General features: G+C 39.8%; 215 protein-coding genes and 4 tRNA genes (1 of these 219 cut by a window edge). 105 read left to right on the top strand and 114 right to left on the bottom strand.

All coding sequences use genetic code 11. The features are described 5' to 3' along the window. From HPE63_RS06095 to HPE63_RS06080, 4 genes are all read left to right on the top strand, one after another. On the top strand, nucleotides 1-808 hold the 3' portion of the coding sequence (locus HPE63_RS06095) for a methylmalonyl-CoA mutase family protein (protein WP_188313371.1). Its footprint begins 2,630 nt before the window's first position; only the last 808 of its 3,438 coding nucleotides appear in the window; its start codon lies beyond the left edge, outside the window; it ends in the stop codon at nucleotides 806-808. Nucleotides 809-924: 116 nt separating this feature from the next. Then, nucleotides 925-1,725, top strand: coding sequence for a polyphosphate kinase 2 (gene ppk2, locus HPE63_RS06090; RefSeq protein ID WP_188313370.1), 801 nt, complete (start codon nucleotides 925-927; stop codon nucleotides 1,723-1,725). Between the two features lie 52 nt (nucleotides 1,726-1,777). Continuing rightward, a complete protein-coding gene (locus tag HPE63_RS06085; RefSeq protein ID WP_188313369.1) occupies nucleotides 1,778-2,146 on the top strand; it encodes a DUF7009 family protein in 369 nt (122 codons plus the stop codon). 38 nt (nucleotides 2,147-2,184) lie between these two features. Beyond that, nucleotides 2,185-4,497, top strand: coding sequence for an FdhF/YdeP family oxidoreductase (locus HPE63_RS06080; RefSeq protein WP_188313368.1), 2,313 nt, complete (start codon nucleotides 2,185-2,187; stop codon nucleotides 4,495-4,497). A gap of 647 nt (nucleotides 4,498-5,144) precedes the next feature. Here the strand turns inward: HPE63_RS06080 and HPE63_RS06075 are convergent. Then, nucleotides 5,145-6,323, bottom strand: a complete 1,179-nt coding sequence (locus tag HPE63_RS06075) for an acyl-CoA dehydrogenase family protein (protein WP_188313367.1) — start codon at nucleotides 6,321-6,323, stop codon at nucleotides 5,145-5,147. A 62-nt stretch (nucleotides 6,324-6,385) separates the two neighbouring features. Further along, nucleotides 6,386-7,477: an SRPBCC family protein gene (locus HPE63_RS06070; protein ID WP_188313366.1), complete on the bottom strand. Its 1,092-nt coding sequence runs from the start codon at nucleotides 7,475-7,477 to the stop codon at nucleotides 6,386-6,388. Nucleotides 7,478-7,556: 79 nt separating this feature from the next. Here HPE63_RS06070 and HPE63_RS06065 point away from each other — a divergent pair, with 79 nt between their 5' ends. Both HPE63_RS06065 and HPE63_RS06060 read left to right on the top strand, forming a co-directional pair. Then, nucleotides 7,557-8,867, top strand: coding sequence for an amino acid permease (locus HPE63_RS06065; RefSeq protein ID WP_188313365.1), 1,311 nt, complete (start codon nucleotides 7,557-7,559; stop codon nucleotides 8,865-8,867). A 17-nt stretch (nucleotides 8,868-8,884) separates the two neighbouring features. After that, entirely contained in the window at nucleotides 8,885-9,766 is an 882-nt protein-coding gene (locus HPE63_RS06060) for a dimethylarginine dimethylaminohydrolase family protein (protein WP_188313364.1), read from the top strand. Nucleotides 9,767-9,769: 3 nt separating this feature from the next. On the opposite strand, the gene HPE63_RS06055 is transcribed toward HPE63_RS06060, so the two are convergent. From HPE63_RS06055 to HPE63_RS06035, 5 genes are all read right to left on the bottom strand, one after another. Continuing rightward, a complete protein-coding gene (locus HPE63_RS06055) occupies nucleotides 9,770-10,480 on the bottom strand; it encodes a tRNA1(Val) (adenine(37)-N6)-methyltransferase (protein WP_188313363.1) in 711 nt (236 codons plus the stop codon). Nucleotides 10,481-10,589: 109 nt separating this feature from the next. Then, entirely contained in the window at nucleotides 10,590-12,017 is a 1,428-nt protein-coding gene (locus tag HPE63_RS06050) for a sulfatase family protein (protein ID WP_188313362.1), read from the bottom strand. A gap of 78 nt (nucleotides 12,018-12,095) precedes the next feature. Further along, entirely contained in the window at nucleotides 12,096-12,623 is a 528-nt protein-coding gene (gene rimM / locus HPE63_RS06045; RefSeq protein ID WP_188313361.1) for a ribosome maturation factor RimM, read from the bottom strand. Between the two features lie 14 nt (nucleotides 12,624-12,637). Next, on the bottom strand, nucleotides 12,638-13,315 hold the full coding sequence (locus HPE63_RS06040) for a 30S ribosomal protein S16 (RefSeq protein ID WP_188313360.1): 678 nt from the start codon (nucleotides 13,313-13,315) through the stop codon (nucleotides 12,638-12,640). A 120-nt stretch (nucleotides 13,316-13,435) separates the two neighbouring features. Further along, entirely contained in the window at nucleotides 13,436-14,857 is a 1,422-nt protein-coding gene (locus tag HPE63_RS06035) for a sulfatase family protein (protein WP_188313359.1), read from the bottom strand. A gap of 165 nt (nucleotides 14,858-15,022) precedes the next feature. Here HPE63_RS06035 and dnaE point away from each other — a divergent pair, with 165 nt between their 5' ends. From dnaE to HPE63_RS06015, 4 genes are all read left to right on the top strand, one after another. Then, entirely contained in the window at nucleotides 15,023-19,408 is a 4,386-nt protein-coding gene (dnaE, locus tag HPE63_RS06030) for a DNA polymerase III subunit alpha (protein ID WP_188313358.1), read from the top strand. Nucleotides 19,409-19,508: 100 nt separating this feature from the next. Continuing rightward, nucleotides 19,509-19,826 (top strand): thioredoxin, encoded by a 318-nt coding sequence (gene trxA / locus HPE63_RS06025; protein ID WP_188313357.1) that lies wholly within the window; start codon nucleotides 19,509-19,511, stop codon nucleotides 19,824-19,826. A gap of 83 nt (nucleotides 19,827-19,909) precedes the next feature. Continuing rightward, nucleotides 19,910-20,839, top strand: a complete 930-nt coding sequence (locus HPE63_RS06020; RefSeq protein ID WP_188313356.1) for a DUF58 domain-containing protein — start codon at nucleotides 19,910-19,912, stop codon at nucleotides 20,837-20,839. A 73-nt stretch (nucleotides 20,840-20,912) separates the two neighbouring features. Further along, nucleotides 20,913-20,986: transfer RNA gene (locus HPE63_RS06015), tRNA-Asp, on the top strand. 455 nt (nucleotides 20,987-21,441) lie between these two features. On the opposite strand, the gene galK is transcribed toward HPE63_RS06015, so the two are convergent. Both galK and HPE63_RS06005 read right to left on the bottom strand, forming a co-directional pair. Continuing rightward, nucleotides 21,442-22,572, bottom strand: a complete 1,131-nt coding sequence (gene galK / locus HPE63_RS06010; RefSeq protein WP_188313355.1) for a galactokinase — start codon at nucleotides 22,570-22,572, stop codon at nucleotides 21,442-21,444. Between the two features lie 9 nt (nucleotides 22,573-22,581). Continuing rightward, on the bottom strand, nucleotides 22,582-23,697 hold the full coding sequence (locus HPE63_RS06005) for a formylglycine-generating enzyme family protein (protein WP_188313354.1): 1,116 nt from the start codon (nucleotides 23,695-23,697) through the stop codon (nucleotides 22,582-22,584). Between the two features lie 334 nt (nucleotides 23,698-24,031). On the opposite strand from HPE63_RS06005, the gene HPE63_RS06000 reads away from it, so the two are divergent. The 5 genes from HPE63_RS06000 to HPE63_RS05980 are packed head-to-tail and all read left to right on the top strand — an operon-like array spanning nucleotide 24,032 to nucleotide 27,811. Then, nucleotides 24,032-24,478, top strand: coding sequence for a hypothetical protein (locus HPE63_RS06000; RefSeq protein ID WP_188313353.1), 447 nt, complete (start codon nucleotides 24,032-24,034; stop codon nucleotides 24,476-24,478). A gap of 4 nt (nucleotides 24,479-24,482) precedes the next feature. Continuing rightward, a complete protein-coding gene (locus HPE63_RS05995) occupies nucleotides 24,483-25,313 on the top strand; it encodes an amidohydrolase family protein (protein ID WP_188313352.1) in 831 nt (276 codons plus the stop codon). A 6-nt stretch (nucleotides 25,314-25,319) separates the two neighbouring features. Beyond that, on the top strand, nucleotides 25,320-26,120 hold the full coding sequence (locus HPE63_RS05990) for an SDR family oxidoreductase (protein WP_188313351.1): 801 nt from the start codon (nucleotides 25,320-25,322) through the stop codon (nucleotides 26,118-26,120). A 20-nt stretch (nucleotides 26,121-26,140) separates the two neighbouring features. Next, on the top strand, nucleotides 26,141-27,457 hold the full coding sequence (gene fucP, locus HPE63_RS05985) for an L-fucose:H+ symporter permease (RefSeq protein ID WP_188313350.1): 1,317 nt from the start codon (nucleotides 26,141-26,143) through the stop codon (nucleotides 27,455-27,457). A gap of 12 nt (nucleotides 27,458-27,469) precedes the next feature. Beyond that, on the top strand, nucleotides 27,470-27,811 hold the full coding sequence (locus HPE63_RS05980) for an L-rhamnose mutarotase (protein ID WP_188313349.1): 342 nt from the start codon (nucleotides 27,470-27,472) through the stop codon (nucleotides 27,809-27,811). A gap of 28 nt (nucleotides 27,812-27,839) precedes the next feature. On the opposite strand, the gene HPE63_RS05975 is transcribed toward HPE63_RS05980, so the two are convergent. The 4 genes from HPE63_RS05975 to HPE63_RS05960 form a co-directional block, all read right to left on the bottom strand. Next, nucleotides 27,840-29,339, bottom strand: coding sequence for a sulfatase-like hydrolase/transferase (locus HPE63_RS05975; protein ID WP_188313348.1), 1,500 nt, complete (start codon nucleotides 29,337-29,339; stop codon nucleotides 27,840-27,842). Between the two features lie 64 nt (nucleotides 29,340-29,403). Continuing rightward, entirely contained in the window at nucleotides 29,404-29,709 is a 306-nt protein-coding gene (locus HPE63_RS05970) for a hypothetical protein (RefSeq protein WP_188313347.1), read from the bottom strand. Beyond that, nucleotides 29,706-30,188, bottom strand: coding sequence for a hypothetical protein (locus tag HPE63_RS05965; protein WP_188313346.1), 483 nt, complete (start codon nucleotides 30,186-30,188; stop codon nucleotides 29,706-29,708). Before HPE63_RS05965 ends, HPE63_RS05970 begins: the two co-directional genes overlap by 4 nt. Further along, nucleotides 30,139-30,288 carry an ETRAMP family protein gene (locus tag HPE63_RS05960; RefSeq protein ID WP_188313345.1) on the bottom strand — a complete coding sequence of 50 codons (150 nt, stop codon included), beginning with the start codon at nucleotides 30,286-30,288 and terminating at the stop codon, nucleotides 30,139-30,141. The genes HPE63_RS05965 and HPE63_RS05960 overlap by 50 nt, the downstream gene beginning before the upstream one ends. Nucleotides 30,289-30,761: 473 nt before the next feature. On the opposite strand from HPE63_RS05960, the gene HPE63_RS05955 reads away from it, so the two are divergent. Both HPE63_RS05955 and HPE63_RS05950 read left to right on the top strand, forming a co-directional pair. Then, nucleotides 30,762-31,226, top strand: coding sequence for an Hsp20/alpha crystallin family protein (locus tag HPE63_RS05955; protein ID WP_188313344.1), 465 nt, complete (start codon nucleotides 30,762-30,764; stop codon nucleotides 31,224-31,226). A 112-nt stretch (nucleotides 31,227-31,338) separates the two neighbouring features. Beyond that, the gene (locus HPE63_RS05950; RefSeq protein ID WP_188313343.1) at nucleotides 31,339-33,984 is read left to right on the top strand and encodes a cation-translocating P-type ATPase; all 2,646 of its coding nucleotides are present in this window, start codon (nucleotides 31,339-31,341) and stop codon (nucleotides 33,982-33,984) included. A 57-nt stretch (nucleotides 33,985-34,041) separates the two neighbouring features. Here HPE63_RS05950 and HPE63_RS05945 read toward each other — a convergent pair whose 3' ends face one another. Next, on the bottom strand, nucleotides 34,042-35,142 hold the full coding sequence (locus tag HPE63_RS05945) for a response regulator (protein WP_223198070.1): 1,101 nt from the start codon (nucleotides 35,140-35,142) through the stop codon (nucleotides 34,042-34,044). Nucleotides 35,143-35,305: 163 nt separating this feature from the next. Next, nucleotides 35,306-38,572 (bottom strand): PAS domain S-box protein, encoded by a 3,267-nt coding sequence (locus HPE63_RS05940; protein WP_188313342.1) that lies wholly within the window; start codon nucleotides 38,570-38,572, stop codon nucleotides 35,306-35,308. 433 nt (nucleotides 38,573-39,005) lie between these two features. Here HPE63_RS05940 and HPE63_RS05935 point away from each other — a divergent pair, with 433 nt between their 5' ends. After that, nucleotides 39,006-39,497, top strand: a complete 492-nt coding sequence (locus HPE63_RS05935) for a hypothetical protein (RefSeq protein ID WP_188313341.1) — start codon at nucleotides 39,006-39,008, stop codon at nucleotides 39,495-39,497. 15 nt (nucleotides 39,498-39,512) lie between these two features. Here the strand turns inward: HPE63_RS05935 and ligD are convergent, their stop codons facing one another. After that, nucleotides 39,513-40,403 (bottom strand): non-homologous end-joining DNA ligase, encoded by an 891-nt coding sequence (gene ligD / locus HPE63_RS05930; protein ID WP_223198069.1) that lies wholly within the window; start codon nucleotides 40,401-40,403, stop codon nucleotides 39,513-39,515. Between the two features lie 251 nt (nucleotides 40,404-40,654). Here ligD and HPE63_RS05925 point away from each other — a divergent pair, with 251 nt between their 5' ends. After that, nucleotides 40,655-41,083, top strand: a complete 429-nt coding sequence (locus HPE63_RS05925; protein WP_188313339.1) for a hypothetical protein — start codon at nucleotides 40,655-40,657, stop codon at nucleotides 41,081-41,083. A 26-nt stretch (nucleotides 41,084-41,109) separates the two neighbouring features. On the opposite strand, the gene HPE63_RS05920 is transcribed toward HPE63_RS05925, so the two are convergent. The 5 genes from HPE63_RS05920 to HPE63_RS05900 form a co-directional block, all read right to left on the bottom strand. Beyond that, nucleotides 41,110-41,874 (bottom strand): exodeoxyribonuclease III, encoded by a 765-nt coding sequence (locus HPE63_RS05920; RefSeq protein ID WP_188313338.1) that lies wholly within the window; start codon nucleotides 41,872-41,874, stop codon nucleotides 41,110-41,112. A gap of 31 nt (nucleotides 41,875-41,905) precedes the next feature. Further along, nucleotides 41,906-44,416, bottom strand: coding sequence for a cation-translocating P-type ATPase (locus HPE63_RS05915; protein ID WP_188313337.1), 2,511 nt, complete (start codon nucleotides 44,414-44,416; stop codon nucleotides 41,906-41,908). Between the two features lie 286 nt (nucleotides 44,417-44,702). Beyond that, the gene (locus HPE63_RS05910) at nucleotides 44,703-45,095 is read right to left on the bottom strand and encodes a hypothetical protein (RefSeq protein WP_188313336.1); all 393 of its coding nucleotides are present in this window, start codon (nucleotides 45,093-45,095) and stop codon (nucleotides 44,703-44,705) included. Between the two features lie 26 nt (nucleotides 45,096-45,121). Beyond that, nucleotides 45,122-47,101, bottom strand: a complete 1,980-nt coding sequence (gene ftsH, locus HPE63_RS05905; protein ID WP_188313335.1) for an ATP-dependent zinc metalloprotease FtsH — start codon at nucleotides 47,099-47,101, stop codon at nucleotides 45,122-45,124. After that, nucleotides 47,082-47,450: a carboxymuconolactone decarboxylase family protein gene (locus tag HPE63_RS05900; RefSeq protein ID WP_223198068.1), complete on the bottom strand. Its 369-nt coding sequence runs from the start codon at nucleotides 47,448-47,450 to the stop codon at nucleotides 47,082-47,084. The genes ftsH and HPE63_RS05900 overlap by 20 nt, the downstream gene beginning before the upstream one ends. Nucleotides 47,451-47,861: 411 nt before the next feature. Here HPE63_RS05900 and HPE63_RS05895 point away from each other — a divergent pair, with 411 nt between their 5' ends. The 5 genes from HPE63_RS05895 to HPE63_RS05875 all read left to right on the top strand — a co-directional run bounded on the left by HPE63_RS05895 (nucleotide 47,862) and on the right by HPE63_RS05875 (nucleotide 51,569). Next, a complete protein-coding gene (locus HPE63_RS05895; RefSeq protein WP_188313334.1) occupies nucleotides 47,862-48,722 on the top strand; it encodes a universal stress protein in 861 nt (286 codons plus the stop codon). Nucleotides 48,723-48,746: 24 nt separating this feature from the next. Continuing rightward, nucleotides 48,747-49,934, top strand: coding sequence for an OmpA family protein (locus HPE63_RS05890; RefSeq protein WP_188313333.1), 1,188 nt, complete (start codon nucleotides 48,747-48,749; stop codon nucleotides 49,932-49,934). 55 nt (nucleotides 49,935-49,989) lie between these two features. Then, on the top strand, nucleotides 49,990-50,865 hold the full coding sequence (locus HPE63_RS05885) for a universal stress protein (RefSeq protein WP_188313332.1): 876 nt from the start codon (nucleotides 49,990-49,992) through the stop codon (nucleotides 50,863-50,865). Nucleotides 50,866-50,875: 10 nt separating this feature from the next. Then, the gene (locus HPE63_RS05880) at nucleotides 50,876-51,169 is read left to right on the top strand and encodes a hypothetical protein (protein ID WP_188313331.1); all 294 of its coding nucleotides are present in this window, start codon (nucleotides 50,876-50,878) and stop codon (nucleotides 51,167-51,169) included. A 130-nt stretch (nucleotides 51,170-51,299) separates the two neighbouring features. Continuing rightward, entirely contained in the window at nucleotides 51,300-51,569 is a 270-nt protein-coding gene (locus HPE63_RS05875; RefSeq protein WP_188313330.1) for a hypothetical protein, read from the top strand. Nucleotides 51,570-51,574: 5 nt separating this feature from the next. On the opposite strand, the gene HPE63_RS05870 is transcribed toward HPE63_RS05875, so the two are convergent. From HPE63_RS05870 to HPE63_RS05845, 6 genes are all read right to left on the bottom strand, one after another. After that, a complete protein-coding gene (locus tag HPE63_RS05870) occupies nucleotides 51,575-52,384 on the bottom strand; it encodes a universal stress protein (RefSeq protein ID WP_188313329.1) in 810 nt (269 codons plus the stop codon). A gap of 114 nt (nucleotides 52,385-52,498) precedes the next feature. After that, nucleotides 52,499-52,783: a zinc ribbon domain-containing protein gene (locus tag HPE63_RS05865; RefSeq protein WP_223198067.1), complete on the bottom strand. Its 285-nt coding sequence runs from the start codon at nucleotides 52,781-52,783 to the stop codon at nucleotides 52,499-52,501. A gap of 106 nt (nucleotides 52,784-52,889) precedes the next feature. Then, nucleotides 52,890-53,579: a hypothetical protein gene (locus HPE63_RS05860; RefSeq protein WP_188313328.1), complete on the bottom strand. Its 690-nt coding sequence runs from the start codon at nucleotides 53,577-53,579 to the stop codon at nucleotides 52,890-52,892. A 1,276-nt stretch (nucleotides 53,580-54,855) separates the two neighbouring features. After that, complete coding sequence (locus HPE63_RS05855; RefSeq protein WP_188313327.1) at nucleotides 54,856-55,824, bottom strand: 1-phosphofructokinase family hexose kinase; 969 nt, start codon at nucleotides 55,822-55,824, stop codon at nucleotides 54,856-54,858. A 38-nt stretch (nucleotides 55,825-55,862) separates the two neighbouring features. Further along, complete coding sequence (gene ppsA, locus HPE63_RS05850; RefSeq protein ID WP_188313326.1) at nucleotides 55,863-58,265, bottom strand: phosphoenolpyruvate synthase; 2,403 nt, start codon at nucleotides 58,263-58,265, stop codon at nucleotides 55,863-55,865. Between the two features lie 215 nt (nucleotides 58,266-58,480). Further along, nucleotides 58,481-58,939, bottom strand: coding sequence for a pyridoxamine 5'-phosphate oxidase family protein (locus tag HPE63_RS05845; RefSeq protein ID WP_188313325.1), 459 nt, complete (start codon nucleotides 58,937-58,939; stop codon nucleotides 58,481-58,483). A gap of 274 nt (nucleotides 58,940-59,213) precedes the next feature. On the opposite strand from HPE63_RS05845, the gene HPE63_RS05840 reads away from it, so the two are divergent. The 7 genes from HPE63_RS05840 (at nucleotide 59,214) to HPE63_RS05810 (ending at nucleotide 65,044) form a co-directional block, all read left to right on the top strand. Continuing rightward, a complete protein-coding gene (locus HPE63_RS05840; protein WP_188313324.1) occupies nucleotides 59,214-59,591 on the top strand; it encodes a response regulator in 378 nt (125 codons plus the stop codon). Nucleotides 59,592-59,720: 129 nt separating this feature from the next. After that, nucleotides 59,721-60,890, top strand: a complete 1,170-nt coding sequence (locus tag HPE63_RS05835; protein WP_188313323.1) for a baeRF7 domain-containing protein — start codon at nucleotides 59,721-59,723, stop codon at nucleotides 60,888-60,890. Nucleotides 60,891-60,921: 31 nt separating this feature from the next. Continuing rightward, nucleotides 60,922-62,013: a site-2 protease family protein gene (locus tag HPE63_RS05830; RefSeq protein WP_188313322.1), complete on the top strand. Its 1,092-nt coding sequence runs from the start codon at nucleotides 60,922-60,924 to the stop codon at nucleotides 62,011-62,013. A 135-nt stretch (nucleotides 62,014-62,148) separates the two neighbouring features. Beyond that, nucleotides 62,149-62,355, top strand: coding sequence for a dodecin family protein (locus HPE63_RS05825; RefSeq protein WP_188313321.1), 207 nt, complete (start codon nucleotides 62,149-62,151; stop codon nucleotides 62,353-62,355). A 188-nt stretch (nucleotides 62,356-62,543) separates the two neighbouring features. Continuing rightward, nucleotides 62,544-63,182 carry a class I SAM-dependent methyltransferase gene (locus HPE63_RS05820; RefSeq protein ID WP_188313320.1) on the top strand — a complete coding sequence of 213 codons (639 nt, stop codon included), beginning with the start codon at nucleotides 62,544-62,546 and terminating at the stop codon, nucleotides 63,180-63,182. Then, nucleotides 63,179-63,592, top strand: coding sequence for an archease (locus HPE63_RS05815; protein ID WP_188313319.1), 414 nt, complete (start codon nucleotides 63,179-63,181; stop codon nucleotides 63,590-63,592). The genes HPE63_RS05820 and HPE63_RS05815 overlap by 4 nt, the downstream gene beginning before the upstream one ends. A 3-nt stretch (nucleotides 63,593-63,595) precedes the next feature. Then, nucleotides 63,596-65,044, top strand: a complete 1,449-nt coding sequence (locus tag HPE63_RS05810; RefSeq protein WP_188313318.1) for an RtcB family protein — start codon at nucleotides 63,596-63,598, stop codon at nucleotides 65,042-65,044. Here the strand turns inward: HPE63_RS05810 and HPE63_RS05805 are convergent. From HPE63_RS05805 to HPE63_RS05795, 3 genes are all read right to left on the bottom strand, one after another. Then, nucleotides 65,034-65,675: a phosphoribosyltransferase gene (locus HPE63_RS05805; RefSeq protein WP_188313317.1), complete on the bottom strand. Its 642-nt coding sequence runs from the start codon at nucleotides 65,673-65,675 to the stop codon at nucleotides 65,034-65,036. The two genes, HPE63_RS05810 and HPE63_RS05805, sit on opposite strands and share 11 nt — an antisense overlap. Next, nucleotides 65,668-66,339 carry a dienelactone hydrolase family protein gene (locus HPE63_RS05800; protein WP_188313316.1) on the bottom strand — a complete coding sequence of 224 codons (672 nt, stop codon included), beginning with the start codon at nucleotides 66,337-66,339 and terminating at the stop codon, nucleotides 65,668-65,670. Before HPE63_RS05800 ends, HPE63_RS05805 begins: the two co-directional genes overlap by 8 nt. 103 nt (nucleotides 66,340-66,442) lie before the next feature. After that, nucleotides 66,443-67,294 carry a universal stress protein gene (locus tag HPE63_RS05795; RefSeq protein WP_188313315.1) on the bottom strand — a complete coding sequence of 284 codons (852 nt, stop codon included), beginning with the start codon at nucleotides 67,292-67,294 and terminating at the stop codon, nucleotides 66,443-66,445. A gap of 154 nt (nucleotides 67,295-67,448) precedes the next feature. Between HPE63_RS05795 and HPE63_RS05790 the strand changes: the two genes are divergently transcribed. The 8 genes from HPE63_RS05790 (at nucleotide 67,449) to HPE63_RS05755 (ending at nucleotide 74,850) form a co-directional block, all read left to right on the top strand. Further along, nucleotides 67,449-67,898, top strand: a complete 450-nt coding sequence (locus HPE63_RS05790; RefSeq protein ID WP_188313314.1) for a hypothetical protein — start codon at nucleotides 67,449-67,451, stop codon at nucleotides 67,896-67,898. A 10-nt stretch (nucleotides 67,899-67,908) separates the two neighbouring features. After that, nucleotides 67,909-68,133: a hypothetical protein gene (locus HPE63_RS05785; RefSeq protein ID WP_188313313.1), complete on the top strand. Its 225-nt coding sequence runs from the start codon at nucleotides 67,909-67,911 to the stop codon at nucleotides 68,131-68,133. Between the two features lie 4 nt (nucleotides 68,134-68,137). After that, a complete protein-coding gene (locus HPE63_RS05780) occupies nucleotides 68,138-68,503 on the top strand; it encodes an arsenate reductase family protein (protein WP_188313312.1) in 366 nt (121 codons plus the stop codon). Between the two features lie 271 nt (nucleotides 68,504-68,774). After that, nucleotides 68,775-69,176 (top strand): mTERF domain-containing protein, encoded by a 402-nt coding sequence (locus HPE63_RS05775; protein WP_188313311.1) that lies wholly within the window; start codon nucleotides 68,775-68,777, stop codon nucleotides 69,174-69,176. A 355-nt stretch (nucleotides 69,177-69,531) separates the two neighbouring features. Next, on the top strand, nucleotides 69,532-71,016 hold the full coding sequence (locus HPE63_RS05770; protein ID WP_188313310.1) for a xylulokinase: 1,485 nt from the start codon (nucleotides 69,532-69,534) through the stop codon (nucleotides 71,014-71,016). Nucleotides 71,017-71,025: 9 nt separating this feature from the next. Beyond that, complete coding sequence (gene xylA, locus HPE63_RS05765) at nucleotides 71,026-72,351, top strand: xylose isomerase (protein WP_188313309.1); 1,326 nt, start codon at nucleotides 71,026-71,028, stop codon at nucleotides 72,349-72,351. 17 nt (nucleotides 72,352-72,368) lie between these two features. After that, entirely contained in the window at nucleotides 72,369-73,787 is a 1,419-nt protein-coding gene (gene xylE, locus HPE63_RS05760; RefSeq protein WP_188313308.1) for a D-xylose transporter XylE, read from the top strand. A gap of 31 nt (nucleotides 73,788-73,818) precedes the next feature. Next, nucleotides 73,819-74,850 carry a LacI family DNA-binding transcriptional regulator gene (locus HPE63_RS05755; RefSeq protein ID WP_188313307.1) on the top strand — a complete coding sequence of 344 codons (1,032 nt, stop codon included), beginning with the start codon at nucleotides 73,819-73,821 and terminating at the stop codon, nucleotides 74,848-74,850. Between the two features lie 275 nt (nucleotides 74,851-75,125). On the opposite strand, the gene HPE63_RS05750 is transcribed toward HPE63_RS05755, so the two are convergent. Beyond that, nucleotides 75,126-76,013, bottom strand: a complete 888-nt coding sequence (locus HPE63_RS05750; protein ID WP_223198066.1) for a sugar phosphate nucleotidyltransferase — start codon at nucleotides 76,011-76,013, stop codon at nucleotides 75,126-75,128. Nucleotides 76,014-76,349: 336 nt separating this feature from the next. Between HPE63_RS05750 and hemN the strand changes: the two genes are divergently transcribed. Both hemN and HPE63_RS05740 read left to right on the top strand, forming a co-directional pair. Continuing rightward, nucleotides 76,350-77,711: an oxygen-independent coproporphyrinogen III oxidase gene (hemN, locus tag HPE63_RS05745; protein ID WP_188313306.1), complete on the top strand. Its 1,362-nt coding sequence runs from the start codon at nucleotides 76,350-76,352 to the stop codon at nucleotides 77,709-77,711. Between the two features lie 29 nt (nucleotides 77,712-77,740). Continuing rightward, the gene (locus HPE63_RS05740; RefSeq protein ID WP_188313305.1) at nucleotides 77,741-78,562 is read left to right on the top strand and encodes a universal stress protein; all 822 of its coding nucleotides are present in this window, start codon (nucleotides 77,741-77,743) and stop codon (nucleotides 78,560-78,562) included. Between the two features lie 62 nt (nucleotides 78,563-78,624). On the opposite strand, the gene HPE63_RS05735 is transcribed toward HPE63_RS05740, so the two are convergent. Beyond that, on the bottom strand, nucleotides 78,625-80,016 hold the full coding sequence (locus tag HPE63_RS05735; RefSeq protein ID WP_188313304.1) for a Gfo/Idh/MocA family protein: 1,392 nt from the start codon (nucleotides 80,014-80,016) through the stop codon (nucleotides 78,625-78,627). Nucleotides 80,017-80,095: 79 nt separating this feature from the next. Beyond that, the gene (locus HPE63_RS05730; RefSeq protein ID WP_188313303.1) at nucleotides 80,096-80,527 is read right to left on the bottom strand and encodes an RrF2 family transcriptional regulator; all 432 of its coding nucleotides are present in this window, start codon (nucleotides 80,525-80,527) and stop codon (nucleotides 80,096-80,098) included. A gap of 124 nt (nucleotides 80,528-80,651) precedes the next feature. On the opposite strand from HPE63_RS05730, the gene HPE63_RS05725 reads away from it, so the two are divergent. The 9 genes from HPE63_RS05725 (at nucleotide 80,652) to HPE63_RS05685 (ending at nucleotide 89,079) form a co-directional block, all read left to right on the top strand. Then, nucleotides 80,652-81,158: a c-type cytochrome gene (locus tag HPE63_RS05725; protein ID WP_188313302.1), complete on the top strand. Its 507-nt coding sequence runs from the start codon at nucleotides 80,652-80,654 to the stop codon at nucleotides 81,156-81,158. Between the two features lie 11 nt (nucleotides 81,159-81,169). Further along, nucleotides 81,170-81,754: a fasciclin domain-containing protein gene (locus HPE63_RS05720; protein WP_188313301.1), complete on the top strand. Its 585-nt coding sequence runs from the start codon at nucleotides 81,170-81,172 to the stop codon at nucleotides 81,752-81,754. 31 nt (nucleotides 81,755-81,785) lie between these two features. Then, the gene (gene nosZ / locus HPE63_RS05715) at nucleotides 81,786-83,744 is read left to right on the top strand and encodes a Sec-dependent nitrous-oxide reductase (protein ID WP_188313300.1); all 1,959 of its coding nucleotides are present in this window, start codon (nucleotides 81,786-81,788) and stop codon (nucleotides 83,742-83,744) included. A 136-nt stretch (nucleotides 83,745-83,880) separates the two neighbouring features. Beyond that, a complete protein-coding gene (locus HPE63_RS05710) occupies nucleotides 83,881-84,495 on the top strand; it encodes a hypothetical protein (RefSeq protein ID WP_188313744.1) in 615 nt (204 codons plus the stop codon). 5 nt (nucleotides 84,496-84,500) lie between these two features. Beyond that, nucleotides 84,501-84,938 carry a nitrous oxide reductase accessory protein NosL gene (locus tag HPE63_RS05705; RefSeq protein ID WP_188313299.1) on the top strand — a complete coding sequence of 146 codons (438 nt, stop codon included), beginning with the start codon at nucleotides 84,501-84,503 and terminating at the stop codon, nucleotides 84,936-84,938. 200 nt (nucleotides 84,939-85,138) lie between these two features. Next, nucleotides 85,139-86,374 carry a nitrous oxide reductase family maturation protein NosD gene (locus HPE63_RS05700; protein WP_188313298.1) on the top strand — a complete coding sequence of 412 codons (1,236 nt, stop codon included), beginning with the start codon at nucleotides 85,139-85,141 and terminating at the stop codon, nucleotides 86,372-86,374. Further along, on the top strand, nucleotides 86,371-87,081 hold the full coding sequence (locus HPE63_RS05695; protein WP_188313297.1) for an ABC transporter ATP-binding protein: 711 nt from the start codon (nucleotides 86,371-86,373) through the stop codon (nucleotides 87,079-87,081). Before HPE63_RS05700 ends, HPE63_RS05695 begins: the two co-directional genes overlap by 4 nt. Then, nucleotides 87,074-87,856: an ABC transporter permease gene (locus tag HPE63_RS05690; RefSeq protein ID WP_188313296.1), complete on the top strand. Its 783-nt coding sequence runs from the start codon at nucleotides 87,074-87,076 to the stop codon at nucleotides 87,854-87,856. Before HPE63_RS05695 ends, HPE63_RS05690 begins: the two co-directional genes overlap by 8 nt. Nucleotides 87,857-87,891: 35 nt before the next feature. Continuing rightward, nucleotides 87,892-89,079, top strand: coding sequence for a hypothetical protein (locus HPE63_RS05685; protein ID WP_188313295.1), 1,188 nt, complete (start codon nucleotides 87,892-87,894; stop codon nucleotides 89,077-89,079). A gap of 65 nt (nucleotides 89,080-89,144) precedes the next feature. On the opposite strand, the gene HPE63_RS05680 is transcribed toward HPE63_RS05685, so the two are convergent. The 32 genes from HPE63_RS05680 to HPE63_RS05525 all read right to left on the bottom strand — a co-directional run bounded on the left by HPE63_RS05680 (nucleotide 89,145) and on the right by HPE63_RS05525 (nucleotide 116,092). After that, entirely contained in the window at nucleotides 89,145-89,891 is a 747-nt protein-coding gene (locus HPE63_RS05680; protein WP_188313294.1) for a type ISP restriction/modification enzyme, read from the bottom strand. 72 nt (nucleotides 89,892-89,963) lie between these two features. Further along, nucleotides 89,964-90,584, bottom strand: coding sequence for a MarR family transcriptional regulator (locus HPE63_RS05675; RefSeq protein ID WP_188313293.1), 621 nt, complete (start codon nucleotides 90,582-90,584; stop codon nucleotides 89,964-89,966). Between the two features lie 53 nt (nucleotides 90,585-90,637). Then, nucleotides 90,638-90,901 carry a DUF2024 family protein gene (locus tag HPE63_RS05670; protein ID WP_188313292.1) on the bottom strand — a complete coding sequence of 88 codons (264 nt, stop codon included), beginning with the start codon at nucleotides 90,899-90,901 and terminating at the stop codon, nucleotides 90,638-90,640. Between the two features lie 3 nt (nucleotides 90,902-90,904). Next, on the bottom strand, nucleotides 90,905-91,138 hold the full coding sequence (locus HPE63_RS05665) for a thioredoxin family protein (protein WP_188313291.1): 234 nt from the start codon (nucleotides 91,136-91,138) through the stop codon (nucleotides 90,905-90,907). A 181-nt stretch (nucleotides 91,139-91,319) separates the two neighbouring features. Then, nucleotides 91,320-92,777 carry a hypothetical protein gene (locus tag HPE63_RS05660; RefSeq protein ID WP_188313290.1) on the bottom strand — a complete coding sequence of 486 codons (1,458 nt, stop codon included), beginning with the start codon at nucleotides 92,775-92,777 and terminating at the stop codon, nucleotides 91,320-91,322. Nucleotides 92,778-92,958: 181 nt separating this feature from the next. Then, a complete protein-coding gene (locus tag HPE63_RS05655; protein WP_188313289.1) occupies nucleotides 92,959-93,276 on the bottom strand; it encodes a 2Fe-2S iron-sulfur cluster-binding protein in 318 nt (105 codons plus the stop codon). A 40-nt stretch (nucleotides 93,277-93,316) separates the two neighbouring features. Continuing rightward, a complete protein-coding gene (locus HPE63_RS05650) occupies nucleotides 93,317-93,601 on the bottom strand; it encodes a hypothetical protein (protein WP_188313288.1) in 285 nt (94 codons plus the stop codon). A 36-nt stretch (nucleotides 93,602-93,637) separates the two neighbouring features. Continuing rightward, a complete protein-coding gene (locus tag HPE63_RS05645; protein WP_188313287.1) occupies nucleotides 93,638-94,099 on the bottom strand; it encodes a hemerythrin domain-containing protein in 462 nt (153 codons plus the stop codon). Between the two features lie 12 nt (nucleotides 94,100-94,111). Continuing rightward, nucleotides 94,112-94,843: an iron-sulfur cluster repair di-iron protein gene (ric, locus tag HPE63_RS05640; RefSeq protein WP_188313286.1), complete on the bottom strand. Its 732-nt coding sequence runs from the start codon at nucleotides 94,841-94,843 to the stop codon at nucleotides 94,112-94,114. A gap of 74 nt (nucleotides 94,844-94,917) precedes the next feature. After that, the gene (locus HPE63_RS05635) at nucleotides 94,918-95,352 is read right to left on the bottom strand and encodes an RrF2 family transcriptional regulator (protein WP_188313285.1); all 435 of its coding nucleotides are present in this window, start codon (nucleotides 95,350-95,352) and stop codon (nucleotides 94,918-94,920) included. A 135-nt stretch (nucleotides 95,353-95,487) separates the two neighbouring features. Next, a complete protein-coding gene (locus HPE63_RS05630) occupies nucleotides 95,488-95,880 on the bottom strand; it encodes a group III truncated hemoglobin (RefSeq protein WP_188313284.1) in 393 nt (130 codons plus the stop codon). Nucleotides 95,881-95,897: 17 nt separating this feature from the next. Beyond that, a complete protein-coding gene (locus HPE63_RS05625) occupies nucleotides 95,898-96,797 on the bottom strand; it encodes a hypothetical protein (protein ID WP_188313283.1) in 900 nt (299 codons plus the stop codon). Further along, the gene (locus tag HPE63_RS05620; protein WP_223198065.1) at nucleotides 96,794-97,264 is read right to left on the bottom strand and encodes a DUF2141 domain-containing protein; all 471 of its coding nucleotides are present in this window, start codon (nucleotides 97,262-97,264) and stop codon (nucleotides 96,794-96,796) included. The genes HPE63_RS05625 and HPE63_RS05620 overlap by 4 nt, the downstream gene beginning before the upstream one ends. Further along, on the bottom strand, nucleotides 97,261-98,031 hold the full coding sequence (locus tag HPE63_RS05615; protein WP_188313282.1) for an LOG family protein: 771 nt from the start codon (nucleotides 98,029-98,031) through the stop codon (nucleotides 97,261-97,263). The genes HPE63_RS05620 and HPE63_RS05615 overlap by 4 nt, the downstream gene beginning before the upstream one ends. An 88-nt stretch (nucleotides 98,032-98,119) precedes the next feature. Beyond that, nucleotides 98,120-99,241 carry an ABC transporter permease gene (locus HPE63_RS05610; protein WP_188313281.1) on the bottom strand — a complete coding sequence of 374 codons (1,122 nt, stop codon included), beginning with the start codon at nucleotides 99,239-99,241 and terminating at the stop codon, nucleotides 98,120-98,122. Nucleotides 99,242-99,290: 49 nt separating this feature from the next. Beyond that, a complete protein-coding gene (locus tag HPE63_RS05605) occupies nucleotides 99,291-100,397 on the bottom strand; it encodes an ABC transporter permease (RefSeq protein WP_188313280.1) in 1,107 nt (368 codons plus the stop codon). Between the two features lie 9 nt (nucleotides 100,398-100,406). After that, a complete protein-coding gene (locus tag HPE63_RS05600) occupies nucleotides 100,407-101,141 on the bottom strand; it encodes an ABC transporter ATP-binding protein (protein WP_188313279.1) in 735 nt (244 codons plus the stop codon). Then, the gene (locus tag HPE63_RS05595; RefSeq protein ID WP_188313278.1) at nucleotides 101,138-102,040 is read right to left on the bottom strand and encodes an ABC transporter ATP-binding protein; all 903 of its coding nucleotides are present in this window, start codon (nucleotides 102,038-102,040) and stop codon (nucleotides 101,138-101,140) included. The genes HPE63_RS05600 and HPE63_RS05595 overlap by 4 nt, the downstream gene beginning before the upstream one ends. Before the next feature lie 26 nt (nucleotides 102,041-102,066). Then, nucleotides 102,067-102,555 carry a hypothetical protein gene (locus HPE63_RS05590; protein ID WP_188313277.1) on the bottom strand — a complete coding sequence of 163 codons (489 nt, stop codon included), beginning with the start codon at nucleotides 102,553-102,555 and terminating at the stop codon, nucleotides 102,067-102,069. After that, nucleotides 102,552-102,935, bottom strand: coding sequence for a hypothetical protein (locus tag HPE63_RS05585; protein WP_188313276.1), 384 nt, complete (start codon nucleotides 102,933-102,935; stop codon nucleotides 102,552-102,554). The genes HPE63_RS05590 and HPE63_RS05585 overlap by 4 nt, the downstream gene beginning before the upstream one ends. Before the next feature lie 30 nt (nucleotides 102,936-102,965). Next, on the bottom strand, nucleotides 102,966-103,862 hold the full coding sequence (locus HPE63_RS05580) for an HlyD family secretion protein (RefSeq protein WP_188313275.1): 897 nt from the start codon (nucleotides 103,860-103,862) through the stop codon (nucleotides 102,966-102,968). 116 nt (nucleotides 103,863-103,978) lie between these two features. Next, nucleotides 103,979-105,268 carry a TolC family protein gene (locus HPE63_RS05575; protein WP_188313274.1) on the bottom strand — a complete coding sequence of 430 codons (1,290 nt, stop codon included), beginning with the start codon at nucleotides 105,266-105,268 and terminating at the stop codon, nucleotides 103,979-103,981. Between the two features lie 22 nt (nucleotides 105,269-105,290). Continuing rightward, nucleotides 105,291-105,893 carry a TetR/AcrR family transcriptional regulator gene (locus HPE63_RS05570; protein WP_188313273.1) on the bottom strand — a complete coding sequence of 201 codons (603 nt, stop codon included), beginning with the start codon at nucleotides 105,891-105,893 and terminating at the stop codon, nucleotides 105,291-105,293. 113 nt (nucleotides 105,894-106,006) lie between these two features. After that, entirely contained in the window at nucleotides 106,007-107,293 is a 1,287-nt protein-coding gene (locus HPE63_RS05565; protein ID WP_188313272.1) for an acetyl-CoA hydrolase/transferase family protein, read from the bottom strand. 133 nt (nucleotides 107,294-107,426) lie between these two features. Beyond that, nucleotides 107,427-108,131: a sulfite exporter TauE/SafE family protein gene (locus HPE63_RS05560; protein WP_188313271.1), complete on the bottom strand. Its 705-nt coding sequence runs from the start codon at nucleotides 108,129-108,131 to the stop codon at nucleotides 107,427-107,429. 3 nt (nucleotides 108,132-108,134) lie between these two features. Next, entirely contained in the window at nucleotides 108,135-108,581 is a 447-nt protein-coding gene (locus HPE63_RS05555; RefSeq protein ID WP_188313270.1) for a FixH family protein, read from the bottom strand. 26 nt (nucleotides 108,582-108,607) lie between these two features. Further along, nucleotides 108,608-110,029 carry a cytochrome c oxidase accessory protein CcoG gene (ccoG, locus tag HPE63_RS05550; protein WP_188313269.1) on the bottom strand — a complete coding sequence of 474 codons (1,422 nt, stop codon included), beginning with the start codon at nucleotides 110,027-110,029 and terminating at the stop codon, nucleotides 108,608-108,610. A gap of 46 nt (nucleotides 110,030-110,075) precedes the next feature. Further along, nucleotides 110,076-111,017 (bottom strand): cbb3-type cytochrome c oxidase N-terminal domain-containing protein, encoded by a 942-nt coding sequence (locus HPE63_RS05545; RefSeq protein ID WP_188313268.1) that lies wholly within the window; start codon nucleotides 111,015-111,017, stop codon nucleotides 110,076-110,078. Beyond that, nucleotides 111,014-111,208 (bottom strand): CcoQ/FixQ family Cbb3-type cytochrome c oxidase assembly chaperone, encoded by a 195-nt coding sequence (locus HPE63_RS05540; RefSeq protein WP_188313267.1) that lies wholly within the window; start codon nucleotides 111,206-111,208, stop codon nucleotides 111,014-111,016. Before HPE63_RS05540 ends, HPE63_RS05545 begins: the two co-directional genes overlap by 4 nt. A 4-nt stretch (nucleotides 111,209-111,212) precedes the next feature. After that, nucleotides 111,213-113,405: a cytochrome-c oxidase, cbb3-type subunit I gene (gene ccoN, locus HPE63_RS05535; RefSeq protein WP_188313266.1), complete on the bottom strand. Its 2,193-nt coding sequence runs from the start codon at nucleotides 113,403-113,405 to the stop codon at nucleotides 111,213-111,215. 2 nt (nucleotides 113,406-113,407) lie between these two features. Then, complete coding sequence (gene ccoS, locus HPE63_RS05530) at nucleotides 113,408-113,644, bottom strand: cbb3-type cytochrome oxidase assembly protein CcoS (protein ID WP_188313265.1); 237 nt, start codon at nucleotides 113,642-113,644, stop codon at nucleotides 113,408-113,410. 72 nt (nucleotides 113,645-113,716) lie between these two features. Continuing rightward, nucleotides 113,717-116,092 (bottom strand): heavy metal translocating P-type ATPase, encoded by a 2,376-nt coding sequence (locus HPE63_RS05525; protein WP_188313264.1) that lies wholly within the window; start codon nucleotides 116,090-116,092, stop codon nucleotides 113,717-113,719. 118 nt (nucleotides 116,093-116,210) lie between these two features. On the opposite strand from HPE63_RS05525, the gene HPE63_RS05520 reads away from it, so the two are divergent. Next, entirely contained in the window at nucleotides 116,211-116,912 is a 702-nt protein-coding gene (locus HPE63_RS05520) for a Crp/Fnr family transcriptional regulator (protein ID WP_188313263.1), read from the top strand. 154 nt (nucleotides 116,913-117,066) lie between these two features. Continuing rightward, the gene (locus tag HPE63_RS05515) at nucleotides 117,067-117,966 is read left to right on the top strand and encodes a universal stress protein (RefSeq protein ID WP_188313262.1); all 900 of its coding nucleotides are present in this window, start codon (nucleotides 117,067-117,069) and stop codon (nucleotides 117,964-117,966) included. Here HPE63_RS05515 and HPE63_RS05510 read toward each other — a convergent pair. Further along, nucleotides 117,963-118,187: a hypothetical protein gene (locus HPE63_RS05510; RefSeq protein ID WP_188313261.1), complete on the bottom strand. Its 225-nt coding sequence runs from the start codon at nucleotides 118,185-118,187 to the stop codon at nucleotides 117,963-117,965. The genes HPE63_RS05515 and HPE63_RS05510 overlap by 4 nt on opposite strands. 228 nt (nucleotides 118,188-118,415) lie before the next feature. Here HPE63_RS05510 and HPE63_RS05505 point away from each other — a divergent pair, with 228 nt between their 5' ends. Next, nucleotides 118,416-119,693 carry an NAD(P)/FAD-dependent oxidoreductase gene (locus HPE63_RS05505; protein ID WP_188313260.1) on the top strand — a complete coding sequence of 426 codons (1,278 nt, stop codon included), beginning with the start codon at nucleotides 118,416-118,418 and terminating at the stop codon, nucleotides 119,691-119,693. 273 nt (nucleotides 119,694-119,966) lie between these two features. Beyond that, nucleotides 119,967-121,124 carry a homogentisate 1,2-dioxygenase gene (locus HPE63_RS05500; RefSeq protein ID WP_188313259.1) on the top strand — a complete coding sequence of 386 codons (1,158 nt, stop codon included), beginning with the start codon at nucleotides 119,967-119,969 and terminating at the stop codon, nucleotides 121,122-121,124. On the opposite strand, the gene hutG is transcribed toward HPE63_RS05500, so the two are convergent. The 4 genes from hutG to hutH are packed head-to-tail and all read right to left on the bottom strand — an operon-like array spanning nucleotide 121,125 to nucleotide 127,017. Beyond that, nucleotides 121,125-122,078 carry a formimidoylglutamase gene (gene hutG, locus HPE63_RS05495; RefSeq protein WP_188313258.1) on the bottom strand — a complete coding sequence of 318 codons (954 nt, stop codon included), beginning with the start codon at nucleotides 122,076-122,078 and terminating at the stop codon, nucleotides 121,125-121,127. A 22-nt stretch (nucleotides 122,079-122,100) separates the two neighbouring features. Next, complete coding sequence (locus HPE63_RS05490; RefSeq protein ID WP_223198062.1) at nucleotides 122,101-124,122, bottom strand: urocanate hydratase; 2,022 nt, start codon at nucleotides 124,120-124,122, stop codon at nucleotides 122,101-122,103. Nucleotides 124,123-124,128: 6 nt separating this feature from the next. Then, on the bottom strand, nucleotides 124,129-125,376 hold the full coding sequence (hutI, locus tag HPE63_RS05485) for an imidazolonepropionase (RefSeq protein WP_188313257.1): 1,248 nt from the start codon (nucleotides 125,374-125,376) through the stop codon (nucleotides 124,129-124,131). 60 nt (nucleotides 125,377-125,436) lie between these two features. Beyond that, the gene (gene hutH, locus HPE63_RS05480) at nucleotides 125,437-127,017 is read right to left on the bottom strand and encodes a histidine ammonia-lyase (protein ID WP_188313256.1); all 1,581 of its coding nucleotides are present in this window, start codon (nucleotides 127,015-127,017) and stop codon (nucleotides 125,437-125,439) included. Between the two features lie 83 nt (nucleotides 127,018-127,100). Here hutH and HPE63_RS05475 point away from each other — a divergent pair, with 83 nt between their 5' ends. Further along, entirely contained in the window at nucleotides 127,101-127,655 is a 555-nt protein-coding gene (locus HPE63_RS05475; protein ID WP_188313255.1) for a nitroreductase family protein, read from the top strand. 17 nt (nucleotides 127,656-127,672) lie between these two features. Here the strand turns inward: HPE63_RS05475 and HPE63_RS05470 are convergent, their stop codons facing one another. Then, on the bottom strand, nucleotides 127,673-128,188 hold the full coding sequence (locus HPE63_RS05470; protein ID WP_188313254.1) for a DUF456 domain-containing protein: 516 nt from the start codon (nucleotides 128,186-128,188) through the stop codon (nucleotides 127,673-127,675). Between the two features lie 126 nt (nucleotides 128,189-128,314). On the opposite strand from HPE63_RS05470, the gene HPE63_RS05465 reads away from it, so the two are divergent. The 10 genes from HPE63_RS05465 (at nucleotide 128,315) to HPE63_RS05420 (ending at nucleotide 135,642) form a co-directional block, all read left to right on the top strand. Continuing rightward, on the top strand, nucleotides 128,315-128,791 hold the full coding sequence (locus HPE63_RS05465; protein WP_188313253.1) for an energy transducer TonB: 477 nt from the start codon (nucleotides 128,315-128,317) through the stop codon (nucleotides 128,789-128,791). A 127-nt stretch (nucleotides 128,792-128,918) separates the two neighbouring features. Beyond that, entirely contained in the window at nucleotides 128,919-129,470 is a 552-nt protein-coding gene (gene ruvC, locus HPE63_RS05460; protein ID WP_188313252.1) for a crossover junction endodeoxyribonuclease RuvC, read from the top strand. A gap of 8 nt (nucleotides 129,471-129,478) precedes the next feature. Next, nucleotides 129,479-130,606 (top strand): radical SAM family heme chaperone HemW, encoded by a 1,128-nt coding sequence (hemW, locus tag HPE63_RS05455; protein WP_188313251.1) that lies wholly within the window; start codon nucleotides 129,479-129,481, stop codon nucleotides 130,604-130,606. A gap of 154 nt (nucleotides 130,607-130,760) precedes the next feature. Further along, nucleotides 130,761-131,513, top strand: a complete 753-nt coding sequence (locus HPE63_RS05450) for a cyclase family protein (RefSeq protein WP_188313250.1) — start codon at nucleotides 130,761-130,763, stop codon at nucleotides 131,511-131,513. Nucleotides 131,514-131,614: 101 nt separating this feature from the next. Beyond that, entirely contained in the window at nucleotides 131,615-131,974 is a 360-nt protein-coding gene (locus HPE63_RS05445; protein ID WP_188313249.1) for a DUF4260 domain-containing protein, read from the top strand. Next, entirely contained in the window at nucleotides 131,967-132,590 is a 624-nt protein-coding gene (locus tag HPE63_RS05440; protein WP_188313248.1) for a DUF4230 domain-containing protein, read from the top strand. Before HPE63_RS05445 ends, HPE63_RS05440 begins: the two co-directional genes overlap by 8 nt. Further along, nucleotides 132,587-132,982 (top strand): Dabb family protein, encoded by a 396-nt coding sequence (locus HPE63_RS05435; protein WP_188313247.1) that lies wholly within the window; start codon nucleotides 132,587-132,589, stop codon nucleotides 132,980-132,982. Before HPE63_RS05440 ends, HPE63_RS05435 begins: the two co-directional genes overlap by 4 nt. Before the next feature lie 10 nt (nucleotides 132,983-132,992). Beyond that, entirely contained in the window at nucleotides 132,993-133,349 is a 357-nt protein-coding gene (locus HPE63_RS05430) for an MmcQ/YjbR family DNA-binding protein (protein ID WP_188313246.1), read from the top strand. A 3-nt stretch (nucleotides 133,350-133,352) separates the two neighbouring features. Beyond that, nucleotides 133,353-133,829: a DinB family protein gene (locus HPE63_RS05425; protein ID WP_188313245.1), complete on the top strand. Its 477-nt coding sequence runs from the start codon at nucleotides 133,353-133,355 to the stop codon at nucleotides 133,827-133,829. A 37-nt stretch (nucleotides 133,830-133,866) separates the two neighbouring features. Next, the gene (locus HPE63_RS05420; protein WP_223198061.1) at nucleotides 133,867-135,642 is read left to right on the top strand and encodes a MutS-related protein; all 1,776 of its coding nucleotides are present in this window, start codon (nucleotides 133,867-133,869) and stop codon (nucleotides 135,640-135,642) included. A 64-nt stretch (nucleotides 135,643-135,706) separates the two neighbouring features. Here HPE63_RS05420 and HPE63_RS05415 read toward each other — a convergent pair whose 3' ends face one another. From HPE63_RS05415 to HPE63_RS05405, 3 genes are all read right to left on the bottom strand, one after another. Beyond that, a complete protein-coding gene (locus tag HPE63_RS05415; RefSeq protein ID WP_188313244.1) occupies nucleotides 135,707-136,807 on the bottom strand; it encodes a DUF4407 domain-containing protein in 1,101 nt (366 codons plus the stop codon). Between the two features lie 234 nt (nucleotides 136,808-137,041). After that, the gene (locus HPE63_RS05410) at nucleotides 137,042-137,656 is read right to left on the bottom strand and encodes a response regulator (protein WP_188313243.1); all 615 of its coding nucleotides are present in this window, start codon (nucleotides 137,654-137,656) and stop codon (nucleotides 137,042-137,044) included. A gap of 3 nt (nucleotides 137,657-137,659) precedes the next feature. Further along, nucleotides 137,660-139,633, bottom strand: coding sequence for a tetratricopeptide repeat-containing sensor histidine kinase (locus tag HPE63_RS05405; protein ID WP_188313242.1), 1,974 nt, complete (start codon nucleotides 139,631-139,633; stop codon nucleotides 137,660-137,662). A gap of 258 nt (nucleotides 139,634-139,891) precedes the next feature. Between HPE63_RS05405 and HPE63_RS05400 the strand changes: the two genes are divergently transcribed. Next, nucleotides 139,892-140,896: a hypothetical protein gene (locus tag HPE63_RS05400; protein ID WP_188313241.1), complete on the top strand. Its 1,005-nt coding sequence runs from the start codon at nucleotides 139,892-139,894 to the stop codon at nucleotides 140,894-140,896. Nucleotides 140,897-141,213: 317 nt separating this feature from the next. Here HPE63_RS05400 and HPE63_RS05395 read toward each other — a convergent pair whose 3' ends face one another. Further along, entirely contained in the window at nucleotides 141,214-143,229 is a 2,016-nt protein-coding gene (locus HPE63_RS05395; protein ID WP_188313240.1) for a M56 family metallopeptidase, read from the bottom strand. 2 nt (nucleotides 143,230-143,231) lie between these two features. Beyond that, nucleotides 143,232-143,597: a BlaI/MecI/CopY family transcriptional regulator gene (locus tag HPE63_RS05390; RefSeq protein ID WP_188313239.1), complete on the bottom strand. Its 366-nt coding sequence runs from the start codon at nucleotides 143,595-143,597 to the stop codon at nucleotides 143,232-143,234. A 143-nt stretch (nucleotides 143,598-143,740) separates the two neighbouring features. Between HPE63_RS05390 and HPE63_RS05385 the strand changes: the two genes are divergently transcribed. After that, nucleotides 143,741-144,319: a PhnA domain-containing protein gene (locus HPE63_RS05385; RefSeq protein WP_188313238.1), complete on the top strand. Its 579-nt coding sequence runs from the start codon at nucleotides 143,741-143,743 to the stop codon at nucleotides 144,317-144,319. Nucleotides 144,320-144,385: 66 nt separating this feature from the next. Here HPE63_RS05385 and HPE63_RS05380 read toward each other — a convergent pair whose 3' ends face one another. After that, the gene (locus HPE63_RS05380; RefSeq protein WP_188313237.1) at nucleotides 144,386-145,777 is read right to left on the bottom strand and encodes a dipeptidase; all 1,392 of its coding nucleotides are present in this window, start codon (nucleotides 145,775-145,777) and stop codon (nucleotides 144,386-144,388) included. A 215-nt stretch (nucleotides 145,778-145,992) separates the two neighbouring features. Beyond that, the gene (gene deoC / locus HPE63_RS05375; protein ID WP_188313236.1) at nucleotides 145,993-146,703 is read right to left on the bottom strand and encodes a deoxyribose-phosphate aldolase; all 711 of its coding nucleotides are present in this window, start codon (nucleotides 146,701-146,703) and stop codon (nucleotides 145,993-145,995) included. Between the two features lie 131 nt (nucleotides 146,704-146,834). Between deoC and HPE63_RS05370 the strand changes: the two genes are divergently transcribed. The 3 genes from HPE63_RS05370 (at nucleotide 146,835) to HPE63_RS05360 (ending at nucleotide 148,452) form a co-directional block, all read left to right on the top strand. Beyond that, nucleotides 146,835-146,916: transfer RNA gene (locus HPE63_RS05370), tRNA-Leu, on the top strand. 655 nt (nucleotides 146,917-147,571) lie between these two features. Then, the gene (locus HPE63_RS05365) at nucleotides 147,572-147,904 is read left to right on the top strand and encodes a YtxH domain-containing protein (protein ID WP_188313235.1); all 333 of its coding nucleotides are present in this window, start codon (nucleotides 147,572-147,574) and stop codon (nucleotides 147,902-147,904) included. Between the two features lie 347 nt (nucleotides 147,905-148,251). Beyond that, a complete protein-coding gene (locus tag HPE63_RS05360; RefSeq protein ID WP_188313234.1) occupies nucleotides 148,252-148,452 on the top strand; it encodes a hypothetical protein in 201 nt (66 codons plus the stop codon). A gap of 59 nt (nucleotides 148,453-148,511) precedes the next feature. Here HPE63_RS05360 and HPE63_RS05355 read toward each other — a convergent pair whose 3' ends face one another. The 4 genes from HPE63_RS05355 to HPE63_RS05340 all read right to left on the bottom strand — a co-directional run bounded on the left by HPE63_RS05355 (nucleotide 148,512) and on the right by HPE63_RS05340 (nucleotide 151,766). Beyond that, nucleotides 148,512-149,546: a helix-turn-helix transcriptional regulator gene (locus tag HPE63_RS05355; RefSeq protein WP_188313233.1), complete on the bottom strand. Its 1,035-nt coding sequence runs from the start codon at nucleotides 149,544-149,546 to the stop codon at nucleotides 148,512-148,514. Nucleotides 149,547-149,763: 217 nt separating this feature from the next. Beyond that, nucleotides 149,764-150,237: a hypothetical protein gene (locus HPE63_RS05350; protein WP_188313232.1), complete on the bottom strand. Its 474-nt coding sequence runs from the start codon at nucleotides 150,235-150,237 to the stop codon at nucleotides 149,764-149,766. A gap of 61 nt (nucleotides 150,238-150,298) precedes the next feature. Next, nucleotides 150,299-151,198, bottom strand: coding sequence for a mechanosensitive ion channel family protein (locus HPE63_RS05345; protein ID WP_188313231.1), 900 nt, complete (start codon nucleotides 151,196-151,198; stop codon nucleotides 150,299-150,301). Between the two features lie 58 nt (nucleotides 151,199-151,256). Beyond that, a complete protein-coding gene (locus tag HPE63_RS05340) occupies nucleotides 151,257-151,766 on the bottom strand; it encodes a Dps family protein (protein ID WP_188313230.1) in 510 nt (169 codons plus the stop codon). Nucleotides 151,767-152,319: 553 nt separating this feature from the next. Here HPE63_RS05340 and HPE63_RS05335 point away from each other — a divergent pair. The 7 genes from HPE63_RS05335 to HPE63_RS05305 all read left to right on the top strand — a co-directional run bounded on the left by HPE63_RS05335 (nucleotide 152,320) and on the right by HPE63_RS05305 (nucleotide 157,024). Then, on the top strand, nucleotides 152,320-152,769 hold the full coding sequence (locus tag HPE63_RS05335; protein WP_188313229.1) for a ferritin-like domain-containing protein: 450 nt from the start codon (nucleotides 152,320-152,322) through the stop codon (nucleotides 152,767-152,769). Between the two features lie 294 nt (nucleotides 152,770-153,063). Then, nucleotides 153,064-153,225 carry a DUF1328 family protein gene (locus HPE63_RS05330; RefSeq protein WP_188313228.1) on the top strand — a complete coding sequence of 54 codons (162 nt, stop codon included), beginning with the start codon at nucleotides 153,064-153,066 and terminating at the stop codon, nucleotides 153,223-153,225. A 54-nt stretch (nucleotides 153,226-153,279) separates the two neighbouring features. After that, complete coding sequence (locus HPE63_RS05325; RefSeq protein ID WP_188313227.1) at nucleotides 153,280-153,459, top strand: hypothetical protein; 180 nt, start codon at nucleotides 153,280-153,282, stop codon at nucleotides 153,457-153,459. 296 nt (nucleotides 153,460-153,755) lie between these two features. Beyond that, on the top strand, nucleotides 153,756-154,463 hold the full coding sequence (locus tag HPE63_RS05320; RefSeq protein WP_188313226.1) for a Crp/Fnr family transcriptional regulator: 708 nt from the start codon (nucleotides 153,756-153,758) through the stop codon (nucleotides 154,461-154,463). Nucleotides 154,464-154,772: 309 nt separating this feature from the next. After that, nucleotides 154,773-155,180: a PepSY-like domain-containing protein gene (locus HPE63_RS05315; RefSeq protein ID WP_188313225.1), complete on the top strand. Its 408-nt coding sequence runs from the start codon at nucleotides 154,773-154,775 to the stop codon at nucleotides 155,178-155,180. Nucleotides 155,181-155,248: 68 nt separating this feature from the next. Continuing rightward, nucleotides 155,249-156,316 (top strand): magnesium/cobalt transporter CorA, encoded by a 1,068-nt coding sequence (gene corA / locus HPE63_RS05310; RefSeq protein WP_188313224.1) that lies wholly within the window; start codon nucleotides 155,249-155,251, stop codon nucleotides 156,314-156,316. A gap of 18 nt (nucleotides 156,317-156,334) precedes the next feature. Beyond that, a complete protein-coding gene (locus tag HPE63_RS05305; protein ID WP_188313223.1) occupies nucleotides 156,335-157,024 on the top strand; it encodes a hypothetical protein in 690 nt (229 codons plus the stop codon). A 43-nt stretch (nucleotides 157,025-157,067) separates the two neighbouring features. Here the strand turns inward: HPE63_RS05305 and HPE63_RS05300 are convergent, their stop codons facing one another. Both HPE63_RS05300 and HPE63_RS05295 read right to left on the bottom strand, forming a co-directional pair. After that, nucleotides 157,068-159,302, bottom strand: coding sequence for an APC family permease (locus tag HPE63_RS05300; RefSeq protein ID WP_188313222.1), 2,235 nt, complete (start codon nucleotides 159,300-159,302; stop codon nucleotides 157,068-157,070). A gap of 101 nt (nucleotides 159,303-159,403) precedes the next feature. Then, the gene (locus tag HPE63_RS05295; protein WP_188313221.1) at nucleotides 159,404-160,627 is read right to left on the bottom strand and encodes a cation:proton antiporter; all 1,224 of its coding nucleotides are present in this window, start codon (nucleotides 160,625-160,627) and stop codon (nucleotides 159,404-159,406) included. Nucleotides 160,628-161,039: 412 nt separating this feature from the next. Between HPE63_RS05295 and HPE63_RS05290 the strand changes: the two genes are divergently transcribed. Beyond that, on the top strand, nucleotides 161,040-161,702 hold the full coding sequence (locus HPE63_RS05290) for a beta/alpha barrel domain-containing protein (protein ID WP_188313220.1): 663 nt from the start codon (nucleotides 161,040-161,042) through the stop codon (nucleotides 161,700-161,702). A 44-nt stretch (nucleotides 161,703-161,746) separates the two neighbouring features. Here the strand turns inward: HPE63_RS05290 and HPE63_RS05285 are convergent, their stop codons facing one another. Then, nucleotides 161,747-162,499, bottom strand: a complete 753-nt coding sequence (locus HPE63_RS05285) for an SET domain-containing protein (RefSeq protein WP_223198060.1) — start codon at nucleotides 162,497-162,499, stop codon at nucleotides 161,747-161,749. A 30-nt stretch (nucleotides 162,500-162,529) separates the two neighbouring features. Here HPE63_RS05285 and HPE63_RS05280 point away from each other — a divergent pair, with 30 nt between their 5' ends. The 3 genes from HPE63_RS05280 to HPE63_RS05270 are packed head-to-tail and all read left to right on the top strand — an operon-like array spanning nucleotide 162,530 to nucleotide 168,282. Next, nucleotides 162,530-165,451 carry a PEP/pyruvate-binding domain-containing protein gene (locus HPE63_RS05280; protein ID WP_188313219.1) on the top strand — a complete coding sequence of 974 codons (2,922 nt, stop codon included), beginning with the start codon at nucleotides 162,530-162,532 and terminating at the stop codon, nucleotides 165,449-165,451. A gap of 1 nt (nucleotide 165,452) precedes the next feature. Then, nucleotides 165,453-166,991 carry a carbon-nitrogen hydrolase family protein gene (locus HPE63_RS05275; RefSeq protein ID WP_188313218.1) on the top strand — a complete coding sequence of 513 codons (1,539 nt, stop codon included), beginning with the start codon at nucleotides 165,453-165,455 and terminating at the stop codon, nucleotides 166,989-166,991. Nucleotides 166,992-167,022: 31 nt separating this feature from the next. After that, nucleotides 167,023-168,282 carry a serine hydrolase gene (locus tag HPE63_RS05270; protein WP_188313217.1) on the top strand — a complete coding sequence of 420 codons (1,260 nt, stop codon included), beginning with the start codon at nucleotides 167,023-167,025 and terminating at the stop codon, nucleotides 168,280-168,282. Between the two features lie 27 nt (nucleotides 168,283-168,309). Here the strand turns inward: HPE63_RS05270 and HPE63_RS05265 are convergent, their stop codons facing one another. The 7 genes from HPE63_RS05265 to HPE63_RS05235 form a co-directional block, all read right to left on the bottom strand. Next, nucleotides 168,310-170,652, bottom strand: a complete 2,343-nt coding sequence (locus HPE63_RS05265) for a transglycosylase domain-containing protein (RefSeq protein WP_223198059.1) — start codon at nucleotides 170,650-170,652, stop codon at nucleotides 168,310-168,312. A 50-nt stretch (nucleotides 170,653-170,702) separates the two neighbouring features. Then, nucleotides 170,703-173,519: an Npt1/Npt2 family nucleotide transporter gene (locus HPE63_RS05260; RefSeq protein WP_188313215.1), complete on the bottom strand. Its 2,817-nt coding sequence runs from the start codon at nucleotides 173,517-173,519 to the stop codon at nucleotides 170,703-170,705. Between the two features lie 23 nt (nucleotides 173,520-173,542). Continuing rightward, nucleotides 173,543-174,460: a serine hydrolase gene (locus HPE63_RS05255; RefSeq protein WP_188313214.1), complete on the bottom strand. Its 918-nt coding sequence runs from the start codon at nucleotides 174,458-174,460 to the stop codon at nucleotides 173,543-173,545. A gap of 430 nt (nucleotides 174,461-174,890) precedes the next feature. Continuing rightward, a complete protein-coding gene (locus HPE63_RS05250; RefSeq protein WP_188313213.1) occupies nucleotides 174,891-175,739 on the bottom strand; it encodes a transglutaminase family protein in 849 nt (282 codons plus the stop codon). Next, the gene (locus tag HPE63_RS05245; RefSeq protein WP_188313212.1) at nucleotides 175,736-176,500 is read right to left on the bottom strand and encodes a peptidase; all 765 of its coding nucleotides are present in this window, start codon (nucleotides 176,498-176,500) and stop codon (nucleotides 175,736-175,738) included. Before HPE63_RS05245 ends, HPE63_RS05250 begins: the two co-directional genes overlap by 4 nt. 26 nt (nucleotides 176,501-176,526) lie before the next feature. Then, on the bottom strand, nucleotides 176,527-177,492 hold the full coding sequence (locus HPE63_RS05240) for an alpha-E domain-containing protein (protein ID WP_188313211.1): 966 nt from the start codon (nucleotides 177,490-177,492) through the stop codon (nucleotides 176,527-176,529). Nucleotides 177,493-177,499: 7 nt separating this feature from the next. Next, nucleotides 177,500-178,945 carry a circularly permuted type 2 ATP-grasp protein gene (locus tag HPE63_RS05235; RefSeq protein WP_188313210.1) on the bottom strand — a complete coding sequence of 482 codons (1,446 nt, stop codon included), beginning with the start codon at nucleotides 178,943-178,945 and terminating at the stop codon, nucleotides 177,500-177,502. A 434-nt stretch (nucleotides 178,946-179,379) separates the two neighbouring features. Here HPE63_RS05235 and HPE63_RS05230 point away from each other — a divergent pair, with 434 nt between their 5' ends. Next, the gene (locus tag HPE63_RS05230; RefSeq protein ID WP_188313209.1) at nucleotides 179,380-180,294 is read left to right on the top strand and encodes a glutaminase; all 915 of its coding nucleotides are present in this window, start codon (nucleotides 179,380-179,382) and stop codon (nucleotides 180,292-180,294) included. Nucleotides 180,295-180,317: 23 nt separating this feature from the next. On the opposite strand, the gene HPE63_RS05225 is transcribed toward HPE63_RS05230, so the two are convergent. Continuing rightward, the gene (locus HPE63_RS05225; RefSeq protein ID WP_188313208.1) at nucleotides 180,318-181,373 is read right to left on the bottom strand and encodes a zinc-binding metallopeptidase family protein; all 1,056 of its coding nucleotides are present in this window, start codon (nucleotides 181,371-181,373) and stop codon (nucleotides 180,318-180,320) included. 87 nt (nucleotides 181,374-181,460) lie between these two features. Then, nucleotides 181,461-182,153 carry an NUDIX hydrolase gene (locus HPE63_RS05220; RefSeq protein ID WP_188313207.1) on the bottom strand — a complete coding sequence of 231 codons (693 nt, stop codon included), beginning with the start codon at nucleotides 182,151-182,153 and terminating at the stop codon, nucleotides 181,461-181,463. A 249-nt stretch (nucleotides 182,154-182,402) separates the two neighbouring features. On the opposite strand from HPE63_RS05220, the gene HPE63_RS05215 reads away from it, so the two are divergent. The 3 genes from HPE63_RS05215 to araA are packed head-to-tail and all read left to right on the top strand — an operon-like array spanning nucleotide 182,403 to nucleotide 186,321. Next, the gene (locus HPE63_RS05215) at nucleotides 182,403-184,109 is read left to right on the top strand and encodes a ribulokinase (RefSeq protein WP_188313206.1); all 1,707 of its coding nucleotides are present in this window, start codon (nucleotides 182,403-182,405) and stop codon (nucleotides 184,107-184,109) included. Then, nucleotides 184,085-184,786, top strand: a complete 702-nt coding sequence (locus tag HPE63_RS05210) for an L-ribulose-5-phosphate 4-epimerase (protein ID WP_188313205.1) — start codon at nucleotides 184,085-184,087, stop codon at nucleotides 184,784-184,786. The genes HPE63_RS05215 and HPE63_RS05210 overlap by 25 nt, the downstream gene beginning before the upstream one ends. 23 nt (nucleotides 184,787-184,809) lie before the next feature. Further along, nucleotides 184,810-186,321 (top strand): L-arabinose isomerase, encoded by a 1,512-nt coding sequence (araA, locus tag HPE63_RS05205; RefSeq protein ID WP_188313204.1) that lies wholly within the window; start codon nucleotides 184,810-184,812, stop codon nucleotides 186,319-186,321. Between the two features lie 93 nt (nucleotides 186,322-186,414). Here the strand turns inward: araA and HPE63_RS05200 are convergent, their stop codons facing one another. From HPE63_RS05200 to HPE63_RS05190, 4 genes are all read right to left on the bottom strand, one after another. Next, on the bottom strand, nucleotides 186,415-188,460 hold the full coding sequence (locus HPE63_RS05200; protein WP_223198058.1) for a thioredoxin domain-containing protein: 2,046 nt from the start codon (nucleotides 188,458-188,460) through the stop codon (nucleotides 186,415-186,417). A 329-nt stretch (nucleotides 188,461-188,789) separates the two neighbouring features. After that, complete coding sequence (locus tag HPE63_RS18550; protein ID WP_262890201.1) at nucleotides 188,790-188,918, bottom strand: hypothetical protein; 129 nt, start codon at nucleotides 188,916-188,918, stop codon at nucleotides 188,790-188,792. A gap of 423 nt (nucleotides 188,919-189,341) precedes the next feature. Next, nucleotides 189,342-189,593 (bottom strand): hypothetical protein, encoded by a 252-nt coding sequence (locus HPE63_RS05195; protein WP_188313202.1) that lies wholly within the window; start codon nucleotides 189,591-189,593, stop codon nucleotides 189,342-189,344. An 18-nt stretch (nucleotides 189,594-189,611) separates the two neighbouring features. Next, nucleotides 189,612-190,847 (bottom strand): 3-deoxy-D-manno-octulosonic acid transferase, encoded by a 1,236-nt coding sequence (locus HPE63_RS05190; protein WP_188313739.1) that lies wholly within the window; start codon nucleotides 190,845-190,847, stop codon nucleotides 189,612-189,614. A gap of 82 nt (nucleotides 190,848-190,929) precedes the next feature. On the opposite strand from HPE63_RS05190, the gene HPE63_RS05185 reads away from it, so the two are divergent. From HPE63_RS05185 to HPE63_RS05175, 3 genes are read left to right on the top strand one after another with little or no spacing between them, the layout of a single operon-like run. Continuing rightward, entirely contained in the window at nucleotides 190,930-192,087 is a 1,158-nt protein-coding gene (locus tag HPE63_RS05185; protein WP_188313201.1) for a DegT/DnrJ/EryC1/StrS family aminotransferase, read from the top strand. Between the two features lie 41 nt (nucleotides 192,088-192,128). Beyond that, a complete protein-coding gene (gene galE, locus HPE63_RS05180) occupies nucleotides 192,129-193,145 on the top strand; it encodes a UDP-glucose 4-epimerase GalE (protein ID WP_188313200.1) in 1,017 nt (338 codons plus the stop codon). A gap of 57 nt (nucleotides 193,146-193,202) precedes the next feature. Next, nucleotides 193,203-193,559, top strand: coding sequence for a hypothetical protein (locus HPE63_RS05175; protein ID WP_188313199.1), 357 nt, complete (start codon nucleotides 193,203-193,205; stop codon nucleotides 193,557-193,559). On the opposite strand, the gene HPE63_RS05170 is transcribed toward HPE63_RS05175, so the two are convergent. Continuing rightward, nucleotides 193,556-194,056 (bottom strand): alpha-ketoglutarate decarboxylase, encoded by a 501-nt coding sequence (locus tag HPE63_RS05170; protein ID WP_188313198.1) that lies wholly within the window; start codon nucleotides 194,054-194,056, stop codon nucleotides 193,556-193,558. The genes HPE63_RS05175 and HPE63_RS05170 overlap by 4 nt on opposite strands. 217 nt (nucleotides 194,057-194,273) lie before the next feature. Here HPE63_RS05170 and HPE63_RS05165 point away from each other — a divergent pair, with 217 nt between their 5' ends. From HPE63_RS05165 to HPE63_RS05155, 3 genes are all read left to right on the top strand, one after another. Continuing rightward, nucleotides 194,274-197,069, top strand: coding sequence for a 2-oxoglutarate dehydrogenase E1 component (locus tag HPE63_RS05165; protein ID WP_188313197.1), 2,796 nt, complete (start codon nucleotides 194,274-194,276; stop codon nucleotides 197,067-197,069). A 22-nt stretch (nucleotides 197,070-197,091) separates the two neighbouring features. Further along, nucleotides 197,092-198,306, top strand: a complete 1,215-nt coding sequence (gene odhB / locus HPE63_RS05160; RefSeq protein ID WP_188313196.1) for a 2-oxoglutarate dehydrogenase complex dihydrolipoyllysine-residue succinyltransferase — start codon at nucleotides 197,092-197,094, stop codon at nucleotides 198,304-198,306. Nucleotides 198,307-198,432: 126 nt separating this feature from the next. Then, on the top strand, nucleotides 198,433-199,170 hold the full coding sequence (locus tag HPE63_RS05155; RefSeq protein WP_188313195.1) for a transporter: 738 nt from the start codon (nucleotides 198,433-198,435) through the stop codon (nucleotides 199,168-199,170). Nucleotides 199,171-199,311: 141 nt separating this feature from the next. Here the strand turns inward: HPE63_RS05155 and HPE63_RS05150 are convergent, their stop codons facing one another. Further along, nucleotides 199,312-199,749 carry a retropepsin-like aspartic protease gene (locus HPE63_RS05150; RefSeq protein ID WP_188313194.1) on the bottom strand — a complete coding sequence of 146 codons (438 nt, stop codon included), beginning with the start codon at nucleotides 199,747-199,749 and terminating at the stop codon, nucleotides 199,312-199,314. A 36-nt stretch (nucleotides 199,750-199,785) separates the two neighbouring features. Here HPE63_RS05150 and HPE63_RS05145 point away from each other — a divergent pair, with 36 nt between their 5' ends. From HPE63_RS05145 to HPE63_RS05110, 8 genes are all read left to right on the top strand, one after another. Continuing rightward, the gene (locus HPE63_RS05145) at nucleotides 199,786-200,553 is read left to right on the top strand and encodes a TatD family hydrolase (protein WP_188313193.1); all 768 of its coding nucleotides are present in this window, start codon (nucleotides 199,786-199,788) and stop codon (nucleotides 200,551-200,553) included. Nucleotides 200,554-200,558: 5 nt separating this feature from the next. Continuing rightward, a complete protein-coding gene (locus HPE63_RS05140) occupies nucleotides 200,559-201,587 on the top strand; it encodes an asparaginase (RefSeq protein ID WP_188313192.1) in 1,029 nt (342 codons plus the stop codon). Between the two features lie 68 nt (nucleotides 201,588-201,655). Next, nucleotides 201,656-201,743: transfer RNA gene (locus tag HPE63_RS05135), tRNA-Ser, on the top strand. Between the two features lie 77 nt (nucleotides 201,744-201,820). After that, a complete protein-coding gene (locus tag HPE63_RS05130) occupies nucleotides 201,821-202,570 on the top strand; it encodes a MotA/TolQ/ExbB proton channel family protein (RefSeq protein ID WP_188313191.1) in 750 nt (249 codons plus the stop codon). Nucleotides 202,571-202,594: 24 nt separating this feature from the next. Beyond that, nucleotides 202,595-203,026, top strand: a complete 432-nt coding sequence (locus HPE63_RS05125) for a hypothetical protein (protein WP_188313190.1) — start codon at nucleotides 202,595-202,597, stop codon at nucleotides 203,024-203,026. Nucleotides 203,027-203,037: 11 nt separating this feature from the next. Further along, a complete protein-coding gene (locus HPE63_RS05120) occupies nucleotides 203,038-203,649 on the top strand; it encodes an ExbD/TolR family protein (RefSeq protein ID WP_188313189.1) in 612 nt (203 codons plus the stop codon). Nucleotides 203,650-203,668: 19 nt separating this feature from the next. After that, nucleotides 203,669-204,151 carry an ExbD/TolR family protein gene (locus HPE63_RS05115; protein ID WP_188313188.1) on the top strand — a complete coding sequence of 161 codons (483 nt, stop codon included), beginning with the start codon at nucleotides 203,669-203,671 and terminating at the stop codon, nucleotides 204,149-204,151. A 159-nt stretch (nucleotides 204,152-204,310) separates the two neighbouring features. After that, nucleotides 204,311-205,021, top strand: coding sequence for a porin family protein (locus HPE63_RS05110; RefSeq protein ID WP_188313187.1), 711 nt, complete (start codon nucleotides 204,311-204,313; stop codon nucleotides 205,019-205,021). Nucleotides 205,022-205,055: 34 nt separating this feature from the next. Here the strand turns inward: HPE63_RS05110 and HPE63_RS05105 are convergent, their stop codons facing one another. The 10 genes from HPE63_RS05105 to rplM all read right to left on the bottom strand — a co-directional run bounded on the left by HPE63_RS05105 (nucleotide 205,056) and on the right by rplM (nucleotide 216,095). Next, entirely contained in the window at nucleotides 205,056-205,661 is a 606-nt protein-coding gene (locus HPE63_RS05105; RefSeq protein WP_188313186.1) for a hypothetical protein, read from the bottom strand. Then, nucleotides 205,661-207,121: an RNA polymerase factor sigma-54 gene (rpoN, locus tag HPE63_RS05100; protein ID WP_188313185.1), complete on the bottom strand. Its 1,461-nt coding sequence runs from the start codon at nucleotides 207,119-207,121 to the stop codon at nucleotides 205,661-205,663. The genes HPE63_RS05105 and rpoN overlap by 1 nt, the downstream gene beginning before the upstream one ends. A 40-nt stretch (nucleotides 207,122-207,161) precedes the next feature. Beyond that, nucleotides 207,162-208,595 carry an asparagine--tRNA ligase gene (gene asnS, locus HPE63_RS05095; protein WP_188313184.1) on the bottom strand — a complete coding sequence of 478 codons (1,434 nt, stop codon included), beginning with the start codon at nucleotides 208,593-208,595 and terminating at the stop codon, nucleotides 207,162-207,164. Between the two features lie 225 nt (nucleotides 208,596-208,820). Beyond that, entirely contained in the window at nucleotides 208,821-211,220 is a 2,400-nt protein-coding gene (locus HPE63_RS05090; RefSeq protein WP_188313183.1) for an efflux RND transporter permease subunit, read from the bottom strand. 230 nt (nucleotides 211,221-211,450) lie between these two features. Continuing rightward, a complete protein-coding gene (frr, locus tag HPE63_RS05085; protein ID WP_188313182.1) occupies nucleotides 211,451-212,008 on the bottom strand; it encodes a ribosome recycling factor in 558 nt (185 codons plus the stop codon). Nucleotides 212,009-212,051: 43 nt separating this feature from the next. Further along, complete coding sequence (pyrH, locus tag HPE63_RS05080; protein ID WP_188313181.1) at nucleotides 212,052-212,759, bottom strand: UMP kinase; 708 nt, start codon at nucleotides 212,757-212,759, stop codon at nucleotides 212,052-212,054. A 157-nt stretch (nucleotides 212,760-212,916) separates the two neighbouring features. Beyond that, on the bottom strand, nucleotides 212,917-213,741 hold the full coding sequence (gene tsf / locus HPE63_RS05075) for a translation elongation factor Ts (protein ID WP_188313180.1): 825 nt from the start codon (nucleotides 213,739-213,741) through the stop codon (nucleotides 212,917-212,919). A gap of 77 nt (nucleotides 213,742-213,818) precedes the next feature. Further along, nucleotides 213,819-214,991, bottom strand: coding sequence for a 30S ribosomal protein S2 (gene rpsB, locus HPE63_RS05070; protein WP_188313179.1), 1,173 nt, complete (start codon nucleotides 214,989-214,991; stop codon nucleotides 213,819-213,821). Between the two features lie 262 nt (nucleotides 214,992-215,253). After that, nucleotides 215,254-215,640 (bottom strand): 30S ribosomal protein S9, encoded by a 387-nt coding sequence (rpsI, locus tag HPE63_RS05065; protein WP_188313178.1) that lies wholly within the window; start codon nucleotides 215,638-215,640, stop codon nucleotides 215,254-215,256. Next, complete coding sequence (rplM, locus tag HPE63_RS05060) at nucleotides 215,640-216,095, bottom strand: 50S ribosomal protein L13 (RefSeq protein ID WP_188313738.1); 456 nt, start codon at nucleotides 216,093-216,095, stop codon at nucleotides 215,640-215,642. Before rplM ends, rpsI begins: the two co-directional genes overlap by 1 nt. A gap of 261 nt (nucleotides 216,096-216,356) precedes the next feature. Here rplM and HPE63_RS05055 point away from each other — a divergent pair, with 261 nt between their 5' ends. Together HPE63_RS05055 and HPE63_RS05050 are read left to right on the top strand one after the other, a co-directional pair. Further along, complete coding sequence (locus HPE63_RS05055; RefSeq protein WP_188313177.1) at nucleotides 216,357-219,008, top strand: DUF5916 domain-containing protein; 2,652 nt, start codon at nucleotides 216,357-216,359, stop codon at nucleotides 219,006-219,008. A gap of 77 nt (nucleotides 219,009-219,085) precedes the next feature. Then, nucleotides 219,086-219,586, top strand: coding sequence for a lipocalin family protein (locus HPE63_RS05050; protein WP_188313176.1), 501 nt, complete (start codon nucleotides 219,086-219,088; stop codon nucleotides 219,584-219,586). A gap of 54 nt (nucleotides 219,587-219,640) precedes the next feature. On the opposite strand, the gene HPE63_RS05045 is transcribed toward HPE63_RS05050, so the two are convergent. From HPE63_RS05045 to HPE63_RS05035, 3 genes are all read right to left on the bottom strand, one after another. Further along, nucleotides 219,641-219,982, bottom strand: coding sequence for a T9SS type A sorting domain-containing protein (locus tag HPE63_RS05045; protein WP_188313175.1), 342 nt, complete (start codon nucleotides 219,980-219,982; stop codon nucleotides 219,641-219,643). 119 nt (nucleotides 219,983-220,101) lie between these two features. Continuing rightward, nucleotides 220,102-222,936 carry a DNA polymerase I gene (polA, locus tag HPE63_RS05040; protein WP_188313174.1) on the bottom strand — a complete coding sequence of 945 codons (2,835 nt, stop codon included), beginning with the start codon at nucleotides 222,934-222,936 and terminating at the stop codon, nucleotides 220,102-220,104. Nucleotides 222,937-223,086: 150 nt separating this feature from the next. After that, a complete protein-coding gene (locus HPE63_RS05035) occupies nucleotides 223,087-224,082 on the bottom strand; it encodes an isoaspartyl peptidase/L-asparaginase family protein (protein ID WP_188313173.1) in 996 nt (331 codons plus the stop codon). A gap of 42 nt (nucleotides 224,083-224,124) precedes the next feature. Here HPE63_RS05035 and HPE63_RS05030 point away from each other — a divergent pair, with 42 nt between their 5' ends. From HPE63_RS05030 to HPE63_RS05020, 3 genes are all read left to right on the top strand, one after another. Next, the gene (locus HPE63_RS05030) at nucleotides 224,125-224,847 is read left to right on the top strand and encodes a copper homeostasis protein CutC (protein ID WP_188313172.1); all 723 of its coding nucleotides are present in this window, start codon (nucleotides 224,125-224,127) and stop codon (nucleotides 224,845-224,847) included. Between the two features lie 57 nt (nucleotides 224,848-224,904). Then, nucleotides 224,905-226,134, top strand: coding sequence for a metallophosphoesterase (locus tag HPE63_RS05025; RefSeq protein WP_188313171.1), 1,230 nt, complete (start codon nucleotides 224,905-224,907; stop codon nucleotides 226,132-226,134). Between the two features lie 92 nt (nucleotides 226,135-226,226). Beyond that, nucleotides 226,227-226,523 (top strand): thioredoxin family protein, encoded by a 297-nt coding sequence (locus tag HPE63_RS05020; RefSeq protein ID WP_188313170.1) that lies wholly within the window; start codon nucleotides 226,227-226,229, stop codon nucleotides 226,521-226,523. A gap of 94 nt (nucleotides 226,524-226,617) precedes the next feature. On the opposite strand, the gene HPE63_RS05015 is transcribed toward HPE63_RS05020, so the two are convergent. After that, entirely contained in the window at nucleotides 226,618-229,983 is a 3,366-nt protein-coding gene (locus HPE63_RS05015; protein WP_188313169.1) for a glycosyltransferase family 117 protein, read from the bottom strand. Between the two features lie 203 nt (nucleotides 229,984-230,186). Between HPE63_RS05015 and HPE63_RS05010 the strand changes: the two genes are divergently transcribed. After that, a tRNA-Gln gene (locus tag HPE63_RS05010) sits at nucleotides 230,187-230,258 on the top strand. Nucleotides 230,259-230,686: the final 428 nt, after the last annotated feature.

The raw sequence follows: 230,686 nt of genomic DNA, 5'->3' as shown, positions 1-230,686 counted from the left end.
TAATGGAATCGATCCCGAATATGCCGTGATTGGTCGTGTAGCCCGAAAAATTTGGGCCAAGGCGATGAAAATAAAATACGGAGCCAACGAAAGGGCTCAGATGCTCAAATACCATATTCAGACCTCGGGGCGAAGCTTGCATGCACAAGAAATCGATTTTAACGATATACGCACTACTTTACAAGCACTTTATGCGATTTATGATAATTGTAATTCACTGCACACCAATGCCTATGATGAAGCCATTACTACCCCGACAGAGGAGTCGGTGCGCAGGGCCATGGCCATTCAATTGATTATCAATAAGGAGTTGGGCTTGGCAAAGAACGAGAACCCCATCCAAGGTGCTTTTATCATTGAAGAATTGACCGATTTGGTCGAGGAGGCCGTCCTGTTGGAGTTTGACCGTATCACTGAGCGTGGCGGTGTTCTGGGCGCCATGGAAACCATGTACCAGCGCAGCAAAATTCAGGAAGAAAGCCTGTATTATGAGACCTTGAAGCATTCAGGGGAATATCCCATTATTGGAGTGAATACTTTTTTGAGTTCCAAAGGGTCGCCCACAATAATGCCTACGGAAGTGATACGTGCTACGGAAGAGGAAAAACAATTTCAGATCCGGACCAAAGAAAATCTGCATAAAGCGAATGTCACTAAGGTCGAAGAACTGATTAAGGATTTGCAAAAAGCTGCGATATATAATGAAAATCTTTTTGAAAAATTGATGGAGGTTACGAAATATTGTTCCTTAGGTCAGATTACCTCGGCATTGTTCGAAGTAGGTGGTCAGTATAGAAGGAATATGTAAAGTAGGATTGTAATAAATAATTTCCGGTTATTTAGAAGCGTACTAAATTTGTGTCAAAAAGACCACTTTGGTTGGGAAGGGTCATAGTCTAGCCCCTTTTTTATTAAATTCGTTTTATGGGAAATTCTAAAAGTAAATCATGTGCTGAGAATGGGGATAATTATGAGGATGCACTTGCTTGTTTACAGAAAGATCTAGTTCATCTCCAGGAATGGGTGCGAACACAAGGTCTAAAAGTGGTTATTATTTTTGAGGGCCGGGATGCCTCGGGAAAAGGAGGTACTATTAAAAGAATTACAGAACCCCTAAACCCTCGCGTATGTAGGGTCGTAGCATTGGGTGTGCCAACGGAAAGAGAAAAAACCCAGTGGTATTTTCAGCGGTATGTGGCCCATTTGCCTGCAGCTGGCGAAATCGTGATCTTTGATCGCAGTTGGTACAATAGGGCCGGAGTTGAAAAGGTAATGGGTTTCTGCACCGATGAGGAGTACGACGAGTTTTTACGATCATGCCCATCTTTTGAACGTATGTTGGTGCGCTCGGGTATCATACTTTTAAAATATTGGTTTTCGGTCAGTGACGAGGAGCAGGAGAAACGTTTTAAAAGCCGTATTAAAGACCCAATGAAACGCTGGAAATTTAGCCCAATGGATTTGGAATCCCGTGCCCGATGGTTGGAATATTCTAAAGCCAAAGACGATATGTTCGCACATACCGATACCAAACAAGTGCCTTGGTATGTCGTTAATGCCGATAACAAGAAAAAAGCGCGCCTTAATTGTATTGACCATATCTTAAGCCAAATTCCACATGAAAAAATGAAGTACAAACCGATAAAACTTCCCCCTTTACCCCAATATGAAAGTTATGTACGCCCCCCAATGAAGTACCAGACCTTCGTGCCAGAAAAGTATTGAATCTTGATTAACTTTTATTGATTTTACTATCTTCGAGAAAATTCAGACAATAATGAAAATTCGTATCAAAGAAAATTCAGTTCGCTTTCGGTTGACCCCCACCGAAGTTAAAAAGTTTTGTAAAGAGGGTTTTATCGAGGAATCTACCCAATTTAGTTCATCTACCTTTACATATGGGGTAAAACAGAAACAGATAGAAAATCTACAGGTTGACTTCAATGGTAGCACTATTACGCTTTATGTGCCTGAAGATTTTGCCAAGGAATGGTATGACAATAATGTGATAGGCCTAGATCATCATGAGGAACTTGGTGATGGCAGCACATTTTTTCTATTGCTTGAGAAGGATTTTGCCTGTTTGGATAACACCCATGAAGACCAAACGGACAAATATCCAAACCCTAAAGCGGGAATGTGTTGATAATGCCTTAATTATCCATAGTTTAACTACATTTAAATATGGATCATAATTTAAATAGGAAGGTGTCCATACACGGATCCCCAACATTCACCGATATTAAACTAAAACCCCCTGCACGTTATGCCGCTGGATTTCCTGGGGTAAAAGCGGCTATGTCCCATAGTTTTAAGGAAATGGGTGTCGTTCGATCCTTTCGGGCATTATCTCATATGAATCAGAATGAGGGTTTTGAATGTCCAAGTTGTGCCTGGCCAGACCCTGATGAACCCTCCAAAATAGGGGAATTTTGTGAAAATGGGGCTAAGGCCTTGGCTGATGAGGCCACTTCATCCCATATCGGTAAAGATTTCTTCGAACAGTATTCCGTGGAGGAACTTTCGCAGCGGTCGGATTTTGAATTGAACAAATTCGGAAGGATTATAGAACCTATGGTGCTTTGGGCTGGAAAAGTACATTACGAGCCCATCACATGGCGGGAGGCCTATGAGCTTATTTCATCCGAGCTGCAAAAATTGACCACTCCAGATGAGGCCATATTCTATACCTCGGGCCGTTCCAGTAACGAAGCAGCCTTTTTGTACGGATTATTCGCTAGGGCTTTTGGCACCAATAATATGCCAGACTGTTCCAATATGTGTCATGAAAGTAGTGGGGTGGCTTTATCACAAACATTGGGTATAGGTAAGGGTTCTGTAAAACTTGAGAATATCCATGGGGCCGAAGTGGTCATAGTGGCAGGACAGAATCCCGGGACCAATCACCCCCGAATGCTCTCCGCCCTGGAAAAATGCAAGGAGAATGGCGGAAAGATCATCAGTATTAACCCCTTGGAAGAATCAGGCCTTATCAACTTTAAAAACCCACAAAGTATTAAGGGAATGATGGGCGATGGTGAAAATCTAACGGATATCCATTTACAGGTAAAGATCAATCAAGATATTTCGCTGGTTAAATCGATTATTAAAAAACTGACCGATTTAGATCGATCCAATGGTTTGGTGTTCGATCATGATTTTATAGACACCTACGTTTCCGGTTATGATTCGTTAATGGAGGACATTCAAAAATATGACACCCAAGAGCTTATAGAATTATCAGGAATTCAGGAAGAAAAAATAGATGAAGCCGTTCAGCTTTTGGCTTCCAAATCAAAAATCGTGATATGTTGGGCCATGGGACTAACACAGCACAAAAATGGTGTCGCAACCATTCAGGAATTTGTAAATCTGTTATTGTTAAAAGGGGCCGTGGGCAAACCGAATGCTGGCACGTGTCCGGTAAGGGGCCATAGTAATGTACAGGGAGATCGCAGTGTGGGGATCATGCACTATGTGGATAAAGATCTAAATAAGCGTATCGAAAAGCACCTTGGTTTTGTTCCCCCAAATAAAGAAGGGTATGATACGGTAGGGGCAATGAAGGCCATGCATGATGGGCATGGAAAAGTTTTTGTTTGTCTTGGGGGTAACTTTCTTATGGCAGCAAGCGATACGGAATATACAGCTAAGGCCATACAACAGTGCGAACTTACCGTGCAGATCAGCACAAAGCTTAACCGTTCCCATTTGGTCACGGGGAAGACCGCCTTGATTCTGCCCACATTTGGTCGTTCGGAAAAGGATATGAAAAACGGTACCCAGCGCTATATTACCATCGAGAATAGTATGGGACGGGTGCGACAGTCCCGTGGATTGTTAAAGCCTGCCTCAGAAAGTATTAAGAGCGAACCTGAACTTATTGCCGAATTGGCCCATACCTTTTTTAAAAGTGAACATGCCGTGCAATGGAAAGCCTTGGGGGAAGACTATGATATGATCAGGACATATATCGATAAGGTGATAAAGGGATTCGAAAACACAAAGACAAATTCGAAGGGGTCGGGCTATTACCTGCCTAATAATGTAAGGGAACGCGATTTCAGTAAGTTACCGAATGGCAAGGCCCAACTGACTTTGAACAAGTTACCGGACCATAACTTGGGAAAAAACGAATTTCTATTGATGACCATTCGTTCCCACGATCAGTTCAATACCACAATTTATGGTTTGGATGATCGATATAGGGGAGTCTATAATGAACGAAGGGTACTTTTTATGAACAAGGAGGATATGAAAACACAGGATCTACAGAAAATGGACGTTGTGGATATCAGCAGTTTTTATGATGGAACAAAACGTACAGCTCAAAGATTCCTGGTTATCCCATATAATATCCCCCAAGGTAATCTAGGGGCTTATTTTCCTGAGACGAATGTTTTGGTGCCTTACAATCAGTATGCGGAATGGAGCAAGACGCCCATAAGTAAATCCATAAAGGTTAGTTTGGCAAAAACTTCATTTGAAGTAAACTAAAAAGGGTCTTACTTTTTACGGCAAGACCCTTTTACGAGAACACTATATGAAAATGAAAAAATTTAATTCGTTTTTATTACATAGTAAATGTACTTTACTGAACCCATCGGTGAAAAGAAATGATGCGTAGCAAGGCAATGTTGTGGTGTACACCTACTATTTTGTTTTTTATGTCAGCATATATCATAATTGTGCACTTAAAAAGTTTGTCAGCACAACCAATGTGCATTTCAGCATCCTTATATAAAGCCCAAGATATAAGACATGTTTTATAATAGGTACATTGATTGCTCTTTTGATTTCATGTTCCAATGACACCGATGATAATCTAACTATTCCTTAGGGAGGTACATAGACACTTACCAATGTGTCCTGTTTTTGTTTTTTTTGCCATAATCCTGATTTTAGGGGGCACAAATAGATTTTTAAAAACAATGTTAAAGGTTGAAAATACCGGGGAGTTTAAGTTTATGACGTATGCTGCCGGTGACTTCACCATCAATGGGGATGTAATTACACTCCAAAACAAACAAAAATAGATGTATGTAATAAAATGGAATGTATTGGAACTCACCTATGTTGATGAACCCGGTATTGCCGATGATGAGCTATTCCTGGAATACAAACGGGGCTAGGTCCAACACATTTTACTGAAATGCCGGCATCCCTGTAATATCCGCTCCGGTAATCAATAAATGAATATCATGGGTGCCTTCATAGGTGATAACACTTTCGAGGTTCATCATATGGCGCATAATGCTGTAATCCCCGGTAATGCCCATACCGCCTAAGACCTGTCTGGCCTCTCGGGCAATTTTAATCGCCATTTCCACATTATTGCGTTTCGCCATTGAGATTTGTGCCGTCGTTGCACGACCTTCATTCTTTAATTGCCCCAAACGAAATGCCATTAATTGTGCTTTGGTGATTTCCGTGATCATTTCGGCCAATTTTTTCTGCTGCAACTGAGTAGCTGCAATAGGTTTTCCGAATTGAATGCGTTCCTTGGCATAGCGTAAGGCGGTGTCATAACAGTCCATAGCTGCACCTATGGCACCCCATGCAATGCCAAAACGAGCAGAATCCAAACAACCTAGTGGCGCTCCCAATCCATTTTTACCGGGCAATAGGTTTTCCTTGGGCACTTTTACATTGTCAAAAATCAGTTCTCCCGTAGCCGATGCCCGTAAGGACCATTTGCCGTGGGTTTCAGGAGTCGAAAAACCTTCCATACCCCGTTCGACGATCAACCCATGTATACGGCCTACCTCATTTTTTGCCCAGACAATGGCGATATCGGCAAATGGCGAATTAGAAATCCATAATTTGGCGCCATTTAAAAGAAAATGGTCACCCATATCCTTGAATTTTGTTTCCATCCCTGATGGGTTGGAACCATGATTGGGTTCAGTAAGTCCAAAGCATCCCATAAGTTCCCCACCGGCTAATTTGGGCAGATAGTTTTTGCGTTGCTCTTCGGTTCCATATTGGAAAATAGGGTACATGACCAATGAGGATTGTACCGAAGCCGTTGATCGCACTCCACTGTCTCCCCGTTCTATTTCCTGCATAATGAGTCCGTAGCTGATCTGATCTAGGCCGGCACCACCATATTCTTCAGGAATATAGGGACCGAAAGCCCCAATTTCGGCCAAGCCACCGATAATCTGTTTCGGGAACTCCGCCTTTTGGGCGTATTCCTCAATGATAGGTGAAATATCACGCTTAACCCATTGGCGGGCTGCATCGCGTACTAAAAGATGTTCTTCGGTAAATAGGTCGTCTAGATTGTAGTAATCGGGTGCTTCAAAAAGGTCGGGTTTCATAGCCAGCTGTTTAAGTCAAAGGTAAATAAAGAAATATAACATTTCAAAGCACTTGAGTGATATTATTTACTATTTAAGAAGTGTGCCAATAACCTTTGAAAATGGTGTACCCCTTGTTCCCTTTTCGGTGAAAACCTTCCTGCTTGGTAGAATTGTGACCGTACTCCTTTTTGCACCCCCTCGACAATTTCCTCATCTTCCAATTCAACCTTGTCCAAAATAGAGCCTGCCCCTTTATCCAATTTAGACGCATCATAGACATAACTATAAAAGGAAACCTTTGTACGATCTATTTCCAAAGGTTGAACAATATTTACCGATAGGCCCCATGGATAAAAATTGAACATCATATTTGGGAAGACCCAGTAGTAATATGCTGCAATTTTCTTTCCGTAGTCCATATGTCCTTCGGGCAACTCAAAGGCCGTATCAGTACCTTCTGCATATCCAATTTGAAGGTTAAGATATTCATGGATTATGGTATCGTAATTCCCATAGTCCAACACTGCATTCAGGTCTTCATGAACAAATGGGATATGAAATCCTTCTAGGTAATTATCGCAATAAAGGGCCCAATGCGCATTCACGAAATAATCTTTTGAGCGATTCCCATCAAGTTTATACTCATGTAAAGGCAAAAATCCAACCCTTTCATTTAGGGTATCGATTACTTTTTGAAAATCGAAAGCTGGTTCAATTCCGACAAATAAAAAGGGTCCCCAATGTTTTAAGGTGAATTTTCGCAAACTATCACATGGTCTAGGGAAATCCTTGGTCTCCTGAAATTCGGGCATATGCTCGAAAGTACCATCCAGCTTAAATCTCCTACCGTGGTAGCCACAGATTAATTTTTTGGCAGTGCCGGATGAATCGATAACCAAATTACCCCTATGGGTACATACATTGCTCAAACAATGAAGGTTACCCTTTTCATCTTTGGTCAGAACCATAGGTTCTGTCATATACTTGTCCAATACAATAAATGGGTGGGTTTGTTGTGGCTTTTCTACCAAATCGCGATGGCCAACCCATTGCCATGATCTGTAGAAAATCCTATTTTTTATGGCCTCGAAAACTTCTGGGTCTCTATAGAATGATGCTGGTAAAGTTTCTGCCTTACTGATATCTTTATTAATATGGAAGTTGTAACCCATGGGCATTTTAATTTGTACATTAGTAACCACGCTTCTCAAATGTAACTAATTCTCCTTGAACCTTTCCTAAATACAAACCATGAATAAAACCCAGGAAACCAAAAAATTAGGTCTATGGATGAGCACATCCCTTGTAATCGGAAATATGATCGGGGCAGGTGTATTTTTAATGCCCGCCGCACTGGCCGCTTATGGCGGAATCAGTATTTTGGGCTGGCTTGCATCTTCGGCCGGTACACTCGTGCTTGCTATGGTTTTCAGCAAGCTCAGTAAATTACTCGTCAATAAAAGTGGTGGGCCTTATGCGTATACCAGGGCAGGGTTTGGTGACTTTGCCGGGTTTTTAGTCGCCTGGGGATATTGGATTTCTGTATGGTTAGGTATTGCGATTATTGCTATTGCTTTTGTAAGCGCTTTATCGGTATTTTTTCCATTGTTAGGGGAAAACCCAATCGCAGGGGTCATTACCGGCTTGGGAGCTATTTGGTTCCTCACTTGGGTGAACACCAAAGGGGTAAGGGAATCGGGAAAAATACAAGTATTGACAACGGTACTTAAACTCACCCCCTTAGTAATGATTATCGTGGGGGGATTTTTCTTTTTTGATATTAATAATTTTATACCCTTCAATGTTAGTGAATCTACAGATTTTGAAGCTATAGCTATAACCTCAACGATGACCCTTTATGCTTTTTTGGGATTTGAGAGTGCCACTATTCCTGCAGACAATGTAAAAAACCCGGGTAAAACCATCCCAAGGGCCACTATGCTGGGCACGATTATCACAACCTTGGTATATGTGTTGGGTACGGTGGCGGTTATGGGGATGGTACCGCTTGATGAACTTGAAGTATCTCCAGCACCTTTCGCTGATGCCATGGGGGTTATGACCGGGGAATTCGGGCGTTATTTGGTAGCTGGTGGAGCTGCAATCGCTGCCTTTGGAGCCCTTAATGGATGGATTTTGGTCGTTGGTCAATTGCCTAGGGCCACTGCAAAGGATAAACTATTTCCAAGGATTTTTAAGAAGGAAAACAAACAAGGTGTTCCTGTTTATGGAATGTTGATTGCCAGCGCCTTGGCCTCCGTAGTTATGTTAATGAACTATACTGAAGGCTTGGTAGAACAATTCAGGTTTCTAGTATTATTGGGCACTTTATCTGCATTAATTCCTTACCTTTTTACCGCCGCTTCTTATGTAAGTATCCTCTTGGAAAAGAAGTTGCCATCACAGCCCTGGTTGGGCATATATGGAATGGGAAGTTTGGCGTTTTCATACTCCCTTTGGGCCGTTTTCGGGGCTGGCGAGGAAGCAGTGTTTTGGGGGTTTATATTATTGATGATAGGAATTCCCTTTTATGTATTTGTAAAATGGAGAAATAAAGGCTAACCGTAATAAACATTATTTTGAAATATACATCGCATTCCGAATACAAACCTTTGAAAACGGTTTATATCAAATTGGTAGCAGAGGCGTTCATAAGCCAATCTAAATTAAAAAAAGAATGGTCCCCTTTAAATTATCTTTCCGAACCTGATTTTGGAGCTTCTATTAGTGAATACTTGGAATTTGAATCCCTGCTTACTAAAAACAGCAAGTGCGACGTAAGGTATTTTCCAAGGGAGAATGATTTAAGTATCGATTCGATTTATTGTCGTGACGCTTCAATAGCTACAAATTATGGAGTCATTATTTGTAATATGGGTAAAGCTAATAGAAATGGGGAACCAAATGCACAGAAAAAAGTTTTCGAAGACGAAGATATACATGTATTGGGCGCTATTGAATCACCAGGGACTTTTGAGGGTGGTGATGCTGTTTGGTTAGACGAGAATACGCTTGCCGTTGGTCATACCTACCGAACCAATGATGAAGGAATACTGCAATTAAGAAGTCTAATCTATCCTTATAATATCGATGTGCTGGTGGTTGAATTGCCACATTACAGGGGCCCGGGCGACGTATTTCACCTAATGTCGGTTTTCAGTCCTGTAGATAAGAACCTAGCAGTGGTCTATTCCCCTTTAATGCCCGTAGGTTTTAGAAATGAACTGATTCGTAGAAAATATCAATTGATTGAGGTACCGGATGATGAGTTCGAAAGTATGGGCTGTAATGTCTTGGCTATCGCTCCCCGAAAATGCATTATGGTCAATGGCAACCCAAAAACCCAAAAGGCGCTTGAAAAAGCAGGATGCGAAGTTTTTACCTATAGCGGGCAAGAAATAAGCGTCAAAGGGGGAGGCGGACCTACTTGTTTGACCCGGCCATTAAAAAGATGGGTGTAGAAATCACATCTTTAAATAAAAGGACTTTGTCAATTCGGTGTACTTCGGTGTGTATTGATGTCTTTCGATTTCAATGATCAATTCATCCTCAAAAGCTTTATTTTTATTAAAGGAAAATTCAAGTAAACTCCGTTTGATTTCTGACGAAGGATTGCCTTTTACCCTTGTGATTCGCTCCGGGAATAAACCTTTTTGGGCGGCCAGGGAAATAAATCGGCCCTCCGTTTTAAAGGGAATTATGGTAGAAAAAAAACCTGAGGGCTTTAGAAGCATAGAAACGCTTTTTATCAGTTCTTCGAAGGGGAGGGATTGGTTTTGTCGTGCCGTGTCCCTTGCGAAATTACCGCTGGTAACATCTTCAGTATAAAAGGGCGGATTGGAAATTATCAAATCATATTGCTCTTCGATATCATTCATAAATTCATCCAATCCGGCATGGTAGCAGAAAAGACGATCGCCCCAAGGGGAATTTTCGAAGTTCCCAACGCATTGTTCATAGGCATCTTCATCGATTTCCAGGGCATCGATTGTGTTGGCTCCACACCGTTGTGCCAACATCAGGGCCAGTAAACCTGTGCCAGCTCCTATATCCAATATAGCGTCTGGATGGTTCGCTAGGGAAGTCCATGCCCCTAGGAGTACCCCGTCCGTGCCAATTTGCATTGCACAGCGATCTTGATGTATGGTAAATTGTTTGAATTTGAAGGGTTTCATTAGTGCTGGGTGTCTCGTCGAACGCGGTCGGGAACTTCTCGATTGGTCATGAATAAACGTCTCGACTGTATTCTGCGAGACATTATTTCGGTTCAATTTTATAAGAATTTTAGTCAATCCGTCCCGGTTCCCGTGTCTCAGAACCCTCCAATTCCAATAAGGAATCCCCTAGTCGCGACCGAATTTTATTAGCGAGTATTTTTATTTCCTCCACGACCTTGGGATGTTCTTTGGCCACATTCTTGGTTTCACTGATATCGTTTTCCACATCGTAAAGTTCAATCTCCTCAAGATCGATCATTCGATATTCACCAGGCTGTCCATCCTTTCCCGGTTCCTGTCCCTCCATGGTTCGATAGCGGTGTGGAAAATAAAGTTTCCATTTGCCATATCGAACGCCGAAAAGTTCATTTACACGATAATAAAAGAAATAAGCTTTTTGAGGGCTTTCCGTAGTTTCCCCTGAAATAACATTCCAAACATCTTTTCCATCAATGGTCAACCCTGGCAGTTCGGAATTGGTAAGCCGGGCGATGGTGGGTAGCATATCAATCGCCATCACGGGAATATCGACCACTTTACCGGCCTTTAATTTATCCGGATATTTTATGATAAAGGGTTCCCGCTGTCCACCTTCCCACGCGGTTCCTTTACCTTCACGCAGGGGTAGGGCACTACCGGCGTGATTGCCATAGGACAACCAAGGACCATTGTCCGAAGTGAAAATAACTACGGTATTATCTTCGAGTCCGTTCTTTTTTAGAGCATCAATAATTTGACCAACAGACCAATCGATTTCCATGATCACATCGCCATATAACCCTCTTTTTGATTTTCCTTTGAACTTATCTGAAACGAAAAGCGGAACATGGGGTTGTGGGTGGGCCACATACAAAAAGAAGGGATTGTCCTTGTTCCTCTCGATAAAATCTACGCTCCGTTCGGTAATTTGGGTGGTCAGTTGCGATTGTTCGGTCAAGGTGTCGATGACCGTTTCATTTTCATATAGGGGTAGGTCCGGGAAATTGAAAATAGGACCTTGTTGTGGATGAAAGGGCCACATATCATTGGAATAGGGTATGCCAAAATACTCGTCGAACCCATGCCGGTTGGGCATAAATTCAGGATAGTGTCCCAAATGCCATTTTCCAAAAATCGCGGTAGTATACCCATTGGCTTTTAGCATTTCGGCTATTGTGGTTTCGCTACTATTGATGCCATGGGTGTTTCCAGGGCCTAAGGCATTATGAATGCCAATACGATTGGGATAGCATCCGGTCAAAATCCCAGCACGCGATGCAGAACATACGGCTTGGGCCGAATAATAGCTTGTTAATTGTACACCTTCAGAAGCCATTTGATCTAAATAGGGGGTTTCTATATTTGGAGATCCAAATACACCCACATCTTGATACCCTTGGTCATCGGTAAAGATCAAAACGACATTGGGTGGGCGGGTAGACGTTTCCGACCGGGAGTCATTGTTTTTACAAGCAAAAATGAACAATAGAATGAGTGGAAATACGTATTTGGTCATGTTTTAGGGTTTGTTCTCAATCTTAAAATTAGAGGAATTTATTAAGAATCTTACAAAAAGATTAAAATCAAAACCCTTTTACGACAAATATAGTTCCACCAATCCTTCGGGTGTGGAAACGAAAATCGTTTTGTTTTCCCGATCTACTTTGTTAATGATTTCATCATTGATCGGAATCAATAGTTCCTTTCCGTTTTTTACCACCTCAAAAAGGGCTTGGGACGTCGTGTCATTGATACTTTTAATAATCCCGATATCGCCATGAACGCTATCTTTGACCGTGAAACCGATAACCTCGTGAAAATAGAATTTATCACCAGTAAGTTTGGGAAGAAAAGTCAGAGGAAGATAAAGTTCCGAACCCATAAGGCGGTCCGCTTCAGATTCTGACTTTACCTCTTCAAAATCGATACGTAGCAAGTTTGATTTGTGGAGGCTACATTTTTCAATAAAAAATGGAACCAGATTGTTTCCCAATGAAACAAAGACTGATTCCATATTTTCGTAAATCCCAGGTTCATCGGTATCGAGCTTAGCAAGCACCTCCCCTTTGAAACTATATTTTGAAACGATCTTACCTAGGTAGAAACATTCTTCCTTTTGCATCGCTTCGGTACATTTTACTTTTCTTCTTTAGGAGCTTCTGGTGCAGCTTCTTCCTTAGCAGCCTCTTCAACAGCAGCTGGTGCTTCTGCAGCAGTTTCTTCAACGGCAGGTGCTTCGGCAGTTTTCTCTTCAACGGCAGGTGCTTCCGCAGCAGTTTCTTCGACTACTTCCGTAGTAGCTTCCTCAGCTTTAGGGGCTTCCTCAACAACAATTTCAGATTCAACGATCTCTTCCGGCAATTCTGCTTCTGCAGCGGCCAAAGCACGTTTTTCGTTCACCTCTTTTTCGGCAGCTAAGGCTTTAGCTTTAGCATCTGCTTTAGCTTTATCAAGTCCACTTACTTTAGAGGCAACCAGTTTTTCTTTCTCTGCCAACCAAGCAATGAATTTTTCTTCTGCCTGTTCCTCAGTCAAGGCACCTTTACGAACACCGCCCATTAAGTGGTGCTTTAATAAAACACCCTTATATGAAAGTATTGCTCTTGCAGTATCTGTAGGTTGTGCTCCGTTATTTAACCACTCAACCGAATTGTCAACATTGACTTCGATAGTCGCTGGATTGGTATTAGGATTGTAGATTCCTAATTTCTCTAAATATTTACCGTCCCTTTTTGCACGTGCATCGGCGGCTACGATCCAATAGAAAGGTTTTCCTTTTTTTCCGTGTCTTTGTAATCTAATTTTTACTGGCATATCACATTAATTTTGTAGGGTGCCCGACCCTCGGTTATTAATTCTTCTTTAAATCCCTTAAAAAGGGGCTGCAAATATACTGTAATTCTTTAATTCGGCAATAATTTTAAATAAATTACTTTATTCCCTTTCGGCCAATTGATCTTTGCCTTTGACCAAGTTGGATTTATGGTCTTCAACAAGCTTTTTGATTTGTTCGATAATTTCAGGATGATTCCCTGCGATATTGAAATTTTCCGAAATATCCTGATTTACATTATATAACAATGGGGGGTCATGTACTTCAAGTTCCCCGAACTGCCCATATTCACCTTCTGTGATAAAATGGGCTTTAAAGTCCCCGAGTCGTGCGGCATATAGTTCGGTTCCCCGGTAGTATAGCATACTATTTCTTGGGCTTGGTTTGTGATGAATCAAAGTTTCACTTAAATCTTTCCCATCAATAATACGGTCCTTTGGGAGTTCGATACCGGCCATAGTACTAAAAGTAGCGAATATATCCATCGTAGATCCAAGTTCGCTGACCAGACCGGGTTTGACCAATCCGGGTCCCCAGAAAATCGTGGGTTCCCGCATACCACCCTCCCATGTGGTGCCTTTGCCTGCTTTAAGTGGTCCCGCACTGCCAGCATGGGTTTTGAAAGGTAGCCAAGGCCCGTTGTCGGAGGTAAAGACAACAATGGTGTTTTCTGCCAGACCAGTTTCCTTCAATGTCTTAAGGATAAGGCCTACCCCATTGTCTATTTCTTCGACCACATCGCCATATAATCCACGTTTACTAGAGCCAAGAAAATTCCCTGAAGCGAATAAAGGAATATGGGGCAGATTATGCGCCAGATAGATGAAAAAGGGTTCATCTTTATGTTCTTTAATAAAAGAAACAGCCTCTTCTGAATATCTTTGGGTAATATTATTTTGGTTCGCCGGGCGTTCAATGATTTTGGTGTTCTGCAAAAGGGGAACATTATAATCCTCCATTTTAATGGCTATTGGGCTTTCTTGGGCCAACTTATTGTAGTCGGTATTCCCAATAAAGTCCATATCGTTAGAGTACGGAATTCCAAAATAGGAATCAAAACCATTGTTGGTTGGTAGGTACTGTTCTTTATGGCCCAGATGCCATTTGCCAATACAGGCCGAGGCGTACCCTGCTTTTTTGAGCTGCTCTGCCAATGTGATTTCACTGGCGGGTAACCCATTTTTACTGTCAGGAAACAACACCCGATGAATATTACTGCTCATTCCACTGCGTACAGGTAGTCTCCCTGTTAACAGGGCAGCCCTACTTGGTGTACACACGCTGGCTGCGGCATAAAAATTCGTCCATTTTTGCCCTTCATGCGCCATACGGTCTAAATTTGGGGTATGTATGGTTGGATTGCCATAGGAACTCAAGTCGCCATAACCCAAATCATCGGCGAATATGATGATAAAATTGGGCGGGTTTGAAGGGTCTATTTGTCCATGAATAGGCGTTTGGGATACGATCATACTGATAGATAGGGAATATAACAACTTCCAAAAAATAGTAGAATAGGCCATTGGGTAGACGAATATTTAAATAGGGCCTTAAGGTACGGTTTTTGTGGATTCACTAAAAGGAAGTAATTTAGAATTCCCGTTGATAACTCCTAATAACTACCCTTTTGTCCAAAGCCCCTTTTATCTATTTTTATAACACTTTTTTTGCACTTAAAAACACATTGGATGTATCTTATTTTTGACACCGAGACTACTGGTTTGCCCAAACGATGGGATGCACCTTTTACCGATGTGGATAATTGGCCTCGCTGTATACAGATAGCTTGGCAATTACACGATGCCATGGGGAATTTGATCGAAAGTCAGGATTATCTGGTAAAGCCCGATGGTTTCAATATACCCTATGATGCAGAACAGATACATGGTATTTCTACAGAACTGGCCGTTCAAAAAGGAACCTCCTTGTCCGAAGTACTGGAGCTATTCAACACGGCCATGTCCAAAACAAAATTCATCGTTGGGCAAAATGTAGGCTTTGATATCAATATCATGGGGGCCGAATTTCACCGTTTAGGTATTGCGAATGCCTTACAGGAACTTCCGGTTTTGGACACCTGTACCGAGGAGACGGCCTTGCTTTGCCAAATTCCTGGAGGTCGAGGGGGTAAATTTAAACTACCTACGCTGACAGAGCTTCATGAATATCTTTTTAACCAACCTTTTGAGGAAGCCCATAATGCCACCGCGGATGTGGAGGCAACCACACGTTGTTTTTTCGAATTGGTGCGTCGAAAGCACTATACCCAGGAGCAATTGGATGTACAACCCGATTACTTTCAAAAATTCTCCGAGGCCAATCCGAAAGAGATAGAACTCATTGGTCTAAAACACATCAATCTTAAAAAAGCATCAAAAAAAATAGCTGATGCCCTTTGGGAAAAGGATACGGGTGGGGTTTCCGAGGAAGAGATCAAGGAGAATATCGAAAGTCTCTCCGATACCCCATTCGTACATTTGCATAACCATTCCCAGTTTTCCGTCTTACAATCGACAATCAATATTAAGGATTTGGTACAATCGGCGGCCAAGAACCACATGCCTGCCGTTGCTTTGACCGACCATGCCAATATGATGGGGGCATTCCATTTTGTAAGAATGGTAAAGGCACATAATAAATCGGTACAGGAAAAAAATACCAAAGCTTTGGAAAAAGGGGAGGAAACGAACGAAAAGGAAATTAAACCCATAATCGGTTGTGAATTTTTCGTTTGTGAAGACCATACCAACAAAAGTGTTAAGGATTATGGCTATCAGATAGTTCTTTTGGCAAAGAACAAGAACGGCTACCACAATTTGGCCAAGATGTCCTCAATAGCCTATACGGAAGGATTTTATTACGTGCCAAGAATAGACAAGAACATCATTCAAAAGTACAAGGAAGACATCATTGTATTGACAGGCAACCTTTATGGGGAAGTGCCAGGAAAGATATTGAATGTTGGTGAAAAGCAGGCAGAGGAAGCATTATTATGGTGGAAAGAACAATTTGGCGATGATTTATATATTGAGATTATGCGCCACGGTCAGGAAGATGAGGATCGCGTCAACAAGGTATTGATCGATTTTGCAACAAGACATCAGGTTAAGATGGTGGCTACCAACAATACCTATTATTGTGCCAAGAAAGACGCGGAGGCCCATGATATTCTACTTTGTGTAAAGGACGGTGAGAAGCGAGCCACCCCAATTGGTCGTGGTCGCGGTTACCGATACGGCTTGCCAAATCAGGAGTATTATTTTAAGTCTTCCGAGGAAATGATCGAGTTGTTCAAAGACTTGCCAGAGTCTATTCTGAACATACAGGAAATCGTGGATAAGGTAGAACCCTATGATTTAGCAAGGGACGTGCTATTGCCCAAGTTCGATATTCCGGCCAATTTTAAGGTTGATGAAGATGAGGTCGATGGGGGTAAACGTGGTGAAAATGCCTATTTGAGGCATATTACCTATGAGGGGGCTAAAAAACGTTATAAAGATATCACTCCAGAAATAATGGAGCGCATCGATTTTGAGTTAAAAACTATAGAAAATTCGGGGTATCCTGGTTATTTTCTGATTGTTGAGGATTTCATTCGTGAAGCGCGTAAAATGGATGTTTCGGTAGGCCCTGGTCGGGGATCTGCTGCAGGATCTGTCGTGGCCTATTGCCTAGCCATCACGAATATAGATCCTCTGAAATATGATTTGCTGTTCGAGCGGTTCCTGAATCCGGATAGGGTGTCGATGCCCGATATCGATATCGATTTTGACGATGAGGGTCGGGGACGAGTCATGGATTATGTAATCAATAAATACGGCGCCAATCAAGTAGCACAGATCATTACGTATGGTACCATGGCAGCGAAATCCTCGATTAGGGATACGGCCAGGGTATTGGATTTACCGTTAGGGGATGCCGATCGTATTGCCAAGTTGATCCCGACCATGTCAAAGCTCGGTAAGATCTTTGGTGTGCCGGAAGCGGAGCTTAAAAAAAGATTCCGGACCGAGGAGATGGAAAAAGTCAACCAACTATTGAATATTGCCGATGGGGATGACTTAGAGGGACAAACCGTGAATATGGCCAGGGTTTTGGAAGGTTCCCTCAGAAATACGGGGATCCATGCCTGTGGTGTAATCATTACCCCTGATGATATCACCAACTTCGTCCCTGTTGCCACTGCTAAGGATTCCGATTTGTATGTAACCCAATTTGATAACTCGGTTGTGGAAAGTGCCGGCTTGTTGAAAATGGATTTCCTTGGGCTGAAAACCTTGACATTGATCAAGGATACGGTCAAGATCGTAAAGGCCAAGCATGGTATTGAATTGGTGCCCGATGATTTTCCCTTAGATGATGTAAAGACTTACGAACTCTTTCAACGAGGGGATACGGTTGGGATATTCCAGTACGAATCCGCAGGAATGCAAAAGCATTTAAAGGACCTGAAACCGACGGTATTCGAAGATCTTATTGCCATGAACGCCCTGTATCGTCCGGGCCCCATGGAGTATATTCCCAGTTTTATCGCACGTAAGCATGGACGGGAAGAGATATCCTATGATCTTGACGATATGGAGGAGTATCTCAAAGAGACCTATGGCATTACAGTATACCAGGAGCAGGTGATGCTACTGTCCCAAAAGCTGGCCAATTTCTCTAAGGGTGAAGCCGATGTATTGCGAAAGGCCATGGGAAAAAAAATATTCTCCCTACTACAAAAATTAAAACCCCAGTTCTTGGATGGCGGTGAGAAGAACGGACATCCGCGTGAGGTACTTGAAAAGATTTGGAAAGACTGGGAAGCCTTTGCGGCCTATGCCTTCAATAAAAGTCATTCTACCTGTTATGCTTATATCGCCTACCAGACGGCTTATTTAAAGGCGCATTACCCGGCAGAATATATGGCAGCGGTGCTTTCGAACAACATGAACGACATTAAGCAGGTTACATTTTTCATGGAAGAATGTAAGCGCATGGGCTTGGATGTACTAGGGCCCGATGTCAATGAATCATATTACAAGTTTGCCGTAAACAAGGATGGTGCCGTTCGTTTTGGAATGGGGGCCATTAAGGGTGTAGGACGCGCTGCGGTAGAGACCATTGTTGCCAATAGAAAGGAAGACGGACCCTTTAAGTCGGTATTTGATTTGGCCAAACGTATCGATTTGCGGGCCTCTAATAAAAAAGCATTCGAAAGTTTGGCCGTGGCCGGAGGCTTCGATTCTTTTGGCACCACCCATAGGGCCCAGTATTTTCATCAGGAAGGTGATGGGGTGACATTTTTGGAGAAAGTGATCAAATACGGTTCCAAATATCAAGAGAATGAGAACTCGGCCCAAGTAAGTCTCTTCGGGGATGCCAGTGAAGTCCAGATTCCCGAACCAGAGGTTCCCCCTTGTGAAGAATGGGGTACTATGGAAAAACTTCGTCGTGAAAAAGAGGTGGTGGGTATTTATATATCAGGTCATCCTTTAGATGATTTTAAAACGGAAATCAATGCTTTCTGTAATGCCAGTGTTTCCAATGCCCATAATTTGGAGGAGCTAATAAATCGGGAAATCTCTATTGCGGGGGTCATTTCCGATGTGCAGCATCGTGTTTCAAAGAATGGAAAAGGATGGGCCTTGTTTACCATCGAGGATTACACTGATTCGTTCGAATTCCGGATTTTTGGTGAAGAGTATTTGAAGTACCGCCATTTTCTAATGATCAATTCCTTTGTTTATGTTAAGATTTTTGTAAGGGAAGGATGGGTAAATCGTGAAACTGGCCAAAAAGGGGATCCAAGGATGCAGTTCAATAGTTTCATGTTACTTCAGGAAGTAATGGAAACCTATGCCAAAAAATTGACGATAAAACTCGATATCGAAAATCTCCGGGAAGAGCATATCGTTGATTTAAAGCATACGTTGGTATCCCATAAGGGGAGCCATCCCTTGAATTTTGTGGTTTATGAAATGCAGGAGGAAATTAAAGTGAATTTAACAAGTAGAAAACAAAAAGTTCAGATTAGCAGTGAATTATTAAATCTGCTGGAAGAAAAAGAAGTGCACTATAAATTGAATTAACGATAAATTCCATCAATACAGCCATAGGAAAAACGAATATGGTGTTCGTAAGGTTCAGGTAAAATATTTGACTAAATTTGTATAATTAAAATATAACAACATGGCATTAGAAATAACAGATGCTACTTTTGACGAGGTAGTTTTAAAAAGTGATAAACCGGTAGTAGTTGATTTTTGGGCAGCTTGGTGTGGTCCTTGTAGAATGGTCGGCCCTATCATCGATGAGGTGAGTGCAGAATATGACGGTAAAGCCGTCGTTGGTAAGGTAGATGTAGATTCGAATCAGGAATTTGCGGCAAAATATGGGGTACGTAATATCCCAACGGTATTGGTATTCAAAAATGGCGAGATCGTGAATAGACAAGTAGGGGTTTCTCCCAAGAAAGTCTATACCGATGCCATTGATGCACTATTGTAAAAAGAAAATTATTTCAATTCAAAAAGGCCCTGATAGTAGTTTCAGGGCCTTTTTGTTTTATTTTAGTTGAACAATGCAAAGGCATGGATCTTAGATCAGAATTAGATAAGGCAAGTTTATTCCAGAATTTGGAGCTTTTGGCACAACAGGTGGTCGAGGGATTTATCAGTGGGATACACAAGAGTCCGTTTCATGGTTTCTCTGCCGAATTCGCTGAACATAAGATCTATAATAGCGGTGAGAGCACCAAGCATATCGATTGGAAGCTATTTGCCAAAACCGATAAGTTGTACACCAAAAGATATGAGGAAGAAACCAATCTAAGGTGCCATATGATCTTGGACAATTCGGCTTCCATGTATTATCCCAAGATTGAGAGACCCACGATCGATAACTTGAACAAAATAGGTTTTGGGGTTTTAGCAATCGCGGCGATAATGAATGTGCTTAAAAGACAACGTGATGCTGTCGGATTGAGTGTTTTCTCGGACACCTATAATTACTATGCCCCAGAAAAGGGGAGCGAAAGGCACCATCAAATGTTGTTGACCAAGTTAGGCGAGATCAGTTTGGATACCCAACCGGGTAAAAAGACCGGTTTGTATACCTATCTGCACTTGATAGCCGAAAAGCTGAAAAGGCGGAGTCTTATTTTCTTATTTACCGATATGTTTCAGACCGAAACCGATGACGACAAGATATTCGAGGCGCTACGCCATTTGAAGTACAATAAGCATGAGGTGGTGCTATTTCATTTATTGGATGCGGACAAGGAATTGCACTTTGATTTTGGGAATTCCCCCAAGCGTTTTCTGGATGTTGAGACCGGGGAACATATAGACCTTTTCTCCGACACCGTAAAGGCAGGATATGAAAAAGCCATAAAGGTTTATTTTGAGGCACTGAAATTAAAATGTGCCCAATACAAGATAAAGTATGTGGATGTCGATGTTCGTGGCGATTTTTCAAAAGTGTTGAATACATTTATGGTAGAGCGGCAAAAATTCCTTTGATGGTGTTGAATATTTTGCAAGAAATTGTTTGCGGATTTCATTAAGCAATGTATATTTGCACCGCTCTAAGCACGGTCTGGTAGTTCAGTTGGTTAGAATACCTGCCTGTCACGCAGGGGGTCGCGGGTTCGAGTCCCGTCCAGACCGCAACATAAAAGCCCTTCACAATCGTGAAGGGCTTTTTTAGTTTTGAGCGCATCGCTTGCGATTGAACGAAGAAATCAAAAAAGACCATGCCTACAAAGTTGGCGAAAGGCGATGTGTTTGCAGGGCCACCTTTTGGGCCGTTTCCGAACATCGTGAAGAAACAATCCCGGACGGGAAAATACCAGATCGCGCTTCCCATTTTCCAATTTAGAAGGTCAATCCAGTTGGCGAAAGGCGATGTGTTTGCAGGGCAACCATTTGGGCCGTTCGCGAACATCTATTAGCCGACCATAAACATTTTAACGGTTGCCGATCGTAATAACGGTCGAAAAAAAGACATGTGATAATGCCATTCAGGATGTCCTTTTCCATCTGTGGGGCGAAACCAAGATCTCATTCCCCTATAATATATTAAACCTTCTATGCGGATTTTCGTTGAACTCAATGCTCAAATATTATTTTAAGATCGACGTTCCCTGGCCAGGGCTGGCTTCAAACCAAGTTAATTTAAGGTTACAAGCTTTCTCATAAGCTTTTGATGCCGCAGCTACAAATTCGTCTATCGCATCTTCGTGTACTAAATTTATGGTACAACCACCAAAACCACCGCCCATCATTCGTGCGCCTAGGACCGCATCGTTACCTTTTGTAAACTCCACCAGAAAATCCAATTCAGGACAACTTACCTCATACATTTTGCTCAACCCTTCATGGGTTTTATACAATAATTCGCCAACTCTCTTGAGATTATTACCCTTAAGGGCCTCTACGGCCTCTAAAACCCTGATTTTCTCCTGGATGACATAGGCACAACGATTGTAGACCGTTTTATCGATTTTATCCTTTACCTTGTTCAACATGTCCATATTGGCATTACGTAACGATTTTACTTCAGGATAGATCTTTTGAAGTGCACCAACCCCTGCCTCACACTGGGCTCTTCTTTTGTTGTATTCACCGGACGCAAGATTGTGCGAAACATTGGTGTTCAAGAGTACGATCTTATATGGCTCTATATGTATAGGGATATAGGAGTACTCCAGTGACTCACAATCCAAAAGTATGACATGCCCTTCTTTACTCATTACGGAAGCAAATTGATCCATGATACCGCATTTGGTCCCCGCATAGGTATGCTCAGCCGCTTGTGACAACTCTACAATATCCATTTTGCTCAATCCTAAACCGAACAGTTCATTTAAACCAAAAGCCAATCCGCATTCCAATGCGGCCGAAGAACTCACACCAGAACCAATGGGCACATGGCTTTCCAAGACACAGTCAAAACCTTTAAGTTTGTCTGTCCTTTTTGATATTTCATTCAAAACACCCAAGATGTAGTTTTCCCATTCTACCTTACTTATTTCAATCGTATCCAAAGACAGTTCGAACCCGGTATCATAACCCTTGCTATAGACATGGCAGATTTTATCAGATCCATTTTTTTGAAACTGGAATGTTATTTTCTTTTCTATGGCCGTTGGCAGTACAAATCCCATATTATAATCGGTATGTTCCCCGATGATATTGATTCTACCTGGGGATTCAACAGTAAGTTCTGGTTTGAAATTGTCTAAAAAGCGCATATTTCTATATTAGTTGTTTTTCATATTCTTGACCATGGCAACAGAGGCAACAGTTCTAAAGCCCAAGTGTTCCAATGAAGAATCCACGCTTGTGGCCATTCTTGAGGAAACCCGATAACTCGCACAATAGGATGCATTGCACAAGAATGAACCCCCTTTCATTATTTTTTCCTTGGCATAGGGTTCCCGAACATTATAGGGGGTAGTCGCTCCTTTAGGGTTTACCGATACTATATTCTCCTTGGAAACCTTATTGTAATGATCTGTTCTATACCAGTCATTGGTCCATTCCCACACGTTTCCTGCTATTTCGTACAGACCAAATTCATTGGGAGGATAGGTTTTTACTGGGGCCCGCCGTTCAAAACCATCAACCTGCGTATTATTTACGGGGAATTCCCCTTCCCAACTATTCACCATTTGTGACAATACTGATACGTCGTTACCCCAAAAATAGATATTCCCCTTCTTATTCCCGCGGGCTGCCCTTTCCCATTCTGCTTCTGTAGGTAATCGTTTGCCCGCCCATTCACAATAAGCCAAGGCATCTTGGTATGCAATATGTACAACGGGATGGTTGTCCTTGCCTATTATGTTTGAATCTGGGCCATTGGGGTGTTTCCAATTGGCGCCTATAGTCCAATTCCACCATTGTGAGAAATCATACAGATTGGGAACTGGGCTCCTGGTTTTTTTAAAGGTCAAAGATCCAGGTTGCATGATGGAATCATGGGGCTTTGCAGTGCCTTCCGGGACTTGCTTTTTAAGTTCCTCCCAATCGATTTTTCTTTCGGCCACAGTAATATATCCCGTTGCATCAACAAACGTTTTATATTGGGCATTCGTTACCTCGGTAATATCCATAAAGAAACCATCTACAGCTACCTTATGTGCCGGTTTTTCATGGGGCATGGCCATTTTATCCTCTGGGATGGCACCCTGCATGAACTCGCCTCCGGGAATCCAAACCATACCTTCCGGGGTGTTCAGGTCGATTGGTTTTTGAATGGTCAGTTTGGATAAATCGACAACCTCTATAGTATCTATAACTTCTTCGGAATTTTCTTTTAGTTCTAATGTTGGTTTTTTATTGCCACATTGAATTAATGTAAACACCGTTACCATTCCGATGAAAATTTTGGGTATTTGATATGCAGATTTCATTAAGATTATAAAGGGCGTTTAAACATTAAATTAAATTGAATGCTTTAAAGAAAGGAATAAATTGTGATTTGCCATCATAGAGCGTGTTTTTTATGTAAGGGGTACAGTGTCGGTAACGAAAATTAAACCTACTAGGACCTTTTAATACCGGCATGCCTAAATGAAAATCGATTGTACTTTATCCTTGGTATAAAAGAACGCTTTGTTGGTCCTTATAATAGTTATTTAAATAAGTTTTAATTAGCTTAGAAGTCCGATGTCAACGTGTTTGCTTTCAAGACCAATTTTAGCATAAATGAAATGTATTGTTTGTGGAAAGCCAAGGGAATTTATCCCAAAGGTAAAAAATGATTCTAAGATAGAACCTGGAGAGGCCATTTACGATACCGATGCTTGGTACACTTTTGGTGAAGGCCCTACCAAAGAGCCTGAAGGTCATTTCAAGAACCATAAGGCTTTCATGAAACTCAAATATTCGAATACTGATATTCGCTATACTACAAAGGATTATTTAATAGATGCGATTGACTTTGGGGCGGTTGAACCAGGTAAGGAGGTGGGGTTTGAATCTTTTGCCAAAGATAAAATATACGATGCCCTTACCATTGGGAAGGGATCCTTTCTAGGTAGTGATGAAAAAATAGATTGGTCTAATGGAAAAGAAAAAGGACTTTCCGTTAAAGCTCCAACGAAAACCATAAATGAAATGGCAATCGTCATTAAGCTAACCATATTACAATAATGACATGACGATTGACGCCCACCAACATTTCTGGAGGTACGAACCTTTAAAACATAGCTGGATAGATGATTCCATAGCTGTGATACGAAAGGATTTTTTACCATCAGACTTAAAGAAGGTATTTGTAGAAAATGATATCGATGGTTGTGTGGCTATACAAGCCGATCAAACGCTACAGGAGACCGAATTTTTAGTGCAACTGGCCAAGGCGAATGAATTTATAAAAGGGATTGTAGGTTGGGTGGATATGCGTGACAAAGGGGTTGATGCTGTTTTGGAAAAATATAGCGATCAAAAGGAAATAAAGGGATTTCGACATATTGTTCAAGGGGAAGCGGACCCCAATTTTTTGCTACGACATGATTTTATAAGGGGTATATCCCATTTGGAAAAGTATGGGTATACTTATGATATTCTGGTTTTTCCACACCAATTGGGAGCTACCCTGGAATTTGTGAAAAAGTTTCCAGATCAGCGATTTGTTATAGACCATCTGGCCAAACCTTATATCAAGGATGGCTTCTTTGACGGATGGGCTGTTTTAATGAAAGAAATTGCCAAGTACGAAAATGTTTATTGTAAATTATCGGGCATGATTACCGAGGCCGATTTCAGTTCATGGACTCCCGATCAAATCGATCCTTATATGGATTTGGTTTTGGGGGCATTTGGGTCGGACAGGCTTATGTATGGCTCGGATTGGCCCGTTTGTCTCGTGGCTGGGAATTATACCCGGGTAAAGCAAGTAGTGGTTAATTTCATTGCAAAACTAAGCACAATCGAGCGGCAAAAGATTATGGGAAGTAATGCCATAAAATTTTATAATCTAAGATAGAACAGAATGGATTTAGGATTAAAAGGAAAAGTAGTCGTTATCTCAGGGGCTGCTGGCATTCAGGGGAGCATAGGCGAGACCATACTTCAAAATTTAGCGAACGAAGGGGCGATTCCTGCGCTAATCGATAGGAATGACCGTGGGTTTGCGTATGTGGAAAGTATCAAGAAAAAAGGAATTGATGCCCTCTTTTGTAAAACGGATGTCACAGAACCAAAGCAGATTGAAAAGGCCATGAATGCCATCATCGAAAAATATGGGAAAATAGATGTAATCATCAATAATGTGGGAGTGAATGATGGGGTTGGGTTGGATGCCACCTATGAAGAATTCATGGAGTCATTAAAATTGAATATGGTAAGTTACTTTTTAGTGGTGAAACATGCACTTCCCTATTTAAAGAAATCCAAGGGAAATATTTTGAACATCGGATCCAAAGTTGCCTTGACGGGACAAGGGAATACATCTGGGTATGCTGCTTCGAAAGGAGGCGTATTGGGTTTGACCAGAGAGTGGGCAGTCGACCTTGTTATATATGGAATTCGGTCAAATGCCATAATCATTGCCGAGAGTTGGACACCAGCCTATGATAATTGGATCAAATCCCTTGAGAATGGGGAGGAAAAACTAAAGTCCATCGTAAAGAACATACCCCTTGGAAACCGCATGACTACGCCCCAGGAAATTGCCGATACGTGCCTATTTACAATTTCAGATAGATCCTCGCACACCACCGGACAATTCATCTTTGTTGATGGGGGGTATGTGCATCTTGACCGTTCTTTACTGACCGATGACGACAACTAACCACCAGCTAAATTTCTAAAATGGAAAAATCCAGAAAAATTCCGGTTGTCCCTAAAAATGTAGTTCTACCCTTTATCTTGATTACCTTTTTGTTCGCCTTATGGGGTTTTGCTAATGATATCACCAATCCTATGGTCTCGGCGTTTAAAAAGATATTGGAATTGAACAATACGCAGGCATCTTGGGTACAAATGGCTTTTTATGGGGGTTATTTTACCATGGCATTTCCTGCAGCCATGTTTATAAAAAAGTATACCTATAAAAAAGGAATCATCCTAGGGTTGGTACTGTACGCCATTGGGGCACTAATGTTTTATCCTGCGGCTTCCTATGAGGAATTCGGATTTTTCTTGGCGGCCCTATATATTTTGACTTTTGGCTTGGCTTTCCTCGAGACAACCGCTAATCCCTTTATTTTATCAATGGGCCCGGAGGAGACAGCTACACGAAGATTGAATTTGGCCCAGGCATTTAACCCAATGGGAGCTTTAATGGGCTTATTCGTTGCCCAAACATTTATACTGGGGTCGTTACGATCCGATGACTTGGATGTGCAAGGCCAAACCATTTATGATACGCTCTCTGAAACGGCGAAAACCGCAGTAAGGACATCCGATCTTTTGGTCATTCGAAATCCTTATGTAATACTTGGATTATTTGTTTTGTTTATGCTCGTCCTTATAGCCATAGTAAAAATGCCGGAAAAGAAAGACTTGGACGGAGGTACTGTTGGGAGTGCGTTAAAGCGTCTTTTTAAGAGCAAAAAGTTTGTTGAGGGCGTTATAGCCCAAATGTTTTACGTTGGGGCCCAGATTATGTGTTGGACCTATATTTATCAATATTCGGAAACCTTGGGGATTGACAATAGAAGTGCGGTCACTTATGCGTATTGGGCTTTAATCTTGTTTTTAACTGGCCGTTGGATAGGAACCTATTTGTTAAAATTTGTTCTTGCGGGTAAACTCTTGATGTATTTCGCCTTAGGGGCCATACTATGTAGTCTGGGGGCTATTTTTATTGAAGGAATGATGGGATTGTATTTCCTAGTGGGAATTTCTCTATGTATGTCATTGATGTTCCCCACAATTTATGGCATTGCCCTGGAAGGCGTTGGTGAAGATGCCAAATTCGGAGCGGCATTTTTGGTTATGGCCATTGTCGGTGGGGCTATAATGCCTGTATTACAAGGTGCTATTTTAGACTTTGGGGGATCAGGTTATACCGATATCAAAATACTTGGTGTTCCAGAGGTCAATTTTTCATTTGCATTGCCCTTATGCTGCTTTCTTGTAGTAGCCATCTTTGGTTATAGAACGTACAAAATCCATAATAAATAAAGAATTTACCAGATGAAAACTAAAAGGATTTGCTATGCGTGCGATTTAAAGGACAACCCCGAATCAATAGCAACATATAAGCGGTATCATGTGACGGGAAATACGTGGCCAGAAGTAACAAAAAACATTAAACAAGCCGGAATTGTTGACATGCAGATTTATTTGACAGGAAACCGTATGTTTATGATCATGGAAGTTGATGAAACTTTTGATCCGAATAAAAAAGCTAAAATGGATGCCAATAATCCCAAGGTACAGGAATGGGAACAACTCATGTGGAAGTATCAACAGGGATTGCCTTGGGCTAAAAAAGGGGAGAAATGGGTTGAAATGGAACAAATATTTCAATTGTAACAAATACTGTTCATTTATTTAGTGGCGTTTAATACCGCTTGATCTGACTTATATCCAATGGGTCATTCAGTTCTTTTTGCAATTGCATTAATTCGGTGAACATGGCTTCCTTTCGAACTTTATGTTCCGGTTTATCCGCTAGGTCATACATTTCTTCTGGGTCGTTGGCCATATCGAAGAGTAAGATTTTATTCAATTTAGGGTAGACCAATAATTTATAGCCTTCCTTTCTAATCATACGTTGGGTACTTACATATCCCCCATATATGGCATCGTAATGGCTAGTATTTCTAGTTCCATTGAGAATATCCAAAAAACTGTTGAAATAAACATAATCCGGTTTTTCAATCCCTGCAAGTTCCAGACTTGTTGCCATTGCATCCTGTAAATAAATGTCCATATCAATTTTTTCACCTTTGGGAATTTTTGGACCGAGAATCATAAAAGGTGGGCGTATACTATGGTCAAACAAAGATTGCTTGCCCAACAACCCATGGCGACCCACGGCCAACCCATGGTCAGCCGTGAAGATAATATAGGTGTTATCTATTTTACCGCTAGCTTCCAAGGCATTAAGAATTGCCCCAATTTGATCGTCAAGATGGGTGATCAACGCATAGTATTCCTGAATATGTTTCTTTGTGGCATATTCGGTTCTAGGGAATGGTGCCAATGCCTCATCCCTTAAACCAGGTCCATTACCTATGCTATCTTTAAAAGGATACATGGGCATCCAACTTTTGGGCAAACTGATATTTTCCAACGGATATTTATCCAAGTATTCTTGAGGTGCTTGTCGCGGGTCATGGGGGGCATTGAACGCCAAATACATAAAGAATGGGGTTTCTTTGTCTTTTGCCTTATTGATGAAACCAATCGCATCATCTTTAAGGACTTCGCTCCAATGCTTGCCTCCTTCCCAATAACCACCATATTTCTTATCTGTAGGCGACCAAGTGGTGTCATTTTCAGTTAGTGGGCGATTATACCCTACCCCTTTGATATCCGATTCTGATTTGCCATTTTTTAGCATTTCATTTATCAGTGGAATTGATCCATCATGGCTCCTGGAATCTCTTGGCATACCAGGACGAACATGGGTGACATACTTAAAAACGGAATCAGCCGGCGCGTCTATGTGCCATTTACCGGTCATATAGGTTTCATATCCTGCCCTTTCCATCAGTTTTCCCCAGGTTTTGTCCAATTCTTGACCTACCATCCATTTTTGCCTGAACTGGTCGGCATCCCAAACACTGCGTCCTGAAATAAGCATGGCCCTCGAAGCCGTACATACTGCACCATTCCATGCACCCATATTATAGGCATGGGTAAATGTGGTTCCCGCATCAACCAAACGGTCGATATTCGGGGTCTTTATCTCCATATTTCCCAATGCGCTTATAGCGGTATAAGTCATGTCATCTGCAAAAATGAAAACTATATTGGGTTTCGAACACGTCGATTTTTCAGTAGTCTTACAATTCAACACCGATGCGATAAAAACAAAGGCAATCAGTTTTTTCATAGTGATTTCCGGAATATAGGCGTGACCAAAATCACAAAATGTGAACAATTATATATGGGTTGCTTTATTCAATATGCCCATTATTTTTTAGGTCCCAAAGGAAATCCCTTATTTCTAGATACATGGCTTCCCTACTTTCCGGAGAATCGAAAGATTGCCCCAAATGACGTGCAAAAGCATAGTTTGAGCAGAATTCATCGATATTGCCAAGCCCAAGTTGATGGTATTCCTCTACCAGATTGTTATAATCGACTGCATAGAGTTTTTCATTATTGAAATTGTCGATAATCGAATTGACCTTTTGGTTCATTTTTTTAAACTTTTCCCCAAAAGCGTTGAGGAAACCGAAGGGTGTACCGTTTGGATTCATTCTTGACTGTTACGTTTTAATTTATAGTTAAAAAAGAAATTGAAAATCACAATAAGGCTCAAAATGAGTGTAAGATAAAATTTTGTATCGGGTTCATTGTACTTGGTGGCTCTTGCATTGAAAAGCAAAAGAGCAACGGTATACCCGCTTAGAACAACAGGAACCAGAAGCGCAAATCTATATGATTTCCCTTTGGCGTCCATCATCCAACCCACCCAACCGATATGGGCAAACAAGTGAATAAGCAGGGTATATAGAAACACCCTATAAGACGAAAAGCCCATGACCTTGCCATCACTGGCAGTCAGGGCTTTTTCAAGTCCAAAGTCAGGTACCCAAGGGGCAAGCCCCTCTCCCTTAATGGTAATCAGATCATGTATATAAGGTAACGACGATACGCAAATGATAAGTATCGAGACCGTTAGGTTTTTAAGTATCGTCCTCTGTGATTTCGTCCTTATCAATGGCTTGTTGCTCATAGAGCTGGTCTTCATTCGCGGTCGATTCATTAGTGCATGAGGTCAATGCCGTGGTTGCTAGCAATACGGCAAAGCCAAAAACTACTTTAGTTGCTTTCATAATACATTGTTATTAAAGGTTAAACATCTTTAAATAACTATGAAAGCAGGGTAAAATTGTATTTTATCAGATAAATATTACATTTTTTTGTTGAAATAACAACAAAAAAACATTCGGATTAAACACTAAACCAAATATAATTAAAACACATTCGAATGCAGGAAAAAAACCATATTTCTCTTCCTCGGACCCACCATCCTATTGAAATCGTCCCTGGCATAAATTGGCAGGGTGGTTGATCAACCCATAATCGAGTCAAATATTTGGTTAAGATATAGTCCCACGCTTGCATACAACCCATTATTTTGGAAGCTAGAAACCAATGGTCAATAACAGGATTTGGAGAAATGCGCCATGATTCAAAAAAAAATCATAAAATAATTTAGTACTGACCTGGATCATTTTGTACGCCAGTGGTTCCTTATACTTTAGGGTCAAAATTCAAGGATTGTTTAACCTAAAAACACAATGTTATGTCACTAGTAAAATTTAGAAGAAGACCTTTCGGAAATCTTGTTAGACAGGATTTTTTCGATATGGATGATTTTTTCGATAATCGTTCTTGGGTCAGGAATATGCTTCCCGATACGTTTTGGAATGGTAAAACCACCGAACCCGCATTGAACATCAAGGAAACCGAGGACAAATTCGAAATAGAGCTTGCAGCTCCTGGCTTCGCCAAAAAGGATTTTGAAATCACTATTGAAGACGGCTGCTTGAACATTTCTGCTGAAAAATCGACATCAGAAGAGGAAAAAGAGGAAAATTATACTCGTCGCGAATTCAGTTATAATGCTTTTGAACGCTCATTGCAATTGCCAGAAAGCGTTAAGGAAGAAGCAATAAAAGCCAAGTACAAGGAAGGTATATTGAGTTTTGATCTATTAAAAAAAGAAGAGCTCAAGAAAAAACCACCTAAAAAGGTAGAGATTGCCTAACATCCATTGCGTCTAACAATGCCCTCTTACAAAAACCATAAAAAGCGTCCATGCGATTTGGTTAGGTAAGGGGGCATTGTCTTTTATTTTTATAATTACTTAATACACCGTTATGGTCCAAAGTCCCTTCTCACTTTCATCAGATGAAATTTTAAGCGCTTTGGATACTGACTATAGGCTAGGTCTGACTGAAAAAGAAGCCCAACGGCGACTTCAAAAATATGGACTGAACCAAATACCGGAACAGGGTCCTAAAAGTAGATGGTTCATTCTCAAGGATCAGCTGCTCGACCCCATAGTTTATATTCTTTCAATCGCAGCTGTTTTAGCATTTTTTTTTAGTGACAAGTTGGAAGGTTTTGCCATATTGATTGTGATATTGATATCAGTTGGCATTGGGTTTTTTATGGAGTTACAGGCGATTCGTTCTTTGGAAGCATTGCGCAAAATGGGACAGGCCAAAACCATGGTGGTGCGTTCGGGTAGGAAAAGGGTAATCAAGGCGGCTGAGATTGTCGTGGGGGATATTATTTACTTGCAGACAGGGGATGTAATTCCTGCAGACGGGCGACTTATCCATGTCGATAGTTTGTCCATAAAGGAGTCCGCCCTTACAGGGGAAAGTACACCGATAGTCAAAAATACGGATACACTGCCCATTAATACACCCTTGACCGATCAATCGAATATGGTCTTTAGGGGAACAACCGTATTAACGGGTTTAGGTAAAGCCATTATTACTGCGATAGGTAAAGATACCCAGCTGGGAAATATTCAGCAAATGGGGGTCGAGGCTGAAAAGGAACGAACCCCTTTGGAAAAGAAATTAAACGAATTGGGGAAAAGGCTCATCTGGCTGACACTTTTTCTTACGGTTATCATTGTTGTTTTAGGATTTCTACGCGGAAAAGAGTTGTTGCTGATGGTCGAAACCGGGTTGGCATTAGCGGTTGCTTCCATTCCAGAAGGGCTGCCTATCGTTGCCACTATTGCATTGGCTCAAGGCATGTACAGGTTATCTAAAAAACAGGTCATTATTAAAAAGTTGGAAGCCGTTCAGACTTTGGGAGCCACCGATATCATATGTACGGATAAGACGGGTACCTTGACCGAAGACCAATTAAAAGTCCATACTATTGTTTTTGCCAATGGATCGGTGACAGATATATATCACCATGAAAATAGCTTTGATGCAAAACAGAAACCTGCCTTAAAAAAAATAATCTTGACTTCGATCCTCTGTAACAATGTGGATGTTGGAGCGAATGACCATATCGGCGATTCCATTGAATTAGCCTTAATCGATTTTGCAAAGTATCTCGGATATGATGCCCTTGCCATTAAAAATGAATATCCTGAATATTTTGAACTTCCTTTTGATGCTGATCGCAAACTCATGGCCACAGCACATAAGAACAATACGTTCGCGGTATATGTAAAGGGCGCGTTCGAGAGCTTGGTTGCCCATTGTCATTATTATTTAGATGGGGACGAAAGGAGACCTTTACATAATGTCGATGCATGGTTTAAAAAAGTTGATGCCTTGGCTGCACAAGGCATGCGTACCTTGGCTTTCGCTTGTAAGGAAACGGCAAATGCACCCACGAAGGACACTATTTTGGACCAACTCATATTCTTAGGCCTAATAGGCTTTTTAGATCCAGCAAGAAAAGATGTAAAGGCCACACTTGACATCTACAAAAAGGCGGGGATTAAGGTAGTGATGGTCACAGGTGACCATCCAAGTACTTCACAAAGAATTGCACAGGAAATTGGACTATTGAACATAGATGCATCGCCTTTTAAAACACTTAGGGGGTGTGACCTTGATTTCGAAGCGTTAGAAAATGAAAATCATTCTAAAAAATTGCTCGATGCCACTATTTTCGCTCGTGTGACACCCCAACAAAAATTAAATCTAGTCTCCTTTTATCAAAAACACAATCATATTGTCGGGATGATCGGTGATGGTATAAATGACGTACCGGCATTAAAGAAGGCTGATATTGGCATTGCAATGGGCATCAGGGGAACTGAAGCTGCACGGGAGGTAGCTGATGTAATCCTTAAGAATGATAAGTTTACCGCCATAGAACTCGCTATTCGTCAAGGAAGAGTGGTTTTTCAGAATATCCGTCAATTTGTGGTATACCTATTGTCATGTAATCTGGCGGAGATCCTTTCAGTAGGATTTGCCGCATTACTGAATCTTCCGGCACCTTTATTGCCTTTGCAGATTCTATTTTTAAATCTAGTGACCGATATTTTTCCTGCACTCGCCTTAGGTTTGGGTAGGGGAGAGTCGGATATAATGGAGCAATCCCCTAAAAACCCTAAATCCCCGATTATAGACAGATTAGATTGGTATGCAATCCTTGTTTATGGTCTTAGTATCAGCACAGCCGTTATGGGAATCGTGGCATACGCACATTTTGTACTTCAACTAGAGGCTATTATGATCAACAATATGGCTTTCTATACTTTGGTGTTTGCACAATTATTCAATGTGTTCAATATACCCAAAAGACATGAATCTTTTTTCAACAATGAAGTCACGAAGAACCCATGGGTATGGTCTGCCATTTTTTTATCACTCGTGATAACTTTTAGTGCCTATCTTATACTACCAATCGCATCGGTCTTATCATTGAAAACCTTATCGGTTGAATTTTTTACAACAATATTTTTATTTGCTTTAGGGTCAATGGCATTGGCACAGCTGTTAAAAAGGTTAATAGTAGGTTCACATGAGAATTGAGGAGTTGTGCTCCTTAATTAATACTTTGGTTGGGCTGGATGATGTAAAGCGTAATAATTAATAATTATCGGCAATGTTCTGCAATTCCTCCTTATCCAAAAGAATGATCCTTCGTGCATGCCCCATGGTAATCAGTCCTTCTTCCCGAAATTCCGAAAGGGTTCTTATTGCAGTTTCCGTGGCCGTACCGATCATACCTGCAAAGTCCTCTCTGGGAATATCAAGTCCTTCATAATAGGAATCCTTAATGATTCCTTTATTATATAGACTCAAAAGGGCTTTGGCTACCCGCTGACGTACTGTGGAATACGCCATATTGACCAATTGGTCCTGTACCTCGATAAGATTGTTCGAAATGATATCCATAAATTTATGGGAGACCTCTCTATTGTCATCGACCAAGTGAATAAAATCTGCTTTAGGTATAGCATATACCTCCGTGGCATCAATAGCCATAGCGGTTTCGAGATAGACCCCTTTTGGGCTCATAAGGGAAAGCTGCCCTATAAAATCGCCCGCCTTGTGTATACCCGTTACGAATTCCTTACCCGACTCGGTTGAACGATAGGTCTTTATGGCTCCTCTTTCAATAAAGTATAAGGTATGGGCACCGTCCCCTTCCCTAAAAACGAAATCTTTTTTATCGTACGATTTTGGTCGATATTCCTTTTCAATTTGCTCCAGGTTCAGGTAGTTGTGGGCTTCTTGGATAAATGCGTTGATACCTTCTATGTTCCTGGAGAACTCTTTCCGCAGAAAATCGTTTTTGCGGACACGTGTTTCAATTGCTTCGATCAGTTCATGTTCCTCAAAAGGCTTGGTGAGATAATCGTCGGCCCCCAGGTTCATCCCTTTGCGAAAATCGGTTCTTTCCGATTTGGCCGTTAAAAAGATAAATGGGATTCCAATCGTTTCTTTTGCATTACTGAGTTCTTCCAATACGTCATACCCATCCTTTACCGGCATCATAATATCGCAGAGGATCAGGTCAGGAGGATAACGTTTTGCCTTTTCAATTCCAATTTGCCCGTTTTCGGCGGTCACCACATCATAATTATGAAGTTTCAATATATCCGCTGTATTCTCACGAACATCAATGTTATCTTCTATCAATAGTATTTTTTTCATGGCTTCTTGTGTAATATCGTTAGTTCGCATCCTTTCGGTGCTGATTTTTAAGGGGCGCTCCTTGTATACAACACTCTTTAGTCCTAGGCTTCCATAAGGCAATTTTATCAGGCAGTTTCCTTATCCAATATGTTCCTAGTTGCGTTTTTCCCTGCCTCTATTTTTATGGTTTATTTTTATTGATGTCATAACCTTATAAATTGTTATGTTCTTCCGATTTCGGGATATTCAGATGTTGTAATGTTGGGAATCTTACCCAAAATGTTGATCCTTTGTGCTGTTCACTTTCCAAACCAACAGTGCCACCCATAAGTTCGGTATATTGTTTTATGATATTAAGGCCCAGTCCCGTGCCTTGTATGTTCATGCTGTTATTTGCTCGGAAGAACCTTTGAAAAAGTTTGTCCTGTTCTTCTTTGGGAATACCTATACCCTGATCTTTTACTTTGACCGAGACCGATTCTCCCGAGTGCTGAAGGGTAACCAGGATCTCTTGGTCATGTTCGGAGTATTTAATGGCATTGCTCAAAAGGTTGGTCAAAATATGGTTCATGAGTTTAGGATCCAAATACGCGGTGATGGTTTTTTTGTTAGAGACTACCTTGATATTTTGCCCCCGTTTTCGATTGGGTTCCATTTCAGAGACTATCCTTTTCGTAAAGGCAACAAGATCAAAGTTTTCAGGATTGGGCAGTACACGACCTTCTTCCAATTTACTCAACGAAAGGAAATCGTTTAGGATAACTACCAACCCTCTAACATTATGTTTGATCTGATTTACATATTTCTCGCGTTTAGCTTCTTTTCCCGGGGTATTTTGTTTTTCTATTAGGATAGCAGAGGAATGGATGGCGCTCAAAGGAGTTCTGAACTCATGGGAGGCCATTGAAATGAATCGCGATTTCAACTCGTTGAGTTCCTGCTCACGTATTAAAGCTTTTCGAATCTCAGTTTCGGCTTGTTTTAATTTAGTTATGTCATTATAGACGAAAAGTGTCCATTTTATTTCATCATTCCCCCCCATCAACGGAGAGGTATTTACACTAAAATATTTGTTCCTGAACCGCGTCTCGAATGAGAGGCTCTCTCCTTTCATCGTTTTTTTTATGTCTTCCTTTATTCGGGAAATACGTTGCTTTGAAAATACTTTTATATCATCGATGCACTTACCTTCAAATTTACTCTTGTCCAAGCCCATACGGAACATTTCACCGCCATCGATATAGACAATATCAAAATCAGTATTGAATACTATAATAACCCCTTTGGGAAAATTCTTAGCTATGGCCGTGAACATGGCCTGGCTTTCCAATGCTCTATTTTCCGCATCTTTCGTCTCTTTGATTTGGTCCTCAAGGTTAAGGTTGGCCTCTATCATTTTTTGAACGGTGGCCTTTAGTTCGTTCGTACGTTCATTTACGGTTTGTTCGAGTTCTTTTGCATAATCTTCCAAAAGCCAATGGCTTTTGTTTAACTGTTCACGAATATTATGTTCTTCTAGGGCGATACTGATCAACTGAATGATGGCACCTACGATTTCCTTATCCGCTTTTGAAGGTTTTTTTGGCGCCCTACCATATATACCGAAAGTACCTAACACTTTTTTGTCAGAAGAAAAAATAGGATAAGACCAACACGAGTTAAGTCCGTGTTTCAATGCCGCTTCCCGATAGTCGACCCAAAGTGGATTCGTTGTTAAATCGGTAACGATCACTTCCTTTCTCAAATAGGCTGCAATGCCACAAGAACCGATATCTGGTCCCAATGATACGCCTTCTATAATATCGCAAAACCCTTTAGGTAGATTGGGGGCCGCCAATTTATGAAGCGTTTTTTTCTTTGGATCTAACATAAAGATAGAGGCAACACAGTTAGTTAAATGACCCTCTACCAGCTCTACTATGGTTTTGCCGATTTCTTCAAGGGCAGTATGCGTTGCGATCATTTCCAGGATTTGACGCATCTGATCTTTGATCTGGGCTTCTTTAATACGTTCGGTAACATTGTTCTGTACCCCTATAAAATGCGTCAGAACCCCTTGTTCGTCAAATACTGGCGTAATGGTAAGTTCGTTCCAAAACAAGGAGCCATCTTTTTTGTAATTGCGTATCACCTCGTGGCATGGACGACCTTCTTTAATGGCCTTTCTTATTGTGCGAAGTTCTTTTTGATCACGATCGTTCTTCTGCAAAAAACGGCAGTTTCTTCCTAAGACTTCATTTTCGCTGTACCCTGTTATTTTAGAAAAAGCATCGTTGCAATAGATAATGGGATTATCCGGAAGCTTTGCATCCACGATAATTATTCCGTTTCCTGCTGCTTCCAAAGCCCTGTTGCGGACATATAGTATATCCCGTATTGCCTTGGTCTCGGTGATATCGCGCAATACCACAAGCAATTTATCGTCTTCAAAAGGTACGACCCTTCCCTCGCAATCTATTATTCTATCCCGACCGGGTATTGGTGCTTCTAAAACTTGTAGTGATTTGGTTTTATGCGCTTTTGACAATACGTCAACAATTTTTGAACTCAATTCTTTAGGGAAAATCTCCTTTACATTCTTCCCAATGGTCATTTCCCTATCAAATAATTGTAATGACAGGCTTGATGACTCGATATCGAGATAGTTCCCTTTTTTGTCATGTACAATTATGGTGTCTGGAAGCGCTTCCAAAACCGCCCTATTCCTGGCTTCACTTTCCTTTAATTCCTGTTCTGTTCTTTTTTTATCGGTAATATCGCGGACTATGGTCAATAGGTTATGGTCGTTCAGCAGAACGGTTCTCGATTCATAGTCAACTTTTTGCTGATTTTGCTTTAATGAATATTCACGAATCTGGGTTTTTTTTGATTTTATGGCTTCATTGTGTGCCTGCAATATCATTTTGGACATCTCTGAAGGAACAAGCTCCTTAATATTTTTTCCTATGATTTCCGTTCTGGGAACATACAGCTCTGTTTGTTCCGGAGCATAGAAATCGATTATATCCCCGGAATAGTTTTGAATCACCATAATATCGGGTTGGGCATCCAAAAGTGCTTTGTATTTGGCTCTTTTGGCCCTTAGTTCCTGTTCCACCATTTTTGAATGTAAAATATTCCTTATGTAAGCGATGGTAACAGATTGATTATCGAAGATTGAAGGACTTAGACTTATTTGCAAAGGAAATTTAAGACCATCTTTTTTTAGCCCCCATAAATCCAAATTCTCGCCCATAGGTCGTGTTCTTGGTTTTTCGTAATACCTGGCTCTCTGTTCCTTATGTGTTCTACGTAGTTTTTTTGGTAGTAAGTCTTCAACTTTCTTTCCCAATAGTTCCCCTTGGTCATATCCGAACATTAATTCACATGTCGTATTGGCCTTAATGATTATCCCGTTTTTATCGACCACAAGAATACCATCGAGTGAAGCCTCGAAAATGTTTTTATAGAGGATGTTATCGTTTGGGTCGGCTTTCATAGTGCTTATTTATCTTCTTTAAACTAGGGTCGATGAAGGTATTTTTTCACCTCTTAGGTGTGCAACCTGTATGCTCCCAGTTCATTATCCTATACTGGCTTCCATTGTATGCGTGATATGATAGCGGTTATACCATAGGGGTGTAATGGATTAAATTTAAAATTAACACAGGAATACCCTTATTGAAATGACATTTATCATGTAGGTTCCCTATGAAGCCCTGTAAAAGGAAATCTATTTGTCGCACATAGAACATCAACGGCATGGTGGTCTAGCGTTTTTGGTTACTCGTTCAATTATACCCTAAAACCGTTAATTTCCTGAACGGATTGACCTAAGTCATTGCAAGGGTAATGGTTAGAAGATAATTTCACCATTTAGCAAACAGGACCTTCTCCTATGTATGCAATAGTGTATACCGAATATTCTATTTATGGAAACTAAATCGATAAAAAAAGAAGAGCCATATGTTTTCTTTTATACCATGGCGCAATTGTCATATGTTGAAAAATGGGTGGATTTTTTGACAAAGAATGACTCGGATTCCCATTTAACCATTATGTTCAAACTAGGGCAACAAAATTTAGATGATGTGTTTGTAGCAGATTTGAAATTGAAACTTGAGAATTATTGGCAAAAAATATTGGGGCCAATGACAGAATTCGGATTGTTCTATAATCCGGATATTGGCAGCGTTTTTATCACCGGTCCTTATACGGGCTTATTTGTACAAGAGGTTAATGGAAAAAAATTGGGTGCTTTGCCCGAAGGCCTTTATGGTATTTTGAGGGGTTTGGGCCTGAACAGTAAAGAGACCTCGAATACTTTGGAAAAGTTGACAGAAGGACAATATCTTATCCTAGGTAGAACCTCTACCATCATTAAAAATCCATTTGAAACAGTTGAAATCCAAGAGTTAACATGATATACACAAAAGAGCTTACGAAATCCCTTGCTGGATCAATAAGTCCATCCTTTTATTGGCATCACTTAAAATTTTGGCATTTTTAGTGAAGTCTTTCCAAGGGTCTTCATTTTTGGTTAACCTATGACCCGCCGTATGAATATTAAAAGCCTGGGAATCGTTAAGCTTATCGAGTTCGTCCCAAGCAATTGGCATGGCTACAGGGGCCTTTTGCAAGGCACGAACGGAGTAGGGGCAAACCGCGGTCTGCGCATATGAATTACGTAAGTAATCCAAGAATAATCGTCCTTTGCGTTTGTCTTTTCGAATGGCAATGGTAAAATCTTTTGGATATTTTTCGGCCATATAGGTGACCACTTTTTTGGCAAATATCCGAACCTCATCGAAATTCTCAATACGCATTAGGGGAACAACCAAATGAACACCCTCAGAACCCGTGAGCATAATATATACAGAAAGTCCTAATTGCTCAACTAATAAATCCCGAAGTAGATGGGCTCCTTTACGGACCGACGTAAAATCGTGTACAGATGGGTCAAGATCAATGATCAATTTATCCGGGTAGTCCAACTTATCTATTTTACTTAAGGTAACATGGAAAGTTATGGTCCCTTGGTTTGCCAAATAAGACAAAGTCTCTTTGTTGTTGCAGATGACAGAGTTTACCCAACCCGATTTCTTTTTCACCTTCGCTTTATTTATCCAATCGGGAAAATAGTCGGATGCGTTCTTTTGAAAAAACCCCTCTTCTGAAATTCCCTTAGGGAAACGATGCATGGTTAACGGCCGGTCCTCGAGATAGGGCAGCATGTAGTCTGCTATGGTTTCATAATAATGTATGAGGTCGCCCTTTGTGATCCCGGACTTCGGGAAGAATACTTTATCGCTAGATGTTGTGTTCGCCAAGACCATGATTTTTAGTATTTGGATAAATCGTATTTAGCTTTATTGTGTGGTACATTTATCCAATCCGGTTTTGTTCCGGACAAAATAAAAATGCAGGGTAAAGTAAATGAATTGATGACGTTTCAAAATGACAAGGATCATTTCGATGATTTTTCAACCTGATTTATTTGGCTTTTTCAGGTCTTGGACTGATACAAATCATTTCAGGGAAAACTACTGGTTTGCATTTTTGTACCATAAAAATTCATCCCATGAAAGGTGCGACTATAAAATCTTCTACCAAGTATACTTTGTTATCAAATCCTAAAACAGAATTATTGTTAGGTGCTGGCCTTGACGTATTGCACCAAGAAAGTCGTGAATGGTTAGACACCATTGCCTTTTGGAAAGACGAGACCAAGTTCTTCGGCAATATTCTGGAAAAGCGGGAAGTAAAGGAATCGGAATATGGTAAAATGCTGAATTATCTGGATAAGATCCATGAAAACCTATTCGACTATCTAACGGAAGACATCAAGGAGCATGAAAAAATGTTGTCCCGTTTGGAAAAAGGGGAAAAGGGCATTGCCGATGGGGACTATAGGGAAGAACATAAGCGATTGAACGAAAGCATGGTGCTTTTTGAAAACGATTTTCGGGAATTCAAAAAAATGGTCTTCGGGTACGTTAAAAAACTTTAAGAGCGACCAATTCTACCAGTAATGATTCAGAGGTCGATTTCAAGACCGATCGGGCAATGGTCCGAACCGAAAATGTCCGAGTAAATTTCTACCGATTGCAGTTTTTCAGCAAGGGATTTGCTAATCAAAAAGTAATCGATTCGCCACCCCGTATTGCGTTCCCGGGCCTTAAACCGATAACTCCAATACGTATAGGCCACCTCATCGGGGTGTAGCTGTCTATAGGCATCCACAAAACCTGAACCTATAAAATTATCCATACCATCGATTTCCACTTGTGTATAGCCGGCTGTTTTGTTATAATTCGATTTATCGTTCTTTAAATCTATGGGCCTGTGTGCTACATTAAAATCACCACAGGCAATGACGGGTTTTTTCTTCTCTAGATTTTTGAGGTAGTTAAGAAAATCGGCATCCCATTTTTTGCGGTAATCCAAGCGGTCCAATTGTTGTCCTGAGTTAGGCACATAAACATTCACCAGATAGAAGCCCTCGTATTCCGCACATTGTATCCTACCCTCCGAATCATGTTCTTCAATTCCCATATCAAGGGTTACTTCCTTAGGTTCGGACCTGCTCAATAAGGCAGTCCCTGAGTACCCTTTTTTATCTGCCGAATTGTACTTGCCATAGTAGCCTTGCAACGGTTGTAATGCTTTTTCAGTCTCATCGGCCTGTGCTTTGGTTTCCTGCAAACAGAGGATATCCGGGTTTAATTTTTCAATCGATTCAAAAAAATCCTTTTTTACTGCGGCCCGTATACCGTTTACGTTCCATGAGATAATCTTCATAATCGTGATTTTGTTATTTCAAATATATGATTTATAAATCTTGGGGGACAAGTCTTCGTTTGTACCATTTGATGATTTCATACCAAATAACCGAGAGAAAACCAATACCCGAACTGATAAGAATTTGTACGGCTTCCAAAGATGAAAAATCAAAAAATCGGGTCAACGGAGGGATAAAAAGCAGCATTGCGGTTAAAACTACCGTAATTAAAATAATCAATGGCAAGAGATTGTTGCGATATTTTAAGGTCGTGAAAATGGAATAATAAAAAGAACGGTTCACCAGGGTCAATATAATATTGGCAGATATCAAGGTAACGAAAACCATAGTTCGTGTAGTAGCTTCATTATAATCCAGATTTACGGCATACTGATAAGTGGCCAGGGTTCCCACGGTAATCATCAACCCTTGGATAACGCTGGTGGCCAATTCCGTCCAGTTGAAGAAAGTCGTCGAATATGCACGAGGTTTACGGATCATGGTATTTTTCTCGACAGGTTCGTTTTCATAAATGATACTACAGGTAGGTCCCATAATCAACTCTAAGAAAATGATATGCACAGGGGTAAAGATGTTAGGGAAGGTCCAGCCTAAAACCAAGGGAAAAAAGACCGTCAATATAATGGGAATGTGGATTGATATAATATACTGGATCGCTTTTTTTAGGTTGGTATAAATACGTCTGCCCATGGAAATGGCATCGAGCATTCGTGACAGATCATCGTCCAATAAGATGACCGAAGCGGCTTCTTTGGCGGTTTCTGTTCCCTTTTTACCCATGGCGATCCCTATATGGGCTGCCCTTAGCGCTGGAGCATCATTTACCCCATCTCCGGTCATTGCCACTATTTCTTGATTAGCTTTAAGGGCATTTATGATTTTCAATTTCGCTTCAGGGAACATTCTTGTAAATATTTTTTTTATAGATACCTGTTCTTGTAGTAGGGCTGGCGATAATTGCATTAATGCATCCCCGGAAATACTAGATCCATAGCCATTAAACCCTATTTCTTTAGCAATGGCGGCTGTTGTTTGCGGATTATCCCCTGTTACGATTTTTACTTTTATCCCCGCCTGATCGAAGCCTTTTAGTACATGCTGGATATTCTTTTTTGGAGGGTCGTAAAAAGCGATGATTCCCTTGAATTCAAAAGTAAGATCTTGTTGTTTTTGAGGATATGACGTGCCTTTGAATTTTGATACACCCACGCCGAGGACGCGATACCCTTCCTTAGCCAGTTCACCGATAGCATTATTGATATGCTGTATTTCGGTTTCAGAAAGCTTGGAAACCTGCATCAATGCCTCTGGGGCTCCTTTCGCAGCCACGATACGATTGCCCTCTTTATCTTCAAAAAGATGGGTCATCATGGGTGGTTCACCCCCTAATGGATATTCATGTACCATTTTATAATCAGGGCGCTCGTCCTTATCGGTAGTCGCTGGGTAAGTCTTATGTAGGGCGATTTCCATTGCATCGAATGGAATGGGTTCACTAGCCCACATCGCTGACTGGATAAGTTCTTTTTCTGACTTTCCCAAGGGATCTTTTATATCCGATATCCTTTCGGAGGATAAGGTGTAGAGTTTCGCCAAGGTCATTTTATTTTCCGTAATCGTTCCCGTTTTATCGGTGCAGATAACCGTCGCCCCTCCCAAGGTCTCAACGGTTTTCATCTGTTTTACAATGACGCCCAATTTCATCAACCGATACGACCCCAAAGCCATAAAAGTGGTAAATGCCACAGGAATTTCCTCTGGCAAAATCGACATGGCCAAGGTTAAGGCTTTGAGCAGGCTGTCCAAGATGTCATATGAATTATAGTAATTGAACCCCCATACGATCAAAAAAACGACAGACCCAACAATGACCATTTTCTTTACAAAATTGTTGATTTGGTTTTCTAAGGGGGTCTTTTCCTCTTTTATGGTTTCCAGGCTTTTTGCTATTTTCCCCATTTCGGTCTTGTTGCCGATAGCGGTAATAATGGCAATGGAGAGTCCGCTAGCAACGGTTGTGCCCTTATATATTTTATTGTTATTCTCGTTGGAGTCTTTATAGACCGAAAGTGATTCCCCGGTAAGGACTGATTCGTTCACGGAAAAATCATTGGAGTGGATAATGATCCCATCGGCGGCAATGGTGGTGCCTTCCTCGACCATCAAATGATCACCGATAACCACTTCCTCACTTTTGATTTCAACCACTTTGCCATTACGGATGACTTTGCAATTGGGTTGCACGAATGCCTTTAAATTCTCAAGGGCATTACGACTGCGCCCATCTTGATACAGGGAGATGGCGGATACCATTATAATGGCTGCGGCCAAAAAAATACCATCCCCGACATTTCCTGTTAGAAAATAGAGTACCGATGCTACAAGTAATAAGATGACCATCGGTTCTTGGGCCAGACTTTTAAGTGCCTTAAAAAACCAAAGGTCTTTTTTGCCTTCCAAAATATTTTTCCCGTTCGCAGCCCTCGATCGTAGCACTTCTTCAGAAGTTAATCCTTGTATGTCGAAATTGGCGATGGGCATTTTGGTTCTTTACACGATCTTATAAAAGTACGATTTGGATTCGGGATTTCTTTATGGTGGACGAGACCATTTTAAAAGTGTTTATACCTCAATATGTATAAGGCCCCAATTATTCCAAAACCCTTCGATTTCGTTAGTAAATGGAAAAAGCTTAAGCAACGCTGCAGGCCGCCCTGAAACCCAAAAGTCTTAACAGGGTATAAATCCCCTACTTCCTCCTAGTCGGGGAGGCATGTACGCCAAAGGCCACAAAGTTGAAACGCCTTTAATGACGAATCGGACATCATTACATATACTTAGACAGAAATCGGAAGAATTCTTTTTTCAAGTCGGTATAGATCTTTCTTTGTTTATCTATTTTCTCTCTAAATTCGAAATGTCTTTTGACCAAGGCAACATCTAATGATTTGTTCCCCGTCAGATTGTGGCCTGCGATACTTGCTTCATGTTCCTCGATAGTTTCCTTTAAATCATCGATTACACTTCCATGCAAAATAAATTCATTTTGGAAATGTTCCAATTGCTTTAGCACTTCCTTCTTGGTCCAACGTGTGACCAACTCGCTTAACCGGTTGTTAAAGGATTTTAATTCACTTTCCCAAAAATCCAATTCCGACATCCAGTGTTCATGCTCAAAATGCAGATGTTCATCATACACAACCTCTTTGATCTTATTCATGAGAATTATATTTATTTGTTGAATAATCAGTTATCAATACTATCAAAAGCTTTTGATGGTGCTTCTGTATTATTTGTCTCCCTTTTTCCCAATAATGCTTCCAATTCCTCTTTTTCGACTACTTCCTGTTTCAAAAGTAGTTGTGCCAGTTTTTTCAATTCGTCAATATGTTTGGACAACAGATTTTTAGTACGTTCATAGGCAGTAGCGATCAAGTTTTGGACTTCCTTATCGATTAGCTTGGCCATCTCCTCGCTATAGGGTTTACCCAACATGCGTTCGTTTTGTCCTGAAGAGTCGTAAAAGCTAATTGGGCCGATTTCTTCGTCCAATCCATAGTAAGAGACCATGGTATAGGCCTGTTTGGTTACTTTTTCCAAATCGTCCAAGGCACCTGACGAAGGCTCCCCAAAGATGATATCTTCTGCAACACGTCCGCCAAGGGAGGCGCAAATTTGATCCATAAATTGTGATTTGGTCACAATTTGGCGTTCTTCGGGAAGGTACCAGGCAGATCCCAAAGATTTGCCCCTCGGGATAATGGATACCTTTACCAAGGCATCCACATTTTTGAGATACCAACTGACCACGGCATGGCCAGCTTCATGGTGTGCCACTATCTCTTTTTCCTTGGGGGAGATGATCTTGCTTTTACGCTCTAATCCTCCGATGACACGATCCCGAGCTTCAAGAAAATCCTCGTGCTCTACCTTAGACTTTTTCTTACGTGCAGCGATCAAGGCGGCTTCGTTACAGATATTGGCAATATCGGCCCCGGAAAAACCTGGGCTTAATTTAGCCAATACTTCCACATCGACATTTTTTGATAGTTTTAAGGGACGTAGGTGAACTCCGAATATTTCTATACGTTCCTCTTTGGTAGGCAATTCCAAATAAATATGGCGATCAAACCTTCCGGGGCGAAGTAGGGCTTTGTCAAGTACGTCGGGACGGTTGGTAGCCGCCAATACGATAACCCCTGTATTGGGACCGAAACCGTCTAACTCGGTCAATAATTGGTTCAAAGTGCTTTCTCTTTCATCATTGGCCTGAAAAGCATTGATTTTGCCGCGAGACCGGCCCACAGCATCTATTTCGTCAATAAATATGATACTGGGCGATTTTTCCTTGGCCCTTTTAAATAGGTCACGTACCCGTGATGCACCCACACCAACGAACATCTCGACGAATTCTGAGCCCGACATGGAAAAAAATGGTACTTGTGCCTCCCCCGCGACCGCTTTGGCCATTAAGGTTTTTCCGGTACCCGGAGGGCCTACAAGCAAGACCCCTTTCGGTATTTTGGCTCCTAATTTGGTATATCTTTCAGGGTTTTTTAAAAAATCAACAACTTCCATTACCTCGGCCTTGGCCTCTTTAAGCCCGGCGATGTCATTAAAATCCACTTGGCTTTTAGCGCCTTTTTCAGTAAGTACGGCCGTTGATTTTCCAAAATTAAAAATAGAGTTGCTTCCTTTACCACCTTTGCCCAAACGCCCCAATAGATATAACCAAAATAGAATGATGAGTCCAAAGGGTAACAGCCAGGATAATATACTGACCCAACTGGTGCGGTTCTGGTACTGAATCTCGATTTTTTTTCCCGGTTCAACATCTTGTTGGGCCCGTTGTAACTTTTCCTCAAAGGTATCGACCGACCCTATGGTTATGCGATATTTGGGTACTGGTACCGATTGGAACCATCTTTCGCCCACATCCTTATTATTTTGGCCGTTGAGCTGGCCATTATCTATATATATCTCAGCGAATTCCTTGTTGACGACAATGATTTTTTGGATCCTATTTTGGGCGATTAGGGAGTCCTGCATAAATGTCCAACCTATTTCCCTTGTTGTACTTATAGGGTTGGAAAAAAAGGTCAATACAATTAAAAAGATAAATAGGAGAAAATAGTACCAATTGAAACCATCTGCCCCAAAAGGCGGTTTTTGGTCCTTTTTATCTTTGGAATCTTGTGTACCCGTATTATTTTTTGGCTGTTTCATGTTGTTCTAAGTTTGCGAATTGTGACAAGGCTTCCATGGCTTCGCATCCATAGACCACTGAGGGTCCGCCTCCCATCAAAATGGCAACACCAATGGTTTCCATAATTTCTTCGGCACTGGCACCAGCCTTTATAGAATCGTGTACATGGTAAGCAATACAGCCATCACAACGTACCGTTATTGCAATACCCAATGCAATTAATTCCTTGATTTTTGATGAAAGCGCACCTTCTGAAATACTGGCCCGATGGAGTTCGGAAAAACCATTCATCGTATCAGGTAGGTGCATGCCCAATTCTTTCATTTTTTCAGTTAGCTCATTGTATTTTCTGGAATGGTCGTGTAACATTTCCCCGGGCTATTAAATTGGACATCTTTCATAGGATAAAACCCTATGATTTTATTCCAAAGCTAATTGACCTAAATGGGAATCCGAATGATTTACGTCAGGTCAAACCCATAATATATGGGATTCTAAGGCTGGTTTTCTGTACTGACGTTATCTGGTAAATACCCATAACTTTATAAATGGTCTGTACCTATTGGGCATCATCGCTACATCAACATCCCAAAGCGATAAGTTTTGACTTTTACCAATATGGTTGTATCGAAAATTTCAATAGGCAATTTGTTGGGTTAAAAGTCTATATCCATCAAGAAATGATATAGGTCATGCACTAAAAAGCCCACTAATGATGCAGATCATTTGCATTATGACAGGTGTGATATAGCTTTGGGACAGTACTAAATACAGATTAAAGTGAGAACAATCCTATATGGCACTGATTATTCGACGAATTCGGTAGCCGCCTTGAAATATGCGAAGAAAATGGCAGAACATTTAGATTGTCATTTGGTCGACTGTCATGTATACGGATACCCTATCGTAACCGAAACCATGGTTGTTGATGAGCTTCCCCAATTACGGAAGAATGCGCTAAAAGCCAATCGTTACCGATTGGAAGAATTCTGTGCGCAATATTTGGGAGAAAACTGGAGCAAAGAAGATATTAAAATTGCTCCCGTAGAGGATATATTCGTGGTAGACGGCATTGTTGCCGCCGCAAAAGATTGGCATGCCGAATTCATCATTGTAGGGACCAAAGGTGAAAGTATCCTAACCGAAGCCTTATTGGGTAGCACGACCAAACATTTGATCCAAAAATCACCTTGTCCCGTATTGGCCATTCCACCAAATATCAAATATGTGACACCCAAAACCATGGTATATGCCACCGATTTTGAAGAGGAAGATATTGATGCTATCGGAAAACTGGTTGAACTGGCTGAGTCTTACCAAGCTAAAATAAAGATAGTGCATATCTCACCAAAAAAAGAATATTCGGGAGATACCCAAATGGAGTGGTTTAAAAATCGGTTGCAGGAAAAAGTCGCTTACAAAAACCTGGAATTCGAACTCATATTTTCAGAGTATATCTTTAAGAGTCTAGAAAAGTACCTGACCGATGTCAAGGCAGACTTAGTGGGCATGCTTGCACGAAAAAAGAGCGGTTTCCTTAAGAGATGGTTCCATTGGGATCTTGTCAAAAAAATGGAATCGCATAGCACCATTCCAGTATTAAGTTTTAATGAAGTCAATTATCAAATGATGGTCATTTAATAGGTTATCGTTAAAAATATAAAAATGAAAAAATTATTGATTTTCCTAATCGCAAGCTTGTTTCTTCAAGGACCTACAATGCTCAATGCACAAATTTTGGGTAAACTGAAAAAGAAGGTTGAAAAAAAGATAGAGAAAGAGGTTGATAAAACCTTGGACGAAGAAAGTGAAGATGTTCAAAAAGAAGAAAAAAAAGAGCAAGAAGTAAATACACAAGAAGAAACACATGGTCAAACGAAAGAATCTGTAGCCTCCCAAGAACCTCAATTGGTGTGGGCAAAATATGATTTTGTATCTGGTGATAAGGTTATTTTTGAAGATAACCATGAGAATGAGGAGAATGGGGAATTTCCTTCACGTTGGGACCTGAAACAGGGTACAGTAGAGAATGCCGAATTCGGAGGTGAAAAAGTTATCATGTTCAGAGGGGGACAACCCATGATAATACCCTATTTAAAGAATCCTGAAAAAGATTACTTACCCGATATATTTACTATAGAATTCGACCTTTATAACTCCGATAGAAATGGTTTTACCGTGTATTTTTATGACAGAAAAAATCAAAGACCTCCAATAACCTATACGGCCAATTTAAATATCCATCCAGAGTTCATGGAACTTAGACCGGCAAAAAGCAATATTCCCGACAAGGGTTCTATTCAGAACAAATGGGCTCATATTGCAATAGCTTATACTAATGGAAAGATGAAAGCATATATAGATGAAACAAGACTTATTAATATTCCTCATTTAGATTATAACCCAACAGGTATTTCACTACATGCTTATTTTGCCAATGATACTCGACGGTACTATATTAAAAATTTCAGACTTGCTGAAGGTGGTGTAAAATATTACGATAGGTTCTTACAAGATGGTAAAATCGTCTCCAATGGTATACGCTTTGACGTAAACAAGGCTACAATGAAACCTGAATCTATGGGGGTTATTAATGAAATAGTCAAACTAATGAAGGAACATCCAGAAATTAAATTCAGCGTTGAAGGGCATACGGATAGTGATGGAGAATCCGATTTTAACCAAAAGCTATCCGAAGAACGAGCAAAAACTGTGGTAAAACAAATCATTAGTTTGGGTATTGTGGACAATCGCCTTGTGGCCAAAGGTTTTGGTGAGGGCAAACCAATAGATACCAACGAGACCCAAGAAGGCAAAGCCAATAACAGAAGGGTTGAATTTGTAAAGATGTGATTGGCAGATTTAGAAAGGCATTGGCAAACAACCTAGTCATAATAAATAATAAGAAATGAAAACTATATTGTGTGGTACGGATTATTCGATGAATTCGGTGGCTGCCTTGAAATATGCCTATAACATGGCCACGCATATGCAGATGCGTTTGGTAATCACCCATGTATTCGATTACCCTACCGTCTTGGGAACAGAGGGTTCGCATGAACCCTTTCCACATTTGGAAGAAAATGCATTTAAGATAAACCGATTTAAATTACAAGATTTCTGTGAAGAGCATTTGGGCAGTTATTTTATGAATCCGAACATACAGCTCCAGCCGGCAGAAAACAAGTCCTCAGTTAAAGGTATCATTTCCGTTGCCGACGAATGGCATGCCTATTTAATCGTGGTGGGCATCAAAGGGGGTAGTGTTATCCGTGAAATACTCATGGGGAGTACTACGAAACAACTCATAGAAAAGGCGCCTTGCCCTGTTTTGTCTATTCCGATGGAAACCAGTTATAAGTTGCCCAAAACCATTGTTTATGCTACGGCTTTCGAGGAAGAAGATGTATATGCCATTCGAAAAGTTGCCGAGATGGCAGCGCAATTCAATGCCCAAATAAAGGTGGTCCATATTTCAACAAAAGAGGAATACAAAGGGGAAGTGCAGCTAGAATGGTTCAAGGAAATGCTTCACAAGAAGGTAAGCTACGAACATATTGAATTTAAAATTCTTTTTTCCGAGAACATTTTTGAGGCTCTCAGAATTTATATCGGTGAAACCAATGCGGATTTAATAGTAATGTTGGAAAGGGAAAAAGTCGGCTTTATCAATAAATGGTTCCGCCAAGACCTTGTCAAAAAAATGGAATCGTATGGTAAAGTACCCTTATTAAGTATGAGGGGAAGCCATCATCAGCTCTTTTATTATAAAAAAGCACTTTAACCTAAATACCATGGCTAGAAGAGTTTATGGCATATTGATTGTAATTGCGTTGGGCTTGGGATTTTATATCTATACATTGAGGGAATCGCATTCAAATGTCTTTATGATCATTACATCTGGTTTTATCTTTACAGTATTAAGTATGGGCGTTCACGGAATAATCGCCCATTCGTTGAATCCAAAAGCAAAGGGTGGCATTCTTCTATATCCACTTTTAATGGGTGTGCTTTGGGCATTTCTGTTCTTTTTGTTCGTGTTTTTTATTTTACCCATCTTTTGTCCTGATTTCTTAATACAACAATAGTGGTTTTAGGGATAGTCAGTACCCAGGGTTTTGATAGGTTTGAAGAATTAATTTCCATTGGACTGATTTACATCATTTCTATCGTAATCGGCTTACATTATCTTGCGAGCTAATTCGAAAATTTTATAGGATGAAAGCTCTGGTAAACGTTAAAAACCTTCAATGTGAGGAGGGTAAGAAAGTGATTTTAAGGAATCTGAGTAGAATATTGGATATTCGGGTTATTGATATAGATATTCAAAATGGCATATTGCATTTTCTATATATCAACCCCATTGGATTACAAAGAGTAAAGCAAGAACTGACTCGAATTGGCTTCCCTATAGAACCTTTAAATATACGTCCTTCGCGTCCTTCTCTTTTACATGGTTCAGATGCCATGACTTCCGCAATGATCTAAAAGGTCTAGACTATTTCTGGAAGAATCAACAAAGGCACTTCGGTATTGAAGGTCATTTTACGCAGCACGGGTTCATGGAATAAACCTTCAAATAATCCGTGTTTGGTTTTTAGTAGTGCGACCATGCCTATTTTCTTATTTTCCTTTTCCAATTTGTACAAAGTAGAAGTAATGGAAACTTCCATTTGAACCTCGGAAAATCTTGATTTCACTCCTTTTAGAGCGTGCTTTAATGCTTCTTTGTTTTGTTTTTGGGCACTGTCCAAAGCTTTACCTGAGTAAAGATTAATGGTCCATAATGTAGAGTCCCACAATCTGGTCAATTTGATAAGTGGTTCCAATTCAGGAGCTATAAAACGATGTTTGAAATCGTTGGCAAAGAGGATTTCTTCGGGTTGGGCGTAATCATATTCTGCCGGAACGGCAACAATGGGGCAAGTGTCAAGCTGGCTGATGACCCTGACCGTATTGCTGCCCATAAAAACATTGAATAGGGAAGATATACCTTTGGTACCCATGAAAATATAGTCTATAGCCTTGTCTATCATGGTAACATTCAAGGCATTCACCAATGAATCTATCATAAATACAGATTCAAAGCGGTGTTCAGGATATTGTCGTTCTTTATGTATGGTTTCGGCCAGATGCTTCAAATCGTTTTCCAAATCGGCCCTAGCTTTGGAAGCGGACGGGGCGTCATGATAGGCATGCAATAGATAAAATATGCATTCTTCTTTTTGAAAGAGTCTCACGGCGTAGTCAATTGCCTTTCGGGCATTCTCCGAAAAATCGGTAGGGAGTAGTATTTTTAACATTATTTTATTGTTTAATCCGTTGCTTAAAAGTAAATCGTGAGATTTTAAAATACCATGATGTTGGTCAGTTAAAAAAGGCTGATGCCTTGTTTTTATTTCGTTTGATAAACTCCATCATTCAATGGGTTTCAGACCTTTCCATCTTTTTAAAGTAGGCAGGGTACTATGGGCCAAAATGGTAGCTTCTTCTCTAGGCATTCCCATTTTCTCTGCTAAAGAGATGTTTTTTTCAATTTTCTGCTCCAAGGTAATCCCTTGGTCGTTGAAATTTCCATTGAGATAGCAATGATGGCAATATTCGCGGTTTACCGTACCGTCTTTGTTAGTTCCGAAATCGGCCAAATGGTACATTGGCATTACACAACTTTGACAAATGGAATTATGCATAGATTTCATCATTGTTGTTTTAATAATAACTTTTATATGATTCATTTTAACAAAGAAAAGATAATGAACCTATATAGGTTGTGGAATGACCAAGGTCAGTACCACTATCTAGGAGCCTTTATTGGTCAGTATGAAGGCCTTTGTCGAGAAGGTCATCTTGGGAAAGTCTTTTCCGGGCTATGACTTTTCGGACCAATAGGACATCCAGATAAATGAACCAGACGATAAATAGTAAGAAGGTAATCTTTTGGATTACGGGAAGTGAACCAATGAAGATTCCGGTTTCGTAGGTATAATAATTCGCCAGGAAGATTAGTATACATAATATTCCTAAGGCGAAAAGGAATTTATGGCCCGCTTTGAGTAGTTCTATTGAACAACTTATAAATGCTATGATTCCAAATAACCCGGCGATACGTACAATAAGATCATGTTCGCCCAAAGCAAGGAATGGGATTGTTAATATGGATAGCAATCCGGATACCCACATAATTTTTTGATTTAGACCATTCGTTATGAATGCCCTAGGTAAATACATCCATAACCAGAATAAACCTGAACATAGGAAGCCCAGTGCAATTATGGCATAAACCCGTGCTGTATTGATATCACCATTGATTGCATAAACATCCAAAAGATCACATAGATAATTATGCCAAAAACTAAAACCTTCCTGATTTGGTGAATACCAAGAACCACCGGGATAATTCAAAGCGGATAGGATATAAAAAAGAACGAATAATCCGATACCGATCAATGGCATTAGTAATGAAAAAATACCAAAGCGGACATTGGATTGCTTCTTCATGTTCTTATGTTGCATGTTCTTCTGTAAATGGGAACGCAGTTCTTTGGTAAAAGCCAGACCTAATTCTATCTAGGTCATCCCAACAAAACCGAAATGCTGATTATAATATTAGTGAAGATATCAAAATCAAGATCTGGCCACAATGATAGTAATCAGGACTGATCTGCCTACATGAATAAACAAAAACAGGAGACCATGGTCTCCTGTTTCCTTTAAAAAGTTCGTACTGTGCTACATGTACAATCTATCCTTTGGGTTACCTAATTGCCAAACTGTTCAAAGGGTAACTCCGGTGATAAACATTGCGAACTTTTTTAGTCCATATCACCCTACGGTTGCTCGTATCTTACATTTGTATGTTAAAAAAAAGGACAGGGATATCGATTTATTCCTGTCCTTTTAGTGGTATCCTATGCTTACATTTTGGGTAGGAGCCAAGCTCAGACGAACTAGCTGCACAATTACCAAGATGTCAAAACTATATAAGACATTGTGATACCATTATATGACCGCCAAGGCATTACTGCTTAGAAGTCTGAATGATTGATGTCAAAGAAAAAACAGGTCCGCTTACAGCGTCCCTGTTTTCCATAAAGAAATGGAATTCATCAATTCTGTTTTTCAACCATTTGAATCATTTTATCGCTAAAATGACCTAAGCAATTGACCTACATATCAACAGTATCCGTCTCTTTACTAGGGTCATCATCGTCTCTTGGGACTTTGATAACCATTGCTTTAAAAGAATCCGAAATACCCCAATATTCCGGATTCTTTGAAGATGTTTTTCAGATCAATCTCCTCTTATATTGAACCTTTTATGAATTTTTCCCCAAATACCTATAAGGTCCAAAGGGTATAATCTGCAATCTGAAACTTCTTCCATTTGTTGGATTTTTGTATCCCCACGACCCAAAAACCCAAGAATTTATTTTTCAAAGAACTCATTTACAAGTTATAGACCACAAGGTAAGGAACTACCTCTTCGCCCACAATGACCTAGGTCAGTTTGGCGGACCTTTATAAAAAAAGAACCGGAACACCGAAATGTCCCGGTTCCCTAGAAGATGCTTTCCTTTCCGATGTGCGCTTACACTGACCCTTACCAAAATTTATCGCTAAACTTTATCGGGATTCAAAAGGCTTTCAGATTTTCTAGCTTCTTCTTTTTCATCGGCCTTCAATTCCCCGAAGAAGGCCAAAATACTTTTCAATGAACCAATTGATTTATAATTTGATCGTAAAGATAGAAGGGCAGATTGGGTAGCAAAATGACCTAGGTCAGTTTGGCACTTATTTTCTCTTTTTTAACTGTGTTGTTCATGACCCACCCATACAGTTGATCTGCATCCTCTTTATTACAAAGTTGTGTCCCGGGATGCAGTGTTGCTGCCGTACCACAGGCTACTCCATACTTTATGGCCTCCCCTAGACTTTTGCCGGTGATAAGGCTATGGACCATTCCTGCTACCATACTATCACCCGCACCAATAACGCTTTTTTGGTGAACCGTTGGGGCAGGTATATGTTCCAATTCATCCCCTTGGCCCCATAATGCCCCTTTTGCACCTAAGGATACCACAAGTATTTCACAACTATATTTATCCAGAAACTTTTTGGCCAGTGGTTCCAGATCAAAAGCCGAGATAGAGGTTGCCCCCATGATTATACTTAGCTCCCCTAAGTTGGGTTTCATGAGATATATATTGGCCTTCATACTCGGGATCAAGGCATCGCCTGAAGTATCCAATACCAATTTTGATTTATTCCTATCCGTGATTTTCGAAACCAGTACATAAAAATCAGTTGGAACCCCCGGAGGCAATTTGCCACTAGCGACCAAAAAATCATCTTGCTCTAAATTAGCTTCCAAAAAAGTTAAAATACGTTTCCATTCCTTCTGTTTAACGTTGGGACCTGGCACCCCAAACCTATATTGAAGCTGTGTGTTCGTATCGGTCACCGATAGATTTTCGCGTGTCCATCCTTCAATGGAAATAACCTCTTGTCCTATATTTTCCTTAGTAATCAATTGTTGCAAGTGGTCTCCTGTGGGTCCGCCGGCAAGATACACGCAAAGCGATTCACCACCTAGCTTTTTTAGGGCTCGAGACACATTGATGCCGCCACCTCCGGCAAAGTATTCGGGCGAGGCACAGCGTAACTTTTTATTGGGAACAATACCTGCTACATGGGTATCCTTATCAATTACGGGATTCATCGTGAGTGTGACTATTTTTGGCATTTTGGCGAATTTTAGAAGTCCACGCTTTGTAAAAAGCATTAATGGTTGTTTAAGGCCATATGTTGACCTACAAAACTTTCTTCAGCTTTATTAATATTTTCAATCCCTTGTAAAAGAGCATCAGGATTAAAGGAAATACTATCGATACCCTCTTCTACCAAAAACTTGGCAAATTCGGGAAAATCGCTGGGTGCTTGTCCGCATAGGCCGATTTTGGTATTGGTTTCCCGTGCTGAATCTATAGCCATTGAAATCATACGCTTGGCCGCAGGATCGTTTTCATCGAATAAATTACCCATGATTTCGGAATCACGGTCTATTCCCAAGGTCAATTGGGTCAAATCATTTGAACCGATGGAGAACCCATCGAAAATTTCAGCAAATTCTTTTCCAAGGATCACATTGCTGGGAATTTCGACCATGGTATATATTTCCAATCCTTTTTCACCACGTTTAAGTCCGTATTTCCGCATAATTTCCATTACTTTTTTACCCTCTTCCAATGTTCTACAGAAAGGAACCATAACTTTCAGGTTATTGAGACCCATATGTTCCCGTACTTTCTTAATGGCGGCACATTCAAGCGCAAATCCTTCTTTATATAGATCGCTATAGTATCTCGAGGCTCCCCTGAAACCCAACATCGGGTTTTCTTCAAGAGGTTCAAAATCGGTACCACCGATTAGATTGGCATATTCATTGGTCTTGAAATCACTTAACCGGACAATGACCTCTTTGGGATAAAAGGCGGCCGCAATGGTAGCGATTCCTTGTGAAAGTTGATCGATAAAATAATCGGTTTTGTTCGCGTAATTATGGGTGATTTTATTGATTTTACGTATAACACCGGCATTTTTAAGTTCGTTGAACTTGACCAATGCCATAGGATGTATCTTTACGGAATGCGTAATGATGAATTCCATTCGTAACAGCCCAACACCATGGTTTGGATAGAACGACATTCGAAATGCGTTTTCTGGATCGGCCAAAATCATTTTGGCTTCGGTTTTTGGCATCTTTATATTTGAAAAATCGATTTTTTCCTCATTGAAAGAAAGTTTGCCTTCATAGATATATCCTGTTTTCCCTTGGGCGCATGACAGGGTTATTAGTTCTTTGTCAGTGAGGCACTTAGTTGCATTTCCGCACCCTACAATGGCCGGAACCCCGAGTTCCCGGGCCACAATGGCCGCATGGCTGGTTCGGCCACCCTTATTGGTTATAATACCACCTACTTGCTTTAGCAGGGGATCCCAGTCAGGGGTAATGGTATCTGTAACGATAATATGGTCATGGGTCAGGTTTTTTGCCTCTTTTGGGGAATAAAGAATGATCGGGCTTCCTATCTTTATTTTTGAACCAACCGCGTTTCCTGTAGCCAGCACCTTTCCTTTTTCCATTAGTTTATAGATGATGTGGATATTTTTTTCCTTGGCACGGTGTACGGTTTCAGGCCGGGCCTGAATAATGTAAAGTTCATTGGTATTACCATCTTTGGCCCATTCAATGTCCATGGGTTTACCATAATGTTTTTCAATTACCAAGGCCCATTTCGCTAAATCGATTACTTCTTGATCAGACAATATAAATTGCTGCTGTCTGGGTTTAGGGGTATGGATGTTTACTGTTGCCCCGCCTTTTTTAGCTTTTGAATAGATCATGGTGAGTTTCTTATCGCCCATTTTCTTTTGGATGATAGGGTAGTTACCCTTTTCCAAGGATGGCTTAAAGACATAAAACTCATCAGGATTAATGGTGCCCTGTACGATATTTTCACCGAGGCCCCATACCCCAGAAAGTAAAATGGCATTCTCGAACCCTGATTCTGGTTCAATAGTAAACCCTACACCTGAACAGCCTTTGTCGGCTCTAACCATTTTCTGTATGCCAACGGAAAGAGCTACTTCGCTATGCTTAAAACCATGATCATCTCGGTATTTGATTGCGCGATTGGTATAGAGTGAAGCAAAACATTTTTTTATAGCGTTAAGTACGGCATCCTTACCTTCGATGTTCAGAAACGTGTCATGTTGGCCTGCAAAACTGGCATCGGGAAGGTCCTCGGCTGTGGCACTACTTCGCACAGCGACCGCGCAGGATTCCTCACCACACAAGGCATGATAGGCCTCGATGATTTCTTTGGAAAGTTGCTCGGAGAGTTCTCCACCAAGAATCAGATTTCGGGCCTTTTTCCCAATAGTGTCCAAATTTGAATACCGGTTAATATCCAATTCGGATAAAATTTTAATTAACGGAGCCCGAAGTGAATTTTCATCCAAATAGGCCCAGAAAGCTTCAGCCGTTGTTGCAAATCCATTGGGTACTTGTACCCCTTTTGAAATCAATTGATTGTACATTTCCCCCAAAGAGGCATTCTTGCCACCTACGTATGGAACATCCGTAATTCTTATATGGCTAAATGTTTTGATATAGGTGTTCATTGCTCACAGGTTTAGCTTTAAAGGTCTTTGGATTTCACCTGTTTTACAATGATGCAGGTCAGTTGAAAATAGATTGGACCGTCTAATTCTGATTAAAGCAAATTTTAGGTTTTTCGAACAACCCATGTAAATCGATTGAAATCAATACATAGGTTATTTTAAGTATTACGCAGTAATGTTTTTAGGACATAAGGAAAGGTAGTATTTACTGAAAATCAGCCTAGCCTTTCCTTCCCTGTAATCTCCAGTATTTTTATTTGATAAACGATGGGAGAAGCATCTTTTACGCCTAATTTTCTTGAAAATTCATGAATGAATTGAACCTTTTTTTCTTCCTTGCTATTAATAATTTCCTTTACGCCTTTTGAAAATTCGTTCAATAGCTTTTTTGCATTGCTACCAGTAAGTTCTTCAAATTCACCATGAACCAACACGGATTTCCATCGATTGACCGTCTCAATGTCATCTACCTGAAGGGATACAGTATTTTTATTACGCATGGAAATTATTTTATGGCCTTCCAAGGAATAACTGATAATACTGTTATTTGGCTGGTAATAATAATATGTAATGGGAATTGCATATGGAACATCATGGGCTATATAGGCCAAACGACCGATACAAGTAGTTCGTAATAATTCTATACAAGTTTCAGATGTTAAATCTCTAATCATTTTCGATGTCTCTATTATGTAAAAACTACTTCTACCATGAATGGTATCAATACCTTTTTCTATTATTGTCAGCCTAAATTTAGAGTAAAAGTATCACATTACGTATGACACCGATCAGTTATATTTTAAAGGATTTAACCCCATCGGGATCAAAACCTTAGGACAATTGAAATTCTTAATTGGGAATTCACATTTAATTAAGGATTTTTCTTTCAAATTAACGTATATTTAAGATACATAATATTCGGATAAAGGAAACCCCAAACATTTACCGATGAAACGCATACTTGTTATTGAAGATGATTTGACCCTTCGCGGAAATACAGCCGAACTTCTAGAATTGGAAGGCTATGAGGTAACTACGGCTACGAACGGAAGAACAGGTTTGCAAAGAATTAAACAAAATCCCCCTGACCTGATACTTTGCGACCTTCGAATGCCTGAGATGGATGGCTTTACCTTGCTTGGCCATATAGGGCAATTTTCAAAACTAAAGCGAATACCTTTTATCTTTTTTAGTGCCAAATCTGAAAAAATAGATATTAAGGCCGGTTTAGATGCCGGCGCCGATGATTACCTTACCAAACCTTTTGAGCTAAATGATCTTTTAGCCTCGATCGAAAAGTGTTTACATAAGAATCAACCTTCCTAACTACACCTTGGATAGCCAATACTGTTTTGTTTAAAATTGCGATTGCTTACGTAATGTGAGTTGTACTGATTCAAATCATTTCGAATTTTGATTGATATGAATATCTTAATACGAAACAAATTATCAGTTATGACCACTTACGAAAAAAACCCACTACCCAGAAAGGAGTTAGAAAATCTTATTATAGATAGGGACCACCATTGTATTTCCATATATCTTCCCATGGATAAGAAAGGGAAAGAACAGAACAAGCATCTGGCCCAGGCACGTTTAAAAAAATGTATCCGACAAATTCGGGAGCAGTTGCTGGATCGACAAATCAATAAAAAGGAAATAGCCGATTTTCTGCAACCGATAGAACAATTGGTAGATGCAACCGGTCTTTGGCGAAATCCTTCTGACGGCCTTGCCATATTCCTAGATCGGGAAGATGGTCTTCGCTATTACAAAATTCCGATTTCCTTTGAAGAACGGGCCTATGTCATGGGTCATTATTATCTCTTGCCCTTATTGCCACTTTATCATAATGATGGCCTTTATTATCTATTGGAACTAAGTCAAGATCATGTGAAATTGTATGAAGCGTCAAGATACCATTTTAAAGATATGCATCTTGAAGATGTCGCCCCTAGACAATTGGAAGAGGCCGTTGGCTTCGATTTTGAACAAAATAATCTACAGTTTAGAAGTGGGCAATCGGCCCATGGGGCTACTTTTCATGGACAAGGTGCTGGCAAGGAGGATTTTAAGGTTGAAATGTTGGAATATTTTAGGATGTTGGATAAAGGCGTGCAGAAACTCATTTCCGACCCAAAAGCTCCCTTGGTACTTTCATGTGCCCAAAGGCTATACGCCCTCTATGCTGAGGTAAACACCCATAACAATTTACATAAAAAGTATTTGACCGGAGATCCCGAGTTTACTAAGGATTATAAAAAACATCAAAACTCCTGGCAACTCGTTGAGGGATATTTTAAAAAGTCCCAGTTTGATAAGATGAAAAAGTTCAATGAATTTTACCATACGCAAAAGACTTCTTATGAACTGAATACCATAATTCAAGCTGCGCTTAATGGTAAAGTAGATACCCTCTTTTTGGAAAAGGGTAGCGATGTGTTCGGTATTTATAATAAGGAAGACAGAAAAGTAACCTTAAACGGAAAACACGAAATTTTCAATGCATCGCTGATGAATTTGACCGCCATTCGAACTTTTGATCAAGGGGGTCAGGTATATATCCTATCCTCAGAGGAAATGCCTGTAAAGGAAAGCCCAATGAACGCTATTTTTCGGTATTGAACAATTAAAGGGTATAACTAATTAAAGCGTTATGAAAGGGGCCTTGCAACTTGGTAAAGTATCCAACATACGCATTATGGTGCATTGGACATTTTTGTTCATCCTGGTTTGGGTCGTGTTTTTGGAAATTCAAAAGGGTGGCAATTTCGAATCCATTCTGTTTAATCTCGCTTTTGTATTGGTTATTTTTCTATGCGTGGTGCTACACGAGTTGGGTCATGGTCTCATGGCAAAACGTTTTGGGATTAAGACCACGAAAATAACGTTGTTGCCCATTGGTGGGGTTGCCAGTTTGGAAGGGATCCCCGAAAATCCTAAACATGAGCTTTTGGTCGCTCTTGCAGGTCCCGTAGTAAATTTAGTGATCGCTATGGTTTTGTATTTTGCAATACCGGTGCAAGGTTTCTTAAAATTACATATGACAGAGCTGCTCGAAAAACTAAGTGGATTTACCTTGGATAATTTCCTCTTTTATCTTTTTGTGGCCAATTTGGGCCTTGTGATTTTCAATCTCATTCCTGCTTTTCCTATGGATGGCGGACGTGTTTTAAGGGCTTTGCTCACTATGGGGACGGACCGGGTAAAGGCGACCCAGATTGCCGCAAGTATTGGCCAATCGATTGCCGTAGTCTTCCTATTGTTGGGCATGTTGTTCAATCCATTTTTAATATTGATAGCCCTATTCGTTTTTTTGGGGGCTTATGGCGAAAATAAGATGGTACAGCAAATCGCACTTTTGAAAGGACATGTGGTGAACGAGGCCATGTTGACCAAAATAACCCTTTTGAAACCCAATGATACCATGGAGAGAGTTGTCGAGCTCATTCTTTCGGGAACCGAAAAGGATTTTATTGTGGAGGAGGATGGTAAACCTGTGGGAATTTTAACCAATGCCGATATCATCAAAAATTCAAAAAACAGAAATAAACCAGTGCGCGAGATAATGAAGACCTCATTTACGGAAATCGATATGCACGCCCGACTTAGGGATGTGCTCAGGTCTGTTGAGGTTCAAAAGGAATACTTTTTCCCTGTGCTGAATAGAAAAGGGTTACTCGTTGGCGCCATAGATATGACGAACATCAATGAATTCATCCTACTTCAATCCAAGTTAGACTATTGATCGAAGATCCAAAGGTCCGAGCGATCATAAAAAGGACCAAGAGTTAAGATTAAGGGAATAGGATGATACAGATCATTTCATATGAACTGGCTACTGGGTAATTTGGCCACTGTATTAATCTTAAAACACAATATCATGTCAGTTGTAAAAGTTATTGAAATAATGGGTAATTCCAAGGTCAGTTTTGAAGATGCTGTGAAAAATGTAATCAAAGAAGCTTCAAAAACCGTCAAGGACATTAAATCGGTGTATGTGCAAGATATGCAAGTTACCGTAAAGAATAATCAGATAGAGGATTATAGGGTAAATACCAAAGTCAGTTTTGGCATAATGCAAGATTGATTGTTTCCATTTACTTCGGTACTAAAATGATCTAGGGCATGTCTCTCAATTTAGGCATGCCTTTTTCCATAAATTTCCATTCTACCAAACGTATAAGAATAATTATTGTTTACCTACAAGATTGATCTATATCATTGTGGTAGTGTACCCTTTTTTCCACTTTTATAAGAATCTTAAATTGAAATTCAATGGGACAGATAGCAATATTTGACAAACATGTCGCAACATATGAAAAATGGTACGAAGATTATCGCGAAGTCTACCAATCCGAACTTTTGGCCATCAGGGAACAATTGGCAAAACTACCGGAAAATATAAGGGGAATTGAAGTAGGCCTTGGAACGGGCAGATTCGCTTCTGAATTAGGCATCAAGGAAGGCGTGGAACCATCGAGTGCAATGGCCGAGAAGGCCATTAATAGAGGTATTGAGGTAATCAAAGGATTTGCGGCCCAGCTTCCATATGGTGACCTTCAATTCGATTTTGTGCTTTTTGTGACCGTTTGTCATTTAGATGAAATGAAATTTGCATTGAAGGAAGCGAATAGGGTCTTGAAGCATAAAGGCAGTATCCTGATCGGATTTTTGGACAAGGACCAAAATATAGCAAAAGAATATATCGCTAAACGTCATCGCAGTACTTTCTTCGCTAAGGCCAATTTCTATACCGTAGAGCGTATTGTAACTTTATTGAAAGAAGCCGGATTCAAAGACTTGGAATTCAACCAGACCCTGTTTGGTGATTTAGACGAAATCAAGGAAGTACAACTGCCGAAAATCGGTTATGGGGAAGGCTCTTTTGTAGTGGTGAAAGCTATTAAAAAATGAACATTGTATACCTTCCCCACACGGCTGATATTCGGATGGGTATCCAAGGATCAGATTTAATGGAGTTGTTTCAAGCAGGGGCGATAGGAATGGGTAATATTCTAAAGGAGGGCATTTGCGAGAAAAAAGCACGTGGCCCCATCAAGTATAAAATCGAAATAAAGGCAGTGGACCCCACTTGTTTGCTGATTGATTTCTTATCGGAAATCCTTTCTACTTCCTATGTGGAAAAAGCTGTTTTTTGCAAAGTGAAATTTTTAAAGTTGACCCATGAAACCGCAATAGCCGAAATCCAAGGAGTACAGGTCGAAGAATTTGATGAGGAAATCAAGGCAGTGACCTACCACGAAGCAGACGTTCATAGAACCGATAACGGGCATTGGGAAACAATGGTCATTTTTGATATTTGAGTTATGATAATCAGCAAATCGGATATTACAAGGATTGAAGCCTATTTATGGGAGATACCCAAATCGTTCAGTCCTAAAATGCGGGTTCCTGCAAGGATTTTGGCTTCTGAAACCTTGCTCGATAACATTATGGAAGATCGATCTTTGGTTCAATTGGTGAACGTGGCATCTTTACCGGGTATTCAGGGAGCTTCCTTGGTGATGCCCGATGTTCATGAAGGTTATGGTTTTCCAATAGGCGGTGTGGCGGCCACTGTATATCCCGAAGGAGCCATTTCCCCAGGGGGTATTGGTTATGATATAAATTGCGGGGTACGATTGCTTACCTCCCAACAAAAAATAACAGATATAAGGGATAGGTTAGAATCCTTATCCAAGGAGTTGTATGCCCAGATTCCTTCTGGGATGGGTAAAGGCGGTCAAATAAAACTATCGCTCCAGGAAATTGACGAAGTGCTCCATAATGGGGCGGAATGGGCAGTTCAAAAAGGATATGGGGTAAATGATGACCTGGCATTTATGGAAAGTAATGGCCGTTTGCATAATGCGGATGCCTCTATGGTCTCTGAAATGGCGAAGAAAAGAGGTGCTGATCAGTTGGGCACAATAGGTTCCGGAAACCATTTTGTGGAGGTAGATTATGTCGAGGAAGTTTTTGACGAAACTATTGCCAAGTCTTATGGCCTTTCGAAAAACCAGGTGGTCGTCTTGATCCATACCGGATCCAGGGGATTGGGGCATCAAGTTGCTACGGACTATATACGCCAAATCATGGCGGCGATGCCCACATACGACATTGAGGTTCCGGATCGGGAACTTGCTTGTGTGCCCTTTAATTCTCAAGAAGGACAAAACTATTTTAAGGCCATGGGTGCAGCTGCAAATTATGCCTGGTGTAATAGGGAGATTATCTCATGGGAGGTGCGAAGGGCGTGGAAAAACATTTTTGGACCAACAATCGAGCCTTTGAAACTAATGTACGATGTAGCCCATAATATCGCCAAGATTGAAGAACACTCCATTGAAGGAAAAAGAATAAAGGTGATAGTTCATCGTAAAGGGGCGACTAGGGCTTTTGGACCAGGGTTTGGGGAATTACCGGAAAAGTATAGAAATGTTGGCCAACCTGTAATCATTCCTGGTAGTATGGGTACATGTTCTTACGTATTGGCCGGTACCGATAAAAGTATGCAATTGACATTTGGTTCATGTTGCCATGGGGCTGGTCGCCGATTATCCCGTACAGCGGCCAAGAAGCAGGTAAATGCCCCTGTCCTCAAAGAACAGCTTAAAGAAAAAGGAATATTTGTAGAGGCTGGCTCATTTAAGGGCATTGCAGAAGAAGCACCTATTGCCTATAAAGATGTGAATAGGGTGGTTGAAACGGTAAGCGATTCAGGTATTGCCAAGAAAGTGGTAAAACTACGACCGGTTGCTGTGGTTAAAGGGTAGGTTTACGTTGAGCGTTTGCTTCTTCCAAAATTCGAATAGCCTCTTGATCTGAAACTTGGCGAAACTCCTCGTAAAATTGGCCCACAGCATGAAAATTATGGGGTACTTGTAAGCAAACCACTTCATCTATATTAGGGGTAGATTCCAATAGTTTAATAGCCGAAGGTGGGGCAACCGGTATGGCCACGATTATTTTCTTGGGTTCTTGTTTTTTTACCAACCCTATCGTTACCAAGAGTGTATTTCCGGTAGCTACGCCATCATCGACTACGATAATTGTTTTATCACGAAGGTTTTCAGGGGATCTATTTTTGTAATATTGCCGATGTCTCTGTTTTAAGACTTCGCGAATACGTGCCGTTTCTTCTTCGATATATTCCTTGGGAATACCTATGGCATCGGAAAGGATCAAACCATCAAGACTCACTGCTCCTATGGCATATTCCTTTTGGTAAGGATGACCTAATTTTTTGGTCAAAACAACATCTAAAGGCGCACCTAAGGTTTTGGCCAATACTGATCCGATCGGCAGCCCACCACGGGGTATGGCCAATACCACCAATTCCTCACTTTTTATCGACGATAATTTATCGGCCAATTGGGTTGCCGCGTCCGTTCTATTTTCAAACATGATTTCCAATTTTTTCAGGCACTAGGTTTTCAACGAACCAGTTAGCCGATGTATCGGCAACTTCTTGCAACTTACCGGTTTCCTCGAATAAATGGGAGGCACGGGGTATGATTTCCAATTTCCTTTCGCATTGCAATTTTTGATACGCTTTTTCATTAAGTCCTATGACCACCTCGTCCAAACCACCCACAATCAAAAGGGTAGGTGCGGTAACCTTGTTTATATCCTGCAACGCCATATCGGGACGGCCCCCTCGGGATACTACAGCTTTAATTTCCTGGTTAAAAAAGGCGGCTGCCCTTAGTGCAGAGGCTGCCCCCGTACTTGCCCCAAAATAACCAATGGGTAAGTCCTTGGTCTCTTCTTGTTGTTGTACCCATTGAGTTACGGCAATGAGACGCTTTGTGAGCAAATCGATATTGAACCGGTTTTCATAAATACGATCTTCTTCCTCGGTTAAAAGATCAAAGAGCAAGGTGGCCAATCCTTTTTGCTGTAATAAAACGGCCACGAAGTTATTTCTTGGGCTAAGATGGCTACTTCCACTACCATGTGAAAAAATCACCAATCCAATAGCGTTTTCGGGAATTATCAGTTTTCCCCTTAAAATGACATCCTTCAAAGGAATGGTGATCGATTTGTTTATATTGATCGTGTTTGACATAACTTAAGATTTTAAGGCGTTCACTACAAAGGAATCCATTATCATTCGTACTGAAAATGATACAGGTCAGAATTCTTATAATTATGCCTTAAATCGCGGTATGTCAATCCTGAATATTCTTTTTATGGTAACTAAGTAGTGGCAAATGACCTTCAGATTTCATCCGTTTTACCAAATCCCTGTGCGTAAGATCTTTGATAAGGCTATGCCCCTCACGTTCTAACATGGCTACCAAATCGGGTTCTATTTCATCGATGTATTCCTGAAGTGTCGTAAAGACGTCTTCCCCATAACGTAAATCAAAATGGATGTTTTCATCGTCAACCTTGTGTTTTAACATGCCTTTGAACCATTCCATTTGATCTTTGCTTGTGCGGGTATCCAGTGTTGAAACATGTACGAGGTGTAGATCCAATTGTAAAGGTTTGGCCAAATCGGTCAATTTTTCAATGGTAAAAATATCCGCCCCTTCAAAGTCAGTGGCGTAAACCATTTTTTTGATGCCGTAGAAATCCACATCATCTGGCACTGCCAGTACAGGACAGGGAGCCTTGTCGATCAGTGATGTGGTAGTGCTGCCTAGCAAGGCTTCCCGAATAGGATTACCCCCCTTGGTGCCGACAATGATCAAATCGGCCTTATGTTCCTTGGCATTATTGATGATTTTCTCGTGGACTGGATTTCCCTCGTCTATCTTATAAGTGATTTTCTCAGCCCCTGGCTTGTTTTTCAAATGTTCCGAACAGAAATCCCTCAATCGCTCACGATGATCGGCAAAGGCCCTTACTTCCTTGCGCGAATAGGTATGTGAAACCGTACTGGCCAAGGTCAGGGACAATTCAAATACGTGCAGGGCAACAAGTTTAGCTTGGAGTTCCCGGCTAAGTGCATACGCAAATTGGAGTGCTGCCACAGAATTCTTGGAATAATCCGTGGCATATAAAAACGTCTTCATCTCTATTTTTTTTATTCCCTTAAATGTAAGATAACCAATAGGCCAATGAAATGATGTGTATCAGTCAGCCTATATAAATGGATATGATATAGGTCATTTAGTTTTTCAGAGTGGCCTATTATTTTTGTTTATCCGATTGCAAAACTCAATAAGGATGAAAAAGGACAAAAGAGGACATGAGCTCGATTTTTTAAAAGATGGGCCATGGGATGAGCTTTATGTTTTGACCAAATACTGGAAGTCCGATCTTCAATTTTATAAAGATGACCTGCGCTTCTTGAAACATCTGACTGAAAAATATTTTATATGGTTGACAAAACCAGATAGTCTTCAATTGGTGAAGGATTTAAAGGATGGATTGTTCAGACTAACTGAAAAAAGCAAAGACTTGCTTCTAAAAGTTGACAAACATTTAATTCAATTGGGATATTTGGTCGAAGATCCAAATAGAGAGGATGCCGGAGTCATAGTAACTGAACATGAACATCTTGAGGAGGAAATGGCGAGTTTCTTAATATCTTTTAGGAAGAACCGAAAAGAGGTTTTTGCGATAACCGAGCATATTATAGATAGTGAGGAACTCGCCAATATATTGAAAACCTAAAAAGAATACCATGAACGATCCTGATAACTTACTCAAGCGAATTACTAGATTAACGTCCGAAATCGAAACAGATTATCCTGAATTGTATCGTTTTTTGGAGGAGGACCCTATAACATTGCCGGGCAAGGCGCATCCTAAAGTTCAAAAAAAAGAATTGCAAGACTATTTGGAAAGTTTAGAACAGTTATTGGGGAAACATTTAAGAACCTATAAAAAGGCTAATGGCTTAAATTGAGCGTATGGGAGAAATTGCTACATCGGAAAGACAGATTACCTTGTTTTATAATTCCAATTCAAACAGGGCCAAACAAACCTTGGCACTTGCCAAAGCTGAGGGGTTGCCCATCTTACCTGTGGATATTTTGAAGACCGGATTGACAGGGACACAAATTATTGAATTGGCCGATAGATTGGGTATAGAAGTCAAGGATTTGGTGAATCAGGAACATCCGACCTATTTATCAAAATTCGAACGGCATGATTTTTCGTCCGAGGATTGGATAAAGATGATAAAGCATAACCCTGAAATCATGAAGCAACCCATTGCCTTGAGAGGGAACATTACTATTTTGGTAGAAACCCCTTCAGATGTCATCAAAATTTAAAGATAAAACGAACAGGGTCCAAAATTCCTTTGGTTTTGTGCATTCCTGTTTCGGGTAGGTTAGTTCCAATGGTTCTTTGTCTGGTCTAAAATATCGATTTAACAGGTCTGAATGTGATTTACATCGAAAAGTAAACCGTAGATCCTATTTTAGTGATTTCGTTTTTTTTGAGTCCCCATAAAAACTGCTTCCTAATGATTTACATCATTGATAAAAGGATTTTTTGGTTGTAACTTCCTTAATCATATGTACAATCCAAAAATCTTGGAGAATGACGATTTTAGAAGCATACGAATCTGGGGAACATGAAAGCAAAATATCACACTTCGCTGCCATGGTGACTTTGGCGGGTATAGATGGGCCTATTAATCTGGAAGAGCAAAAGGTTTTAAAACGTTTGGCTTTTAAACTGGATGTTTCCGACGAAGAGGTTAAGGTCATATTGAAAAACCCAAGAAAATATCCTTTGATACCCCCTTACGGGTTAGAAGAACGTTTAGAGCGACTACATGATTTTTTCAAAATTATAAATGCTGATCATGAGATCGATGCGGAAGAACGCACCATGATTTACAAATATGCCATAGGGCTTGGTTTTTCTTCGGAAGACGCGAAAAAGGAAATTGAAAAATGTATCGTTTCCCTCGGAAATGAACGTGTTAGGCAGGATTAAAATAGAACACAAATCACTATAACTTTCACAATCACCTTTATGTGATTTAGTGTATACGTAATATTTTTTGACAATAACCTCAGAATATCCCTCTCAATTTTAGAATATAATCAAAATACCAAAATTCTTTACGAAATCGCTTTCGAAAATTTTAGTAATGTTAGTCTTGGGATAAAAGCCCTATAAACTCGTGCTATTTGAGCATTAGGGAGGGTAGATTCGGTTTTCGGTCAAAAGGCGTTATTCACTTCAAGGGCAATTAGGTTTTATTTCAAGGGAACTTTATAATACATTTGATAAAGGTGTGACTCTTTCAACACCTTTAAAAATCGAATTTTAAATAACACTGACACATATGTTTTATCTAGGATTGGATATAGGAAGTTCTTCCATTAAAGCAGCACTGGTCGATATGGCTACCGGTAAGAGTATCGGGCTAGTACAAGAGCCTGAATCCGAAATGGGAATGTTGGCCATTAAGAATGGTTGGGCCGAGCAACAACCCGATGATTGGTGGAACTATATATGTGCTGCGATCTCAAGACTTAAGGCTGCCCATACAATTACCCAAACACAGATCAAAGGCATAGGTATCTCCTATCAAATGCATGGACTTGTAGTGGTGGATAAGGCTGGGAAACCCTTGCGACCTTCGATTATTTGGTGCGATAGTCGAGCCGTTGAAATAGGCAATAGGGCCTTTGAGGAAATTGGAGAGGACAAATGCACTACCCATCTTTTGAACTCCCCCGGTAACTTTACGGCCTCTAAACTAAAATGGGTTAAGGAAAATGAGCCCGAGATTTTTAATAAGATATATAAATTCATGCTCCCTGGCGACTATATCGCTTTCAAGTTATCGAATACGATGAATACCACGATTTCGGGTCTTTCCGAAGGTGTCCTATGGGATTTTAAAAAAGATGAAATCGCCGATTTCCTATTGGACCATTACGATATTGAAAAATCCATGGTGCCCGATATTATTGAAACTTTTGGGATACAATCCAAGGTGTCTGAAAAAGGAGGACTTGAAAGTGGCTTGGCGGTCGGGACGCCAATTTATTATAGGGCCGGGGACCAACCCAACAATGCACTTTCCCTCAATGTATTCAAGCCGGGTGAAGTGGCTGGTACGGGTGGGACATCCGGAGTGTTTTATGCCATCACCGATAGCCTCTCTGTCAAGGAAAGTTCCCGTGTGAATAACTTTGCCCATGTGAATTATAAAAAAGGGCAGCATCCACGAATAGGAAAATTGCTTTGTATCAATGGTGCCGGAATTCAATATCGATGGCTATTGAATAATTTGGACGTTTCGTCTTATGAAGAAATGAACACCTTGGCATCGGAAATTCCTGTCGGATCGGATGGGGTTTGTATGATCCCTTTCGGCAATGGTGCAGAACGTATGTTGAACAATAGGGAGGTAGGTTCCAGACTTCTCAATATTAACCTGAACAATCATGGCAAGGCCCATATTTGTAGGGCAGCATTGGAAGGTATTGCATTTTCATTTGTTTATGGAATGGAGATTCTTAAATCGGATGGAATAGAGGTCAACGTATTGCGTGTTGGAAATGATAATTTATTTCGATCTGGGATTTTCTCGAATACCGTCGCAACCTTGATCGGGCATGGCATTGAGATATACAATACTACCGGAGCAATCGGTGCCGCTAGGGCGGCAGGATTGCATGATGGCGATTTTGAAAAATTCGGATCGTACATCATGGAGAACGACTATGTAAAGACATTTAAACCTGCCAAAGACAAAAAACCCTTTGACGAGGCCTATGCAATTTGGAAAAAAGAATTGAAACTAATTAGTAATATATAAAACATCATCATGGCACTGATAGGAAATAAAGAATACTTTAAGGGAATCGGGGAAATTAAATTTGAAGGTAAGGATTCAGACAATCCATTGGCTTTTAAATATTATAATCCGGAACAGATTGTTGCAGGTAAAACCATGCGCGAGCACTTTAAGTTTGCCATTGCTTACTGGCACACCTTCTGCGGACAAGGCTCGGATCCTTTTGGGCCAGGTACCCAGAATTTTGGATGGGATCAGGCTTCGGAACCTTTGCAGGCGGCAAAGGATAAAGCGGACGCCGCTTTTGAGTTTATCACCAAAATGGGCTTTGATTATTTCTGTTTCCATGATTTTGATTTAATCCAAGAAGGGGCGACTTTTTCCGAATCCGAAAAAAGTTTGGCTACAATAACGGATTACCTAAAAGAAAAGAAAGCGGCTTCAGGCGTAAAACTTCTTTGGGGAACAGCCAATTGTTTTTCCAATCCACGGTATATGAACGGTGCTACCACCAATCCGGATTTCGATGTAGTAGCCCGGGCAGGTGGACAGATTAAATTGGCGTTGGATACGACCATTGCCCTTGGGGGTGAGAATTATGTTTTTTGGGGCGGTCGTGAAGGCTATATGTCCCTACTAAATACCGATATGGGACGCGAATTAGATCATATGGGCCAGTTTTTGGCGATGGCGCGCGATTATGCCCGTGGTCAAGGGTTTAAAGGCAATTTCTTTATTGAGCCCAAGCCTATGGAACCTATGAAACATCAGTACGACTTTGATACAGCCACAGCAATAGGATTCTTACATCAATATGGCTTGGAAAAAGATTTCAAGATCAATATTGAAGTAAACCATGCAACGTTGGCCCAACACACGTTCCAACATGAACTGGCAGTTGCGGCAAAAGCAGGAATGTTAGGTAGCTTGGATGCAAACCGTGGTGATTATCAAAACGGATGGGATACCGATCAGTTTCCTAACAATGTTCTGGAAACAACTGAAGCCATGTTGGTATTCCTAAAAGCGGGTGGATTGCAAGGAGGTGGAATTAATTTTGATGCAAAGATCAGAAGGAACTCTACCGATCAGGATGATGTTTTCCATGCACATATCGGAGGGGCAGATACCTTTGCAAGGGCATTGATCGCAGCAGATAGAATCATATCATCTTCTGATTATGAAGCCTTGAGACAAAAAAGGTATAGTTCTTTTGATTCCGGTAAGGGAAAAGACTTTGAAAAAGGTAAATTGACCTTATCCGACCTCTATAATTTAGCGAAGAACAATGGGGAACTTGAACTTAAAAGTGGGAAGCAGGAATTGTTCGAGAATATCATCAATCAATATATATAGTTCGTAAAACCAATTCAATGCAAAAATCGACCAATTCCCTTTATTTATTGCGATTAACAGTGGTGGCCACACTTGGGGGGCTGCTTTTTGGCTATGACACGGCCGTAATTTCAGGAACAGTCAGTTCTTTGGATAGTTTTTTCGTAATGCCATTTGGGTTGGATGAAATGAGCGCAAATGCCCGATTAGGATTAGTTGTTTCCAGTGCTTTGATCGGTTGTGTGATTGGGGGTATTTTAGGAGGTATCGTAAGCAAAAAACTAGGACGTAGAAACGGACTGATTTTGGCGGCTATTTTGTTCCTGCTATCCGCAATGGGATCGGCAATGCCGGAAATCTTTTTAAAACCAATCGGCGAAGCCGACCATACCTTTATCTACATCTTTATTGTTTATAGGATTATTGGTGGTATTGGGGTAGGGTTGGCATCAATGTTATCCCCTTTGTATATTGCCGAAATATCACCGGCAAAGATTAGGGGCAAGTTGGTGTCTATGAACCAGTTCGCCATCATTTTTGGTATGCTGGTGGTCTATTTCGTGAATTATTATATTTCTTTGCAAGGCGATGATACATGGTTGAATTTGGTCGGATGGCGATGGATGTTCGCCTCGGAAGTTATACCCGCATTCTTGTTTTTGGTAATGTTGCTATTTGTACCTGATACCCCAAGGTCCTTGGTATTAAAATCGAAACCGGAAAAGGCCCTAGCCGTTTTAACCAGGGTCAACAACCCTGAAAATGCAAAGAAGATCTTGCTAGAGATTCAGAGTACTGTGACAAGTCATTCGGGTAAGCTATTCTCGTTCGGTATTGGCGTTGTAGTAATTGGGGTGCTGCTTTCCGTATTCCAACAATTTGTGGGTATTAATGTGGTATTGTATTATGCCCCTGAAATATTTAAGAGCATGGGGGCCGGAACCGATGTGGCGCTATTGCAGACTATTATCGTTGGTTCGGTAAACCTGATTTTCACGGTATTGGCCATAATGACAGTGGATAAATTTGGAAGAAAGCCCCTGATGATCATCGGGGCTATGGGGATGGCTTTATCCATGTTCGCCTTGGGAACCTCTTTCTTTATGGAAGCCATAGGTATAGGGGCACTGGTTTTCATGCTGTGTTATGTGGCTAGTTTTGCCATGAGTTGGGGACCGGTAACCTGGGTATTGTTATCAGAAATATTCCCAAACAAAATTAGGGGAAAGGCTATGGCCATTGCTGTAGCCGCCCAATGGATATCAAATTACCTAGTGTCTTGGACGTTTCCTTTAATGGATAAAAACAGCTACTTGTTGGAGCAATTCAATCATGGTTTCTCGTATTGGATCTATGGCATCATGGGCTTACTGGCCGCATTCTTGGTCTGGAAATTTGTTCCCGAAACAAAAGGGAAAACATTGGAGGAAATGGAAAGGATGTGGAAGAAGCATTAATTGATATTGAACTATTCAAAAATCAAGGACCATGACAAAACTAACCCTGAAAGATATCGCCAAACATTTTTCGGTTTCAGTTTCCACGGTATCAAAGTCCTTGCATGATAGTCATGAGATTAGTGATGGTTTAAAATCGAAGATTCGAAAGTATGCCAAAGCGAACCACTATAAACCAAACAAGATTGCCCAGAATTTAGTGAATAGGAGTACAAAGACCATTGGGGTCATAATTCCCAACATCCTGAATTATTTTTTTGTACAAGTGCTTTATGGTATCGAAAAGGTGGCCAATGAAAGGGGATACAGTATTATTAGTTGCATCAGTGACCATTCGCTTAAAAAAGAGGCAATGACCTTGGACTTGTTGAGTAGTGGGGCTGTTGACGGACTAATACTTTCTACTGTTGCCTCGGAAATGCAAACAAATAAGCATATAGGGAAAATTTTGGAAACTGTAGATAATCAAATTCCTTTGGTCATGTTCGATCGGGTATTGGATGCCATTGAATGTGATAAGGTGATCGTTGATGATTTTCAGGCCGGATACAAGGCTACCAAGTATTTGCTGGATACCGGTTGTACGAACATTGCTATAATTTCCCCAATCCATAGTACTAAGATAGGTCGGTTACGTGTAGATGGTTATAAGCAGGCTTTAAGCGAAAAGGGATTCGCCTTTGATGATAAATTGATAACCCCGATAGAACCCAAGGACGATTTGGAGTTTATTTTATCATTTATCCTGAATGACAAGAATATTGATGGTATTATGGCACTGGATGAAATAACCACAGTAAAGGCCATGGGTATTATTATGGCCAGAGGATACCATGTGCCGAATGATATTGCAATAATCGGATTTACAAATGGCCGATTGTCAAAATATGTTACTCCAGCGTTGACCATGGTTAGTCAGCATGGCTCTTATATTGGTGAAACATGCGCCAATCGATTGATCGATCGTATTGAAAATATCAGTTCTCCGGGGAATTTTGAGACCAAAGTTGTAAAAACCAGTCTTATCGTTAGGGAATCTACTAGGAAATTGCCAATGGTCTAACCCAATTTTTCCTGAACCACACCTTGCATAGAATCCGTTTCAATCTGGGCTTTCTGCTTACAATCAAATAGTCCTTAACAACAATTCAAATTCTGGAGTGCACAAGAAATGTTCGATATCAACTTGATATCATCGTTAAAAATAAGCTTGATTCCCTGAAAAACACAATCAAGATTCTCCTCGTCAAGAAGCAACTGGATGTTAATAAAGCTGTTTATTCTGTATTACCAATGCGTTGTAGCCTTGATATCCATGTTCCCTTTGAAACAATTGTGCTATTTCCACAACGGGGAAGGATATCCTCCCTTATCCGTGGTTTCCTGTAATTGTGATACCGCCATTTCCCGATCGCTGGCATAGGTGACACCAAACCATTTGCCGCCAGATGGAACCACTTTTACCATCACTTCATTGCGCTGTACCATTTCCTGAATTACAAACGGAATATAAATCTCTCCTTTTTCTAAATTCTCACCTTTTTGAAGGAATGATCTTAAATCCTTTTCTATTGCCTTGAAAATGGTAGGTCGGCAAATCCAATAGTTCATACTAACCAATTCATCACCTGTAAATTCGACGCCAGAATCCTGATCCACAACAACATTGCCCTTTTGTATAAGCTTAGTACGTTCAACAACGGATATCAAAGTGTTTTTATCATTGGCTTCGCAGACCCCTCGGGAAACGGATCCATGTTCTGAAAGTGTATCTTTTAAGGTATATCCAACAAGTCCGTAAGCATCTTTATATTTTTTGTCTTTTATGAAGTTGGCGGCATTCTTGAAGGCACCTTTACCATAATAATCATCCGCATTGATGACCACAAAAGGATTGTTTATTAAATTTCGTGCTGTCCAAACGGCATGTGCCGTTCCCCAAGGCTTTTGACGTTCCCCAGTATAGCTACATCCTTCAGGAATGTCCATTAATTCCTGGGCAATAACATCGAGCTTGATTTTTTTAGGTAATCTCGCCGATAAGTGATCTCTTAAAAAAGTAACATTATCCTTCTTAGTAATAGCAACAACATGGTCAAAATCATTTTCCAAGGCATCAAATATGCTGAATTCCATTAAAAATTCCTCGTTTGGACCTAAGCCATCAAACTGTTTTAATTTCCCATATCGGCTTCCGCTTCCAGCGGCCATTAATAGTAATGTCATGTGTTTTGTCTTTTAAAGGGGCAAAAATAAGTCTTTTACGTCCAAAAATGGTTCGTTTTTCGATGTATCCCCGATTATTTGGATTTAACCCCGAAAGGTTTTGACGTTATTATAAATTGAGAACCTCAGTGTGATAATGAAATCCCATATGCTGAAAAAATAGATATTCCGGATCAAAGTGTTGGGAGTGCTTACCAATAACCTAAGTCGAAAATCTTCGAAAGGCAATATGGACCAATCCGAAGAACACTGGTTTTAACCCCTTTGGGCAATGTGATAATTGTCATGTTAATTTAGATCTTTGCATTGTATATTTGTAATTCTCAAATTATTTGCATGAGCCAGCTTATACAGAAATATAATATTCCGGGGCCAAGATATACAAGTTACCCGACGGTGCCTTATTGGAATATGGATACGTTTTCTGGTCAAGAATGGAAGAATACCCTGAAGAAAAGTTTCGATGAAAGCAATGCCAAAGAGGGCATAAGTCTATACATTCATTTGCCCTATTGTGAAAGCATGTGTACGTTTTGCGGATGTCATAAACGCATAACGAAACAACATGATGTGGAAACCCCGTATATCAGTTCCGTTCTAAAGGAATGGCGGTTGTATTGTGACCTTTTTGGTTCTAAGCCCATCATAAAAGAAATGCATTTGGGTGGGGGTACCCCTACTTTTTTCTCGCCCCAGAACTTGACGAGGCTAATTAACGGGATATTTAGATGGGCTGAAAAAGCCCCAGAATATGAGTTTAGTTTTGAAGGTCACCCCAATAATACCACAAAGGAACATTTACAGGCTTTATATGATGTTGGTTTTAGAAGGGTGAGTTATGGCGTTCAGGATTATAATGAAAAGGTTCAAAAGGCGATTCATAGGGTACAGCCTTACGAAAATGTAAAAACGGTAACCGAAGCTGCCAGGGAAATAGGTTATACTTCTGTTGGTCATGATTTAATTTTTGGTTTGCCCCACCAAACCCTGGAACATGTTAAAGAAACCATTCTAAAGACCAAGTCCTTGAGGCCCGATAGGTTGGCTTTTTACAGTTATGCCCATGTGCCTTGGTTAAAGGGTAACGGCCAACGTGGTTTTTTAGATGAAGACCTGCCTAGTGCCAAAGCAAAGAGGGCACAATATGAAGAGGGGAAAAAACTATTGTCGAAAGTCGGTTATGAAGAAATAGGAATGGATCACTTTGCTTTAAAAAGCGATAGTCTTTATCAATCCATGATTTCCGGCAAACTACATCGTAATTTTATGGGGTATACAGCCTCAAAAACTCAGGTTATGGTCGGGTTGGGGGCTTCGAGTATCAGTGATAGTTGGTACAGTTTTGCCCAAAATGTAAAAGGCTTGGAAGAATATAAACATTTAGTCGAAAACAATATCATCCCAATTTATAGAGGGCATATCTTAACACAGGAAGATCGGATCATTAGAAAACATATCTTGAATTTAATGTGCCGCTTTAAAACAAATTGGGACACAAAGGAAACCTACTTCCCTGAGATTCCTTCAGTGGTCGAAAGACTCAGAGAGATGGAACAGGACGGTTTGGTGGCGTTTGGAATAGATGAATTAAGGGTTACGGAAGAAGGCCAACCCTTTATTCGTAATATTTGTATGGCCTTTGACGTTCTATTACATAGAAAAGAGCCAGAGACTAGGTTGTTTTCGATGACGATTTAATTTTTGAACTTAGTTTTAAAACCTACATTATGAAAAAAATAGTAGTACCCGTAGATTTTTCGGAACAATCGGAATTTGCACTGAAAGTGGCTGCTTCTCTTGCGAAAAAACACAAATCGGAAATTTTGGTCCTTCATATGTTAGAGCTAAACCAGGCGATGGCCACTTCATCTGAAGGTTTTCATCCAGAACAGACCGTATTCTTGATAAAATTGGCTGAGAAAAGGTTTAAGGAATTTTTGAATAAGCCTTATCTCAATGGAGTTGAAATCACACCTATAATTAAACATTTTAAAGTGTTCAGTGAAGTTAATGACGTGGCGAAGAAAAACAATGCCGATATGATCGTCATGGGTTCGCATGGCACCGATGGATTAAAAGAGATATTTGTAGGGTCCAACGCAGAACGTGTGGTGCGTAATGCAGATATACCCGTACTTGTTATCAAAAAAGAGCATACAGACTTTAAGGTAGAGAAATTTTTGTTTGCAAGCGGCTTTAAGGAAGAGAGCATTGAAGCCTTTCGAAAAGCGAAACAATTTGCAGCCATGCTTTCAGCGGAATTGAAGCTCGTTTATATCAATACACCTGGTGATGATTTTCTTAGCACAAGTGATATCCAAGAAAGGATTTCCAAGTTTTTGAAAAAAGCGGGTGTTGATACCAAAGTCAATATTTACAATGATTATAGCGTGGAAAAAGGTATTCTGAATTATGGGGATAAGATTGGTGCGGATATCATAGGCATTTCCACACACGGAAGAAAAGGCTTATCGCACTTCTTCATGGGAAGTATCGGCGAGGATATTGCCAATCATTCCAATGTACCAGTAGTGACCTTTAGGATATAGTCGATATTTTTATATTAAATTGATCTTTAAAAAAGGGGAACCGAGTTTTCGGTTCCCCTTTTTTAGATTTTTCTCATGGTATCAGGATTCCATAGAACTGGTTTTTTTTGATAGTAACTTTCATTGGCCAACAATGCGGCGCCAGCAGCCCTCAGTCCAAATGTTGGATCCTCGATTACCTTTTTATCATTGCGTATACTCTGGAAAAAATTATAAAAATGGTCGTAATGACCTCCTTTATATTCCTCAGGAGCTTCCCAGATTGTTTCCCCTGTAGAAAGGTTGGATTCCCTGGTTTCCAAGTTTTGAGCGGTATAACCCTGTCGTATTTTTTCTTGGGTAGCCTCAGTATAGGCAATCATTGAATATCCTCCTGGTATCATACCTAGTTTTGAGCGTTTCAATTTCACTGAATTTTGGCCAACCTCCATTTCACCCTCTGTGCCGATCAATTTAAAGCCTCCACCCCCACCGCTTCCTGCAATAAAATTGATGCGGAATGCTGCATTGAACGCTGCATGTGTATCCGTTTTGGGATAATCGTATAGTGTTATACTGACATCTGGCACATCCCTGCCATCTTTCCAGTATCGAAGTCCGCCAGTTGCCATTGCCTTGTTTGGTCCATTTGAGCTTATGATGTGGTTTAGGGTAGAAAAGGCATGTACAAAAAGGTCGCCTGCAACGCCGGTTCCATAGTCTCGGTAATTTCTCCATCTGAAAAAGCGCTTTAACTCGAAGGGTACTTTTGGTGCTCTTCCTAAAAAAGTATCAAAATCCACAGTATCAGGATTTGCATCGGGTGGAATTGGATACTGCCATGCCCCTTCTGCCGAATAGCGATCGTTGAAAAAATCGAGCATCACTATTTCACCTATAGCACCATCCTCATACAATTGTTTTGCTTTTTCATTTCCGAGCGAGGACATTCCCTGACTACCAACTTGACAAATTTTCCCTGTAGATTTTTGTGCGGAGATTATCTCATGGCCTTCCTCCCAATGTTGAACCATTGGTTTTTCACAATAGACCGCCTTTCCGGCGTTCATAGCCTCTATGGTTATTTTTTTATGCCAATGATCCGGTGTGGCAACGATGACGGCATCAATATCGTTTCTATCCAGCAATTGCCTATAATCCCTAGTTACGAAAATATCCTTTCCCCATAATTCCTTGGCGCGATCTAACCGGCCCGTATACAAATCGCAAACGGCCACCAGCTTTACTCCATTGACTTGCAGGGCCGAGGTAGTATCATAGATTCCTTGAATACCGCAACCGATTAAACCTAAATTTATCTGGTCGTTTTTGGAATAGTCTTCAAAGGTATAATCACGTGTAAGTGATATTTTTTGCTGGTAAGAAGAAGCCAATATATAAGGTGCTGAGGTAAATGCGGCTGAACCTAATGTTGCTTTTTTAAGGAATGATCTTCTGGTATTGTCCTTGCCCATGATTTTGAAGTTTTTTGGTGTATTAAATGAATAGAAAGTTACACCTTTTGCTTTTCTCGAGCAAGAATAAATGCTTAACTTAAAGGGGTAAAAATGATGTTTTGGCCTTTATCCCCTTTACCATATCATTTATGGTGTTGTTTTCCAGATTTTCAAGAAGATGGGTCCTATAAGAGGCTGCAAAATGATGTAATGGACATGGTTTATCGTTATTACAGTTTTGAATACTGAGTAAACAAGAGTTCAATCTATTTTCACCATCGATGACATTCACAATAGTGATGAGTGGCGTTTTCAGATTTTGTTCATTCAAATAAAAACCACCATTAGGCCCACGAACGGAAGATACGATATCATGCCTCGAAAGATCTTGAAGCAATTTGGAGATATAGGCTTGGGGAACATTTATCGGTTCACTGATATTCTTGGCCATAATCTTGTTTGATTCACTGGCATTTACGGCCAAATAAAGTACTGCCTTTAGTGCATATTTAGATGAATTGGAAAACATTAAGCATGTCGTATTTTATGTTGACAAATATTAAAAGATATTTTTATCCGAAATATGACAAATGTCATTTTTTGGGTATCTTTGACTATATATTTTTACCGTTTAATTTAACAAATCGAAAACAATGAAAATACCATTTAAAAGTACAATCCTTCTTTTATCATTACTAATGCTTAGTTGTGGCGGCAAAGAAGAAAAGAAGAAAGAAGGTTTTAGTGTAAAGCAACAAAAGACAACTACAGAAAAGGCAGTTGAAACCCCAGCGGTTTCAGGTGACAAAGCTTCTGAACGTGTCGATTTGACCACCAAAGGTGTAGGCCCTATAAAATCCTTGACCTTAGATGAAGCAATTGATGATGCCATGGCGGCCAAAGGCAAGGAGGTATATGACCAAATGTGTTTGGCATGCCATAGAATTGGAAAGAAATTCATTGGACCAGCTCCAAACGGTGTATTGGAAAGAAGAACACCTGAATGGGTGATGAATATGATCCTCAACCCGGAACAAATGGTTAAGGAAGATCCACTAGCCAAGGAGTTGTTAATTGAATTCAATGGTTCACCTATGGCCAATCAAGGCTTGACAGAAGAACAGGCACGTGCGGTTCTTGAATACTTTAGAACATTATAAACCTAATTTATATGAAAACAACAGCCAAATTTAGATTACTTCTTGGTTCGTTTTTAATGCTGATGATTTTTATCGGTTGTAAGAACGAAGCCAAAACCGAAACAACTTCATCTACTTCAGAGGCTACCACCGACGAAGCAAAAGAACAAGGACAGGCCTTTATCGAGGATGATGGGTCAACACCCAATGTACTACAGATTGCAATAGGTTCTCCAGACCACACCACATTGGTGGCAGCAGTTCAGGCAGCCGATTTGGAGAACGCCTTGGTAAATGCAGGTCCATTAATGGTTTTCGCCCCTACAAATGCTGCTTTTGATGCATTACCCGAAGGGACTGTGGAGAATTTATTGAAACCAGAAAATAAGGACGCATTGGCCAATATTCTCAAGTATCATGTGACAGCCGGTAATTATAGCAAGGATTTCTTGATGAAGTTCAAGAAATTGGGACAGGCCAATGACCAAAATGTCATGATTGAAGTAAAAGGCGATGATGTCTATGTCGGTGGCGCTAAAATTATTGGAAGTGTAAAAGCAGGTAATGGTATCGTACATGTGGTAGATAAGGTAATGCTACCCCCATCGGAAGAATAATTCAACTCAAATAAATAATAAAACACATACAATGAAAAAAATCAAATATTCTATGTTAACCCTATTGGGTCTGGCATTGGTCTTCGCAAGTTGTGGCGATCAAGGCAAGAGCTCATCAAATGGGGCGTTGTCTTCAAGTGCAGCCGAAAAAGTTTATGTAGCACCAGGCGAACAAGATGACTACTATGCCTTCCTATCAGGGGGATATAGCGGCAACTTAACGGTATACGGATTGCCCTCAGGGCGAATGTTCAAGGAAATTCCTGTATTCTCACAGTTCCCAACATCGGGATACGGGTATTCGGAAGAAACCAAGCCTATGTTGAACACATCGTTCGGATTTGTTCCTTGGGATGATTCCCACCACCCCGATATTTCACAGACAAGTGGTGAACTCGATGGAAGGTGGATATTTATAAACGGAAACAATACCCCGCGTATTGCCAGAATAAGCCTTACTTCTTTTGAGACTGAAGAAATCATTGAAGTGCCCAATAGTGCGGGTAACCATAGTTCTTCTTTCATCACTGAAAACACCGAGTACGTAGTCGCAGGTACCCGTTTTGCGGTTCCTGTTCCACAAAGGGATATGTCTATTAAAGAGTACAAGGGAAATTTCAAGGGCGCTTTGTCATTTATCAGCGTAAATCCTGAAGATGGCCGAATGGATCTTAAATTCCAATTGTTGATGCCTGGATTCAATTATGATCTTTCGCATCCCGGTAGGGGAAAATCGCACGGATGGTTTTTCTTCACCACCTATAATACCGAAGAGGCCAATTCCTTGTTAGAGGTGAATGCCTCACAGAACGATAAGGATTTTATCGCTGCCATTAATTGGAAAAAAATAGAGGAATACGTAAACAATGGTGGTGGCACTAAAATGCCTGCCAATTACGCGCATAATGTATATGACGAGCATACCCATACAGCTACGTCTACCATGAAAAAAGAGGTGTTGACCGTAGATCCAACCCAGGTGCCAGGCGCAGTTTATTTCTTGCCAACGCCTAAATCACCACATGGTTGTGATGTGGATCCCACAGGGCAGTATATCGTTGGGAACGGAAAACTATCCGCGGATCTTACCGTACACTCTTTTGACAAGATGTTGGCCGCAATCGAAGGGGAGAAGTTTGATGGTGAAGCCTATGGTATCCCAATTTTAAAGTTCGAAGATGTTTTGGCCGGTCAGGTCAAGAGTGGTGGCCTTGGACCACTGCATACAGAATTCGATGATAAGGGAAATGCCTATACAACCTTCTTTATTTCTTCGGAAGTCGTTAAATGGAAAGTAGGTACCTGGGAAGTTATCGACAGAAAACCAACCTATTACTCTGTTGGTCATTTGATGATCCCTGGTGGTAACTCGAGAAAACCTTTCGGAAAATATGTGGTAGCCATGAATAAGATTACCAAAGACAGGTATCTGCCAACAGGTCCTGAAATGGAACACTCGGCACAATTATATGATATTTCCGGTGAAAAAATGGAGCTATTATACGATTTCCCAACACACGGGGAACCACACTATGCGGCGGGTTGTCCTGCCGAATTGTTGGCACCAAAATCACAGAAAATCTACCGATTGGATGAAAATAAGCACCCATATGCTGCTTTAGGCACTAACGATACACGTGTAGAGCGAAAAGGAAATGAAGTACATGTTTATATGTCGATGATACGGAGTCACTTTACCCCTGATAACATTGAAGGTGTAAAAGTGGGTGATAAGGTGTATTTCCATATCACCAACCATGAGCAAGATTTTGATGTACCCCACGGGTTCGCGATGATAGGTCAGAATACCTCAGAATTATTAATAATGCCAGGACAGACCAAAACATCGGTATGGGAGCCAAAAACTCCTGGAGTATGGCCGTTCTATTGTACTGACTTCTGCTCGGCTTTACATCAAGAAATGCAGGGTTATGTTAGGGTGTCACCTGCAAATTCGAACATTGAACTTTCGTGGTCTTTGGGCGATTAATTTACACCTGGATATATTATTTTATTTCAATTCACATTATAGCGGGCTGAGTCTTTGACCGGCCCGCTTTTTTCAAAAATCCCAGCAACCTTTCAACAGCCAAACACGATTTGTAAACCATCAAAAAGTATAAATGATGAAAAAAGCAAGTATTTTAATGATTATTGGCCCATTATTCCTGTTAGGATTGTATATGTTCCCTTTATGGAATATCATGTTAGGTGCACCTCAATATCCAGAACCACTGGGTATGAATATCCATATCGATGGTATCCAGGGAGTCAGTGAGTTCGATATACAGAATATCGATGGGCTTAACCACTATATCGGGATGCGCCATTTACCAAAACCGGAGGATATGTGGGAGTTTAGCACCTTTCCGTTGGTCATAGGTGGAATGGTAGCCTTGGGCGTATTGATCGGTCTTTTGGGATTTTTTGGAAAAGTCAGTTACAAATGGTTTTTGGGATGGTTTGTTCTCATGAGTGTTTTGGGCGTCTTGGGTATGTACGATTTTAATGCATGGATGGTAGATTATGGTACCAACCTAGATCCAAATGCCATAATGAAACTCACCAATCCGGATGGATCACCCATGTCCTATAAGCCTCCGCTTTTTGGTCATGCGAAAATGCTTAATTTTGATGTCACATCCCTTCCGCACACTGGTGGTTACTTGATGTTCGTAGGTATGATGTTGACGGTCGTTGCGTTTTTTGTGGGCAAAAAAGCTTCGCAAGCTATAAATTAAGTCAAATGATAAATAGATTCATTTTTGTGACCTTAGCTATTTTGCTGTTGGTTTCCTGTGAGGTTAGTCCAAAACCGATTGATTATGGCTCTGATGGCTGTCATTTTTGCTCCATGACCATTGTTGATCGGCAGCATGCAGCGGAAATAGTAACAAAAAAAGGCAAGGCCTATAAATTTGATGCGGTAGAATGTATGATGAATCACCTAAAGGATATCGATATTAACACCGTCGGACTTTTTTTGGTCAATGATTATTTAACACCGGGTGAATTGATCGATGCCAAAGAATCAACCTTCTTAATTAGCAAGGCAATCCCTAGTCCTATGGGTGAATACCTATCGGCTTTTCGTTCAAGGGATGTGGCGGAGCAGATTGAAGCTGAAAATAAAGGGGAATTGTATTCTTGGGACGAGTTGCTCACAAGATTCAAAGTGCAATAATTGGAATCGTTTTAATGGTTAATAGTATAGGGCCTTTCAATGCCCCCGTAATTCTGTTAACCATTTTTTATTGATTAAAGCCATAGTATGGAAATGTGTCGGATAAACAATCAGATTACAGATCGGAATTTCAGTTTTCCGAAAGCGCAGGAGCACTTTATCTTTGAGAATGAAAATTTAATATTTTGGATCATACGCTAATGGGTAGATTTCAGCTATTGTGGGTTTTACTGTTATTCGTGGGTACCTCACTTTGGGGCAAAACCATTGAGGTTTGCGCTTCGTGCGAGGTAAAGTCCATAACCAAGGGCGTAGTCCTTGCCGCGGACTACGATACCTTGCTCATTAAAAAAGGAACCTACAAGGAATTCAATATTCTTATTGATAAACCCTTGACCTTATTGGGCGAAAATTATCCCATAATCGATGGGGAAGAACAAGGCGAGATCATACGTATTGTTTCCGACAACGTTACGTTAGACGGACTTTTTATAATCAATGTTGGCACCAGTTATACCTCGGATTATGCAGCCATTCGGGTGGTTAGAAGCAAAAATTTCCTCATTCAGAATGTGGTTTTGGAAAAGTTGTTTTTCGGTATTTATCTAGAAAAATCGAATCATGGTAAAGTGTATCACAACAAGATTATCGGCGATGCCGTGGACGAATACAATTCGGGCAACGGAATCCAATTATGGTATTCCCATAATATTGAAGTAGACCATAATATAGTACAGGGCGTACGCGATGGTATTTATTTGGAGTTTTCAGACCATATTACCATCAATAATAATGAGAGTACGAATAATCTGAGATATGGCCTGCATTTTATGTTTTCAAACGATGATGTATACACTAATAATACCTTCGAACGCAATGGTGCAGGAGTTGCAGTCATGTTTTCAAAGCGTATTAAAATGGTGGGCAATACCTTTAGGCAGAATTGGGGAACGGCCGCCTTTGGGATGTTGCTAAAAGAAATTAACGATGCCGAGATTGTGGGAAATACCTTTGAGGAAAACACCATTGGGATCAATATCGAAGGATCTAACCGTATTGTATATAAAAACAATAATTTTGTGAACAATGGATGGGCGGTAAAAGTTTTAGGGGCTTGTTATACCAATTCTTTTATCAATAATAATTTTCTTTATAACTCCTTCGACATTTCATATAATAGTAAGTTGAACGACAACAAATTCGAAAAGAATTATTGGAGCAATTATACAGGATATGATTTGGATAAGGATGGAATAGGGGATGTGCCCTACCGACCGGTTAAATTGTTTTCGTACATAGTGAACCGAACCCCTGAGACCATTGTTTTATTGAGAAGTCTATTTATGGATATCATTGATTTTTCCGAGAAGGTTTCCCCGGTTTTCACTCCGGACGACCTGTTGGATGATATGCCCTTAATGAAAAGAACAAGATGATAGAAGTAGATAACCTACATAAGAAATTTGGCAAGAACCAAGTGCTGTCCCAACTCGATCTTCGTATCGAAGCTGGGGGTATTTTTGCCGTGCTGGGCCCCAATGGTTCGGGAAAAACAACACTGATCAAAAGTATTTTGGGAATGGTCGTGCCCAATAAGGGGAGTATTTCGGTCCTTGGAAAATCGATAAGGAACAATTGGAAATACCGTCAGGAAATCGATTATTTACCCCAAATTGCGAACTTTCCGGGCAATCTAAAAGTGAAGGAATTAATACGTATGATTAAAGACCTTCGCCAAAAGGCTAGTAACGAGCATGAATTGATCAGACTTTTTATGCTTGAACCATTTTTGGACAAAAAACTTGGAACACTTTCAGGAGGCACCAAACAGAAGGTCAATATCGTTTTGACATTTATGTTCGATAGCCCCTTGATCATTCTCGACGAACCTACAACCGGATTGGATCCTGCATCCTTGATTAAACTAAAGGAGTTGCTTTTAAAAGAAAAGAACAACGGTAAAACGATATTGATTACAACCCATATTATGCAGTTTGTTGAAGAAATGGCGGATGGGATCGTATACCTTTTAGAAGGAAAAATATATTTTAAAGGCACGATAAAAGAATTAATGGCCAAGACCGAACAAAACGATTTTGAACACGCCATTGCGGCGATATCTACCTATACGACGGATGCTTAAGATACTAAAATACAGTTTTTATGATTTAATGCGAAGTCGCTGGAGTTACGTGTACTTCCTGTTTTACCTGGCATTGGGTTTTGTGCTCCTCTTCTTGAACAACGACCTTTCAAAAGCGGTAATTACGCTGATGAATGTTATTATTGTGTTGGTACCCTTGATTAGCACGATTTTCGGAGTCATGTATTTTTACAATTCCAGAGAATTTACTGAATTGCTTTTGGCACAGCCTTTAAAACGTACATCAATATTCTTGGGACAATATTTTGGTGTGGCAAGTTCTTTGACCCTCAGTTTGATCTTGGGCTTAGGGATTCCCTTTGTCCTTTACGGACTTTTTCGCAGCGAGGCCATTTGGGATTTTTCATTACTACTGATTACGGGGGCATTTTTAACCTTGATTTTCACGGTATTGGCTTTTATCATTGCCTTAGCCAATGAAAATAGAATCAAAGGTTTTGGCTATGCCGTTTTATTGTGGTTGTTTCTGGCGGTCATTTATGATGGATTGTTTTTATTGTCATTAATATTATTTGAAGAGTATCCCTTGGATAACTATTCATTAGTGGCTATCACCTTGAATCCTATTGATCTATCGCGTACATTGATTTTACTAAAATTGGATATATCGGCGTTATTGGGATATACAGGTGCTGTGTTTAAATCCTATTTTGGGACAAGAATGGGATTGTTCATCTCGATTGGAATGCTGCTGCTATGGACAATACTCCCAATATGGCGATTGGCCTATATGTCTAAAAGAAAGGATTTTTAGAATAAATTCGCTTCAATGGGAAGCTATTGCGCTAAATGAATCTGAAAACCCATATAAATATAGCACTAGGTTACTTTGTGGTGGCCGCATTTCTTGGAGTGCTATTGCGGTCTTTCCATTCCCTTGAAATCCCCATTAACTACAAATTCATCGTGCATGGGCATTCCCATATAGCCTTATTGGGTTGGGTCTATATGGGATTGACCACTTTATTGTACAAGTTGTTTTTAGCGAAAGAGGATCTCGAATTAAAATATCGTCGCATATTCTGGTTCACCCAAGTATCATTGGTAGGCATGTTAGTGACATTTCCTTTTCAAGGGTATGCCTTGTTTTCTATTATTTTTTCTACACTGTTCCTTTTTGCCTCCTATTGGTTTTTTTGGTTTTTCAAAAAATATACGAAACCAGGGGTCATGAAAAGTTATGCCTACAAATGCATCAATGCTGCATTGTGGTATATGGTAATTTCAAGTCTGGGCCCTTGGGTTTTGGGGGCAATAATGAAAATGCTCGGTCCGGAATCGATCTGGTATAGATTGGCTATTTATTTCTACCTGCATTTTCAATATAATGGCTGGATGATTATGGCGCTACTGGGGCTATTTTTATATGTACTTGAAAAACATCATATCAACATACCAAAAAGGATTTTTAAGCTTTTCTTCTTGAGTATTAATGGGGGCATTATAATGACTTTTTTTCTGTCTACCTTATGGATACGACCTTCATTGTTTCTTAACTTTTTAGGAGGTGTTGGGGCACTGCTACAACTATTTGCTTTGATTGTTCTTATGAAATTCGTTAAACGCCACATAAATGATTCTGGGTTTTCTGGATTCCAACTCCAAATACTTAAAATAGTTACCTTGTTACTGTTCGTTAAAATGGGATTGCAATTATTGACCAGTTTGCCCTATTTTGCGAAGTTAGCCTCGACAATTTTAGATTTTACCATAGGGTATTTGCACTTGACCTTTTTAGGTGTGGTCACCTTGGGCCTGTTCTTGTTTCTCGATTATTTTGAATTACTTAAAATATCTAAAACATCGTTTATCCTTTACCTCATAGGTTTTGTTTTTACTGAGGCCATGATTTTTTATAGGGGTCTGGCGGCTTGGTGGCATTTCGGTATTTTTGAGGGTTATTTCGAAGGCTTGGCGCTTGGTAGTTTACTGATTTTGGTAAGTTTGGTCTCCATGTTTAAACCGAAATCGGGATAGGGGCATCAACCGCAGCACCAATGTAAAATTCGAAATTCTGGATAAAACGTATCCTTTATTTTTCGCTAATTAATCTTCTGGGTATCGATTTCTTGCATCAGACGATGGGTTTCGGTCAGGGCCATAATGATTTTTTGATAGTAAGGTATGTCGTCATTATCTAAGGTTCTGCCCTTACGGTCCTTTAGCCATTTTTGTGCAGGTTGGCAGCCCCCCATATAGAATTCCCAAGCCGTTTGGGGTACATTGTCGAAATACTGGGTCTTGTTGATCCAGACTTTGCCAAGAATTGAGGTCTCGACGGAGCTTGTCTTGAGCGCTGACGAAAGGCTCGACCCGACATTGGGTTCAAAACCAGGACTGGTCTTGGTCAGCTTTCGGATAATCCTATTATCCCCTTCAATGGGGTAGTTGGTGTTATATTCCTTCACTTTTGGCGATTCCAAAAGGTGCAATTGTCGTAGTTCGCTACCAAGCCCTACATGGTTCCAAAAATGATTTGGGTTTTTGGGGTAGGGGACTTTGGAAAAATCAAAGCTCGGAAACTCCTTATATGTTTCTGTGTGGCATGGCGAATGTAAGGTTGCATAGATGTAGTCGAGCAAGTCTAACGGTATGAAGCTTACTTTATAGTCATCTCGAACTTCAGGACTGTTGACCATGCATACATTGCCTTTATAATCATTATCGCGCATAAAGGTCAAACCTAAGTCTTGAATTCTTTTAAGGATTTGTAAAGGCTCACTCTCGTGATCGATAGGTATATTATTGTACCATTTATTTAATTCTTCCAAATGTTTTGCCAATATCATATGTAAAAGCTTATAAGTTCCTATGGAAAGACTCTTCTAAGTTATGGCTATTCATTTTTTGCCTCCCGGATGTTAAGGTTGATTATTGCTTTTTTCTATAAATTCCGGACAATCCAATCGGATATCCCGATTCAATAATTCCTTTTCCAGTAGGTTACAGTAATCCGCGGTGGCGGTTTTTTCATGAAACTTACATCCATAGCAGTTACGTTGTACTGTCAGTATACCGTTTCGGTTCAGTTTATAGATCAATTCGCTCAAGGTTTTGAATACACTTTCCAGGTCGGTGGTCCCAAAACTGTCTAGGTGATTTTTTAAGGGATCGGCAAAGTCGTCGGTTTCTGATATCATTTTATGACCCAGAGGGGACAATCCAATGGAGTAACTCCGACTGTCGGAAGAGGAGAAGTCTTTTACAATCATTCCCTTCTTGTCTAAAACCTTGACGGCATCGCTTACAGTTGGTTTTGTGACGTTGAATTCTTTGGCCAGATGGCTTACATTGCACAACTCTTGCTTGTGAAAAGCAATAAAAATCAGTAGTTGGATCTGAATAGGGCTTAACCCTACCACCTTTGCTTTATCCCAAAGTAACGTTTTGAATACTTCCGAAATCCGTTCTAAACCTGCAACGATTTTAGAGGAAATATCCCGTTCTTGTTGTTCTGGATTGAATATACTTTTTTTCGTCATAAAAAAACCTGCCGGTATTTGTCCGACAGGTAAAGTTAGTCATCCTTATTAATTTAGTCACAGTTTTCCATCTCGATAATAGCGTAGCCTTTTTTGTCAATTGCTTCCGTAAGTTCTTCGGAAGTATCCTCAATATGGCAAAAGCGACATTCTTTCGTAGTCAACGCATGATTTTCAATGGATTTGTTTTTCAAATATTCATTGCCGAAACCGAACACGATCTTCGGTTCTTTCAAATTGATCGGCACGAGAATATCGAAATGCATTCTGCGCCCATCTTTTCTTTGTACATAAGTATCCCAAAACGAAACTTTCATTAATTACCCTTTTACGTCGACCATAGAGGCACCGAAATTAATATGAAGGGTATTGCCGTTCGGGGTCACTAAGGCGGGAACCGATTTTACCCCTGCCTTTTCCGCTTCGGGGATTCTTGATCTGTTTTCTCCGATATTAACCACTTCCACATTTTTAGAACCGACCAAATTAACGATATCGTGCTCTGCGCTTACGCATACTGGACACCCTGCGTGATAAAAGATAGATTTTTTCATTTGCCTTGTTTTTAAGTTTTGCAATAGTGCGATATAAATATAGTAAGGAATCCTAACAATACAAATTAATTAACATAATTATTTTGCATAAGGCCATAGTAGTTGCAAAGGGCTCAACTATATTAATGCGGCTTGACTTTTGGATAACACGGTATATTTTGTGGATAGATAAATGGATTTCTTAATCCAGCACCACCTTCTCAATTCTTTTAATCCCGTTCCTATTCATAATAACACGGTAACGGCTGAACTCAATCCCTTCTTCGGTATAGTATTTTTGAATAATGTTAATATTATAGACCTTATTGGCTGCCTTCATATAAACCTCACCCTTTTTCACTAAAATGTAGTCTTTTTTTGGGTCGTCCATATATTGAATGAATCGGTGGAAATTAAGGCGGGTAATATCGGTTAGGCCCAAAATATTTTCATCGGAAAGGTCATTACCGAATTTTTTAGGGTAGATGGTGACTTTCTTTTTATATTCTATTATTTGCTCATTCAAAGATCTTTCGGAAATTCCTATGACCATATCTTTTTGTCGGTGCTTCTTAACTTTTGGGCCTAGATTTTTTAAGGATACAAATGAAAACTTCTCTTTTATCACCCCAATCTTATTATTTAACGCATTAGTGACCTTTATTTTGTAATCGTAAAAAAAGCTATTTGATTTACTCACGAATAGTTGACTTACTGATCCTTTTATACGATCTTTAAGCATATAGCCAACCACCAAAGCAATAAAGAAAGGCATGGTAAAATTACCATAAACCTGTTGATAATAGAACGCAACGGCGGTTGAGAATACCATGGCCAATCCCGCGGCCAATGCCAAAACCGTTTGTTCGAAAGCAGCCCCATCTTTACGTATGTCCTGGTACAAAAAGAAAACGCTTTCAATATATTTTTTTAACCTGTTTCTTTTATAGAGCAAGTCCTCAGGATTTACATTTTTATCTTTGGGGGAAACGTAATTTTTCTGCTTTTTATATTTTTGCTCAGATTCAATAAGGGCAACGATCAATTCGAGGGAATTTGCCCCGATTTTCCTATTTTTAAAACTATTGAACAGTTGCATGAGTTCTAACTCGATTACATTGCTCATATGCTCATCTGCATAAAACACGACATTCTTATGAATGTCTTTAAAGGATGATTCTTTAATTACCGAAGCAATGGCTCTGAATTCAGACAAAATCAGTTTTATTTTTCCTAAAAAATCTATGACATCATTATTGGAAATTTCTTTTCTTTTAATCAAGGAATCAGTTTCCTCCCGAAGCAAACTACTAAACGTAGCTGCAAACATTTTAACCTGGTTCTTAAAACGGGAAAGGTTTTGATCAGATTTAGTTTTAAGAACTATTTTGGCATTCTTAGTTAGGTTAGTAAGCAAATTACCCTCCCCATGACTTAATTCACTTAACGTATAATTTGGCGTATCATACTTTAAAAAAAGCCTTACATCGTTATAAAACTTTGTAGCGGGGTATGTTTTCCCATTAACGTTCAGACTATCGGGAAGAAACAGATAGGTAAGTGTGGTATATCTTGATTTCTTCCTTTTGGAAATCGTATCATAGGTTACATCTATGATGACCGAAAATTTATCGTGTATTTCTATTTTGCTTTTAATCAAAATATTCCTTTTATAGTATCTTTCCTCCCGTTCCGATATTTGGGTTTTGACACGGGTATTCCCATAATCGAATGCTTCTGTTAAGGTGGCACTAATGGGTGGTTTGTCAACACCCTTATGGGATGCGTATAAGAACAGAAGTTTAAGGCTTTGATTAATGAAAGTTACGCAAAAGTAGCAACTAAGATCTGGGTTTTATCTTGAAAACCATATTGTTCAATTTTTCATTGACCGGAATCTGACAGGCTAATCGACTTTTAGACGAGGTGCCATCGATTACCAAAAGGGTTTGCCTTTCATCTTTGTCGATAGTTTGTGTTAGGTGGCCTTCCAGGATCTCTATGTGGCAAGTCCCGCACCATGCCCTACCTTTACAATCACCCCATTCTTCGACATACTTGTCAAAAAGGAGTTCCATAAGGCTATGATATTCATTGACTTTAAAATCAGCTTTACATAAATCGCCAAATTCATTGAAATAGGTAAAGCTGTAATTCATATGGGTTGGCACTGTAGTATAAAGATGTAAAGGAATTAAGTCAAATCAAAAACATGGTGATCACTAGGCTACTAAACAAAACACTTATGATAAGCAGGTTAAAAGTGCGCTTTGGTTTCAATTGGGCTAAAATGGCTGCATTAAAAGCCATGCAAAGAATAGTCACAAAAAAAAGAAGTACCAATAATGGAATTTTGGATAAATCGCTCATTAAAATCATCATCGCAGCCGCAGAAACGATACAACTTTGCCCGATGATAGCAATGGCCGAATAACCCATTTGTCCCTTAGTGAACTCCTCCAGTAGAGTGTTATAAAGTTTCATGTCATTTGTATTAATGTCGGTTTCCTTTAAATTGTCTCATTTCCAGAATTCATCATCTATATTATCATGAAACTTCACATTATTATGTAGTTCTGAAATTGTCTTTAGTTGTTTTTCGGTAGCTACTTTTTGTATTTCCTTAAAGAGTACCCGCTCTTCGAAACGTATGTGGTGTTCCAATGCGACCTCGATAGTATTCAGTGAGTTTTCGATTTCTTGGGCATCGGTAAAAAGCCGAATCAACTGGTCATGTTCCGAGAGGGCTTTTTGTACCATATCATTTTTATTGCCTAGAATCGGAAAGATGTATTTTTCCTCCATATTAAAATGGGGAACCAAATGTGTTTCAAAAAACCAATCTGTGTATCGCTTTATTCGTTCAACTGCTATACCCTTGGAAAATCCGGTGCGTATTTTCCAACACAGAAGTAAGCCGTGATGATGGTCACGACTTACCTGTATCAATGCTTTACTCCTTTTTATGGGCGGGGTTTTCATTTTTTTTTCTTTTTAACTGGGATCTGCCAACTGTTTTTCCAATATTTCCGCTTTGGGAAAAAGGATGTTATTTTCCAAATGAATATGGTTATGTAAGTCGTCTTCGAACTCTTTGAGCAACGAATAGGTTACGTTATAAGTTGTGCAACCGTCTGCTGGGGGAGTGTAACCATTGCTTAGCGCCTCGATGTGCCTGAACCGTTCCCCTTCGTTGTCATGTTCTTGCATCATAACTTGAATTGGGTTTTGTATGGTTCCAAAATGAAGGGGTTGCATTTGGGTTCCTGTCTGATTTGCCTGAACCATTTTACGAACAGCAGGAAAAACTATCAATTCCTCTTTTTTCATGTGCATGGCCAGTTCACCTGCCGAGGCGTTGAAATGCTCAGTAATCTCAAACAGTTCAGGATGGCGCTCCCCATGAACCTGGCAGAGCTTGTTCAGGTATTGTTGTAAAACTGGAATTCGCTCAGCTACATAACGATGATGTTTTTTCTCGATATAATCGGCAAGCAGGTCCAATGGCCAAGATTTAAAATCTGTATTGCCGCCGTCACCTTGGAGCTGCACACCTTCAATTTCCTTTAAAAGAAGGTCTGCGTCCAAATTATTTTTGTCTGCCACTTCTTGAATACTTCTATTGCCTTTACAGCAAAAATCAATTTTATGATTTTTGAATATTTGCGCGGTTCGGTAGTCCTCGGCCACTATTTCACCAATGTTTTTTTTAAGTGTATTTTCCATGTTCAATTAAATTAAGTTCTTGTATGTTATTAAATTAAATAGGACAAAAATGTCCTGTTTTGAATCAAATTTTTTTAGCGTTTTAAATAGGTTAGGCCTACTTCCAATCCTGAAGCCATTTCAAATAGGGTAGTGCTTTCCAACATATTTCTAAGATCGTTACGTATGGCCACAAATTTATCGTGGACCGGGCAAGGTTTGTTGGCGTTGCATTTTTCTAATCCGAGGCCGCATCCCGTGTAAACATTGTCACCATCAATGGCATAAACTATTTCGCTCAATTTTAGTTGATCGATTTTACTTCTTACGATCTGGAACCCTCCTGTAGCTCCTTGAACCGAATCAATAATGTTGTTCTTGGATAATTGCTGCAGAATCTTCGCGGTGAATGCTTCAGGGGAATTTGTTTCCCTGGCAATATCCTTTAGGCTGGCCCTTTTGCCCTCAAGAGATTGTAAGGCGATATACGTGGTGGCCCTAATCCCATATTCACATGCTTTTGAAAACATTCAGGTTCTGTATTATTTTAATACAAAGATAAACGTATTTTTAAATCGGACAAAAATATCCGAGTTAAATTTTGATATGGAAAATTATAGGTGATAATTGTTATGGACAATCTTTTTTTAACTCCTGAAATTGGCTCACTTGGGTCGATGTTGGTACATGTGCATGAATAACATGGTACTCATCTTCTGTGCCCTATTTTTTGCAATCCATGTGGTTTCCCCTTCAAAAAGTTCATCCAAGGTTTCAAACCATAGGTTTAACCAAAGCCCGAAGTGTTCTGTGGTAATCGTATAGTTCATTTTTTCATCTACCTCTTGGTGGGCCGTTACCGGATTACCGTAATATTTTCGTTTAAGGAACAATTGGGTTTCCCAGAAATCGGTCAACAAAACCAAATGGGCATCCCAATCATCGATGATACCATTGAAAATGGGTCCGAGTGCATCATCCTTTCTTATTTTTTTATAGAAGGTGTTTATCAGTAAGGAAACATCTTCCCGATTTTTTATGTCTGCTTTTGTTTGCATATCGTGACAATTTAAGATTAAAATCGCAACAATTCGGTCATTATTCCAAACCGAATGACATCCAACCGATGTTGAAAATAGATATTATAATAATCCATTCCGTGGTACAATTGCACGAAAAAGCCGATATCCTCCAAAAATTTGGGATGGTAGTAAAACGTCAATCCTATATTGAACCTTTTAAAATTAAAGGTGTCCCAATCATTTATATTGTCGATCATCCAGGTGGTTTCGGCCTTTAATGAGAAATCGGCTTTTACCGATCCCCGATGCCCCATTTTAACAGGGAGTTTGTAAGCGAAAAAGGCATTATGCCAACGAAAGCCACTATACTTGCCATGCATTTCGTCCAGCATCCAACTTCGGGGATGCACTTCAACGGAACTTTTGAAAAACTTGGAGGCGTTCAACGTTTTGCTGAACGATGTTTTAATCAGACCCAGTTCAAAGTAGTTGGTAGCGAAGTTACCGTTCTGTAAATTGATGTTGCCATCGGTATTATAAAAATTACCGTCCTGCCCGTTGGAATGGTGTGCGAATTTGCCGAAAAATGTATAATGGCCCACGGGATTCCTGTCTCCTGTCAAATAGTAAAATGTTATCTGGGGTATATAGCTGGGTGTTTTTACCGGATACGAATCTTCATTATACATTCTGATTGTGACCTGGGACGCAAGTACCGCCATCAAATTCGATTCTTTCCGCTCTCGAATTATAAAACTGGGGTTAACGTTGGCCTCGAACATCAAGGGTTCCAGATTGCCGATATCTGTAGGAAACGTGATATAACTGTCAGTTTGGTTGACCTGTGCTATTTTTGCAAGGTCAAGATTGGGTAGACTATCGTTCGGTTGTTGCGCATGGGCGGTTTGTAACAAAAAAAGGATGATGAACGGTAGGTAATCTTGCCTTTTCATTTGTAGATTATTTTTACCGATACTGTGGTATCGGCGTCAAGCGCGAAACTCGCCTTTGAAAAATTGGGTCGGTTCGACAACCCGATGTTGGTATAGTTGGAAAATCCGATACCCTCTGTTGGCAAAACTAGTCCTTTGTCTATTTTGCCGTTTTCGTTTTCATCGTGCAGCACGTTGATGGCATATCTTCCCTTGGTTAAACCGGAAAACGATATAGTGGATGACCCGTTGGTTATTTCGGCTTTTTCCATTTTGTAAAAAGCCTTGAATTTGGTATCGGGTATGGAACCTTCAGTATTGTACAACGCAAACTGCACTACCCCTTTTGAATTACGAAGTTCTTCCACCTTCACGATTAAAGTATATCGCTCATTTTGAGCAGGAGAGTCGAATGCTGTAAACATCGCTATTACCAATGTCGTTAAGATAAATTGGGTAATGAATCCCAAAATTTTGTCCTTTTTCATCTCGTTCTATGTATTACGGATACTTTTTGGCTACTTTCCCCGAACCACCACTTCGGCTTTTGTTCCTTTTTGACCAATTTGAATTTTTTGATGGCATGGGTCTTGATATGTTCTGCCATTTCTTCCACGGAATCGGTCACAAAAAGGAGTTCCATATCCTCAGGACTTATACTTTCGTTTTTTGCCATTATTTCTATATGATGACAGAGTTCTTTATGATATTCCGAACCGAAAATGACGACGGGGAAATTCTGGATCATTTTGGTCTGTATGAGCGTAATCGATTCGAAGAGTTCATCGAGCGTGCCCATTCCGCCAGGCATGACCACAAAAGCGTAGGAATATTTCATCAAAAGGAACTTCCGAACAAAAAAGTAGCGGATATCGATCCATGTATGCAAATACGGATTAGGTTTCTGTTCAAAAGGTAGGATAATGTTACAGCCTACCGAATAGCCACCTGACTCGTAAGCCCCTTTGTTGGCTGCTTCCATAATTCCCGGGCCACCACCGGTCATGACCGTAAAGCCGAGATCTGCTAAAGCAGCCCCCACTTTTTCCGCCTGTTGATAAAACAGATTGTCAGTTTCAAACCGTGCCGACCCGAATACGGTGACGCAGGGCCCAATAAAGTGCATTTTTCGGAAACCCTTGATAAAACTGAACATTACCCTGAACGTGAAGAACAGTTCCTTGAACCTGGAAAGTGGCCCTTTAAGAAATATGGATTCTTCGGTCTGCAACCTGTTGTTAGTATTGTTTTTCATATCAAATTTCGAGTGTTAGGTTTCAAGTTCGAAGAACTTAAGGGTCTTACAATACTTCTGATTGATCTTGTGAAACATTGAATCATTTTCAACTGACTTTCTTATAACTCCATACGGCTAGGCCGTTCATAACAATTGCATATAACAGGGTCTTTAATAACTGTGGTATAATATCCGTAAATCCTGCTCCTTTGAGCATGACCATACGCATTACTTGCACAAAATATTTTATGGGATTGAATTCGGTCAGGATCTGGGCCCACTTTGGCATACTCTCAATTGGGGTGAATAACCCACTCATCAAAATAAAAATAACCATAAAGAACCAGGCAATGAACATGGCCTGTTGTTGGGTTTCCGTATAGTTTGAAATGAATAAACCAATTCCTAAAATAACAAGGATATAGATAATGGTATACCCATACATAAGGGTTATACTTCCTATGATGGGAATATTGAACAAAAGTTTGGCAATGATCAATCCTACAGTCAATAACACCAGCCCTAAAACCAAAAAGGGGAAAAGCTTGCCTATAATGAAATGGTATTTTTTAATAGGCGTTACATTGATTTGTTCCAATGTCCCTATTTCCTTCTCCCGAACAACGTTCATTCCAGAAAGAAAAAGAGTAATCATGGTTACCAATAATACCAATATTCCCGGAACCATAAAGGTTTTATAATTTAAGGTCTCATTATACCAAAATAGGGGAATGGTCTCGATGAGTTGCTGTTGGTCAATCGCAACGCCCTGTAACCTAAAGTCGATTTGCGCTTTTTTGTTGAATTGTTGAACGATTTGACTTGCATATACATTTTCAACCCCGGCAGCCGCACCATCAATCGCATTAATCGTTAGTGACAAATCTGTTTTTTTATCCTTTAGAAGGTTTCGTTCAAAATAGGGGGGGATTTCGAGTACGACATCCACATTTCCATTTAACATGGCTGAACTTGCCATTTTAGCCGTAGGATAATCGGTAAGTACATTAAAATAGGTCGAAGCATTGAATTTTTCGATCAACTCACGTGAAAAGGAGGTCTTGTCATTATCAATATACCCGAACTTAATGTTTTTAACCTCAAAAGTGGCCGCGTTCGATAAGATGATCAATTGAATTAAGGGCATCACAAATATGATGGGCAACATCGCCTTATTCCTAAAGATTTGCCTAAATTCCTTTTGTATGATATAACGAATGATGTTCATTGTTTCTCTTAATCGATTTAATTGCTTGGGACACTCATGGGCATACTTTTCATTCTAATCTAATTTTATATTTTTTGGTGCTTATGCCAATGAACAATAAAGTCATTCCTAATAATACCAAGGTTTCTTTCCATATATAAGCCAAGCCCACGCCTTTTAACATGATTCCCTTTAAAATGATGATAAACCATTTGGCAGGAATTATATTACTAATAATCTGCAAGGGGATTGGCATACTGCTTATGGGAAATATAAAACCTGACAAGAGGATTACCGGCAACATCAATCCCATCAAAGAGGCCATCATTGCAGTCTGCTGGGATGCTGAAATGGTTGAGATCAAAATCCCCAAGGAAAGTGCATTGATAATGAACAATAGACTTTCCGCCCCTAAAAGAAAAAGGCTGCCCTGTACAGGCATTCTAAAGACAAAAATGCTTAGCAAAATGATGATTATGGCATTTATGACCGCAAGAAGTATATAGGGTACCACTTTCCCGATTATGACTTGAAGTGGCTTTAACGGCGAGACCAACAAGATTTCCATAGTCCCTAGTTCTTTTTCCCTTGTAATAGATATCGAGGTCATCATGGCGGAGACAAGCATAAGTATAACGGTCATAACACCTGGGACGAACATAAAAACACTTTTAAGTTCTGGATTGTAAGCCAATCTTGTTTTAGGGACTATTTGATACGACAAGGCGATACCTTTATTGAGTTCCTCTTGGTAATTCTGTAATATCGATGCCATATAATTACTGATGGTATTGGCTGTATTCGGGTCGGTGGCGTCCGTAAGGATTTGTATGGTCGCCTTTTTCTCGGATATCAACTTATTGCTGAAATCTTTTTCGAAATTCAATACAGCCTTAATTTGGCCTTTTTTAAATGCGGGTTCTATGGCCGCTTCATAATCTATAAACTGTTTTATACTGAAATATTCAGAGGCGGCAATTTTGTCGATGATTACCTTAGTGGTCGCATCCTTGGAATGGTCCAAAATGGCAATATCCACATTGTTTATTTCATTGGTAATGGCAAAGCCAAATAACAAAACCTGAACAATGGGCATGCCAAAAAGGATAAACAAGGATCGTCTATCGCGAAGGATATGATAAAACTCCTTTTCTATGAATCCTATAAATCGTTTCATGGCATCTTTTTATTCTATATTTCTTGCCAACTTGAGGAACACTTGGTTCATCGAGTCCACTTTATATTGTGTTTTTAAGTTTTTTGGGGTATCCAACGCCTCGATTTTACCCTCTACCATAATGGAAACCCGATCACAGTACTCGGCCTCATCCATATAATGGGTGGTGACGAATATTGTTTTCCCTTTATGTGCCTCCCTATAGATCATTTCCCAAAATTGCCTTCTCGTAATTGGGTCAACGCCTCCTGTGGGCTCATCCAAAAAAATAATCCTGGGGTTATGCAGAAGTGATACCGAAAAAGCCACTTTCTGTTTCCAACCAAGGGGTAATGATTTCACCAATTTGTTGGCTTCGTCCTTTAGGCCCAACTCATCGATCAATTCCTGTGTCTTTTCCTTGATAACCGATTTCTTCAGTCCGTATATTCCTCCGAAAAAGGTAATATTCTCTTTTATGGTCAGGTCATTGTACAATGAGAACCGCTGACTCATATACCCAATGCTTTTCTTAACCTCATCTGCCTGTGAAGCAACATCGAAACTAGCCACTTGGGCATGCCCCGAGGTGGGTTTCAAAATTCCTATAAGCATTTTCATGGCGGTGGTTTTCCCCGCGCCGTTTGCACCTAAAAAACCAAAAACCTCCCCTTTGCCCACTTCGAATGAAATGTTGTTGACCGCCGTGAAATCACCGAACATTTTGGTCAAGTTTTCGACATATATGGCGTTTTCCTTTTTCATTTGGACAGTTCCATGAATGTATCTTCAATCGTTGGATCTGTTTCCATAACCTCGATATTCGAATGATTTTTTTCTTTTAAAAAGTCCACCAGATCCTTGGCTTTAAAGTCCGTTGATGTACTTGTAAAATGTATGTACTCCCCAAAGGGATAGGCACTATGTGTTTTATCATAAGCTCCTAGATCCTGAATCAATTGGAAGGTCCCCGAGGACTTAACCCTATAGATTTTCTTTGGGAAGGATGATTTTATGGCCTCCGGAGTATCGATTTCTAATATTTTACCGTCTGTGATAAGGGCAATCCTATCGCAGAGCTCGGCCTCGTCCATATAGGGTGTAGAAACCAGAATGGTAATATTTTTCTTTTGTAGACGCTTGAGCATTTCCCAAAACTCCTTTCGCGAAACGGGATCCACTCCGGTTGTAGGTTCATCCAAGAACAACACTTTTGGTTTGTGGATCAACGCACAGGACAAGGCTAGTTTTTGTTTCATCCCTCCTGAAAGCTTGCCGGCCCTTCGATTTTTAAAGGGTTCTATTTGCACATAAATATCTTTTATAAGGTCGTAGTTCTCTTCAATCGTAGTTCCAAAAATGGTGGCAAAAAAGTTCAGGTTTTCCTCCACGGTCAAATCTTGGTAGAGGGAAAACCGTCCAGGCATATAACCTACATGATTTCTGATCGACTTATACTCTTGGACGACATCATATCCTGCTACTGTGGCTTCCCCTGTATCGGCGATCAATAAGGTTGTCAATATGCGGAACAAGGTGGTCTTACCTGCCCCGTCAGGGCCTATCAAGCCGAACAGTTCCCCAGGTTTCACCTCAAAGGAAATGTTTTCCAAGGCTTTTATCTTGTCGTAAGTTTTGCTGATGTTGATGACTTTTATACCCATTGACTGCTCATTGAAAGGATTAGGTTTTACTCAAAATAATCGTAATATGCTTCCAAGTGTTCCTGTATACTTGAAGTTAATTGTGACCCTTCCTCTGGATTTTCAACCTTTTGTAGAAGCGCTATTTTATCGATTAGCGGATGCAACCAAACATGAAGGTTGTCGTGTGATGCCCCTTTCATAGTGCATTCCTTGACCACCATATTCTTTACATTATTTAACGCAACTCCCAGATTTTTATAGTCAACCGTTGTGGTGGTTTTGTTATCCTCTATCAATATCAACATTTCCCTAACCCCATCCGTAGTTTCCGTGTTCGCAGACCATTTGAGGCCGTTGTTCAGCATAATTTCGTTGACCCAGGTTTCGTTGGGTTCATGGAACATCGTTGAATGGCTTTCATAATCGATGGTTTCGACCTTGGTTTTCTCTTCGGCGGGATTTTCCTTGTTCGTTTCCTTACAACTTATAACCAAGGAAAGTATTGCTGCCATTATTACTGCTGTTTTTTTCATTGTTCACGTTTTATTTCAAGGTATTTGTTTTTTCCTGGTAGTGTCAAAATGAAGATTAATAGCCAGACGCCTACTCGAAAGGTCATTGCCTTTAAACTTTCCATAGCAACCGTGTCACTAAAAAAGTAGAGATAGGCTAGCACCAATGCATGGAAAATAAGAATCAGGGGTATCAATTTTCTGGAAAGCAAAAAGTTTTTCCATATCAAGAATGCGGTAATAACAGAAAGAGCCCCTAAGACCACGTTATAAATTACCAGGCCGATCAGTACCCTATATCCTACTTCACGAAGTCCCAATAACACCATTGATCCGGAGATGATCGACATGATGCCTAAAGCTCCGGCAAGTACCAATGCGATGATTTGCGCTATTTTCATACTATTAATATTGTATTGATTTTTGATCGACTATTCATTGCCATTATCAATCCACATTTCCGCGGGCATTCCTATTTTGAGGCTACCATCATTTTTTACCCTGATTTTTACGGCATATACCAGGTTTACACGTTCCTCTTTGGTCTGTATTATCTTGGGGGTAAACTCTGCGGAATCGGAAATCCATGATACGGTTCCTTTGTATGATTTCATGCTGTTTGCATCATCTATCTTCACTTCTACTTTCTGACCCATTTTTATGTTCGCCAATTGTGTCTCGCTGATATAGACCCGAAGTTCCATAATATCCAAATCGGCAATTTTATATAAGGGTTTTCCAAAGGCCGTAATCTCATTGGGTTCGGCATATTTTGCAAGTACGGTACCCTTTATAGGGTTTTGGATGATACTTTTTTGAATCTTATCCTCAATCTGTTGTATCTGGATCTCGATGCCTTTTACCTCGTTCACGATGGGTGCATTCTGTGTTTCAACGCTTTTCATCTGTTGTTTGAGTATCTCGATTTGGCCATTGATATCATCCAATTGTTTGGGGGTGGCCGCGTTTTCCTTGATCAGATTCACAATTCTTTGCTGGTCATTTTGTGCCACTTTCAATTGTTCCTTGAGCACTTCCCGTTGTGAAAGCACGTTGCGGGATTTTGAAAAGATGGTGTTTTTTGTCGCCTGCAATTGGTCTCGTTGAAGTGACAATTGAATCGTATCGATCACACCCACCACGGTGTTTTCTTCGAGTACATGACCCTCCTCAACGTCAAAAAACAGAAGTTTGCCATTGGCCTCGGCAGAGACCGTAGTTTCTGTAGCCTCAAAATTACCGTAGCCGTCTGCTTTGTCGCCATTGCCACTACAGGATAAAAAGGTTGTAAGGGTTATCGCGATGATGATTTTATATGTTGCTTTCACTTTAATATGTTTATTGGATTAATGTTACTTATTGTTTTGTCTTTTTGAAGGCGCTACCTGCTGCTCTTTCTTAAATATTAACTTAACGCTGACCTCTTTACCCCAGTTCCTTATTGCTATTGTCCATAAGTTCCTTTCGAAATCTGATATTGTATCTGTGTCAATAGCATTTGGGTTTTATGCAAGGCCAGATTGTTCTTGGCTTCATATAGGTTCGTAAACTCGGTAATATAGGCCGATGAGGTAATGACCCCGTTCTTTAACTGTGATTCAGCCGTTTTTACCATTTTTTCCCGTAAAGGGATAATCGCTTCGTCATACGAAATCAATTCGGTGATTTTATTGATTTCGGATAGTAGGGCAGTAAGTTCAACATTGTTGTTCAGTTCAAAGGTTTCTTTTTGGGTATTGATAATTTCCTTGTTGATCTGTAGCGATTGCTTTTCGGTTTTGTTCTTGTTCCAATCGAAAACGTTCCAGTTCAATCGTAATCCTGTCATATAAAAAGTATTGAACGAATTATCCAGCATATTCAGCCCGGGATTGCCATAGCCTCCTAGGGCGAAGGCGCTTAACTTGGGCAATTTGGATTTAGACAATAGTTCCGTTGAAAACTGAACCTGTTCTTTTTGAAGTTCAAATAGGGTTAGTTCTGGCCTGTTAGGGTCGGTGTCGATATCCATAACAACTTCGGGCCGTTGCAAGGCCACATTATTATTGAGATCCTTTCCAATTAATAAAGACAGTCTATCAAGCAAACCTGCTTTAGAATGATCTAGTTCCGCATAATTTTGTTTTATTTTAAGAAGTTCCACTTCAAGGGCGTCGGCAGAGGATGGCAGCAGCATTCCGAATTTAACACCTGAATTAACTTCATCTAGGCGCGTCATCAATTGTTTTTCTTTGGCATTCAAAAGGGTACGGTTTTCCTGCAAGAGCAACACGGACAAATAGAGTTGGTTGACTTGGTTCTTAAGTTGGTAGAGATTTACTACAACTTCTTGTTGGCCTACCTTACCCTTTGCCTCCGTAACTTTTGCCAAGGCGTTTATCTGCCCGCCGTTGTAGATCAATTGGTTTACATCCAAAGTTGCACGGTACTGATCTTTGTTGGGCGGATCAATAGTAACATTAGGAAGTTGAATGGGCAAACTGGTCACATCCGATTGATACGAAGCCTGTGCATTGACATCCAACTGGGGCAATTTGCCTTTTTCAAGGGCTTCCATATCAAGTTGTAATTGATTTTGAAGTAAATCGGATTGCCTTGCCAACGGATAGTTTTTAGAAACGAGATCAAAACATTCGTCTAGAGTGATCGATTGTTGTGCCATAAGGGTCATAGGCAAAAACAAAAGGAACAAGAAAGTACTTTTAAAAAGTCCGATGAATTTGAATTTTTTCATTCTGCAATGCTTTATTGGCCATTTACATACTTATACTATTGATGAACTGTTCTGCGATCAAGGTTTTTCGTTCTTCCATCATCCTCTTAAATTCAAGGTCCGAAATACCCATTAATACCTTGATCATTATTTCCCCCACAAATGGAAAAATCGTGAGGGACAATAGATTGAGCAACAATTGTTTAGGAGGTATTTTTTTGATGTTCCCAGCATTGATTTCTTGTTCTATTTGCCTTAAGAAGGGGGTGGGGTCGGGTTTTCCTTTGTGAGACATAAATTTCAAGACGAATTCTGGATTATTGTTGAGCTCTTGAACTATAAAATTGGGTAAGTAGGGGTTATCAAGTATAAAATCTATATAACTGGCAGTGAATTGCCTAATTTTTTCATTAACGCCTATCCCTGAAGCAAAAATCAGGTTCAATTGGGGAGCCAATTTTTGAAAGGCTTGCATAAAAACGGCTTCAAACAACTGTTGTTTGTTCCTAAAATAATAATGCAGCATGGCCTTGTTTATGTTGGCTTCATCGGCAATTTCCTGCATTCTTGCTCCTGCCATACCTTTTTTTTGGAATATGGTTATCGCGGCATTTAAAATAGTTTCTTCTGTACTTGAATCTTTCATTAACTATATGGTTTAACTAAATGGTTAGTAAATATATAAAAAAGTTTTCAATAGGAAAAATTCCTTCTATTTAAATGTTGAAAGAGATAAAGTCAAGGACGTTTAAGTTACGGCTAGTCCCGTTCAAAACGTTCATAAGCTGCTTTGCTCAACGCCTCCCTGTGGTCGGGATGGGCAATTGAAATCAGGGCTTTTGCCCGTTGGTGCAGGTTCTTCCCAAAGAGACTGACCACACCATATTCGGTGACCACATAATTAACGTGTGCCCGTGTAGTGGTAACACCAGCACCTTCCCTTAAGTGGGAAGTAATTTTAGAGACTCCTTTGGCTGTTTGGGAAGTTAAGGCAAAAATGGGTTTACCGCCATTGGATAGTCGGGCACCCCTTATAAAATCCATTTGACCACCTACCCCTGAAAAATGTAGATACCCAATACTATCCGCACATATTTGTCCGGTAAGATCAATCTCAATCGCACTGTTTATCGCGGTCACTTTTGGGTTTCTTCGTATTATCGCTGTATCATTCGTATAAGCTGCTTCTTTGAACAACACCATCGGGTTGTCATCGATAAAGTCATAGAGTTTTTTTGAACCGGCTGCGAAACAGGTGACTATTTTCCACTCGTCTACTACTTTTTCCTCTCCAGTTACTATGCCTTTTTCAACAAGTGGTAAGAGCCCGTCTGAAAACATTTCGGTATGTACTCCTAACCTTTTATGGTTATGAAGATTGTTCAAAACGGCATTTGGGATATTGCCGATTCCCAATTGCAATGTTGCACCATCCTCGATGAGTTCAGCCACATGTTTCCCAACCTGTTTGTCAGTCTCGGTTAATACCGTAGGATTGTATATATGGATGGGTTCATCGACCGCTATAGCAAAATCGATATGGCTAACGTGTATGATGCCATCGCCATGGGTTCTTGGAACGTTTGGATTTACTTGGGCGATTACCTTTTTGGCCGTTTGAATGGCCGCGAGGGTAACATCTACGGATACGCCTAAGGAACAGAAACCATGACGGTCTGGGGGAGACACCTGCACTATAGCGACATCCAGGGGTAGAATAGCCCTTCGGAACAATAGTCCTATCTCGCTGAGGAAAATGGGAATATAATCCCCTTGATTTGTATTTACGGCCTTTCTGACATTGCTGCCGACAAAACAACTGTTAATTTTAAAGGCTTGGTTATAGGGTGGAATGGCAAATTTTACTTCCCCATCGGTATGGATGGATATGATCTCAACATTTTCGAGTTCTTTATAGCGATTTTCACACAGTGTATTGACAAGGGTGTTAGGGGTCATTGCGGCCCCTTGAACGAAAATACGATCACCTGATTTTACAATTGAGATGGCTTCGTCTAAAGAAACGATATTGAATGAATTGTCCATTTTATTTTATTATAAATTCAAATTATTAATCCACCATTCTCTTAAAAGCGGTAAACCTAATAAGATAGGAATAACAGGTTCGACAATCCGCTTTGGATATATTTTCTGATACACCAAAAAACAAGAACGAATATCAAGGGTGGCACTCCATAGTGCTCGTTGCAATTTCCGTTACCGGCTTTGGGGAAATATAGGGGATACCCAGACCCATTCCCCGTAAAATGAAAAGTACGCCTATGACCACAACAAAAACCGGGATGAGTTGTTGTATTCTTCGCTTCGCCGAACGTTGCAAAAAGCCACTCATATAAATGGCCGTAGTCATTAGTGGTACGGTTCCCAATCCGAACAATACCATATACAGACTGCCTTGGACGGCATTACCCATAGCTATGGCGCCAAAAAGAGCCATATATACTAATCCACAAGGTAAGAAACCGTTCAAAAAACCTATGGTTAAGAACGTATCGGGTGATTTTTTCTTTAATTCTTGCCCTAATCGGCTTTTAAGTTTGGATAGGATGCTGAATATAGGTTTTGAAAAATTATACTTGCTAAAGGTCCTGTAAGGAATAAGGACGACAACGATCATAACGATACCTATGATCACCGAAAGTTTTTGTTGCATTCCAAAAACATACAGACCTTTGCCCAGAAGTCCGAAAACCAAGCCCATCAATCCATAGGCTAGGAGGCGCCCTAAATGGTAAAGAAGGACTTGAAAAATTTTCTTATGGCTATTATTTCTATCAACAGGGAGCATAAAGGCGATGGGACCGCACATACCTACACAATGCAGACTGCCCATAAGACCTAATACCAATGCCGATAATAACATATTTTAATACGTAATACTTTTTTTGAATAAATAGGGTTTGTCAAGATAGTCCCATGCTATTTTAATGTCCCAGCGACCATCCAACAAACGTTTGTCAGGTATGAGCAAATGTGCATTGGATAAACTTATAGGTAAGTCAAAATCCAAGTGTTTATTAGATGGCCTGTATAGGGACACTGTGCCTTTTATTTTATCAGGGTTCAATTCATCGGGAAATTCAATCATTATTCCCTCAGGGATTTTATGAATTTGCAATTTCGAGGATAGGTTATTGGCATTTGTTTCGGCATCTATCTCTTTTTGATAACCCAATTCCGCCTTGTAATACTCTTCGGTGACCAGATCATGATTGGCACGATCATCCATATTCATGCGCACCACAAAAAATAGGATAAAGCCGATAAATCCTATGAACGCCAATACAATCCCTGTTCCCCAATTTATTTTCATACTAGTTTTATTTCTTCACTACTTAATTAATTATAATTCCTAGGCGCCAAGAACCGCGCTGTAGTTGATTCAATCAATTTGTCACCACTATAGACGCCAATCTTCAATTTATCCTTATCCCCGTTCAGGGCAGAATTATTAATCTCGATAAATAAGGTACCTTCTGCCAAGTCTTGTGCGGGTACTGCAAAATTTTCATGGGTCACCAACTCAATGGTCCCTTCATGAGAAATCAGTTTAAAGTTTACATCAGCAATTTCCTTGGTGGTTTTATTGATCAATTTAAAGGTATATACATTACTTATGATATTCCCTTCTTTGCGTTCATATAACTGACCTGGTAACCTTAGGATATTGGCTTCCAAATCATTGCGCAAGAACAACATACCTATAAGCACACCGGTCAAAATAACGAGTACAGCCGAGTATCCTTTAAGCCTAGGGGTAAACTTGAATTTCTCTTTTTTGGTGATTTCATCCTCACTGGCATAACGGATCAATCCTTTGGGAAGATTTACCTTTTCCATAATAGCATCGCACTCATCGATACAAGCGGTACAGTTTACGCATTCCAATTGCGTCCCGTTTCGAATATCGATATTTGTAGGGCAAACATATACGCATTGTTTACAATCAATACAGTCACCATGACCCAATGCCTCTCGATCTTCATTCTTTCGGAATTTCTTTCTTCCGTTTTCTCCTTCACCCCGGACATGATCATAAGCAACGATTATCGATTTATTGTCTAACAATACCCCTTGCATTCGTCCGTATGGGCATGCAATAATGCAAACCTGCTCTCTAAACCAAGCAAAAACAAAGTAGAAAACAGCGGTAAATACCAATAGGGCCACCAAGGTACTTATATGAGACATTGGTCCATCCGTAATGTATTGGATCAACCTGTCGCTACCAATCAAATAGGCCAAGAATACATTTGCAATGATGAATGAAATGATAAAGAAGACAATCCATTTGGTAACCCTTTTTCTTATTTTCGCACTATTCCAAGGTTGACGATCCAACTTCATTTGTGCGTTACGGTCACCATCGATCCAAAATTCTATCCTTCTGAATACCATTTCCATAAAAATGGTCTGGGGACAGATCCATCCACAGAAAATACGACCGAAAGCAACAGTGAATAGGGCGATAAAAATGACCCCAATGATCATGGAGATGACGAACAGATGAAAATCCTGTGGCCAAAATGGAAAACCGAATATGTTAAAACGGCGCTCCAAGACATTGAACATTAAAAACTGGTTACCATTAACCTTGATAAAAGGCGATAATATTAAAAATGCCAATAATAGGTAGCTTACTAGCTTTCGATATTTATATAACCTCCCACTAGGCTTTTTAGGAAAGACCCAGGCTCGTTTCCCTTCTTCGTTGATGGTGCCAATGGAATCCCTGAAATTTTCCTTTTCTTGTTCTGCCATGCTTCTTCTTCTTCTTCTTCTTCTTCTTCTTGAAGTAGTAGGGATACTATTCGTTGACCACTACCGTAACCGAATCAGTTTCTTGTTCTGGAGCTACTTCCTTGGCAGGGGCATTCTCGTCTACCCAAACATCACCTTCAGGTGATTTTGGATTAGCTGGGGTAGTCCCTTGGAAAGTAAGTACATAACTTGCCACTTGCGCCATTTCGACCGGTTTAAGGGACTGTTTCCACGCAATCATACCTTTACCGTCACGACCACCTTCTGAAATGGTATTGAAGACATTTTTTATGCCTCCACCTAATATCCAATGATCATCGGTAAGGTTGGGCCCTATGCCCCCACCGCCATCTGCCATGTGGCAAGCCACGCAAGTTGTCTCGAAAATGGCCTTACCAGCACTAAGGTCTGCGGCATCGGTCAATAATTCAACCGTATTCACATCGACCAAGTCCTTGGCGGTTTTCTTGTATTCTTCAATGGCTAGCGTTGCTGCTGCTACTTCCTGTTCGTATTCCAACGCTTGGTCGTAGTCGCCATATATATGGAATCGTACCAAATACACAACACCAAAGATTATGGTGGCATAGAACATCCAGACCCACCATGGTGGTAATTCATTATCCAGCTCCTTAATACCATCATAATTATGATCTAGGATAATCTCACTTTCTTTTTCGATGGGTTTGTTGCCTGTTAATTTGTCCCAAACCTTTTTGCCCCATGTCCATTGCCATTGATCGGCTTTTGCAGATAAATAACGGTCCTTGGCCTCTTCACTTAGGGTCTGGAACATAATGTTCTCAATAGATTTCAATATCAATTCTATGGCAATCAATATTAACAACACCATTAACATAAAGAATTGCGTAATGGGGTATTCCAAGATTGCCAGTTTTTCTCCAGAGTCTATAAAGTACTCCATCAATCCGAAAATGATGAAGAAGATTACGGGGATCCTAATCCACCAGGGTGACATATTTTTCATAATTCTTGTTTATTATTTTGGTTGTTATCTTCTAATGGGAGTTCGCTTACTTCTTTGATGTAAGCTTTACGGGCGGTGAATACCCACCAGAAAAGCAATACAAAAAAGACAAAGAATATAAGTAGTGATATCATGGGGTAAGCGGCTACCCCATCTATGTTCTCCAAGTGTCCTTTTATAAATTTCAACATGGCTTTACTTATTTTCGGTTAAAAGTTCTCCGGTCTCCTTTACCTTGATATCGGTTCCCAATCGTTGCAAGTAGGCGATGAGTGCCACAATTTCCCGATCTTTCATAGGAACATAATCCGCTCCAATTGCCGATTCATTTTCTTCAAAAGATCTTTTTAAATCAGGGTCTTCCTTAAGTCTTTCAACAATTGCTGTGGCTTGATCTTCCATCGATTGTGCTGCATTGGCAATTTCTTCTTCAGAATAAGGAACACCAAGAGTGACCATGGTCTGCATCTTATCCTGAATGGCACTGCGATCATGTTTGTTGAATATCAACCATTGGTACGCTGGCATAATAGATCCTGATGAAGTACTTTGTGGGTCGTACATATGGTTAAAATGCCAGTTATCCGAATATTTACCACCAACCCTTAATAAATCCGGGCCGGTACGCTTACTACCCCATAGGAACGGGTGGTCGTACACAAATTCACCGGCTTTGGCATATTCCCCATAGCGTTCTACCTCGCTTCTAAAAGGACGTACCATTTGAGAATGGCAACCAACACAACCCTCGCGGATATAGAGATCTCTACCTTCTAACTCTAATGGACTGTAAGGTTTGACACTGCTAATGGTGGGTATATTCGATTTTACCATTATCGTTGGCACTATCTCGATCAAACCACCTATCAATATGGCTACAGTGGCTAAAATCGTCATTTGAACGGGCTTACGCTCTAACCAAGTATGAAGGGTCTCACCGGCAGTTCTCTTGCTTGACACACGTGTCAAGGCAGGTGCCTCGGCCAATTCATTTTCAACTTTGCTTCCCGATCTTATGGTTACAATGATATTATAAACCAAGACCAGCATACCTATAATGAATAAACTTCCACCGATAGCCCGCATCCAGTACATCGGGATGATTTCGTTTACGGTTTCCAAGAAATTGCCATAAGCCAATGTTCCGTCAGGATTGAAGTCTTTCCACATCAATGCCTGTGTAAACCCAGCAACATACATAGGTAGTGCATAAAGTATGATACCTAAAGTGCCAATCCAAAAATGGAAGTTGGCCAAGCCAATGGAATATAGTTTGGTTTTAAACAATTTTGGAACCAACCAATAGATCATCCCAAAGGTCAAGAAACCATTCCAAGCTAAGGCTCCAACATGCACGTGGGCAATGATCCAGTCACTGAAGTGGGCAATGGCGTTTACGTTTTTAAGCGATAGCATAGGGCCTTCGAAAGTGGCCATTCCATAACCGGTAATCGCAACGACCATGAACTTTAAGGTTGGGTCTACCCGAACCTTATCCCAAGCTCCGCGTAAGGTCAATAGGCCGTTGATCATACCTCCCCAAGAAGGAGCGATCAACATTACTGAAAAGGCTACACCTAGATTCTGTGCCCAGTCAGGTAAAGCAGAATAAAGTAGGTGGTGAGGTCCTGCCCAAATATAAATAAAGATTAAAGACCAGAAGTGAACTATCGATAGTCTATATGAATAAACAGGCCTATTCGCAGCTTTAGGCACAAAATAATACATAAGTCCCAAAAATGGAGTGGTCAAGAAAAATGCTACCGCATTATGACCATACCACCACTGTACCAAAGCATCCTGAACCCCTGCGTAAACAGAGTAACTTTTTAATGCGCTGACAGGCAGTTCCAAACTATTGAAAATATGAAGTACGGCAACGGTTACGAATGTGGCAACGTAGAACCAGATGGCAACATATAAATGTCGTTGTCTTCTTTTGATCATGGTACCGATCAGGTTTACTCCAAAAGCTACCCAGACCAATGCAATGGCAATGTCTATCGGCCATTCCAATTCTGCATATTCTTTAGAGGTGGTGTACCCCAAGGGTAAGGTAATCGCCGCTGCCACGATAATAAGCTGCCATCCCCAGAAGTTGAACTTACTTAAGAAATCACTGAACATCCGTGCTTTCAATAACCGCTGGGTAGAGTAGTAAACACCAGCAAAAATGGCATTGCCTACGAAGGCGAAAATCACAGCGTTGGTATGCAAGGGCCTTAAACGACCAAAACTTAACCAAGAGATGCCATCGGTTACGTTGGGGAAAAGAAACATAAAGGCCAGTAAAAGACCTACTGACATTCCCACAACTCCCCATAAAATGGTCGCATAGAGGAAATTTTTTACGATTTTATTATCGTAATAGAACTGTTGTACTTCCATAATTACAATTTTTGACTTTTATTTAGTTGGATTGATTCATTCTTGTTATCAATTTTTACAGAGGACTTATCCTTCCCCGAAGGTAGGGTAGGCTTAACGAGTTCATCCTCGAATAGCATACGTACCGAAGGGGTATATGAATCATCATACTGCCCACTTCGAACGGAAATTATAAAAATTGCGAAAAAAATAATAGCAACAAAGATGCTAATGGTCAATAGCATATAAATTACACTCATACCTTACCTGAAATTCGACGTAAATCTAAATATCTGCCTATGGGCAAAATATGACTTTCGTCAGTTTTTAAATTACAAAACATTTTTTCCTATAAAATTTGTGGCCAAAGTGGTGAAAACCACCACACTAATAGAACTTAAAGGCATCAGAATCGCTGCAATGACAGGTTCCAATTGCCCGGTCACCGCAAAATACAAACCAACGACATTATAAACAAGGGATAATATAAAACTTAGTTTAATAATTTTCATCGCCTTCTTCGAGGCCAGTATGTATTGATTTAGTTGTTCGAATTTTGTGGCATCGAGAATGCCATCACATGCTGGTGAAAAGACGTTGACATTTTCTGAAATCGCTATGCCCACGTTGCTTTGGGCCAATGCTCCGGCATCATTTAACCCATCACCAACCATCAGTACTTTTTTGCCTTGCTCTTGAAGCGTTTTTATAAAATTCAATTTATCATTCGGCTTTTGATTAAAGTACATTGGGGTAAGTTTAGGCACTATTTTTTCTAGCCTTGTTTTTTCCCCTTCATTATCCCCAGACAGTATGGCCAGGTGCAAATAATCATCCATCGCCTTAAACAGGTTTGAAATACCTATCCTGTAATGGTTATGAAAAACAAAGCGTCCTTTGTAGGCATCATTCGAACTTATGTGTACCGAGGTTTTTTCTGAATCATAGTCGGCTGAATTGCCCACAAAATCGGCAGATCCAACTTTGATATGGCTCTCATCCTTTTGGCCTTCAATTCCTTGGCCTAGATGTTCATGATATTCATCCAGGGGTACGATATTATGTTCTGCCAACATATCGTACAAGGTACGGCTTAAAGGATGGTTCGAAGCCCGTAAGGTGTTTTTTAAAAGGGCTTCTTCTTCAATCGATAATTGCATGCCCTCATAAGTAGCCTTGCTCTTTTGTGTGGTGGTAATGGTGCCTGTTTTATCAAAAATGGCAGTATCGATTTGGGCCAATTGCTCTATGGTCTGGGTGTTTTTTAAATAGAATTTTTTACGACCAAAAATCCGTAGCATATTCCCAAGGGTAAAAGGAGCGGCCAAGGCAATGGCGCAAGGACAGGCAATGATCAGCACTGCCGTAAATACATTCATTGCCTTACTGCTGTCATGATATAGCCAAAAAACGGTGGCCACAAACGCTATGGTTAAAACGGCCCAGGTAAAACGTTTTCCTATACTGTCGGTCAGTGTTTGGAACTTACTTTCCTTATCCTCACTGAAAACCGAACTGCTCCATAATTGGGTCAAATAGCTTTGTGAGACCGTTTTCAAAACATCCATCTCAATGGCACCTTCCAATTGTTTTCCCCCTGCGTAGATTTTATCCCCTGATTCCTTGAAAACCGGTTCGGATTCCCCGGTGACAAAACTATAATCGATTTGAGCCCTACCATTGATTAGGATGCCATCGACAGGAATCAACTCTTCGTTTCTTATCAGCAATCGGTCACCTCTTTCTATATCATAAATCTGAACGGTTTCTTCCTTATCATTTTTCGAAATCCTCGTTACGGCAATGGGGAAGTATGATTTATAGTCACGCTCGAAGGAAAGGAATGAATATGTTTTTTGTTGAAAGAACTTACCTACTAAAAGAAAGAAGATCAAACCTGTTAAGCTGTCGAAAAAACCAGACCCCCAATCAAAGATAATTTCCAAGGTACTCCGAAAGAACAGCACAAGAATCCCCAAGGCAATTGGCACATCTATATTCATCAGTTTCGACCGTAGTCCCTTAAAGGCTGATATCAGGTAATCTTGCCCGGCATAAAAAACAACAGGTAGGGAAAAAGCGAACATCAACCATCGGAACAGGCCTTTATATTGATCTAACCAAAACTCATTCACCTCAAAATACTCAGGGAATGATAGAAACATTACATTGCCAAAAGCGAAACCTGCTACTCCCAACTTGTAAATAAGTCCACGGTTGACTTTTTTCTCGCCCTTATCATAATCCTCGAGTGAGATATAAGGTTCGTATCCTATTCGTGCCAATAAAATAGCCAGGTCTTTAAGGTTTAGCGTTTCGGGATTAAAAACAATTCGAACGGTTTTTTTGGGAAAATCTACTTGGGAACTACTGATCGAGGGATTTAATTTGTTTAGGTTTTCTAAAATCCATATACAGGAACTACAATGGATATGGGGAATGTAGAGATTTACGATTTGGATCTTATCCTCATTGAACTCTAAGAGCCTTTCAATGATTTTAGGCTCCGTAAGAAACTCATATTTGCTTTCTACTACATTCGGTATCGCCCCAGCTGAGGATTGAAGGTCATAATAATAAGAAAGATCATTGGAAGAGAATATTTCATACACCGTTTTACAGCCATTACAGCAGAAATTCTTCCCATCATGAACAATAGGAAGTTTGCCGCAATCGTCACCACAATGATAACAGTTGACCTTATCCATTTACATTTACTAATACCTAGTAGTAAATATCTTGAACTTTCCTGAAATATTATATGATAATTGTCATCTTTTCGATAATTTTACGTCCAATTTCCCAGTAGTCCTAATAAATTTCTTTATGGAAGAGGCCGAACAAAGCAGATGTGAGAATTGTATCATAAGGCAGTTTAATTCTTTGCGTGCTATGAGCAAGCAGGAATTGAAAAAGGTTTCGGACTCAAAGATTACCAGAAAGGTTAAAAAGGGGGAAGCCATATTTGAAGAGGGCGATAAGTTAGATGGCGTTTTCTGTGTTAGGGAAGGAATTTCAAAACTCTCTAAATTAAGCGCCAACGGAAAAGATCAAATCGTTAAACTGGCAAGCAAGGGAGAAGTGATGGGTCAAAGGTCGGTGATTGCCGAAGAATACACCAATTTAAGCGCCGTCGCCGTTAGCGACATGGAGGTTTGCTTTATCCCCAAGGACAGTATTATACATACCTTAAGCCGAAATCCCGATTTTGCCATAGAAGTTCTACGACATATGGCACATGACTTAAAGGAAGCAGACGATGTAATTGTGAATATGTCCCAAAAAACGGTAAAACAGCGTATTGCCGAGGCTTTTCTTTATTTAAAGAAAAATTATGGAGAGGATAGAGACGGCTTTTTGAACCTTACACTTTCCCGCGAAGATATCGCAAATGTCGTAGGTACGGCAACAGAATCGGCTATACGTATTATATCCGAATTCAAGAAAAGAGGAATGATCAAGACTTCTGGCAAAAAAATCGGGGTATTGAACGAAAAACTGCTCCAAGACCTTATTGAAGGATTTTGATATTTTCTTTCCTTCCCCACTTACATGATTGTTTTTATTCGACTTAAAACCTTGAGTTTATAAGGGCTTTACTGCTTTTTATAAAAACTGATATAAATCATAGTTTCCCCGAACACCTTCCAATAATTTTACCCATTATAAAAAATTCATTGGAATGAAGAATGTATTATTACCTACGGACTTTTCAGAGAACGCTTGGAATGCCACCAAGTATGCCATTGAACTGTTCAAGGATGAAAAATGCCTTTTTCATTTACTTAATACCTATACACCGGTTATTGCAAGTAGTAGATTTATGGCCACCAGTCTAGGCAATGTGCAGGAGGGTAGTATGCGCACCAGTTCGGAAAGGGGCTTAGAGGATGTTTTAAGCAAAATCAAAAAGAAATACAATAATCCCAAACATAACTTTAATACTATTTCATCATTTAGTCTTCTGGTCGATGAAATAAAAGATATTGTAGAAAAGCGCAATATAGACCTTATAATTACCGGAACTAAAGGGGTATCAGGGTTGGATGAGGTGTTCATGGGTAGCAATACCGTGCGCATCATCAAATCCGTTAAAAATTGCCCAGTACTCGCGATTCCGCAGCATTTTAAGTATACCAGCCCTACGGAAATAGCTTTCGCTACGGACTTCAACAGGTTTTATTCACTTTCAGAGCTTCAGCCTATAATTGATTTGGCCAAGGCTTTTAAGGCGGCCATCCGTATAGTGCATGTCCAATATGAGATTAAGGCCTTGAGCGAAATTCAAATGTTCAATCTTAACATGTTGCGCAAGTATTTAAATGAAGTGGAGCATTACGTACATACGGTTTCAGAGTTGAACTCGGTATCTAAGACCTTGGAAGTTTTCACAAAGGAACTCGACATCCATTTGTTGGCAATGCTCAATTACCAACATAGCTATATGGAGCGGATGACCCGTGAGCCTGTAGTGAAACGAATGGCATTTCACACCCAAATACCATTATTGGTGATACCTGAACTAGGAATGAATGTGCCTTCGAAAACGTCACAGGACTCGAAAAATGCTGTGGCTGATTAAGAGGATTGGCCAATGGGATGGTCCTCATAAAAATCCTTGAAAGTCTTATCGGTTTTGTAATCATCCGTTAAAACGCGATATACCATGTAAACCACCATTGATTGACCCAATACGGTTACATAGAACACCCAATTGAACGAAAAATTCATAGCGGCCATTATCGTTACCAAAACCAAAGTAATGGTCGTATTTACCACCCAGAACATTGCAGTACTTTTCATATTTTTTATTTACAAAGTACGAAAATGCAACCTTTTCAAGGTTAAAAAAATACTAAAAAAATAAGCATTCTATTTCTGTTTTGGGCGCTGGTTTACGGCTACGTGGCTTGTTCACGAATAACAACCAATCCTTTAAAGCTATCTTCAGCTTTCACTCTAAAAATATCCATTGAGACGACCATTTCGATATTTACCGTTTAGTAATTGCTAATTTTACAAAAAAAGTGTGTGAATATCCCTAAGACAGATAAGAAAAGGTTGGTGATAATCGGTGGTGGTTTTGCCGGTATTTCACTAGCCAAAAAACTCAAAGATTTGGATGTACAGTTGGTATTGCTGGATAAGCAAAACTACCACACTTTTCAACCCTTGCTATATCAGGTCTCTACTAGTGGTTTAGAACCCGATTCTATTGCCTATCCAATACGTAAAGTATTGAAAAACCTACATAATTTCTATTTCAGATGGGCTACGGTTGAGCATATCGACCCTGACCACCAATACATTTCAACCTCCCAAGGAATTTTATCCTATGATATTTTGGTAATAGCCACTGGGACCATAACAAATTATTTTGGGAATAAGGAGATTGAAAAATTTACCATGCCGATGAAAAATATCCCCCAGGCATTGGATATCCGAAGTCTTATGCTCCAGAATTTCGAAAAAGCGGATGATAGTCCCTTCTTGGAGAATCGAAAAGCCTTACTGAATTTTTGTATTATCGGGGCTGGTCCGACAGGGGTAGAATTGGCCGGTGCTTTTGCAGAACTCAAAAACAATGTGTTTCCTAAAGATTACCGTCATTTGAATATATCCGAAATGCAGATCCAGTTATTTGAGGGGGGTGAACGCGTATTATCCCCTATGAGTGAAAAAGCCTCGAGAAAAGCCTTGTTGTTTCTTCAAAAATTGGGCGTAAAGATACATTTGAATACACTTGTAGAACATTATGATGGGCAAAACTTGATCTTGAAGAATGGCGAAACGGTACAAACCAAGAATTGTATTTGGACGGCCGGGGTTACCGGTGCTGCCATTCAAGGATTTAGCAAGGAGCATTTGGTAGATAGACTTAACCGATATAAAGTAAATCATTTTAACCAGGTTGAAGGGTTTAGGAATATTTTTGCCATTGGCGATATAGCATATATGCAGACCAAGACTTACCCCAATGGTCATCCGCAAGTCGCTCAACCGGCCATACAGCAAGGGGAGCTTTTAGCCCATAATTTAAGGAACCTTCTTAACGGTAAGAAAATGAAGCCATTTAGGTATAATGATAAGGGTACTATGGCCACAATAGGTAGAAATAAGGCCGTGGTTGACTTGAAGCGATTAAAATTCGGAGGTTTTTTTGCATGGTACATTTGGATGTTCGTTCATTTAATGGCGTTGGTTGGATTTCGAAACCGGGTAATCGTATTTTTCAATTGGGCCTACAATTATATCAATTTTGACAAGGCGGCCCGTTTAATTGTTAGGCCATACAAACCAAAGGAGTAGATTGACGAATTGTGCGAATCCGTGCCAAGGATATGAAAAACCTTTGTATATTTGTCATGTTGTGTTGGGCTTCGATTTAGGTCGAAGCTATGGTGAAAATGCCTTTAGGCATGAACCAATGAAAGGCTTTCCTATACTGGGAGGCTTTTTTTATGCCGTTTTCTCAGCTCCGATAACCGTTGAAACTTCTTTGCTTTACCATTTAAATGGAGATTGATTTTATTCGGATACGGGATTATCGTATTTTTAAGAGGACAAATTAATACTACAATTATGCCATTATATCATAAGTTAGGTAAAATTCCCAAAAAACGACACACGGTTTTTAAGAAGGCCGATGGTACGTTACACTATGAGCAATTGTTCGGGACGATTGGGTTTGATGGTATGTCATCTTTGCTTTATCACTTATATAGACCCACAATGGTCAAAGAAGTAGGTGCAACTGTGGATGTGTCTCCCAAAGCTGCCGTGCGATATAATATTAAATCAAGATTGTTAAAAGGTTTTCAGGTTCGATCTGAAGATGATTTTCTCGAAAGCAGAAAAATAGTTCTCTTCAATTCGGATGTGAATGTAGCTTTGGCCGCTCCTAAAAAATCAATGACCGAATACTTTTATAAAAATGCCGATGCCGATGAACTCTTGTTCATCCATAGGGGGTCGGGAATTCTAAAAACGTTCTTGGGTGAAATTGCCTTTGAATATGGGGACTATCTATTGATACCTCGGGGTATGATCTATCAAATAACGTTCGATTCGGAGGACAATCGTCTTTTGGTCACCGAATCATACAGTCCAATATATACGCCCAAACGTTATCGCAACTGGTTCGGTCAACATTTGGAGCATTCCCCATTCTGTGAACGCGATTTTAAACTCCCCAAAAATTTGCAGACCCATGACGAGAGAGGAGAGTTCGTGATGAAAGTAAAGAAACAAGGGCAATTGCATTACTTGGTGTACGCATCACACCCTTTTGATGTTGTAGGTTGGGATGGCTATAATTATCCATACGGATTTTCAATACACGATTTTGAACCTATAACGGGAAGGGTACATCAACCACCGCCGGTTCATCAGACTTTTGAAACCAAAGCTTTTGTGGTTTGTTCGTTCGTGCCGCGATTGTACGATTATCACCCCAATGCCATTCCGGCACCTTACAACCATTCCAACATCGACTCTGACGAAGTGCTGTATTATGTGGATGGGGACTTTATGAGCCGAAAGAACATTGATAAAGGATATATTTCGTTGCACCCTGCGGGAATACCCCACGGACCACATCCGGGCACCTATGAGGCAAGCATAGGTAAAGTGAAGACAGAGGAACTGGCCGTTATGATCGATACCTTCAAACCCTTACAGCTTACCCAAACCGCCTTGGATATCGATGATGGCACCTATTATCAGAGTTGGTTGGAATGATTAAATAGCGTGCATTATATAATGCACCAATGAAGCCGCCAATTTTGCAGTATGGTTGTCAATATCGTATTTCGGATTCATCTCGGCAATATCGATACTAATCAACTTTTTCGAGTTTAAAATCGATTCCAACGATTTCAAAACAATGTTAGGACTAAAACCTATGGGTGATGGGGCACTTACACCAGGGGCATAGGCCGATGAAAACCCATCAAGGTCAATGGTAACATAAATATGATCCACATTAGTGATGAAATCTTGTAATTTTCGGAACACAATACTTGTATTTTGCATTGTGAAATCCTTGTTCTCGATATAATCGACACCCAACTTGGTAGCGGTTTCGAATAGAGTTCTGTCGTTTGCATCCCAGCGTATTCCCAAACAGAGATAGTTGAAAGTAGATGTATCGATTTTGCAATCTTGGGCAATTTGATAAAATGGGGTGCCCGAATTGCCACCATTTGAATCGGATCTCAAGTCAAAATGGGCATCAAAGTTGATAATACCGATGGATGTATTAGGTCCTACATATTTCTTGATGCCGTTATAATGTCCGTAGGCAATATCATGTCCGCCACCGATTACAATTGGAAAAGTACCCTTTTCCAATAAAAGTGCCACCTTTTCCGATAAATGCGTTTGAATGTTTTCTAATTTACCATCTTGACACTCCAAGGTCCCTACATCCAAAAAATCAACATTCTTTTCCAAATGATTGGGTAATTTACCTAAGGCATTACGAATGGCGTCCGGTCCCTTTCCTGCCCCGATTCTTCCCTGATTTCTTTTAATACCCACATCGCATGCATAGCCCAAGAAAGCAATGGCTTTTTTTTTATCCTTATTTTCCTTTTCAAGATTGATACACTTTACTTTTTCATGCAAATAGAGTTGTTGGCCTGAAATTCGACCAGTCCATACTCCAGGTTTTGTAACCATATATCTATTCATGGGATGATGGGTAAATATTGCTCTAGAATAAATCCTTCAATATTGAATCTTCCACTAAGTTAGGTAAAGTTACCTTTAGTTCGGGGGTACGTTCCATTTCACGTTTAATGGCGAATAAGGCCTCTTCATTTCTTGCCCAGCTTCTACGCGAGATCCCGTTGTTCACATCATAGAACAACATATTTTTTAATCTTTTTGAAGCTTCTTTTGAACCATCGAGAACCATTCCGAATCCTCCGTTGATGACCTCGCCCCAACCGACCCCCCCACCGTTATGTATAGAGACCCATGTTGCACCCCGAAAACTATCGCCGATTACATTGTGTATAGCCATATCTGCCGTGAATTTACTACCATCCTTTATGTTGCTGGTTTCGCGGAAAGGGGAGTCCGTTCCGCTTACATCATGATGGTCCCGCCCTAAAACGACAGGGGCCGAAATGTCTCCTGAATGTATCGCTTTATTGAAGGCTTCGGCAATTTTAGTACGACCCTCGGCATCGGCATAAAGAATTCGGGCTTGGGAACCCACCACCAATTTGTTTTCATCGGCTTCCCGAATCCAAGTGATGTTATCCTGCATCTGTTGCTGTATTTCACTTGGAGCGGTGGTCTTGATTTGCTCTAAGACTTTTAAGGCGATGGCATCGGTTTTTTGTAGGTCTTCCGGTTTACCTGAAGTGCAGACCCAACGAAAAGGGCCAAAGCCATAATCGAAGCACATAGGTCCTAAAATATCCTGTACATAGGACGGATATCTAAAGTCAATATTGTTTTCTGCCATGACATCAGCACCTGCCCTTGAGGCTTCCAATAAGAAGGCATTTCCGTAGTCGAAAAAATAAGTGCCCTGTGCAGTATGTTTGTTGATCGCATTGACCTGTCTTCGTAAGGATTCCTGCACTTTTTTCTTGAATGTTTCAGGTTCTGAGGCCATAAGAACATTTGATTCCTCAAAGCTCAAACCTACGGGATAATACCCACCTGCCCAAGGATTGTGTAGGGATGTTTGGTCGGAACCTAGATGTATGAAGATTTTTTCCGTATCGAATCGTTCCCAAACATCAACTATATTACCGATAAAAGCCAAGGATACGACCTCATTATCAGCGATGGCTTTTTGCGTACGAACAACCAGTTCATTTAGATCATCGATCAATTCATCCACCCAACCTTGCTCAAATCTTTTGCGTGCAGCCTCAGGATTTACTTCTGCACAAACTGTAATACACCCGGCTATGTTACCCGCTTTGGGCTGGGCCCCACTCATTCCTCCCAATCCAGCAGTTAAGAAAAGCTTACCCGCCGGCTTCCCATCTTTCTGCAATACTTTTCTAAAGGCATTCATCACGGTTATTGCGGTGCCGTGAACGATTCCTTGTGGACCGATATACATATACGATCCTGCTGTCATCTGACCGTATTGGGTCACCCCAAGGGCATTGTATTTTTCCCAATCGTCAGGTTTAGAATAATTGGGAATCATCATGCCATTGGTCACTACAACGCGTGGGGCTTCCTTGGATGAAGGGAACAAGCCCATGGGATGGCCCGAGTAGATATGTAGGGTTTGTTCCTCGGTCATCGTGGCCAAGTAGTGCATCGTTAATAAGTACTGCGCCCAGTTTTGGAAGACTGCTCCATTACCACCATAGGTTATCAACTCTTCGGGATGTTGCGCCACTGCTGGATCCAAATTGTTTTGAATCATGAGCATTATACTTGCGGCTTGAGGTGTTTTCGCCGGATACGCATCGATGGGTCGGGCATAGATTTTATAAGTTGGTTTGAAACGGTACATATAGATTCTACCATAATCCTTCAATTCTTGGGCAAATTCCTTCGACAACTCTGCGTGCCAAGTCTTGGGGAAATAACGTAATGCATTTCGCACCGCCAATTTTTTCTCCTCTGAGGAAAGGATTTGTTTTCGCGTTGGGGCATGGCTCATCGAATGCGAACGCTCTTTTTTTTGAGGTAATTTTTTTGGGATACCTTGCAGTATTTCAGCCTTGAAATCCAATTTTACGCTTCGTGTTTGCATAATTGATTAGTGCTTATGTTTATCGTAAACCAACTCCCCCTTTTTCCATACCATACAAGGTTTAAAATTCCCTTGGTTATATAAGATTTCCTTATAATCCGCGGTATGGAAAATGCAGAGGTCGGCCAAGTAACCTTCGTTCAATTGTCCTCTATCCGATAATTTTAAGGCCGCCGCTGCCCTATGGGTAATTCCGGCCAAGACTTCAGCATTGGATAGTTTTTGAAAGGTTCCCAAAATGGCGGCTTGGGTCAATAAATCACCCATTGGGGCAGAACCTGGATTGTGGTCACTCGCAATGGCTAATGAACCGCCGGCATCCAGGATTTTACGTGCTGGGGTAAAAGCACACCCCAACCCTATGGAAGCTCCAGGTAATGCGATTGCAATCACATCACTTTTGGCTAGGAGATTTATTTCCTTAGTTGTACTTGCTTCTAAATGGTCGGCGCTTATGGCCTTGTGTTTTATGGCGACTTCGCTACCTCCCGTTGAAAATTGGTCGGCATGTACGGTAATATCAAAACCAAGTTCCTTGGCCATATTGAAGTATGGTTCTATAAGCGATGGGGTAAAAGCACCTTCCTCAATAAATGCATCGACTCTTGAGGTCAGCTTTTCTTTTAATAGTTTTGGAAGCAATTCATTGGTGATTTCCTCGAGGTACCCCGCAGGGGTTCCTTCAAAATCCTTGGGAACCATATGCGCTGCCAAGCACGTAGGAATTAAATCTATGGGCAGTATTGAATCTGCCTCTTTTATTGCAATAAGCATTTTAAGCTCTTCGTGTATGGAAAGTCCGTAACCACTTTTGACTTCAATGGTGGTTACGCCATTCGCCAAATGTCTTTTTGCCCTTTTGACAACCCCCTTGACCAATAACTCTTTAGGGGCTTTTCGTGTTTGGGTTACGGTATCCCAAATGCCCCCTCCCGCTTTTGATATTTCAAGATAGGTTTTCCCTGAATTTCTTAGCGCGTAATCATTGGCCCTAGAGCCTGCAAAACAAATATGGGTATGGGCGTCCACAAATCCCGGGAGACAAGTATGGTCACTTGAAAGTTCTTGAATTTCTGCGTGGGAGGATTTAGCTTTGGTAAATAGGTCGTTAAATTTTCCGACGGTATGAATACGGTCTCCATCAATTAAAATACCGCCGTTTTCAATAATCACCAATTCTTCGTCTTTGATGGCTCCTTTTACGGTAAGCCCGGTCATAGGTATGATCTGTTTAAATGGACCTATAAGTTTCATGTGCGCTGGTTTAATTCTGATTTGGTTTCCCACCAAGTAGGGAAAGGCGAAAGACTACACTCAAAATACTTCAAATTCGTTGAAATAAGGTGTTTTGAACGAGATCTTTTTCTCCTTTTTCGTTTTTTCAATAACCTTCATTATGGTCCGTTCCTTTATCATGTCGATCCCAATTTCTATATCATCGGCAAATACACGATCTTTTTTGGCAAAAGAGACTCTTTTGCGAAGTTCTTTATGCACCTTGTCTAATAAAATGCCCGATTTCATGGGTTTACGGTATTCGAATGCCTGGGCTGCGGTCAATAGTTCAATCGCCAAAATTTTCTCCAAATTGCCAATAACCCGTAAGGCTTTTCGACCACTTATCGAGCCCATACTCACATGGTCTTCCTGTCCTAAGGAAGTCGGGATACTATCGGCACTTGAAGGAAAACATAACCCTTTGTTCTCACTCGCCAATGCTGCAGTTGTATACTGCAATATCATATAGCCGGAGTTTATTCCGGTATCATCCATTAAGAGTTTGGGTACTCCTGGACTATTCCCTTCCAAGGCAAGATAAATTCTTCGGTCAGAGATGTTCCCGATTTCCGAAGCGGCCAAGCACGCATAATCCAAGGCCATGGCCAAAGGTTGACCGTGAAAATTCCCACCACTTATGGTCAGTTCCTCATCAATGATTATCGGGTTGTCTGTTACTGAATTGAGTTCAATTTCAAGCAACTCTTTCAGATGTAGCCAAGCCGTGCGCGATGCGCCATGTACTTGCGGAATACAACGAAGGGAATAGGGGTCTTGCACCCGTTCGCAATCTGCATGTGACTCCATGATTTGGGAGCCTTTCAATAAGCGTTTAATTCTTTTGGCCACATGTAAATTGCCCTTAAAAGGTCTTAATGCATGTAGTTCATTGTAAAAAGGTTTTATAGAGCCTTGTAATCCTTCGATCATCATAGCTCCAATAATATCGGCCTGCGAAAGACAACTGTGCAGTTTTTCGACCACTTTTATGGCATGGGCGGCTATAAACTGCGTGCCATTGATAAGCGCAAGACCTTCTTTGGGACCTAGTTGAATGGATGTTAAACCGGTTTTTTCAAAGAGTTGGGAAGTTGTTATAGTTTCACCTTTATACTGTACTTTTCCTAAACCAATAATGGGTAGAAACAAATGGGAGAGTGGTGCCAAATCACCGGATGCACCCACAGAACCTTGTGAAGGCACTATAGGGATTGCATCATTCTCTATGTGCCATAGGATACGATCCAAGGTCGATTCTGAAATTCCAGAAAAACCTTTTGCAAGCGAATGTACTTTTAGAATAAGCATCAATTTTGCAATTTCCTTCTTAATAGGTTTGCCAACGCCAACACTATGGCTTTGAAGTATATTGCTTTGCAGTATTTTTGTCTCCTCTTTCGATATCTTGGTAGTGCATAAGGGCCCGAAACCAGTATTAATCCCGTAGACCGGATGTCCTTTTTCAACGATGTTCCCAACAATACGCCAACTTTTAGTGATTTTGGATCGAGTAGCTTTGGATAGGTTGACTTTTATATCGCCTAAAGCTATGGCGAGTGCGGTACTGGCCGTTAACCAATCTTCGCCTAATTCGAAAGTTTTGGGAACTGTGTTCATTGTTTTTTTTTGACCTATAAAAATATTGATTTACTTTTTAATAGGCATTGATTTTGTAGCTTTAAAGCATTAAAATAATACCGATGGTTTTTGATATCATAAAGAACAGACGATCTATTTTTCCCTGGCAATATATTGACAAGCCTATTAAGAAGAATGATTTGGATAAGATCTTGGAAGCTGCAAATTGGGCGCCAACCCACAAGAAGACCGAACCTTGGCGATTTAAAATAATGCAAGGCAACTCAAAGAAAAAATTAGGCACATTTCTTTCGGAAAAGTATCAGGAAATAGAAAAGCGACCAAAACAAATTAAAATTGATAAGCTTTATAATAATCCGACGCGATCTGCTGTAGTTATGGCAATCTGTATGCAGCGCGATCTAGATGAAAGTGTTCCCGAATGGGAGGAAATTGCAGCTGTAGCTATGGCCGTTCAGAATATGTGGCTATGTTGTACCGATTTGGGTATCGGTTGCTATTGGAGTTCTCCCAAACTAATAAAATATATGGATGAATTTTTTGATTTTGCTAAAGGCGAAAAATGCCTGGGTTTTTTGTATATGGGATATTTTGAAGGGGAAATACCCGAAGGGACAAGAAAACCCATTACCGATAAGGTAGTTTGGTTAGACTAAGGCCAATGAATTTTATGCTAATTGAAAAAAGGAAATAATGCGGCCTTATATTCCCATGCCGTTGAAATGAATAACCCTAAAAAGACAACGGTTACCACAAATTTCAGAAAGGTCCCGGTCAAAAATCCGATAAATGAACCGAATGCGGCCTTGGTGGCCGTTTTTTTATCAGCCTTATTCATCAATTCACCTACCAACGCCCCAACAAAGGGCCAAATAATGATTCCCAACGGACCTAAAACAGGAACGAACAGAGCAACCAGTAGTCCTAGGGTGGTACCGATCATTCCCGCCCTTGTTCCTCCAAATTTTTTTGTCCCAACTGCTGGAATAATATAATCGAGGGCAAACACCACTAAGGCGATAACTAAGGTAATACCTAAAAATATCCAATCATCGGGTACGACTTTCGTGAGATATAATAAAAGAAGACCAACCCAGCTCACGGTAGGTCCGGGTAATACGGGCAGAAAACTTCCAATAATACCAACCAGCATTAAAATAAAGCCGAAAATAAGCAGAGCGATATCCATTCAAAGTAATTTTGTTGGTTTGACGAAGATAGTGTGTATTTGTTACATTCAATATTTGATTATTACCCATTACGCAAAATAAGTTTCACCAAAAAAATCGTAATTTCCACCTTAGAAAAGGGGTTCATGCGAAAGTTAATTGCATTCATGATTTTGGGCTGTTGTTTTTCCTGCGATTTGTTCGTATCCAAGGAAAAAAAGACCCAAGAATTGGTCAACCAGGAAATGCGTGCCATTAATTGGAATGATGTTGACAACTATCCGTTATTCGAAAGTTGCGATGAATCAACTTCAAAAACGAGCCAAAGGGAATGTTTCGAAACCGAATTGCTAAATCATTTTTCCGCCACCCTGCAAGAATTCGAATTCGTCATAGGCCCCGATATGGATACGACAGTGTTTGTGGATTTTTTAATAGATCAAGAGGGTAAGTTAACTGTTGTCCATATACAGAAAGACAAGGCAATTGATAAGGTTATGCCCGAATTTGATGGTATTATTTCGCAAAGTTTAAGAAATTTACCGCCTTTGGCACCTGCTTTGAAACGTGGCATTCCAGTACGTGTGAAATTTAGGATACCCATTGTTTTGAACCGTAATTAGCCATTGATTTGGTATAAAATAGTTCATAGTATTTTCAGAAGGCCAATCTCAAAAATCGTTGTTTGCCAACAACTAACAACTAACAACTAACAACTAACAACTAACAACTAACAACTAACAATCTGTTTTGTCCAACGAAAAAATCATATTAGGAATCGACCCAGGAACGTCCATCATGGGCTTTGGCATCATAAAAGTGGTAAACAAGCAAATGAAATTTATTCAGATGAATGAATTATTGCTTCAAAAGTATAAAGATCCTTATACAAAACTAAAACTCATTTTTGAACGGACGATTGAACTGATCGACACTTATCATCCGGATGAAATCGCTATTGAGGCTCCATTTTACGGTAAAAATGTACAATCTATGCTAAAATTGGGCCGTGCCCAAGGCGTGGCTATGGCTGCAGGCTTATCAAGGCAAATACCCATAACCGAATACTTGCCAAAGAAAATAAAGATGTCTATTACAGGGAATGGCAATGCCAGTAAGGAACAGGTTGCAAAAATGTTGCAAAGCACGCTGGGGTTGAAATCCTTGCCCAAAAACTTGGATAGCACGGATGGACTTGCAGCTGCGGTTTGTCATTTTTACAACGAAGGCAAGGTTGAGGTAGGAAAAAGCTATTCGGGATGGGCTTCATTTGTAAAAAACAACCCAAAGAAAGTTAATTAAGTTCCGAAATGAGCGGAATCTACATCCATATTCCATTTTGTAAACAAGCGTGCCACTATTGTGACTTTCATTTTTCGACGAGTTTGGCCAAAAAGGATCGAATGATCATGGCCTTGAAAAAGGAATTGGTGCTGCGAAAAGACGAATTCAAAGAGGAGACCGTTGAGACTATTTATTTTGGTGGGGGAACGCCATCTGTTTTAAGGACCAGTGAAATCAATGACTTGATACAAACGGTGTATTCCACTTATAATGTGGTAAAACAACCTGAAATTACCTTAGAGGCTAATCCAGATGACTTGACAGTGGAAAAGGTTGGGCAACTGGCGGAAAGTCCCATAAATCGATTAAGTATTGGTGTCCAATCATTTTTTGAAGAGGATTTGAAGTTGATGAACCGGGCCCATAATGCCAAAGAAGCGGAACAATGTATTAAGGAAGCCGCCAACTATTTTAAAAATATATCCATAGACCTGATTTACGGTATTCCGGAAATGACGGATGAGCGTTGGAAACAAAATATCGAAAAAGCCCTCTCATTTGAAATACCCCATATTTCTTCCTATGCCCTAACCATAGAACCCAAAACGGCTCTGGCCAGTTTTATTAAAAAAGGGTTGATAAAGCCTACTGATGATGCCATGGCGCAGCGGCATTTTCGAATACTATATGATATTTTGAGCCTTGAAGGGTATGATTGCTATGAAGTTTCCAACTTCGGAAAACCAGGGTATTATTCCAAAAACAATACGGCCTACTGGCTCGGGAAGAAGTATATGGGAATTGGTCCATCGGCGCATTCCTATGACGGAGGAAAAAGAAGTTGGAACATAAGCAATAATCCAAAATATCTAAAAGCCATTGCCGAAGGCCAATTACCTATAACCCATGAGTTACTTTCGCTAACTGATAAGTACAATGAGTATGTTATGACCGGTTTACGAACAAGTTGGGGAATATCGCTAGACAAGATCCGTGAACGGTTTGGCGAAAAATATTATGTTTATATAACCCTGCAGATGGAGAGATATATAGCACAGGAATTGCTGTCCCTGTCTAAAAACCAATTGGTGGCAACAAAAAAAGGAAAGTTTTTGGTCGACGGGATTGCCAGCGATTTGTTTATTCTGAACTAGATTCAGGATTTATGATTAATTTAGGTTGAAATTAAAATATCATTCAAACAATGTGAGGAATACATGTTTGATTGGTTTTTGACTGTTCGAGCGCAGTCAAGAAAAACTTAAGAATTTAAACGTCTCAATTTCGCTCGATGGGACTTTTCTTTCTATGCTTGCATCTATAAAAGTAAATAACAGAAACCATACGATTGATCTTTCAAAACCGTTGGATATATCAATTCCCATGAAGGGTAATGCTTCCGATGTGAATGCCTGGTATATTGAGCACTCACGAATAGAACCACATACCGAGGGAGAATTTGTTGGAGCAGTGTCGAAAGGCGCTGCGATCAATTTTAACCATATTTGGTTTAGTCCACATGCACATGGTACACATACAGAATGTGTAGGACATCTTACCGAGGAATTTCATTCGATAAATAAGAGCCTAAACCAATATTTCTTTTATGCCGAAGTAGTGACCCTTGCACCTGAAAAGCAAAAAAATGACTTTGTGATTTCTAAAAAACAATTACAATATGCTTTTGGGAATAAAAAAAGGGATGCATTGATAATTCGTACGTTGCCCAATTTTAAGGATAAAACTTCGAAGCAGTATTCTTATACAAATCCTCCGTATCTCACTGAAGAGGCGGCCAAGTTTTTGGTGGATAAAGAGGTAGAACATCTATTGATAGATCTGCCCTCGGTAGATAAAGAAAAAGACGGGGGCGAATTACTTGCCCATAGGGCTTTTTGGAACTTCAATTGTAAAATGAGAAAACAAGCAACGATTACAGAGCTGATCTATGTGCCCAACAGTATTGAAGATGGCACCTATTTTCTTAATTTACAGGTTGCTCCCTTTGAGAACGACGCCTCGCCGAGTAGACCCGTATTATATAGGAATATCGAAGAGTAAGGAAATAGAACCATTTTTGAAAAGGTCTATATTGCTCGATCATGACTTGTGCGTGGCAGCCGAGAGTAGGTTAGACAAGTAGTTAATTAAAATACTGGAAAATGAAAACGTTGATTAAATTGGAAGAATTCATGATGTTCATTCTTGGTTTATTCATGTTCGGGTTGTTGGGATATGAGTGGTGGTGGTTTTTGGTTTTGATACTTGTCCCTGATGTTGGTATGTTGGGTTATTTATTTGGGAATAAGATCGGGGCAATAACATACAACCTTTTTCACCATAAAGGTTTGGCCATTATTTTATATTTTACCGGAATGTATTTTTCAGCACCCATCATTCAAATGGCAGGCATAATAATATTTTCCCACGCTTCGATGGACCGGGTTTTAGGTTATGGTTTAAAGTACAATAAAGGATTCAAGTATACCCATTTAGGGGAAATCGGAAATAAGAATGGATAATATTTTAGAGGTGTTTTTAGGGCTGATCTTAGGTGCCATAATCATGTATTGGATGTTTTCCTTATTTGGAAAAAAGAAAAACAAGGAACTGACCGAACATCAATCGACCGTGCTTCTCGAAAAAATAAAAAGTGTTTGTAAACTTATATCCGTGGAAGGTGATTTTGCCGAAATCTATAAATATGAAAATACAAAAGAACGTTTTCTCAGCTTGGTTAGCAGTAAAAAGAAAGCCTTGATCGTAATCAATGCAAAGGCCCAAATTGGGTACGATCTGCAAAAAATTTTGATGCACGCCGACATTGATAAAAAGAAAATCATTTTGACCAACTTTCCCGAACCCCAGGTAATCTCCATTGAACCGGAGTTAGAATTCTATGATATTCAAAACGGTCTCTTCAATACCTTTACCCCCAATGATCTAACGTCATTGAACAAAGAGGCGAAAAAGCATATTATGGAAAAAATACCGGAAAGTGGTTTAATGGATACAGCCAAGAGGGAAGCAATTGAAGCCGTTTTATTAATTGAAAAAATCGTGGAGACAATAGGTTGGAAATTGGATTACTCCGCCTTGCGGATAGACGAAAAACAAAAAGAATTATTGAACAAATGAGAAAGAGTTATATCACATTCCTGTTTTTAATTTTTGCCGTTTCGAGTTATGGCCAAAAAGCAGGAACAATAAAGGATTTTGACACTAATTTTGCACATACGGTTTATTTTTGGTTAGAGAATCCGGACAATCAGGAAGAATGTATGGCATTTGAGAATTCATTAAGGAAGTTTTTGGATAACTCAGCGTACGCAAAAACCAAGTTCATCGGGACGCCGCCAAGAGCAAGCCGAGACGTGGTAGATGGGTCGTTCACATATTCATTGATCGTTACTTTTGAATCGGCCGAAGCACAGCAGAAATACCAGGATGAAGCACCACATAAATTGTTTATTGAGGAATCGAGTGATTTATGGACCAAGGTAATCGTGTACGATTCTACCGGAATTTAACGCTAATGCTATGAATATAGAGGAATTCAGGGTATACTGTTTGACCAAAAAGGGAATTACAGAGGAGTTCCCTTTTGATGCGCATACTTTGGTGTTCAAGGTTATGGGCAAGATGTTCGCTTTGGTTGCTTTGGAGCGTTTGCCTTCACAAGTGAATCTAAAATGTGATCCTGAAAGGGCCATTGAACTTCGCGAAGAATATGATGGTGCCATAACCTCTGGGTATCACATGAGCAAAATCCATTGGAATACGATAATGTTAGGGCAAGTTCCACCAAAACTCATCTATGAATTGGTCGATCATTCCTATGAATTGGTGGTGTCTAAATTCACCAAAAAATTAAAGGCAGCTTTTGATGCTATGTAATCGATGATAGGTAAACTGGAATATATAATCAATGATTTAAAAACATGTTTTGATGGCAAACCATGGTATGGGGATTCGGTTATGAAAAAATTGAATGCTGTGGACTGGCATATGGTGAATGATGAAATTTATGGTGATAAGTCGATAGCGGTATTATTACAACATATCATCAATTGGCGCATTTTTGTGATCAAGAAATTACAGGGAGATACCCAGTATGATATCATTATTGACGAATTAAATGATTGGGGCAAGGTCACGATCCAAAATGAGCAGGAATGGGAACTGCTAAAACAGCGGATTCGACAGACCCAAAATGAAATCCTGGACCTTTTAGCCAATAGCTCTGAAGATCTTCTGGATAAAAACGTACCAGGAAAAAAATATTCCTTTGGCGCTATTTTGCCTAGCATCGCCCAGCACGATATTTACCATCTAGGGCAAATAGCGCTGTTGGCTTCGGGACGTATCAATACATAATGTTTGCGTATCTTTATCGATCAAACATGCGATTTCCTTGATACAAAATCCACAACTATTTTATAAAGAACAGATTGCCAGTTTTGAAGGGCAATTGGCCCGAGTAAAGAATCAACTTCATGCATCAAGCATGATTCGGTTAGTTGTTTTTTGCCTTATGGCGTTTGGAGTATACTTGACTTTTGGCAATATCAAACTGGTTATTGGTCTTATATCAATCACCATTGTCATTTTCATTTATTTGGTTTCCAGGCATACCGATTTACAATACAAGTTCGATAAGATACAGGCTATACTTCAGATCAATACGACCGAATTGGAAGTGCTGCAAAGAAAGTTCAATCATTTACCCATGGGTAATGAGTTCGAGGTTGATGGGCATTACTTTAGCCAGGATATCGATCTCTTTGGTCGTGGTTCTTTTTATCAATATGCGAATAGAACCGATCTAAAACACGGAAGTGAGGTCCTTGCCTCTATGCTATTGGAGAATTCCATTGAGAATATACCATTAAAGCAAGAAGCAATCAAGGAACTAAGTAAAATGCCCAGGTGGCGTCAAAATTTTTCAGCCATTGCTTCTTTGGTAAAAACCAAAACGCCGTATCATGTGATCAACAATTGGATAAAAACATATCAGGCATTTGTACCCAAGTATATGCGTTTTTTCCCTATTGTATTTTCTTTGGTTTCCATCTTGATAGTGACCCTTTATTTTACCGATAATCTCAATGGTTGGGGCGTGGTGTTATGGTTGTTTCTGGGTTTGGGAATCACAAGAATATTTTCGAATAAAATAAATATTCTAGCAGAAAACACATCAAAAGCACAAAGCACCTTTCAACAATATCAACTACTGATATTGGAACTGGAGAAAATTGAATTTAATGCTTCGCTATTAATAGAACAACAATCTGCCATATTACTTGATTCATTAAGGGCTTCAAAGGTTTTGGAGGAATTCTCTAAAATCCTGAATGCGTTGGATCAAAGAAATAATATGCTTGTTGGTTTTTTAGGGAATGCCTTTTTACTTTGGGATATTCATCAATGCTACAAAATTGAAAGATGGCTTCAAATCCATGGCAATAAGATTGAAGAATGGTTCAATGTAATCGCCTTTTTCGATGCCTATAATAGTTTGGGAAACTTTGCCTTTAACCATCCCGGTTATGCTTTTCCTAAAATCGTAAATGGGGAGGTTATATTAAAATCGGACAACGCGGGACATCCTTTGTTAGATCCGGAAATAAGCATACTAAATGATTTTAAAATAGCTGCCGAACAATTTTTTATCATAACCGGGGCCAACATGGCAGGGAAAAGCACATTCTTGCGAACGGTTTCCCTTCAAATTATGATGGCGAACGTAGGATTGCCCGTTTGTGCCTCGAGTGTGGAGTATTCTCCAATAAAATTGATTACCAGCATGCGAACGGTCGATTCACTGGCCGATGATGAGTCCTATTTTTTTTCTGAGCTAAAACGGCTGAAATTTATTGTAGATGAAATAAAAAAAGATCATTACTTCATCGTTTTGGACGAGATTTTGAAAGGAACGAACAGTACGGACAAGGCAATAGGATCAAGAAAATTTATCGAAAGACTGGTGGCTTCAAAATCAACCGGAATCATTGCAACCCATGATCTTAGTTTGTGTAAGGCCGCAGATGATCTGCCCCAAGTGCACAATTACTATTTTGATGCCGAAATCATCAATGATGAACTTCATTTTGATTATACATTCAAAAAGGGGGTTTGTCAGAACATGAACGCTTCCTTTTTGTTGAAGAAGATGCATATTGTGGATTAAGACCGCAATGTTAAATTCATTGAGGGGAACTTAAAAAAGGTTTACTTCGATGAATTGATCTTCATTAAAGACTCTTCACCTGTAGATCATGAAAGGCATCGGCTTGAAGTTTAAGTAGTTCCTCGGTTTTCTTCTTTTTATGGGCATAAACGGCCTCTTCATTCTCTATCTCGCTATAGATTTTATGGTTCAAGGAAATATCGGTCGCTAAAATTTGTTCACGTTGCCTCACCTTTTGGGTAACCCAGGTTTTCAGCACACTCTCCTCTTCTTCCAATTTAATGTCATATTCACCTTTTGGGGCCAGCAGTTTGGCGATAATGGGTGAAGTTTCGATAGCTAGGAACAGTAGAAAAATAAAGAACGATGGAAACCAAGGTAATTCGCCCAAGGCATTGATGCGGGCCATAAGTCCATCGAAACCATCAATAATAGGTTGTGAATCGGTTACTGTTTTTGCATATTCAATACTTAAATCATCAATTTGTGTTTCAAGACCTACGATTTTTTCAGCATTGACTTGTTTCAGTTGTTGTAATTCGGCCAAGGCGGCATCGTGTTTTTCACGTTTTTCAGCATACACTGGGCCTTTTCCCAAAAGCATGGTCCCTGCAGTACCTTCGGCTTCAGTAATATACGTGTCGTAGAGGGCATTGGTTTCTGCTTCCTGCGTATCGATTTCGCTTTTTAAAGTAGCAATATCCTGATTCAGTTTTTCAATTGTAGGGGTATATTGTAACGCAATTTGATCCTTATTAGCCAAAGTAAGCTCGTTTTTCCGTTCCAAAAGCACCTGATTGATTTCCTTTTCAAAAATCTTCATTTCCAAAGGTTTGGAAATAACCACTGCAATGATCACGGCTAATAAAATCCGAGGCGTCGCCTGCAAAAGTTCACTTTTTATACTATCGCGCTTTTTAATCGTGGAAACAATAAAACGATCCAAATTAAAAATCAATAGCCCCCAAATAAGTCCAAAAAAGATAGCGGCATAAATGGTATCGAATACGGTATAAAGGGCATAAGCACTGGCTAGAAAGGCCATTACCGCAGTAAAGAATACGGTGGCGCCAATACCGGCATATTTGTTTTGCTCACCTTCGGAGCACGTTTTTAAAATGGCGGAATCTGCCCCTGAGCAGAGGATAAAAAAGCGTTGTAACATAGTGTTCTGATTTTTGATTGATGATTTATTTATACAAAAACACACAACATAGATAGTTTACGTTGCGGTTAATTTATGATTTTCAATTTTCGGCTAACTTACCAAATGCCCATTATGGGCTTCATATAGATAATTAGAACGCCAACTTCGATGATTTGTTACACAAAAACTCTGAAAATCGGGGCTTAAAGTAAGAATTTAAGGTTTTGTTTAATTTCCTTATAAGTTATAATGCTATATAAGTTGATGCATGATAGCCATTTTTACGAGCGAGGCAGTATTTTTGGCCTCAAATTTTGCTAATAGATTTTTTCTATGTGTATCTACCGTTGTAGGGCTTATGAATAATTTTTCTGAAATCGAATTATTGGTCAATCCATCCGCAATGAGCAGCAGCACTTCTTTTTCCCTTCTTGTAATAATGGGGATTTTTGAATTTTGGTTTTTTTCGACGACAATGGCTGCCTCATGGCTTAAATAAATATCACCTTCCATTACCGTTTCAATAGCTGCAATTAACTCCAGGCTTGTTGCGTTTTTTAGAACATACCCAGAGGCACCGTTTTCCAACATTTTTTCTATAAAACTTTGCTGATTGAAAGAGCTTAATCCAATGATATGGATTTTGGGATATTTTGTTTTGACAACTTTGCATAAATCAATGCCACTTTGATCTGGAAGGTTTACATCCATTAGCAATACGTCTGGCAGATCATGTTGTAAAAATGCCATACAGGATTCAGCAGTCATTGCATGACCTAGCCATTCAATGTTTTTTTCGGATTGTAAAAGGGATCTGATGCCCTCAACAATCATATAATGATCATCTATAATGAAAAGCCTTATCATCTATTATATATTGATTTCCAAGTGTACGGAAGTTCCTTTTCCTAATTTTGAATCTATATGTATCGTTCCTTTTAATAGGTCGGTCCGGTATCGAATATTGGTCCAACCCATGCCGCTGGCTTGTTCAAGATCTTTTGTCTTGAATCCTTTCCCATCATCTTCCACGGTTAAAGTTATAAGATTATTCGATTGGGTCAATTGCACGATGGCTGATTTAGCGCCAGAATGTTTCATCGTATTATTGATAAGTTCTTGGGCAATCCTAAAAATGGAGATGGAAGTGGTTTGATCAATTTTTAAATCTGAAAGCCTAATTGACTGGTAATTAATTTGTAAAGCCCCGCTTGCGCTAATTTCGTTGCAAAAATCCTTAAGTGCCACTTCAAGCCCAAACTTTATGAGGGATTCTGGCATCATGTTCTGGGCGACCCTGCGCATTTCATTTATTGAACTGTCTAACATATCCATGCTGCGTTCAAATGCCTGTTGGTTCTCGGGTGTCATCACTAAGGTTCCTTTCATAAGTTGCAATGAGTATTTTATTCCGGAGAGCATTCCTCCTAAACCGTCATGTAGGTCTTTTGCTAGACGGGAACGTTCCTGTTCTTCTCCCTTTAGGACCCCTTCGATCGCATTAAGTTGCTTTTCCTTTTCCAATTCCCCTATACGTTGTTGTTGTAGTTTTTGCCGATGTATATAATTTCTATAAAACATGAGACTTAATATCAAAATTGCCACGGAGGTACCTACCAGTATATAAGTCAAGTTATTCTTCTGTCGAATGGTCAGTTCTTGTATCTTTTTTTCCGATTCCAGTTTTTCTATGGTTGAAGCTTGTTTTTCGGAATCATACTTGGCTTCCAAAAGCTCAATATTGGTTTTGCTTTTTTCGCCAACAATCGAATCTTTCAGTATTTCAAATTCTTTGCGATATTCCAAGGCTTTCTTGAATTGTCCAGTTGCCTCTTCAAGGGAGGACGCTTTTTGGTAGAGGTCCATTAATTCGTATTTTGAACCCAATTTTTCGGCAAGGGCAATCCCTTTTTGAATGGTAAGTTTGGCATTGGCATACTTTTTTGCATCCATATGAAGGTCCGACAAACCCATATAGGCATACATTTCATATTCGGGAAATTCGTGCTCTTTTGAAAAATCGACAACCTTTTCATAGTAGGTGAGGGCTTTCTGTCTATTTTTCATGGCGTTGCATACATCGGCACTTCCCAACCAACCATCTAGTATTACAATAAAATCTTTGGTCCTACGACCTATTTCTTCAATTTTGGCATAGTATTCTAAGGCTTTGTTATATTCTTTTAAATAAATGGCCACTGTAGCCATGTTGAACAATGAGGATGAGATTGCATAGTCGTTTTCTAATTCCTTCGCTATGGCCAAAGAAGCTTCCGCATAACGCAACCCTTTTTCATAGTCCTTTAAATTAATAAAGATAGAAGCAAGGTTGTTATTGATAATGCGCTGCAGGCGCCTATCATTTATTTCGTCGGCAATTTTTTTGGCCTTTAGGTAATGTTCGGCGGCCTGTTGGAAATCTGAAAGGTAGTGCCATTCACTTCCCACATTGAGGTATGCCACCGCTAATTCTTTAGGATTGCCTAATTCCTCATAAATTTTTAGGGCATCCTCCGAAATTTCCAGGGCAGTGCGAAATTCGCCTTTGTTGTTGAGTTGGGTTATAGCATGACTGGCATAGGCGGCCATACCCTTTGCATAATTTAAGGAAATGGAGCGTTGTTTGGCCAAATCATAGTACCACATGGCCGAATCCGGGAATGTGGTTTCAATACTGCTACCATATTCGTAATATAGGTTGATGCGGATAGTGTCGTCGTTTGATTCCTTGATCACAGTCCTAAGGCTATCTAATCTCGAGGATTGTGCATGACCTTGGTTGAAGAGGATGCAGATTAAAAAAGGCCACCAACCATTTATTACCCTTATATCCTTTAGTGGCATATTTCGAATTTAACGATACTTAAAGGTAAGACCTGCTGGGATTACCGCCATCCCCTTTTAACATGATTTTTTCACAATAGTAAAAATCCTGTTTTTAGGGGATTGTGTGTGTCTACTTATATGTCGACTTTTATCATGTCATCCCTGATTTGTGGATCAAAGGATTGAAGTTATAATAGTTCTGTATTACTAAATCAAACAAAACCTGCAAATTTAGGATTGATAAAAGAAAAATTGTTTAATAAATACGCTATCAAAATGAAAACAAAACAAATATTACTGATTTCAATATTGGGTATTCTTACAATTTCGGCATCACAATTTATTGATGACATTCTTTCAAGATTAGGTATCGAAGAGCAATATGCCCAATCTAACATTAGATCCAATTTTATTGGAAGATTTGATAATGGTCCTTTGGAATCTCCAGTAGGCGAAAATACCTTTAAGGTACCTTATGCCAAATTACTCCCTTCTATTATTGCAGGTGATAAAACCGGCGCTGCCAAAGAGTTGTGTCATTACATAAAAAATTATATAAACAGCGAGGAATTTATCATCGCCTACAACGAGATGAGATATGATGCATTGCCATTGTGGGATTCTCAAGACCCAAATCGAAGTAGCCTCGGTATTTTGAAATCCAACCTAAAAGTATTCGAATTGAATATTAAAAATTATCCTAATGATGTTGCTTACGTTGCAGAACAAAAAAAATTAAAAGAGCAAACCCAAGCCAGCATTGATAATATTATGGAGGCGTCTAAAAAACCATTTCCAAATAAGGAATTATGGGAACAGACCTATCCTGAGAACCCTGAAGTTTTGGTCAAGAAAAGATTGCAGGAATACCTCGCACTGGTTAATACCGTCGATTTTAGTGCTAAACTTACGGCTCCTGATAATTATAAAATCCAAAAATTTGAAAATCCCAACTATGAAAGAAAAAGCCCACAATGGAAGGCATGCTACAGGGCAGGTAAGGATGTAAATGATGTTTTCACAAGTTTCGCGAATGAATGGTTAAAAGGGGAAATCATTGCCTCGGTGAAGACTAAAATGCCCGATAGAAGCATAGCATCCAAAGAGGAAACCAAATCAAATGCTATAGCTACGACAACGCCTGTAAATGAAAACAATACTACCCAAGTAGAGGATGCTCCTGCAGAAACTGGGACAATGGAAAGTGTTAATGTAACTGCTAAGGCAAAAAAATCCCTTTTGGATAAAATGAAGGAAAAGGCCAAAAAAATCGTTAACTAATGGGTGCCATCATTGAAATTTTTAAAGTACTTAAGGTTTTGGTTCAATTTAGCATATACGACAAAGAACAAAAAGGACCATGGGATACCTAAATAACAGGAGATGAGGGGTGTTAAAACAATAAAGCTTCTTAAATCCCTTGGCCCCCTGAACAGAGGACAAAAATAATCTGGAATAAAGGTTTCGATTTTTAACTTATAGTCCTATTGGCAAATTGATGAAACACATAGATAATTAGAAAGCCAACTCTGATTTTCCGAATCAAAAAAGCCCCAAAATCGGGGCTTTTACAAAATATTTAGGAAAATATGCATGCACTAATCCAAAAACCGACTGATTTTGACCACAGGCGGATTGTTGTTTTTCTTTGAGACATCCATACTCAGATTGCTATTTCTTTTTAATAGATCTATTGCCTTATCCGATGTAATCTTCTTTTTCCCATAATAGAATAGGGCGCCTTGCTTAGCCATTTCAATGGCATGATCCAAGGGTGAAACGGGCGTTGGTGGCACAGGAGGTGGGTAAATGGAATTCTTTTTGGAAGGTGGTGGCACAGAATGTACGGTATTTAAACCATCGTAGGGGTCCTGATTTGCGATGATTTCATCGATAACATTTACGACCTCTACTTCTTGATGACGCAATGGACTTGAAGGAGCGGGAGGGGCAGGCGGATTTTCACTTTTCTTCCCTTTTATCACTCTAGGGGATTGAGGTGCCTTTGGTGGAATTGGCGCGTCAATGGGTTCGGGCGGCTCGGGAAAATCGGGAAATGGTTCAGCATTTTCCCTTTGCTCATGAGTCATCAATCCATGCAGGTGTTCCAACCTTTCAACATCGGATTTTAGAATTCGAATTTCCTTGGCATCACTCAATTGACGATTGTATTTTTTCGCCAACGCGTTGAATTCTTTAATCTGTTTTTTGGTGGCACCTTCTTGAGGTGGGCATTCGGGAAAAGGTTGTGATTTTTCTCTCTGATCTTCATTCATTTTTCGATATACAGTCTCCAATATCTTTAAATCGGACAGGGGGATTTTTCGGTCTTCAATAGAAATGGAGTTATACTGTTTGGCCAATGAATTGTACGTTTTAATTTGTGTATTTGTAGCCCCTTTTTGTTCTATGGTTTCCAAATTTTGATCCTTATTTTCTTCGGGCCCAATGATATTAACTTGGGCAACCCCATAATCGACCAAAATAGCTTCTATAGCTTCCAATAGGTCTGTAGGTGCCTCGGGATTCGCGAGAATTTCAGCCCTTACATTTTGGGACCGCTGTACTTTGGAAAGCTGTGTGTTGAGTTTCAATAAATGGGATTTTAAAGAATTTAAAGTGACTATATCCTTATTTTGAAGATAAAGCACTTCATTATTTGTTATTCGAATATCAATTTTTTCAACAGGTAAGTTCTGTTCTATAGATGGAATGTTTGGTTCAACTCTGGATTCGACCTCAATACGTTTTCTTTCACTGAACCCAAATAATAATAGGGCCAGTATAGGCAGAAGGGCTATACTTCTTAGTACAATGGATTTTTTTGATGTTTTTGTTTTCATGACTGTAAATCGTTTTTTGATTGATGAATAATTGATGGCGTTGGCCATCTCGGCTGAATGTGAATTATGCGGGTCTGATGAGAACCTCAATAGGATATTTTGATACAGAGCGGGTGGTACGCCCTTGGTAAGTACTTCCCTATCTGCTAGGTATTCATGATTCAGTTTAATGTCTTTCTTTATAAAATATAATAAAGGATTGAACCAAAAAAATACTTGGAGTAACTCAATGATCAACACATCTAGACTGTGTTTTTGTATTGCATGGGTTTCTTCGTGCAATAGAACTTCATGCGGAATTTGTTTGGCCTCGAACTTTTTCCGGTTCAAGAAAATATAGTTAAAAAATGTATGTGGTGCGACGTTTTGACTTAAAAGCACATTGGTTATTAGGTTGACCCTTAGTTTCGGATTCCTTCGGATTCTTGTAATGATTTCAGCAAGGTTTTTAATGAATTTATAGCCAAAAAGCATCAAGCCAAAAAAATAGACACTCCATAAACCTAACGGTAAATATGCCATCAAATCTTGTTCATGATAAGCATCCGGCATCGCTGGTTTTGGGTTATAGGCTAGTTCAGCAGTTTGGGCAACAACTGGGATTTCTATATATTCTACGAACGAAATAAATGGTATTACATAGGACAATACTAGGGCCCCTAACAGATAAAATCGTTTGAAAGTGTGCATATTCTCACGTTCAAGGACTAGTTTATAGAACAATAATAGAATAGTAAGAATAGCAGTGGATTTTAAAATATAGAATAACATGCTTATTTCTTTTTAAGTTCTTGGTCTATGAGTTTTTTCAGATCCTCCAATTCTGTTTTACTCAGATCTGCCTCTTGCGTAAAAAATGAAGCAAATTGTGAGGCACTGTCGTTAAAGAAGTTTTTTATCAGTCCGTTTACATGTTTTGAGAAATAGTCTTTTTTCTTTACTGTTGGATAGTATTCCCTTGAGCGACCCGAACTTTTATAGGCCACGAAACCCTTATCGGTCATTCGTTTTAACAAGGTAGCTATGGTAGTGGGGGCTGGCCTCGGTTCTGGATAAGCATCCAAAAGATCTTTCAGGAAAGCTTTTTGTTGCTTCCATAGGATATTCATAAGTTCCTCTTCGGATTTTGACAGCTGCATATTCCCTGTTTATTGAAATTACTTCTACAAACATAGAATAAAAATTTGTATTCTACAAATGTAGAGCAATGTTTTTGTCTTAACGTACGTTTCTGTCTGGAAATATTATTTAATGTAGTTTTACGCCTTAATTAAAATTATATATGGGTTTATTGCAAGATCTACAATCTCGAAGCGGTTCAAAATGTGAATTGTGCGGAGCAACGGAAAATTTGAAAATATATGAAGTACCCCCTGTTTCGAATGGTGGTGTTGATGGTAGTTTACTTGGATGCGAAATATGCATCGGGCAAATCGAAAATCCGGAAATGACCGATTCCAATCATTGGCGTTGTTTGAATGATAGTATGTGGAGCGAACACCATGCGGTTCAAGTAGTGGCTTGGCGAATGCTTTCACGATTGAAATCCGAGGGATGGCCACAAGCTTTATTGGATATGATGTATTTAGACGATGCGTTATTAACATGGGCCAAGGCAACAGGGGAAGGTGTTGCCGAAGAAGAGCAAATAATCCATCGTGATGTTAACGGGGTAATTTTAGAAAATGGGGATAATGTAGTACTTATCAAAGACCTGAAGGTGAAGGGCACCAGTATGGTGGCCAAGCAAGGGACACGGGTACGTCGAATTTCTTTGGATAGGGAAAATGGTGAATATATAGAAGGAAAAGTTGGGTCACAACAAATAGTGATCATCACAAAGTACGTGAAGAAAATCTAATTTTTGTTAGTTGCCATTCTCTTTAGACCAAACGGTCTTAATGCCAATACATGGTGTTCAAGTTTCTTACTTCACGCTCATTTCCGTAAAGTATTTATAAAAATATGGAATGGTCTCTATGCCTTTGTAATAGAACCAGAGACCAAAATGTTCATTGGGAGAATGAATGGCATTGCTATCCAAGCCAAAACCCATTAATATGGTTTTGCTACCCAGTTCTTTCTCGAAAAGTGAAACAATAGGGATGCTGCCACCACTTCGTTGTGGAATTGGGGTCTTGCCGAAAGTCGTCTCATAGGCTTTGGCCGCAGCTTTATAGGCGATAGTATCTATCGGGGTGACATACCCTTGACCACCATGATGTGGGGTTACTTTTACTTTTACCCCTTTGGGGGCTATATTTTCAAAATGGGAAGTGAAAAGTTCCGTTATCTCTTTCCAATCTTGATGGGGTACCAAACGCATTGATATTTTAGCATATGCCTTACTCGGAATTACGGTTTTGGCACCTTCACCTGTATAGCCGCCCCAAATTCCGTTGACATCCAAGGTTGGTCGAATAGAATTGCGTTCATTGGTGGTATACCCTTTTTCCCCATATACACTTTCAATTTTTAGGGCATTTTGATAGGCTTCAAGATTAAAGGGTGCCTTGGCCATTTCAGCCCGCTCATTGGGCGTCAACTCCGCTACCTTGTCATAAAATCCAGGAATGGTAATATGGTTGTTTTCATCATGCAAAGAGGCGATCATTTTTGACAAAATATTTATAGGATTGGCAACGGCTCCTCCATAGAGTCCAGAGTGCAGATCACGATTCGGACCGGTTACCTCAACTTCAACATAACTCAAGCCTCTTAGTCCAGTCGTAATTGAAGGGTAATCCTTGCTGATCATTCCGGTATCGGATATCAGAATTACATCATTTTTTAATTTCTCTTTATTGTTAGCGACAAAAGTTGCAATATTTACACTGCCTACTTCTTCTTCCCCCTCGATCATAAATTTAACGTTGCAAGGCAATTGGTCCGTATTCACCATAAACTCCAATGCCTTCACATGCATGTACATCTGGCCTTTATCATCACTGGCCCCCCGTGCAAAAATAGCTCCTTCGGGATGTTCTTCCGTTTCCTTGATAATAGGCTCAAAAGGAGGGGAGTCCCACAACTCTAGGGGATCGGGTGGTTGTACATCATAATGGCCATAGACCAGCACCGTGGGTAAATCAGGATTGATTATTTTTTCACCATACACTATGGGATAACCTTCGGTTTCACAGATTTCAACGCTATCACATCCAGCCTCTTTCAATGCTTTTTCTACCATTTCGGCCGTATTGATGACATCTTGTGAAAAAGCCGAATCTGCGCTGATAGATGGTATCTTAAGAAGTTCAATGAGTTCGCTTAAAAATCGGTCTTTGTGTTGGGCTACGTAATCTGAGCTTGTTTGCATGAATTTATCTTTGAAGTCTGTTCAAATTTACGAAAAGAACTTTTTAAAGAGAGTGTATCTAAAATTGAATTTTTGCTTTCTTTTAGTAATTCTGCTATTCATTTCAATTTGTGGCTGTAATAAAAGCTAGGAAGTCAAGAAACCATTTGAAGGGAATGGGAAACTTATTCAGTTCTTCACATCCTTTACACAAAGGAAGTCTAAGTTTTTTTTATTCAATTGGTTGGCCAACGTTCTTTGGCCTCTTCCAATATGGTCGTTGTTGCAGTCGCACCACAACGCGAACAACCCGCCTCGCGAACTGCCAATAGTTGGTCCAAGGTACGAACCCCGCCCGCCGCCTTGATTTTGACTTTTGGCCCTATGGAATTTTTCATCAAGGTTAAATGGGGGATGGTAGCCCCAGTATAAGAATATGTGCCCTCATTATTCTTTACAAATCCGAAACCTGTTGAGGTCTTTACATACTCAACCCCAGTCTGGGTGCATATTTCGCAAAGCTTGACAATATGCTCCTTTTCCCCAATATAATCGGTTTCAAAAATGACCTTGATTACAGCGCCATTCGAATGGGCGGCATCGGTTACCGCCTTAATCTCAGCAGTGATGTATTCCCAATTACCATCCAATGCCTTTCCGATATTGATGACCATATCAATTTCTTCAGCGCCTGTTTTACAGGCCAAAATGGTCTCAAAAACCTTGGTGTCTATGGTAGAATTACCAGACGGGAACCCTATGACGCTACCTATTTTTACATTACTGTCTTTCAGAAGAGACTTGGCATCTTCAACCATGTACGGTTTTACACACACTGAGGCTACCCCATACTTTTTTGCCACTGCACACTCCCTTTCCAAATCTTCTTGACCGTACATAGGATGTAAAATGGAATGATCGATCATCTTGGCTAATTCTTTTAACATATTAGGTATTTTATGGCATTGAAGTAGGTTCAAATTTACGAAAAGAACTTTTTAAAGAGAGTGTATCTAAAATTGAAAATTTGCTTTATATTTGCATCCCGATAATCGCAAATGATTTTCGAACAAATCATGCGGGCGTGGTGGAATTGGTAGACACGCTAGACTTAGGATCTAGTGCCGCAAGGTGTGGGAGTTCGAGTCTCCCCGCCCGTACATTGAAAAAGCTTCTCAAAAATGGGAGGCTTTTTTATTGGAATATTTTTGAACCAACTTGCGAGAGACGAGAAGCCTGTCCTGAGCGAAGTCGAAGGGAGTCTCTCCGCCCGTACATTGAAAAAGCTTCTCAAAAATGGGAGGCTTTTTTATTGGAATATTTTTGAACCAACTTGCGAGAGACGAGAAGCCTGTCCTGAGCGAAGTCGAAGGGAGTCTCTCCGCCCGTACAAAGGGGAAAGCCGACTTTTAGGAGTCGGCTTTTTTAGTTCTGGGTAACACATGGGTAACACAAATGGGCTTTTTTTATTGGACAAACTTTAATTCAGTTGGTGAGAGACGAGAAGCTTGTCCTGAGCGGAGTCGAAGGGAGCCTCCCCGCCCGTACATTCTAAAAAGCTTCTCTTGATCGAGGGGCTTTTTTGTTTGGGTGTTGCGACGAAATAGTCATTCCTTCAATAGTTCTAAATAGAGGCCTGTCGGTCAAGGGATTGGCATCTAGCCAATTTACTTTGTGGTTTATCGAAGTTGAATTTATACGATACTTGCATTAACGTTAACCTTTTTATTATTTGAGCAAAACCAAGCTCAAATTAATCATCATCTTTGTACCAACAAATAGCGAGAGCCGCTATAAAACTTAAAACATGATATTATGAACAATACAGGAAATACATTACTAGCAATCATCGCGGGATCTGCCATCGGAGCGGCCTTGGGAGTCTTATTCGCCCCGGATAAGGGCGAAGTAACCCGAAGAAAAATAGCGGATCAAGCGGCTGCCTCAAAAGAAGCGATAACTAACAATGCCATGGACCTAAAAGATAGAGTAGTTTCAAAAATCTCATCCGAATCCGAGACTCTCGAAACACGAATGGAAGGTATAGTCTCTGACGTAAGTTATAAAACCGAGGATGTTATCACCACATTAGAGCGCAAACTTGCAGAGTTAAAGAATAAGAATAAAAAATTACAGAAAACATCGTAATGGGCATTTTCGAATCTTTAAACCAAACTTCCGACAAAGCCCTTGATCTGGGCGAGTATTATTCCAAAAAGACGTTAGAGTATTACAAACTCAAAGTTTTTCAACAACTTGTGACGAGTTCTGGCATGTTTTGTAAAACAGTCTTGATTGGCGGTTTCCTGTTCTTGGGTTTAATGTTTTTCGCGGTGAGTGGAACACTTGCTTTAGGCCAACTAGTTGGGAACATGATACTTGCGTGTCTCCTTATCGGGGTACTATTACTATTGATAGGAGGGCTGATTTATAAGTTCAGATCGGCAATAGATTCGCTAGTTATAAAGAAATTAGGAAAACAATTTTTTGATTAAATGAGTACATATAAAGATCTTAATGAAATTAATTTAGACCTCAAGAGACTGAACCTTGAAAGGCAAATCGCCTGGGAGGAAATGAAAGGTCTGAATCAAAAGGTCAAACAAGATTTGCACCCTTACAGCTGGATAGATACAGCTTTGTCCGAAGTAAAAAAATATGGGATTATCTATTTGATTCGAAAAGTACTGCGTTAGTAGATCAAATAATTGACCAACAGGGAAAAAAGGATACTTCTTTAAAGAAGTATCCTTTTTTATGCCTTTACAGTGACCAAAGCATTGTTTTGAAACTCACTTGGGCTGATACCGTATTTGTTCTTAAAGATCTTTGAAAAATAACTACGACTGCTGAAACCTATGGAGTAAACAATCTGGGAGATATTTAAATCGGTGGTTCGAATAAGGTCACGGGCCGCTTCTAGTCTGGAATGTCTTATGTACTCCGTGACTGTCCTCGCGTACAGTGACTTAAACCCTTCTTGGAGTTTTGCTTGTGAAAGGCCTGATTCTAAGGCCAATCCTTCCAATGAGTACTCTTTGGACACGTCCTTGATTATATTCTTGGCTAATTTACGAACGATTCTTAACTCTGAATGAAGTAGGCTGGTATTAGGGGATTTATCTTTAATCGTTTTGTCGTGCTGAAGAATATGCAGCGATAATATTTCATAGACCATACCCTCGATCGACATCAAACGTATCATCCCTTTTGTTCTTATTTTCCTTAGTGCCCCTATTTTGTTGGCCAATTTCAAATTGTATGCACCGAAAAACGCAAATTCTTTGTTATGGTCTGTATCTAAGAAAACCTCATATAGTTTTTTGTTCAGCGCATCTAAATTATTCAAACGTTTTTTTAAGAAGTGTTTTCTAGTTATCTGAATCACATTAATTTCCAATTTCTTATTTGCAGGAAAGTAGGCATGATTGTAGCCGCCATCACGACTGGTAATTATTACAGATTGAAACTGCTCCAACGTTTTGATGTCATCTTCCGGTTGATAACCAAATCGGTGGCCACAATGCCCTTCAAGACAATATGTAAAATGTATAGGGTTGAATTCTGATGCATCCATTACTAGACAGATATCATCAAAAAAAGTAATGTCATATTCCAAAAGACTTACGCCCCAATCGAAGGTGATAAAGCGAATAGTACCTTTCGCCAAATCATTGTCCATGGTTAAGGTATGTTCGCCCCATCGTTCTTCTATGGTACCCCTAAGGGCAACACGAAGCTGTTTTACGGTTCCTTCTGTATTTTTAGCATCGATTACTATTTCAGTCATACGGAGTTACCACCTATAGATTAATTTTCACCCTTCAAAGACATTTTGAATTGCATATAAATTTAACAAAATGAGACTAACGATTTAAATAGAGTCAATCGGTTAATATTTCAACAAAGCAATTATATGAAAAATATGGATGATTTCCGGTTTTGAGCAAGTTAAAGAAAAACCCCTATTGCTAGGGGTTCACATTAAATAACGAAATCTAGATGGTTTAGTTGGCCATGTCGAACTCGTCTAAACTAAAAAAATCCTTGTCGGCCGTACTTGCAAAATAGACTCCTTTGCCTATGATATACTCCATGATTTTGCCATCTACATTTACGACAATACCATTATCTGTGGAATCTAATGTAAATGTATCAGCTGCTTGTTTCTCATATTTTAAGAATATAACCGTATTGTTGGCAGGATTGGCAGTGTCTATTATGGTAATTAGCTTTGCCACTTTAGTGGGGGTGCTTACTCTGTCTTGATCCATTTTGTCCATATCTTCAGCCTTAAATTTGGCGTTATAGGCGCGGCTCTCTTGAACCTTTACCGTATAGGGTAATTTTACTCCATCTTTCATGTAATTGAACGTATTCGTAGTTGTGGCGTTCATGACACCCGTCGGTTCGTTTTGCGCCTGGACGTACGTTGAGACAAATAGTAATAGAATACTTGTAATGAGTTTTAGATTTTTCATTTTTTTCATTTTTAGAATTATATAAGTTTTTTAAAATTATCGTGAATGGCTTACTATAGTTTTAGTTCTGTAACAGGCGTTTATCAGCGTTGATGTTTTTAAGATTCAAGTTGCTATTAAATTCGAGGGAACGTATGGGGAATGGGATATTGATGTTGTTCGCTTTAAATTTTTTCTTTATAGCCATTATACCAATACTCTTGGCTTCCAACTTGTTCTTGGCAGCCGTGGCATCGACCCAGAATCGGGTAACGAAATTGATTGAACTATCGCCGAATTCCTTAAAGTATACCTCGATTTCAGTGTTATCGTGTTGTTCATAAACTCCAGAGATAGCTTCTTTTACGAGTTTTGTTACTTCATCCAAATCGGACTCATAACCTACTCCACAATCTACAGCGATTCGCATTTTTTCAGTAATAGAGTAGTTTTTCAATGGATTTTCAATGATGAGCTTATTAGGTATGATGACTAAATTATTATCGAACTCCTTTAAAATCAGACTATTAAGGCTAATATCGACTACTTCGCCAGAATACCCGTTCGTCTCAATCCAATGACCGATTTCTATTTTCTTACGAAAGGAGAGTATGATTCCGGATAAAAGATTCGATAAAGTTCCTTGTAGTGCTAAACCAATGACCAAACCGGAGATTCCTGCACCAGCTAAAAGTGTATTCAAGGTCTTACTTAAATCTAATGCGCCTAAGGCTAAAACTAAGCCTAAGGAGACAACGATTACTGCAGAAACCCTTCCTATCAGTTTTGAAATACTGTCTTGGTCAATACGTTTTGAGGCTAATCGTGCCGTCCATTTATTAACAATACGGGCGCTATAATAAGCGATGACCATTACGATTACGGCCACAAGAAGATTGGGTAGACTATTGATGAATGATGTCAACCACCCTATTAATTTGTCATAGATATCGGTAAAGGACTGTTGTATACTTTCGTTCATTTATTTTGCTTTTATATTTTTATACTTGATTTTTAAACGTAGTTTTCTTCAGTCCAATTTAAGAGGCTTTAATCCTATTGGCTTTCTTAAACAGGTCTTTAGAGTCCCTGCTCCAAGCCTCGAACATCCAACTAGACTTTTCCAACTCGGCTATGTAGCCTCCTATCATATCAATAGTTCCATCATCCCGTGCAGTTTCAGATTTGTTGATTACTCTTTTCATCTGTTGTAAGATGATTTCATGGTCTTTAAGAATATGATCGACCATTTCCGTATCGGAAATCATTGCCGATGATTCCTGTATTTCGGCCATTTTAAGATACTTACTAAACTTACTTACCGGATGATAGCGCAGGGTTAATATACGCTCAGCAGTTTCGTCGATTTTGAGTTTGGCATCATTATATAATTCTTCAAATTTGTTATGCAGTTCAAAGAAGTTTTTTCCTAAGATGTTCCAGTGAAAACTTCTTAGCTTCTGATAGTAAACATTGTATTCTGCCAACAATTGGTTCAATTCAGCTATTACCGGCACTAATTTTTTGTCGTTTATATTTAGATAATCCATGTTGTTGTTTTAAGGTTCATTCAAAACGTGACTTTCACGTTCTTTCCATTACTTCCTAAAATTAAGGGGAAGGCTGAAGTCAGCTTTGCTCATATGCAGTCGATGTTGACACATTTACCGGAATAGTTGTGGAGATGGCTATTTCGAAGGGAATAGAGCTCTATATTGCCAGATTTTTAGTGCATTGTTAATTTTGGGAATCATAGCTTTGCCTTTAATTCCTTTTATAAATTTATGTCGTTTACTGATGTTCGATTCCCCTATTAAATCTACTTAAAGGCCTCACATTCTTTATGAAATGAGTCAAGACTTTGGTTAAACGAACAAACCATTGCTCCTAACTCCCTTTACCTTTGGACCAATAAGTTTAAAAGCTATTTCCTTAGTTTTTCCAATAATATCACTTGAGAAATCAGCTCAAGTATATTTTAAGCAGTGTTTGAGATTCGATTTCCCAATACGATATAATAAAGAGAAAGTATAGAAAGGCTTTAGATGTAAAGCAGTGCGCATCTAAAAACGAAGAGCATTGTTCACTTAAATATTTTATAAAATGAGTACATATTCAAAAACTATTGGAAATAAATTGAACGACCTTTTAGAAAAAACCTATGATGCGGAGAAAGGCTTCGAAAAGGCGGCGGAAAAGACAAAAAATACTTATTTGAAGGGTTTCTTTGAAAGAAAGGCAAAGGAGCGCTATAATTTCGGACATGAATTAAAAGCTGAAATCAAATCTTTCGGACAAGAGGTGGATAAGGGTAATAGTCTTGCCTCAAAAGCACATCGTACTTGGATGGACTTAAAGGCTATGTTCGCTTCTGATAATGAGGAGGCTATGCTGGAAGAGGCTATTCGAGGAGAAAAAGCAGCGGTTGAAGAGTATGAAGAGGTAATAAATCAATCCGTACTTCCGCCCAGCACGGAGTTATTATTGAAAAAGCAGCGGAATGCTATCGAAGTTGGGTTCAACAATATTAAAACGTTGGAAGATATCAGATAATGAAATAGATCATACCATTTAAAAGGAGGCAATATGCCTCCTTTTTTTGTGAAACATAAACAAGTTGCAATAGCCTATTTCTAAAAAAATAAACTGATTTTTCAAGAATTTCCTTCTGTTGATTTCCCTAAAAAGCATATACCGAAATTGATGTACGTCTAATACCGGAAATACCAAAAGAGCAAAATATTATTTCGATTGCATCAAGCTGGGATATCGTTTTTTCCCATCTTTGGTTAGGAGGCGGTTATGACAGCTTGCCTTATTAAAAATATTAACCTTAAAAAAAACAATATGTTACGTTGGACTATCACTTTTATCATTTTAGCAATCATTGCAGGTATTTTCGGATTCGGAGGCATTGCCGCAGGTGCTGCTAGTATCGCAAAAATCTTATTCTTCATTTTTATTGTACTATTTATAATATCCTTGATTACTGGAAGAAAAAGAGTTTAGTACCTATTAAATTTCAAACAGAATAGAATTTTAATAATCGTTAAAAATTTAAACATGAAAAATATCGTATATATGTTGTTACTGACTTTAATGACGATCTTCGCAGCTTCTAGCTGTAGGGAGAAAACAACAAAGGAAAAAATAGAGGATGGCATCGAAGAAGTCGGTGAGGACTTGGAAGAAGGTGTGGAAGAAATCGAAGATGAAATCGATGATGCTACCGACGACAATTAGTAGGGTTAGCCACTATGTAAAGATGTGCGGATGACTTATAGGGTTTATCCGCATTTTTATTCTAAGGGGCAATCGAGTTCAAAGGGTTTACATTTTATTAATGTTCACAGATTAAATCTAAATGGTTATAGTTGAATCGATATGACAATTGACAGTGTATGTAATTGATCGTATTTAATATACTTCATATTTTTTGCACAAACCATTTGTTTACTGTACAACAATACCCCAAGCACCAAGAGGATTTCGATTTGCCTATATTATTCATTAACTTACCCATCAATTTTAAGATTTAGATGGACAATCAGAATAGTCAATTTGCTGAGTATCGAAAGACTTTGCAACAATCGAGTTTTTTTAAAGACTCAAGTGTAGAGGCTATCGATGACCTTTTGGGTTTAATGACTGCCGTACATTGGAAGGTTAAAAGCTATAAAAGTAGCCCTGAAGTGTCCACAACTTTCCACTTCATTGTTTCCGGTAGGATCAAAGTGTTCAAATCCAATCCGGATACGGGTAGGGAACATACGGTTTTTGTATTGTCAGCTGGAGACGTTTTTGATGTACTGTCTTTATTGGATACGAAACCGCATGATGTTTATTGGGAAGCCCTAGACAACTCTGAAATCTTAAAAATACCCATTGATCTAATGCGCAATTGGATCAATGAATATCCGATAGCCCATAAGGCAATATTATACTATTTGGGCAATAGAATGCGGATGCTTATGGATGTTGCCACGGACGTGACCCTGCACAATACATTGGTAAGACTTTCTAGTTTGTTGCTAAAGAACATTAACGGGGAAACGCAAAAACTCGAATTGATCAATAACCTGCCCAACGAGGAAATCGCGGGACTCATCGGTACTACAAGGGCAGTGGTCAGTAGGCACATTCAGGAGCTTAAACGTTGCGGCGCGATTTCGGTTAGTCGCAAACAGATAAACGTCAAGAATTTAGAGATGCTATTGTCTATTGCTGAGGAAAAGTTTATTCCTTAAACCCATATCAGGGACTTCCTTTACCAATCCTCCAATATTCCATGTTCTCTAAACAAATGACTCAATCCATGTGCTACCTAGGTAGCTGTTCTTACAGGCCTAATGACTTAACTTTATAACCTTTAGTTAGGTATTGTCGGCAACGCCCTGGAAGAATTCAACAATAGCGATAAATCCGTTTCATATTTGAACTTAATTAAAGGCCCATCGCTTTACTTCGACCTATGCCGAATTACCAAATGAAATACTAGAATAGTTGCATAAAAACCAAATCGAATATTAACCTTGAAAAGAGAATTCTATTAGATTATGTCAATATCATTAAAGCGTTTGTTCAAATACAAAAAAACCATAGTGAATCCTTTGGTTCAGCGTTCGTTTAATCTGAAATTTCCAAAGGCAACACATATTTTCTGGCAACAAATCGATGTTTTTAAATGGCATGTGAATTTTAGATGGAAAAAGAATAAATGCACGGCTTTGTTCAATAGCGAAGGAGAATGGTTAGAAACAGTCACCTTGGTGTCCTTGGATAAAATCCCGGAACGATTACAACTTACCTTGGATGAAAAAACCAATAAGGAAGAGCTTCGACAAATCTATCATGTTCAGACCCCTGATAGAAGTCTTTATGAGCTGAATTTAAATAATGGTAGATACACATTCAGATTGCTTTACGATCTCTCAGGTGAAATAATAGGGAAATTTATTTTATAATCGGGTTTGTAATAAGCGCTGATTTTGATTTGAAGCGTATAATTAAAGAACGTGATAATTAAAATAATATGGCACGATTTATAAAAAAACAGAAGCATGAGATTGGACTACCCCCTGATGAACTTTTATTCAGAGGCGATAAAAAGTCGGAAGAAGTTACTATTAGGGTAATTGATTTCGATTCTAAGAACTTAGAGGAAAATGCACTTAATGAATTAACGGGAGTTTTAAAGTATCAAGAAAAAAAGACGGTCACATGGCTCAATATAGACGGTCTTCATAATCCCGGGTTAATGCAGGAAATTGCCATGGTCTTTGATTTGGATGATTTAATCATGGCCAATGTCATGAATACGACGGCCAGGCCAACAGTTCATGAATTTGACAACTGTATTTTTATCTCCGTCAAGATGTTGCAATTGAATGAGGATTCCGGAATGATTTCGGTTGAAAACCTCAGTTTAATTTTGACAGAATCGATTTTGATTTCCTTTCAAGAAAAAAAGGGTGATGTATTCGAGCCGATTAGGGAGCGTATCAGAAAAAAGAAGAAAAGAATCCGCAACGGATGGACAGATTATCTGGCTTTTGCGCTCTTGGACATTGTTATAGACAACTACATCTATATCATTAGCGTGCTCGGCGAGAAAATAGAGGTATTGGAAGAACACTTAGGCCAAAACCAACCAGACGCTTCGGTGATAAAAAAAATCAATGCTTATAAAAGGGAATTGAATTTTCTCAGAAGGAATATCAGACCGGCCAAGGAAATGATCTTGGCACTTTCAAAAATGGAATCTGAATTCATTTTCGAGAATACCTATGTACATTACAAGGAGCTGTTGGATAATATGAACCAGGCTATCGATTCATCGGATAGTTATAGGGAAATTTTAACCGACCAGTTAAATCTTTACCATACCACTATAAGTAGTAAGTTGAACGATATCATGAAATTCCTTACGATTTTTTCCGTCATTTTTATTCCATTGACCTTTATCGCGGGTATTTATGGCACCAATTTCGAGGTATTGCCCGAACTTAAGTTTCAATACAGCTATTTCATTATGCTCGCTGTGATGGTGGTGATGGCCACGGCCATGTTGATTTATTTTAAAAAGAAAAAATGGTTTTAGTAAAACGTTGCGAAAAATATGAAATCACCTTTTAAAGTTGTACGGTTGAATTTTATGACCATCAACGAATTGCCCAATTCTTGGACGGATCAAGACTACATTAATATGTTGGGTATTATGGATTATACCGATATATCCGAGCTGTCATCTGACGAGCTGAAAGAAATGTGCTTGATGTCATTGACTGATTATGAACCGGAAGATGCTGCCAAAATTGTATTGGAATACGTTTTTAAAGGTCGATTGACCAAAGGGCAGGTTGAAAACATTTCCAATGAAATAATCGATGAAAAGATGTGGGAAGAATACGCTGATCTTTCTATGCACGAAGATTTCTTTAATGTTAACCAACTACTTTATGTGGCTTTTAATGGGAAATTTCCAAAACCGGAAGCGGTAAAATTTCAAGTGAAGGTAACCACAACACAAAAAGATGAAATGTTGGTCTTTAAGGACTTTCCCGAAGCACCCTTGATCCGTTTACTGGTAGCGGGTATGCCTCAGAACACCTTGATCTATAGATTGTTCGAAGAGCAAGTGGATGGGGTAGGGTTTAAGGATGCCAAAGATATTATTTGGCAGCTAAAAATCGAGAAAAACGGTGATAATGAAATGTTATTTGATATTATTTCATCTTCTTATTGGTTTCAGGATTTCAAATATGTTGGGGCTTATGAAGCCAGTACCCATGCCGATGAGGTACCCTAAAATTAATGATTAACACCACAGCTTGGATTTATGGGGGATTTGGTTATTTGATGAATTTTGAAGTCAAAGTATTTACGAAAAGAATATTGCCGATAGTATCATATCCCTCAAATAGCTCTATCGCCTTTTCCGATTTCATCATACTGCCATGAAACCCGATCAGTGTAAGGTCCGCATCTGCAGAATACTCATTTATCAAGTCTTTTCTTTTAATTCCCTCTTCTATAGGGAGCACGCTTATATTATTCGCGGAAATTGGTAATCGCCCACTCGTGGTTAGTTCTGTTAAATACTCTTGTTCGCGTTTTAAATCCTTTTCATGGAATGTTGCGAATATTTTTATCTCACCATTTTTCCAGTCCGGATGTCCTAAGATAATATAGGAAAGTAGAATCATTAAACTGGCATTCTCATAATCTTCCCTTCGAATCCATATATGAATATATTTCTTATACCCAAATCCTTTATCAGAACTCGCCAAGATGCATAAATCATATTCTGCAACTTTTAACAAACTATAGTTTTCTATGATAGCTCCCAACCATTCCCGATCTCCTTTTTTAAACTCAAATAGCATTGTATTATTGGGCTGCCCCGAGATTCCAGGTTGCTGTATGGCTTGGGCAATGGCGCCAGTATTCGAGGGGGATATGATAGTTTCCAAAAAAACGTTTGATTTACTTGCAGAAGCTATTTTTATTAGCTTCTTCAATTTTTTTTCAGCGTTGACCTTTGTTTCGTTGGATAAATATCCCTGCACAAAATGTATATAGGTACCAAAACCATAACGATACGATATCCATTTCATAATTTCCAAAGCACTGTACCTATCAAAACTTTCCTTTGATAAACATATCACTGCAGGACGCCAGTATTCTTCGGCTGTTTCCTTTTCCGATTTTTGAAGGAATACCTGCATTTTTCTACTGAATTGATACATCACACCTTGGAATATTTTGGCCATACCCTTTTTATTATCACCTCTATAAGTAATATAGAAGTATAACAAGACCATGACCAAGATGGCAGCCATGGCATACACCGTATTTATTTTGAACATCAAGTAGATGCACATGATAGCCCCGAAAAGCGATAAATACCATTTAGACTTGAACGAAGGCCTATAAGAAGGATCTGCTGCAAAGTGTTGCATAAAGGAAATTAGGCACAATGAGCCATAGGTAACCATAAAGAACATCGAAATAATTTCGGCCACCGCGTTTACATCTCCCATAAGTACAAAAATCAATGCAATAACACTGGTGAGAATCGTGGCGTTTCTCGGTTCATTATTGACTTTGGTTCCCTTGGCCACCCAAAAATTGATAAATCTGTTTGGGAATACCTTATCGCCTCCAATAGCTTGCAAAGTTCTTGGCGCGACCATAAATGAACCCAATGCCGATGAAATGGTGGCGGCAGCCAAACCGATAGGAATTATTGGCCCCCATAACGCGATCTGGCCCATAATTAGCTGATTATTGACCAAATCCGCTGGGCTTGCCGATGAGGCTAACTTATAAGCGATAAATACATAGATGATCATTCCTACAATGGTTGCAGATAGCGTACCAATGGGAATTGACCTTTTGGGATCCCTTAAGTCCCCTGATAATCCTACACCAGCGGTCATCCCCGTAAAAGCGGGGAAGATTATGGCAAAAACATAAAAAAACCCTTTGTCCGTAGTTATATTTTTAAATAGCAGTGTGCTGTCAAAAGTTTCGGAATAGGAGGTGGAACCCATAAAAAAAAGGACCAATGATATGGCAAGAATCGTAACTACTACATACAAAGCTTTCATTCCCAAATTAGCCCCTTTGGTCACCATTAACCAAATCAATATTAAAAGTGCGGGTATACTGAACAAACGGTTATCATATAATTCATAACCGAATTCCGATGCAACCCAAGGCTTAATGGCTTCGAAGGCTTCTGCGAATGCAATAATATAAAATGCCACGCTTATGGCCTGTGAAAGATATAATGTAATACCTATAGCTGCCCCAATATTGACTCCAAAAGAACGGGAAATGATAAAATACTCCCCTCCTCCCTCAACTTTTTGGTTGGTAGCGATCTCAGCCAAGGCCATGGCAGTAGAAAAGGTTACCATATGGCCAATAAGTATTATAAGCAAAGTCCCGGTAAAACCTACTGAACCAACGGCAAAACCGAAACGCAGGAACATTACAGCACCCAAAATGGTTGAAATAGCCGTTAAAAATACAGGCAGTGTGCCAAAATTCGATTTTGTAGAAGCAAGTGTGTCGGACATATGTCTGTTTTCTAAATGGTATCGTATAGGTTTCTAATCTTCAGATGAACGTCATGGGTTGTGCAAAATAAGCCAATCTGAAGTAACAAAGTATTATGTACTCATTCCGCTATATTTTTTTCAACTGTTTTTTTAAATCGTTTTATTTTTTCAATTCTTTGAAATGCTATTAATCGCTCTGTTAAGGTTATCCAAAATGGGCTGATTATTAAGGTAAGTGATATTAAACTTATCATAAACTTGTAGGTGTAATCTTCTATAATACCCAAGTTAAAGGCAGAAAAACCTAATAAAAAGCTCAATTCACCTATTTGTGCCAAGAACGCCCCTCCCAAAACAGCTTCTCTCCAAGGAGAGGAAAATATGCGTAAAATTAACGAATTGATCAGGTGGTTTGTCACGTACACCGAAAAGATGACCGCAGATATTGCCGCAGCGTTCTGATAAACAAAATCAAAATCAAGTTGTAGGCCTACGCTAACAAAAAAGAGGGCAACAAACAATACCCTGAACGAATCCAGGGTATCATAGATCCATTTCGTTGCTTTTGAGGCATGCATTAACAGACCACCAACAAATGCACCAAGTGCCGCTGAGAGACCAAAAAATGAAGAAATCAATGCCCCACCGAAACAGAAGAATATGGCGAGGAACACCTGAAGTTCATGATCATTCTCTATGTTTTTGGAAAATGGGAGTACGATGTTTTTTTTCTGGTAGATATACATGAGTACAATTATTATCACAATACCTCCAACTAACATTAGAAGAAGATTTCCTAAAGGTTCTTCCTTACCTCCCAGCAATGATGTTATGATCAATAGAGGAACTATGATGATATCCTGCATTAATAGAATACTCAGAACGTTTTTGCCAATTCTTGTATTGACCAAATTTTTATCTGCAAGAAGTTTTATGATGACAGCAGAACTACTCAGGGCGATAATAAAGCCTATAATGATGGATCGCTTAAATTGCCAATCGAAAAAAAATCCAATGCCCAATAGAATAAGCACACTTGCCCCAACTTGTAAAAATGTACCTACAGCCGCCACTTTCCACTGTTTTATAAATTCTGGAAGGCTTATCTCCATGCCTATGAAAAATAGTAATAGAATGATGCCGATTTCCCCAAGATGGTTGATTGTGGCAGTGTCCTCGATAAATCCCAAGCCATCTTTGCCTAACAAGGCCCCAACCAAAATATAACCGATAATATAAGGTTGTTTAAGTCTTTTAAGAAACAAACCCACTAATATTATCAATATGGCCAAAATGGATAAAAATGCAATTGTAGGATCAAGACTTATGCTAAGAATCTTCATTTAAAGGTAATATTAGGAGTAAAAAGGTGTTTGTGCCCTGGTTTATTTTAAGGATGCCAATTCATTTTCTATCAAAAATTATTTGGCGATTAGCTATATGTAAATTAAGCCTTAATTGCATGTGAAGCAAATTATGTATTTACTTCTTTTAGTACATTTATAAAGAGGATAAAAACCATATTTTTTATTATTGGGACAGTATATACTTCATATGGTATTGCTTCTTTGATAGACGAACTACATCAAAAAAAAAATACTAGGTAGAAATCTTTTAAGTACGTCTGTGGCATAGAACTATCACATTGAACTATCACATTGAACTTATGTTTAATACCTTCTCCTTCTATAATTTAATGGATTTCTTGTTTCATGGCCAAATAGTCAACTTTCAACGTATATTAGTAGAAAAATAATGTTGGACAAAACACCTACATTTGGCAGTAAACTTCGAAAGAATATTGTCACCGTGCCTACAGTCATAGATCAATGCTCGGGCATAAGGGTTTTTGGGCAAGTTTTAAAATCGTTCCTTTTTTCTACCGATGTTGCCATTATTAGAAATACCAATGCCAATGCGATTATTGCAGTATATCCCTTTACGCCTCAACCCTTGATTTCACAATCTTTGATTCTTGCCGCGGACAAACCAATTTTTTGTGGTATTGGTGGGGGCATAACCACAGGAGATCGTTCTATAGAGCTTGCAATTCACGCCGAATTTCAGGGGGCGTTGGGTGTTGTACTCAATAAGCCTAGCCCGAATGAACTGATTTCAAGATTAAAAGACAAAATCGATATTCCTGTTGTCGTTACCGTAGTTTCCGATAAAGATGATTTTGAAGGTAGAATTAAGGCCGGAATCGATATTTTCAATGTCTCTGGGGCAGAAAATACACCTAATATCGTTAAACTCATTAGGGATATAGACTCTAATGTAGCAATTCTTGCCACAGGAGGTAAAACTGAAGAAACCATTATGAAGTGTATCGAAGCGGGAGCGAATGCAATTTCATATACACCTCCTAGTACAGGTGAACTTTTTAAGGTGATAATGGACAAGTATCGGAGTGAATAAAGTTGGCCCATAAGCCAAAGATATCCACTTAAAGTGATTATGTCTTAAGATTCTGGATGATAGTAATTTTCCAGAATCGAGTCCATTTTATAATTCCCCTGCTCTATCAAAATCGCCAGTTCCCTAACCTTTCTGTCTATAAATGGCATAAGGGGTTGGTTTACCTTTGAAAAATGTTGAAAGGAATCCAATAACTGTTTGTCCCAAATTTTATGATATTTCAATAAATCATCAGGGTATACCGTTTTTCTTTTTGTTCCTTCTTCCATTGCCTCAAAAGGCGCATCAATATTCAAGTACCCATAATCATCTGTTAATTGTTCACCGATTTGAATATCCCTAACAGCTAGCTCAAAATTATAGGCCGTAGTCAAACAATTTGCGTTGAAGCTGTGGTTCACGAATCGGGCGTTGTCCCAACACAAGACCAGATTACCACGATTGTTACGATAGGCGTAAGTATCCAGGATTGATTTATACTCGATACCCATATTGGCATACTCCTCTTTGGTAATCTCACGGTCAAAGTTGTCAAGTGCCCATGTTATGGTACCCTTTGGGATAAAGGCTTTTGCGACCACCCCATAGCCGATTTGGTCGTTTATAAATTGTATTTCGGTATCTGGATGGATCATTTTGTTATTGGTAAATTGCGATAAAAGTATATCATAGTCCGTTTGTCCACTGCTACTCAGGTAGCAGTTGTTAAGAATTGTATAGACTATTTTTGCTCTTTTGTGTATTTTTTTTGGGTTTTGAAATCCATTTGGTAAGAAGATCAAGAGTATCTTTAACAAGAAAAATATATACTTGACTAAAATTCTATAATGACAATTAAGAAACTTTATTATTTTCAATTTCTTTTATTCTCGGTTTTCTCCGTACTTCAGGTTGCTGCTCAGATTACAGTGGATAAAGAGAAAATTTCAAAGCAGATTACGGCTTACAAAAATGACATTCGGGGGCCTTATAAAGATATACGTTGGTTCTGTACCGATGGAAGTATAAGACAACCAAAAGATCCTTGTCCTGATGACATTGGGCCCGGGGTACAACACGCCCGATATAAGGACGAGGTAGTCGCCTTGGCCAAAGAGAACCATATTTATTTAGGTCAGATTCTCGCCTACACCGATAAAAAAGATTTTTGGGATGCGGAAAACAACCACTCCCGACTAAAACAGTATCAACTCGATAAATACCTCCGGACTATTGATAATGGTTGGATTCTGCAAAAAGGGCAATTTTATAGAGGTGCCGTACAATCCGAAGATGAAGAGGCTTGGGGCATTGACTTTTACAATTGGCTCCTAAAAGATGACAAAAACCTAATTCAGAAGTATTTCTTGATACGCCAGTCGTTAAAGGATCTCCCACATAACGGTGATGATAATCTTGCGCAGGCCATGCGGAGTCAATCTAAGGTCATTTCGGATATTTTTCCTGCTTTTATGGATCTTCGCGTAAAAATCCACGGGCAACCAGAGGTTGGGGATATCGACAAAGTTGTGGATTTCAAAAAGAAGAACACCGCTAAACTCACTGCGCCGATCAACAAGCAGCTAGATGGCTTATTGGCGACTATGAAAGCATACTATAAGCCCGTCGATATAGCTTCTTTTGAAGCCAGAACGGCATTATTGAAAAATTCCTCAATTGGGGAGGCCATTCAAAAATATGCGACAGCCAATAGTAGCGAAGTTGCTCCCGAAACACTCATTCCCGCTACGGCAGAATTAGTGTTGAAGATCCGGGAGGCATTGCTTACGGTAAAAGACCCCGCTGCCAGATTGCAACTGTTGGATATTTCGCTGAAGATGGAAGAAATCATTTTCAAAAACGCACCACAATGGGAAACACCTACGGTCAAAGAATTGCTGACCAAAATCTGTTATTTGGGCATGGCCACCACTGGTGCTGGATATCTTGAGCTCTGGGAATGGGAAGAAATTCAAGGGGTATTGAACGCGTATGACACGGATAAATTAACTTTGGAAGAACTGACGAACGTTCTTGAAACCGCAAGGGGACAAGTTGAGTGGAGTGCCAGTATGGTTAAAGCGAACTATCAGGAAGTGGTCAACCTATATACGGGTTTCGAACCCAAAGCCTATGGTTTTATTGATGACAAGATAAGGGGATCTATTGCCCTTTATTTAGGTAAAAGTGTTGGGGAACTTGGAGATTTTATTGCAAAAGAATCTTCGTTGAGCAATAAGGTACTCGATATTCAGAATCAAAGCGCTGTACGCGGGTTGAATCCCGGCTATGCGTTTGGAGAATTGGTGGTTATCGGGGGGTCACCCGATGATATTGAGGTGTCATCCGATAAAATTTATGTTTTTCAACATCCACCCTCGGATTTGAAACCGATTGCAGGTATCGCTACGGTAGCAGAGGGCAATATGGTTTCCCATGTACAATTGTTGGCCCGTAATTTAGGAATACCCAATGCCGCACTCTCCGATGAAAACTTGCAAAACTTACAAAAATACAATGGGGAAAGGGTATTTTATGCCGTGTCAAACAAGGGCAATGTCATTTTAAAACTGGAGTCGACCATGACGGCCGACGAACGGGCCTTATTTGCAAAAAAGGTACGAAAAGAGGAGAAGATCGCCGTGCCGATAGAAAGCATACGTTTAGATGAGGCTAGTATCCTAAATCTTCGCAATGTTGATGCAAGTGATTCAGGAAAACTATGTGGTCCAAAGGCTGCCAATCTGGGACAGTTGAAAAAAATGTTCCCTGATAATGTTGTTGAAGGTTTGGTCATTCCCTTTGGAATTTTCAGAAACCACATGGATCAATCCATGCCTGGCCAAACGGTTTCCTACTGGACCTTTTTGAACGATATGTTTGCCGAGGCCGAAAAGATGCGTGCGCAATCCATATCTGAAAATGAAGTTGAAAACTATCAATTGCGTCAATTGGAAACCTTACGTGAAGCCATTAAAAAAATGCCGCTGCAACCCACATTTATCACTGCACTTGAAAAGGGATTCAACGATGTTCTGGGAAGAAGTATAGGGGAAATTCCTGTTTTTCTTAGGAGCGATACCAATATGGAGGATTTAAAGGATTTTACTGGTGCAGGACTCAACCTTACTATTTTCAATGCCGTTGAAAAAGATAAGATCATAGCAGGAATTAAGGACGTATGGGCATCGCCCTATACCGAACGTAGTTTTAAATGGCGTCAAAAATACCTGTTGAATCCCGAGAATGTATTCCCTTCAATTCTGGTCATTCCAAGTGTTGACGTTGACTATTCTGGGGTCTTGATTACCAAAGGCATAAGCTCTGGTGATGAAAAAGACCTGACTATAGCCTTTAGTCGGGGCGCAGGAGGTGCAGTTGACGGACAGTCTGCTGAATCTTATCTGATCCGTAATGAAGGGGGTCATCAACTTTTGGCGCCCGCTAGGGAGCCTTACCAAAATACATTGCCCACTACGGGGGGAACCGGGAAGAAATTGGCTACTTTTGAAACCGCCGTTCTCAACGGACAAAATATTCAAGAGATTAGAACTTTGGCCAAAACCATTCGAAAAACACTCTCGAAGGACACAAAATCGGATTATGAAGGGGCTTATGATGTAGAACTTGGTTTTAAGGACAATAAATTGTGGTTGTTTCAAATACGCCCATTTGTAGAAAATAAGAAAGCGCTAAGTTCAGGTTATTTAGAATCCATCACCCCGAAAATCAATAAGAAAAAGGAAATAGTACTTACCACAAATTTATAAGATGATTAATAGCATAGAAAACATTGAGCTCCAATTTTTAACCATTGATGACTATCAACAACTAAAAACAGCTATGATCGAGGCATATTCAACCATGCCCAACTCCTACTGGGGGGAAGAAACCATAGAAGCCCTAATCAAGAAATTCCCTGAAGGGCAGGTGGTGATCAAGGTTAATGGACAATTGGCAGGTTGCGCTTTATCGATAATTGTAGATTATGATGAGTTCGATAGACCACATACTTATAATGAGGTAACTGGCAACTATACGTTTGATACCCATATGCCCGATGGCGATGTGTTATATGGTATTGATGTCTTTATCAAATCGGAATTTCGTGGATTGCGCTTGGGAAGAAGGCTTTATGATTACCGTAAGGAATTTTGTGAACGCCAGAATTTGAGGGGAATCATTTTTGGAGGTAGAATTCCCAATTATCACAAATATTCTGATACATGCACCCCAAAAGAATATCTAGAGAGGGTTAAAAGAAAGGAAATCCATGACCCGGTCCTAAATTTTCAGATGTCGAACGATTTTCATCCTTCAAAAATAATGAAGGGATATTTAGAAGGGGATGAAGCATCAAACGAATATGCGGTGTTGTTGGAATGGGATAATATCTATTACCAAAAGAAACCGAAAAAGGCGGCTGTTAAAAAAACAATCGTACGTCTAGGTTTGATCCAATGGCAGATGCGGCCCTATAAAAATCTTGATGAATTAATGCAACAAGCTGAGTATTTTTTGGACGCTGTATCGGGTTATCGTTCCGATTTTGCATTATTCCCCGAATTTTTCAATGCCCCATTGATGGCAGAAAACAACCATCTAAAAGAATCGGAAGCCATACGCGAGCTCTCAAAACATACGGCTGCAATTGTCCAAAAGTTTTCAGAGTTGGCTATTTCTTATAATATAAATATCATCACAGGTAGCATGCCAGAAATCAAGGACGACCTGTTGTACAATGTAGGTTATCTCTGTAGACGGGACGGTACCATGGAACGATACGTGAAATTACACGTAACCCCCGATGAAGCAAAAGTCTGGGGCATGCAAGGCGGTACCGAAATAAAGACTTTTGATACCGACTGCGGTAGAATTGGGATACTCATTTGTTATGATTCCGAATTTCCTGAATTGAGCCGACTTTTGGCCGATGAAGGTATGGATATTTTATTCGTGCCCTTTTTAACCGATACGCAAAACGGATATTCTAGGGTACGGCATTGCTCACAGGCAAGGGCCATAGAGAACGAGTGTTATGTGGCCATCGCAGGGAGTGTTGGTAATTTGCCAAAGGTGCATAATATGGATATACAATTTGCACAATCGATGGTGTTTACCCCATGTGATTTCCCTTTTCCCGTAAACGGAATCAAGGCTGAAGCCACAACAAACACCGAAATGATATTGATTGCTGATGTCGATGTTGCCCTATTGCGCGAACTGAACCAATTTGGTAGTGTTAGAAATCTAAAGGATAGAAGAAAAGACCTTTTTGAACTTAAAAAAAAGGTAATAGATAAATCATAAAGTAACAAGGACATTTTTAAGATTAACCTATATGAGTAAACCTATTTTATTTACTATCTGCATACTACTTTGTTTTTCGTTTGCCACTATTTCATTTTATCCCATAGATGGGTACGAATATACAGGGATCAAACGTTTGAAACGATTGGAACTGATTAAAAATGGGGAGATTAAGGACGCTGCCAAAATTCCGGAAGGGGCGATGAAATCATGGAGTGAGATTCAATTGAACCTTAATGGTCGCGAAGCTGATAGTGTGGGCGCTTTCTTGATTCCTGATGAAGATTTTCAAAAAGAAATAGGCACTCTATTCAGGGGTTTGGACAAAAGTTATTCGTTGACCGTGCTTGATATTTCGAATCCGTATAGTGTTCGGTATGCAAGTAGAAATGAGACGGCCGGATATCAACCCGGAAGCGTTGGCAAATTGGCCGTTTTAAACGGACTGTTCACCCAGCTGGCCAAAATCTATCCAGATTCTTGGGAGAAACGTACCGAATTATTACGCAATAAATCGGTAAAAGCGGGAGTGTGGGGTCTGACTGATGAACATACCATTCCCATCTACAATATCGAAAAGAATACTTTGGTTAAAAGACAGGTCATAGCAAGTGACGTTTTTTCCCTTTATGAATGGACCGACCATATGCTTTCGGTCAGTAACAACGGGGCTGCGAGCATTGTGTGGCGTGAAGTATTACTGATGGCCGCTTTTGGACAAAATTATCCAGAACTTACAGAAGAACAAGCCTTGGAGTACTTTAAAACAACGCCAAGAAAAGAGTTGACCGATTTAGGGAACGATGTGGTAAACCTACCCTTACGGGATTTGGGTATTTCAGCGGACGAGTGGCGTTTGGGCAGTTTCTTTACCAGAGGAGCTAACACCTATGTGGGCGATAAAGGAGGAAGCATTGGAACGCCAGTTGGACTTATGAAATTCCTGATTCAATTGGAACAAGGCAATGTGGTTGATGAGCAATCAAGTCTTGAAATGAAACGATTGATGTACATGACCGATCGACGGATACGTTATGCCCAATCACCGGCTCTTAAAGAAGCTGCGGTCTATTTTAAGTCGGGAAGTCTTTACAAATGTGATCGTTCAAAGGGCGAAGCCTGTGGTAAGTATATGGGCAATGTCACAAATTTCATGAACTCCGTGATTATAGTGGAACATCCAGATAATTGTAAATACATAGTCGTGTTGATGACCAATGTATTGCGCAAAAATTCAGCAAGCGACCATATGTATCTTGCTGGAAATATCGATAAAATAATTCGAAAGTAAAGGCTTGTTAACTTATTAATCGTATAACTAAGTTCGAAGATTAGAGTTGTTCGGAACTAGACTGTCCAAAGCAGGAAAAGCATCAATTTGCAATGAATCGATACCTTTGATGGGTTCAGTAGAAAGCGTATCAATTTTAGTATTTTCCATTTTTTTTAATGAATCCCTTATTTTCATTTGTTGAATATAAGTGGTATCTGATTTATAAAAGGGATAAGCTTCATTTGCCGGTAGTTCTGAGTACATGGGACAGTTGAAATAGGGAGTATCATATTCAAAATTGGTCAACATTGGGTTTTTCCAACTGCTCAAGCTTTTAAATATTGAGGCTACAATAGGCAGTGCGGTCTGAGCCCCTGAGCCTCTTCCGAATTGTACACGCTTGTCCATAGTTCCTACCCAGGATCCTACCACAATTTCAGGGGAACATCCTATGAACCAGCCATCGCCATTATTCTGTGTGGTACCCGTTTTACCTATAATATTAAATGGAATATCAAAGAAACTTAACCCTTTTCCACTACCTTCGGTTGTTACCTCCTCCATCATTTTTTGTAATTTTTGAATACTTTCTTCGCTGGCTATACGTCCTCCGTAATTGATTTTTGCTTCATAAAGAACTTCGCCATCCTGGGTTTCTATCCTATCTATGGCAAAAGGGGTAATCGCATTGCCTCCATTCGAAATATTTGCATAAGCTTGAACCATTTCTAGCAAGGTAAGTTCTGCGGTACCCAAAACCATAGAGGGTACATCGGGTATTTCCGAAGAAATCCCCATTTTTTTTGCCATTTTTAATACCCTCTCGTTTCCAATTTTAAATTGCAATGCTACAGAGGTCGTATTCACCGAATTAGCCAGCGCACCATGCATACTATAGCTTCCGCCATAAGTATTATCCGCATTCCTAGGTTTCCAATTTTCAAATTCCGAATAGGTTCGCAGTACATTATCATAATAATTACATGGATCTTCACCGCTTTCCAATGCGGTCAAGTAAGTTATCGGCTTAAAGAGCGAGCCTACTTGTTTTTTGTCTTGATTATGGTCGGTTTGTGAATAGCCATAGTCTATGCCACCAAGATACCCCATAATCCTACCGCTTTTGCTGTTGATAGCTACTATACCGGTATGCAATCTGGTAATTGCCGCTACTATGGAGTCTTTCAAGGATTGTTGCCTTGAGGCCAAACCTTTACCCATTTCCCAGTACTTCCTTTCTTTTTTGGCATTTACGAACCCTTCTATTTCTTCAGGGCTTCTGCCCTTGGCTTTTAGCGCCTTTATTTGTGGAAGATCCTCAATCAATTTTTGGATAAGTGCTTCTTTCCCTCCCTCAATCGTTTCACTAGTCCAATACGTTTCCATCTGTTGTTGAAGGCGCTCTATTTGTCTGGTCATTGCCCTTTCCAAATATTTTTGTACAAAAGGATTAATCGTAGTATAAATTTTTAAGCCGTCCGATTCAAGATTAAATATATGTCCTTCTTCATTAGGGTTCTCCTGTGCCCACTTGTTAAATTCTTCCTTTACATATTCTTTATAATACGTAGTTAGGGATGATATTTTTTCAGGAGGCGTGTAATTCAACGTTAATTGCACCTTAGCATCATTATATAATTGTTCATCAATATATTGGTGTTTCAACATTTGTTGTAGTACCACATTGCGACGTTCTTCTGCCCGTTCAGGGTTGTTTCTGGGATTATAAAAAGTAGGTGCCTTTAAAACACCGATCAACGTTGCACTTTCAGTTAAGGTGAGTTCTTCGGGTTTTTTTCCAAAAAAACGGTAGGCCGCCTTTTCTATACCATATAAATTTTCGCCAAATGAAACCGTATTTAAATAAAGTAATATCAGTTCATTTTTGGTATAAATGTTTTCCAGTCTTCGTGCGATATAGAGCTCACGTATTTTATTTATGGGGGTCGACATAAAAAACTGTTTTTTTCTGCCAAACAGGTTTTTTGCAATTTGCTGGGTTATAGTACTTCCACCTCCCGCATCTTGCCGCAATAAAACCGATTTAATTAGAACTCTGACATAACTTTTATAATCAATTCCACTATGGTCATAAAACCGGGAATCTTCAGTAGCAACCAAAGCATTCACTAGAAACGGATTCATTTGAGTGCTATCTATATTTGATCGGTTTTGCAGATAGTAATATCCAATGGGCTCCCCATCACTACCATATATTGTTGAAGTTATAGGGTTTCTTAAAGACTTCAGTTCAATCTCATTGGGTATTTTACCAAACATACCCCAATAGGTCATTAGAAATAAAAGAATCACAAAAAAAGCTCCCGTGAACATCAAATACCCCAAAAATTTAAAGGGATGCTTTTTAATATACTTCAATAGTTTCAACAACTTTGTCTTTAATAGATACATGAGTGATTACGTCCTGAATAGCGGTGCTATTTTTTTGATAATGCATTATAAGCTTTTTCTGCAAACTCTACTATTCTTTTATCCTCATCCTTGAGCAGAGGAAGAAGTAGAGGTAGGTATCTATTATCTGATTGTTGTTTGATCAAGTATAGTACAGCAAGCTTCACCTTCAGGTCATTTCCTTGTAATAACAATTGAAAACACTCCTGCTCGGTGGGAATTTTGTGTTTGATTTTTTGTTGTACCTCCTCCGAAGAAATATCCAAGGATGAATCCTCGATGATGGGCAATAAGGTACGCTTAAGATTTCCAGTGAGGAGATTGTCTAGAAATTCGATAGCGTTGGTACGTGCCTCTGCTTTATCACTCAGGAGTCCTTGATAAGCGATTTCTACATCATTTTGGGCATATTTAAGTCCTAGTAATTTGAAAATACGTTCAAGGCCGGCATCCAATCGCCGTTCTAAAAGCTCTAAAAGGCTAGTACGCGCATCACGTTCTTCAATGCTGATCTCTTTGTTCGATTTCTTGCGATTGCGGTATGAAATGATAATCTGCGTATGCATTGATGATAAAGTCTGATGGTACAATTTGCATTCTTCAAAAATTACATCGACAATTTTGTACTTGTTCAGTTTTACAACCGGATTGTTTGCCCGTACTTCACTCAAAGCTCGGATAACTTCAAGTCGTATGGCCAAATCGGGATCATTCAATAACAGGAATAGATGGCGCACCGCCTCTTGCGAACCAAAAGAACCAATCACCATAGGAATAAACCTCAAAGTCTCTGTAGAGACCTTGCGTTCTTTAACTATATCGGTCAATTCCGAAACCATTTTCACACCGTAGTTGCGCAGTGCGGTCGTTGTGGCATTTCGATATTGCTTTTGTGGTAGAAAGCTTAGCAGGTCGGTAAGGAAAGATTTATCCATACTTGTGCCAGCTGCTTCGATGGCAACATGTACCACTTCAACATTATCATTTTTGAACGCTTCGGAAATTAATGGATAAAATTCCCTAAAGTTCGAAAACCCAATAGTCCTTAACAGTAATTGAAATGATTTGGAAGCCTTGTCACTTTGGTCAAAAAGAGTGATTTTTTCTTGAATACGCTCTTTCAAACGATAGGTGTTCCTAAGGGTATAGTTGTCCCGAGCTTCACGCGCCAGACAATATAATGCTGCATCTGCAATGGCTTGGTTCTTATGCGTTAAATAGTTAGTGTATACATATTCACTATCATTTCCGGCATGTCTTAATAAATACTCTAGGGTTGCGAGTATTAAGTCCTCATCTTCCGATGCCAACAGCTCTGGTATATTTGAAATCACAGTAGCTCCATCAAGATAGTAAAGGTTCTGTATGGCCAAAGTACGTACTTTGTTCGAATGGTGGGTCAACAAGCCTTGAACATCCTCTAAAAAACGTTTGTCGTTGATTTCGAGTAATTTTCCCAGCATAAATAGAATTTGTTGTTCCGTTCCGTGCCGAAAAACAGTGCGCATCCCATCGACGACCGAAGCCTTTCCAACTTTGGTTTTTGAATTTTTGGTTGTTTTTTGCGTAATACGTTCAAGGTTATTCCTAAATGTCTTGAAATACTCCTTTCGAACTTGAAAAATGATGAACACCCAAACCAAGACCAAACCCAGTATAATGCCTACTATATATGCTGATGGAAGTTCCAGACCCTTCACCACGAAAATCAGAACAAACCCTGCCAAGCCCGTTGCGATACTATCTACGACCACATCGATAAACGATTTAGTCTTGTTCTTAAGGTCAAAGGGCAAAGGCAAAGCCAAAAGTTCCGTAGCACTTTTATGTATCGATTGTTTTAAGATACCGTCCATGGCCTTGATCGCCACAACAACGGAAAGCTCTGGTAGTATAAAAAAGGTAACGCCTCCCAAAAAAATGCCAAAAGGAAGTAGGAACAAAGAAAAACCAACTCCCCATATTCCCACAATTCGATGCGTGATAAAGAGCTGTACCATCAGCGATACCAAATTGAAGGTTGAAAACCAAAAACCGAAAAAGGAAGTTAGTTCCTCGGTATCGGGAATCGCATTCGAAGCAAAGTCGCTAAACAGGTAATCGACCAGTTTGGCCACTAAAACGCTTACTGCAACCATCAAAGCGATATACGTTAAGTGTTTGGACTTTTTGATGAGGGCAAAAGGTCTTTCATCTAAAACCAGGCTACGTTTTGTTTGCTTGTAAATGTTCAATTTAGAAACCCGAAGCTTCCAAATATTTCGAAGTAATGGGATGCACGACAGCAATAAGGTGGCAGCCAAGAAAAGAAGAATTTCGGTTTCTACAAAGGGCGCAAGTAAGGAGGTGGCATATCCGCCAAAAATACCTCCTAAAATAGCTCCTGAACCAATAAAGCCAAAAAGGCGCTTGGCCTCTCTCACGTTGAATACCATATTGGCCAAAACCCAAAACTGTGAAGCTGACAATACCGCATATATGGCCACCCAAACATAAAAAAAGTATAAAGCCCACCCGTTGACCAGATTGAGATATAACAGTATTGCCAAACAAAGCAGCACTACGATTGAAGAAATAAGGGTTACTTCAATGAGCTTTTGAAGCGAAAATTTAGTCAGGGCCTTAGAATAGGCAAAAGAGCTTAAAACGGCTGTTAAAGCGACTAGAAGGAAGGCAATCGGAAGTTGTTCAACGCCAAGTGCCGATAAGAAAAGAGCATTGACCGTTGGCTTTATGATAAGGAGAACGGCAATTATTAAAAAAATATACCCGGTCATTAAAAAGGAAACCTTGAATTCCCCCTCTCGAACGTCGAATACTTTTTGAATTATATGTTTAATCATCAAATTTATGGGACACCTTGAGACTATTTACCAGTCAAAGTTAAGCTCTTTTTCAGGACTTTTTCTACAGGAATTACCAAATTCCGAATTATCTGTTCCCCTCTGGCGTCGTCTATTAGTGCAACTAGAATATAGCGTCTATTAGGATTTTCACCCCAGACCAAGACAGAATCGGAGTGATAGGTTTTCCAAGAACCTGATTTTCGAAACAGTCTGGCGTTAGGTGCTATCTGGTCTAGCGTATTTACGAACTTGTGATGTAGTTCGGGTTTTTCCATGATGTCTAACATTTGTTTAGAGCGTTTTTCATTGACCAATTTGCCATTGGCCAAAAGGTAATAGTAACGACATACTTGAGTGACCGATGCGGCGTGACTTAAGTTTTTCAAAGGTTCCCTATTGGTATTTCCTCCACCACCATAACGTTTGCCTACCCAAAGACCGCCACCATAGTCTTCATCGTAAAACTCATATTTAGGGTCGGTCATTACGGCCTCTATCTGTTCATAACCCACTCGATCGATCATTCGGGTAGAGGCCGCGTTGTTCGATTTGCTGATCATCAATCGCATATCTTTTTTTACTTCGGTGGTTTCTTTTAACTTGCCTTTTTCTATAGCATCCATAGCTGCCAAAAGTATGGCGATTTTAGGCAAACTGGCGGCATACATCATGTGGTTGCCATTAACACGTGCGAATCGCACTTGGTCAGTATTGCTAAGATCTACGATGCCGACCGCCATTTTCTTTTGGTCAATCAATTTCTTCCATTGCGGATTGGCCCTCAACTCATATTCCAAATTGGTCTGCAACGAGGTATCAATTACTTTGCGCAATGGCCTAATCTTGGAATCGTCGATGATAATAGGCAACTCGTTTTGGGCCGTTACACCCGCAGTTACCACTAAGAATAATAAGGATATTTTAAAATTCAATTTCATAGTAAAAAACAAGGTTTTAATCATTCAAATTTATGCTATATAACGTCTGATGTACTGTTAATATTAGCGTAGTGCATTTTGGCGAACAACCCAATAAAATGGGGATACATCAATAGTTAATAATATTGTATATGTTAATTTTTTGTTTTTTTTGACATGCTGCCAGAGGAGAAATCGAACTAAGAGCTATCCCAAGGGCATTATTTTAGTTTTCCACATGTTACAAATCAACGATTTTATAGGTTAAAATCCCATAGTCGTGCTCATCTTCTTCTCTTTCACTAATATAGATGATATTCAAAAGCCTAGCTTTGAGGTTTAACGTCGTATTAACTAACAAAATTACAGATTTGCGAATCCTCGAACCGCTACCTAAGTAGCAGTCACTTTTGGCATTGAGCCCAAATCCCAATCATTTTTCGCGAACAATTTAGATATCCAAGACATCAATAATCAACTTCGTACCTAGTTTAGACGTCGCATTTCCACGTACTGTTCCGGAAACAGGCATCGTATGAACATAGTGACTGCTTGAAGCTACGGCGATATGGGTGTGTGCCGTTACAATGCCATTGCTGGGGTCAAAACCGATCCAACCCGCACCGGGCAAATAAACCTCTATCCATGCATGTAATTCATATTGTGGATTTTCGACATCGACATAATAATAGCCGCTCACAAATCGTGAAGCTATTCCTAAAGTACGCAGAAGTTGGATTTGCATCCAGACCAGATCACGGCATGAGCCCTTTTTAAAACCAAATGTTTCGTCGGCCTCGAAAGGAATTCCCTCCTCCCGGGATTCTACTATGAAATCAGCATGAATTCGTTTGGTCAACTCAGTAAGGAAAGGGATGGTAGCATTTTTCGCCCCAACAAGAATTGTCTTGCCATATGCTTCTAATTCAGCATTTATAGGCATGGCTGTCATGTACTTTTGAAGCAATTCAAGTAATGGTTTCGAATATGAAAAAGGAATCGTATTGAGCCCAAGTGGATAGATTAAAAAATTAAATGGGTTGTAGGGACTACTTTTCAATATGGATTCTGACCGGATATGTATTTTTCTATGCATCCCCTCGAACCAACAAAAATGAATATAATTATCTTCTGCATCCATCTGTTCCGAAATTCCTGCCGGCTGTATCGACAATATCAAGGAATGGGATTCCAATTCAAGATGGGGCGTGTTTTTTGGCTTGAACCTTAGGTAATGCGGCTCAAGAAAAACAGCCTCGTTAAACTCGTATTCCGTTTCATGGATGATTTTGAACCTCATGGATGCTGGGATTGATAAACATTTTTTTCACCTTCTCGATACGAATCTTCCAATAATTTATCAATCCAATCTTCTGGAAGGTTTTTTATAGCATTGCTCAAGATACTATCCCAAATTTGTGAGATTTTTTTAAGTTCATTTTCCTCGTATCTTTTTTCTACGATAAGAAAGGAGTCTTTTTCATAGGTAATTACATCAATGGGGTAATCAACGTCATTGGCGCTTATTCGGGTGGCATCAAATGAAAGAAACCCCGCCTTTAAGGCAAATTTAATGGTAGATTCATAGGTGATGGCTCGATCTAAAATTGGCTTCCCATATCCGCTATTCCCAATAATCACAAAGGGAGAACCTTCGGTGACCTCAATCCAATTTCCTTCAGGGTATAACAAATAGATTTTGTGTTCTTCATCATCTTGTAATTGACCCCCGATTATCGAAAAGAGGTTAAAACTAAGGCCTGCTTCCTTTAATGAATTTTTGTCTTCGTTGGCGGTACGCTTTATTTGATCGGAAAATGCGTTTACGACCTTGTAAAGTTTATTGAAGGACTCATCGTTCGCTTCGATAATTTCCTTGAAATAGGTCAAAGACTTATCCCTGACCCCTCTTAGCCCTGAGGTCATTATAAAAAAGGAATGCTTTTTTTTATTGACCCTAAACACCTTCTTGGCTTTGGTAGTCTCTGACCCCGAAGTGATTCGCGTGTCGGAGATTCCTACTATTCCTGATTTCAGTTTGATGCCTAAACAGTATGTCATTGAAGGTGATTACTAAAAATGAAAAGTTATTGTTGTCCTTGTATTTGCGATTGTACAGCAAAAAAGGAATTGTAAAAGCTTATCGAAACCCCGTTGAGGCGTTGTTGAAACTCGTCAAGATATTCATGAAGCCCATCCGCAAAAATATCATTGATATCGACAAACTCCAGTTCTGATTTGAGTTTCCCCAATTGCTTTTCCGCCTCATTGCTAAAACCGCCCATACTTCCGGTAATTTCCTGTAAAGATTGCTCTGCATGAATTAAACAGCATAGCATTGATCGCGGAAATTTCTTGTCCAGAATTAAAAATTCTGAAATATTCAATGCGGTTAGTTTGCCATATTTTTTACGGTACATATCATAAGCGCTAACCGATTTCAATAAAGCAGCCCATTGCATCAAATCTATAGAACTACCAACATCTTGTGGGGTAGTCAGTAGAATATGGTATTTCACATCCATAACCCGAGAGGTTTTATCGGCACGTTCGATCAATTGCCCGATCTTACCAAAGTGCCAACCATCGCTCCTTGAAATGGTAGCATCAAAAATGCCATAAAGCAGCTGACAATCCTCTTTTATTTTTTTAAAGAAAATTCTAGGGTCATTGTTTTTCCATAGTTTTCTTTCCATCCCTTCTTTTACAAAGAAGTAGATCGAATTGATTTGTTCCCAAACTTCCTTTGTAATTTCCGGTCTAATTGACCGGGCATTTTCCCTTGCATTTGTTATACAACTATAGATGGAGTTTGGGTTTTTAGGCTCAAAACCTAAAAAGAAAATGACCCTGGATTTATTGACTTTTTTATATAATTTTTGATATAACGGCCAATCTCCCGTAATGATCACTAATGGTTTCCATTGTTCCTCGGCATCTGGTGGGGATTCCAAGGAAAGATTGAAATGTACATCCATAAACCGGGCGTAATTTTCGGCCCGCTCAATATATCGATTCATCCAATACATCGTATTCGCTACTCTACTCAACATACACTAATTATTTAAAGTTGGAATCCAATACCCACGTGTCCTTACTTCCTCCTCCTTGAGAGGAATTTACGACCAATGACCCTTTGGTCAAAGCCACTCTTGTCAGTGCACCTGGAACAATTTTAATATCCTTTCCATAGAGGCAATAAGGCCTTAAATCAACATGTCGCCCCTCAATAGTATCACCTGCCAAGGTCGGGACTCTAGAAAGATTGATCATGGGTTGCGCGATATAGTTTCTTGGGTTGTTTTTAATTTTAACAGCAAATTCCTCGCATTCTTTTTTTGTGGCTTTAGGGCCTATCAACATACCATAACCTCCCGAACCATCAGTTTGTTTTATGACTAAGGTTGGGATATTTTCCAGTACATAATTACAATCATCTTTCTCGGCGCAAATGTAGGTTTTGATATTGGGCAAGAGTACCTCTTCCCCCAAATAATATTTGATCAATCGGGGTATGTAGGCATAAACAGCCTTGTCATCGGCAACCCCTGCTCCAGGTGCATTGACCAAAACCACATTGCCTTTGCAATAGGCTCGAAAAAGACCCGGAGTGCCCAACAAAGATTCTTTATTAAATACCAATGGGTCTATAAAATCGTCGTCGACCCTGCGGTAAATAACATCGACCCTTTGTAGGCCCTTTGTTGTAATCATATATACAAAGTCGTCTTTTACGACCAAATCCCTTCCTTCGACCAATTCGGCGCCCATCTGTTGGGCAAGATAAGCGTGTTCAAAATAAGCGGAATTGTAGGTGCCGGGTGTGAGCACTGCTATATTAGCTGGGGAAGCCTTGGTAAGCGACTCTAACATATCCCTTAGGTGGTGGGTGTAATCATGAACAGGCCTAACATGCAGCTTTTCGAACAATTCCGGAAAAGTACGTTTTAGAATTTCCCTGTTTTCAAGCATGTAAGATACTCCTGAGGGGCATCTGAGATTGTCTTCCAAGACATAAAAACTTCCATCGTCCCCTCGGATTAGATCGGTACCCGAAATATGGCTCCAAACGTTTTTTGGAGGATTTAATCCGATACATTCCTTGAGAAATCCGGCACTTGAAAGCACCAACTCTTTTGGAATTATCTTGTCTTTCAAGACCTTTTGTTCATTGTAGATATCATTGATGAATAAGTTCAATGCCACAATGCGTTGTTCAAGACCTTTTGTCAATCTGTCCCAATCGTTACCCTCAATAATTCTAGGTATGATGTCTAAATGAAGAATGCGTTCAACCCCTTGATTATCGTTATAAACATTAAACGTCATGCCTAATGACAGTTGAGCCCTTTCCGTGCCGTGTTGTAAATATTTGAGTTTGTTTTTGCTCAATTTTTCCAAACGCGTTTTGAACTGTTCATAGTAAGGTCTTACCTTATTGGTTTCATTGAACATTTCATCGTAAAAACCTGTGGTTTCATATTTGGTAAAATCTACTTTGGCCATGTAAAAGGTTTTGTTTGTTGTGTAATTAGAATTTTAAGGTCATTATTTAATATGAATAACCCATCAGCATTCATTTTAAAATGTAATTGAAATAATATACTATTAAAATGTAGGTTATTTATATGTTGCCCAATAATAATTCAAAGAATTGCATAGTTGTTAAATTTTGCACATAATAAATTTGGTATTGTCAATAAGATAAATAAAAAAATCAATATCCAAAGCTACTTAGGTAACAGTCTTCCGAAAATTATTGGGTTCTTTGATAGCGATCAAATACAAAAAAGTGATTACCCAATATCGGACTAGTCTAGCTAATCTAAGCATTAAGAACCTCAATTTTTTGCAATGGGGGAAACAAAGCGTAATATGGGCTGAATGTCGGATAAATTTTTTGACCTTTACTGCCAATTTACTTACTAAAATAGAATAACGTGAACTATAAAGACATTATCGAAAAGGTCTACAATGAAACCAAAGAAATTTCAAACGAAGGAAAAATAGCCACCTATATTCCAGAATTGGCCAATGTAGACCCCACGATGTTTGGAGTGCATATGACTAATTTAAAAGGTGAGGGATTCGGAATAGGAGACAATTTGGTAAAATTCTCCATTCAAAGTATCGCCAAAGTACTCTCTTTAACCTTGGCCTATAAAATTATGGGTGAAAAGATTTGGAAACGGGTCGATGTAGAACCTTCAGGAACCAAGTTCGATTCCCTTCTTTTGTTAGAAATCTTCAACGGTATTCCCCGGAACCCATTTGTAAATTCAGGAGCTATTGTAATTTGCGATATCCTAGTTTCACACTTGGGAAATGCCAAGGAAGAATTTCTCGATTTCGTGAGAGATGTAAGCAATCTGCCGAACCTAACGTACTCAGATAAAATTGCCGATTCTGAAAAAGCACATGGATACCGAAATGTGGCCTTGTGTAACTTTATAAAGTCACTTGGTAATATCGAGAACGACCCCACCGAGGTGCTCGACTTTTATTTTGATATGTGTTCTCTTGAAATGAACTGTCAGCAACTATCATATACATTTACGTATTTGGCCAACGGAGGTCTTAAAATTTCAGACGGTTCGAAAATCATTACGAAACCTCAATCAAAGCGAATAAATGCCCTAATGCTCACCTGCGGTTTTTATGATGAGTCAGGGGAGTTTGCCTTTAAAGTTGGCTTACCAGGTAAGAGTGGGGTAGGTGGGGGCATCGTGGCAGTATGTCCGCATAGCTATACCATTGCCGTTTGGAGCCCACTTTTGAACCCTAATGGAAATTCTTTCAAAGGCATGAAGTTTCTGGAGGAGTTCACTACACATTCAGATTTCACCATTTTTTAATTAAGCGTATCTTGTTCAGTAGCTTAAAAAAATAATTTTCGTTTTGGCAATAAGAGTTCGTGAATAAAATTCATTTTTTTTACGACTACTGGTGTAATTACGAACGGATAAACATCGGGGATTCCCATGGCCCGATTAATGCTATTGACCGCAAACGATAAGGGGACACCTGTTCGAACGATGGTTTCAAAATCTCTTATGGTATAAGGGTCAAATGTTGACGTTGTATTAATATTCTTGGATATATCCTTGTGATTCACCTCCAATCCAAAGAAGTGGGCAGTTTCGACCATATCCATTATATGTAGGTAATGGGCCCAGGTTTCAGCCCAATCTTCCCAGGGATGTGAGGTGGCATATTTACTGATAAAACAACTACGCCAATCATCAGGTGCCCCAATCTTGTAAAAGGTTTCCAGGGCTTCACCATAATTGGCTTTTTCGTTTCCGAATGTGTTTCTAAATGCCGATAGTACATTTTGATCGCTTAAAACCAAACGTTCCCAAAAGTAATGGCCAACTTCGTGCCTAAGGTGCCCAATAAGTGTGTGATAAGACTCTCGCATCTCCTTTTTCGCTTTTTCCCTTAGGACCGGATCAGCTTCCCGGAGTAGTATGGTAATAACCCCATTTTTGTGTCCCGTCATGATTTTTGAATCATCGTATTTGGCGATAAAATCAAAACATAACCCCTCATCATTGGTCATTTTATTCGGAAGGTCAAGACCTATTTTTTGAAGTTGATAAATGAGACGGTGTTTGGCAACTTCCAAATTCTGCCATTTGGGATAATTCTTTTCATCGGAAAGATCAGGTATAATTCGATTGAGTTGGCAAGCACTGCAATAATCCTGAAGACTATTCTTCACTAATAGCCAATTACAAACCCCATGTTCCTTGTTTTTACAATATTTATATTCAATTTTTTCGCGGTCAGAAAACAGGGAAGAACTAAAAGCATTAAAGGTGAGCATCTTTCGGTCTAGGTCCCAATAACCGGATAAATGCCCGCAATTCCCACATCTATCGTTTTCAAAAAACAACGGATGATTGCAATGACCACATTGAAAAACTTTCATGGGTTATGTTCAAAGATTATATCGCGAATGTAATCTTAATACGTGAGAAGTATTGTGGCGCGGATGAATTAACTAAGGCCTAAGGTATCAAAGCTTAAAACTAAAGCCTTCCAATAACTTTTTGTAATATTTATCTTTATCGAACCGGTACAAATAGGCTCCCTTTCTTGAGACTGTCATATCCTTTTCTTCTAATTTTATCAGAATATCGAGTGAATTCACCTTATTGATGAAATTTCGTTTATCCAATTTTTTATTCAAGATCGACTCATATAATTGCTGTAGTTGACGCATCGTAAATTTTTCTGGTAATAGCTCAAAACCGATCGGTTTTGTCATGGCGCTCTGACGTAAACGGGCAATGGCCTTTTTAACCATGAGGTTGTGATCAAAAATCAGGGATGGAACTTTTTTAAGACTGAACCATTGGGCCGAATCCAAACGTATTAAATCGCTATCATGGGTGGCAATATCAATTAAAGCATAATAGGCAACAGAGATGGTACGTTCTTTGGGGTCTCGGTCAACTTTGCTAAAAGCATATAGTTGATCCATATAAATATCATGAAGTCCGGTCAGATGATTTAAAATCCGAATGGCGGCCTGGTCTAAGTTCTCATCCTTTTTTTGAAATCCTCCAATTAAAGACCAGCATCCTTTCTTGGGTTCAAAATCCCTTTTTATTAATAGTATCTTCAAGCCCTCTTCATCAAATCCAAAGATGATGCAATCTACCGCTAGTAAGACTTTGTCCTCTTTGTTATAATCCTTTAATACCATATATCTTTAAATGATTTTGCCCAAATCCAAAGGTACTAATCTAAACTATTTTGCCCTCATAAAACGTCATGAATCGTATAGAACCCCATAGACTTAAAGCACTATTGGCAGACCGGGTCATATAGGACAATTTGTACAATTTGGAGTATATTGGGTGACGAAGGTAAAGTTAAGCCAAAATAAGTGTAAAATAGACACTTATTAAATAATATTGCAGTATATTTGAGTAATCAAAATGGTGTTTTTCACATGAAAACATACGTTATAGGATTGGATTATGGTTCTGATTCCGTTAGGGCCGTCTTGATAGACACTGAAGATGGGTCTGAAATGGCCTCGGCGGTTCATTGGTATAAGCGATGGAAAAACAATTTATATTGTAATGCCTCTATCAATCAATTTAGACAGCACCCGTTAGACCACATTGAAGGCTTGGAGTCTACCATTAAAACGGTTATCTCGAAAAGTAAGGTGGAACCTAAATCGGTAAAAGGTATTTGTGTCGATACCACAGGCTCTTCACCGATTCCCGTTACCGAAGATGGCACCCCTTTGGCCTTGGTTGAGGGTTATAAGGAAAACCCCAATGCCATGATGGTGCTTTGGAAGGACCATACCGCCATTGCTGAAGCTAATGAGATAAATGCGCTTGCCGCTAATTGGGGAGGTGAAGACTATACCAAATACGAAGGGGGTATTTATTCCTCAGAATGGTTTTGGGCCAAGATATTGCACGTTGCCCGCGAAGATGAATCCGTCAAGAAAGCGGCCCATACCTGGCTGGAACATTGTGATCTTATGACCTTTTTGCTCATAGATAAACCTGATTTAAAATCCTTTAAAAGAAGTCGATGTGCAGCAGGGCATAAAGCCATGTGGCATCCTGATTGGAACGGATTGCCCTCAGAGGATTTTCTGGGCAAATTAGATCCCTACCTGGCCCAACTAAGAAGAAACCTGTATGTCGAAACATATACGTCTGATGAGGTTGCCGGACACTTAAACCAAGAATGGGCAGATAGACTGGGCCTTACAACGGATACGGTGGTCGCTGTCGGTACCTTTGATGCCCATGCTGGGGCGGTCGGGGCAAAAATTGAAGAGCATGCCTTGGTGCGAGTCATGGGTACGTCAACTTGTGATATTATTGTGGCATCCAAGGAGGCTGTTGGCTCCAAGACTGTAAAAGGGATCTGTGGGCAGGTAGATGGTTCCGTAATTCCGGGAATGGTGGGACTGGAAGCCGGACAATCCGCTTTTGGTGATGTTCTGGCATGGTTCAAGGATGTATTGTCATGGCCTATAGAAAACCTCGTGATGACTTCAACTATTTTATCTGATATTCAAAAGGAACAACTGAGGGCAGAAATGGAAGCCAATTTCATTAAAGAATTATCGGAGCAGGCAGAAGCCATTCCTTTGAGCAAAAGCATTCCCATTGCACTGGATTGGATCAATGGAAGAAGAAGCCCTGATGCCGATCAAGGCCTTAAAAGTGCCCTATCAAATCTTTCCTTAGGAAGTAAGGCTCCACAAATTTTTAAGGCATTGGTCAATGCCATTTGTTTTGGGTCGAAAAAAATAGTGGACAGATTTCAAGAAGAGGGTATAAAAATAGATACTGTAATCGGAATTGGGGGTGTGGCCAGAAAATCCCCATTCATTATGCAGACATTGGCCAACGTATTGAACATGCCCATTAAGGTGGCTGAATCTGACCAAGCTCCTGCCCTAGGCGCTGCCATTTATGCAGCCGTCGCATCTGGAATCTATGATAATGTGTTCCAGGCCAGTCAACGCATGGGTAGTAGTTTTGAAGCTGAATATCAGCCACAACCAGAAACCATTGAAACATATCGACAGTTGATGGAATATTATAATGATTTGGGAGAATTTATTCAAGAAAACACTAATTCTAAAAACAAACGTCCATGGGTTCCAAGTTTAAAGAACTAAAAAGGGAGTGTTATGAAGCGAATATGCAACTCAATGCATTGGGGCTGGTGATCTATACTTTTGGTAATGTAAGCGCCTTGGATAGGGCCGCGGGTGTTTTTGCCATAAAACCTAGCGGGGTTCCCTACGAGCATTTAAGAGTCGAGGATATGGTCATTTTAGATTACGATGCTACAATCGTTGAAGGGAGTATGCGGCCTTCATCCGATACTAAGACCCATGCTTGTTTGTATAGAAACTGGGAGGATATTGGCGGTATCGCACATACCCATGCTACCTATTCCGTAGCATGGGCACAGGCACAACGCGACATCCCCATTTTTGGTACTACCCATGCCGACCATCTCACAGCGGATATTCCATGTGCCCCGCCCATGGGGGATGATCTTATTCAAGGAAATTATGAGCACAATACCGGGATTCAAATATTGGAATGTTTTAAGGAAAAACAAATTTCACATACCGAGGTAGAAATGGTCCTATTGGGCAACCATGGTCCGTTTGCCTGGGGAAAGAACGCGGCAAAAGCGGTGTACAATAGCAAGGTGCTTGAAGCGATTGCCGAAATGGCGTATTTGACCCTTCAAATAAACCCTAAAGCTCCAAGGTTGAAAGAATCACTAATTAAGAAACACTTCGAACGTAAACATGGTAAGGATGCCTATTACGGTCAATAATATTTTAAAAAAACAAACAATTAATGAGTATCGATATATCAGAAAAGGAGATTTGGTTCGTAACCGGAAGCCAACATTTGTATGGGGAGGATACATTAAAACAGGTCGCAAAAAATTCCAAAGAGATTGCCAATGGCTTGGATACTTCTATTCATATCCCCGTGAAAATTATCTTCAAGCCTACGGTAAAAACACCAAATGAAATAACCGATTTATGCCTTGGGGCAAGTTCCAATAAAAACTGTATCGGCATCATTACATGGATGCATACGTTTTCCCCATCAAAAATGTGGATCAAGGGCCTAACCGTTCTGACCAAGCCAATATGCCATTTACATACGCAATTCAATCCTGAAATACCCTGGGAGTCCATAGATATGGATTTTATGAACTTGAACCAGTCGGCCCATGGAGATCGCGAGTTTGGTTATATGATGTCTAGAATGAGGAAGAAACGGAAGGTCGTTGTAGGACATTGGAAAGAAGATCGTGTCCAGAAAAAATTAGGGATATGGTCGAGAGTGGCTTTGGGTTGGGACGAGTTCCAGAACCTAAAAGTGGCAAGACTGGGTGATAATATGCGCGAGGTTGCCGTTACCGAAGGCGACAAAGTTGATGCTCAGATCCGTTTCGGGTTTTCGGTCAATGGTTATGATTCATCGGATGTGGTACGCCATATCCAAAACATATCCGAAAGTAGGTTGGAAGCTTTGTTAAAAGAATATGAAGAATCCTATACCCTCACCACTTCGTTAAAAGTCGGTGGTGAAAAAAGAAGTTCTTTGGTCGATGCCGCTAAAATCGAGTTGGGGCTTCGCGCCTTTTTGGAAGAAGGAGGCTTTAAGGCATTTACCGATACCTTCGAAAATCTGGGGGAGTTAAAACAGTTGCCGGGAATAGCCACCCAAAGACTAATGGCAGATGGTTACGGCTTCGCAGCTGAAGGAGATTGGAAAACCGCGGCCCTTGTACGTGCCATGAAAGTTATGAATGTTGGATTGGAAGGCGGAACCTCATTTATGGAAGATTATACCTATCACTTCACACCTAAAAAAGCCTATGTATTAGGGTCACATATGCTTGAAATTTGCCCGTCAATTTCGGATTCTAAACCTTCATGTGAGGTACATCCTTTAGGCATTGGTGGTAAAGAGGACCCTGTTCGTTTGGTATTCAATTCCCCTGCAGGTCCAGCGATAAATGCATCCTTGGTTGATATGGGAAATCGATTCAGACTTATCGTAAATGAGGTGGAAGCGGTAAGGCCGATGGGGCAATTGCCCAAATTACCCGTAGCAAGGGTCTTATGGGATGCCAAACCTAATTTGGAGATCGCCGCGACGGCATGGATATTGGCAGGAGGGGCACATCACACGGCCTACAGTCAGGCGCTAACGACCGAGTTTATGGAAGATTTCGCCGATATGGCAGGGGTAGAATTACTGGTCATCGATGAAAAAACATCCGTCAGGGAGTTCAAAGATAAAATCAATGCCAACGAGGCGTATTATCATTTGTTTCAGCATGGGATATAAGTAATGACCATAGGTTCTGTCCAATGCAGTGAGGCACCCAATAAAATAAATTAGGAGTGATAACCTAGAGTTTTTTGACTAAATCCGGATAGTTTAAAAACCATGTAATTGTTCTAGGGCATCCTCTATATTTTCTACAGGGAGTTTGCACGTGTTGTCCTTGCACACGTAAATATACGTGCCATCAGAAACATATCTACCCTTGAATAGGGGTAGGTTGCTTTCTTGGGTACTCGCTACGATTAAGGTGTTGGCCAAGAACTTTTGTTGAAGCTCTTTACGAAGTACATATGCTTTGTCCCCTACTACGGCTATTTCGTAGTATGGATATGTCATTTTCAACTGTAAGGAAGCCCAATGGGTGTAACTGCGAATACCGTCCTTTAAATAGGGTTGCATAGCCAAGAGCATGGCTTTAGCATTTGCCATATAGTCCCTATTGTATTCGATATGTCCCAATAAAAATAACGAATTGGCCAAAACTGCATTGGGGGAGGGGATGACCCCATCATCGTTCTTAATGATCTTCGCAATTAGAGATTCGTCAGCAGTGAATCTATAAAAGTCAGAACTATCGTCCTTAAACTGGATCAAGGTGGTTTTGATCAATTTTTGTGCGAATTCCAAATGGCGTGGATCCATGGAAGCAGTATACAGGTTTATCGAAGCATTTGCCATAAAGACATAATCCTCCAAGAAACCCTTAGAGCGTTTACTTCCTTTTTTGTAGGAATGTATAAGTTGGTCATCCAAATAGGCGGATTCGATGATAGCATTGTAAATAGACTTGGCTTCATTTAAATATTCATCAGTTCCAAAAGCTTTATAGGCATCAACATACCCATTGATCAAAAGTGCATTCCAAGAAACGATAATTTTATCATCGATATTGGGTTTAACCCTATTCTTTCTTACTTCCAATAAATTTGCCCTCCATGATGCCTTTAAATCTCCTAAGTGTTTTTGAGTCGTTTGATGTTCTTTAATGAACGTTTCATCTTCCAAACTTTGGTATAAAACAATTTTACCACCTTCCATCTTTTTACTTGAGTCGATGCTGTAATATTTCTTAAACAAGGAATAATCCTTTTGAATAATGTGCTCAAGTTCTTCTTCTGTCCAAACATAATACTTGCCCTCTTCCCCTTCACTATCGGCGTCGATCGCAGCAAAATAACCGCCATCCACGTTTTTCATTTCCTTCTTTAAAAAAGCCAGGGTTTCCATTGAAATCTTTTTGTAAGCTGGTTTTTTGAAAATAGTATAGGCCTTTGCATAAAGACTAGCCAATTGCGCGTTGTCATACAGCATTTTTTCGAAATGTGGAATATGCCATTTTGGATCTGTGCTATACCGATAAAAACCACCGGCGACATGGTCATAAATGCCACCTCTGGCCATTTGGTCCAAGGTTGTTTTTACGAAGGAAAGGGAAGTTGAATCATTAGCTATGGTCGCTTCATCCAGTAAAAATTCAAGTTGTCCTGGCAGCATGAATTTTTCCCTTCCTACATTTCCTCCCCATTCCAAATCCCAATCAGATTTCCATTTGGAAAGACCTTCGTTTATGGCGGTGACGGATAGGTCGTTTGTCTTTTCAGTCGGTACGATAAGGTTTACATCTTTAATGCCTTGGGCCACCTTTTCGGCATATTCATTGGCCTTTTGTGGATTGTCCTTATATAGTTGATGTATCTTTTGAAGTACCGAGGTCCATTGTTCATTTGTATGATAGGTTCCACCATACATGGGTTTTCCATTGGGTAGTACTATTACATTCAATGGCCAACCACCATTACCGGTCATTAATTGCACTGCGGTCATATACACTTGATCTACATCGGGCCTTTCTTCACGATCGACTTTTATTGATATAAAATCCCTATTCATGATTTCGGCCACCTTTTCATCTTCAAAGGTCTCTTCCTCCATAACATGGCACCAATGGCATGAGGAATAGCCGATACTTATAATCACCAACTTATCATCTTTCGTGGCCTCTTCGAAAACATCATCATTCCATGGCCTCCAGTTTACAGGGTTATGTGCATGTTGTAATAAATAAGGGCTGGTCTCATTGATCAGGTCATTGGTAAAAGGGTATTCTTCATTTTGGGCAGTATTCTGCTGACATGACATAAATAAAACAATTAAAAACAGCGTTAAAATATAGGAATACTTCTTTAATTTCAATTTTCGAACCATAATCACAAATCTAAAAGGGCGACAAATTACAACATGGATTTCAATGTTCTGAACAATAAAAGATAAAACCTTAAAAAAGGGTCAAGGACAATCGCGGTGTTCAGTACTAATTCATAGGTCTTTTCAATGAGGTAGAACAAAGTAAAAACCCAGTATCCCAGTTTACCGGATTCAAGCAATAAAGCCCATCAAATAGGATGGGCTTGGTTATTTTTCAAAACAGATAGGAGATAAAATTTGGGGAAATCGTAAATTCAACCGCATTAAATGATTCCAAAGGCGGCCAAAATTAGACCCCCCACAACGGATAGCAAAATCGCGATTAAAATCACCACCATAATGCCCAAAAAAAGGTTGAGCATCTTAGTGCCAAAAGTGATTTCGTGCTCCATGATTTAATTTATTTACTACAATGTAGGGAATTGTCGCCAAAATTCTGCCAATATTTGCGATTATTTCGACTAAATGCCTGTTGTTTAGTATGCTTCAAGGATATACTGCAAAATAAATCGATAAAAAACGTAAGGGCATCATCAAGACTTTATAAAACGTTCATCAAGTTTAGCATCTAGTAGTGTTTCAAAAGAGTTTCCCCTTTGTTTCTGAAATTAAAAGCACATAAAATAGTGGTAGCCCAATCACTCCGATATAATTACAAATAGCATCCAAGTATTAGCTCTAAGAGTGCCTCTGACCGAATTCAAGAAAATTGGTCTTACCTTGGTGATGCGAAATACTTTGGAATTCTTAGGGTCATTTTATTGGCAAGTGTATCCAATAAAAAATAAACAACTGCTAACACCTGTTATTTTTAACTATGCAACTTTTGGTTTTAGCGTATCTATATCTTTTGACTTTTGTTGTTTTTTCATCATACTATCCGGTAAATGCCCTCCGGGAATTGGATGACCTTTTTTTTGGGTCGGTTTAGCCTTCTGATATTCTTCCGTAGACGGGATGTTTTTTTCTTGATGTGGAAAACCCTCTTTTTTCCCTAAGGTTTCCCTACAAGAAAAAAATGGGGCGCATATACAAGCCAAAAGCACAAGAATTTGGGGAAATCTCATAGCTACTAATTATTCGTATCATAATAATCTACGAATGTATTCCATGATTTGGATGCTTGCCCCTTTGTTTTTATGTACAAAATCGAAATTGATTTTTCCAGTTTTCGAAATGTGGTCTGGATTGACTAAAAGATCGGAGATGATCTCCTGGAAGGCATCCTTATTATTTACGGTAATAATGCCCTTTTGCCTTACCAAGGCTTCAGCCTCGTTAAACCCATGGTAATCAGGGCCAATGATAATAGGTATCCCAAAAACAGCTGGTTCCAAGGTGTTGTGCAATCCAGTGCCAAAGGCCCCGCCTACATATGCAATGTCTGCATAACTGTAGATTTTGGTCAATAAGCCAATGGTATCAACGATCAACACATCATATTGGCTGAGGTCATTTTTTACGATTTCAGAGTAGAGTACTGTTTTTTTTGAGATTGATTTTTTTAAGGCAAGAATGTGCTCAGACTTGATATTATGGGGTGCAAGTACGAATTTCAACGATTTTTTGGTTTCATTGATGAAGGGCAGCATAATTTCCTCATCTTCCGGCCAAGTACTTCCGGCAACAAAACAACTGTTGGTTCCTTTGAATTGTTCCATGAAAGGGAGTTCATTGTCCCTTTCCAAAATCTCCGAAACCCTGTCAAATCGGGTATCCCCGCTGATGGTAACATTCAAATAGCCAATACCTTTTAAAAGCTCGACGGATTTTTCATCCTGCACAAAGAAATGGGTGAATGTGCCGAGTGCATTTCGCATGATACCACCATACCATTTAAAGAATAGCTGGTCTTTTCTGAATGCCGCCGAGATTAAAAAGACGGGAATTTTATGCTCTTCCAGAACTTTTAGGTAGTTTGGCCAAATTTCGTATTTAACGAATATTGCGAGCTTGGGATTAACCTTCGAAATAAAACTTTTAGCATTAGCTTTGGTGTCAATCGGCAGATATGCTACGGCATCGGCTACAGATGTATTCTTTTTTACCTCATAACCCGAGGGTGAAAAGAAGGTGATCAAAATCTTATATGTTGGAAATTCGCTCTTGATTTTCTCGATTACCGGAAGGCCTTGCTCAAATTCGCCCAAGGAAGCAACATGTACCCAGATGACGTGATCCCCTTTATGGATTTTATGCTTTAAAATAGAAAATGTCTCCTTTCTACCTTGTACAAAGAGTTTGATCTTTGGGTGAAAAAGAGCCACTATTTTCAAGTGGAACCATGTGATGTGTGCAAAGATATTGTAGATATAATTCACTAGGTCATCGTTTGTGGCTAAAATACGGTTCTTTCCAGAATTGTTCCTTATTTTTGCAATCATACTATGCTAAATCTTGCAGATGCGGAAAATACAAATGGTAGACCTTAATGGTCAATACCAATCCATCAAACAGCAAATAAATTCTTCGATTTCGAATATCCTGGAGACTTCTGCTTTCATCAATGGCCCAGAAGTGCATGCCTTTCAAAAGGAATTGGAGGCCTATTTAGGAATTAAACATGTTATACCTTGCGCCAATGGCACGGACGCCCTTCAAATAGCTATGATGGGATTGGGGTTGCAACCAGGTGATGAGGTCATTACCGCGGATTTCACTTTTGCTGCTACCGTCGAGGTCATCGCCTTGCTTCAATTGACTCCTGTTTTGGTCGACGTTGAAAAAGATACGTTCAATATTGATATTGCTGCCGTCGAACGGGCCATAACCCCGAAGACAAAGGCTATAGTGCCGGTTCACCTCTTTGGTCAATGTGCCAATATGGATGCCATCATGGACTTGGCCAGAAAACATAAATTGTTTGTTATTGAGGATAATGCCCAAGCTATTGGCGCAAATTACAAACGCAATGACGGTACCAAACTTAAAGCAGGAACCATAGGGCATATTGGCGCTACTTCATTCTTTCCTTCAAAGAATCTGGGCTGTTATGGCGATGGAGGCGCCATTTTCACGAATGATGATGCACTGGCACACACCATAAGGGGTATCGTGAACCACGGAATGTACGAACGATACCATCATGATGTCGTCGGCGTTAATTCCAGGCTCGATTCCATTCAGGCTGCGGTTTTAAGGGCAAAACTTCCGCTCTTGGATAGTTATTGCGATGCTAGGAGAAAGGCGGCAAGGGCTTACACCAAGGCCTTTGAAGGCCAGGATCATATCATTGTTCCCGTAACTGTGAATAATTGTGGGGAAATTTGTGATACTTGTGACTGTCATGTGTTTCATCAATATACCTTGCGGATCACGAATGGAAAACGTGATGCATTGGTAGAACATTTAAGCAAACATCAAATTCCATGTGGGGTATATTACCCTATTCCTTTACACCTGCAAAAGGCTTATGCCGATGCACGGTATAAGGAATCCGATTTCCCCGTTACAAATCAATTGGTTAAAGAAGTTATCTCACTGCCCATGCATACTGAACTCGATAAAGAACAGATCGACTATATTACGGATACCGTTATCGGTTTTGTGAATGGTAAATAAAGGGTTTTACTAGATTTGATTCATCAACTAAACGAAAATAGATGAAAATATTGGTTACCGGTGGCTTGGGATTTATAGGCTCCCATACCGTTGTAGAGCTTCAAAATGAAGGATATGAAGTGGTGATCATCGATGATTGCTCTAATTCTTCAGAAAAAGTCCTTGAAGGTATAACGGCTATTACAGGTAAAAAACCCTTGTTTGAAAAACTCGATTTAAAAGAAAAATCAAAAGTCGAGGATTTTTTCAAAAGACATGCCGATGTAGAAGGGGTTATTCATTTTGCCGCTTCGAAGGCTGTAGGTGAAAGTGTGGAAAAACCCTTGTTATACTACGAAAACAACATCGGCACCTTGGTGTATTTGTTGAAAGAACTCTCAAAGAAACCTAAAGCTAGCTTTATATTTAGCTCAAGTTGTACCGTATATGGCCAAGCCGATAAAATGCCGATTACTGAGGATGCCCCTGTAAAGGTAGCAGAATCCCCTTATGGGAATACCAAACAAATGGGAGAGGAGATTATCCGCGATACCTGTAAAGTCACTCCGAATATAGGGGCCATTGCTTTGCGTTATTTCAATCCTATGGGCGCGCATCCCAGTGCCGAGATTGGGGAATTACCAATTGGAGTGCCACAAAATTTGGTACCATTTATCACACAAACAGGTATAGGGATTAGAGAACAATTGTCCGTTTTTGGGGATGATTATCCTACATCGGATGGTACTTGTGTAAGGGATTATATTTATGTCGTTGATTTGGCCAAAGCCCATGTTGTGGCACTACAAAGATTATTGGCCGAAAAGAACAAAGCCAATTATGAGGTGTTCAATGTTGGTACCGGAAAAGGGAGTACGGTACTAGAGGTCATAAAAAGTTTTGAAAAAGTATCGGGTAAAAAACTCAATTATAAGATTGTAGATAGAAGACCAGGCGATATAACCTCTGCCTTTGCCGATACCACCCTTGCCAATAAGGAACTTGGATGGAAAGCGAAATATACGTTGGATGAAGCCATGAAATCGGCATGGGATTGGGAGAAGAAAATACGAAATTGATTTTTTGATTAGCCATATTGAATAAACCAAAAACGTGCTGCGATACGTATTTAGTTTATGAAACTTGATTTTCCAAATAGTATTGAGCTATTGACCAATGCGCAGAAAGGAAACCTATATGGTAAACTGGTGGTGCAGATCAAGAAAGATTTCGGACTTGCCAATATCCCAATAGATTTGGCCAAAGATGTTTCACCAGAGAATTTACAAGCCTTCCTGCATGAGAAAATATACTATTTGATCCTGGAGAAGTTTACCGATTACCTTAATCTATTGTATATAGTTGATGTTCCTGAAAAAGCGTTTAAACAAATCCAGGTGACCGACGTTGTTGAAGTTGCCGAACAGGTTTCATTATTGATCCTAAGAAGGGAGCTCCAAAAGGTATGGTTAAAGGCGAACTATTCCTCTTAAAAATATAGGCGTACAAACGGAGTCAATGCATTGGCATATATGCTTTTATTTTCATCGTACAATACGTCATACCGAAGTCCAAAAGTCACATTTCGTTGGCTATACCCTAAACCGAGAAAAAGGGCGGGAGACCAATAATTATCCTTCAAATTTCCTCCTTCAAGGGCATAGGTCCTGTTGATTCTGAGTTGTTCCCATTCGCCGGATATTTGTATATAAGGAATAGGATTGTAAAGGGTTAAAATACTACCTCCATAAGCAAGAAGTGTGTCATCATTGAATTTGGCATAATTGAAATTAAGTCCGACCCCACTTGAGAACTGCTCATTAATTTGATAAATAGCACTTGGCGAGATTGAACCATTAAAATAATTGTTTGAGAAACCCAAACCAATTCCGCCACCAAAGCGAACATTATCCCAAAAATCATTGGAAATTTTCTGACTTGTGCCCGAAAATCCGATAAGCAATAGTACGCCTACAATAAAATGTTTCATTTTGTAATGTTTTTATGCATAATGTTAAGTGATCGGGCTTTTTAGCAATATAACCCATTAAGATACGCCTAGATATGCGAAATATTGTATTTTTGGACTGGTTTTGTTATTGAAACTGTATTTGAAAGTTGGAAATCATTATTTTCGAACAAATTTATGAAGAATTAATCTCGTCATCTGGCGGGATTTATTTCTTATTATAAGATAGAGCACTTACATGGATAAATATTCCTTTTTAAACGCGGCACATACTTCGTATTTCGCGGAGGTATACGACCAATATCTAACGGATCCCGATAGTGTAGAACCTAGTTGGAGGGCGTTTTTCCAAGGTTTTGATTTTGGGGTGGAAAGTTCCTTGGATGAACTTGAGGTTCCGGCTCATCATACCTTAATGACGGAGACCGCGGGTACTGGCGGTGAGGTGTCCGAGCATATGCACAAGGAATTTCAGGTGGTTCGTTTGATTAATGGGTATCGAACACGAGGTCATCTGTTTACCAAGACCAATCCGGTTCGTAAACGTAGAACTTATGTTCCTACATTGGATATTGAAAACTTTGGATTGAACACTCAAGATTTGGATACCATTTTCACCGCAGGGGAAATTATAGGGCTTGGACCTAAGAGCCTGCGTGAGATTATTAATCATCTACAGCGTATTTATTGCGATGCCATAGGGGTTGAATATATATATATCCGCAAACCTGAATTGGTAGATTGGATACAAAACTGGGTGAATATAAATGACAACCATCCAGATTTCAATAAGGATCAAAAAAGGCATATTTTAAAAAAGCTGAATCAAGCGGTCGCTTTCGAAGGCTTTCTACATACCAAATATGTAGGTCAAAAACGATTTTCGCTTGAGGGCAACGAGTCGTTGATCCCTGCTTTGGATGTCATTGTTGAACGGGCGGCTGCAATGGGGGTCGAACAGTTTGTCATGGGAATGGCCCACAGGGGTCGCCTTAATGTACTTACGAATATCTTTGGTAAATCGGCGAAGGATATTTTCAGTGAGTTTGATGGTAAGGATTATGAGCAAGAGATTTTTGATGGGGATGTTAAGTACCACTTAGGATGGACATCCGATCGGAAATCGGATAATGGCAATCAGATCAAAATGAACATCGCTCCAAACCCATCCCATTTAGAAACCGTGGGTGCCGTTGTAGAAGGTATTGTTCGGGCCAAACAAGACGCACACTATAAAGATGACTTTTCCAAGGTGTTGCCAATCGTTGTTCATGGTGACGCAGCTATCGCCGGTCAAGGCGTGGTCTATGAAGTGGTGCAAATGGCGAAGCTCGATGGTTACAAGACCCATGGAACGATTCATATGGTCGTGAACAACCAAATTGGTTTCACCACCAATTATTTGGATGCCAGGAGTTCTACTTATTGTACCGATGTTGGCAAGGTAACCCTAAGTCCGGTGTTGCATGTAAATGCCGACGACGTGGAAGCAGTTTGTCATGCCGCTTTATTTGCATTGGAATATCGCATGCGTTTTGAATCCGATGTTTTCATTGATTTATTGGGTTATAGAAAATACGGACATAATGAGGGTGATGAACCTAGGTTTACACAACCCATATTGTATAAGGCGATAGCAAAACATAAGAATCCCAGGGATATCTATGCCGAGAAGTTGATATCTGAAGGGGTTATAGAAGAAGGTTTTGTAAAACAATTGGAAGAAGAATTCAAGGCTACTTTGGAAGAAGAACTTGAAGATTCCAGGAAAGAGGATAAAACGATAATAACCCCATTCATGGCAGATGAATGGAAAGAATTTACACCCGTACGTGAATGGGAGATGTTAGATCCTGTCGACACAGGCTACAGCAAGGAAAAACTCACCCAAATAGCCAAGGTCCTTACCGAACTTCCTGAAAACAAAAAGTTTATAAGGAAAGTGGTGAGGTTGGTTGACGATCGTAAGAAAATGTTCTTCGATACCGATAATCTTGATTGGGCCATGGGTGAATTATTGGCCTACGGGTCACTTTTGGAAGAAGGTTTCGGGGTTCGTATGTCGGGTCAGGATGTTGAAAGAGGTACTTTCTCACATAGGCATGCCGTAATGAAATTGGAGGATAGTGAAGAAGAGGTGATGCTTTTAAACCATATCTCGGAAAACCAAGGGACCTTTCAAATATACAATTCGCTACTTTCCGAATACGCTGTTGTCGGCTTTGATTATGGTTACGCCATGGCTAGTCCCAATACCTTGACCATTTGGGAAGCTCAATTCGGTGATTTCAGTAATGGGGCCCAAATTATGATCGACCAGTATATTTCCGCAGCAGAGGATAAATGGAAATTGCAAAATGGCTTGGTAATGTTCTTACCCCATGGCTATGAAGGTCAGGGTGCTGAACACTCCTCGGCCCGTATGGAACGGTATTTACAATTATGTGCCCGTGATAATATGTTCGTGGCCGATGTTACTACCCCAGCCCAAATGTTCCATATTTTAAGGCGACAAATGAAGGTGAACTATAGAAAACCATTGATTATATTCACCCCGAAAAGTTTATTGCGTCATCCGAAGGCCGTTTCATCAGTCAATGAATTTGCAACAGGAAGATTTCAGGAGGTATTGGACGATGTTTCCGTAAATGTCGATAAAGTAGAATCACTGGTGTTCTGTACCGGTAAATTCTACTATGATCTCTTGGCTGAACGTGAGAAATTGGATAGAGATAATGTAGCTTTGGTAAGGATAGAACAATTATTTCCATTGCCCGTTGAACAAATAGACACTATCTTGGGTAAATATCATAAAGCAACTGATGTGGTTTGGGCGCAGGAAGAACCCCGGAATATGGGTGCTTGGAGTCATCTCATGATGCATTATAAAGGGGCTCAGGGCTTTAGGGTGGCATCAAGACGATACTATGCTTCCCCAGCTGCAGGAAGTGCCGTACGTTCCAAAAATAGGCATCAACAAGTTTTGGATTTTGTTTTTGATAAGAGCAAGGATAATATGACAAGACCTAAATAAAAAAACATTTAATTGTAGAAGAATGATTTTAGAAATGAAAGTCCCTTCGCCGGGAGAATCTATTACCGAGGTTGAAATTGCGGAATGGCTGGTCGAAGATGGGGAATATGTGGAAAAAGATCAGGCAATAGCCGAAGTGGATTCGGATAAGGCGACCTTGGAACTGCCTGCTGAAGCAAGCGGAACCATTACCTTAAAGGCCGAAGTAGGGGATGCCGTTGAGGTTGGGGCCGTTGTGTGTTTGATTGATACATCCGCAACAAAACCTGAAGGAGGTACTACGAAAAGTACGACCCCGGTAGCTGCCAAATCCGAAGAAACAGCACCTAAACCCGCATCAAAGCAAGAACAAACCTATGCTACGGGAAGTGCTTCACCAGCAGCCAAAAAAATATTGGCCGAAAAGAATATCGATGCTGTCAATATCAAGGGTACGGGTAAGGATGGAAGAATAACAAAGGAAGATGCGGTAAAGGCTGTGCCTTCCATGGGCACGCCACCTCCTGGAGGAAATCGCGGGGAAAAGCGTTCTAAACTTTCCATGCTACGCCGAAAAGTGGCCGAGCGATTGGTTTCAGTCAAGAATGAAACGGCTATGTTGACCACGTTTAACGAAGTAGACATGACGCCTATTTTTGAACTACGTAAGAAATATAAGGAAGATTTTAAGGAGAAACATGGCGTGAGTCTAGGGTTTATGTCCTTCTTCACCAAAGCTGTTGTGAGAGCTTTGGATATGTTCCCGGCCGTTAATTCCATGATCGATGGTAAGGAGATGATATCCTATGATTTCGCCGATGTCAGTATTGCGGTTTCAGGTCCCAAAGGATTAATGGTGCCTGTGATAAGAAATGCGGAGAAATTAACATTTAAAGGGATTGAGGCCGAAGTAAAGCGTTTGGCTATCCGGGCTAGGGATGGTGAGATCACAGTGGATGAAATGACCGGAGGGACATTTACAATTACAAATGGAGGTGTATTCGGATCTATGTTATCCACTCCAATTATCAATCCGCCACAAAGTGCGATTTTAGGAATGCACAATATTGTAGAACGACCGATTGTTAGAAACGGTGAAATTGTAATTGCCCCTATTATGTATGTTGCCTTATCATACGACCATAGGATTATCGACGGGAAAGAATCGGTAGGCTTTTTGGTGGCCGTTAAGGAGGCATTGGAAAATCCTGAGGAAATTTTGATGGACAATGATGTTAAAAAGGCCTTGGAGTTCTAGTTGAATCGATTTTTTTAAAATATAAATCCTGGACTGCTCGGTTCGGGATTTTTTTTATGACAAATATCATCTTTATTTAGACTCAATAAAAATAACTTTGCCCCAATTCAATGATAAATGTTGAAAATGAGGCAATCGGTTATAGGTATTCTAGCAACTGTATTATTAAGCGGCAACTTGACTGGCCAAACCATAGAACCTTCTTCCGCTGTGCGAAAGAATTTAGTACAGCTGGAATTTGAAACGCTGTATTCAGTTGAAGAATCCAGGGTACAAAGGAACACCACATGGAACATCCCTAATGTTTTAATAAGATATGGTTTGTCGGATAATTTGGAAATGCAACTGCATACCCCTTTTACCAAAGAGCGTTGTTTTGAAAATAAAGAGTTGACCAGTACCATTTTCAGTTTTAATGAAGTTGAACTGGGGTTTTCAGTCAATTTATGGAAGCAAAAAAATCTCATCCCAGAAATGGCTGTAATGGTAAGGGCCATATCATCAACAGCGTCATTTGGTTTTGATCAAATCGGGAGTATGGTTTCTTTGAATTTCTCGAATTCCATTAATGAAAAATTCACAATAGGTTATAATATAGGGGCAACAACCAATATCGATAAATACACCACGGGTTTTTATGTTTTGAACCTTGACTATGCCCCAACTCCCCAAATACATTTTTTTCTCGAAAATGCCGTGAATTTGAATTTTGATACCATGCAATCCAATTGTTTGGGAGTAGGTTTTGGGATTGCTTTGGACAATAATATGGCAGTCGATTTCTCAGCTGCCAAAAGTCTTTTGCATGATATGTTTTATACAGGAGCAATCCTAACTTGGGCCATCAATACCAAAAAACAATAGAGGGTTATTTGGTCGATAAACGCTATTTAAACCCCCATCTTTTTAAAAGCTCAATCTTGGAATGGTTCTTTTGGGAATCGAAATGCATAGTCTATACTTGCTCCATGCATTTAGGGGAAAAGCTTTTAGTTAGGGTTGCTTTTATTTTAAGTAAAGGGAGTTGCCTTTGTAATCGATTAGGGCTTTTCCCCGTTTTAAAACATCGGCACCGATGATGCCATCTACAGGTAAGGCCTTATGGGTGGTAAGCGCCTCGTTTACATGCGTTAGGTCAAACAATACTATTTTTTGTTTTCGTTTGTTCCATTTACCGATTTTAATAGTATTCTTGGTAGATAACAGCGTTTTCATATTGGTGGCCCCTGCACCTGCAGCCTTTATTTCGGATTCCTTTGAAACTAGATTGAAGAATTCAATTTTATCGAAACCAATGCATGTATTCGATGCACCTGTATCTAAAATGAATCGGCCAGAAATGCCATTGATTTTGGCAACTACCTCAAAATGGTTCGTAGCCGTATAGTCCAAGGGTATTCGTATATAGTTTTTCTTCCTTAACAACTTTTTGAGGCTCAACATTTATTTTTTTGCCAAAGATAAGGCTATTTTTGTTCAATGGTTTTGACAGATTCACATACCCATCTCTATAGCGAGGCTTTTGATGAGGATCGGGACGAGGTTATAAAAAAGGCGCTTGATAATGGGGTGGAACGTTTTTTTATTCCGGCTATAGACTCTTCATATACCGATGCAATGTTTGCTTTGGAAAAGGCCTATCCCAAAAATATGTTCCTAATGATGGGACTGCATCCTACACATGTAAAGGGGAATTATTTGGAGGAACTTCGACATGTTGAAAATCTTTTGTCGAAAAGAAGGTTTTATGCTGTTGGGGAAATTGGGATAGACCTTTATTGGGACAGGACTTTTTTAAAGGAGCAGCAAGAAGCTTTCCGATATCAAATCAGATTGGCCAAGAAGCATCGATTGCCGATAGTAATTCATTGCAGGGATGCATTTGATGAAATATTCGAGGTTCTTGAAGGCGAGAAAGGTAAGGGCTTATATGGTATTTTCCATTGCTTTACGGGAACGCTGGAACAAGCAAAAAAAGCCATTTCGTATAACATGAAATTGGGCATAGGGGGGGTAGCGACTTTTAAAAATGGTAAAATCGATGCTTTTTTAAAAGAACTTGATATGAAGCATATAGTTCTCGAAACCGATGCACCCTATTTAGCGCCGGTACCCTATAGGGGAAAAAGAAATGAAAGCGCCTATCTCGTCCATGTGGTCGCTAAATTATCGGATATTTACGGGAAGCATGCTGAGGAGATTGCCGAGATTACTACAGAAAATACCAAAACGGTATTCGGAATTTAATTTAGATGAATAAAAAATCGAACATATTATTAATTTATACAGGGGGTACCATTGGTATGGTTAAGGACTATGAGTCCGGTTCTTTAAAGGCTTTTGATTTCAAAACCTTGATGAAGAATATTCCCGAATTGAACCAATTGGATTGTAGCATTGATAGTGTATCCTTCAAGTCACCTTTGGATTCATCCAACATGAATCCTTCTCATTGGGTCAGGATCGCCGAGTTGATAGAAGACAATTATCCCAAATATGATGGCTTTGTTGTTTTGCATGGTAGTGATACCATGAGTTATACGGCATCGGCATTGAGCTTTATGCTTGAGAATTTAACAAAGCCGGTGATTTTTACAGGTTCGCAATTGCCCATTGGCGATTTACGAACCGATGCCAAAGAAAATCTCATTACATCTATTCAAATAGCGGCGCTGCAAGAAAAAGGTAGGCCGGTAATCCAGGAGGTGGGACTGTATTTTGAATATAAACTATATAGAGCCAATAGGACCACAAAGATCAATGCCGAGCATTTCCAGGCATTTGATTCTCCAAATTATCCGCCCTTGGCAGAATCGGGTGTGCACTTGAAAGTTTATAATGAATACCTTTTAAAACCAAAGGCATCTAAAAAGTTAAAGGTCCACAAGCATATGGATACGAATGTAGCCATTTTGAAAATGTTTCCCGGACTAAATGAATCGGTCTTGAACAGTGTGCTCAATATTCCTGATTTAAAGGCACTGGTCCTTGAGACCTATGGAGCAGGAAACGCTCCTACCGAAAAATGGCTTTTAAAGAGCTTAGAAAAGGCGATCGGTAGAAATCTACATTTGGTGAATGTTACACAATGTTCAGGAGGTAGCGTCATTATGGGTCAGTATGAAACCAGTAAGGCACTAATGCAAATGCAAGTAATTAATGGTAAGGATATTACAACCGAGGCCGCCATTGCGAAGTTGATGTACTTATTGGGTGATAAAGTTTCCCCAAAGTTGTTTAAAACGATTTTTGAAACATCGCTGCGGGGAGAAATGCAATAAAAAATAATGGTTTAAATTTCTTTACTTGATTATTTTTTTGTTAATTGGCCAACCTTTAAGGCTAAACTAGAGAGGTGGCCGAGTGGTCGAAGGCGCACGCCTGGAAAGTGTGTATACACCAAAAGTGTATCGAGGGTTCGAATCCCTTCCTCTCTGCAAAAAAATTACTTTTATTGTCATGTTTTTTTTTTATCTTTAACCCTATATACTAACTAAATTTAAGTTTGAAAGAAATGAAAAAATTATTCTCTACCCTAGCTGTTGCTGGGTTATTTGTAGCAGGTACAAATACGGTAAGTGCAAATGTTGCTTCTGCAATGGTTGCTGTTCAAGATGCGGCTCCAGAGGCTTCTAAAGGTTTTACTCAAGTTTTAAAAGAAATGTTCATAACAGGCGGTGCCGGTTTCATGGGTATTGTTCTTTTATGTTTGATACTTGGTTTGGCAGTTGCCATCGAAAGGATCATATATTTGAATATGGCTACAACCAATACTACGAAACTAAAGCAACAAGTTGAGGATGCTTTGGCTTCTGGTGGTGTTGAAGCTGCGAAGGAAGTGTGTAGAAACACAAAAGGACCAGTTGCCTCGATATACTATCAAGGTTTGGATAGGGCAGGTGAAAGTGTAGAGTCTGCTGAGAAATCCGTTGTTGCTTACGGTGGAGTACAAATGGGCCAATTGGAGAAAAACGTTTCTTGGTTATCCTTATTTATCGCGATTGCACCAATGCTTGGTTTCATGGGTACGGTAATCGGTATGATTCAGGCCTTCCAAAAAATTAGTGCGGTTGGTAACTTGAGCGCATCATTAATTGCAGGAGATATCCAAGTGGCATTATTGACAACGGTATTTGGTCTTATTACGGCTATCATACTCCAGATCTTCTACAACTATATCATTGCTAAAATTGACAGTATAGTCAATGATATGGAAGATTCTTCAATCTCATTGATTGATATGTTGGTAGACCATAAAAAATAAGTCGGACTTAATACAAATTGTATCATGCATAAATTTTTAAAATTATTTTTGTTAATTATTGGTATTGTCTCCGCGATACTCTGGTATTTATTGCCCGAGAAGGATATGCCAGTTGCTGAAGCCGCCCAAAGTGGGGCCATGAACACCATGTTCATGATCACCTATCTTTTGCTGGGCATTGCCGTAGTCGCTAGTTTGGTATTTACCTTAAAGAATCTTTTTGCAAATCCAGCAGGCCTTAAAAAGACCTTGTTTGTTATAGGAGGTTTTCTTTTGGTTGTTGTTATATCATATGTTTTGGCAAGTGGAACTGATGTAGCGGATGATTATATGGCAATGTCAGATGAAAGCACAGTGAAGAAAATAGGAATGGGACTTAATGTGTTCTTTATCCTTACTGTAGTAGCGGTAATTTCTATTATATTACCTGGGATTAAAAAAATGTTTAGTAAATAAATAATTAAACTATGGCTAGAAGAGCAGGAGCACCAGAGGTAAATGCCGGGTCCATGGCGGACATAGCTTTCTTACTATTGATCTTTTTCTTGGTTACGACAACCATTGAAACTGACGCTGGGTTGGATCGTATGTTGCCACCTATTGAGCCACCTGAGGATATTGATGTTGTTATTAAACAAAAGAACATCTTTCAGGTGAACATCAACAAAAATGGGCAATTGTTGGCTGATGAGGAATTGATAGACCTAAAACAATTAAGAACAAAGGCCATGGCATTTTTGGATAATGGTGGTGATGGTACGTGCACTTATTGTAAAGGAAAAAGGAATGCGGAATCTTCTGATAATCCTAGCAAAGCTATTATTTCCTTGAAGAATGATAGGGAAACCAAATATGGGACCTATATAACGGTTCAAAATGAATTGGTCGGCGCCTATAATGATTTACGTAATAGGGAAGCGCAACGCTTATTCGGCCGTGATTTCACCGAAATGGAAGCTGAGTATCTAAATCCTGAAACGCCGCAAGCTATCAAGGATGATTTAAAGGATAAGGTGAAGAAAATACAGGACCTGTTTCCTCAAAAATTGTCAGAGGCAGAAACTTCTTCCGCGAATTAATAATATCTAAAGCTAAGCTATGTCTAAATTTAGTAAGAAAAAAAGTGGGGAACTTCCACCAGTATCTACGGCATCTTTACCCGATATCGTGTTTATGTTGTTGTTCTTTTTTATGACGGTTACGGTTATGAAAGATAGTTCGCTGAAGGTAGAAAACGTACTTCCGAATGCCAATGAGGTCAAGAAACTGGAGAAAAAAGATCGTGTAATTTATATATATGTGGGTAAACCTACCCAAGAATATCAAAAAGTATTCGGAACTGAACCTAAGATTCAGTTAAATGATAAATTCGCGAACCCTTCAGAAGTTGGGGATTATATTTTGGCTGAAAGGGCCAAGAAATCCCAGGAATTGCAAAATGTCTTGACAACGGCCTTGAAAGTTGATAAAAATGCCAACATGGGGTTGATATCTGATATTAAGCTAGAGTTAAGAAAAGTCAACGCACTGAAAGTGAATTATACCACCTATGAAGGTGATGCTTTTAGAAATATACAATAAATACATTCTTTCAAACTTTAAAAACGCCCTGATTAACGTATCAGGGCGTTTTTTATTTCCTTAATTTTACTTTCAAGAAATGGGTATTAGTGAAAGGATTGATTTGAATGAAGATTCTAAAAATTCCCAGTGTATCATGATAATAAATCTTGGAAATAGATGAAACAAATAGTTCTTGGGTTACTTTTATTCGGTGTTTTAGGGGTGTGTGCCCAAACGAACCAAGAATTCGAGACTGGGGATTTAAAGTACTTGGAAGATCAATTTTATTTAGGGATCACCTATAATTTCCTACTTAATAAACCTGCTGATTTTACCCAGAGGAATTTATCTTACGGCTTACAAGGCGGAATCATAAAGGATATACCAGTTAATCCAAAAAGGACTTTTGCTATTGGGATAGGGCTTGGTTATGCAATAAATTCATATTATTCGAATTTGTGGGCATCGGAATCTTCGGATGGAGTTACATATAGCATTATTGATCAGGATGTAATCATGGTTGGGGACGAAGAAATAACCGTAAAAAGAAATAAGATCGAAACCCATTTGGTGGAATTACCGTTGGAATTGCGCTGGAGAAACTCTTCACCCAAAGAGCATAAATTTACAAGGATCTATGCCGGAATGAAATTGGGGTATATATTTAGTGCCCAATCAAAATTGGTCACATCGTTGGACAAAACATCTTTTAGGAATCCGGATGTACGAAAATTTCAATATGGTCTTACTTTTAATATAGGGTACAATACATTCAATGCCCATATTTATTATTCTCTCAGTAGCCTTCTAAAAGACAGCACTTCAGTAGATGGCGAGAGCCTGGAAATGAAGCCGATGCGCATTGGGTTTATCTTTTATATTCTATGACGGCGAGCGCAACAAAAGGGTTATGTTAGTTAGGTTATAACCAATACTTGACGGTCAGTAGCTGTGAGATCATTCCTATACAAAGGCCGATAAATAGTTCCATTTTGCTATGGGCTTTTAAGTATAATCTGGAAGTAGCGACTAAACCAATTATCATAATAAAAAGGCTTAGGGCAATGGTAATATTAATTTCAAAATGAATGCTGAGATTTACTAAGAACATAAACATACTGCCCAGGCCCAACAAGTGCATACTACTCTTAATTTTGAAAAATAGGAGAATAATCGTCGCAAATATGCCTCCTATGAGTCCTACGAAATAAAAATACAGTTCAATAACATAGTTATTGGGAATGACCTTATAGACAATCATGAATAACAGTATAAGATTGATATACAAGGGATACTTACGTTCTTTGATGGTGGGAAGCTGTACAGAGTTTACATATCCGACATTCTTTAAAATCAGGAAGGTAATGATAGGTATGATCACTGTAAGAATGAAAATCGGTATAATATTACCGCTCTGCAGTTCAAGTGGACTATATTTGGGTGTAATGATGAAATAAGCAAAAGTCCCGGCAATAGGAATTAATAGTGGGTGAAAGATATAGGAAATAGCCTTTAGAAAAATTCTCATTAAATCTGTTTACGCAATCTTGCTACGGGTATACCTAATTGTTCGCGGTATTTTGCTACCGTTCTTCGTGCTATGGGATAGCCTTTTTCTTTTAATATGGCCGCGAGTTTGTCATCGGTAAGTGGTTTTTTCTTGACCTCATCGGTAATGACGGTTTCCAAGATCTTTTTTATTTCCTTGGTGGACACATCTTCCCCCTGTTCATTTTTCATTGATTCTGAAAAATAATCCTTAATCAATTTTGTACCGTAGGGCGTATCGACATATTTGCTGTTGGCAACTCTTGATACTGTAGAGACATCCATATTTATTTCATCCGCTATATCCTTGAGGATCATAGGCCTAAGATTACGTTCATCACCGGTTAAGAAATATTCTTTCTGATATTCCATTATGGCATTCATCGTTATATATAAGGTCTGTTGTCTTTGCTTAATGGCATCGATAAACCATTTGGCAGCATCCAACTTTTGCTTAATGAACATGACCGTATCTTTCTGGGATTTGGATTTTTCCTTAGAGGCCTTGAATCCCTTGAGCATATTGTTATATTCTTTGGAGACGTGCAATTCTGGGGCATTTCTCCCATTCAGGGTAAGCTCCAGCTCCCCATCAACAATCTTTATGGAGAAGTCGGGAACCACATGTTCTACAATGCGATTGTTGCCGGCATAAGATCCCCCTGGTTTAGGATTCAGTTTTTCAATTTCCGCTATAGTCTCCTTAAGCCTATCCTCTGATATGTTATGCTTTTGAAGCAGCTTTTTATAATGTTTTTTGGTAAAGTGGTCGAATGATTTTTCCAATATTGCAATGGCCATTTCAATATTGGGATTCATTTCCTTTCGTTTTAATTGGATGATAAGGCACTCCTCCAATGATCGTGCGCCCACACCAGGGGGATCTAGGGATTGAACTATTTTTAATATCGAATCTATGGTTTTCTCATCGGTATAGATATTTTGGGTAAATGCCAAATCGTCCATAATATCTGCCAATGGCCTTCTAATGTATCCACTCTCGTCCACACTGCCTACCAGGAATTCTGCAATGCTCCATTCTTCATCATTGAGATACACGGTATTCAGTTGATTCAATAAATACTGATTGAATGATATTCCAGCGGCAAAAGGAACGCTTTTTTCATCATCATCCGCACTATAGTTGTTTGCCTTGGTCCTATAATCAGGAATTTCATCATCACTCAGATATTCATCGATATTTATGTCTTCGGTATTGATGTTGTCACCGTCGAGTTCATTGTCATCATAGAGATCGTCAAATTCATCCTCAATGCTATCACTTTCTTCCTTACCTCCTTCCAAGGCAGGGTTTTCCTCCAATTCCTGTTTTAATCGTTGCTCAAAAGCCTGCGTTGGCAATTGTATCAATTTCATCAACTGAATTTGCTGAGGAGAAAGTTTTTGTGATAATTTGAACTGTAAGTGCTGTTTAAGCATAAGGATTGTTTGTATGCCTTATAAAGTTAACGATTTCAGATTAGAACTCCGCATTCTGTGGTGTCCTTGGGAATGGAATTACATCACGGATATTTCCCATGCCCGTAGCGAATTGTACTAAACGCTCGAAACCGAGACCAAATCCGCTATGAACGGCAGTCCCAAATTTCCTAAGGTCTAGATACCACCATAATTCTGCTTCATCTATGCCCAAAGCGGCCATTTTTTCCTTGAGGATATCGAGACGTTCTTCACGTTGCGAACCTCCGACAATTTCACCAATACCTGGAAAAAGAATGTCCATGGCCCTTACCGTTTTACCATCTTCGTTCAAACGCATGTAAAACGCTTTTATTTTAGCCGGATAATCGAACAAAATTACCGGACACTTAAAATGTTTTTCAACAAGAAAACGCTCATGCTCGCTCTGTAGATCTGCTCCCCATTCATCAATAGTATACTTGAATTTTTTCTTTTTGTTGGGCTTACTGTTTCTTAAAATATCAATAGCTTCAGTATACGTAACCCGTTTGAAATTATTTTCACAAACGAATTTTAATTTTTCGATCAATGCCATCTCACTGCGTTCGGCTTGCGGTTTAGATTTTTCCTCATCAAGTAATCTTTGTTCCAGAAATTGCAAATCTTCCATACAATGTTCCAAGATATAATTGATTACATATTTTATGAAATCCTCGGCCAAATCCATATTGGCATCCAAATCATAAAAGGCCATTTCCGGTTCGATCATCCAAAACTCTGCAAGGTGTCTAGAAGTATTAGAATTCTCAGCCCTAAAAGTAGGTCCAAAAGTATATACTTTGCCTAAGGCCATTGCATAGGTCTCTGCCTCCAATTGCCCTGAAACGGTCAAATTGGTTTCTTTGCCAAAGAAGTCTTTCTTATAGTCTACCTCACCCTCATCGTTCAAAGGAGGATTCTTGTCATCCAAGGTGGTTACCCTAAACATTTCACCAGCACCTTCGGCATCAGATCCAGTAACAATAGGGGCATGGAAATAAAAGAAATCATTCTGTCTAAAATACTGATGTACCGCAAAAGCTAGTGCGGAACGTACGCGCATAATCGCCGAGAAGGTACTGGTCCGTATACGTAAATGGGCCTTTTCCCTTAAGAATTCAAGGGAGTGTTTCTTAGGTTGGATGGGGTAAGTCTCAGGATCGGCAATGCCATGGACAAAGATGTCATTTACCAAAATTTCGACGCTTTGTCCCTTGCCTTTACTTTCGACCAAAGTGCCTTTTATTCTTAGAGCTGCGCCTGTATTTATTTGATCTAAAATGTCATCCTTTAAATTTTCAAAGTCAACAACACATTGAATATTGTTTATGGTCGACCCGTCATTCAGAGCAATAAACCTATTGCTTCGAAAGGTTCTGACCCAACCATTCACCGTAACTTCTTGAAGCTTGGGAGTCATTGAAAGCAGTTCTTTTACGTTTGCGGATTTCATTTGAATCTAAATAAAATTAAAAGGGCAAAGATAGCCTTTTGCATAAAAAGAAGCGAGTTCTAAAATGTTTAAAACGGTAAGAATGGGGTTTTATGCAAAGTGTACTCCAATAATGACTATGAGCCATGGGCAAGTCGATAGAATAAGGAACTTCAGACAGCCCTATTTTTTCAGGTCTCCTACTATTGTTAGATTTCCAGAATGATATAAGGCACTTTCGCCATTTTAGTCCATTTCATTGATATTGTCCTCTTCTATTGGAAGAATATCGATTTGGGGTTCACGCAAAACTTTTTTATTGGCAATACTGCGTTCCAAGGAAAGCAACAATGACGGTAGCAAAATCAGGTTTGCCAGCATCGCGAACATCAAAGTGGCCGATACCAATGCTCCCAACGCTACGGTACCTCCAAAATTTGAGATGACGAACACTGAAAACCCGAAAAAGAGGACAATGGACGTATAGAACATACTAACGCCGGTTTCCCTTAAAGCAGCATAGACCGATTTTTTAATCTGCCAACGATTTGCGGTGAGTTCTTGGCGGTATTTTGCCAAAAAGTGTATCGTATCATCGACCGATATACCAAAAGCTATACTGAATACCAAAATTGTTGAGGGCTTAATGGGGACCCCGACAAAACCCATAACACCTGCAGTAATAACAAGGGGCAATAAATTAGGGATCAAGGAAATAATGATCATTCTGAATGATCTAAAAAGAAATGCCATAAAAAGGGCAATCAGGAAAATCGCAAAAGTTAAGGATAGTACGAGGTTCTTTACTAGATATTTGGTCCCTTTTAAAAACAAAAGGGCGCTCCCTGTCATATAAACTGTATATCTATCCGATGGGAATATTTTGGTGATATTTTCCAGCAATCGAGCTTCGATAGCTTCCATGCGTTCGGTCTTAACGTCTTTCATGAAGGTGGTTATCCTAGCAATTTGACCTGTGCTATCGACAAAACTCTTTAATAGGTTACCGTCGTTTGATGATTTCCGGACCACATCCATAATAAAATTGTTCTCCTGGGTGGTCGGTAATTGATAGTATTTCGGGATGCCATTGTAAAAAGCTTGCTTCGAATATTTTACCAGATTTACTACGGAAACGGGTTTGGATAATTCTGGAATTTCTTCGATAACCGTACTAAGTTCATCTATTTTTTTGAGCGTTGTCGGTTTTAAAACACCTTTGGGTCTTTTAGTGTCCACTACGATTTCGACGGGCATAATACCATCAAATTCCTTTTCGAAAAAGCGGATATCCTGAAAAAAGTCGGCCTTTTTTGGCATGTCCTCGATAGGACTTCCTGAGATATCTATTTGATAGATTCCGATAATGCTCACCACCAGTAAAATAATAGAGGTCACATAGACCGTAATTCTTTTTTCACGTACAATATGCTCCATCCAACTTACAAAAGCATCAATCCATTTTTTGTTCAAATGTTTCAAGTGCTTTGTTTTGGGTAAGGACATAAAACTATACACTATGGGTATGATCAAGAGCGATAAAATGAATATGCCGATGATATTAATGGAAGCAACAATACCAAATTCCTTTAATAATTTACTATCTGTAATTATAAAGGTAGCAAAACCCGAAGCCGTAGTAATATTGGTCATCAAGGTAGCATTGCCTATTTTGGAAATTACACGTTGAAGTGACAGTGCTTGATTGCCATGCTTTTTAACCTCTTGCTGGTATTTATTGATGAGGAAAATACAGTTTGGTATGCCAATGACAATAATCAAAGGGGGGATCAGAGCCGTAAGCACGGTAATTTCATATTGCAATAACCCTAAAACACCAAAGGCCCACATAACCCCAATAATCACAACAAACATAGAGATCAGTGTGGCTCGAAAACTTCGGAAAAAGAAAAAGAAAATCAAGGAAGTGACACCAAGAGCGGCTAGAATGAATTTTCCTATTTCATCGATGATGTTTTGCGAATTTTTGGTCCTTATATAGGGCATACCCGATACCCGTACATCCAAACCGGTTTCATCTTCAAATTTATTAATGAGATGGGTTAGGTCTTCCAGGATAAAATCTTTGCGAACAGAAGTGTTAACGATGTCCTTGTCCAAGTAAATTACCGTTCTTATGGTTCTACTTTCTTTGTTATACAAAAGACTGTTGTAAAACGGCAGGTCGTTGAACAGATGGTTTATGAGCGTATCAACATCTTTTTGCGTAATGATTTCTGATTTAATAAAAGGTTCAAAAATGAATTTTTGATTTGTTTGGTCTTTTACCAATTCTTGAAGGTTGTCGGTAGAGATAACAAAATCAACCTCTGGAAAAGCACTTAGTTGTTTGCTTAACTTATTCCATCTATTAAAGTTGGTCGGGGAGTAAAGCGCACTATCGTTCACAGCGAATACTACAGCATTACCTTCTTCACCGAACTGACGTAAAAAATTCTGGTATTCGATATTTATAGGGTGGTCATCGGGTAGGAGGTTGGCTTGGGAATTGCTGAATCGCATATTATCCCATTGCATGGCAAAAAAGAAAGTAAGGCCGGCAACCAAAAATAAGATAAGGATCCTATTCCTAAGAATTATCCGGGCAACCCTTTCCCAAAAGCCCTGTGTAAGTTTAGCAACCATTTCAGTATGACTTCTGTTCCAATGTAACTTACTTACATCGGAACAGTTGGTTCGAACTGACCCCGCAGTACTGCGGGGTCTTATGTTTTTAGTTTAAAGCATTGCAAATGTAAAGAATGCAAGCCTCTCTTCCTAAATTGCATCAATTAAATAAAATGTAAAAAATACCATGTATTCAAAAAGGCGACCTATAGGTCGCCTTTTTGAATTGTAATTATGTACATTGAGTCTTATACCTTCATGATTTCTGCTTCCTTGGCAGCTAAAAAGTTGTCTATCTTGATGATATATTTGTCTGTAAGCTCCTGGATATCCATTTCTGCATTTTTCTTTGCGTCCTCGGAAGCATCATCCATATCCCGAATTTCTTTGTTGGCCTCTTGCCTGGCATTTCGTACACCTACTTTGGCATGTTCTGCCTCTGCCTTGGCTTGCTTGGCCAATTGTATCCTTCGTTCTTCAGTCAATGGAGGGACATTGATGATTACGAAATCCCCGTTATTCATAGGATTAAATCCAAGATTGGCATTCATTATCGCCCTTTCTATTTCTTGCAACATGGATTTTTCCCAAGGCTGTACCGATAATGTTCTTCCGTCAGGGGTATTGATATTGGCAATTTGGGACAAAGGTGTCTGTGATCCGTAATATTCAACCTTCACGGATGATAACATGGAAGGACTGGCCTTACCTGCCCGAATCTTTATAAACTCTTTTTCAAGGTGTACAATTGCTGCCTGCATACTTTCCTTCGCAGCATCTAAAATGAATCTGATTTCTTCGTTCATAACCTAAATTTTATAACTAAAAATAGCACAAAGTATACCAAAATTATAGATTTACTTTAGTGCCCACATTTTCTCCGTCGAGGACCCTTAAAAGATTCCCTTTCTTGTTCATATCAAAAACTATGATTGGGAGTTCGTTTTCTTGACTTAAAGTGAACGCAGTGGTGTCCATGACTTTCAATCCTTTTCTTAAGACGTCATTAAATGAAATGGTATCAAATTTGGTGGCATCTTTGTTTTTTTCTGGATCTGACGTATATATCCCGTCGACTCGGGTACCTTTTAGGATAACATCGGCCTCTATTTCGATAGCACGCAATACTGCGGCAGAGTCAGTTGTGAAATAGGGGTTTCCCGTTCCCCCTCCAAAAATAACAACCCTTCCTTTTTCCAGATGTCGTATGGCGCGTCTGCGGATAAAAGGTTCGGCTACCTCATTTATCTTTATGGCCGATTGTAAACGGGTTTCTACCCCTTCGATCTCCAATGCACTTTGGAGGGCCAAGCCGTTAATTACTGTTGCCAACATGCCCATATGGTCTCCTTGTACACGATCCATTCCATTACTGGCACCGGCCACTCCCCTAAAAATATTACCTCCACCGATGACAATGGCCACTTGCATGCCTTTATCAACAACTTCCTTTATTTCCTGCGCATATTCCTTAAGTCTTTTGGGATCGATTCCGTATTTTTTTTCGCCCATTAAGGCCTCTCCACTTAGTTTTAGTAGTATTCTGTTATAATGCATGCGCTGTTATTGTTTTAACAAAAATAATCAAAAAAACTTATGATATAGTTTAGATACACTGTATAAAAAGTGCCGGGTTTATTTCCAAGTGAAACATCCAAAAAAAAACCACCTTAATGTAAGAAAGGTGGTTTTTATAGGTTATGAAAGGCTTTATTTATCCTAAAGCAACCCTTTTGAATCCTGTTATGGTCAAATTGGCATCAGCCGACTTCACATATTGAGCGACGCTTTGCTTACTATCCTTAATAAAATCTTGGTTCACTAAGGTATTATCCTTAAAGAATCGTTTTAACTTGCCTTTAGCGATGTTATCCAACATGGCTTCTGGTTTGCCTTCCTGGCGTAATTGGTCTTTCGCTATTTCGATTTCCTTATCAATTACCGATTGGTCGACTCCTTCTTCATTCAAAGCGACAGGGTTCATCGCTGCGGCTTGCATGGCAACGTCTTTCGCAATTAAGGCAGCTCCATCAACAGCGGCCGAGAGGCCTGCCAATGTCGCAATTTTATTTCCTGCATGGATATAGGAACCCACATAAGGGGCGTTCAACTTGGCAAAACCACCAATTTCTATCTTTTCACCAATCACACCGGTTTGCTCTGTTAGTTTTTCTTGGACACTTAAGCCATTGAAGGATGCTGCGAGGAATTCTTCCTTATTGTCATATTTCAAGGCCAACGTAGCCAAATCATTGGCTAAATTAACAAAGCTTTCATTTTTCGCAACGAAATCGGTTTCACAGTTCAAGGAAATGATTACACCTAAGGTGTTGTCCTCATTAACTTTTGCAATGGCTGCTCCTTCCGACGATTCCCTATCGGCTCTTTTAGCGGCCACTTTTTGACCTTTTTTACGAAGAATCTCGATAGCTTTTTCGAAATCCCCTTCTGATTCGACCAAGGCATTTTTGCAGTCCATCATTCCTGCTCCGGTGGTCTTTCTCAACTTATTTACTTCTGCGGCGGTAATTTTAGCCATCTTATTTGTTATTTAATACTGTCATAGGTATATGACAATAATGTTGTTATTTCATTTAATCCCTGCTTTGTGGCTATCTATTCAACACCCCCTTTGGCATTGTCTTGCCATTCCTTAAGCTCGTCCCACTTGCCTTTTGCTGCCATTTTAGCTTGCTTCGGCCAAGAAGTTGGATCTAAATGAGCCATTCTTGAACTTGCCTCGGTCAAAATTTCCTTGATTTCATCAGCTTTGGCCTTTGATAATTCTGCAAAGGATTTAATGCCGGCGTTAATTATGGCTTCCGCTGCTTTGGGACCAATCCCTTCTATTTTTGTAAAATCATCACTTTTGGTCATTTTCGATTCAACAGCTTTCTCTGCGGCTACTTTTTTCTCTTCGGCTACTTTGGTCGGTTTTGTATCGTCCTTTACAGCTGGTGCTTCGGCAACGACAGGTGCTTCCTCGATTTTCTTTGCTTTTGGGGCAGATTCAATCTTTGAAGATGCGACTTTTGGAGCTTCTTGTGTGATTTTTTCCCTCTTCTTGCCCTTTCCTTCTTCAGGATCAACCTGTTTTTCAGCCTTTCTTTCAGATAGACCTTCGGCAACAGCATCAGTGACTTGGCCCATTATTATGGCTATGGACTTGGAGGCATCATCATTCGATGGAATCACAAAATCGATATCCCTAGGGTCGCAATTGGTATCGACCATGGCGAAAATGGGGATGTTCAATTTTTGGGCTTCCTTGACCGCAATGTGTTCCCTCATGGTGTCCACGATAAAAAGCGCCCCAGGAAGACGGGTCATTTCAGAAATGGACCCCAAGTTCTTTTCTAATTTGGCACGCAAACGGTCAACTTGTAATCGTTCCTTTTTAGAAAGTGTATTGAACGTTCCATCTTTCTTCATTCGGTCGATCGAAGCCATTTTCTTAACAGCTTTACGTATTGTCACAAAGTTGGTCAACATGCCTCCTGGCCATCTTTCAGTGATGTATGGCATGTTTACATTTGCTACTTTTTCGGCAACGATATCCTTGGCTTGTTTTTTAGTGGCCACAAAAAGTATTTTTCGGCCTGAGGCAGCAATTTTTTTAAGGGCCTCATTGGCCTCATCTAGTTTTGCTACCGTTTTGTAAAGGTTGATAACGTGGATTCCGTTGCGCTCCATGTAGATGTAGGGCGCCATGTTGGGATTCCATTTTCTTGTTAGGTGGCCAAAATGCACACCTGCTTCCAATAATTCTTTTACTTCGACTTTCGCCATTTTTAAATTTAGTTTACGTTCTTTTGAATTAGCAATGCTAGAGTGGTATCGCGCCTATGACGCAAAGCCTCAAGCATTTAGATGCTAAACTAATTTACCTGAAAATCGATTCATTGTTCGAATCGATACTTTCATCGGAAATGAAAATCAGGATTTTTTAATTGCCCCAAAAAAGGGACTTTCAATGAACTGGGTTAATACTGAACTCGATTCAGTATGTATTCAATATTGTAATGATGCTGAAACAAGTTCAGCAATGCCATTAACGCTTGGAGAACTGGAACTTCTTACGGGCCTTCTTCTGACCGAATTTCTTACGTTCCACCATTCTGGGATCCCTGGTCAATAGACCTTCAGGTTTTAGCGCAGCTCTATTTTCTGCATCAATTTCGCACAAAGCCCTGGAAAGAGCCAATCGAATAGCTTCGGCCTGACCGGTTATACCTCCCCCGTATACATTGACTTTAACATTGTAGTTGTCCTCGGTATTGGTCAAAGCAAATGCTTGCTTCACTTTGTATTGAAGGGTAGCCGTAGGAAAATATTTGGCTAACTCCCTGTCATTTACTGTGATGTCTCCTTTGCCTTCTGAAAGATAAACTCGTGCAACGGCCGTTTTTCTTCTCCCTATTTTGTGAATTACTTCCATTATTTAAGGTCGTTTAAATTTATAACAGTTGGTTTTTGGGCTTCCTGATCGTGGCTTGGCCCTACATTTACCTTAAGGTTTCTGAAAAGATCCGCACCTAACTTATTTTTTGGGAGCATTCCTTTGATAGCTTTTTCTACAATCCTTTCAGGATTCTTGTCCAACACTTGTTTTACCGTTGACGTACGTTGACCACCTGGGTAACCCGTGTAGCGACTGTATGTTTTGCTTTCCCATTTATTTCCTGAAAGGTAAATTTTTTCAGCATTGATGATAACAACGTTGTCTCCACAATCAACATGGGGAGTAAAATTAGGTTTATGTTTGCCCCTAAGTAATTTGGCAACTTTAGAAGCAAGACGTCCTAATGTCTCTCCTTCAGCATCGACCAATAACCACTGCTTGTTTACAGTAGTTTTATTGGCAGATATAGTCTTGTAGCTTAATGTGTCCACACTAATATTTTTATTGATTAAATACTCCAATCCCTATAAACGGGGTGCAAATGTACAATTAATATGCAGAAATACAAATGCTAAATTCGGAATATTTTTTCGAATTAAAAAAGGATGTAAAGTGACTTTCTATTTTTCCATTATTTGGGTGGCAAGAGTTCGATTATTTCTGTTAAAATAATCTTAAAAAGCAAAGGTAGTGTAACGTTTCCTTATACCACTAGTCTTTTAGTAACACATCGATCATAAACAATCATTCAAATGAGGACCGGCCTTCTATTAATTTGTTCGATATTGATTGTACAAACAACTTCACTTGCACAGGATTCAACGAAAGTCGTACCTAAAAGAATTTATACAACGAGGGCCTTGGAAGCTGCAAAACCACCGATTATTGATGGTGTTCTAGATGATATTTCTTGGAATATTGTTGATTGGGAAAATGATTTTATAGAATCTAGACCTGATGAAAATACCGCACCGAGCAACCAGACCCGATTTAAGCTCACTTATGATCAAAAATTCATTTATGTAGGCATACATTGTTTGGACAGCGAACCCGAAAAAATTGTAAAACGACTTTCGCGTCGCGATGGTTTTGATGGGGATTGGGTGGGTATTTTCATCGATAGCTACCATGATAAGCGAACTGCCTTCGGATTCATTGTATCGGCAGCAGGGGTAAAGGGCGATGTATTTGAATCGAATAATGGTGGAAATGAAGATGATAGTTGGAATCCTATTTGGTATACCAAAACACATATAGGTGCAGACGGCTGGACAGCCGAAATGAAAATACCTTTAAGCCAATTGAAATTCGGTAAGTCTAAAGAACAGGTATGGGGATTTGAAGTGATGCGAAGACATTTCAGGGAAGAAGAGCGTTCGGTGTGGCAACGCTTACCACCGGATACCGGAGGTTTCGTCAGTGAATTTGGTGAACTGCACGGATTATTGAATTTGGAACCCCAAAAGCAACTTGAAATACAGCCTTATACCGTGGGGAGTGTAAGAACCTATGAGGCCGAAGAAGGCAATCCCTTTCGCGATGGGAGCGATGGTAAGTTGACCGTGGGTCTAGATGCGAAAATTGGAATAACCAATGATATGACTATGGACCTGACCATAAATCCGGATTTTGGACAGGTAGAAGCTGATCCCTCGGCCATCGCCTTGGACGGTTTCCAGATTTTCTTTGAAGAACAACGACCGTTTTTTGTTGAGAACAAAAACATTTTCGATTACAGTGTGTCTTCTTCCCAAGCAGGAAATACCTTTGGCTCTGATAATTTGTTCTACTCGCGCCGTATTGGGCGAAGTCCGCAAGGGTATCCTGATGCTGGGGACAATGAATATGTGGATCAACCCGAAAACACCAATATATTAGGAGCGGCCAAATTCAGTGGTAAGACCAAGAACGGATGGTCTATTGGGGTGTTAGAGAGTGTTACCGCAAAAAAATATGCCACTATAGATACTAATGGACAGCGTAGAAAAGAAGTGGTAGAACCCTTGACCAATTATTTTGTGGGTCGGTTACAAAAAGATTTCAATGACCGAAATAGCTTTATAGGGGGAATATTTACGGCAACCAATAGGGATCGATTGACCGAAGACCTTGATTTTTTACATAGGTCGGCCTATTCAGGAGGGTTCGATTTTAAACATCAATGGAATGAACGCGATTGGTACGTTGGGGGTAATTTTATATGGAGTCACGTTAAAGGAAGTGAAGTAGCGATACAGAACACCCAGGAATCCATCGCACATTTGTTTCAAAGGGTCGGGGCAGGGCATGTGGAAGTTGATCCGGAAAGAACCTCGTTAACCGGAACAGGGGGCAACCTGCAACTTGGAAAAATAGGTAATGGGCACTGGAAGTTTGAAACTGGGGCGACCTGGCGATCACCGGAACTTGAATTGAACGATATAGGTTTTCAAAGACGTGCCGATGACATTCGTCATTACACATGGATCGGGTATCAAACCTTGAGACCCGATAATACTTTTAGAAAAGTAGGGATCAATTATAATCATTGGAGTGTCTGGGATTTCGGGGGAAATCATAATAGCTTGATGTTCAATACCAATTCATGGCAAAATTGGAAAAACAATTGGTTCAGTAATATTGGAATGAACTATGAAACGGTATCCTATTCAAATTTCGCCTTACGGGGAGGGCCCAGATTAAGGGAATCACCTCAATTCAGCTTTTGGAATGGAATCAGTATGGATGAGCGAAAAAAGTTAAGATTCGATTTTTTCCATAACGGGAACAAAGCCGTCGACGATTCATTCAGTTCCTATTATGCGGAATTCGGTGTGGTCTACCAACCTATAAATTCACTTCGAATTTCTGCATCCCCTGAATATGGGGTCAATAAAAACAAGTTGCAGTACATAGATAATCTCGATGTCAATGGTGATACCCGTTATTTGAACGGGACGGTTGACCAAAGGACCTTGAGTATGTCTTTCCGTCTTAATTATACCATAAACCCCAATCTGACGATTCAATATTGGGGGCAACCCTTTATTTCCAGGGGGCGATATACCGATTTCAAGGAAGTAACCGATCCTTTGGCAAAAAATTTTAGAGATCGCATCACCCAATTTTCAGATAACCAGGTTTCATTAACGGAAGATGTGTATGCCGTAGATGCAGATTTGGACGGTGCCACCGACTTCAGCTTTGATAATCCTGATTTCTCTTTTGTCCAATTCCGTTCTAACCTGGTAGTACGTTGGGAATACACTCCTGGATCCGAGATTTACTTGGTTTGGTCCCAAGACTTGTCGCAATCAGGCAATCCACAGGAAATGCTATTTCAAGATTTGCGGGAGACTGTTTTCAATAAGGAGAAACCACAGAACATTTTCTTGATCAAGGCAACGTATCGGTTTATTTTGTAATCCGTTATTCTTGTTATTTATACTAAATTCTTCATTTTTACGTTTAGGCCTAGATAATGCTAACTAAACGAAAGATGATGAAACGTACTACTATATTATATCTATTTGCTTTTTTCTTTGTTTTTTCTTGCTCTACGGATAAGGGAGATGATTTGCTAAATGAAGATTCCATTGTAGGGACATGGAAGTTCACACAGTTGAATATAGATAATGCAAGTTCACCCAACGAAATAAGGTTGGCGAATGATGTTATCGAAGTTTTAACCGCTTCAGGTTGCGAAATCCTGGTTTTTGAATTTAAATCGGACAACACGGTAACTGCAGTGGCCAAGGATTTCACGGAAACGGGAAGAGATGTTAACCCCGAAGGTAACGGGCTATTGATAGAATGCCCTACCAATGTTGAAACCAGTTCTTCTACTTGGGAGTTAGACGGTGACCAATTGACTTTTATAGATGAAAATGCTATGGAGGAAACAATTACTATAAAATTGGATGGTGACACCTTAACTATTCCAGCCGAAGTTGTAAACGAAGACAATTTAGAAGGGGCAGAAGCTATTTTCACAAGAAAATAATCTGAAAAATGTGTTTTGAAGATTTCAAAGTCTACCTTTTTACGGGGTGGACTTTTATTTTTTATAGAACCTGGTCTGTACTTTTTGCTCTGGGGATATTATTGTTACCATATAAATTCCTGGTTCTAAAGTAGCAATAGGAATATTAATGGCATTGTTTTTAATATGCCACTGATGTTTTAATAGGGCGTTTCCGTAAACATCCGATATCAGGATATCTGCTTTAGCACTGTTTGTAAGTCCTAGAATATTGACCACGTTGGTCGCTGGATTCGGAAAAACCTTGATCTTTTGAACCGTTTGGTTTTCTTGACCTCCAAAAGAATCAGAATTCACTTGGCCCGATCCGACAGCGCAGAAAAAAATCAATGCTAAAATTGAAATTGCCCTTTTCATATCAATCCTCCGTTACGGCTAGTTTATCTTCAACGCCCAACGACTATTGAATAGTATATGATTCGGATTATAAACCTATATTTTAGCTTAGTTTTAACGTAACAGCTTTTTATAAAAGCTTAATGTGCCTCTAACCAATTATTCCCTACGCCCAAATCCACATCTAGGGGAACATCAAGTTTATAAGCGTTCTCCATTTCGGATTTTATAAGGGTTTTTAATTCCTCTAGCTCGGGTTTATAGACATCAAAGACCAATTCATCGTGAACCTGTAATAACATCTTGGTTTTATACTTGCCCTTGTTAAGTTTTTTATGGATGTTGATCATCGCAATTTTGATGATATCCGCAGCGCTGCCTTGTATGGGGGCATTAACGGCATTCCGTTCGGCGGCACCTCGAACCACTTGATTGCTTCCATTGATATCCTTTAAATACCTACGTCTTCCCAAAACGGTTTGCACGTAGCCATGGTCACGGGCAAAGTCGATCTGTTCGCTGATAAAGTTTCGAAGCTTGGGATAGGTCTTATAATAGGTTTCTATCAATTCCTTGGCTTCGGATCGTGACAGGTCGGTCTGGTTGCTCAACCCAAAAGCCGATACGCCATAAATGATTCCGAAATTCACGGTCTTAGCATTGCTACGCTGTTCACGTGTCACCTCTTCTAGTGGTATATTGAAAACTTTGGAGGCCGTTGATGCATGAATATCCTCTCCATTCTTAAACGCCTCGATCATTGTGGTTTCTTTACTTAAAGCAGCAATGATCCGCAATTCAATCTGTGAATAATCCGCGGCTAACAACGTGTAATTCCCATCCCTAGGCACGAATGCCTTACGCACTTGTCGCCCTCTTTCAGTTCTTATAGGGATGTTCTGTAGATTGGGATTGTTACTGCTTAGACGTCCTGTTGCGGCAACGGTTTGCATATAATCGGTATGTACCCTACCTGTCGACGGTTCTACCTGTTCTGGCAATGCATCAACATAGGTGCTTTTGAGTTTGCTCAAACCGCGATATTCGAGCACATCCCGAATGATTTGATGGTCTTTGGCCAAATAGGACAATACATCCTCTGCAGTGGAATACTGACCTGTTTTTGTCTTCTTAGGCTTATCGACCAATTTCAATTTATCGAAGAGTATCTCACCCAATTGTTTGGGGGAGGCAATATTAAACTCTTGATCGGCTTCTTTATAGATTTTTGTCTCCAGATTTTTAATGTCATTGTCCAGGTCTTCGGAGAGCGAATGCAAAAATTCCTGATCCAGATTAATCCCTTCCAATTCCATATCCGCCAAAACATGTAAGAGCGGAATTTCGATAGTCTCAAAAAGCTCTTCTGTTTTGGCTTCCGCCAATTCAGGTCTAAAATGCTGTGCTAATTGATAGGTGATATCGGCGTCTTCAACAGCGTATTCGGTCTGTTGCTCCAATGGAATATCTCGCATACTCAATTGGTTTTTACCTTTTTTACCGATGAGTTCAGTGATCGATACCGGGGTATAATTCAAATAAGTTTCCGATAATACGTCCATATTGTGGCGCATGTCTGGATTAATCAGATAGTGGGCCAACATGGTGTCAAAACATTTGCCTTTTACCTGAATATCGTATTTATGTAAAACTTTAATGTCATACTTAAGATTCTGACCTATCTTCTCGATGGCCGAGGATTCGAAAAAGGGCCTCAAGTGCTCTATAAGTTCTTGGGCTTCTTCTTTATTTTCAGGAAATGGGATATAGAATCCTTTTCCCGTTTCCCATGAAAAGGCGATTCCCACTAACTCGGCAGTAAGTGGATTCAAACCTGTGGTCTCCGTATCAAAACAAACGGATGTTTGTTTCATTACATTTTGCATAAAAAGCTTCAAGCCCATAGTTCCGGTAACACTCTGGTATACATGCGGAACGTCTTTAATGGTCTTTCTTCCGGAGGTTTTCTTTATTGTGGCCGGGGCATTGCCATCGTTCCCGAAAAGAGAAAACTGTCCGCCGCCAGCTTCTACGGGCGCCTTCGATATAGGTGTTTTACCTTCTGGATTATTTGGTGTTATATCTGGCTCACCCGAGAATATCTTAAGGAACTGATCTTTTAGTCTTCTAAATTCGAGTTCCTCAAAAATTTCTTGTACTTTGCCACCATCTGGCTCAGAAAGGATATAATCATCGGCATCAAAAGTTACATCTACGGTGGTGCAAATAGTGGCTAGTTTTTTTGAGAGCAGACCTAGTTCGCCATGTTCTTCCACCTTCTCTTTCATTTTTCCCTTTAACTTGTCGGTATTTGCCAAAAGTCCTTCCAAGGACCCAAATTCCTCAATGAATTTTTTGGCGGTCTTGTCACCTACACCGGGGAGACCAGGAATATTATCACTTGCATCGCCCATCATTCCTAAATAATCGATAACCTGGTCTGGTCGTTCAACCCCAAAACGTTTTTGTATTTCTGGAATCCCCCATATTTCGATACCATTGCCCATTCGCGCAGGGCGGTACATAAATATATTTTCAGAGACCAATTGTCCAAAATCCTTATCCGGCGTAACCATATACACCTTATAGTCCTCTTTTTCAGCTTGTTTGGCCAACGTTCCGATGATGTCATCAGCTTCCCAACCTTCTTGAACCACGACTGGGATATGCATGGCCTTTAAGATTTTCTGAATATAGGGTACGGCTATTTTTATGGCATCGGGTGTTTCAAGCCGATTCGCCTTGTACTCTGGGAACATTTCCGTTCTCTCGGTACTTCCTCCTTTGTCAAAACATACGGCCAAATGGTCAGGTTTCTCTCGTTTTATCACATCGAATAGGGAATTCGTGAACCCCATTATGGCAGAAGTGTCCATGCCTTTTGAATTGATTCTTGGGTTTTTTATAAGAGCATAGTACCCACGAAATATCAAGGCGTAGGCATCAAGGAGAAAAAGTCGTTTTTGTTCGGCCATTTTAATTTTTTGAATTTCGTAAAACTACGAAGATTATTGCTTTTGGCATTAATTCATATGCTTGGAAAAGAAACTTCATTCTAGCAGGGGTCGTTAATTTTTATCGGCTAAGGACAAGGGCGTTTCGTCTTGTACCCTATAAAAGATAGGTTAAGATTTTATAAAGGAATCCGAAGGGGTATTCACATGTCCACTTTCTGAATATTGCCGGTACGTAAACCCGGGTTGAATGCAATAACTACCGGTTTCCCCTTTTTTGTTCATAGCGATAAAACCAATTTGAAAGTCGGTATTTTCTTTGTTTTTGGCCAAAATTCGCTTTACACCTTCTTCACAGGCTTCTTGTGGCGATTTGCCCTGTCGCATGAGTTCTACGATTAAAAAGCTGCCCACCGTACGTACCACTTCCTCGCCAACCCCGGTAGCTGTTGCCCCGCCGACTTCATTATCGACAAACAGTCCGGCCCCTACAATCGGGGAATCCCCAACACGCCCAGCAAATTTATAGGCCATACCGCTTGTTGTACATGCTCCCGAAATATCCCCGTTCTTATCAATGGCCAACATACCAATGGTATCGTGGTTTTCGATATTTATTATGGGTTTGTATTCCGATGTTTTTTTCCATTCCAACCATTCCAATTTCGATTTTTCGGTAAGTAGGCTGGTTTTCTCAAAGCCCATTTCATACCCAAACAGTTCGGCACCTTTACCAGCTAACATCACGTGGGGTGTTTCTTCCATTACTTTCCTTGCTACCGAGATAGGGTGTGCAATATTCTGTATACAAAGCACGGCCCCACAATTGCCATCCTTATCCATGATACAGGCATCCAAGGTCACGTTTCCATTCCTGTCAGGTCGGCCTCCTTTACCAACCGTCTGGTTGTTAATATCGGCCTCTTCGACCATAACACCCTGTTCAACCGCATCCAAAGCACTGCCTCCCTCTTTGAGCACTTCCCAAGCTTTCGCAGTGGCATTTTCAAAATTCCACGTACAGATAGCAATAGGTTTCGTACCGCTGGGATTTTCAGCTAGATTTGTCTCAATAATTTTAGGGTCCTGGCATGATGCCAATAAAGGGGCAGAAATCATTCCGGCGGTAAGCGTACTGGAATTTTTTAAGAACTTTCTTCGTTTCATCGGCAGGTGTTACTTAATTTTAGAGTGTTAAATATAAGCAATATGTTAGTAGAAGTTTGTGCCAATTCATTGCAATCTGCCTTGAATGCGGAAAAATGTGGAGCCGATAGAATTGAGCTTTGTTCTGAGTTGGCCGTAGGTGGAATTACGCCTTCGTATGGACTTTTGAAGGCGATAAAAGGGCAAATTAATATCCCTGTGCATGTGCTTATTCGTCCACGAAGTGGGGATTTTTCCTATACCGATGGGGAATTCGATATTATGCTTATGAATATCGCACTTTGCGTTAAAATGGGTTTCGATGGTATTGTTTCGGGGGTATTGAATACCGATTTGACCTTGGATGTTGAACGAACCAAAAAATTGGTTGATGCCTCAGGGGATTTAAAATTTACCTTCCATAGGGCATTTGATTGGGTGTTAAATCCCACAGAAACCTTAAAACAATTGGAAGATTTAGGAGTGGATTATATTCTTTCGTCAGGCCAGAAAAAATCGGCCTTGGAAGGAATCGGTCTATTGTCCGAATTGAACAGGCAAGCATCCTCATGCATTATAATGCCAGGAAGCGGTGTAACCGCCGATAACGTTCATCAATTTAAGATCGGTGGGTTTCTTGCAGTGCATTTATCGGGAACAGTTTATGAAAAGCGCCTGAATGCCACCCCACACATTTCGATGAACACCCCTTCGTTCTTGAGGGATGAGGGTGTTTTTGTCTCGAATGTCGACGTCTTGCGAAAAGTAGTGAAGGAAGTTAAATAAACCGTAAATGGTAGCAACAACATTTTTTAAAGAAATATCTTTGTTAAAAACCCCATTATGCTGCGTTGGATAATTTTTATAGCGATTTATAGCGCTCTTTGTTTCTATGCCCTACAGGCCCTTAGAACGGTGACCAGATTCCCTTGGGTGTATTTTACATATATAGGTATTGCTTTGTTAATACTATTGAATTTTGTATATCAATTTACTTGGGGTGATGATGCAGGTCGGGTCTTGAGCCGTCCTAAAAGTTATGCGTTTGGTTTTTTGTTGACCATAATTACCTTTAATATAATCACTGTGATCTTTCTTTTCTCCGAAGACCTTTTTCGTTTTTTGAGTGGTAGCTATCACAAGTTGTTCGGAGGCAGTAAAGAATTCAGTTTCCCTGAGCGTAGACGTTTCTTAAGCATGATTGCCATGGGGATTGCCGCTATCCCGTTTGGGGCTCTACTTTATGGCATGTATCGTGGAAAATATAATTTTCAGGTACTAAAATACCAATTGGAGTTTGATGATCTGCCAGCGGCTTTCGACGGATTTCAGATTACGCAGATTTCGGATGTGCATAGCGGTAGTTTCGATAACCGAAAGAAAATAGAATATGCCATCGATCTTGTTAATGAGCAGCAGAGCGATGTTATTTTGTTCACGGGTGATCTTGTGAACAATAAGGCCGAGGAAATGATGCCATGGAAAGATACCTTTGCCAGATTGGAGGCCAAAGAAGGTAAATACTCTATTTTGGGCAACCATGATTATGGGGATTATGTAACTTGGGAAACCGAGGAATTGAAAAGCGAAAATCTTGAAACGCTAAAAAACCTTCAGCGTGAAATCGGTTTTGATCTTTTGTTGAATGAAAGTAGGTATTTGGAAAAAGGGGAAGATAAAATTGCCTTGGTCGGTGTTGAGAATTGGGGTAGGGGCGGATTCAAAAAGGCAGGTGACCTAACAAAAGCTACGGAAGCCATTTCCAAGAATGATTTTAAAATCTTGATGAGCCATGATCCATCGCATTGGGAAGATGTGGTCATTAACGACGATTACCATTATCATCTTACCTTAAGCGGTCATACCCATGGGATGCAGTTTGGAATTGAAATCCCAGGATGGGTAAAATGGAGCCCGGTTAAATGGCGCTATAAATATTGGGCAGGTATTTATCAGGAAATGGGGCAATTTATCAATGTGAATCGTGGATTCGGCTTTTTAGGTTATCCTGGAAGGGTAGGTATTTGGCCTGAAATTTCGGTGATTACATTGAAAAGAAAATCGTTAACATGACTTTAACTTCAAGAAAAAGTTACAAAAGCGTAGTAAAAACAGGTTTTTTAACATTTTTTCTTACATTTGGATTGTAACCGAAAGAACTACATATGTCTAAGTTTGGTGAACTGATAGATTTACAAGTTCCAGTTTTGTTGGATTTCTATGCAGAATGGAACGAACAATCAACGGCAATGCATCCTGTACTTAGGGATGTTGCTGCCGCCCTTGGCGATAAAGGCAAGGTCATTAAGATCGATGTTGATAAGAATAAGGAACTTTCCCAAGCCCTTCGTGTCAAGGGATTGCCCACCCTTATGATTTACAAAAAGGGTGAAATGGTATGGCGCCAGAGCGGGGAACAGGATGCCAATACCCTTATCGGTATCCTTAATGAATACGTGTAATCGATTAGTGATTCCCTTTTATTAGGAATTTGTTAGCTTAGGACTTCAATTCGGTTTCTGTTTTACTGCCGTAGGACAGTTGGAATGATTTTTTTTATTGGTTTCCATCCATTTCCAGAACAGTATCCAATTCCTGTACATTGTTACCCGTTTTGGTATTATCGACTGCATTGCTATCTGTCATATCTGGATCGGCGTCCATGACCGGTTCTTCTTCTAGGATTTCATCTTTATAGAAATGACTGAATTTGTCAATGTATTCATTAAAGATCAAGGTTTCCTTTTCGGCCATTTCCCTATCATTGTTCCCAATAAGCACATCGATCAATCTGCGGTACGATTCCATATCAGATATAATAGCATCGATTTTGTCGTATTGCTGATCTAACGGAATTCCTTCATAGTACTCTAATCGCTCTTGGTATATTTTCTTTAGGGTGGCATATAGGTCATGGGCCTTTGTGGTTTCCCCAACCTTATAATAACCATCAATGAACGGCACTACAAAATGGTAATAGCCAAAATAGGCCACAGGCATTTTCTCCATCGCCAAGTTTATGATATCCTTGGCTCTATCTATTTTGTTTTCTTGGATCAACTTTTCCATTAAGCGCGCTAAATTACTTCGGTACGAAATACCTTGAACCCTGGTTTGCGGGTCGTGGTAAATATCATGACTACCAGAATTGCCCCAGTCCCATTTTGTGACGATATCGTACATAAGGTCGGTATCTATTCTACCCATATCAAAGGAATTGCTGCGTTCTGTTTTGATCGGCACCAGTTTATAGGCCATTCCATCTAATTGCAGATAGTCTTTCATCCAAATGAATTCGGCATCATCAAAACTTCCACCGGAGAAATAAAGGGGCCGTTTCCAATCGTTATTGGCGACAATATCCAACATCATCATACTTTTCTTGGTAATCGCCCCCGGCAGGTCGATATCGATATAATCAACGATCAAAGCCGAATCCTTGGCTTTTACAAGTCCACTTTCCAATGCATTCTTTTTATTAACCGGGATACGAATTTTCTGGGTTGGGTAATACACTAGGTTTTGTGTATTCTCTGGATATTCGTCAACATCGACATCTTGTTGTTCCAAGAAAAATTTGAACTTGGTCTGGGGCTTGTCGCTATCGATCCAGTCGATAAAATCCTTGATATTCCATCTGCTTTTAGATACTTCACGACTGAATAAAGGGTCTACATTTTGAAAGTATAGAACGTCCCTGGATCCCCATCGATATTTATCATGGGTGATTTGGGATGGTATCGGGTCACTTGAATAAGCCTTGCGTTTCATTTGGTCAACATACCAATCTGTCTCGAAAAGACTGGTGCAAACGATACGCACATCGGTCCTATAATTTTCGATTTCTTGGGCATACCATAGCGGAAAAGTATCATTGTCCCCAATAGTGAACAGAATGGCCCCTGCATCTTTTTGGCAAGAATCCAAATACGATTTCGCCGAGGATTCGGCCGTGTATCGGTTGGATCGGTCATGGTCATCCCAATTTTGTACGGCCATTACCGTTGGCACCGCCAATAGGCACACAAGGGTTACGGCCGGGGCCAATATTTTTGGACTTACCCATTTTTTAAATTCATCGAACAGACCATAGACTCCCAATCCTATCCACAAGGCAAAAACATAGAATGATCCTACAAGGGAATAATCCCTCTCCCGCGGTTGGAATATATACGGATTCGTATAAAACTGGATCGCGATACCGGTGAACAAAAAGAAAACGAACAAAACCCAAAACTGTTTTGGGTTTTTCGATACCTGGAACAAGATCCCGATAATGCCAAGAATCAAGGGTAAAAAGAAATAGGTGTTCCTGGCTTTATTGTCTTTGATGTCACTCGGCAAGTTCTTTTGACTGCCATGAAAAGCACTGTCTATGATGGGTATTCCCGATAACCATTTTCCATTTTCATCATATCGGCCTTGCACATCGTTGTTCTTTCCGACAAAATTCCACATAAAATAACGCCAGTACATATACCCAAACTGAAACTCGAACATGTACTTGACATTCTGCCAAACCGTAGGGGGTTGTACTTCGAGGTATTCATCGAATCGCTTAAGAAAGCTGATGTATTGTTCTGCATCGATCTCGCCATTGGCATAACCCGTTTTTACTTGGTTTACCGCTTGTCGTAGCTCTTCATTGGATTGTTTCATCTTAAAATCCAACGGTCCAAAATAACGCATGTAGTTTTCGGCATGTTGACCACTCCACATTCGGGGCAAAATACCTTTGTGTTTTTCATTGGAGTCCTGCAAGGCGTTTTTATAATAGTTGACAATCACATATTTACCTTGCTCAAAATCTTTTTCATACTTGGGTTTGTCATCCATTTCCTTTCCGGCAGGCGCGAATATATCTGAATAATATGCCCCGTAAACAGGACTATCTACGCCAGGATATTGCTCCCTATTGTAATAAGCCAATAATGACCTCGCGTCGGACGGATTGTTTTCATTGATCACTACATTGGCATTGGCCCGGATCGGCAATAGTAACCACGTGGAGAAACCAAAAAACAAAAACATGATGCAAAGCACAATGGTATTGGCAATTCGAAAATCATTTTTACGGGTATAGCGCAATCCAAAATAAAAAGCGGCTATAAAAAGGAATCCCATAATCAAGGAACCGGAATTGAAGGGCAATCCTATGCTATTGACAAAATAGACCTCTGCCCAGCCAAACAGTTTTAGCACATAGGTCAATGAAAATTTGTAGACCAACATTAGAACGGCGACCACCAATATATTGGCTAGCAGGAAATTTTTTACCGTAACGGTTTTATATTTTTTAAAGTAATACAACAGGCCAATGGAAGGTATGGCCAAAAAGCCCATAAATTGTATCCCGAAGGTCAAGCCTACAACAAATGAAATGAGAATAAGCCAGCGGTTGCCACGAGGGGTGTCTAAATGGTCCGTCCATTTTAATCCTAACCAGAGCAACAGGGCCATAATAAAACTTGCACTGGCATACACTTCGGTTTCTACGGCATTGAACCAAAAGCTGTCCGAATAGGTAAACGCCAAAGCGCCAACAAGTCCGCTACCCAAAACGGCAATAGACTTGCTATTGGTCAATGTATCATTCTTTCCTATCAGTTTTCTGGTAAGATTGGTAATGGTCCAAAACAAGAAAAGAATGGTGAATGAGCTGCTAACACCGGAAACATAATTGACCATACGGGCAACTTGATCGGGATCTAGGGCGAACATGGCGAAAAAGGCACCTATCATTTGCAACAAGGGTGCCCCAGGAGGGTGCCCAACCTGTAATTTGGCAGAGGTGGCAATATATTCCCCGGCGTCCCAAAAACTACTGGTGGGTTCAACGGTAATGCTATAAGTTATAAGGGCTATAAAGAAGACGACCCATCCGAGTATGGTGTCCCATTTTTCGAAGTTCTTTGAAAACATGCAATTCGTGGTTTTACCTTGTGGGCGAATTTAGTAATTAATATAGATATGCTCCCATATTTTTGATAAACCTTTAACAGCGGTGACTGCTGTTTTTTTGAATGAATGTTTTTAAAAATGTTTGTGCAAACCAAACTTTGTCTTAAATTTGCACGCTCTAATGCTGAAATAATCAATAGATTTTTTTTCGTTAGGCAAGGTAATGGCCTATGGTGTAATTGGCAACACAGCTGGTTTTGGTCCAGTCGTTCTAGGTTCGAGTCCTAGTAGGCCAACGAATATTCCCTAATCCCGATGTTCTTTTACGTATCGGGATTTATTTTTGCGTAAAAGCTAGGACGAGAAGTTTATCCTGAGCGAAGCCGAAGGGAGTCCTAGTAGGCCAACGAATATTCCCTTATCCCGATGTATTTTTACATATCGGGATTTATTTTTGTATAAAAGCTAGGACGAGAAGTTTATCCTGAGCGCAGCCGAAGGGAGTCCTAGTAGGCCAACGAATATTCCCTTATCCCGATGTATTTTTACATATCGGGATTTATTTTTGTATAAAAGCTAGGACGAGAAGTTTATCCTGAGCGCAGCCGAAGGGAGTCCTAGTAGGCCAACGAATATTCCCTTATCCCGATGTATTTTTACATATCGGGATTTATTTTTGTATAAAAGCTAGGACGAGAAGTTTATCCTGAGCGCAGCCGAAGGG

This window comes from Maribacter arenosus (genome assembly GCF_014610845.1).
Taxonomy (GTDB): Bacteria; Bacteroidota; Bacteroidia; order Flavobacteriales; family Flavobacteriaceae; genus Maribacter_A; species Maribacter_A arenosus.
The sequence above is the reverse complement of the archived record's forward strand: the minus strand, read 5'-3'. Positions and strand labels throughout refer to the sequence as shown.

Bases quoted from the DNA above. Each gene is read 5' to 3' on its own strand.
- ppk2 (WP_188313370.1), top strand. From the start codon at position 925: ATGGGAAATTCTAAAAGTAAATCATGTGCTGAGAATGGGGATAATTAT.
- HPE63_RS06085 (WP_188313369.1), top strand. From the start codon at position 1,778: ATGAAAATTCGTATCAAAGAAAATTCAGTTCGCTTTCGGTTGACCCCC.
- HPE63_RS06080 (WP_188313368.1), top strand. From the start codon at position 2,185: ATGGATCATAATTTAAATAGGAAGGTGTCCATACACGGATCCCCAACA.
- HPE63_RS06075 (WP_188313367.1), bottom strand. From the start codon at position 6,323: ATGAAACCCGACCTTTTTGAAGCACCCGATTACTACAATCTAGACGAC.
- HPE63_RS06070 (WP_188313366.1), bottom strand. From the start codon at position 7,477: ATGGGTTACAACTTCCATATTAATAAAGATATCAGTAAGGCAGAAACT.
- HPE63_RS06065 (WP_188313365.1), top strand. From the start codon at position 7,557: ATGAATAAAACCCAGGAAACCAAAAAATTAGGTCTATGGATGAGCACA.
- HPE63_RS06055 (WP_188313363.1), bottom strand. From the start codon at position 10,480: ATGAAACCCTTCAAATTCAAACAATTTACCATACATCAAGATCGCTGT.
- HPE63_RS06050 (WP_188313362.1), bottom strand. From the start codon at position 12,017: ATGACCAAATACGTATTTCCACTCATTCTATTGTTCATTTTTGCTTGT.
- rimM (WP_188313361.1), bottom strand. From the start codon at position 12,623: ATGCAAAAGGAAGAATGTTTCTACCTAGGTAAGATCGTTTCAAAATAT.
- HPE63_RS06040 (WP_188313360.1), bottom strand. From the start codon at position 13,315: ATGCCAGTAAAAATTAGATTACAAAGACACGGAAAAAAAGGAAAACCT.
- HPE63_RS06035 (WP_188313359.1), bottom strand. From the start codon at position 14,857: ATGGCCTATTCTACTATTTTTTGGAAGTTGTTATATTCCCTATCTATC.
- dnaE (WP_188313358.1), top strand. From the start codon at position 15,023: ATGTATCTTATTTTTGACACCGAGACTACTGGTTTGCCCAAACGATGG.
- trxA (WP_188313357.1), top strand. From the start codon at position 19,509: ATGGCATTAGAAATAACAGATGCTACTTTTGACGAGGTAGTTTTAAAA.
- HPE63_RS06020 (WP_188313356.1), top strand. From the start codon at position 19,910: ATGGATCTTAGATCAGAATTAGATAAGGCAAGTTTATTCCAGAATTTG.
- galK (WP_188313355.1), bottom strand. From the start codon at position 22,572: ATGCGCTTTTTAGACAATTTCAAACCAGAACTTACTGTTGAATCCCCA.
- HPE63_RS06005 (WP_188313354.1), bottom strand. From the start codon at position 23,697: ATGGTAACGGTGTTTACATTAATTCAATGTGGCAATAAAAAACCAACA.
- HPE63_RS06000 (WP_188313353.1), top strand. From the start codon at position 24,032: ATGAAATGTATTGTTTGTGGAAAGCCAAGGGAATTTATCCCAAAGGTA.
- HPE63_RS05995 (WP_188313352.1), top strand. From the start codon at position 24,483: ATGACGATTGACGCCCACCAACATTTCTGGAGGTACGAACCTTTAAAA.
- HPE63_RS05990 (WP_188313351.1), top strand. From the start codon at position 25,320: ATGGATTTAGGATTAAAAGGAAAAGTAGTCGTTATCTCAGGGGCTGCT.
- fucP (WP_188313350.1), top strand. From the start codon at position 26,141: ATGGAAAAATCCAGAAAAATTCCGGTTGTCCCTAAAAATGTAGTTCTA.
- HPE63_RS05980 (WP_188313349.1), top strand. From the start codon at position 27,470: ATGAAAACTAAAAGGATTTGCTATGCGTGCGATTTAAAGGACAACCCC.
- HPE63_RS05975 (WP_188313348.1), bottom strand. From the start codon at position 29,339: ATGAAAAAACTGATTGCCTTTGTTTTTATCGCATCGGTGTTGAATTGT.
- HPE63_RS05970 (WP_188313347.1), bottom strand. From the start codon at position 29,709: ATGAATCCAAACGGTACACCCTTCGGTTTCCTCAACGCTTTTGGGGAA.
- HPE63_RS05965 (WP_188313346.1), bottom strand. From the start codon at position 30,188: ATGAGCAACAAGCCATTGATAAGGACGAAATCACAGAGGACGATACTT.
- HPE63_RS05960 (WP_188313345.1), bottom strand. From the start codon at position 30,288: ATGAAAGCAACTAAAGTAGTTTTTGGCTTTGCCGTATTGCTAGCAACC.
- HPE63_RS05955 (WP_188313344.1), top strand. From the start codon at position 30,762: ATGTCACTAGTAAAATTTAGAAGAAGACCTTTCGGAAATCTTGTTAGA.
- HPE63_RS05950 (WP_188313343.1), top strand. From the start codon at position 31,339: ATGGTCCAAAGTCCCTTCTCACTTTCATCAGATGAAATTTTAAGCGCT.
- HPE63_RS05945 (WP_223198070.1), bottom strand. From the start codon at position 35,142: ATGCGAACTAACGATATTACACAAGAAGCCATGAAAAAAATACTATTG.
- HPE63_RS05940 (WP_188313342.1), bottom strand. From the start codon at position 38,572: ATGAAAGCCGACCCAAACGATAACATCCTCTATAAAAACATTTTCGAG.
- HPE63_RS05935 (WP_188313341.1), top strand. From the start codon at position 39,006: ATGGAAACTAAATCGATAAAAAAAGAAGAGCCATATGTTTTCTTTTAT.
- HPE63_RS05925 (WP_188313339.1), top strand. From the start codon at position 40,655: ATGAAAGGTGCGACTATAAAATCTTCTACCAAGTATACTTTGTTATCA.
- HPE63_RS05920 (WP_188313338.1), bottom strand. From the start codon at position 41,874: ATGAAGATTATCTCATGGAACGTAAACGGTATACGGGCCGCAGTAAAA.
- HPE63_RS05915 (WP_188313337.1), bottom strand. From the start codon at position 44,416: ATGCCCATCGCCAATTTCGACATACAAGGATTAACTTCTGAAGAAGTG.
- HPE63_RS05910 (WP_188313336.1), bottom strand. From the start codon at position 45,095: ATGAATAAGATCAAAGAGGTTGTGTATGATGAACATCTGCATTTTGAG.
- ftsH (WP_188313335.1), bottom strand. From the start codon at position 47,101: ATGAAACAGCCAAAAAATAATACGGGTACACAAGATTCCAAAGATAAA.
- HPE63_RS05900 (WP_223198068.1), bottom strand. From the start codon at position 47,450: ATGTTACACGACCATTCCAGAAAATACAATGAGCTAACTGAAAAAATG.
- HPE63_RS05890 (WP_188313333.1), top strand. From the start codon at position 48,747: ATGAAAAAATTATTGATTTTCCTAATCGCAAGCTTGTTTCTTCAAGGA.
- HPE63_RS05885 (WP_188313332.1), top strand. From the start codon at position 49,990: ATGAAAACTATATTGTGTGGTACGGATTATTCGATGAATTCGGTGGCT.
- HPE63_RS05880 (WP_188313331.1), top strand. From the start codon at position 50,876: ATGGCTAGAAGAGTTTATGGCATATTGATTGTAATTGCGTTGGGCTTG.
- HPE63_RS05875 (WP_188313330.1), top strand. From the start codon at position 51,300: ATGAAAGCTCTGGTAAACGTTAAAAACCTTCAATGTGAGGAGGGTAAG.
- HPE63_RS05870 (WP_188313329.1), bottom strand. From the start codon at position 52,384: ATGTTAAAAATACTACTCCCTACCGATTTTTCGGAGAATGCCCGAAAG.
- HPE63_RS05865 (WP_223198067.1), bottom strand. From the start codon at position 52,783: ATGATGAAATCTATGCATAATTCCATTTGTCAAAGTTGTGTAATGCCA.
- HPE63_RS05860 (WP_188313328.1), bottom strand. From the start codon at position 53,579: ATGAAGAAGCAATCCAATGTCCGCTTTGGTATTTTTTCATTACTAATG.
- HPE63_RS05855 (WP_188313327.1), bottom strand. From the start codon at position 55,824: ATGCCAAAAATAGTCACACTCACGATGAATCCCGTAATTGATAAGGAT.
- ppsA (WP_188313326.1), bottom strand. From the start codon at position 58,265: ATGAACACCTATATCAAAACATTTAGCCATATAAGAATTACGGATGTT.
- HPE63_RS05845 (WP_188313325.1), bottom strand. From the start codon at position 58,939: ATGATTAGAGATTTAACATCTGAAACTTGTATAGAATTATTACGAACT.
- HPE63_RS05840 (WP_188313324.1), top strand. From the start codon at position 59,214: ATGAAACGCATACTTGTTATTGAAGATGATTTGACCCTTCGCGGAAAT.
- HPE63_RS05835 (WP_188313323.1), top strand. From the start codon at position 59,721: ATGACCACTTACGAAAAAAACCCACTACCCAGAAAGGAGTTAGAAAAT.
- HPE63_RS05830 (WP_188313322.1), top strand. From the start codon at position 60,922: ATGAAAGGGGCCTTGCAACTTGGTAAAGTATCCAACATACGCATTATG.
- HPE63_RS05825 (WP_188313321.1), top strand. From the start codon at position 62,149: ATGTCAGTTGTAAAAGTTATTGAAATAATGGGTAATTCCAAGGTCAGT.
- HPE63_RS05820 (WP_188313320.1), top strand. From the start codon at position 62,544: ATGGGACAGATAGCAATATTTGACAAACATGTCGCAACATATGAAAAA.
- HPE63_RS05815 (WP_188313319.1), top strand. From the start codon at position 63,179: ATGAACATTGTATACCTTCCCCACACGGCTGATATTCGGATGGGTATC.
- HPE63_RS05810 (WP_188313318.1), top strand. From the start codon at position 63,596: ATGATAATCAGCAAATCGGATATTACAAGGATTGAAGCCTATTTATGG.
- HPE63_RS05805 (WP_188313317.1), bottom strand. From the start codon at position 65,675: ATGTTTGAAAATAGAACGGACGCGGCAACCCAATTGGCCGATAAATTA.
- HPE63_RS05800 (WP_188313316.1), bottom strand. From the start codon at position 66,339: ATGTCAAACACGATCAATATAAACAAATCGATCACCATTCCTTTGAAG.
- HPE63_RS05795 (WP_188313315.1), bottom strand. From the start codon at position 67,294: ATGAAGACGTTTTTATATGCCACGGATTATTCCAAGAATTCTGTGGCA.
- HPE63_RS05790 (WP_188313314.1), top strand. From the start codon at position 67,449: ATGAAAAAGGACAAAAGAGGACATGAGCTCGATTTTTTAAAAGATGGG.
- HPE63_RS05785 (WP_188313313.1), top strand. From the start codon at position 67,909: ATGAACGATCCTGATAACTTACTCAAGCGAATTACTAGATTAACGTCC.
- HPE63_RS05780 (WP_188313312.1), top strand. From the start codon at position 68,138: ATGGGAGAAATTGCTACATCGGAAAGACAGATTACCTTGTTTTATAAT.
- HPE63_RS05775 (WP_188313311.1), top strand. From the start codon at position 68,775: ATGACGATTTTAGAAGCATACGAATCTGGGGAACATGAAAGCAAAATA.
- HPE63_RS05770 (WP_188313310.1), top strand. From the start codon at position 69,532: ATGTTTTATCTAGGATTGGATATAGGAAGTTCTTCCATTAAAGCAGCA.
- xylA (WP_188313309.1), top strand. From the start codon at position 71,026: ATGGCACTGATAGGAAATAAAGAATACTTTAAGGGAATCGGGGAAATT.
- xylE (WP_188313308.1), top strand. From the start codon at position 72,369: ATGCAAAAATCGACCAATTCCCTTTATTTATTGCGATTAACAGTGGTG.
- HPE63_RS05755 (WP_188313307.1), top strand. From the start codon at position 73,819: ATGACAAAACTAACCCTGAAAGATATCGCCAAACATTTTTCGGTTTCA.
- HPE63_RS05750 (WP_223198066.1), bottom strand. From the start codon at position 76,013: ATGACATTACTATTAATGGCCGCTGGAAGCGGAAGCCGATATGGGAAA.
- hemN (WP_188313306.1), top strand. From the start codon at position 76,350: ATGAGCCAGCTTATACAGAAATATAATATTCCGGGGCCAAGATATACA.
- HPE63_RS05740 (WP_188313305.1), top strand. From the start codon at position 77,741: ATGAAAAAAATAGTAGTACCCGTAGATTTTTCGGAACAATCGGAATTT.
- HPE63_RS05735 (WP_188313304.1), bottom strand. From the start codon at position 80,016: ATGGGCAAGGACAATACCAGAAGATCATTCCTTAAAAAAGCAACATTA.
- HPE63_RS05730 (WP_188313303.1), bottom strand. From the start codon at position 80,527: ATGTTTTCCAATTCATCTAAATATGCACTAAAGGCAGTACTTTATTTG.
- HPE63_RS05725 (WP_188313302.1), top strand. From the start codon at position 80,652: ATGAAAATACCATTTAAAAGTACAATCCTTCTTTTATCATTACTAATG.
- HPE63_RS05720 (WP_188313301.1), top strand. From the start codon at position 81,170: ATGAAAACAACAGCCAAATTTAGATTACTTCTTGGTTCGTTTTTAATG.
- nosZ (WP_188313300.1), top strand. From the start codon at position 81,786: ATGAAAAAAATCAAATATTCTATGTTAACCCTATTGGGTCTGGCATTG.
- HPE63_RS05710 (WP_188313744.1), top strand. From the start codon at position 83,881: ATGAAAAAAGCAAGTATTTTAATGATTATTGGCCCATTATTCCTGTTA.
- HPE63_RS05705 (WP_188313299.1), top strand. From the start codon at position 84,501: ATGATAAATAGATTCATTTTTGTGACCTTAGCTATTTTGCTGTTGGTT.
- HPE63_RS05700 (WP_188313298.1), top strand. From the start codon at position 85,139: ATGGGTAGATTTCAGCTATTGTGGGTTTTACTGTTATTCGTGGGTACC.
- HPE63_RS05695 (WP_188313297.1), top strand. From the start codon at position 86,371: ATGATAGAAGTAGATAACCTACATAAGAAATTTGGCAAGAACCAAGTG.
- HPE63_RS05690 (WP_188313296.1), top strand. From the start codon at position 87,074: ATGCTTAAGATACTAAAATACAGTTTTTATGATTTAATGCGAAGTCGC.
- HPE63_RS05685 (WP_188313295.1), top strand. From the start codon at position 87,892: ATGAATCTGAAAACCCATATAAATATAGCACTAGGTTACTTTGTGGTG.
- HPE63_RS05680 (WP_188313294.1), bottom strand. From the start codon at position 89,891: ATGATATTGGCAAAACATTTGGAAGAATTAAATAAATGGTACAATAAT.
- HPE63_RS05675 (WP_188313293.1), bottom strand. From the start codon at position 90,584: ATGACGAAAAAAAGTATATTCAATCCAGAACAACAAGAACGGGATATT.
- HPE63_RS05670 (WP_188313292.1), bottom strand. From the start codon at position 90,901: ATGAAAGTTTCGTTTTGGGATACTTATGTACAAAGAAAAGATGGGCGC.
- HPE63_RS05665 (WP_188313291.1), bottom strand. From the start codon at position 91,138: ATGAAAAAATCTATCTTTTATCACGCAGGGTGTCCAGTATGCGTAAGC.
- HPE63_RS05655 (WP_188313289.1), bottom strand. From the start codon at position 93,276: ATGAATTACAGCTTTACCTATTTCAATGAATTTGGCGATTTATGTAAA.
- HPE63_RS05650 (WP_188313288.1), bottom strand. From the start codon at position 93,601: ATGAAACTTTATAACACTCTACTGGAGGAGTTCACTAAGGGACAAATG.
- HPE63_RS05645 (WP_188313287.1), bottom strand. From the start codon at position 94,099: ATGAAAACCCCGCCCATAAAAAGGAGTAAAGCATTGATACAGGTAAGT.
- ric (WP_188313286.1), bottom strand. From the start codon at position 94,843: ATGGAAAATACACTTAAAAAAAACATTGGTGAAATAGTGGCCGAGGAC.
- HPE63_RS05635 (WP_188313285.1), bottom strand. From the start codon at position 95,352: ATGTTTTCAAAAGCATGTGAATATGGGATTAGGGCCACCACGTATATC.
- HPE63_RS05630 (WP_188313284.1), bottom strand. From the start codon at position 95,880: ATGCAAACAAAAGCAGACATAAAAAATCGGGAAGATGTTTCCTTACTG.
- HPE63_RS05625 (WP_188313283.1), bottom strand. From the start codon at position 96,797: ATGAAAAGGCAAGATTACCTACCGTTCATCATCCTTTTTTTGTTACAA.
- HPE63_RS05620 (WP_223198065.1), bottom strand. From the start codon at position 97,264: ATGAAAAAGGACAAAATTTTGGGATTCATTACCCAATTTATCTTAACG.
- HPE63_RS05615 (WP_188313282.1), bottom strand. From the start codon at position 98,031: ATGAAAAACAATACTAACAACAGGTTGCAGACCGAAGAATCCATATTT.
- HPE63_RS05610 (WP_188313281.1), bottom strand. From the start codon at position 99,241: ATGAACATCATTCGTTATATCATACAAAAGGAATTTAGGCAAATCTTT.
- HPE63_RS05605 (WP_188313280.1), bottom strand. From the start codon at position 100,397: ATGAAACGATTTATAGGATTCATAGAAAAGGAGTTTTATCATATCCTT.
- HPE63_RS05600 (WP_188313279.1), bottom strand. From the start codon at position 101,141: ATGAAAAAGGAAAACGCCATATATGTCGAAAACTTGACCAAAATGTTC.
- HPE63_RS05595 (WP_188313278.1), bottom strand. From the start codon at position 102,040: ATGGGTATAAAAGTCATCAACATCAGCAAAACTTACGACAAGATAAAA.
- HPE63_RS05590 (WP_188313277.1), bottom strand. From the start codon at position 102,555: ATGAAAAAAACAGCAGTAATAATGGCAGCAATACTTTCCTTGGTTATA.
- HPE63_RS05585 (WP_188313276.1), bottom strand. From the start codon at position 102,935: ATGAAAATAGCGCAAATCATCGCATTGGTACTTGCCGGAGCTTTAGGC.
- HPE63_RS05575 (WP_188313274.1), bottom strand. From the start codon at position 105,268: ATGAAAAAATTCAAATTCATCGGACTTTTTAAAAGTACTTTCTTGTTC.
- HPE63_RS05570 (WP_188313273.1), bottom strand. From the start codon at position 105,893: ATGAAAGATTCAAGTACAGAAGAAACTATTTTAAATGCCGCGATAACC.
- HPE63_RS05565 (WP_188313272.1), bottom strand. From the start codon at position 107,293: ATGGACAATTCATTCAATATCGTTTCTTTAGACGAAGCCATCTCAATT.
- HPE63_RS05560 (WP_188313271.1), bottom strand. From the start codon at position 108,131: ATGTTATTATCGGCATTGGTATTAGGTCTTATGGGCAGTCTGCATTGT.
- HPE63_RS05555 (WP_188313270.1), bottom strand. From the start codon at position 108,581: ATGAAAATAAATTGGGGAACAGGGATTGTATTGGCGTTCATAGGATTT.
- ccoG (WP_188313269.1), bottom strand. From the start codon at position 110,029: ATGGCAGAACAAGAAAAGGAAAATTTCAGGGATTCCATTGGCACCATC.
- HPE63_RS05545 (WP_188313268.1), bottom strand. From the start codon at position 111,017: ATGAAAAATATGTCACCCTGGTGGATTAGGATCCCCGTAATCTTCTTC.
- HPE63_RS05540 (WP_188313267.1), bottom strand. From the start codon at position 111,208: ATGTTGAAATTTATAAAAGGACACTTGGAGAACATAGATGGGGTAGCC.
- ccoN (WP_188313266.1), bottom strand. From the start codon at position 113,405: ATGGAAGTACAACAGTTCTATTACGATAATAAAATCGTAAAAAATTTC.
- ccoS (WP_188313265.1), bottom strand. From the start codon at position 113,644: ATGAGTGTAATTTATATGCTATTGACCATTAGCATCTTTGTTGCTATT.
- HPE63_RS05525 (WP_188313264.1), bottom strand. From the start codon at position 116,092: ATGGATAAGGTCAACTGTTATCATTGTGGTGACGATTGCGGCAAACTT.
- HPE63_RS05520 (WP_188313263.1), top strand. From the start codon at position 116,211: ATGGAAGAGGCCGAACAAAGCAGATGTGAGAATTGTATCATAAGGCAG.
- HPE63_RS05515 (WP_188313262.1), top strand. From the start codon at position 117,067: ATGAAGAATGTATTATTACCTACGGACTTTTCAGAGAACGCTTGGAAT.
- HPE63_RS05510 (WP_188313261.1), bottom strand. From the start codon at position 118,187: ATGAAAAGTACTGCAATGTTCTGGGTGGTAAATACGACCATTACTTTG.
- HPE63_RS05500 (WP_188313259.1), top strand. From the start codon at position 119,967: ATGCCATTATATCATAAGTTAGGTAAAATTCCCAAAAAACGACACACG.
- hutG (WP_188313258.1), bottom strand. From the start codon at position 122,078: ATGAATAGATATATGGTTACAAAACCTGGAGTATGGACTGGTCGAATT.
- HPE63_RS05490 (WP_223198062.1), bottom strand. From the start codon at position 124,122: ATGCAAACACGAAGCGTAAAATTGGATTTCAAGGCTGAAATACTGCAA.
- hutI (WP_188313257.1), bottom strand. From the start codon at position 125,376: ATGAAACTTATAGGTCCATTTAAACAGATCATACCTATGACCGGGCTT.
- hutH (WP_188313256.1), bottom strand. From the start codon at position 127,017: ATGAACACAGTTCCCAAAACTTTCGAATTAGGCGAAGATTGGTTAACG.
- HPE63_RS05475 (WP_188313255.1), top strand. From the start codon at position 127,101: ATGGTTTTTGATATCATAAAGAACAGACGATCTATTTTTCCCTGGCAA.
- HPE63_RS05470 (WP_188313254.1), bottom strand. From the start codon at position 128,188: ATGGATATCGCTCTGCTTATTTTCGGCTTTATTTTAATGCTGGTTGGT.
- HPE63_RS05465 (WP_188313253.1), top strand. From the start codon at position 128,315: ATGCGAAAGTTAATTGCATTCATGATTTTGGGCTGTTGTTTTTCCTGC.
- hemW (WP_188313251.1), top strand. From the start codon at position 129,479: ATGAGCGGAATCTACATCCATATTCCATTTTGTAAACAAGCGTGCCAC.
- HPE63_RS05450 (WP_188313250.1), top strand. From the start codon at position 130,761: ATGCTTGCATCTATAAAAGTAAATAACAGAAACCATACGATTGATCTT.
- HPE63_RS05445 (WP_188313249.1), top strand. From the start codon at position 131,615: ATGAAAACGTTGATTAAATTGGAAGAATTCATGATGTTCATTCTTGGT.
- HPE63_RS05440 (WP_188313248.1), top strand. From the start codon at position 131,967: ATGGATAATATTTTAGAGGTGTTTTTAGGGCTGATCTTAGGTGCCATA.
- HPE63_RS05435 (WP_188313247.1), top strand. From the start codon at position 132,587: ATGAGAAAGAGTTATATCACATTCCTGTTTTTAATTTTTGCCGTTTCG.
- HPE63_RS05430 (WP_188313246.1), top strand. From the start codon at position 132,993: ATGAATATAGAGGAATTCAGGGTATACTGTTTGACCAAAAAGGGAATT.
- HPE63_RS05425 (WP_188313245.1), top strand. From the start codon at position 133,353: ATGATAGGTAAACTGGAATATATAATCAATGATTTAAAAACATGTTTT.
- HPE63_RS05415 (WP_188313244.1), bottom strand. From the start codon at position 136,807: ATGTTACAACGCTTTTTTATCCTCTGCTCAGGGGCAGATTCCGCCATT.
- HPE63_RS05410 (WP_188313243.1), bottom strand. From the start codon at position 137,656: ATGATAAGGCTTTTCATTATAGATGATCATTATATGATTGTTGAGGGC.
- HPE63_RS05405 (WP_188313242.1), bottom strand. From the start codon at position 139,633: ATGCCACTAAAGGATATAAGGGTAATAAATGGTTGGTGGCCTTTTTTA.
- HPE63_RS05400 (WP_188313241.1), top strand. From the start codon at position 139,892: ATGAAAACAAAACAAATATTACTGATTTCAATATTGGGTATTCTTACA.
- HPE63_RS05395 (WP_188313240.1), bottom strand. From the start codon at position 143,229: ATGTTATTCTATATTTTAAAATCCACTGCTATTCTTACTATTCTATTA.
- HPE63_RS05390 (WP_188313239.1), bottom strand. From the start codon at position 143,597: ATGCAGCTGTCAAAATCCGAAGAGGAACTTATGAATATCCTATGGAAG.
- HPE63_RS05385 (WP_188313238.1), top strand. From the start codon at position 143,741: ATGGGTTTATTGCAAGATCTACAATCTCGAAGCGGTTCAAAATGTGAA.
- HPE63_RS05380 (WP_188313237.1), bottom strand. From the start codon at position 145,777: ATGCAAACAAGCTCAGATTACGTAGCCCAACACAAAGACCGATTTTTA.
- deoC (WP_188313236.1), bottom strand. From the start codon at position 146,703: ATGTTAAAAGAATTAGCCAAGATGATCGATCATTCCATTTTACATCCT.
- HPE63_RS05365 (WP_188313235.1), top strand. From the start codon at position 147,572: ATGAACAATACAGGAAATACATTACTAGCAATCATCGCGGGATCTGCC.
- HPE63_RS05360 (WP_188313234.1), top strand. From the start codon at position 148,252: ATGAGTACATATAAAGATCTTAATGAAATTAATTTAGACCTCAAGAGA.
- HPE63_RS05355 (WP_188313233.1), bottom strand. From the start codon at position 149,546: ATGACTGAAATAGTAATCGATGCTAAAAATACAGAAGGAACCGTAAAA.
- HPE63_RS05350 (WP_188313232.1), bottom strand. From the start codon at position 150,237: ATGAAAAATCTAAAACTCATTACAAGTATTCTATTACTATTTGTCTCA.
- HPE63_RS05345 (WP_188313231.1), bottom strand. From the start codon at position 151,198: ATGAACGAAAGTATACAACAGTCCTTTACCGATATCTATGACAAATTA.
- HPE63_RS05340 (WP_188313230.1), bottom strand. From the start codon at position 151,766: ATGGATTATCTAAATATAAACGACAAAAAATTAGTGCCGGTAATAGCT.
- HPE63_RS05335 (WP_188313229.1), top strand. From the start codon at position 152,320: ATGAGTACATATTCAAAAACTATTGGAAATAAATTGAACGACCTTTTA.
- HPE63_RS05330 (WP_188313228.1), top strand. From the start codon at position 153,064: ATGTTACGTTGGACTATCACTTTTATCATTTTAGCAATCATTGCAGGT.
- HPE63_RS05325 (WP_188313227.1), top strand. From the start codon at position 153,280: ATGAAAAATATCGTATATATGTTGTTACTGACTTTAATGACGATCTTC.
- HPE63_RS05320 (WP_188313226.1), top strand. From the start codon at position 153,756: ATGGACAATCAGAATAGTCAATTTGCTGAGTATCGAAAGACTTTGCAA.
- HPE63_RS05315 (WP_188313225.1), top strand. From the start codon at position 154,773: ATGTCAATATCATTAAAGCGTTTGTTCAAATACAAAAAAACCATAGTG.
- corA (WP_188313224.1), top strand. From the start codon at position 155,249: ATGGCACGATTTATAAAAAAACAGAAGCATGAGATTGGACTACCCCCT.
- HPE63_RS05305 (WP_188313223.1), top strand. From the start codon at position 156,335: ATGAAATCACCTTTTAAAGTTGTACGGTTGAATTTTATGACCATCAAC.
- HPE63_RS05300 (WP_188313222.1), bottom strand. From the start codon at position 159,302: ATGTCCGACACACTTGCTTCTACAAAATCGAATTTTGGCACACTGCCT.
- HPE63_RS05295 (WP_188313221.1), bottom strand. From the start codon at position 160,627: ATGAAGATTCTTAGCATAAGTCTTGATCCTACAATTGCATTTTTATCC.
- HPE63_RS05290 (WP_188313220.1), top strand. From the start codon at position 161,040: ATGTTGGACAAAACACCTACATTTGGCAGTAAACTTCGAAAGAATATT.
- HPE63_RS05280 (WP_188313219.1), top strand. From the start codon at position 162,530: ATGACAATTAAGAAACTTTATTATTTTCAATTTCTTTTATTCTCGGTT.
- HPE63_RS05275 (WP_188313218.1), top strand. From the start codon at position 165,453: ATGATTAATAGCATAGAAAACATTGAGCTCCAATTTTTAACCATTGAT.
- HPE63_RS05270 (WP_188313217.1), top strand. From the start codon at position 167,023: ATGAGTAAACCTATTTTATTTACTATCTGCATACTACTTTGTTTTTCG.
- HPE63_RS05260 (WP_188313215.1), bottom strand. From the start codon at position 173,519: ATGATTAAACATATAATTCAAAAAGTATTCGACGTTCGAGAGGGGGAA.
- HPE63_RS05255 (WP_188313214.1), bottom strand. From the start codon at position 174,460: ATGAAATTGAATTTTAAAATATCCTTATTATTCTTAGTGGTAACTGCG.
- HPE63_RS05250 (WP_188313213.1), bottom strand. From the start codon at position 175,739: ATGAGGTTCAAAATCATCCATGAAACGGAATACGAGTTTAACGAGGCT.
- HPE63_RS05245 (WP_188313212.1), bottom strand. From the start codon at position 176,500: ATGACATACTGTTTAGGCATCAAACTGAAATCAGGAATAGTAGGAATC.
- HPE63_RS05240 (WP_188313211.1), bottom strand. From the start codon at position 177,492: ATGTTGAGTAGAGTAGCGAATACGATGTATTGGATGAATCGATATATT.
- HPE63_RS05235 (WP_188313210.1), bottom strand. From the start codon at position 178,945: ATGGCCAAAGTAGATTTTACCAAATATGAAACCACAGGTTTTTACGAT.
- HPE63_RS05225 (WP_188313208.1), bottom strand. From the start codon at position 181,373: ATGAAAGTTTTTCAATGTGGTCATTGCAATCATCCGTTGTTTTTTGAA.
- HPE63_RS05220 (WP_188313207.1), bottom strand. From the start codon at position 182,153: ATGGTATTAAAGGATTATAACAAAGAGGACAAAGTCTTACTAGCGGTA.
- HPE63_RS05215 (WP_188313206.1), top strand. From the start codon at position 182,403: ATGAAAACATACGTTATAGGATTGGATTATGGTTCTGATTCCGTTAGG.
- HPE63_RS05210 (WP_188313205.1), top strand. From the start codon at position 184,085: ATGGGTTCCAAGTTTAAAGAACTAAAAAGGGAGTGTTATGAAGCGAAT.
- araA (WP_188313204.1), top strand. From the start codon at position 184,810: ATGAGTATCGATATATCAGAAAAGGAGATTTGGTTCGTAACCGGAAGC.
- HPE63_RS05200 (WP_223198058.1), bottom strand. From the start codon at position 188,460: ATGTCATGTCAGCAGAATACTGCCCAAAATGAAGAATACCCTTTTACC.
- HPE63_RS18550 (WP_262890201.1), bottom strand. From the start codon at position 188,918: ATGGAGCACGAAATCACTTTTGGCACTAAGATGCTCAACCTTTTTTTG.
- HPE63_RS05195 (WP_188313202.1), bottom strand. From the start codon at position 189,593: ATGAGATTTCCCCAAATTCTTGTGCTTTTGGCTTGTATATGCGCCCCA.
- HPE63_RS05185 (WP_188313201.1), top strand. From the start codon at position 190,930: ATGCGGAAAATACAAATGGTAGACCTTAATGGTCAATACCAATCCATC.
- galE (WP_188313200.1), top strand. From the start codon at position 192,129: ATGAAAATATTGGTTACCGGTGGCTTGGGATTTATAGGCTCCCATACC.
- HPE63_RS05175 (WP_188313199.1), top strand. From the start codon at position 193,203: ATGAAACTTGATTTTCCAAATAGTATTGAGCTATTGACCAATGCGCAG.
- HPE63_RS05170 (WP_188313198.1), bottom strand. From the start codon at position 194,056: ATGAAACATTTTATTGTAGGCGTACTATTGCTTATCGGATTTTCGGGC.
- HPE63_RS05165 (WP_188313197.1), top strand. From the start codon at position 194,274: ATGGATAAATATTCCTTTTTAAACGCGGCACATACTTCGTATTTCGCG.
- odhB (WP_188313196.1), top strand. From the start codon at position 197,092: ATGATTTTAGAAATGAAAGTCCCTTCGCCGGGAGAATCTATTACCGAG.
- HPE63_RS05155 (WP_188313195.1), top strand. From the start codon at position 198,433: ATGAGGCAATCGGTTATAGGTATTCTAGCAACTGTATTATTAAGCGGC.
- HPE63_RS05150 (WP_188313194.1), bottom strand. From the start codon at position 199,749: ATGTTGAGCCTCAAAAAGTTGTTAAGGAAGAAAAACTATATACGAATA.
- HPE63_RS05145 (WP_188313193.1), top strand. From the start codon at position 199,786: ATGGTTTTGACAGATTCACATACCCATCTCTATAGCGAGGCTTTTGAT.
- HPE63_RS05140 (WP_188313192.1), top strand. From the start codon at position 200,559: ATGAATAAAAAATCGAACATATTATTAATTTATACAGGGGGTACCATT.
- HPE63_RS05130 (WP_188313191.1), top strand. From the start codon at position 201,821: ATGAAAAAATTATTCTCTACCCTAGCTGTTGCTGGGTTATTTGTAGCA.
- HPE63_RS05125 (WP_188313190.1), top strand. From the start codon at position 202,595: ATGCATAAATTTTTAAAATTATTTTTGTTAATTATTGGTATTGTCTCC.
- HPE63_RS05120 (WP_188313189.1), top strand. From the start codon at position 203,038: ATGGCTAGAAGAGCAGGAGCACCAGAGGTAAATGCCGGGTCCATGGCG.
- HPE63_RS05115 (WP_188313188.1), top strand. From the start codon at position 203,669: ATGTCTAAATTTAGTAAGAAAAAAAGTGGGGAACTTCCACCAGTATCT.
- HPE63_RS05110 (WP_188313187.1), top strand. From the start codon at position 204,311: ATGAAACAAATAGTTCTTGGGTTACTTTTATTCGGTGTTTTAGGGGTG.
- HPE63_RS05105 (WP_188313186.1), bottom strand. From the start codon at position 205,661: ATGAGAATTTTTCTAAAGGCTATTTCCTATATCTTTCACCCACTATTA.
- rpoN (WP_188313185.1), bottom strand. From the start codon at position 207,121: ATGCTTAAACAGCACTTACAGTTCAAATTATCACAAAAACTTTCTCCT.
- asnS (WP_188313184.1), bottom strand. From the start codon at position 208,595: ATGAAATCCGCAAACGTAAAAGAACTGCTTTCAATGACTCCCAAGCTT.
- HPE63_RS05090 (WP_188313183.1), bottom strand. From the start codon at position 211,220: ATGGTTGCTAAACTTACACAGGGCTTTTGGGAAAGGGTTGCCCGGATA.
- frr (WP_188313182.1), bottom strand. From the start codon at position 212,008: ATGAACGAAGAAATCAGATTCATTTTAGATGCTGCGAAGGAAAGTATG.
- pyrH (WP_188313181.1), bottom strand. From the start codon at position 212,759: ATGCATTATAACAGAATACTACTAAAACTAAGTGGAGAGGCCTTAATG.
- tsf (WP_188313180.1), bottom strand. From the start codon at position 213,741: ATGGCTAAAATTACCGCCGCAGAAGTAAATAAGTTGAGAAAGACCACC.
- rpsB (WP_188313179.1), bottom strand. From the start codon at position 214,991: ATGGCGAAAGTCGAAGTAAAAGAATTATTGGAAGCAGGTGTGCATTTT.
- rpsI (WP_188313178.1), bottom strand. From the start codon at position 215,640: ATGGAAGTAATTCACAAAATAGGGAGAAGAAAAACGGCCGTTGCACGA.
- HPE63_RS05055 (WP_188313177.1), top strand. From the start codon at position 216,357: ATGAGGACCGGCCTTCTATTAATTTGTTCGATATTGATTGTACAAACA.
- HPE63_RS05050 (WP_188313176.1), top strand. From the start codon at position 219,086: ATGAAACGTACTACTATATTATATCTATTTGCTTTTTTCTTTGTTTTT.
- HPE63_RS05045 (WP_188313175.1), bottom strand. From the start codon at position 219,982: ATGAAAAGGGCAATTTCAATTTTAGCATTGATTTTTTTCTGCGCTGTC.
- polA (WP_188313174.1), bottom strand. From the start codon at position 222,936: ATGGCCGAACAAAAACGACTTTTTCTCCTTGATGCCTACGCCTTGATA.
- HPE63_RS05035 (WP_188313173.1), bottom strand. From the start codon at position 224,082: ATGAAACGAAGAAAGTTCTTAAAAAATTCCAGTACGCTTACCGCCGGA.
- HPE63_RS05030 (WP_188313172.1), top strand. From the start codon at position 224,125: ATGTTAGTAGAAGTTTGTGCCAATTCATTGCAATCTGCCTTGAATGCG.
- HPE63_RS05025 (WP_188313171.1), top strand. From the start codon at position 224,905: ATGCTGCGTTGGATAATTTTTATAGCGATTTATAGCGCTCTTTGTTTC.
- HPE63_RS05020 (WP_188313170.1), top strand. From the start codon at position 226,227: ATGTCTAAGTTTGGTGAACTGATAGATTTACAAGTTCCAGTTTTGTTG.
- HPE63_RS05015 (WP_188313169.1), bottom strand. From the start codon at position 229,983: ATGTTTTCAAAGAACTTCGAAAAATGGGACACCATACTCGGATGGGTC.